Genomic DNA, 172,337 nt, shown 5'->3' with positions numbered 1-172,337 from the left:
TTTGAATGTGCATAGAAAGAATTTTAGTAATTATGTCGTTCCTCTCGTAGGAACGTGGATTGAAATAATAAACTAAGATTAGAGTAAACTGCATAAAGTAGTCGTTCCTCTCGTAGGAACGTGGATCGAAATTTGGTAATGAGCGGGAAGGCAAATCTTTTAATATTTACCCATGGTATAATTTGCCTCTTTATCTGGAAACACTCTATGTATTGGATAATTTCGGATAAAGGGGCTTTTTATGTTGAGAAGAATAAGAATTATATTATTTGTATTTTTAGCTATATTTTCATGTTTGCTGACGAGATTATGTTATATTCAGACAGTCGGAGGAGGACTATTATCTAAAGAGGCATCGGCTCAGAGAGTGAACAATGTGCGGATTGAGAGTGTCAGAGGAGATTTTCTGGACAAAAACGGTATCAAATTTACCGGCAGGACTCAAAAAATAACAGCTGTGCTTAAACCGGCACTGCTCAGGGATCAATCCCAGGTTATAAACCAGCTGTGTGCCATACTTGGCCTTGAGCCCGAAAAGACAATGGAAGAAATCCAGCGGAAAAATACACCCATATTAGTTGAGATAGATCAGGAGACAAAGGCTCTTATAACCTCCATGAACATAGACGGGGTATCATTTGTCAATTCCTTAAGCAGGTATAATACCGACACAAAGGCCAAACATTTGCTTGGTTATCTCAACAAGGTTGATAATGTGGGTATTAACGGGCTTGAAAAGCTGTTTGAAAAAACGCTCAATTATGGTAAGGAGGACAGCATAGCAGTCATTACCGATGGAAGCAATGATTTGCTCACCGGCCTTGGATATAGAATCATTAAAGAGGATGACAAAAAGAACAGCAAGCTGGATATAAAATTAACACTGGATTATCACATTCAGGATATTATTGAAAAGGCTCTCGACAGCAGAAATCTGACCGGGGCGATTGTAGTTGAGAATGTCAAAACCGGTGATATTGTGGGCATATGCAGCAAACCGGATTTTGACCCCAACGATATTGAAAAATATCTCTCAAATAATAAAAGGCCGCTGTTCAACCGTGCAGTGGCACAATACAATATCGGTTCGGTTTTCAAGCTGGTGGACCTGGCAGCTATTTTCGAGCAGCAGCCCGATTACAATATGGTATTCAGCTGCCCGGGATACATCCAGATAGCCGATACCGAATTCAAATGCTCCTCATATGAAACGGGCGGACACGGTACGGTTGATATCAACACTGCCCTGGCCAAGTCCTGTAATGCGTATTTTATCAATATGTCACTGGACCTGGGTGCCGACCCCATTTTAAACATGTGTAAAAAATTTGGACTTGGTGAAAATACAACCTTGACAAAGCAGGGGATAGGTGAAGCCAGAGGAATAATTCCCGCGAAAGCCGACCTTCAAAATCCCGGTGACATTGCAAATATGTCAATAGGACAGGGGCAGATTATGGCGACACCGGTTCAGATTGCCGATATGGTCGCAACCATAGCCAACGGCGGCATTAAAAATAATGTTAATCTCCTGGACAGCGTTGTCAACAGCAGCGGAAACAAAGTAAGGGATCTTAGAGAGACCTCCCAGGAGAGAGTGATTTCAAAAGCCAGTGCCGACAGAATAATGGCCCTGATGGAGGGGGTCATAAGTGAAGGGACCGGGAAAAAGGCCAATATGGATGGATACGGCGGAGCAGGAGGAAAAACAGGAAGTGCTGAGACAGGGCAATACATCGATGGAGAAAAAATTATTCAGGCATGGTTTGCAGGATATTTTCCGGCAGGAAGTCCCAAATATTCGGTAGCCATTTTTATCGAAGACGGAAGGAGCGGCGGCGAGGCTGCAGCGCCAATATTTGCAGAAATTGGATCGGAAATTATGAAACTGGGACTGTAATAAAAGACAAGCAGGGATTCCGATTAATAGAATCCCTGCTGCCTAGCTAATGATTTAACCAACGGTTAAGAAACTAACCGAACTGCTTTTGTTTTCCCTGCATTAATCCGTTACTGCTCTTATTAACTGCGGCCACCCTCTTGGAGCAGATGCAGTACCTCGAGCACTAATCGGACGCAAGAAATTTTCAATTACGGGTATGGCAGAAAAAAAGTTAAAAACCATCAACTTCATCATCTCCCAATGCTCGACATCAAAAACAACTTGCAAGTCCCATAATGCTAATTACATACATTGCTGCAGTATATTAACATCATAAAACCTTACTATCAATTACTGCGATTGATAGAGAAACAAAGAAGTCCAAAGGTATCATCTCCCAACTTTTTTGGTCAGCTAAACCTTTGCCCAGCGGATACATAAATATCCTATGAATACCTGAGTATCCAACGGATACATTTCTGTATCACAGTACATATTATTTCTTTAATCAGGCTTTCTATTCGTTTGTTCACTGCCAATTTCTAGAATAAAGGCTGGTTGCGGGGTTTAACATTGTTTTTGTTGTTAAAATCCGATCCTTCATTATCCTGATTTATATTTTTTTCGGATTTATTTTTAGAATTGGACTTGGATGATTTTTTGTGCTCCTTATTTCCCTTCTGACTCATAAAAAAACTCCTTTCTGTTATATTTATAAGCTGTTTATAATATATTTTGATGATTTGTCTTTTTTATTCAAATAATAATTCCTTTTATAATTTCTTCAAAATTAAATATAAATTTAATAGGAGATATTAATCATAGGGCAAAATTGTTATAATTATATGGTCGGTCAAGCAATTCATACCAATGGTATAATTGAATTTGATTCTATAACTCTATAACAATTTTAAAAATTGAGGCAAGAGGTTGAAAAAAATTATAAAATAAGTAGAGGAGGTACCCGGCCCATGCCATTTCTTTTATTGTGTTTTGTACGAAATGCCGGACACGGGTGTATTTATGGAAGCTAAAAAAGTTGCTGAAATTGCGACATCTGCCGGTGAAATTCTTTTGAGTAACGGTGCCGAGGCATACAGGGTGGAGGAGACAATAAAGAAGATATGTTCTTCCTATGGTTTTAACGGCGAATGTATTTCCACCTCTACAGGTATTTTTATTTCAATATCCGACCAGGAGGGGGAATTTGTAACTTCGGTAAAAAGAATTAATCTAAGACGCGTTGATCTTTACAGGGTTGAACTTATAAATTCCTTTTCAAGAGGTCTTGCTGAAAATCCTCTGCCTTACGAGGAGGCTAAAAACAAGCTGCGGGAGATATATAATGCGCCCAATTTTTCACTGGGTATCAGGCTTTTGGCGGCAGGACTGACGGCTTTTTCATATGCCATATTTTTTAACGGAGGCATTTTGGATGCGTTGGTCTCACTTTTAATAAGCTTTGGAATATACCTGCTTTTGGAATATATCTCTAAAATAGGCTCCTTTCAATTTCTGGAGTACTATCTTTCAGGTTTTATAATAGGAGCGGTAAGCCTTGCAATTGGTTCGTTTTTTCCCCAGATCAACAAGGATAATGTAATAACAGGCGCAATAATTGTTCTCCTGCCCGGAGTGGCACTGACCAACGGGATCAAGGATTTGCTTTATGGGGATTATGTTTCGGGATTTGCAAAGTTGGGAGAAGCTATACTGATCATAGTGGCCATGAGCGTGGGAATCGTAACGGCACTTTCCATTTTTATGAAATGGTTTTAAACAAATTCATTATCTTATTTAAAGTTATGGATGATAAATGGAGGCTAAGTATCTATGTCAACCGTTCAATTATTACAGGTTGTTATTGCGTTTTTCGGAAGTATATTTCCTGCTGTTTTATTTAATATAGACAGAAAGAAAATAGGCTGGGCAGGTTTAAGCGGGGCGCTGGGCTGGTCTGCGTACCTGCTGGTTTTTAACGTCACTCAAAATGCCATTGCTTCTACCTTTGTTGGTGCAGTGGTTGTGGGCTGCTACAGTGAGTCGCTGGCGAGAAAGCTTAAAACCCCGGCCTTTGAGTTTCTGATCCCGGGAATATTTCCGCTCGTGCCGGGGTTTACGGCGTATACCGCGCTGAGGTATATTGCTGAAAACAATATGTCCCAGGCATTGAGCAAAGGGGTTCTGGCATTGGCCGTAGGCGGAAGCATAGGTTTTGGAATAATGCTGTCCACCACTATATTTAAGTTCTTTACAAAATTGAAAAATATAAGGCTGTATGGGAAAAGTTGAAAGTGGCCATATTATGCACTATAATGGAATAATTAGAAAATAATGGAAAACTTAAAGAGGATAGAAAATTTAAAAATTTTAATGGTATGGCTGGATAGTTGGAGGATATTTAATGGAAGAGCTTGCGATATCAATCCGGGAACTATATATGAGTTACGGGTCAAAACAGGTTTTAAAAGGAATCAGCATTGATGTTCCAAAGGGGCAGATAATAGGTTATATCGGGCCGAACGGCGCAGGAAAGAGTACTACGGTAAAGATATTTCTGGGACTGCTGACCGGCTATAAAGGTGTCGTAAAGGTGATGGGAGAGGACATATCAAATGGAAGTGTAGAATATAAAAGAAAGATCGGTTATGTACCTGAGACCGCAGAAATATTCGACAATCTCACTGCCCGTGAATACATAACCTTTCTGGGCCAATTGTACGGCATGGCATATGAGGAGACCGATAAAAAGGCATATAAGCTGATGGAACTGTTCGGTATAGAACAGGTATATGACTCAAGGATCACGTCCTATTCCAAAGGTATGAAGCAGAAGGTCCTGCTCATTTCAAGCCTTATTCACAATCCGGATATTTTATTCCTGGACGAGCCCCTGAGCGGACTGGATGCCAACAGCGTTATGGTCTTTAAGGAGATCATGAGCCACCTGGCCAGGCAGGGTAAGACAATATTCTATTCCTCCCACATAATGGAGGTGGTTGAAAAGATAAGCGACAGGATAATTCTTATCAACAACGGCAGCATTGTTGCCGACGGCACCTTTGACCAGCTTAAGGAGCAGAGTAAGGAAGGCAGCCTTGAAGATATTTTCAACCAGTTGACCGGTTTTGACAAACATAAGCAGCTGGCCGATGAATTTGTAAATATAATAGGAGCATAAAATGAAAGAGTTTGTTTTGATAAGACTGCTGGACAAAACAGCCGGGGCTTTGAAAAAAAATGATATTGATTATTTGCAGCTGAGAATGATCCTGAAAATAAAGCTGACTCTGGACTCCAGAAATGTGCCTACAGTACTGTCGGGCACAAGAAATATTGAAAACAGGAATATCCCGCTGCTGTCCATGTTTATGTATGGCTTTATGGGACTGATGATATCGATTTTCGTTTGGGTCCCATTTTCTACCTTTTATAAAATGAATATTATTCTTGGCATGATTATATTTATGATTCTTGCGACGATGATATCCGATTTTTCAACTGTTCTATTGGATGTTAAAGATAAAAATATCCTGATGCCGAGACCTGTTAAAGAAAAGACCCTGAAACTGGCCAAAACCATTCATGTTTTTTATTATTTGGTCAGAATAACCCTGGCGCTTTCAGGCCCTACTATCGTAATGTGCTATTTCAAGTACGGCATGCTGTTTTCGCTGGTTTTTCTGCTGGAGATTATTCTGATTTCCGGTCTGGTAATGTTTCTGACTTCCATACTTTATTTCCTGATTCTCAGACTCTTTGACGGTGAGAAGCTGAAGGACATAATAAATTATTTTCAAATAACTCTTACAGTCTTTATAACTATTGCATATCAGTTTATAGGCAGAATGTTTGATGTTTCGGAAACCAGTGTGCATTTTGCTCCCAAATGGTGGAACTACCTTATACCGACAACCTGGTTTGCAGCGCCGCTGAATATGCTTGCCGAAAAGGATTTTGCAGGTTTTTATATGTATTCGGCAGCTTTAGCGGTGATAATACCTGTTATTTCCTTTGGAGTCTATTTAAAATACATCGTTCCTTATTTTGAAAGGAATTTGCAAAAGCTGAACAACAACAGCGGCAAAAATCAAAAAAAAGGAAAGGAACTCCGGACTGCAAAAACTTGTTTCTGCTGCGGCTTGCCCTGATATGCAGGAAAGGGCCGTCTTTAAGTTTACCCGGGACATGATTTCAAGTGAAAGGAAGCTGAAGCTTCAATTATATCCAAGCCTTGTTTTTGCCTTTATAATGCCGTTCATTTTTATATTTATGAATCTGTTTAGAGGGAATTTTTCAGAAGGACTTGTTAGAATAAAAGGCAGTAACACATATCTCTGTGTGTACATCGGCATAGCCATGGCAAGTATTTCGGTCAGCTTTATAAGTAAGAGCGAAAAATTCAGGGGGGCATGGATATATAAGGCTCTGCCGGTTGAAAAGCCGGCCATTATATTAAGAGGCGCTCTGAAAGCTTTTATATTTAAGTTCAATTTACCACTGATCACCGTTCTGAGTCTGGCATGTGTGCTGTTGTACGGACCCCGTATCATTCCGGATATCATTCTGATGTTTATAAACATGCTTTTACTGCTGATATGCTTTTTCAGAATAGCTACTAAAAGCTTACCGTTTTCACAGGAATTCCAGGGCATGAAGCAGGGCACCAATGCGGCCTTGAGCTTTGCGCTTCTGTTTTTATCGGGATTTATGGCTTTAATCCACTTTGGTGCCAAATTTATTTCCTTTGGTGTAACTGTCAACATTGCTGTCTCGGCAGTAATTACAATGATCATATGGCACTATTGTTTCAAAACCAGCTGGAAGGATTTGGAATGCACTTCCTGACTGCAATTTATTTCATTGGTTTTAAAAGCAAGTGATGCCGGGATGGAAGTCCGACTTGACACAGCAATAGAAATCTTTTAAAATTTAAATAATTAAAAAAGCACAAAATGGGGAACACCACCGAAAGGGTGTTCCTTGTTTTGTGCTTTTTTGTTTAATAGAACACATTAAATAACTCGTTGTGCCAGTTAAATTTTGTGGATGCTTCCGGTTATAAATAGCTGTTGCCTGATTGGATACAGCCATACTATTTCAGGCAAGAGCTTCGTGGGCAATCCATGCTGGATACCGGCCGAAAGCACTATTGATGGTGTGGAATTGACTTGAAGCTATTCTTTGAGGTCTGTAACAGCTATTAAGCTGAAAACATATTAATTACCGGCACAAGCGTTAATTACTGGGAGGTTGCAATGAAACTAAACGGAACATATCACAAACTTGATAAAAGCCAGACCCTTGATGAATTTTTAAAGACCAGGGGTTACAATCCTGCAATTGTGGCAGTGGAATTGAACGGACAAATAATCTCAAAGGGAGAATATGAGAATACCATCGTCGATGACCGGGCTGCAATAGAAGTGGTCAGATTTGTGGGCGGGGGCTGAATATGCGGATAACACTGAACGGCAGGAAAATAGAGCTGGATGCGGGGTGGGCCTTTGAGGTACGTGAGAGATACGGAAAACCAAACGACATTGTCATTTTAAACGGCTTTCAAATTGAAGAGGACTGCAAAATTTCGGAAAATGATATTTTGAATATTATCACCAAAGGTGTAATGCCCGGGAAAGATGAACTTGAAAGCATGATGATGGCAAGGCATACTCCCAGGGTACACAGCGAGGTGAAAAAAGGTAAAGTTGCTGTTGCCGGACTGGGCGGCCTTGGCTCAAATATAGCTGTAATGCTTGCCAGAGTCGGAGTGGGACAATTGCTGCTGGTGGATTTTGATGTGGTTGAGCCAAGCAACCTGAACAGGCAGTGCTATAGTATCAGCCACCTGGGAATGCCTAAAACAGCTGCTTTAAAGAAACAGATACAGGAAATAAATCCATTTGTAAAAATTGAGCTGAGGGATGTAAGAGTTGCCGAAAACAATGTCAGGGAACTGTTTGAAGGCTATGACATTGTGTGTGAGGCTTTTGACAAGCCGGAGGCCAAAGCCGTCCTTGTGAATACTGCGCTGGAGCAGCTTCCGGACATTAAGGTGGTGGCGGCTTCGGGTATGGCAGGCTGTGAAAGCTCAAACCTCATAAGAACTGTAAAACCTATGAAGCGCCTGTATTTATGCGGAGACCTGGAAAACGGAGCAGGAACAGGCAGCGGTTTAATGGCTCCGAGAGTCATGGTCTGCGCCGGACACCAGGCCAATATGGTTTTAAGGTTATTACTGGGGATGGAAGAAGCCTGAAAAGCCTCTCCTATTCGCCTTATGGCGGATATGGGAGCAGGCGGAATTAATTATTTTTTGTGGCCGCTGTGCGGCTCAAAGCCATAACAGGGTTAAGGAGGTTAAAAAATGACTGATAAATTAATAATTGAAGGACATGAGTTCAATTCCAGGTTCATATTGGGCTCGGGAAAGTTTTCTCTTGAGCTTGTAAAAGCGGTAATCGAACAGGGAGAGGCCGAAATGGTAACTCTTGCCCTGCGCCGGGCCAATGTGGGCGGAGAAGAAAATATTCTGGACTACATACCGGAAGGGATCACATTATTGCCCAATACTTCGGGTGCCAGAAACGCGGAAGAGGCTGTGAGGATTGCGCGCCTTGCACGAGAGGTGGGCTGCGGCAGCTTTGTGAAGGTGGAGGTTATCCGGGACACCAGGTATCTGCTGCCGGATAACCATGAAACTGTAAGGGCAACGGAAATGCTGGCAAAGGAGGGCTTCATTGTTATGCCCTACATGTATCCCGATCTGAATACCGCAAGGGACCTGGCAAATGCGGGAGCGGCGGCGGTAATGCCGCTGGCCTCACCCATAGGCAGCAACAAGGGCTTGAGCACCAGGGATTTTATAAAAATCCTCATAGATGAAATTGATCTGCCAGTTATAGTGGATGCGGGTATTGGCCGGCCGTCCCAGGCATGTGAGGCCATGGAAATGGGGGCTGCTGCCGTCATGTGCAACACCGCTGTTGCCACGTCAAGCGATGTAGCCCTCATGGCAAGGGCCTTCAAGCTGGCTATACAGGCCGGGCGTGACGCATATCTGGCCGGCCCGGGAAGGGTCCTGGAATACAGTGCCGAAGCGTCAAGCCCTTTGACAGGCTTTTTGGAGGATTAGATATGGCTGATATAGAGTATATGAAGTATATGGAACATATGAATTATCTTGACGGCATGGAGGCCGTCAGTCCGGATATTATGAACAGGGTGCTTTCGCTTGCCGGCAGCTATGATTACGGCAAATATGCCGGCAAGGATGTTGAAAGAGCCTTGGGCAAAGAGCTGTTGACACCTGACGATTATGGGGCTGTCTTATCCCCTGCCGCAATGCCGTATCTGGAAGAAATGGCACGCAAGGCATTGCTTGAGACAAGAAAGCACTTTGGAAATTCGGTTTGTTTATTTACGCCGCTGTACATTTCGAACTATTGTGAAAATGAGTGTGTATACTGCGGGTTTAACTGCAGGAACAAAATTCAGCGTGGCCGGCTGTCTATGGAGGAGATGGAAGAAGAGCTTCAGGCCATTGCCGCCACCGGACTGAGGGAGATTCTGATTTTAACGGGAGAAGCCCGTAATGCCTCGGGTGTGGAATATATAGGGGAAGCCGTCAAGCGAGCTGCCCGCCGCTTTTCTACCGTTGGAATTGAAATATACCCATTGAACTCGGAGGAATATGTCTACCTGAATAAATGCGGGGCGGATTTTGTTTCGGTCTATCAGGAAACCTATAATATTGATAAGTATGGACAGGTGCATTTAAGAGGGCCAAAAAGGATATTCCCTTACCGTTTCAACGCGCAGGAAAGGGCCTTGCTTGGCGGAATGCGGGGCGTTGGAATAGGTGCTTTGCTGGGGCTGGACGACTTTAGAAAGGATGCCTTTGCGGCAGGGATGCACGCATATTTTCTTCAGCAAAAATATCCCCATGCCGAGATCTCCTTTTCGGTGCCCCGGCTAAGGCCATATATCAACAATTCCGGCAACAACCCTGCCGAGGTTCATGAAAGGCAGCTTTTACAGGTCATGCTGGCCTACCGTTTATTAATGCCCTTTGCCGGAATAACCATTTCTACAAGAGAAAAGCCCAACTTCAGGGATCATATAATAGGTCTGGCAGCTACAAAAATTTCAGCCGGGGTAAGTGTGGGAGTAGGGGGGCATAAAAACCGTGAAAAGGGTGATGAACAGTTTGAAATCTCCGATTCCCGCGGTGTGGGTGAAATACATGAAATGATAGCAGGCAGAGGTTTACAGCCTGTATATACCGATTATGTAAGAGTATAGGAGAGCGTATGTTGATTTTGGTTACAAACAGGAAGCTATGCAGGGATGACTTTCCGGCACGGCTTGGCCGGTTGGCAGAGACAGGACCGGAGGCAATAATTTTGAGGGAAAAGGATCTGGGACAGCAGGAATATGAACAGCTGGCACGACAGGTACTGTCAATCTGCGAAGAAAATAAAGTCAAGCTGATAATTAATAAAAATATCGATATTGCAGCAAAACTGAATATTCCCCTTATACATTTGTCAATGGAGGATCTGAGATTGAATAAGAACCGGCTGGGGCAGTTTAAATGCACAGGTGCATCGGTACACTCGGCAGATGAGGCTGTGGAAGCCCGGGAGCTTGGCGCCGGTTACCTCATAGCAGGCCATATATTTCCCACTGATTGCAAAAAGGGACTTCCGCCGCGGGGAATGGACTTTTTGAGAGAAGTGTGCAGCAGGGTCGATATTCCGGTATTTGCCATCGGCGGAATAACCCGGGAACGGGTACAGGCTGTCCTTGAAACGGGTGCCAAAGGCGTGTGTGTTATGAGCGAGGCTATGACCTGCCGTGAGCCCTCATGTCTTTCATTTTTTTCGGCAAAACAACATCAGATATTCTGAAAAAGTACATAAAATGTTAAGAAATTGTTAAGAGTCTGTGACTTTGTGCGGTAGATGCCCTGTGGTATAATAGGGAAGATAAACAAATATGTTACAAAGGCAGAAAGTGAGACTCAAATGAAGAAAATAGTCAGAGTATTAATGGTTGCGGTAATATTTTTTTCGACATTCCTTGGAGTTGGTGCCGAGAAAGCAGCCCAGAACAATGGCATGATTGACGTAAAAATCAATGTGGGCTTTAATGACGTGTACAAGATAGGATACTCTACACCAATCAATGTAAATATTAAAAACAATTTCAGGGACATCAACGGAGAAGTGGAAATACGTGTTCCAAGTTCGCCCGGCAAATATATGAGCTATGTGAAGCCGGTCAGCCTTCAAAAAGGCGCTGAAAAAAATATAACAATAAATGTACCCATAGGCAATGACAGCAGGACGAAATATGCAGTGAATATTTATGACGGCGGAGAGAGGATTTTTGAGGATACCATTACCACAGTTGCCTCAAACAATGTCACCACTTTTATAGGTATACTGAGCGATGATTTTGACAGTTTGTCCTATATCAATTCAGTTCCTGCTTCTGCAGGGATTTCCCTGGTTACAAAAACCATAAAGCTTGACGAGAAGAATTTTCCCGAGGATATTTTTACTTTAAATGCATTTAATGTTTTAGTAATCAATGATTTTGACACTTCCAGATTCAGTAAGACGCAATACGAAATTATAAAACAATGGGTAAGAAACGGCGGAACATTAATCATAGGAACGGGGTCTAAATATAACAAGACGCTTTCGGTGTTTAAAGATGACTTTATCGAGGGCTCTCAGGGAAATGTACAGGAAATAGCAACTTCAAAAATATATGAGCTGGCCACAAACGGTGATAACAGGAATGAAACAAAGCTGGAGGTTCTGCCTTTAAATATCAAGGACAGCACCATAGTTTTGGAGGACCGGAATGTCAGTCTTGTACAGGCTCATGGCAAAGGCAGGGGAGTAGTTGGTATACTGGCGTTTGACCTGGGAAAGGCACCTTTTGCAAACTGGAATAACAATACGGCTTTTATGGTAAAGGTTTTGGAACTTGTCAATCCGGGTTTGACAGGTACAAATGCAAACAGCGGCAATAATAACATCAATTCCTTCAGAAACAATACATATGCATTGCAGGAGGCGGTAAACCAGTTTTCTGAAATGGCCGCACCAAAAACCTCAAGTTATTATCTGATTTTGCTTGTTTATGTTTTGGTGGTCGCACCTATAAGCTATTTTATTCTGAAGAAGCTTGACAAACGTGAATTGATGTGGCTTACCGTACCGGTTATGGCAATTATTTTCGGCGTAATAATTTATGTGACGGGAAGCGGCACAAGACTGAGCCAGATAACGACGAATATTGTTTCATTTATAAACCTGGATAAGAATGGAAATGCTTCGGCAGACACTTATGCCGGTATTTTAAATACAAATAAATCCAGGGTGAAAATCTCAGGGCAAAATGGTGAAAGGCTGCTTCCGGTCAATAATAATTATTATTCCGACCAGACTTTTGAAAAAGAGGCCCTTGAAGCAACAATTTATGCAGGTGAAAACGGAAGGATAGAATACAAAAACAGCAGTCTGCTGGATACAAAAATTCTGCAGATACAGGAAAATTCGCTTGATATAGGGAAAATCGAAACCAATCTGAAATTAAAGAATGGTAAAATTACAGGCACCATTAAAAATTCTACAGGGTTGGAGCTGGCAGACTGCCTGCTTGTGATGCCTGACGGTTATTATAAAATCGACAGCTTGAAAAGCGGGGCAGTTGTAAATCTGGATACCATCACTCCGGGAAGACATGAAGGTAATTTTCACGTAATGATAGGAGAGGTGTTCTTTAGCCGGAGCTATCCAAATACCAGCGCAGCAGGGACAGACAGGAAGAGAAATTTGGATTTAAGGCAGGAGGGAAATATTCTGCAAAGAATGTCTGACTATGGAAACGGGCAAATTAACGGCATTACTTTTATCGGTTTCTCAAAAACCCAAATACATAAGCCCTTGCTTGTAAACAGTGCTGCTGCAAAAAAAAATGAAAGAAATTTATTATTCATGCCTGTTGACGTGAAGTTCACCGATGAAGGCAAAGTGGAATACCCGCTGGGCTTTGTACCTTTTGAAGTCATCAATACGTCAAATCTGAATTATGATATGGCAAGCGGCAGATTTTACGGAAGCGGTTCAGCGGAGTTGATCTACAAGCTTGACAGGGACATGCTGGTAGAGGAATTTGGGATAAATACCTCCGGCTTGCAGACCAAGTCCTTGGGTGCGGGATACAGTATTTACAATATCAATAAGGAGACCTATGAAGCTGTTACCGATAAAGTCGTAGAAGGAGAGAGTTTAAAGGATTATTTAGCTCCCGGAAACACATTAAAAATGAAGGTTGAAGTTACCGACGGGGAAATCGGAGTACCTCAGATGTCTGCAAAAGGGAGGAGCAAATAATGCTTAGAATAGAAAATCTTTGTAAGAGTTATGGAAAGTTCCGTGCTGTAAATGACTTGAACCTTCATATACCCAAAGGTGAAATATTCGGGTTTGTGGGGCCAAACGGAGCGGGCAAAACTACCACGATGAGGATCATATGCGGACTTCTCGACGCTACCTCGGGAAAGGTATATGCCGATGGGATCGACGTAATTGACAGGCCAAAGGAGCTGAAACGCAAAATAGGCTATATGCCTGACTTTTTCGGGGTCTATGATGACCTGAAGGTAATGGAGTATCTGGAATTCTATGCGTCCATATACAATATAAAAGGTGCCGACAGCAGAAAGATATGTCAGGACCTTCTCGAGTTGGTGGACTTAACCGACAAAAAGGACTTTTATGTGGACAGCCTGTCAAGGGGCATGAAGCAGAGGCTTTGTCTGGCCAGAAGCCTGGTTCACAATCCGGAGCTGCTGATTCTGGATGAACCGGCCTCAGGTATGGATCCCAGAGCAAGAATTGAAATGAAGGAAATATTGAGAACCTTGAAGAGTATGGGCAAGACTATATTGGTGAGCTCACATATTTTGCCCGAGCTTGCAGAGCTGTGTACAGCCATCGGCATAATAGAAAAGGGCAGGATAGTTATGAGCGGCACTGTGGATGAAATCACCAGAAAAGTATATCATACCCAAACCATACGGATAAAAGTAATAGACAGGTTGGAGGAAGCCATAAGGGTGCTTCAGGAGTACCCTGACATCGACGGGATAAACCCGGTGGGCGATAATGAAGTTGAAGCCTCCTTCAACGGTGACGAGGTCTTCATGAATGCGCTCCTGGTCAGGTTAATACAGAATAATATACCGGTAACGGCCTTTAACCAATTGGACGGAAATCTTGAAGACATATTTATGAAGGTAACTGCAACAGGGGAGGTAGAACAATGAGCGCCAATACGCAAAAAAGGTATTTCAGAATAAATCCCGTACTGCTTAAAGAACTCAAGGTCAGGATGAGAAGCTGGAAAGCGGCAATCTTAATAGGTACCTACAATTTTGTACTCCTCCTGCTGACCATATTTATAATGAAGCTGACCATGAACAATGATATAGGAGCTCCCACCCAGGCAACCATATTTGGTACATATGCCTTTCTGGTGGCTGCACAATTCGGTTTGATAACACTTATAGCTCCCGCACTTACCGCCGGGGCCATATCAGGTGAAAGAGAGAAGCAGACGCTGGATATCCTGTTGTCAACCACCTTGAATCATAGGTCCATAATTACAGGCAAATTATTTTCATCCCTGAGTCAGATCATATTGCTGCTGGTATCCTCCATCCCTGTGTTTTCAATAATTTTTCTATACGGCGGCATAGGCCTGGTACAGCTTTTACAGGTTTATCTGTTTTTTATCCTTATAGCGGTAACTCTTGGCAGTATAGGTATTTTCTTTTCGACTTTCATAAAGAAAAGTACTGCGGCAAATGTTTTGACCTATGCGGTTGTGGTTTTCCTGTATCTGGGCACCATTTTAATTTCGGTGTTTTATGTGCAGCTGGTCATCATGCCAAACTATACAAACAGTCAATACGAAGGGACTTTCTGGGTATTTAATTTAAACCCGGCCGTGGCCCTGATCTCTCTGGTGATGGATCAGTTCCAGGAAGGCGGCGGAAGAGTGTTTCAGGGTTTGACTTTGACAGTCCAGCAGGGAAAGCTCCATCTGTGGCATATTAATGCAATATTCAATGCCGGTCTGTCGGTGGTGCTGCTGTTTTTAAGCGCCTTGAAACTCAATCCGGTTAAAAGGAAATGGTTGGGGAGAGGTAAAAAATGAATTTAAACAAGCCTTACGGAAAAATATCATATGTGCTTCGAAAGGCCCGTAACAGAATCATATTAAGCATAACCCTGCGGAATGTGACGGCGGGTCTGTGCACCGCCCTGGCGGCAGGGATTATTCTGGAGCTCCTCTCAAGACTCATACCCATATACAGGGTGTATGTCCTGTGGGGATATGCCGGTGCGGGCGTTTTTCTGCTGTCCTTGCTCAGTGTTTTTTTATTCCTTCCAAAGAAAAAAGCAGTAGCCAGACTGCTTGATTCTTTCGGACTGCAGGAGAGGGTCATAACTTCTCTGGAGCTGGAAAAGGAAGATTCGGAATACAAGGAACTGCTGCTGGAGGATACCGTAAGCAAACTTGACACCGTAGATTACAGGGAAAGGATAAAATTGCTGCCCAATAAAAAGCTTCTGGCGGCAGTGATATTTCTCACGCTGGCTTTCGGCGCGACCGTACTGCTGCCCCAGCCGCTGCTGGAAGAGGCCCGGCAGGACCATGAATTAAACACATATAAAAAGGAGCAGAAAAAGAAGGTAGAAAAAGCAGAAAAGGAAGTCGAGAAGAATACCGGACTTACCGATGTGCAGAAAAAAGATCTGCTGGACAAACTGGAAGCTTTGAAGCAGGAGCTCAAAAAGTCCCAGGATACCAGGGCGGCCGATAAAGCCCTGGAAAAGCTTGCAAAAAAGCTGGAGCAGAACATTGATAAAACAAAGGAAGCCGATTTGAAGAACCTTGCTGAAAAATTAGCCGGAAACAAGACAGCCCAGGCTTTGGCAGGTGCTTTGAAATCCGAGAAAACGGAAGAGATCGGGAAGGAATTTGAGAACCTTAAAAATAAACTGAAGTCTATGAGTGCCGCCGAAAAAAACGATTTTAAGGATACACTGTCAAAAGCTGCCGATTCCCTTGGGGACAGTGAACTCAAGGACAGTCTGAATGGCCTGGGCGGCGCTCTGAACAGCGGAGATGAAAACGCAGTTAACAAAAGTGTTGATAAACTCAATGGAGCAGTCAACGACAGCCTTTCTCAAAAGAATATGAACAACGCTCTGGCGCAGGCCCAGAATGACTTGCAGCCCAATGCCGTCAATGCCCAGAATCAGGGCCAGAACTCCGGTCAGGGCCAAGGTGCCGCACAGGGACAAGGCCAGGGTTCCGGTCAGGGCCAGGGCAGCGGTCAAGGTCAGGGAGCAGGCCAGGGTAAGGGAGCAGGTGGAAGCAGTGCAGGCAGCGGTACCGGAAACGGTGATGGAGGGGTTACACCCTACGGACAGGGAGGTATTGCAAACAAAGCTCCTTCTGCCGGACAGGAGAAAGAATATGAAAAGGTTTTTACTCCCTCCAGATTGGGCGGGCAGGGGGAGACCTCGGTAATAACGGGAAAAGGCAATAATAACGGAAAATCCGAAACGACAATAACAAATAATGCAGACGCCTCCTTAGGGGAGCTGATGCCGTACAATCAGGTAGTCGGCCAATACAGTGAGAGGGCTATGGAAAGCATGGATAATTCCTCCATCCCCGGGGGAATGGAGGATATAATTAAAAATTATTTTGCTTCGCTGCAGGATTGAAAAACTCATGGAGGTGAGGTTCTATGGAGGACAAGGAAATTTTAAGTATTGTAGATACAATAAAGGCTGTGGAAAATGAGGTCGGAAAAGCCATCATAGGCCAGAAGGATGTTATCAGACAGGTGCTGATTGCTGTCTTTACAGGAGGGAATGTGCTTCTGGAGGGCTCACCGGGCCTGGGCAAGACCCAGCTTGTAAAAACCCTGTCAAAGGTAATGGATCTGTCTTTTTCAAGGATACAGTTTACACCTGATCTGATGCCTGCCGATGTGGTAGGTACAAATATTATAATGAAGGATGAGAAAGGCAGCAGTAAATTTGAATTTCAAAAAGGACCTGTTTTTGCCCATATGGTGTTGGCCGATGAGATTAACAGGGCCACTCCCAAAACCCAGTCGGCTCTGCTGGAAGCCATGCAGGAGCATACCGTCACTGTGGGAAACAGTACGTACCAGTTGGAGGAACCCTTTATGGTTCTGGCAACACAGAATCCTCTGGAGAACGAAGGCACTTATCCGCTGCCCGAAGCACAGCTGGACAGATTCCTTTTCAAGCTGATGGTACCCTATCCAAATCTTGAAGAGTTAAAGGGTATTATCGGAGTTACTGTAAACAATCAGACTTCGGTGCTGCAAACAATCATTGACAGAAGCCGGATTCTTGAAATAAGAGAAATTCTGAAAAAGGTACCCATGTCAAAGCTGGTTGAGGAATATGCGTTAAGAGTTGTTCTGGCAACCCACGCAGATTATGAAAAGGCTCCCGAACTATCCAGGAAATATATCAGATACGGGGCAAGTCCCAGGGCGGCTCAGGCAATAATTTCAACTGCCAGGGTAAGAGCAGTTATGGAAGGCAGGTATAACGTGTCTTTTGATGATATCAAATATGTGGCTCCGTCAGCATTGCGTCACAGGTTCTTTATGAATTTTGACGCCGTAGCCGATGGAATTACTCCGGAAGGAATAATAGAGGAAATATTGACAGGTCAATTGGATACGGCAAAGGTTTGAGGATGACTATGAAGGAAAAGGTGTTTGACGAGAATTTTTACAGAAAGCTGGAGAGTATTTCAATAAAGGCCCGTATGACTTTGACCGACGGGGCGGCCGGCGGGAGAAAATCAAAGGCAAAAGGCAGCTCGGTGGAGTTTTCAGACTTCAGGGAATACACGCCGGGAGATGATTTCAGGAGAATTGACTGGAATGCTTACGGGCGTTTTGATAAATTGTTCCTAAGGCTTTTCATGGAGGAAAGAGAAGCCCTTCTGAATATTTTTTGCGACTGCAGCAAATCCATGGATTTCGGAGAAAAAAGTAAGGCGGCAATGGCTTTGAGAATAACAGGAATATTGACTTATCTGGCCTTGAACAATTTGGACAGGGTGTGCTTGAACAGATTGCAGGAAGGTACCGTAGTTACTTCTTCTTCCTATATGGGTAAAAGCTCCTTTCAAAAGGCCTTACAATTTCTTGAGTCGGGCAGTTTCATGGGGAATACCAATCTTGCCGAAAGCATAAAAAGAAAAGAGCTGAAAAGCAGAGGGATTTCGGTAGTCATTTCAGATTTTTTCACAACGGGCTCAATTGACGAGGTAATAAAATATCTTGCCTTTAAGAAGCAACAGATTATTTTGATACAGGTATTGTGCGAGGACGAACTTGACCCACGGCTGGGCGGACAGGTCCGGCTTGTGGACAGTGAAACAGAGGCTGAAATGAATCTTACCATAACACCAAAGCTGTTAAAGGCTTATGAGGCAAAGTTAAGAGGTTTACAGACAGGAATTAAGGCTTCGGCAAAAAAATACGGAGGGGTATTTTTTCATATATCCAGCTCTGACAGCCTGGAAAAAATAGTATTTGAAGATTTCGCCAGGGAGGGATTACTATGAGACTTATTTCTCCCAATGGGTTGTGGTTTTTAACACTCATCCCTGTTTTTGTTCTGATGTATATACTAAAGCAGCGTTATGAGGAAAGACAGGTTTCGAGCCTGTACTTATGGCATCAGGTAATAATGGAGCTGGATGCAACCAGCCCTTTTCAAAGGCTAAAGAGGAATCTGTTGTTTTTTCTGCAGCTGCTCATATTGCTGCTGTGTATTTTTGCACTTGCCAGGCCTTTCTTATGGTGGAAAAACAACAATTATGAGAATATTGTCATGGTGGTTGACAATTCCGGCAGCATGAGTGCCCTTGGAGGGAGCGGAAAGAAACTGGATGAGGCCAGGATAAAAGCTGAGGAACTGATAAACTCATTGTCGTCGGGAACCAGGATGACCTTGATTTCGGCTGCCAGAAACGTAAAAGTGGAAATCAGCGGAAGTACCGACAAAAAGGAGCTCCTGAACAGTCTTAAAGACATAGAACCCACTAATAGTGCGGGCAGTATTGAAGATGCATATTCCCTTGTAAAGGCAATATGTGATCAATATGAAAGCTGTAAAGTGGTATATTTCACTGATCACCAACTGGACATGAAGGACCTGAACGGTGAAGTTGTGGAGCTTGGTCCCGAGAGGCCCAATGTAAGCCTGGATTATATTGCCGGTACAAAGACCGGCAATGGTTTAAAGGTCATGGTAAGGATGACAAATCACGGGGCAGAAAGCACGGATGCCGAGCTCTGCCTTTATGGTGAAGAAAAACTTATCTCCATAAAGAATGAAGTTTTGAAGTCAGGTGAGACTAAAACAGTTTATTTTGACAATGTGCCTGACGACAATAAGTACATATACGGAGAGCTGTCAAAAGAGGACGGCCTTTTGGAGGACAACAGGATATATTCCGTTACAAAACAAAAGGAAGTAAAAAAAGTCCTGCTTTCAACCCAGCAGAATATATTTCTGGAAAAAGCCCTGAACACACTTAAAGATATAGAATTGTTCAAAACGCTTCCTGATGAGCAAATAAACGAAGAATTTGATCTGTATATATTCGACGGAGGCTATGAAGGAAAACTGCCTGAAAAAGGGAATATATTATTTTTAAATCCTCAGCAGAGCAATTCCTTTTTCAAGGTTGAAGAAGAGTTGACCGGAAACAGGGGCTCTGTCGCAGCTCACGCGGTTACCAAATATATGAACAACAGCGATTTTGTTATTTCAAGCTTTAATCCCATTGAAATGCCATATTGGGCCAGTCCGTTAATTAAAATAGATGACAAAAATGCGGCCTTTGCGGGAGAGATTAAGGGACAGAAGGTAGCCGTACTCGGGTTTGATCTGCACAATTCGGATTTCCCGCTGACTCTGGAGTTTCCCATTTTCATAAACAACCTGATTTCATATCTGATAGATAGAGATACCATGGCAAATAACCAGTATAACAGCGGAGAGGATATAGACATAACGCCTTTACCCGAGGCTGAGAAAATATTCGTTAAAGACCCGGAAGGCAAAAGAACCGAACTTGGTTCCCAATATCCTGTAAAGCCTTATGATAAAACCTTTTCGACGGGAATATATGAAATAATACAAAAAGTCGGTGACAAGGAAATAGAGAGAGCTATTGCGGTGAATTTTCCGGTCTCCGAGAGCGGTTCCTCAAATATTGACAGTTCGGTCAATAAGGCCGAAGACGGAAAAGAGGCCGATGGCGTAACAGAAAATACCGGCAGCAAGCCCGGCAGTATGTTGAAAAACAGCGGAGGCATAAATCTGCTGAATATACTTTTATTTGCTGCACTGCTTGCAATTATTCTGGAATGGGTGGTCTACACAAGGCAGTACCGGACTTGAGAAATAACCATTGAAGAAATTGAAAGATAATATTTGGTCATTCCAAAAGTAATATGGAAGGAAATATTGAAAGGAAATTATTTATGGGACTTAGCTTTGAAAGGCCGTATTTGCTGCTTCTGATCCCAATCCTGCTGGGATTGGTTTTGCTGCTTTCAACCAAATGGCTCAAAAGATTGAATAAGAGTAAAAAAACCTGGATAATTGCACTTCGCTGTGCAGTTTTAACCCTTCTGGTTTTAGCCTTGAGCGGCATGAGTCTGACCTGGAAACTCAATAATGTCACAACTCTTTTCTTAATAGATGCCTCGGATTCAACTCATTCAAGCAAAGGCGATATGGAGGAATTCATAAAAGAGGCCTATAAACTCAAAGGCCCCAAAGATAAGCTGGGCGTTATATCCTTTGGCGACAATGCACAGGTTGAAAGCTTTATCAGTGATGAAACGAACTTTTCCCAAATTGAAGGAAAAATTAACGGAAATTATACCAATATTGAAAATGCCCTCGCGACCGCACTGTCTCTTTTTCCGGCCAACAGCAATAAAAGGGTGGTTCTGATTTCGGACGGGGAAGAGAATTCCGGCAATGCCGGCAGGATTGCCCTGTCTCTGCAGGAACAGGGCATAGATTTCAAATATCATAAAATTGAGAAGAGCGCGGGAGAGGAAGCCCTTGTTGAAAAAATAGAGGTTCCCGAAAGACTGGCACTGGATGAGGAATTCAACCTTGTGGTTACAATAAACAGCACAGCCGTTCAAAAAGCAAAGCTGAGTCTTGTAAGTGAAAGAACCAAGCTTTCCGAGCAGACAGTCCAGCTGCAAAAGGGCTTGAACAAGTTTGTTTTCAGGGATAAGGCTGTCACAGGAGGCTTTAAAAGTTATAATGTACTCATTGAACCCGAAAAGGACAGTCAGCCCAAAAACAATGAAGCGTCCTGCTATACCAATATAGTGGCCAAACCCAGGATTCTTGTAATTGAAGATAGTGAGGGCGAGTCGGAGGAGCTTGTAAAAATGCTTAAGGCATCTTCTGCCGATTATACAGTTGTAAATGCCAGGGCTGCGCCCGGAAACATACATGATATGAATATCTACAAGACAATCATAACCTGTAATGTACAAATAGACAGCTTGAATGAAGGTTTCAGGAATTCCATCGAAAGCTATGTAAAGGACTTCGGGGGAGGTTTTATTGCCACAGGCGGGGATAATTCCTTTGCCCTGGGGGGTTATTCAAAGACACCTCTGGAAAAGGTTCTGCCTGTTTATATGGATATGAGGGGCAAGAAAGAAGCTCCCAAAATGGCAATGCTGCTCATCATCGATAAATCGGGAAGTATGTCCGAAGGTGTGGCGGGTATCAGCAAGGTGGATATGGCAAAGGAAGGTGCCATAAGGAGTCTGGATTCCTTAAGAGTGGGAAAGGATGAAATTGGTGTATTGTCTCTGGACGGTGCATACAGCTGGGTGGTAAAAAGGCAGGTAATCAATGACCCCGGGGCCATTGAAGAGGATATCGGTTCCATACGTGCCGACGGCGGGACAAGTATTATACCATCTCTTGAAGCTGCCTATAACTCACTTAAGGAAAGTGACGCAAAAATAAAGCATATTATACTGCTGACCGACGGGCTTGCCGAAAGAACCGGCTATGATACTTTGCTGAGCAATATAAACAAGGAGAACATAACGGTTTCTACGGTAGCGGTGGGGCAGGATTCGGACAAACAGCTGCTTTCCATGATTGCCAATAGATGCAGCGGCAGATTTTATATAACAGATGCCTATACAAATATACCTTCCATTTTCACAAAAGAGACTTTTATGGCAGCCCGAACCTATTTAAACAACAGGGAGTTTACTCCTGCAATAAATTATGAGCACTCGGTGCTTAAAGGAGTTGCAGAAGGTGGCCTGCCTTCGCTTCTGGGATATGTGGGCGCATCTCAGAAGGAAACGGCAAGGGTGGTCTTGAAAAGTGATGAGGACGATCCTATCCTGACCGTTTGGCAGTATGGGCTTGGCAAGGCTGTGGCCTGGAATTCCGACGTTTCCGGCAAATGGAATGCCAACTATATCCCATGGAACAAAAATCTCAAGCTCTGGCAGAATATTATTAATTTTACCGTGGAGAACTATGATAATGAGAATGCATCACTTGAAATAACTCAACAGGGCTCAAAGGCAACAGTCAGTTTAAAAAATAAAAATTTTGAAAATGAGTTGAACTCTGTGGCAACTGTAATTTCTCCCTCGGGGGAATCCTTTGAAACCCGGTTGAACCCCGTTGCTCCCGGGCAATATTCAGGCAGTTTTGATATTAAGGAAGACGGGGTATATATGGTAAGCGGGAAGCAGGAACTGAACGGTGAATTGATAAACGCCGTAAAGCAGGGCTATGCGGTTCAGTATTCTCCCGAATACAAGATTAACAGCAGTGATAACCTTGAGAAACTTGTTGCCGGGATAGGGGGAAAGATGATCACCCAACCCAAGGAGGTTTATACCGGTGACCTGCAATATAAAAGGGGTCAGAGGGATCTGACCGCATATTTGATATCGCTTTTCCTCATTTTGTTCATGCTGGACATTGCACTGAGAAGGTTGAGCCTGAATAAAAATAAATTGCAGCACGCACTGGAAACGGCTGGCGGCAAAGTAAGAGCAATAATAGTACGAAAGCCGGTGAAAAGCGGCAATGATTTCGGACAGAGGGAACATCCTGGCGATATTAAGGCCGTTTCAAATAAACCGGATTCTGCCGCCGGTTATGGGAATATTGACAGCTATGCCGATATTGAGCAGGAGTCGGAACAAAAGGATAGGCCGGTTAAGGACGGGGAAAGGACTATTGAATCCAATACCCTCGATACTTCTCAGCTGCTGAAGCGAAAAAAATTCAAATAACTTATACGGGTGGTATGATTTACATCCAATGCCCGCAATGACAGACTTAAGGTATCTATCCCCTACGGGATACTGACTTGAGTCTGTCGATGATTAACCTGCAAATTAACGGCAATACCCAGAAGATGGGGAAAGAATAAATATGATGCCAGATGATTGGTTTGTAAAAGGCGAGCAGCATAAATACCGGCTCCATTACAAAGGAAGAAAATGCTGCCAGAAGGCCGTTAACAAGGAAGAAGGATTTCCAGCTCCTGCAATATTGATATACCAGCATAAACGAAACAGGTATGACAACAAAATCATGGATTTCCGAGAATTCCAGAGGTAAAACTCTATAGGGATATTCCCAGAATACCATATAAGTCCCTGTTATATCCAGAAGTGTTGAGATCAGGGATATTAAAAATCCAAATGCTATTATTTCAAGCCCTCTTTTTCTGTCCAGCAATTTCCCGATTATTAATAAAAATATCAAAATAATGGTTATTTTAAGAAACCATCTCCAGGTCAGGAATTCATAGTCCAACCAATTCTTTAACGATGCCTGGAAAAGTTCTTTTTTTATATCAGCCATAGTATTGGTCATGAGTCACCTCATAAATAAGTATTTGTATTTATTATAATTTTATTTATGGTTTGATTGTTTTGCATAATTGACTTGAAAATTGCCATAAATAGGATAAAATTATTATAAAAGGCAAAAGCAGGAAGTATGATATTTTGACAGCATAACGCAGGTTATATCCAGATGTAACAAAAGGGACTTTACAGGCTTTTAAAAGCATGACAGGTTTACATTATGGAGAGGTGAGACAATGTATAAAGTATTTCTTGTAGATGATGAAATAGTAGTCCGCAATGGGATCAGGGATTGTATCAATTGGGAAGAAACCAATTTTGTATTCTCAGGCGAAGCACCGGACGGTGAGTTCGCACTGTCGCTTATTCAGGAAATAAAGCCTGATATTCTTATAACGGATATTAAAATGCCCTTTATGGATGGTTTGCAGTTAAGCCGGATAGTCCGGAGAACCATGCCCTGGGTCAGGATTATTATTCTCACCGGACATGAGGAGTTTAGCTTTGCCAGAGAGGCACTGCGTATGGGCGTTGCCGAATACCTGCTGAAGCCTGCGGCTCCGGGAGATATCCTGGAATCCTTGAAAAAAATGGAATTTCAACTTGAAAATGAAAAAAGGGAAAGAGAAAATGCTGAAAAAATAAAAAAGCAGCTTTCACAGAATTCATCTCTTTTCAGGGATAAATTTTTAAATCAAATGCTGCTGGGATTGCTTTCTCCTGCTGAGGTCATTGATAATTGCGCCGGTTTTAATATCAATATTATTTCTAAATTTTATATGGTTGGTATCATAGGGATAAAAATTCCCAACATGGATCTTTCAGAGGGAAAGTACCCGGAAATACTCAGGTCTGAGACGTTAATAGATGAGATATTGGATATAAACGATAAAGTTATAAAATTCAACAGGGTTTTAGGAGAAATAGTACTTATCATAAAAGGAAATAATGCAAAAAATACGGAGGAGGCGGCATATGCTCTGGTACAAACCCTTAAATGCCAGATGGAGCGGAACGCTTCCTGTATACTTGAAATCAGTATGGGCAGTGTAAGAGAACGAATTCAAGGTATTGCCCAATCATACCGGGAAGCGGATTTAATAAAAAATTACCGGTATATTTACGGTAAACATAGAATTATTGGCTATAAGGATGTTAGATCTGCAATTGGGGGTAAAAAAGAATTTACTGATATATTTAAGAATGATGTTTATGGTTTTCTGAAGTGTGGATTGAAGTCCGATGTCCGGGATTTTGTCAGGCAATATATGGACAACCTGAACAGGGCAGAAATGAAATCCCTCATATATTTATATTACTCATTCATGGATCTTGTATTAAACGTATCCAGGTTTATAAGCCAACTGGGAGGAAAGGCTGAACAGCTGATACCGTGGATGGCGGATCTGGAAAACTTCATTACCTGTGTCGACTCAATAGAGAAGTTTGGTGAGCTGTCGGAAGCTGTTTTGAATAAGGTGTTGGAGTTCAGGGATGCAAGAGCGGAGGAAAAGTATGAGGGAATAATTATAAAAGCCAAGGAGTATATGCACAATAATCTGTCCAATTCGGGCATTTCCCTCAATTCAGTGGCGTCCTTTGTAAATGTCAGCCCCAGCCATTTCAGTACCATATTCAGCCGGGAAACCGGGGAAAATTTTATTGAATACCTTACAAAAGCCAGGGTAAAAAAAGCCAAGGAGCTTTTGAAGACAACTCCTCTTAAATCTACTGAAATTGCGTATAGTGTGGGCTACAACGATCCGCACTACTTCTGTTATATTTTTAAGAAAGCTGTTGGGATCACACCGATGGAATATAGAACGGAAAGACTGATTAATAAGAAGTGATAAGATACGGCTGGTTTTCTAATAAATTCTTACAAAATTCAAAATAAAATACACAAATATGCTGGAAATGCTTATAATTGTATTTTTTTCTGTGTTGTAACAGGATAATTGTCAAAAATTTTCAACAAAAGTCCAAAAAAGATTAATATTGGGATGGTAACTATTTACATTATAATAAAAATATCCAGCATAAGGGAATGGTATTGAAATACAAATACGATATATCGTATTTGATATTTAAAAAATAGATGGAGGATATAAGTATGGAAAATAATTTAAAATACAGAATAATCAGTATTCTGTCGGTTACTCTTTTGTTTGTTTTCATAATAGGCAATAGTTTTACTCTCACTGCTGATGCCGCACTGGCCACAGGGAAGGCCAAATGGGTAGGAAACATATGGGCCGATGCCAATGTGCCAAGCAAATTTGCAGATTACTGGAACCAGATTACTCCGGAGAACTCAACAAAATGGGGATCCTGTGAATCCCAGCAGGGTGTCTACAACTTTAATGCGGCCAAAGCCATGTACAATTACTGCAAGACAAATAAAATACCGTTTAAATTCCATACCCTGATATGGGGATCTCAGTATCCCAACTGGTTAAACAATCTTTCAGGCACAGCCAGAAAAACAGCCGTTGAAAATTGGTTCAAAGCCGCCTCTCAAAATTTTCCCGACGCAGAATATATTGATGTAGTAAACGAAGCTATGCCGGGACATGCTCCATTTCCCTTCAAAAATGACATCGGAGGCGACAACGGTCTTTATGGCACAGGCTGGGACTGGATAGTGTGGTCCTTTGAAAAGGCCCGCCAGTATTTCCCAAATTCCAAACTGCTGATTAATGACTATAACGTTCTGAATGAATATTCCGTTCTCAATGACTATATAAAGGTTGTAAATATATTAAAAGACAGGGGTTTGATTGACGGCGTGGGATGCCAGTCGCATGGACTTGAAAATACAAATGCCACCAATTTGAAGACAAGATTGGACAGGCTGGCTGCCACAGGAGTACCCATATACATATCGGAACTGGATATCAATATAGCGGATGATAATACGCAGAAAAACAAGCTGCAGGAACTTTTCCCCGTAATGTATGAACATTCGGCAGTAAAAGGTATTACCTTCTGGGGCTATATACAAGGCCGTACATGGATACCAAATTCATATCTGCTGCGCAGTGACGGATCTGAAAGGCCTGCACTGACATGGTTAAAGCAGTATATGGCCAATGTTCCCGATAATCCGGATACGCCTGTGAATCCCAGAAGCGCATTTTCAAAATTGGAAGCTGAGAGTTACAACGACCAATCGGGTATCCAAAAGGTAACCTGCGATGAAGGAACCGAGGCTATCGGCTATATTGAAAACGGTGATTATGCCGTTTATAAGAGCATTGATTTCGAAAACGGTGCGGCAGGCTTTCAGGCAAGAGTGTCCAGTGCTGCCGGCGGAGGTAATATTGAAATCAGGCTTGACAATATTAACGGTACTCTTGCAGGAACCTGTCCTGTTGCCGGAACGGGCGGCTGGCAGGTCTTCAGCGATGTAAAGTGCATGATCGGCGGGGCTGACGGAAAGCATGACCTGTACCTGAAATTTACCGGCGGAAGCGGCTACCTGTTTAATGTTAACTGGTTCACCTTCAGTAAAGAGGATAGCTCTATAAAATTTGGGGATTTAAATTCCGACGGGCAAATAGACGCTATTGATTTTCAGCTGATTAAAAAGCATATTCTCGGAACCGAAATACTGCGGGATACGAAACCTGCGGATTTGAACGCGGATGGTTCGGTTGATTCCCTGGACTTTGTTCTTTTAAAGCAATATTTGCTGGGTATGATAACAAAATTTCCGGCTGAGATTTCATAAAGCTTTATAAGAGAGAGGAACAGCATTCCACACTCCGGCACAGGTACGTGGCAGAACTATATAAAAACATCACAAAACATCGCTATAAAGGGGGATTTGTCATGAGAAGAAAGTTAAAGGCTTTTGGAAGTTTGATTATGGTTTTTTGTTTGATTTTTACTGTGACACTGCCGGGAATATCAATGGGAGCTGCGGCACAATCTTACAAATGGCAAAATGTAAAAATAGAAGGCGGCGGAGGCTACATACCTGGAATTGTTTTCAGCCCTGCCGAAAAAAATCTTGTTTACGCCCGTACCGATATGGGAGGAGCCTACCGGAGTACCGACGGCGGCAGCACCTGGACGCAACTGCTGAACTGGGTGAGCTATGAAGATTTTGAACTTGCCGGTGTGGACAGTCTGGCAGTCGATCCGTCGGATGCCGGAAGGCTTTATCTGCAATGCGGCATGTATACAAACAGCTGGGGGACGCGGGGAGCGATACTGAGATCCGCCGACAGGGGAAATACCTTTCAGATAACCGAGCTGCCTTTTAAAGTGGGCGGAAACATGCCGGGCCGTAACATGGGTGAACGTTTGGCTGTGGACCCCAACAAGAACAGCATTTTATTCATGGGCACCCGGGAAGGACAGGGACTTTGGAAGAGTACCGACTACGGTGCCACCTGGCAGAAAGTAACGGGTTTTCCCAATCCGGGCACTTATGTACAGGAGCCCGATGATCCTAACGATTACCTGAATCACAACCCCGGAGTAGTATGGGTGACTTTTGACAAGAGATCGGCAGCGGCAGGGAATGCCACCAGGACTATCTATGTGGGTGTGGCCGACCTGGACAAAAGTATTTACCGCAGCACCGACGGAGGTGCCACCTGGGAAGCAGTTCCCGGTCAGCCTTCCGGAATGCTTCCCCAGCATGGGAAGCTGAGTTCAAACGGCATGCTGTATGTTCCCTACAACAACACACAGGGGCCCTATGACGGCAGCACCGGAGATGTCTGGAAGCTCAATACTGCAACAGGAGTCTGGACAAGGATAAGCCCCATACCTTCCACCGATACATCCAACTGTTATTTTGGCTACGGCGGACTTGCCATCGATCCTCAGAATCCCGATACCATCATGGTGGAATCTCTGAGCTCCTGGTGGCCGGATGGCTACATATGGCGCAGCAAGGATGCGGGTGCCACCTGGTCCCCTATCTGGAGCCTGAACGGCTATCCCAACCGGGTCAATAAATATACTTTTGACTATTCTGCGGCACCCTGGATGGACTTCGGAGAGACCAAATCACCTCCCGAAACCTCACCAAAGCTGGGTGCCATGCTGGCTTCGCTTGAGATTGATCCCTTTAATCCCAACAGATTCATGTTCGGCACAGGTGCGGGAATCTGGAAATGTGATAATGCAAATAATTGGGATGACGGTACCATGGTCATCAAGACCGGCTCCATAGGTATGGAAGAAACTTCGGTTCTGAGCCTGGTCAGCCCTCCCACCGGCCCTAACCTGGTGAGCGGTGTAGGAGACATAGGAGGCTTTATTCACACCGATTTGACCAAAGCGCATCCGTGGACCTTTGTCCAGCCAAATCTGACCAGCAACACCTGCATTGATTTTGCCGAGAATAATCCGCAGTTCTGGGTGCGCTGCGGGAATGTGGACAAGCAGTGGTACCCCAACACCAACCGCACCGGTTTCTCATATGCCGGAGGTACAAGCTGGTTCCAGGGCAACAGCGAACCAGCAGGAATGCCTGCCAGCGGGGGCGGAGGCACAATAGCTGCAAATGCCGACGGCACTGCGGTGGTATATGCTCCGGCGTCTGACAGTGTGGCCGTATGCTATTCCACAGACAACGGGAACAGCTGGTTACCTGTACAGGGGGGCGTTCCGAACGGTGCAAAAGTGCGTTCCGACCGTGTAAATCCAAACAAATTCTATGCCTTTAAGGACGGAGACTTCTACTATAGCAGCGACAAGGGGAAAACCTTCACAAAGTCGGCGGCGGCGGGTCTTCCCAGAAAAGGCAATACTGATAATTTCAAGGCCATATTCGGGAGGGAAGGCGATATCTGGCTTGCTCCGGGAGGTGACAGGGCAGAGGGGCTTTATGGGCTGTGGCATTCAACCGACGGGGGTAAATCCTTTACAAAAATTTCAAAAGTGCAGAGATCCGAGATGGTAGGCTTTGGCATGGCCGCACCCGGACAAAGCTATCCGGCCATATACATACAGGGCATAGTTGACAGCGTTCGCGGTTTTTACCGTTCCGATGACGCAGGAGCATCCTGGATAAGGATTAATGATGATCTGAACCAGTTTGGAAATGCGGATGCCGATATTACCGGGGATCGCAGAGTGTATGGCCGCGTATATGTGGGCACCAACGGGTTTGGCATAAAGATGGGGGAGCCGGCAGGTTCCAATCCGGAATACACCATAGGTGATCTCAATGGGGATTCCAGCGTTGATGCGACGGACTATGCCCTGATGAAGATGTACCTGCTTGGAATCATCACGGATTTCCCTGTACAAAATGATATCCTGGCAGGGGATCTGAATACCGACGGAGTTATTGATGCGCTTGATTTTGCAATATTCAAGATGTATCTGCTGGGTACGGTTACCCAATTGCCCTATTTAATTAAATAATATGTGAATCAATTGATGATATTACATTGGCGAATATAAAATGATTTTTACTGCCGGGGGCAGGTATTAATTCTCTAATGGAGGTTCGGATATGTTCAGAAAAGTATTTTATGTTCTTTTACTCTGTGCACTGCTGATCATGTTCTCTGCCTATCCACAGGCAGCAGCGGCAAAAACATCCCGTCAGATGGAATATCTGGACCGCGGGACAGTGGCTGTCAAGGTTGGCGGAGGAGTTTTTGTAAGCTGGCGTATATTGGGTACTGAGAAATCCAATGTGACATATAATCTTTACCGTGACTCAGCTCTGGTGGCTAATATTGCAGGTGCCGGCAACTATGTGGATAAAGCCGGCACCGCAGGTTCAAAATACTCGGTAAGTGCCGTAGCCGGCGGTACCGAACTGCCAAAGTCACCCTCTGTCAGTGTATGGGGCAGTAACTTCATGCAGATTCCCCTCCAGATCCCTTCCGGGGGGACCACACCCGACGGGGTGGCATATACCTACAGTGCAAATGATTGCAGTGTGGGAGATCTGGATGGTGACGGACAATATGAAATCATTTTGAAATGGGACCCTTCAAATGCCAAAGATAATTCTCAAAGCGGATATACCGGCAATGTTTACCTGGATGCCTATAAACTGAACGGCACACGGCTGTGGAGGATAGATCTGGGAAGAAACATACGTGCCGGAGCACATTATACCCAGTTCATGGTATATGACCTGAACGGTGACGGTAAAGCCGAACTGGCCTGTAAGACGGCTGACGGAACAAAAGACGGTACGGGTGCCACAATAGGCAATGCCGGCGCAGACTACCGCAACTCCTCGGGATATATTCTGTCGGGACCGGAATACCTGACAGTATTTGACGGAATTACGGGCAAGGCACTTTATACCGGAGACTATGAACCTGCCAGGGGAACGGTTTCCAGCTGGGGGGATTCCTATGGCAACCGTGTGGACCGTTTTCTTGCATGCATTGCCTACCTGGATGGGGTACACCCAAGTCTTGTCATGTGCCGCGGCTACTATACACGGACAGTACTTGCGGCATATGACTGGAACGGTTCAACCCTGACCAGGCGCTGGATCTTCGACAGCAACAGCAGCGGAAATTCCGGATATGCGGGGCAGGGCAACCACAACCTAAGTGTTGCCGATGTGGACAACGACGATAGGGACGAGATCATCTACGGCTCCTGCACCATAGACGACAACGGTAAAGGCTTGTATACCACAGGTCTGAGGCATGGGGATGCAATGCATGTGGGAGATCTTGACCCCAACCGTTCTGGACTTGAGGTTTGGGCCTGCCATGAGGATTCCGCCGGCAATGGAGGAGTGGGTGCATCCTTCCGGGATGCCAAAACAGGAAGCGTACTGTGGAAATTTACTGCTTCAGGTGATGTGGGGAGGGCATGCTCGGCCGACCTGACGGCGCAATATGCCGGAGAGGAGGTATGGGCGGCAGGAAGTTCCTTATACAGCAGTACAGGGCAAAATATAGGCTCGGCGCCTTCTCCCAAAAATTTCGCCATATGGTGGGATGGGGATGAACTCCGTGAACTTCTGGACAATACCAGCATCACCAAATACGGCGGCGGCACCCTGCTTTCAGCCGGCGGCTGTTCTTCCAACAATGGCACAAAAGCTACTCCCTGCCTGCAGGCCGACATTTTGGGAGACTGGCGTGAAGAAGCCGTCTGGAGAACGTCGGATAATAAATACTTGAACATTTATACAACGACAGATGTGACAAGCCGGCGGATATATACCCTGATGCATGATCCTGTTTACAGGCTGGGGATTGCCTGGCAGAATACAGCCTATAACCAGCCGCCCCATACCGGGTTTTTCCTTGGAAACGGTATGAGTACACCTCCTGAACCATCTATTTATCTGGCCGGGGATGCTTCAAACCCTGTTATTATTTATGGTGATATAAATGATGACGGAACGGTAAATGCCCTGGATTTCGCTTTATTAAAGAAGTATATATTGACGGGGGATGCCACAGGTATCAATTTAAAGGCTGCCGACGTGAACAGGGATGAGCAGGTGAACTCAATCGATCTGGCACTTATGAAAAGCTATCTTCTGGGAATTATCGGCGGTTTCTGACTTTAATTAATCATAAAAATTTAGGAGGATATTATTATGATATCTAAATTCAAGTCGTTTAAATGTTTTCTATTTGCTGCGGTTCTCCTGTCTGCAGCAGTAACTGCAGCTTCAGGCACAGCGGTATGGGCAGCATCCGGTTTGACATCGGATTTTGATCAATTGAATAATACCCAAATTGTTTCTGCCATGGGGGCGGGCTGGAATCTGGGAAACCAGCTTGAGGCTGTTGTCAATGGAACTCCGGGAGAAACAGCCTGGGGAAATCCTGTTGTTACAAAGGCTCTTATTCAGAAGGTAAAGGGGGCAGGCTTTAAAACCATCCGGATTCCTGTTTCATATTTCAGTAAGATAGGAAGTGCACCCAATTACACCATTGATGCGGCCTGGCTGTCCAGAATAAAAGAGGTGGTTGACTATGCATACAGTGAGGGCATGTATGTAATTATCAATATACACGGCGATGGTTATAATACCATCGGAGGTTCCTGGCTTTTATGCAACTCCGGTGATCAGACAACCATAAAGGCAAAATATCAAAAGGTATGGCAGCAGATCGCAAATACGTTTGTAAATTATGACGAGCATTTGATTTTTGAATCAATGAATGAGGAATTCGACGGCAGCTATGGTACGCCTAATCCCACATATTATTCGAATATAAACGCCTACAATCAGATTTTTGTCGACACGGTAAGGCAGACCGGAGGGAACAACAGTGCCAGATGGCTTCTGATTCCGGGCTGGAACACAAATATTGATTATACTGTGGGAAATTACGGCTTTGTGATGCCGTCCGACAATTACAGGTCGACCGCTGTTCCTGCCTCCGAAAAGAGGATAATGATATCGGTTCACTATTATTCACCCTGGGATTTCTGCGGTGAAGAATCCGGTACAATAACCCAGTGGGGAGCAACGGCAAAGGACCTTAACAGGAAATCCACATGGGGGCAGGAAGACTACATGGATTCACAGCTCAAATCGGTATATGACAAATTTGTTGTAAACGGGTATCCTGCCGTGATCGGCGAATTAGGTTCGGTTGATAAATCAAGTGCCGATCCCGCCAACATTATCTACCGTGAAATATTCGCAAAAACACTTTGCAGCCTTGCTAAAACCTATGGCTCAGTTCCGGTATATTGGGATAACGGCTATAACGGGGCATACGGATTTGCTCTGTTTAACAGGACCAACCTGACTGTGACCCAGCAGACCATCATAAATGCCATAATGAGCGGAATTGGCACAGGTACCGGCCCGGTTTACGGAGATGCCAACGGAGATAATGCGGTCGACGCAATTGATTATGCCATTCTTAAGCAATATCTTTTAAATATGGTCAATTTGCCGGAGAATTCCTTGAAGCTGGTTGACTTGAATAAGGATAATGCAGTGGATGCAATTGACATTGCTATATTAAAGATGTATCTCTTAGGTCAGATTACAAGTCTGCCCAGGGTATAAAAACTCAAAAACAATCCCCTTTGAATGTACAAGAGTTTTTCTGCATTCAAGGGGGATTGTTTTTGAGTATAGGAATTTATAAGTTTTAGAAGGGTAAGGAACGTAAAATTTTCTGCATGGCATTATACAGTCAATACCTATCATAAGGGTTTTCTAAAAACACATAAATATCTCCGGGCGTGCATTGACATTTCTATCCACAAAATATAATATTATAGCATAACCTGTAATACAGGTAGACAACATACAGCTATGAAATACTTTTGGAATGAAAGGTATGATATTCTTATGCCAATTAAGAAAATTACACGTCAAAGTATAGGCGAACAGGTTTTTGAACAGTTGAAGGAACAGATTTTCAATAATGAGTGGAAGAGGGGAGAAAAAATCCCTTCTGAGAATGACCTGGCGGTATCTTTTGGAGTGAGCCGTATTACCGTGCGCCAGGCGCTCCAGAAATTAACGGCGCTGGGCTTGATAGAAACCAGGCTGGGAGAGGGTTCCTTTATCAGGGATGCAGCTCCCGGAATCAATATGAATCCTCTTATACCCATCGCATATTTGAACGAGAACTCATTACAGGAGATTTTAGAGTACAGAAGGGCTCTGGAAGGAAATGTGGCTGAGCTGGCCACCGAAAAGGCCTCGGAAGATGAAGTGGCAAAGCTTGAGGAAGCATATAAATTAATGGAGCAGGTTAAGAATGAATTGGAGCTGTTTTCAAAAGCCGATTTGAATTTTCATCTTCTGCTTGCCAATATGACAAAAAATTCTCTTATCATTCAAACCTTTCACATATTCAATGATGTACTGAACCGGGCTTTTTCCCAAATCGTAAACGAAAGGGGAAACAGTGCGGGAATCTATTATCACAAACTGCTGCTTGAAGCGGTAAAAAACCGAAACTCCGGCGATGCAAAAAAGATCATGCAGGAACATATGGAGGATCTGTACAACACTTTTAAATCAAAAGCATAAAGTCTTAATCACAATAAAATATAAAGTCAGAATAGGAGTAGAGTCATGTATGAATTAAGTGTGTGGAAAACCGGTGCCGACAGGAGAAATTGCTGCTGCCGCCAGGAGGATACGACCGGTGTCGGGAAGGATTCAAGCAGCAGTGATCGGGCATTCATGATAGAGCTTGATCCGTCCGGAGAGTTCCAGGAAATTGCAGGGTTCGGAGGTGCATACAATGAGGTGGGCTGGGAGGCTGTGAGCTGTCTTTCCCGGGAAGAGCAGGCAAAGGTTTTTGATGCTCTTTTCGGCAGTGACGGCTGCCGGTTCAACTTATGCCGCACTCCCATTGGCGCCAGTGATTTTGCATTGGATGACTATTCACTGAATGATGTAAACGGCGATTTTGCCATGGAACATTTCAATATCTCAAGAGACAGAAAAAGGCTGATTCCGTACATTTCCAGATCAATGGAAATCAATCCTTCACTCAAGGTCTGGGGCTGTCCCTGGAGTCCTCCTTACTGGATGAAAACCTCGGGTGATATGTGCAATGGAGGAGAGCTTCTGGATACTCCGGAAAATCTCAGAGCTTATGCGGCCTATTTCAAAAAATACATAGAGGAATATGAAAAAGAAGGTGTGCCGCTGCTGGCGGTATGCATACAAAATGAAACCGACGTTGTCAATATTTATCCCACCTCGACCATGCCGCCGGAATTGATGAAGAAGTTCATAAGGGCTTATCTGGTGCCGGAACTTGTACGTTTTCAGGGAAAGCCGTTAAAAACCGGGATTTGGGCGGGTTCCATCCGAAATGTCATGGGATATGCCCATGAAGTGGTAAGCGATCCGGTTATAAAACAATTTGTCAAGGGAATCGGCTATCAGTATTCATCACCTGAAGTGGTAAGGGATTCCTATGAAAAATATCCCGGAATCAAGCTTTACCACACAGAATCCCCCTGTCACAACGGGGCAAATTCGTGGGAGGAGGCAAAGGAAATATATCTGGATATTGTGTCATATCTTGAAAACGGATGTGTCAACTACAGCTACTGGAATATGATTCTGGACGAATCCGCTCTGAGCTCGTGGGGCTGGAAACAAAACTCCATGCTCACAATAGACCGCACCACAAAAGAGGTGCTCTATAATTACGAATATTATGTAATGATGCATTTCAGCCATTATATTGAACCCGGTGCCAAAAGGATAAGTTCTTCCGGCAGTGTGGACGGCAGCATGATTGCTTTTAAAAATCCCGACCGGAGCATAATATTGCTGGTTTCCAATTTTTCTGACGAGAAGAGAACAGCTGATATCAGTCTGGAACAGGAGAATTTCAAGGTTGCTCTGGAGCCGTCAAGCATATATACTTTAAGGTTCTCCAGGGTTTAAAACTTTATATATAATTTTATGGATTGATATTGATTAACTTGGATTAGTGGGAGATGAAAACATGGAGAATATTATGCAAAAGAGTTCCTTTGAACGCCGGCTCTGGGCGCAGGTGGATGCACTCCAGCTGGGCTCGGGCTGGGATGAGGAAGATGTGGTCAAACCCCAGATTCTGATTGAGGATGCATATGGTGACAGCCATCCGGGAAGCACCCACCTCAATCAGCTCACCGAGCAGGCCAGGAGCGGCGTCCTTGAAGCAGGAGGCTGTCCTGCGAGATTTCATGCCACTGATATTTGCGACGGGTGTGCACAGGGACATAAGGGGATGAATTTTGTGCTGGCTTCCCGGGAGGCTATATGTGATATGGTTGAGGTGCATGGAAGTATGGTTTCCTGGGATGGGCTGATCCTGTCCTCCTCCTGTGACAAATCAATTCCTGCACATTTAAAAGCAGCAGCCAGGCTTGATATACCCGCCATATTCATACCGGGAGGCAGCATGAGGCCCGGTCCCAATATGACAACTTCACTGGTGGCCGGGGATATATCCTTACGGCAAAAAAGGAAGGGCGAAATAAGCGACAGTGAAGTCCGAGACTATAAGCTGACCGGCTGCCCGTCAGTAGGAGCATGTACATTTCTGGGCACGGCAAGTACCATGCAGTGTATGGCCGAGGCTCTGGGAATGGCATTGCCCGGAAGCGCGCTGGTTCCTGCAACCATGAGAGATATACTCTCATACTCCAGAAAAGCAGGCAGAAAAATTATGGAGCTGGTTTCAAAAGCTGTCACACCTGGCAGAATCATGACCAGGGAAGCATTTGTCAATGCCATTGTCGTACATAGTGCCATCGGAGGCTCCACCAATGCCACACTGCATTTACCTGCTATTGCCAGAGAACTTGGCATTCAATTGACACCTGATATATTTGATGAAATAAACCACAGAATACCGCATATCGGAAACATATTTCCGGGGGGAGAACACCTTACCGAAGCCTTCTGGTTTGCTGGCGGTGTACCCATGGTGCAGTTCATGCTCAGGGAGTATCTGAATCTGGAAGTGATGACTGTAACCGGAAAAACTCTGGGAGAAAATCTTGAGGATCTGCAAAGGGACAATTTTTTCAAGAGATATCTGGGCTATCTCTCCAATTACGGATTAAAGAGAGAAGATGTGATAATACCGGTAAATGAGTCCAAAGAAAAAGGTTCCATTGCGGTTTTAAAAGGAAATATAGCGCCTGAAGGATCCATAGTAAAATATGCAGCCTGTGCTGAAGGCCTGCGTAAGCACAAGGGCCCGGCCAGGGTTTACAATTCTGAAGAAGCTGCATACGGCGCCGTAGTAAATAATGAAATCAACCCCGGTGAAATAATAGTTATCCGCTATGAGGGGCCCAGGGGCAGCGGAATGCCTGAAATGTTGATGACCACTGAAGCTATTGTCTGTGACAGGAGATTGAACGGTACCGTTTCCCTTGTTACCGACGGCAGGTTTTCGGGTGCCACACGGGGGGCGGCAATAGGGCATGTTTCGCCCGAAGCAGCTGCCGGAGGACCGCTGGCCCTCATTGAAACGGGAGATATAATCGAATATGACATTGAAAACAGGAGCCTTAATGTGGTTGGTATTGACGGTCAGGAAATAGCTTTGGAGGAAGTGGAAAAAGTATTTTGCCGCCGGAAGCTGAAAAAGAAAGTCCTTCCGCCTCCTGCCAGAAAAGGTTTGCTTAAAAGATATACCGAGAATGCTCTTTCTGCCATGGAAGGCGCAGGTTATTAAATAACAAAGGAGATTGGGATTATGGAATGTAATTATATAACCCCTGCAATTACTGCATTTGATGAAAACAGACAATTGGATAAGGATGCGCTGGTAAATCTGTATGACCACCTCATCGGGGGCGGTGTGGACGGTATTTTGATATTGGGAAGCATAGGTGAGTTTTTTTCCATTCCGTTGGAAGATAAAAAAGAACTGATCCGCCTTGCCGTCAGGCATATTGACCATAGAACGAAGGTACTGGTGGGGACGGCCAGCATGGATGTAAATGAAACCATAGAGCTTTCAAAATATGCCTGTGAACAGGGCGCTGATGGTATTATAGTAGTATCGCCCTATTATTTCAGCCTGAACGATGAAAGCATTGAAGAATATTATGATCTTGTGGCAAAGGAATGCCCGGGCGACCTTTATCTTTATAATTTTCCAGACCGCACGGGATATGACCTATCACCGGATGTAGCACTGAAGCTGCTGAGAAAACATAAGAATATTGCCGGCTACAAGGATACCCTACCCGGCATGGACCACACCCGGGAGCTGATAAAGCTTATCAAGCCGGAGTTTCCCGAATTTAAAATTTACTCGGGCTTTGACGACAATTTTGCACACAATGTTTTATCGGGGGGAGACGGCTGCATAGCGGGATTGTCAAATCTTGTCCCTGAGCTTTGCAGCTCATGGGTAAGGGCTTTCAAGGCTAATGACTTTGATTTGATTGCCGGAATACAGAGGAGAATAGATCAGCTCATGGATATATATCAGGTGGGAAAGCCTTTTGTGCCATATATAAAAAAGGCAATGCTGCTCAAAGGTATTCCTGTCAAGGATTATTGCTCATTCCCGCTGCCTGTGGCAAATGAAGCTCAGATTTCAAAGCTTGAGGAAATTTTAAAAAAGACAGATGTGATTTAACTATAAAATAAGTTGTTTCAATTAATTTTGTTAGTCTGTAAATGGGTGAAGAATTTCAGTGATGTCCGCTGGAATTCTTTTTTTTCGGCAGGCAATTTATTGTGAGCAAAAAAAGAAATATTTTTGATCTTATTGCCATGTGAATCAAAAAAGTAAAAAGAAGATAACAAAGTAAAAACATGTGCATGGTGTTATGAAGATACCTTTTCTATAATATTAATTGAGGCCAAAAATAATTTTAAAAGACAGGTGTAATTTAATGCGTTGTGGCTGTCAATTTCCCGTCACAATGTACTTGGGATAAGCCTGCAAATTTCAAGCAAGCTCTTCTAAACAGGCTTCTCATTTATGGATACGTTCTTGTTCACTATTGAAACTCATTTCTTAAAAGCTGTGTTCCGGAGGGGCAGCAGATATTTGTTACTGAAAGTAGATGTATCTTAAACTAACACAACGTGTTAATTTAATTATTTGGACAAGCGATTTTATATCGGCTAAGGGAGGAAATATCAATGAATCTAATATGCGGTGAGTATAGCCTTATTTTTAGAGAAGGCGGCATTGAGGTTTTAAAAAACAACAGGCTTTTATATTTTAATAAACGTCCGATGTTTGTGACTGTAAAGACAGCATTTGCCGTTAACGAATTTTATGACGATGCTTATAGTGAGACTGCCGCTTCCGGCAATAAAATCATTGCGAAGGGCGCGCTCACAGTGCCTTCCGGTTCTGTATTCTTTTTTTCGGATGAGTATGAAGCTGCAGGTAATGGATTTAGAATAATCCGGAATGTCAAGGTTCTAAAAGCGGGAGATGACCTGGGCTTTTCGACAAAAATATCTTTTATAATGACTGAATCGGATGATACTCATGAATATAACTGCTTTGCACCCGGTGTCTGGTACAGGCAGAATGAATTCGCACCGGATTACGCTTTTGGAAAAGACCTGGATTGTGAGTATTTCTGGTGCAGGGAAACCTGCTATGCCCTTCCGCTGTTTGCAATGCAAAACATTAAATCGGGAGAGACAGCGGCCCTTTCACGCTGGGGGGCGGATGTAACAATGAGGTCACTTGACCTTGTACAGTCTGAAAACAACACCGATCCCCGGTATACAATTGGGTCCATAGGCATGAGCAGACCTGAAAGCAAAACCGTTAATTACATGTATTACGGTTTTGAAATACGAAAGGAAATATCGACAAAGTGTGATGGGTTGTCCATTGATTATGTTTATCCCGGGTGTGACGGCCAGATGCCCGGAAGAAATAATTTTGGCGGTCTGGACTACAAAAACAGGATCAAAACCTTTCAACGTATCAATCATCCGGTTGAAGCAGGTTTTGAACAAAATTACTCGGTTGCTGTAAATTTCGCACAATATGGCAGCTTTCAGAGCATGATGAGAAATGTCTGGAGGGTGACTTATGACCGTCTTAGGGATAAGTTGTTCGAGGTGGACAACGAAATCCATTTTCACAACTGCATGAAGATACTTGATAAGTACACCCGTCAATACGGTGATTCATATGGTCTGCCCTTTGCCTGCCAGCTGCCTGACATGGACATATCCTGTATATCCTTCCAATTCGGCTTTGTAGGGCAGCAGCCGGGCATAGGTTATCAGTTGTTGCGTTTCGGCCACAAGGAAGACCTACCGGAGGCTTTTGAAAAAGGTGTGAATATTATTGATTTTTGGGTGAGGACGGCAATGACAGACTCAGGGTTGCCTCAAATGTGCTACAATCCCAATATAAAGGGGTTTGAACCATATCCTCACTATATCCGCATGCTTGCCGATGGAATAGAGGCCATACTGGATTCTTATCTATATATGCGCAGGAATGGAGACGAGCGGCCGGACTGGAGGGAATTCTGCAGAAAGACGGCAGACTGGCTGCTAAGCATTCAAAATGAAGACGGCAGCTTTTACCGGTCGTACAATACCGATAATTCCGTCCGGATGTATTCAAAGTCAAATACTCCCAGTGTCATACGTTTTCTTGTGCAATTTTATCTGGTATCGGGTGAAGAGAAATATAAAACTGCTGCAATCAAGGCCGGCGAGTGGTCATTTGATAATGCTTACCTTAACCTGGAATACAGGGGCGGCACCTGTGACAACACTGATATACAGGATAAGGAAGCGGGTATTTATGCCCTGTTCGGCTTCCTGGCATTGTATGATTTGACCGGTGACGACAGGTGGCTGGAAGGTGCCGTTGGTGCTGCCGACTATACCGAGACCTGGACCTATGCCTGGAAATTCCCTGTATGTGCTCCCTGGCCCAAGCATCCTTTCAACAAGTATTCCATCAGCGGGCAGAGCATCATAACAATCGGAGGCGGTGCCGACGTATATATGGCTGCCTGTGCTTATACTTATTACAGGCTATATTTGATAACCTCTGATGAACATTACCTGAATTTTGCCGAATTCATACACAAAAATACCCGCCAATCCAGCGATACAGATGGCAGCATAGGATATATAATGCCCGGTTTGGGGCATGAAAGCGGTAATTTCACCGGACAGATTCTGCAAAGCCATTATCACTGGCTGCCCTGGTGCACTTTCGTGGAAGCCGACCCTTTGTCAAGGCTGTATGATACCTTTGGCGGCTACGAAATTTCGGATGCTCAAATGCTGTCCCTTGAGGAACTCAAAAAAAGAAACCGTATATATGACAATTTTGTATAACATATTATTATAAGGACCAGCAGGAGTACCACATACAGAATGCTGCGGAATATGGTGCCCCTCAATTAGCTTACTTGTTTAAATCTAACTTGAAGTATATACTGGTAGTTTGTAATGTCTAAATTCATATATTGCCGACGGTTAAATTTCCCAAGAACTGCGTTGTCGAAAAGCACTGCTTCGCAGTACTTCGTTGGAATAAAGCGATTATTCCGCCCTCCTCCGCCTGGTCCTGAGAAAATTTTTCTCGTCGGACAATACACGTTTTAGATGTTACAGACTACTGGTTTCAATAACAAAAAATGTGAAAGAGGGTAATTGACTTGAACATTTTACAAACAAATTTAAAAAACAGTATTTTCGGGCGCCTTGTTATAACATTTCTTATAATAATAATTCCTATATATGGACTGGCAATATATATGTATAATTGGGGATTATCTACAGTTAAAATTGAAATATCAAAATCTACTATTGCTCAGGTTTCTTTCTACCTTGAAGGCCTTGAAAAAGAAATTGAACGTATGAAGACCCTGCAATATGACTGCTTGAATGATGAAAATCTCAATAAGCTGGCCATCAGATCACAAATTATGAGCATATATGAATCAACTGAAAGCATGCGACAGCTCCAGCAGAGGTTGGTTACAATAAGAAACAGCAGTGTGTATATAAAAAATGTGAGTGCACACATTCTTCCAATAAACAGAACCATTTCCTCCAACTCTGGTTTGGATGATTTAAATGTGGAAAAATTTAAAGATATCAGAGTTCCTGCAGGGCTGGGCGGGGCGCAGATAATAAGCTATAAAGGAGGACTATATCTAAGTACCCTGCAAAAAAGGGATTTATTAGGCAGTAATCCGCTTTATTCAATTGAAATTGAGTTGGATGAAGATGTTTTCAGGCAGGCCTTAACGCAGTTTAATACTTATAATGGAAGTGGCTCGATTTTAATAAGTATTGTCGATAAAGGTATTATTTCCAATCAGAAAGATGTCGGGAACACTTATGAAATTAAAAATATTATAGATAAAATTAATACAGATACCGACAGCGGCACGGAATATGTTAATATTCAGCAAAAAGGATACTATGTGGTACATGCCAGGTCAACATATCTAAATATGATTCTATTAAAGTATATTCCTCAGGAATATGTGATGAAACCGATCAAGAACTTTAATATATGGGTTTGGGTTTTTTCGGTAGCAGTTATAATTATTATACTTATTTATTCTTTTTCTACCTACAAGTTTATGCACAAACCTCTGGTTCAGTTAGTCAAGTCTTTCCGTAAGGTAGAAAGCGGGGATTTGCAGGTAGCTATCACTCATGATTCAAATAGTGAATTCGGTTATCTATACAAGCGTTTTAATGATATGGTAAAAAATCTTAATAATCTTATAGATCAAGTTTACAATCAGAGAATATTAATGCAGCGGGCAGAGCTAAAACAATTACAATCACAGATAAACCCGCACTTTTTATACAACAGTCTTTTTATGATCAATACTATGGCCTCAATAGGTGATGAAAACCTTGTGCCATTTTCCCGGTATCTTGGTGAATACTTCCGCTTTGTAACCAGAAACTCGGCGGATTATATTCCACTAATTGATGAAATAAACCATGCAAAAGTATATACGAATATACAGTTGATGAGGTTTGCCAAAAGATTGAGGGTGGATTTTGGAGAATGTCCTGAAAAGTATCATAATATAAAAGTACCGCGTCTGATATTGCAGCCCATTATAGAAAATGCATTTGAACATGGTATTGAAAGAAAAAAGAACAGTGGAATTGTATCCGTTTATTTTGAGGAAAATGATAAACAGCTCAATATAATAGTCGAAGATAATGGAAATGATATGACAGATGAAGGACTGTCAGACTTGAAGAAGGCACTGGAGAATACTACAGAAGATTTGGAGATAACGGGAATTTTAAATATCAATCGTCGCATTAAGCTCGTATTTGGAGAAAATAGCGGACTGGCTGTATCAAGAAGTGAAATGGGAGGCCTGAAAGTAATTCTGAAAATTATTGTTTCCGGGGGTGACGAAATTGTACAGAATGTTGATCGTTGATGATGAAGAAATAATTGTTAATAGCTTGTATGAAATATTTAACAATATGAAAAACCTTGATCTTGATGTATATAGGGCATACTCAGGTGAGGAGGCAATTGAATGGTTAAACAGAACCAGGATCGATATTGTCCTGACTGATATCAGAATGCCTGAGATTGACGGCTTGCAGCTGTTGGACATAATTCACAAAAGCTGGCCTCAGTGCAAAGTCATTTTTTTAACAGGGTATGATGAATTTGAGTATGTGTATAAAGCGATTCAGCACAGCGGGGTCAGCTATATTTTAAAAACAGAGGACCATGAAAAGGTTATAGGTGTTGTTGAGAATGCAATTAAAGAGATACAAAAAAGTATAAAAATTGAGGATTTGATTCATAAGGCCAAAGAACAGATGAATATGGCAGCAGATCTCTTTCAGAAGGATTATTTTATCCAACTGCTGAGAGGAGATGCATCATTAAATATAAATAAAGCTCAATTTGAGCAGTTATCTATCTCATTGCATTCTGAACAGCCAATAGTTTTATTACTTGGGCATGTAGATAATATTCCCTCAGATGTGACCTATTGGGACAGGCTTCAGTATCTTTATTCGGTAAGAATGCTTATTAACCGGAATTTGAATCCTCATATAAGAAGTGTAGTTGTGATGGATGAAAACTACAGATTTGTTTTGTTTATTCAGCCAAAGGAACTGTTCATTCAAAATCAAATTCAAAATGAAACCTCGTATTACTATACCAAGACAGTATCATTTTTAAAAGGAACACTTGAGGTTATCCAGTCGGCCTGCAGGGAATCTCTCAATTTATCAATCAGCTTTGCCTTGGGTTCAGAAGCGTGCAACTGGTCAGAGGTATCGCAAAAGTACTTTTTTCTGAACCAGTTGTTGAACTACAGAATTGGTACGGGAATAGAAATGATTCTTATTGATAATGAAATAAAAAATAATCTGTTGGCTACCAATTCGAGTATTGACGTACCTGAACTTGACACCGGAAACGAGCCTCTGGAAATGTCATTAAGAAAAAGAAATTTTGAATCTATTGAGCAATATCTTGAATCCGGGCAAAATGAGAAATTTTTTGAGGTTCTGACTGAAATAATCGACCCGCTGAAATCAATAAGAAGTAAGAACTGTAGTTTGGCAATTGAAGCATATTTTAAGGTATCACTCAGTCTTTTGACATATATCAACCGATGGAAACTAACCGATAAAATTGCTTTCCATATTGCTCAAAACAAACTTATGAGAATTGACATGCATGACACCTGGCTGGATGCTGCTCAATATCTCTATGATATCTCAAATATTATATTTAAGCTTCAGAATGAGGAGCAAAAAAAGAGAGCTGATAATACAGTTGATTATATTCAGAACTTCGTTCAAAGTCACCTTAGTGAGGATTTATCACTGGTAAGGCTGGCAGAACAGGTATACTTGAATCCCTCATATTTATCCAGGTTGTATAAGCAGTTAACAGGAATAAACCTATCTGAGTATATTGACGGTATTAGGATAAAAAAAGCTAAAGAACTATTACAGAAAGAAAATGTAAAAATACATGAGGCTGCCCGAATGGTGGGATATGAGACAGCGGCATCCTTTACCCGCTTTTTTAGGAAAATTTGCGGCTGTTCACCTCAAGAGTACCATGATTCGGCTGTAGCCGGTAGGCAAATGTTAAACAAGTGAGGAATTTTAGATAATGTACCTGATTTTACAGGGGGATGGTGATTGTTGAAAAAACACTTATATAAATATATTTTATTGGTTTTGGCTTTTTCATTAACAGTTGTACTTTTTATGGCTTGTGCGGGAAGCAGAACGGATAATTTCGCGTCGGAGGACACACTTAAAAGCAGTTTAAATTCTTCATATGGAAAAGTTGCTACAGGTCCTTTGGGAAGATACAATCCAACTATTGATATATCATTTGTACGTGGGATAGATGAGGATTTTGCAAAAAATGTGCTGCCAAAAACGCCTGGAGAAACTATTCAGGATAATCGCTGGCTCAAATTATACAGGGATGAGCTTGGGATAAATGTAAAATATGCGTGGGCTGTAAGAGGTAATGAAACCTCCGATGTATATACTCAAAAGATAAATGTTACACTGGCATCGGGCAATCTTCCGGACGTAATCCTTGTAAACCCGGCACAGTTAAGGCAACTGGTTGATTCCGACATGATTGAGGATATGACTGAATACTTTGAAAAGTATGCATCGCCTCTGACCAAAGAGGTTTATAACCAGGAAGGTACAGCAACATTGGACTCAGCTACTATAAACGGTAAATTGATGGCTGTTTCCGAGCCTTATTCATTTGTTGAGGCAGCACAGTATATCTGGATACGAAATGATTGGCTGAAGAAACTGAATCTGCAGCCTCCGAAATCCATGAATGAGCTTTTAAAGATTGCGAGGGCATTTACAACTATGGATCCTGACGGAAACGGCAGGCAGGATACGTTTGGAATTGCAATTACCAAAGATTTATATGGTGGATGCCTGGGAACAGAGGGCTTTTTTGCAGCCTATCACGCTTACCCCAATATGTGGGTCGAGGACGCTTCGGGAAAACTTGTCTGGGGAAGTACGCTGTCTGAAACAAAGACGGCACTTCGGAAACTTGCCGCTATGTATAAGGCCGGAGAACTGGACAGGGAGTTCAGCGTAAAGGATGGAAGCAAAGTAGCCGAATCTGTAACTGCCGGAAAAGTGGGCATTGAATTTGGAGCCCAGTGGAATCCCATGTACCCGCTTATCAGTAATTTTAATAATGACAATAATGCGGATTGGACAGGATATCCCCTTGTTTCGGCTGACGACAGGAAAGTGATGGTTCCGTTAAAGTTCAGCCAGACAAGGATATTTGCAGTGAAGAAGGGATATCCATATCCCGAGGCACTCATAAAATTAATAAACATGCACCTGGAAAAGAATTGGGGGATTGCGGCCGATTTCAATAAATACTATATGCCTGTTGAGAATGGGGGTGTGGGTGTATGGAAATTCTCACCTGTAGTCCCCAGTCCTCCGTATAAAAATCTGGATGCCTTTCTGGCAATTGATGCGGCGCGGAAGAATGGCAGTCTGGATTCTCTGCACGGTGAGCCAAGAGCAATACAATCCAACCTGGATGCATATACCGGCGGAGATAAAACCAAATGGGGCTGGGAAAAAATTTACGGAACCAATGGTGTTTTTGGTATACTTGAGAAATATAGAACCGGCGGGCAGCTTCTTGCCGAGCGGTTTGTAGGACCGTCTACAAATACAATTGCTGAGAAAAAAGCGGTAATGGACATGATGGAAAAAGAAATATTCATAAAGATCATAATGGGTGAGGAGCCTATTGACCGTTTTGATAAATTTGCAAGCGACTGGTACAAGATAGGAGGCAAAGAAATAACGACAGAAGTAAATAAATGGTATGAATCTGCAAGATAACATATGCAATAAGGTAAGGATTATATCCGGTTTGGGGTATGATCCTTTTTTACGTTTTATATAAAAGGTAAAGAGATGTTAACAAAGTAAAAAAAAGATATGATACTCAATGAATATGAAAAAATCTTGGTAAACAGAAGTTAACAAAGTAAAAACATGTGCATGGTATTGATGGAATACCCCTTCTATAATATATTTGAGGCCTCAAATAATTAAATAATAACAGGAGGAAAACAAATGAAGTTTAATTATTTAAGAAAAGCTGTTTCATTAGCAATGGCTATTTCAATGACTGCGGCACTGTTTACGGCATGCGGCAGTCAAAACTCAACAGACAGTTCAGCATCATCAGCACAAAGTACAACCTCTTCATCAGCAGGAAGTTCCGTTTCTGCAAATAAGGACCCTCTGGGTAAATATGATCCTGCAATCGACATTTCATTTGTCAGGGGAATTGATGATGACCTTGCTGCAAATATCCTGCCCAAAACTCCCGGAGAAACACTGGAAGACAACCGCTGGACGAAGTTGTACAAGGATGAGCTTGGTATAAATGTAAATTATGCATGGACAGTAAAAGGAAATGAAACATCTGATGCATACCTCCAGAAAATCAATGTTACCTTGGCATCGGGAGAACTTCCCGACGTTGTGCTTGTAAATCCTTCGCAGCTTAAGCAGCTTGTTGACTCCGAAATGGTTGAGGATATGACACAGTATTACAACGATTATGCTTCGGAGCAATTAAAGCAATATATGAGTGTAGAAGGAACCGGTAATATTGACTCGGTAACCTTTGACGGAAAAATGATGGCTATTCCTGAAACTGTTGCAATGAACGAAGGTACACAGTATTTGTGGATAAGAAATGACTGGTTGAAGAAGCTCAACCTGCAGCCGCCTAAGGCAATGGACGATGTACTTAAAATTGCAGAAGCCTTTACAACCAAGGATCCTGACGGCAACGGAAAGAACGATACATTCGGACTCCCGGTTACTAAAGACTTATACAGCGGATGTATGGGAACAGAAGGCTTCTTTGCAGGCTATCATGCGTATCCTAATATGTGGGTAGAGGATGGCTCGGGAAAGCTTGTATGGGGAAGCACACTGCCTGAAACAAAGGTAGCTCTTCAGAAGCTTGCCGACATGTACAAGTCCGGCCAGATTGACAAGGAATTCGGGGTAAAGGACGGCGGAAAAGTAGCTGAAACCGTAATTGCCGGTAAATTTGGTCTTGATTACGGAGCCCAGTGGAATCCTATGTATCCTTTGATCAGTAACTATAATAATGACAAGAATGCAGACTGGACAGCTTATCCTATAGTTTCTGCCGACGACAAAAAGGTAATGGTTCCTAACAAGTTTAATCAGACAAGAATCTTTGCTGTTAAAAAAGGATATAAGAACCCTGAAGCACTTGTTAAACTCTTCAACATGCACATAGAAAAGAATTGGGGTAAGACAGCCGACTTCAACAAGTACTATATGCCTGTTGAAAATGGTGCGGTAGGAGTTTGGAAGTTCTCTCCGGTATGCCCTTCTCCTGTATTCAAGAATCTTGATGCATTCATAGCAATAGATGATGCAAGAAAAGCCAATGATTTCAGCACGCTGACCGGCGAGCCGAAGGTTATTCAAGCAAACATAGAAGCCTATGAAAAGGGAGATGATACAATGTGGGGCTGGATGAAAATCTATGGCAAGGACGGTGCTTTCCGCAGCATGGTTGATTACAAGAATAACGATCAACTGTTGAAGGAGAAGTTCACCGGAGCTCCTACAAAGACAATGGCCGAGAAGAAAACCACTCTTGATAAGATGGAAAAGGAAGTATTTATAAAAATTATTATGGGTTCAGTAGCTATTGATGAATTCGATAAGTTTGTAAGTGACTGGAACAAATTGGGCGGTGCTGATATGACCAAGGAAGTTAACGAATGGTACGATTCAGTTAAATCCAAATAAGTTTAACCAGATGGATGGAAGGAAAGGACTCGTGCAGGTATTGACAGTATCCTTTCCTTCTTGTCTACCTGTGGAAGCAGGGAAACATTTAACCAACATATATTCCGATTAGGGGGCATAAGCTTGAAAAACTTAAATATAAAAAAACAACTACCCTTGCATCTGATGATACTTCCGGGATTTATTCTTTTATTGGTATTCAGTTACCTGCCTATGGCCGGTATTGTAATAGCTTTTCAAAAATTTATTCCTGCAAAGGGTTTATTTGGACATCAAAAGTGGATAGGTCTTGACAATTTTAAATATGTCCTTGATCTGCCGAATTTTGGCAGTGTAATATGGAATACAATTTCTATTGCGGTGATGAAAATTATTCTAGGGCTTGTTATTCCGATAATATTTGCTATTTTGATTAATGAAGTTACAAGTAATGCTTTAAAGAGAGGTGTTCAGACACTGATATATCTTCCTCACTTTTTGTCCTGGGTTGTACTTGGAGGTATCCTTATTGATATTCTCTCACCTTCAGGCGGAATAGTTAATGGATTGTTAAAATCTATAGGAATTGAGCCAATATTTTTTCTTGGTGATAATAAATGGTTTCCGACAACCATGGTGTTGACCGAAACATGGAAGGAATTCGGATATGGTACGATAATTTACCTTGCAGCAATCACCGGAATAGATCCAAGCCTGTATGAAGCCGCCCGTATCGACGGAGCCAACAGATGGAAGCAAACATTGAATATCACTTTGCCGGGGATGAAAATGGTTATAGTGCTGCTTATGGTATTAAGTCTTGGAAATCTTTTGAATGCTGGCTTCGACCAGATATTCAATTTATATAGTCCTCCGGTATATCAAAGCGGAGACATTCTTGACACTTTTGTTTATAGAATAGGTTTACTTGATGCGCAATACGGGGTTGCAACTGCCGTCGGACTATTCAAATCTGTGGTTTCGTTCACGCTTATTTCTGTATCTTATTTCTGCGCATATAAATTTGCAGATTACAGGATTTTCTAAGGGGGTATACAATTGAAACTTACAAGTATAAAGAAGAAACTTAGTGTTTTTACCATAATAAACAGTTGTTTTCTTATTTTAGCAGCACTGCTCTGTATTATCCCGCTTATACACATTTTAGCGGTTTCATTCAGCTCAAGCTCGGTAGCCGCGGCAGGGAAGGTTGTTTTCTGGCCGGTTGAATTCTCGTTGAATTCATATGTATATGTTGCAAAGAGAGCTGCTTTTTGGCATTCAATGTTGGTATCAGTTGAAAGGATAGCAATTGGAGGAGCTATAAATCTGGTACTTACAATTTTATGTGCCTATCCATTATCAAAGGAAAGATCGGAATTCAGATTCCGTACATTTTATGCCTGGGCATTTTTCATAACAATGCTGTTCAGCGGCGGACTGATTCCGTGGTATACCGTAATCAGACAGGCAGGATTGCTTGATAGCATATGGGCCCTTGTACTTCCAGGTGCGGTACCCGTTTTCAGCGTAATATTGCTGTTAAACTTTTTCAGAGAGATACCGAAGGAATTGAGTGAGGCGGCTTTTATAGATGGTGCTGGTCACTGGATAACCCTTTGGAAGCTGTATGTTCCTGTGTCAACTCCAGCCCTGGCAACCATAACCCTGTTTTCCCTGGTAGGGCACTGGAACAGTTGGTTTGACGGTCTCATACTCATGAATAAGGCGGAGAATTATCCGCTGCAAAGCTATATACAGACTATTGTTGTTCAGAGATCCTACAGTATGCTTTCACGTCAGGAGATTTCGGAACTTGCAACAGTTTCCGACAGAACTTTAAGATCCTCTCAGATATTTCTGGGTTCACTGCCGATAATACTTGTTTACCCATTCCTTCAGAAGTATTTTGTCAAGGGTATAGTTCTCGGTGGTGTGAAGGGTTGATTAAAACATATCGGATGAAGGCGTTTAGCAAATGATTAATAATATATATTTACTATGTTATACAAGAGAGCCTCAAGAAAGTATGGTTTACTCGGAAAAATTGGCTTATAGCATGCATGCATCTGGCGTATAGTGAGGATGGTAAGAAATTTGAACCGTTAAATCACAATTCCGATGGTGGGGTTAATAGTTGGAGCATGTAGGTATATCCGGATAGGAGAGTTTGATGTTATATGATAAAAATTATTTTGAACGCCGATGTTAAAAAAGGAAAAATAAATAAAAATATATACGGACATTTTTCCGAGCATCTCGGAAGATGCATATATGAAGGGATATGGGTGGGGGAGGATTCCTCCATTCCAAATGTAAAGGGCTTTCGTACCGATGTGATTGAAGCCCTTAAAAAAATAAAAATCCCTATTCTGAGGTGGCCTGGAGGGTGCTTCGCCGACGAATACCACTGGATGGACGGCATAGGGGCAAAAGAAAACAGGCCCTGTATGATAAACACCCATTGGGGTGGTGTGGTGGAAAATAATCATTTTGGCACACACGAGTTTTTGGAATTCTGCGAGCTGATTGGTGCCGAGCCGTATATTTGCGGCAATGTAGGGAGCGGCACTGTTCAGGAGATGCAGCAGTGGGTGGAATACATTACCTTTGATGGTAAATCTCCAATGGCTGACCTAAGAAGAACAAACGGAAAAGAAGGGCCCTGGAGTTTGAAATATTTCGGAGTAGGAAATGAAAACTGGGGCTGCGGCGGAAACATGAGGGCCGAGTACTATGCGGATCAATATAGAAGATATGCTACCTATGTAAGAAACTTCGGAGATAACAAGATATATAAAATAGCAGGCGGTGCATCGGTAGATGACTATCACTGGACCGAAGTGCTTATGAGGGAAGCCGGAAAGCAAATGGATGGTTTGAGCCTGCATTATTATACAAGAGTCTCCAAAGACTGGTCGGTGCGGGGATCAGCAACAGAGTTTGAGGAAAATGAATGGTTTTCGGTTTTACAGAATGCTTTTTATATGGAAGAACTTGTGAACAGGCATGCTACAATCATGGACAAATATGACCCTGAGAAAAAAATCGGTTTGATAGTTGATGAATGGGGTACCTGGTTCGGTGTGGAGCCTGGGACAAATCCCGGATTCCTATACCAGCAGAATACCTTGAGGGATGCACTTGCAGCAGGAGTTCATTTCAATATATTTAATAATCATTGTGACAGGGTTCAAATGGCAAACATAGCACAGATGATAAATGTCCTTCAGGCGGTAATCCTTACTGAAGGTCAAAAAATGCTGCTGACACCTACATATCATGTATTTGATATGTATAAGGTACATCATGATGCCCAGCTGTTGTCAATGGAGTATGAAAGTCCCGATTATGCTTTTGGCGGGGATAAAATACCTCGGATAAGTGTTTCCTCCTCTCAGGATAAAGATGGAAAAATACATGTATCTATCTGTAATTTGAATCCTTCACAGGGGGCTGACGTAGATATTGATATACGCGGAGTTGCAGCACAAAGTTGCGCCGGTACTATTTTAACTGCTAACGAAATGAATGCAAAAAATACTTTTGAAGCTCCAAACAATATAACAACGAAGGTTTTTAAAAATATCTTCCTTGCAAACAACCATGTTGCAGGGAAACTACCGCCAAAGTCGGTAGTTATGCTGGAAATAATCTAATTTAAGCAAAACTTTACGGGTTTATTATAAAATACCCTCTATTAACAATGTACAATACGTTTTTGACTGGTTAATTTGCCCTGCGGCTGCGTTGAGGCCGCTTGCAAGGCACAAAGCCTTACTGCACGCCTTTGCCTTGCCGCAAGCCAAGGACGACGACAAAGAAAAGTGGCAAAATAGCCGGCGTGAGGCGTGTTATACATTGTCAATAGAGGGTAATTATCATTAATCGGAAAATCTTATAAATTTATTTCCGGCAACTTTTATGTCCAGGCAGACGGATAAATGGTCAGGGCATTTGGGTGTTGTTAATCATGGTCGGCAGAGCTGAAATAGATGGTGAAAATGTTAATAAAAAATCCAATTATATGGATAGACCCTTCTGGCAAAAAGCTGCCGGAGCCAGCCGGCAGTATCTGCATATTTCCTGTGACAAGGATACCGGAATGGCACCGGAATACGCAGAATTTGACGGAACACCAAAAAAGTTGTTCAGGGATTTCCAGTTCTATTCCGATGCCTATCGTGTCGCAATGAATATTGGTTTGGATGCAGCCTGGTTCAACAAGGATGCATCACTTGGAGAAATTGTTGATAGGCTTCAAGTCTTTTTCAGTGAAAACACAACATTTGGTCAATATAAAGCTTATACAATAAAAGGTGAACCCTTTGATGAACCGGCCATGCATTCGGTTGCCATAATCGCAACCAATGCCGCCGGGTCGCTGGCAGCGAGAGGAAAGTACAGGCTGCAATGGGTTCGGGATTTCTGGGAACTGCCCTTAAGAAAGGGAGAGAGAAGATACTATGATAACTGCTTGTATTTTTTCTGTTTGCTAATGCTGGCAGGAGAATATAATATGTATATATAGCCCGCAGGTATTTAAGGGCTATCTGAATCTGGGAGGAAAGCCATGAAAAGAATAAAAATTACCGATGAGGTAAAAGGAACTTTTAAAAACAACTGGAACTTTTGCGTCGGAACAGAGAGAATGGGTATAGCACTTCAAAAGGAATACCTGGATACTCTCGAATTTGTCCGGAAAGCAATAAACTTTAAATATATAAGGGGACATGGGCTGCTGCATGATGATACGGCCATATACCGGGAATATGAGATAGGCGGGGAAATCAAGCCTTTTTATAATTTTACATATATAGACAGGATATTTGATTCTTTTCTGGAACGAGGCCTTAAGCCGTTTGTTGAGCTGGGATTTATGCCGTCGAAACTTGCATCGGGAGATCAAACGGTATTTTATTGGAAGGGAAATGTTACTCCTCCAAAGGACTATGATAAATGGAAGGGCTTGATTCAAGCCCTGGTAAATCATTTTATCGACAGGTACGGAATTGAGGAAGTACTCCAGTGGCCTTTTGAGGTGTGGAATGAGCCAAATCTGGACATATTCTGGAAGGATGCGGATAAAGCCGAGTACTTTAAACTGTACAGGGTTACTGCTTTTGCAATCAAGGAAATCCATAAAGGACTGCAGGTTGGCGGCCCTGCCATATGCGGGGGAGCAGACCACTGGATTGAGGATTTCCTGCGGTTCTGTCATAAAGAAACCGTTCCGGTAGATTTTGTTTCGAGACATCTGTACTCTTCAAAACAGCCAAAACTTCAGACACATGAACTGGTCTATCAGGATTTGGCTGAACCCGAGGATATGCTGAAGGAATTGAAAGCAGTCAGGGAGCTGATCAATGCCTCTCCCTTCCCCGGACTGCCTTTTCACATAACAGAATACAATACCTCGTACACTCCGTTGAACCCGGTTCACGATACCTGCCTTAACGCAGCTTATCTGGCACGGATTATCAGTGAAGCCGGAGACATTGTTGATTCTTTTTCCTATTGGACTTTCAGTGATGTTTTTGAAGAGCTTGATGTCCCAAGAGCGCAATTTCATGGAGGCTTCGGCCTGGTTGCGCTTAACAATATTCCAAAGCCTACATATCATATGTTCAGCTTTTTTGAAAAGATGGGAAGGTATATATTATACAGGGACGAAAGCATGCTGGTGACCCGGAAAAGTGACCAAACGGTAACCATTACCGCATGGAATCCGGAGATGACGAAGGGAGAGGACTTTTCCAAAGATATTTCAATTGAACTTGTCCTTCAGGACGGAGAATATTTTATAAAACGGAATACGGTGAATGAGCAATATGGAAACCCCTGGCACGCCTGGATTCAGATGGGGCGCCCAAGATTTCCTGTTAAGAAAGCCGTTGAAACCTTAAGAGAAATTGCCCGGCCGAGGGTTGACTATGACAAATTGAGCTGTACTGGAAATAAGCTGTTACTTGAGCTCACCTTGAGCAAAAATGAAGTAACTTTTCTGGAAATAAGCCGTATAAAAGAAGAATCGGAAACATATTACAGGCTTGATGACAGTATGATACCGGGGTATTAAGGTATGTAAACATAGTTTGGATAAATATTTTCAACAAAAGCTAACCGAACTCTCTCAAATATTATTCATATGAAGCTTGTAATAAGCCCTCCGGTATTCCCGGGGGGTTATTTTTTCATGCTGCTTGAAAAGCCTTAAAAAATACTTATCATCAGAGAAGCCCAATTCTGATGATATCTCCTTCACATTTTTATCTGATTGGATAAGCAGTTCCCTTGCTTTTGCAATTCTGATTTTATTTATATATTCCTGCATACTCATTCCCATATGCTTTTTAAAGTACCGTGCCAGATATTCTTTAGTATAATTAAACTCATAAGCCGCTGATGTCAAAGATATATGACCGGTGTAATGGATATTTAACCATTCTATAATCGTTGAGAGTTTTTCCTTTCCGTCCATGTTACCTTTTTTCCCTGATGCCTGGGAAAGGGTTTGTTCTGTGAGCTCGATAGCCAGTGAGGTCAAAAAGTAATTCATACTGTGTCTTGTATAATAATTGGACTCTGAGACGTGCAGCAGCTGATGAAATAAAATACTCAGCCTTTCCAGATTGAATGGGTGAAAAAAGCCGGGTAACAGGATTTTGTCCTCAAACCCTGTAAAATAGGGATTATTATTTGTCAATTTTATATCTTCAACTGCTTCCTTCTCATCCAGTATTATATGATTATCGTTACATTGGAAGTGCAGCCAGAAGAAAGAAGTACCCTTTGCTGAAGCGGCATATCCACTGTGTGTATGGCCGGGAAGCAGCAACAGGAAATCGCCTTCTCCCAAAACAAATCTGTCATCGTCCTGTTGGATATATATATTTCCGCGTATACCAATAATAATTTCAAAGCTGTCAATAACACGCTCCATGTGCTGCCAGACTGTATCGGAAGTGAATACTCCCGCTGATAAAAAATTCAAGGGTTTTGTGATATCTGTTTTTAAATAATACATAGGTTAATATTATCCACCTTTTGTGTTTTTTATCTACTTACAATTGCTGTTTTATTTGTCATACTTATATTGTAAAGGCATTTTAGTATATCAGCAACATACAGTTTTATACACCTTTAAAAAAGGAGAGGGATTTCTATGGATAAAATTATTACTTCTCAGCCCGTTTCAATTAAAAATGTGACTGTTTCAGATCCATTCTGGTCGGAATATGTGGAACTTGTCAGAAATACTGTGTTACCTTATCAGTGGGAGGCTTTAAATGACCGTATTCCGGATGCCGAACCCAGTTTTGCCGTAAAAAACTTCAGAATTGCTGCTGGACTTGAGAACGGTGAATTCGGAGGACTTGTCTTCCAGGATAGTGATGTGGCAAAATGGTTGGAGGCAGTAGGTTACAGTCTTCAGACCCACCCTGATCCAAAGCTTGAAGAAATAGCTGACGGAATTATTGATATTATTGAGAAGGCACAGCAGCCTGATGGTTACCTGGATACGTATTTTATACTGAAGGATCCCGGGAAAAAGTGGACAAATCTTCATGAATGCCATGAATTATATGTTGCAGGTCATATGATGGAGGCGGCTGTTGCTTATTATAAAGCAACCGGAAAGAGGAAACTGCTGGATGTTATGTGCCGCTTTGCAGATAATATTGATTCGGTGTTTGGTCCTGAGCCCGAAAAAATCCAGGGCTATGACGGGCATCAGGAGGTTGAGCTGGCACTTGTAAAGCTGTATGAAGCAACCGGTAATGAAAGATATCTTAAACTGAGTAAATACTTTATAGATGAGAGGGGAAAAGAACCTAATTTCTTTATAAAGGAATGTGAAAAGAGAGGCTGGTATTCCCATTGGAACAGGGGACAGGTACCTTCACCGGAGCTTGAATACAATCAGGCCCATAAACCTGTACGCCAGCAGGAGGTGGCAGTGGGGCATGCAGTAAGGGCTGTTTATATGTATACTGCCATGGCCGACCTTGCACGAGAAACCGGTGACAAATCAATGCTGGATGCCTGCAGATGTCTTTGGAGCAATATGGTAAACAGACAGATGTATATAACAGGGGGCATAGGCTCAACCCACCATGGAGAGGCATTTTCATTTGATTATGACCTTCCCAATGATACAGTATATGCCGAATCCTGTGCTTCAATAGGGCTGATCTTTTTTGCCCATAGAATGCTGCAGCTGGAACAGCTTGGCGAATACGGAGATGTTATGGAGAGGGCCCTTTATAACACTGTACTGGGTGCAATGTCCCGTGACGGAAGACATTTCTTCTATGTCAATCCTCTGGAGGTATGGCCCGAGGCTTCCGAAAAAAATCCGGGAAAGCATCATGTGAAGCCTGTAAGACAAAAATGGTTCGGCTGTGCCTGCTGTCCGCCTAATATTGCAAGGCTTCTGACTTCACTAAACCAATATATTTATTCCTATAATAAAAATACCGTTTATACTCATCTGTATATCGGAGGAGAAGCTGACATAGAACTTGAGGCGGGGAAAATAAAGCTGAAACAGGAAAGCCGTTATCCATGGAATGGCAGAATAAAAATGACGGTAGTGGCATCAACTGCCGGTAACACATCTCTTGCTTTCAGGATTCCGGGCTGGTGCAAAAACTGGTCTGCCTCCATAAATGGCAAAAAAGCCGATGGTATTGCAAAAGTGGAAAACGGTTATGCGGTATTTACAGATAGCTGGAAGGCCGGAGACGAAATTGAACTTTACATGGATATGACCATTGATATAATTCAGGCAAATCCAAAAGTCCGTGCAAATGCGGGAAGAGTGGCAATTCAAAGAGGACCGCTGGTATATTGCCTGGAGGAAGCAGACAACGGCGGGATACTGTCTGCCGTATCCATAGATGTCAATTCACAATTGTCAGCCGAAACAGACGATAGTCTGACCCAGGGAGCAGTTGTCATAAAAGGAAAGGCATTCAGGACAGGCGGGGAAAATTGGAAAGATGTTTTGTACAAGACTTATTCGGACAATGAAAAGGAAGTGGATTTCAAAGCAGTTCCGTACTTTATGTGGGGAAACAGGAAACCCGGTGAAATGCTGGTGTGGATTCTTAGAAAGTAAAATATGTAAAATTGTTAAAATAACCGGCCGGATAGGCTGGTTATTTTTTGAAGCCCTCGGTATTCATAATATCTGAACTCCTTAAAATAAAAACCTCCATAATTGATATTTATTCTAACATCAACATGGAAGTTTGAAATATACTGCAAAATGTAAAAAAATCATCTGGGTTTGTTATCAAACGCAGGATTAAAGGCATAATAATTTCTGGAATCCAGATGATCCCGAACTACTCTCAAAGCCTCGCCGAATCTCTGGAAATGGACTACTTCTCTTTCGCGGAGGAACTTTATGGGATCTTTTACATCCGGGTCATCCGCAAGCCTTAAAATATTGTCATAGGTGGTCCTTGCTTTCTGCTCGGCTGCAAGGTCCTCAATAAGATCTGTTATTGGATCGCCTTTTGATTGGAAATAGGTGGCTGTAAATGGCATGCCGGATGCAGCCACGGGATACAGTGCAAGTGTGTGGTCAACAAAATAGGTATCAAAACCGCTTTCCTTAATCTCATCAACTGTTAAATCCTTGGTCAGCTGATAAACAATAGCCGAGATTATTTCCATGTGAGCTAACTCTTCAGTGCCTATATCCGTCAATACGCCCTTGGTTTCCCTATAAGGCATGGTGTACCTTTGATTGAGGTAACGAAGAGAAGCGGCCAGTTCACCGTCGGGCCCGCCGGATTTAATATTTTACTAGTTATTCCGGGCAGTTTCTATCTGTTAAATTGAGCATATTTTTTTGGAGAGATTCCGACAGCCTTAATAAAGGCTTTCAGAAAATTACTGTAGTCGTTGAAGCCGCATTTTTCACAGGTTTCTGTCACTGACCTTCCCTCGTTAAGCAAAGACTTGGCTATGGTTATTCTTCTTGCAGTAACATATTTATTTATTGTTGTGCCGGTGGCGGCCTTAAAAATACGGCATAGATAAGAACCGCTTATGTAAAAGTGGTTTGAAAGCGTTTCAATGGTCAGGTCGTTTTGAATATTCTGATTTATGTAGGTTAAAATATCGTCGACCTGGGCATTATGGGTTGACTGATTTTCTGTATGCTGATTATTGCAATTCTTGTTATAAATTTTATTTAAAAATACCATTAGTTCAATTAATGCAGCCTGTTCCGTCAGGTCGGAGCCAAAGCCGCCCGAGTCAAGGATTTTATGTATAAAATACATAAAACGTCTCTGGGCTTCAGGGTCAAGATGTAGTTTATGGGCAGCAGAGGACTCTCTGTGTTTAAAACAATTGTTCAGATCGGTTTTTTCGGAAGAAAGGTTTAAAAGGTAGTCGGGAAATATGGACAAAACGATCCTCTCATGAACCTCCTTGTCTATCTGGGCTAAATAGTGACTTTCATACTGATTTATTAAAAAAATGTCGCCGGGGATTATATCATAAAATCTATTATCAATGAGAAATTGTTTACCTCCGGAAATCGAATAATAGATCTCATAGCAATCATGTATATGCATGTCCATGGTTTTTTCTTCATTGTACAGATGAGCTATGGAAAAATATTTTTGTGAAATGCAAGAGTTGATTGACTGCTTGCATGAAGAAAATTCTCTCATTAAATTTCCTCCTATAAATAAGATTAAGAATTAACTCAATTATAATTTGTTTGTTCAATATTTGCAATATTTATGAAAATTTATCACAAGAATTAGTATAACCGTACTGCTATACTGAAACTGCAAAGACTTTGATTTCAAAATTTTTTTTGGTATTTAATTTATTGACATAAGAAAGGTTGTGGTGAGATAACATGGAAATTCGAACAGCTGCATCGCCTAAAGATGTGAAAAATTACACGACAGAAAGATTGAGAGAGGAGTTCCTGATACAGGGATTATTTCGATCCGATGAAATCAAGCTGGTTTACAGCCATATAGATCGTATCATAACCGGCACGGCTACCCCTGTATCCGGAAAATTGCAACTGACGGCCGGAGAGGAACTGCGGGCCGACTATTTCCTTCAGAGAAGAGAGTTGGGAGTCATCAATATCGGGGGAAAAGGTGAAATTACAATTGATGGCAGAACCTATGAAGTGAACTCCATGGATGGCATGTACATTGGGCTGGGGGCGAAGGATATTTCTTTTGCCAGCCGGGACGGCAGCAATCCGGCAAAGTTCTATCTAAACAGTACCCCTGCCCACAGAGCTTACCCTACGGTTTTGATAAAAAGGGAGGGGAATGCCGGGGAAGGTGTTGTAGTAATAAAGGCTGAGAACAAGGTTGAACTTGGAAGTCTGGAAGAATCAAATCACAGGGTCATTTGCAAATATATCCTTCCGGGCCAGGTGGAAAGCTGTCAGCTGGTTATGGGAATGACTTCCCTGAAACCCGGAAGTGTATGGAACACAATGCCCTGCCATACCCATGACAGGCGTATGGAAGTTTACCTGTACTTTGATATACCCGAGACTGCATTTGTTATGCATTATATGGGAGAACCTGCTGAGACAAGGCATATAGTTGTCCGGAATGAGGAGGCCGTTATTTCGCCAAGTTGGTCAATACATGCCGGAGCCGGCTCCAGAGCCTACACTTTCATATGGGGTATGGCGGGTGAAAATCAGGCCTTCAATGATATGGATGCCGTGGCCATGAAGGATTTAAAATAAAAAATTAAATGCTTATATACATAAAAAACATGTATTTTGAGAGGAGCGGGCAATGAGTTTATTAAATCAGTTTTCACTGGAGGGTAAGATAGCACTGGTAACAGGAGCGTCCTACGGAATTGGTTTTGCAATTGCAAGCGCATATGCAGAAGCGGGAGCAACCATTGTATTTAATGATATAAAGCAGGAATTCGTCCACAAGGGAATTGCGGCATATGCGGAAAAGGGTATCAGAGCACATGGCTACGTATGCGATGTAACTGATGAAGCAAGAGTAAATGACATGGTTGCACAGATTGAAAATGATGTCGGAACAGTTGACATTCTTGTGAACAATGCCGGTATTATTAAGCGCATTCCCATGTGTGAAATGAGTGCCGAAGAATTCAGACAGGTTATAGATGTGGATCTTAATGCGCCTTTCATCGTTTCAAAAGCAGTTATACCGGGAATGATAAAAAAAGGACACGGTAAAATAATAAATATCTGTTCAATGATGAGTGAACTTGGACGGGAAACGGTAGCTGCATATGCAGCCGCAAAGGGAGGACTGAAAATGCTTACTAAAAACATTGCCTCGGAATACGGGGAGTTCAATATTCAGTGCAACGGCATCGGCCCTGGTTATATTGCAACCCCGCAGACGGCACCTCTTCGCGAACTGCAGCCCGATGGATCTAGACACCCGTTTGACCAGTTTATAATAGCTAAAACACCAGCGGCACGTTGGGGAGAAACCGCTGATCTACAGGGACCGGCCATTTTTCTGGCATCCCCGGCTTCGGATTTTGTAAATGGTCACATACTTTATGTAGATGGGGGAATATTGGCTTATATAGGGAAGCAACCCGGGTAATAACAGAAAAATATATTGATAATATTAATGTATTGGTAAAATTCCAAACAAAACACCTGCGTGTGTAAACAGTTAGAATAATGTTTACACACGCAGGTGTTTTGTTGTATAAACTATTCATATTTGAAGTTAATGGAATAAAATACTATGGTCATACTGCACACTCAGGGGCACTGCCACAGCTAAATGTAGGGATTCTGGAAAATGAAATATGCATTATACATGACGCAAAAACAAAGAAAAGGAAGGAAAGCATGTTCTCGGCAATGCGGACCAGTGAGAAAAGAATAATTCTGGGATCTACTTCTAAAATGGGTACCGGAACAAACATTCAAAACAAGCTGGTAGCACTTCATCACCGGGATTGTCCCTGGCGGCCGGCAGATATTGAACAGAGAGACGGAAGGATATTAAGACAGGGTAATGAAAATGAAGAAGTGGAGATCTTCAGGTATGTCACAAAAGATACGTTCGACGCATATCTCTGGCAGATTGTTGAGCAGAAACAGCGGTTTATATCCCAGGTAATGACAAGCAAATCAATAAGCCGGAGCTGCGAGGATATTGACGAGGTAGTATTAAACTATGCTGAAATAAAAGCTTTGGCAATGGGAGATCCAAGAATAAAGGAAAAGATGGATCTGGACATTGAAATAAATAAGCTGCCGGTATTAAAGGCTGTCTGGTCAAAGCAAAGGTATTCGCTGCAGGACAGCATGGTATATTCTATTCCTAAAAATGTAAAGGCAAATGAAGAGAAGATAGAAGCACTCAAGCAGGATATCCAGCTTAGGGATAATAATAGGTTCCAGGAAGATCAATTCAGGATTATACTAAACAATCAAATATTTACTACTGGAATTATGATAAAAGAAAGGATGGATGTGATCATGACACATATAGTTGATGAAAAAATGAAGGATTTCATTGATAAAGAATTATCTGAAATATCCCAAAATAAAGATAGGGTTACAGAAGAAAAAAGACGGATACGGACTGAAATATTCAAATTGTATAAGGTTGAGTATAGTGAACGAACTCACGAGCAGAACAAAAGACTTGAGATATTGCAAGACTACGATAATATGTTGGTAAAGCAGTATGATCTACTCTGCAAGAGGGATATAGCATTATTTCAGATGGTAGCTGGTATTGGGAAAATGTCAATGGAAAGCGAATGCAGGGTGAACCAGGAATTATACAGTAATGAAGATACATTAGACCAATAGAATTATTTATTTTAATATGTGCTATTTAAAAATATTAAGCCAGTGTTCTGGGAAAAGATATTTTAAGTCTAATGCGAACGGAAAGGGAAAATTATGAGTTTTGAAAATTTTGAGAGAGTATGGGAAACAGAATACCTCAAAGCAAGGGTTGATAGAATAACGGATGCAGTGAAAAACAGGAGGTATGATAGTGCATTGGATTATCTTTCTATGATCCAGAGCAAGGCTAAAGATGCTGAGATATTAATCGAAAACATGAAAAAAGATGGACATTAAATGATTAGATAGTAGCGGAAGACATGATCTTTGAAAACTGAATAGTGCGGTCAGGAGTGAAACTTAACATAGAAATTTTCCAAGTGTAGTATTGTTGTAATGAGTTACCTTTAAAATCAGTATTGTTTGAAAATGCGATGTAAATATTGGAGGGAATATCTTGAAATATAAAAATCTATTTATTGATATTGAATTGCCATTAGATGGCATGGGGATTGTTTTTTATTCTGATGGGGCTGTAAAAGACATCAAAGAAGGATATAATTATTTTCAAAATGAATATAGTGATCCTAAACAAGTAGCAGAACACATTAAAAAAGGAGATATTGTTGGATTTTGTACAGGTTCTGGTGGAAATTATACATTAAAGTTCAGAAGTGGCTATCCTACAACAGAAATAGATGAAAAATATCCTATACAAATAAGATTAGCAATAGATGTTGACGGAGATAGAATTTACATTAAGGATTTATTTTGGCTTATGGATTGGTATTCAGATTGTCCAAAAGAACAGCAAATAGAAATAGAGAAAGGAATATACCATATTACATTATGTACCATTCAACCAGAATCAGGAATTTTGGGTTATGACCAAACAATTTATGTTTATCTAAATAGGCTGGATGAAATGCCACAATTGACTTGGCAGGGTGTTCCGCAATTATATAAAGATTAACCGAAGGTACTTAATGTTCGTAACATTTATTATATCAAGAATCATTCTATTACCGCACATTCAGAAAAAATGATGTGCGTTTTTTATGCTCATTTCTGACGCAAAACAAGAAAATAATAAATGAAAGAAGGTTTAAGTTTATGAATACTAATTGGATGAAACAATTAGTAGCAATATAGAGTTGAATGATGAGGAAAGAAAGTTAATCAATCAATTATTATCATCCCCATATCGTTACATGTTGAATAAAATCAGGAGTAGATATAGTAAAAATGGTAATAATGAACCTGGGAAAAGGGAAGATAATCTTATTTTCATTGATGATTTAGGTGTTGGTCAATTACAAAATTTATTAGTCAAAATTGATGTATATGTTAAAGAAGAATATGAACTAAGAGTAAGTTTGGAAAGTTATGATGAAAGTTGGCTGATACCTTATTGGGGTTTGAAAGATAACATACGTTCAAAATTGGGTGAATAGAAAACGGCGTAAATAAAGTAATGCTGTTCTTTGAAAACTGAATAGTGCGGTACAGAATTTATAGTTAACTAAAGGTTAACCTAAATATAGTACTGTTTATATTGCGCCGATAGTTGTTCTAGCTTTATAATTAAAAAACCTTAAGGAGACTAATAATGAGAAAGCATATAATTGCATATTTTATGATAATAGTGTTGCTAACAGGTTGCTCTGCACAGAGCATTCCAAAACAGGTTGATACGCCGTCTACCTATACCGAAAACAATACTTTACTTGAATCCATATCTTCCAGTACAAGTCATACAAACACCGAAAATCCAAGCAAACCAATCAAATCAGATCCCAATGCTATATAGTATTATTTGTAATGAATTGTTTTAGATCGGAATTGTTGAATATTGAGAACTTATCGTATTTTGTGCATAGTCATAATGTTTGAGCCTACAAAAAATAGCGATTTAACAAGGGTGATTTTTTTACAAATTGGTAAACAAATGATATTATTTTTACATAACAGTTTGGAGAGTTTACTTTAGATTATTTATATAATATACGGGGGTATCAATTATGAAAAAGAAAGTATCGGAGTTGTCAGTTGAAGAATTCAAGAAAGTGTTCCCAATAATTATAAAAGAATATAACTCAAGTTATAAAGACTGGTACGAAAATGAAAAACAAAATATTTTGAACGCTGTCAAAGCCGAAGATATTGCACGTATTAATCATATTGGGAGTAGTGCGGTGGAAGGTTTGTTAGCGAAGCCCACAATAGACATTTTATTGGAAATTGACGGTTGCTGTAATGTTATAAAGTTAGTTGAAGATCTAAAAGCGATTGGTTATGGTGATGAAATTTTCACTCGAAGCGACGAACCAATGAGATTATTATTGGGTAAAGGCTATTCTTCCGACGGATATGCAGAAAAAGTTTATCACCTCCATGTCAGATACTTGGGAAATTGGGATGAACTATATTTCAGAGATTTTCTTATAGCAAATCCTGATGTGGCAACTGAATATGGAAAATTAAAATTAAATATACTAAAAGATATTGAAAAAGGTATAATAGAACGTCTACCAAATGGAAATCCAAATGGATACTCACAAGCAAAATTAGAATTCGTTAAAAAATATACTAATTCCGCAAAACAAGAATTTCATGATAGATATAAACCAAGATAATAAGCGGAATGCAAAGGTGAATAGTTCGATATCAAAGAAAAAGTGAACTGTCCAAAATCAATAATACACGAAATGGTTGATACGTATTCTTTATTTATAAAGAATGATTCCTTACCGCACCTTCAGTTACTGAATTGCGGTATTTTTATGTCTGTAATTCAGTCGTAAAATAAGAAAAGTATGACGGTGATCCCATGCCGATAGTATAAGTCTATTGTAAATTAATAAATTAAATTGAATCGTTGTAGGTAAGCTTTTAAACGGTACCGGCCTTTCCGACGGGAAAGGACTATGACGAATGAAAATACTAGTTGCTTGTGAAGAAAGCCAAGCAGTGACAAAGGAATTGAGAGCGTTAGGACATGAAGCATATAGTTGTGACATAGAACCATGCAGCGGAGGACACCCGGAATGGCACATAAGACAAGATGTTTTGCCATTAATTAATGGATGGTGTCACTTTTATACATGCGATGGAAAATTCACTATTTTGGGATCTGCATGGGATATGATTATTGCTTTTCCTCCATGCACATATCTTAGTAATGCCGGAGCAAGGCATTTATACAAAGGTGGTAAACTCAATCAAGAACGATACCAAAAAGGGTTAAAAGGCAAAGAGTTTTTTATGATGTTCTACAATGCGAATTGCTCTAAAATAGCAATTGAAAATCCTATTAGCAGCTCAGTGTTTGAAATGCCAAAACATACCCAAGAAATTCAACCTTATCAGTTCGGGCATCCGTTTACTAAAAAAACAAGGTTATGGCTTAGAGGTTTGCCAGCATTAAGGCCAACAAATATTGTAGAACCTATTTCGTCGTATTTACCATCATTAACAAGCAGAAAAATGAAAGATAAATATGGAGTTGCTAAGCGAGGGGAAGATGCAAAAAATAGAGCTAAAACATTTCCGGGCATAGCAAGGGCAATGGCTCAGCAATGGGGATAGATCGCATAATGAATGATAGCAACTCTGAAATATATGTTCTTTGACAGCTGAATTGTGCGGTAAGGATTGAAACTTGACATAGAAATATACCAGATGTAGTATTATTTGTAATAAGTCGGTATTGTTTTTATGTGCGAAGTATTCTATCTACAACAGGGATTGTATAAACGAAGTTATAAAAGGTGGTTTATTTAGATGAAACAGAATTTTGCAAAATATATTTCTATTGTTGGACACCCTTTAATTACTATATCTGCTTTTGTTATAATAGTAATGTTTTCTTTTGAAGAAGTTAATAAAGCCATATTAATTTCATTCTTAATAGTTGGATGTATAATAATACCAAATGTAATAAGGAATTATATTAAAACAAAGAATGGAGAGTATACAAATTTTGATGTATCCATCAGAACTCAAAGACATTCAATGTATTTGTTCGCAATGCTACCTATGTTAATAGTAACTGTTGTTTTGTTCTATACAAGTCAACCAAGAGGCTTATGCTATGGTGTATTATTTGGTTTAGTACTTTTATTAATTTCGTTTATTGTCAATTTTTTTATAAAGTGTTCTGGACACGTATCCTTAACGATTTATCTTTCCTTTTTAGTAATTCCATTGAATATTATTATTGGAATAATTGTTTTGTTGTTTTCCGGACTGATTGGGTGGTCAAGAGTGGAATTGAAAAGGCATACAGTCAAAGAAGTATTTACTGGGGCTGTTATAGGATTCACAGTAGGTTTTTTTATGCTTATAGCAGAAGGAATTATATAATGGGTTTGTTTCGCCTTCTTTATATATCAAGAATCATCCTATTATCGCACATTCAATTAAATGAATTGTGTTTTTTATGCCCATTTTCAGCCGCAAAATAAGAATTTAGAGTCGTTCGGGAATTCATAGTTAAAATAAATATAAACGTAGTTAAAAGTAAACAGGTCTTAGCACCTGTTATTTTTATGCAAATATTCAATAATAAAATGAGAGGAGTAAAAAAAATGAGTAAAATTATTGCAATCGGAAATCAAAAAGGTGGAGTAGGAAAGACAACAACAGCTGTAAACATTGCAGCGGCATTGGTAAGGAGGGGTAAAAAGGTTTTGGGTATCGACCTTGATCCACAGGCAAATATGAGTGAGTATCTTGGATATGATTACAGTACCTTATATAGCATTAGTCATTTAATGATAACTGCTGCTAATAACGATCTTAGTGATGAGGTGATAGCACAGAGCATAGTTCATAATGCTGAAGGTATAGACTATATTCCATCAAATATACAACTTGCCAGCGCTGATTTGTTTCTTTCTAATGTTATGTGTAGAGAGCAGATATTAAAAAGGATTCTGAAAAGAGAAACCTTTGACCAGTATGATGTAATAATTATAGATTGCCTGCCCAGTTTGGGTATTTTGCTTACAAATGCCCTGGCTGCAGCTGACGGCCTTATAATTCCAGTCCAGGCACAGAAATTTGCCCTGGATGGATTGGTTCAATTGGAACAGGTTTACCAAATGGTCAAGCTTAATGTAAATCCTGATCTTAATATTGAGGGTGTTATCCTTACAATGTACGATAACACAAATATGTCAAAGGCTGTTGAAACTGCACTCGAAGCGAAGTATGGCAGTGCGCTCTATGTAACTAGGATTCATAGAAGGATTGAAGCAACAAACAGCACATATGAACAAAAGAGCCTGGTTTCATATAAGAATAGTTTTCTTGGGACTGAGTACATAAGTGTAACAGACGAGTTTATAGAAAGGAGCCTGGTCTAATTGGGGGTAGGAGGAGGTACTAAAATAGACTTTTCAAAGAAGTCTGCGGCTAATGCAAATGAAGCATTTGCAAAAATGTTCAATTTGAGTTCCCAGCAAAGTAATCAAGGCACTTCAGAAGTTGACATAAACCTGCTTGTTCCATTTAAAGATCATCCGTTTCGATTGTACACAGGTGAGAAACTCAAACGTATGGTTGAATCCATAAAAGAAAACGGCGTAATAGAATCCATCATTGTTAGAAAAAAGGAAGACGGCACACATGAGATTCTTGCCGGACATAACAGGGTAAATGCATCAAAACTTGCAGGGCTTTTAAAAATATCGGCAGATATTCGAGAGAATATATCTGATGCTGTAGCAAAGATTATCGTAACGGAGACAAATTTTCTCCGGCGTGATTTTGATGATATGCTGCCCAGTGAGTTAGCAAAGAGCCTGAAAATGCAGCTTGATGCTTTAAAGGAGCTAAAGAGAAATCCAGAGTTTATAAACGCAATTGAAAGTGACTCAAATGCTGATGGGAGTAAGGATGAGGATGAGGGTGCACAAGTTGTGCACCTTGGCAAAAGTAGAGATTCTGTCGCAAAAAAAAATAAAATGAATAGAGAAAATGTTCGTCGATATATCCGTCTTAATTTTCTCAACGAAGGCTTACTCAACATGGTTGATGATGGAGATATTAAACTTGTCCCTGCAGTAAGTCTTTCATATTTGATAGAGGAAGAACAGAATATTCTTCTCAGTATCCTTAAATCAAACGATTACCGGATTGATATTAAGCGGGCTGAAAAACTTAAGGAAAGGAGTGGCAAGCTGACTGAGGATGATATATTTGCCATAGCATCCGGAGAGTTTTTTGAGAAAAAGAAAAAGGCCAAGGTTACTGCTATAACACTAAAGCAAAAGGTTATCTCAAAATACTTCACTGCTTATGCAACCCAGACAGAAATAGCATCTACTATTGATATTGCACTGGAGGAATATTTTGAGAGACGAAGGCAGTTGACAGAGGATACTGAAAAAGAAAATAGCGAGGAGGTAGAAAGTCATGAAGAAAATTGATATGTACAAACCTGGGGGGAAAGGCAAGGAGCCAGTACGGAAAACAATTATGGAGATAACTGAAGAACTGCAGAAAAGACTTGAGAGTCAGGGGATTATGCCTGATTCTTCTTTTTTGTCATCAAACTTTAAAAGCTCTCAAAAAAATCAGTTTCCCTTTGGCAAAATTTCGGGAACAATCTCTTTAGGAAGTGAAGAAGTTAATGCTTTTTTGAGTATTGCAGGTGAGGATGATTCTGATCTAAAAGGAAGAATGTTTATCGTCCAATTTAAAACAGAGAATAAAAACACAGTTGAGGCTATAAAAAAAGCATCAGCAGCACTAAATGTGATGTTGGAAAGCTTTTGGGTTAACACTGATGATAATGAGAAAGTCCAGGAAACTCAAGCCGATATTACTAAACAAAAAGATACGGCAAAGAAAACTGAAAAGAATGCAGCTATAATAAAACAATCCGCTGATCCAAAGGAAGTGGCTATATCAATACATAAGGCATTGCTTAATCCGGATATTGCAGATGAATTCAACAAGCTTCAGCAGCAGGGCAAGGATGAACAGCGACTGCAGTCAGAAGAAACGGTGAAAACAATAACCATTCCGACCGGTGCAAAGGCGCTGAATGATGAAAAGATTGTAGGGTATTTTTCAAAAGAAACAACAGATAAAAATAACGGTCCTGTAAAGGAAAATGATAATACTAGTAATGATGGCAGTATAAAGAACCAGTTGGTCAGTGTTAACTTTACTCCGGAGCAGGCTGAAGTTGTTATTCAATTGTTGGAAGAAAACCAAAAGAAATATGAGCCAAAGAGTTCCATGTTTGGATTATTGGGCGATGTTGTTGGTAAGATGCTGCAGGCATTAAGCAGGAAGCTTGATCAAATAATAGATTCTGAAAAAATTGTAAATGAAAAACTCAATTCCATCTATTCAGCAATAAATAATGAGAATTATGAACTGTTTGTTGATAGATATAAAGCTCTGGAGCAGAAAATAAAGTATTGCCACGATATCATTTGTGAAGCTGCTCAAGGAAAGAATATACAGAGTGCTAACATAATCAATCATATACTGAATAAAGAAAAAGTTCCCGTTTCCATCAGAACGCTTCAGAATGCATTCGTTACTGCTATTGACAATAATATTGATTCGGCCCTGAGTATATACAGATATGCAGATGCAAATTTACATGGCGAAGCTCATTTTGATACAATCAGAGGATTTTTAAGCCATGCACTGAATACACTGCCGGATAATGAAGCCGAGAAATTTATTAATGTTTCGAGCATCAGGGCATTTGATGACACAGTAATATTTAAGGAAATGATCCGGGCTGAAAAGTATGATCTTCTAAATTCCAGTCTTCAGCACTGTAACAATGTCAATGAGCATGCACCTTCCCTATTCTATTTTGCTGCACAAAGAAAAGATGCTGATGCGCTGCATGTTCTTGCAAGAAAAGGTGCCGATGTAAATGAGAATAATGGTGAAGCGTTATATACCTGCTTTGAAACCAATAAGCTTGAAACAGCCAAGATTCTTATAAACTATGGAGCAGATGTACAGTCATTGGTAAGCCGTGTTGAACAGATCCGGAAGGCAGCCCCAAACTATTCGCTTTCAGAAAACAATATAAGTTTCTTGAATGAACTGTATAAATATTGTGGGCTGGGTGAATATAGGCTATTTCAACAGCTTAATCAAACGGTTGAACAACAGAATGAGGTACACGGTGAAGATGGAGATCTCGGTGTACATGATGGAAGTTGGTGATAGATATGAAAAGATTTACTGATGAACAGATATTACAAGCCAACAGAGTCAGTTTACTGGATCTATCAAGGAAACTCGGGTATCAACCTGTAAAAAAATATTCCAATTATCATATTCCGGATCATGGTGGGCTGTATATAAGCGATGAACGAAACGCATTTTATTGTGGTGCCCAGGAATCAGGTGGTGGTCCCATTCAGTTTCTAATGAAATTTGAAAATATGAGCTGGCTGGAGTCAATGAAGTATCTGGTAGATGATGATCAGGTGGTTTTACATACGAGAAAAGAAAACTGGGATTCACCTAAAGAAGAAAAACATATAGAATTCAAACTTCCTGAAAAATCTCAAACTTCATACAAAAGATTATTTGCATATCTATTGAAAGCCCGCGGCCTGGACAAAGACATTGTAATGGATCTCGTTAACCAGAAAAAAATATATGAAAGCCATCCGCATCACAATGTAGTTTTTGTAGGGTATGATGAAAATGGAGTGCCGCATCAGGCATTTCAAAGGGGAACTGTAACCGGACTTTCTTTTAAGGGTGAAGTTACAGGTAGTAATAAAGATTACTGTTTTAAAATGAATGGCAACGGAGATAGTGCTACTGTATATGAAGCAGCCATTGATGCTATCAGCCATGCTTCAATACTGAAGCACTTCGGTATGAGCTGGAAGAAGGAACACAGAATAGCTTTAGGCGGATTGTCGGATAGGCCATTAAATAATTTTCTAAAATTACACCCTGAGATAAAAAATATAACTTTTGCTCTTGATAATGATTACGATGCTAAATTCTCAAATGGAAGCCCTGCTCCAAACTGGGGACAGCGAGCGGCTGAGAAATTTGCAGAAAAGTATTCAAAGCTGGGATATACAACTTCAATTGAAAAACCAATGGCTAAAGATTGGAATGACGAGCTGATGAATATACATTTATCAGAAGCAGAAGTGCAAAAAATGAATAGCAAATCTCAAAATGATCCTGAGACTTTTGGCAACCATGATGAACTTGAGGATGCAATGTAGGAGAAAAAACCATATGAAATTCGGAAAAATTTCTTTTTCAGTATCATTTCTGCGGAGTTTGACCCTGAAAAATCAGGGGGTGTGGGGGAGAAATCCCCCAATTCCGTACAAAAAACGCCCCTTTTTTGGGGCGGATATGTACGGCAGGAATAGTCGGGTGACACACCCGACGGAATACAGCCTGCCAGCAAAGCTGGCAGCGGGTGACATGGAAAAATTCGGGTGACATACGGGTGACAAAACCTCGAAAGTCAGTTATAATGAGGGTTAAGAACGTTTTACTTGTTGTGAAGCGCTTAGACAGGAAATGTGGTAAAATATAGCCATATTGTGTAGTATTTGAGGAGGATATTAAAATGCGAAATTTACCGGAAATGTTATCCGGAATTGATGTTTTATTAAACGAATTAAACAGTTATAGACCTCTTACAAAGAGTGAAGTTAATCGCCTACGGGAAGAGTTCCTGATAAATTTCACATATAATTCAAATGCTATTGAGGGTAATACACTTACATTGCAGGAGACAGCATTAATATTAAATGAAGGGATCACTATTGGAGAGAAACCTCTCAAAGATCATCTTGAAGTAATTGGGCATAAGGAAGCATATTTATTTATAGAGGAACTTGTTAAAGACAAAACAGAGCTATCTGAAAGAGTAATCAAAGACATTCATACTTTAGTTTTAATGGAGCAAAGGGAAAATAGAGGAGTTTACAGGCGTTTGCCTGTAATGATAATGGGTGCGGTTCACACACCTCCGCAGCCTTATATGGTTCCTGTTAAGATGGAACAACTTCTAAATGAATATACAAAAAATGCTGAAGAACATATTGTAAAAAAGGTTGCAAAGTTTCACCTGGATTTTGAAGCTATTCATCCATTCATAGACGGAAACGGAAGAACCGGAAGGCTTATTTTAAACCTTGAATTGATGAAGCATGGCTTCCCGCCAATCAACATCAAATTCAGCGATAGAAAACGATATTATAACTGTTTCACGAGTTATCACACCAATAATAACCCGGGAGAAATGATATTACTTATTGCTGAAAATGTTGAAAGTGAAATCAATAGGTATATTGAAATCATAAAAATGGCAAATGATATAACAGAAGGGAAGTACCCAGAAGAAATACAGGAAGATGATGAAAACCAGGAAATATAAAAAGAAAAACGGAGGAGAAAATGAAAGATAAGTATTCTTTATCAAGAGCAGAAAATGTTTTTGTTGCCAAGAAATTATTTTATGAAGCAATACATTGCGGAGCCAAGCTTGGTGACACAAATATTACTCTGCCTGAAACTATGACAATCCTCAATGGTGTTAACATTCCCAATGTTACTATAGATGATATACAAACAGTACTTAACATGCGTGATGCATGGAGATATTTACTAAAAAGCATTGATGACACATTTGATTTAAAATATGTGTGCTTCCTTAATTCATATGTTTCAAGGAATGAAAGTATTGAATGGGGTGTGCTCCGCAAAGGGAATGTCGGCATAGGCGGAACAAACTATAAACCTAAAATTCCTGTTGAGAGTGAAATAACCCTAGGGATTGATAGTATCATACAACAGAATATTTCGGTAACAGAAAAGGCAATAAAGTTGTTTTTGTTTATTGCAAGAAGTCAGATGTTCTGGGATGGTAATAAACGAACAAGCCTGCTTAGTGCTAACAAATTATTGATATCTCAAGGAAAGGGTGTCCTGGTTATCCCAGAAAATGTACTAAACGATTTCCATGTACGACTTACCTCTTTCTATGAAAGCAATGATTATTCAAAAATTGACTCATTCTTATATGAGAAGTGCATACATGGAATTGATTATGAACAAGTAGAAGAACTTAATGAAGATTATGAAATAGAACAATAATAAATTTATGAAATATAGGAGAGCTGCAATAGCTGTAGCTCTTATTTTTTTACCCCAAATATACGCTTTCGGGAGGAGAAACTAATGAAATTAAAAGATGACGAAAATAAACGGTCAATAAGGTTTGAAGCTAGTACAATGGCAGAACTCAAAAAACTGTCTGCACTCAGAAATGTTTATGTATCTGATCTGGTTCGAGAATTTGTAAAAAAGGGCTTAGCGGTTAATAGCTATCAGGAAGATACTGACCTTATACGCGAAATAGTCAGAGAAGAACTAAAAGATGTCTTGGAGCCACAGATCAACAGAGTGGTAAAAATGCTAATGAAAATAGGTAAGGCTGCTGCAGGTACAATGTACTCAAATTTAAATATTATTCAGAATATCATTGATCAGGATCAGCAGGAATTTTATGAGATGGTCAACAGAAGTCTCAGACTTGGAGTTGATTATATGAAGAAAAAGGATACTGAAATTGATGGTTATTTAGGTCAGTTTGATGAAGTAGTATTAGACAGTGATAAACTAAACAAAGGAATGGGAAGTGAAATTAAATGAATTCAATTGATAAGACAATTGGTTATTACTCAAAAAAGTACAAGCTATTAAGTAACATAATAAAGGAGAACTCTAACTGGTTTAATAAATGTACTGAGGAACAAAATCTGAAAGCAAAAGAAGCAATAATAAAATTTTACTTTGAATACAAAAAATGTAAGCCTGATAAAAAATATTGTGCTAGAATGGAAATGGGACATTTTTCATATTTGATTTATTTGCTTCCGTTAAGGCAAGCTTTAATAGAAGGATTATATCAAAGAGCATGCAATGAGATATACTCTCTTTTGTATTATGACTATTTTTTACAAAAGAGAATAATCGATAACCTGCTCTTTCTCTTGGTAGAATACTTAGAACTGGAAAGTGAGTAATTTATGGAACTATTTAAGAAGACAAAGCAAATCATCACTTCAATTGAAGCCAGGAGAAGTTTTGATAATTCATTGGTTTATATTAGAAGACTTATACGCAGTCAAGATGATAGTGACAAAAAACTACTTCTTCTTGATTATGTACAGGAAGTAATAAAACGGGATCTTCATGCAGAATTTCAAGCAGCAATATTTTATGAAGGATATAAAGTTAGAAAAATCAATGCTCCTTTCCCAATGTTTTTTCGTAATGAAAATGGAGAATCCATTTGTATTGTAACACCAAAGGAATATAAAGAAGTGGATTTGTCAAATGACTGCATATTTGCATTACCATGGAGAGATATAAGCGTAATAAGTACAGTAAATATGCTTTCAGAAATAGATTTTGAATATATCGAAGGAAACCATGGGGCTTTATACTATTATCCTATAAATATTTGTTATGTACATAATGGCAATCATTCAATATCGGCAGGTATGCATTTTAAAAAGGGTAAAATCAAAGCTGATTTTTGTGATGTAACTCCATTGTTCTCTAATATATCTACAGATGGAGCATCCTGGTATAATATTCACACAAATACTGTTATTGAAGAGCTATTTGATTTTAGGATTGGATTGTTATTTGAAGTTGCTAAGATGAAATATAATATCGAAATTTAACAAAACCACACTCAAAATAGATAAATATGTAAATTGCGGTTGAGAAGTATAATGGTTGGGAGTATAATTGGAATAAGTTTGGTTAATGGCATATAGGCAGATGACAATTATTTGCTTATGTTATATAAGTGGAGGAGGATTATGGAGTTTTCACCTTTTGGTGGGTTCGGTGGCATTATGTTCAGTATCGTACCAGTAATCGTAATTATAGGATTTATATTTGTATTTGGTACAATTATTGTTCGTTCGATACAGGGCACAAAACAGTGGAAAAGAAATAATGAATCTCCTGTTCTTACGGTTGACGCAACTGTGGTAACAAAACGGGCAGATGTGCATCACTATCATCACAATACTGCATCAGGGGATATGCACCATATGTCATCATCGACTACATATTATGCTACATTTGAAGTAAGTAGTGGAGACCGGCTGGAATTCGAGGTTCGTGATACTGAGTACGGAATGCTTGTGGAAAAAGATATTGGAAGGCTGACATTTCAAGGTACTCGTTATTTGGGATTTGAGCGTAACAGAATTTAATCGGTATAAAATATAAAAAGCGGTCAGAAGTGTTGCTTGTATTATGGCTAATATGGAAAGTTTTTTGACGTTACTTTATCAAAAGGAGTTATATATGTCAAATATCTTGTTTGATTTTTTAACAGAAAGTTTTTTATTTAATGATTCATATATTGAAACATATTACTCAACTATAACAGAGAAAGAACTTCAATTAGAACTAAGAAAGTATAGAGAATATACTAGAAAAAATTTACCATTAATTGTTTCTGAAATCCAGCAGGGAAAAAATCTTATTAATATTTCAATAGAGTCTTTTGGATATTTGCCAGATGAAAACATGTTAAAACAACTTGCATTGTATTTGGATAGAGTAATTATACCAGATCCAGTTTTTGAATATACTAATGAAAAAGTACAATTACACGTTCCAATAAGCCGAGTTATGGGAATAAATACATCTTTAGACATTAATAGAAAGAACTTGGCTAATGATATAAAATATATGAAAGGTACGGCTTCATTGGTAGCAAATCAATTTGTGAAGTATTTCCCTGTCTCCTTAATCCATGAGCCACCTAAAAATTTACCAATATTCTATTCTGAAAATAATTATTCAGATGATTTACCACCAGAGGTTTTTAAATATTTTTATGAAAAAGCAAAAGTAAATAATGTAGAACGTGTAGACGGGCACATGTGTTATAGAGAAGACAAACCACTAGAATCAGGAACAACGATACATGTTAGTTTTGATGGTGCCCCTGGACATAATGGTATGATATATCAGTATATGGCTTCAAAAGTTGAAAACTTTGACGAAAAGAAAGGGAGCATCTCTTTACTCCAACATATTCCTGATACAATTAACGAAATGGAATTTCGGGCTTGGGTATCACAATCTATAAATCGAGCTGCAATAAGAACTTATTCTGAAGTTTTTAATGAACTAGTTCTTTCGAAACAAATTGAATGTATGTATTTAGCAAAATCACAGTTCACTGCTGACTTATTGAATTTTACTATTGTAAAAAAAGATATTAATACGGATTTAATAAATTTGACAATGAAGCTAGACTTGCCAGTCTTTTACAAAATGTCCTTGGATGATATTATTAGTATTCGATATAATGATGGAGAGGCATTTCATAATTTTAGAACAGAGTTAAATTCAAAACTACTTAACCTAAGGACAATAACAGACGCTAATGAATTAAAGACAGAACTGGAAAATATTTCATTTGAACTTAACGAAGTCCAAGTATTGGAAGTGAACAAAGAATATCGTAAAATTCTTCGTACCCTTGGGGTAGATATTGTTATGCTTACGGGAAGCTTAATTACTAGTTTTTGTACCGGTGGCTTAACATTGATTGGTGCTGCAGGAGTTACAGCGAAAGGAGCTAGCGATTATGCAAAATATTTATCAAAAGTAAAAGAAAACAATGGGTATTTTCTCTGGAAATTAAATAAGTCAATTCGATAAGTGTGTATTGCGTAGTTCAAAGATTTCTAATTATACTTATACTCATTTGGCCAATAACACGATATCACCTGGATTTTTTCAAAGTCAATGTATTTAAATTCTATATGTTACGAATAAAGTATGGGGAGTATTTACAATGTAGTATTTACTTTAAATATGTGTTTGCCTTGAGCCTAGCTCCTTTATTTGGTAAAATTTGATGGTGAAAAATGTAGAATAAACCAAATTATTAAATGGGCAAGTTGGATTTAAGCAGATTTGTGCTTTAGATACATACAAATTTTATGCAAAGGATGTGATGAGGTTAATATGGCAAAACTAACTTTTATAGAAAGAGATTGCTTTGAAAAGCTGTTAGGAATGGGTTCTGGCTATGTTTTGGATTTCTCAAACCGCACATTTCAGGAATTTATCTATGAGATAATGTCTATTGACATATATGTGAAATATCCTGGTCTTTCAAAGGCTAAGATACTAAGAGCAATAATAGCTGAATATGATAATGTTTCTGTAGGTAAGTTGCTTTTAGAACTTATGAGATATATGCAAGGAAAAGGCATGATTGTTGACGGGGACAGAGAGACATTTAAGCAATGTGCAGATATAGGAAATAGACTTATTGGCAAATCCTTAGCCTTCAAGCAGATGTCAGCAACACCAACCAACACAACAAAACCTATAACATCCCTTATTGACTATGACAAATATATAAAAGAATTGCAATCCTTGTCAGACTATGATGACTGTCCACAGTCACGTGGATTTGCCTTTGAAAAATATCTCAAAGAGTTTTTTGAAATCAACGGACTTCAGCCACGGGGTAGTTTTAAGCTTGTTGGTGAGCAGATAGATGGCAGTTTCATCTTACATAACGAGGTTTATTTACTTGAAGCTAAATGGACAAGCAAACCTATAGACAAGGCAAACCTTGTGGTTTTCAATGAGAAGGTATCATCGAAATCAGGTTTTACAAGGGGGTTGTACATAAGCTATTCCGGATATTCTGAGGAGGCGTTAAAGACATTTGCAGTAGGTAGGACAGTAAATATTGTTCTTATGACAGTACAAGAACTAGCAATTTTGCTTTCTCAAAATAAGGACTTCACAGGGTTCCTATGGGGTAAGGTTCGAGCTTTGGCAGAGGAAGGCGATTTTAATAAGTCTATTTTTGAAATGAAATAATTAGGTGGAGACCTTTATGGACTATGCTTTTATTAAAAAAATGAAATATTTAATCAACAGTAGTCATGAAGGTGACTATTGGGATTTTAAGCAGGCTTGGCATACTGAGAATGAACGTCTTTTACATGACATCCTTTGCTTTGCAAACACAGTGCATAATGAAAATAGAAGATGCAGATAAAACCTACTTTCATATTGATGTTGGAGATGAGCATGTGAAGAAAATAGAAAGACACAGACTTTCAATCGGGTTAGCCTTAAATAAGCTATTGAAGGAATATCGAGAGATTACTTAGTAAACTGACTCCAATGAGCTAAAGGCTGCCGAGAGGGTATAGATTTCCCACGAAAAGTAAAATATGAGCCGTATGATTTTTGAGATTGTAAATATAAGCTATATATTTAAAGTACAAGTTAAAAATCTAATTGAAAAAGGCATTAAGCATTGATATGCCAAAGTATTATAGTGCAATTTGTGTTTGAATAGTTTAAGTAAATGAGGAATAAAATGATTAAAAATATTATTAAGGCTTTTCTATTTAAAGAAAATATTGATGACAAGAAAGTAATTGATAATATTGATATTAAAGAGAACATAATTGATAAGCCATTAGATAATGTTGCAAAGTTTAATAACATAATTGATTTTGCATGCGAAGTTATATATAAAACTGAAATTTGGAAAAGGGAATATCCTACTCTATGTACATATTCAAAGGACCATCCAATCACTGATGTTATAAGGCTTTTAGGAAGGAAATTTCAATCAGAATATTTTACAAACGCGTTGGAACAACGAACAGATTCAGAATTACCGGATATTGATCTTGATACAATTTTTTTTGACTATACCGTAGAGTTAACTAATGATGGTAAAAAGTTCTTAGATATTATAGAAAAAAAGGATATAGATAAAATTGTATACCTTAATAAGGACATAATATTACCATGGCCTTGGCATAGAGGAAGACTTGCAAATAATATAGCAAGTATTGGTGAAGGGCGAGTAAATGGTAAATGGAAACAGGACAATAATCATAGAGTTTATTTATATCTACCGATTGGAGTATCTTTTGTTGGCGGGGGTAATCATTCTTTAACAACTGGGATAATTCAAGGTGATGGAATTGTCAAGCCTAATGGTATTTACGACATAACTACGGTTTACAAGTATGTTAAGTGTGATGGCATGAATTATATAAGAATCGAAGATGAACAAATAATATCACCAGTCTATAATATTGAATTTGCAGCTATTTTTGAAATTGGTAGAATGATGATAGAAAAAGGCATTAGTTTTTAAATTTTGATATTACAAAATTACGTTTAAAAATGTGTAGAAATATATACTCTGAATATTACAGTGAAGGGATAGCAAATTTCACATTATCCATATAATTAAAACCTGTAACTCAAATGATTTACAGGTTTTTTTATACCCCAAATTCAATTAAGGACGGTGATCCATATATCAGCGGTAATGTACAAACAGCGGTTTAAGCCGGTTAACTTAAAGAGTACTCCAAATAAAAATGCTGGGCATATCAGATACATAGGTACTCGTCCTGGAGTTATGAAAAATGAAGGTGAAAGGCATGGCCTTTTCGGCAATATATATGATAAGAATTCACTTGAAATAAATCATAAAATCAAGGACGTAATTGAGCTTGTCAGGCAGAAATCAAATGAGAAGAAAAATATCTTCAGATCAGTTATTTCATTTTTGCCGGACAATGCAGCGATTAAACTTGGAGATCCAATAACAAAGGAAGCCTGGCAGGAACTTGTTAAGCAAAACATTGAGATTATTGCTAAAGATAACAATATCAGTTTATCCAATATGAGGTGGGTAGCAGCAGCTCACGATACTCCTAATCATCCTCATGTACATATAGCTTTTTGGGATGAAAGCCAGGAAATTCAGAAGAATTTTGTTCATCCGAAAATACCGGCCGGAATTCGTACAAAGCTTATTAAAAACATTTTTGAAGACGAATTAAGAGAATACTATGAAAATAAAAAGCAGGCAGAGATCCGGATGAAGGATGTTACTTCTGAAATGACTAACGAGTTTGAAGCATATTTGTCCGGATTAACAAGTGATGAGTATTCCAAATTAATAAAAGAAGGTTACGAAATAAACGAGAATCCTGATGAACATATGTGTGAATATCTTGCAGAAAAGCTATTTGAAATCCGTAAGGAAATTCCAAAGGGATCGTTAAAGTTTGAATACCTAAGACCTGATATCAAGGAGAAGTTAATACATTTAGTACGTGAGCTGGTTGATATGAATGATGGTTTACAGGAAGTAATACAGGAACTTGTACAATCAAGGATTGATATAGCCAAAATGTATAACTCTGATGAAATACATTTGGATTCACTATATGATCAATATGAAAAGGAGGCGGAGAAAACCATTGCAAACAAGCTGCTACAGCTTGTCAAAAAGTTTAATGAAAAGGATTGGGAAATAAAAAGTGAAGAATTTAATAGGCAGATAAGAATGCAGCAAACAGAAAGATTAATAACAGATATTTTTGCATCCCTGGCAAGACTCACAAAACAAAGCAGGAAAGACTATATTTCAAGAAAAAAAGTTATAGGAGGTGAGCTTTCAAAACAGGCCAGGAAGGAAAAGGCCAAAGAGCTGGAGTCAACGGGATGGGATATTGAAAAATAAATATTTTGAGGAGGCGCATATTATTAATGCATAACCGGCATATAAAAATGCAGTATGCAACGGTTATAGCAGTATTTTTGCTATTATCCGCTTTTAGCATATTTGCATCAACAGCAATTCATAGGTTCCTGAGCAGAGCTGACCGGGTCCCGCAGTATTATCCGATTAAATATTGTATAAACAGTATTTTGACAGTCGAAAAACATCGACTGCTTTTTTTATGCTTTTTGGGCTTTGCCCTATTACTATCAGCTGCTTTGCTTATTAGTTATAGCAGGAATTATATAAGCAAGCTGCAGCGTATAACTCCAAAGATATACACTCCGGTTGCAGCAGGTCAGAATCAATACGGATCAGCCAGATGGATGAAGGAAAAAGATAAATCAAAAGCGTTTGCAACAACGGTTATAAATCCCAAAAATCAGGTTTTTGAAACCTTGATTGAAGCCGGCAAAGCTGAGAAAGCAATAATAAAAAAACAATGTCGTAGACGAGGAAGACTTAAAGGGTAAAAAGGTTTTTAAGTGGATATTTCAAATACTGAAATCTATATTAAAAAATATATTTAAAATCATACTTACAAAAAAAATAAGAAATAGAATCGATCAATTCAGAGATAAATTAATAAAACTATACTTTCCCGAGACATGGCAAAAGCAGGAGCAGCAAAGAATAGAAAGCGAGATTGACTTAATAGATGATTATATTACTGACGTGGAATATGAGGTGATTGAAGATACTGAAAAGAAAATCCAATCAAAGGACACCGGTTCACTTGCAGTAATGCGGCACTATAAGGAGCTTCCGGAAGTAATAGCGCTATTGCCGGCACAAAAAGGCGGAATAGTAATAGGGATGAAAAAAAAGTGGGGTGGCAAAGAGCTCATATACTATATTTCTGATGATACCCATGTGCTATGTATAGGAGCTACCCGATCAGGAAAGAGCAGAACCTTGGTAATACAGAGTATATGTAATCTTGCACTTGCCGGTGAAAGTATTGTTGCATCGGATCCCAAAGGAGAACTTTTTCAATATACCTGTGCTTTCTTGAGATGGCTTGGATATAATGTTGTGGTTCTGGACTTCAAGAATCCATTAAAGAGCGACAGATATAACCTCCTGCAGCCAGTAATTGATGCAATTGATGATGACAACATACCGGAAGCAACCGAATGTGTATGGGATCTTGTCAGTATCCTGGTAGGCGAGGCAAAAGGTGAAAAGATATGGAATAATGGTGAAGCATCTACAATAGCCTGTGCAATAATGTCTGTGGTGTATGATAACCGAGAAGGGGAAAACCGAAAGTATCAGACTTTGACCAATGTATATTATTTTATTGCAGAAATGTGCAAGCCTGTAGGCAAAAAAATGCCTATCGTTGAATATGTCAAGGAACTTCCGGATAATCATCCTGCCAAACCCCTGGTTGCAATATCAGAAATAGCTCCTGAGAGAACCAGAGGAAGTTTCTATACTGCAGCACTTACTACTTTGAAATTATTTACTTCCAGTTACATAAACGCAATGACAAAAAGTAGTGACTATAACCCGAAGGATCTGGGCCGAAAGAAGACAGCTCTGTTTTTTGTATTACCTGATGAGCGTACAACATATTACAGTATTGCATCAGTTCTGGTATTGCAGCATTACATACTGCTTGTCAATGAAAGTGATGGCAGGGGAGGGAGACTGAAAAAAAGAGTTAACTTTCTTCTTGATGAATTTGGAAACTTTGCTACAATTCCGAATTTTGATACCCTCCTAACCGTTGGTGGTGGTAGGGGAATGAGGTTTAATTTATTCCTTCAGGATTTTGCCCAACTTGAGAAAAAGTATGATGAAAAAGTTGCAAAGACCATAAAAGGAAACTGCCAGGTTTGGGATTACCTTCAGAGTGATAATCAGGATACACTTAAAGAAATATCAGAAAAGCTGGGCAAGTATACAGTATCAACTTATTCATTATCATCACAAAGCGGTAAGAATCAATCGTCACCATCATCTGCTAGTGTTAATCTGATAGGTAGAGAGTTATTGATGACGGATGAAATAAAGCGTATTACAAGGCCATACAGTCTAGTTACATCAAGAGAAGAACCAGTAATAATGTATTCTCCGGATTTATCAAAATGGCACTTTAATAAAATGCTGGGACTTGGTAGTGAAAATCACAATATAAAGGCCCGTGATTACAGGAGTAAGATCCGGCCTGAAAGGATAACAAAGAGACAAGCTGAGAAAATTGAGTTATGGAGCGAATGCTGGAAGTACTGGCAGAAAGTATGTGAGATGCTTCAGGAAACATCAGCAGGACCGGCACCGGTGAAAAGAACAATAAGAATGAACGAAGATTACTTCTGAAACAATTGGAAAAGTCACTTTTCAATGTTTGTATTAATATGGTATTTTGTGTTATATTGTAGTAAATATACTACAATATAACACAAAATCAACCATAAAATAGCTGGAAAGGAATGAATTATGAGCTTTTTTCAAGATTACTTAAAGGAAATTGGTGGAGTAACCATAATCTTATCAACTTTAATAATAATTTTTGGGTATTTATTTTCATTAGGACCTAGAGGAATATTAAATTCATTTGAAACGCATATTTTACCTCAAAACGATAAATACAATGGTATACTTGTATTAGTTTTATCTATTTCGCCAATAATACTAATTTTTATTGCAATATCATCAACGGTTAGTGATGCGGTGTTCTTTTTCGTAATCGGAGCAGTTTTTTTTATCTCATTAATAATATCTAATTATTATATAAAAAAAATAGTCTATTCTAAAGAAGAATATAATACCAAGAAAATCAAGTCGAAATTATTTATAGGACTTACTATAACTTATTTAATGGTAGTGGGTACATTTATGTTTTTTATTGTTTTAGATGGTACTCCAAGTACAATAAAGTTTTTTAAAGATCAATTTTCAGTAGAAGAACAATTTAGTAAATATGTTTCTATATCTATTATTTGTTTAAAAATACTAATATATTATTTTTACATAGCTTTAACAAGTGGGAAATTTTACTCGTTGTATTATTTGTTGGATGCAAAAAAATATATTGCTGCAGGTGAAGGAATTGTTGATATCAATAAAATTGTTTATAAAAATGATTCCAATACTTTAGAAGGTTATTTAGTTGCTGAAAATAAAAAAAGTTATTTATTTAAGCCAGATGGCTATTGCTGCATTCCAATAAATAGAGATATTGTTAAAATGATACCTATCCCAGCTGATGTAAAAAAAACACCTAATAAATAAAAACATCAATATAAATTTGGATATGAAAAAATGCTTGTTTTCATTTACAAATACTTTAAATTAAATTACTAATGTCAACTTTAGCTCTTATTCCTCCAGGAATAAGAGCTATTTTTATACCCAAAATTCAAAAAGAACGGAGAGTGAAGTATTTGGATGTAATTCTGTGTATTAACTGCAAGAAACCGATGAAAGGAGATGATAAAAAGTGGTACTGCTCATGCGGAATGACGGTTTGGAAAGTGACATCAGGAAAGTTACTTTCACCGGCACATTTAAAACAGCTCATGGAGCATGGCCAGACAGAAGAACTTATTTTTAAATCCAAAAAGAACAAGCCCTTTAAAGCCAGACTTGTCGTTAATGGAACAAGAACAGAGTTCGCCTATGATAATGGGGATGAAGATGGAGACGAATCAACAAAGTATATGGCTCTGGACAGAAAGGAGATTAGAGTCAGAGTTGAGTCTGGCCAGCCGGGCATAGTTGATTTAACTATCGAAAGTATAGACATGCCCAGGTTTTTTCAAAAAATTAATTTTGGGTTATGCTCAACCAGGGAGGCTGAGTGCATGGGGATTATAGTGGCTGCTGATTACGCTAAGTTCTATATTCCGGATTACATGGAAAAAACAATGCGTATCCAGGTCAATTCAGAGGAGTTCTCAAATTACATACTTCGTGAGACAAAGCCCAGGGATAAGGAGACTCAGTACTTTGTAAATTTTGCTTGGGAGAAGCTTGGAGTATTCAGGGCATTTGAAGCTGTTTATACACCAAAGAGGAGACGTAAAAATGAAGGCGGTAATGTATCCCGGAAGTTTCCTTTCGGTATCTTCCCATGGCTTGAGAAAATTACTGAAAACCAACATCTGGACGAGAATATCAGAGTTTTTTTACCTCATAACCCTGCCGTATACCGGCAGTTTAAGGCTTCCTTCCACACGGCGCAGCTGCTTGAAGTGGACGATGATGAGTACCTTATTTATGAAGTACCGATAGCACTTGAAAAAGCCTTAGACACCTGGTTTTCTATGGTTAAATCCACTACATTAAATATTAACATTAATGAAAATTCAATTGGAGAAGGGAGTAAACTCAATGAAAAAATTGGGGAAGAAAATTTATAGAAATACAAGAACAGTTGGAGAACAAGTTTTTAGATTATGCATGATTGCAATGATAGTGATATATACAATAGCTTTAAACAGTAATCCTGCTTTTGCAGGTGGTTTTGGTGATAGTGTATTTGCAACTGGAACGAAAAACCTTTTTAAAGACATTGGTACCTGGCTGCTGATACTGGCCCCGATTTCAGGCGGTGTTTTAGGCGTATATTTCTTCATTAGAAGGCAGGCAGCTGATGAGATGGATCAGAAAAAATGGAATGACAGAATTAAAGTTACCATTATTTCAACCCTTGGTGCAGTTTTAGTATCAACAGCAATAGTACTGATTGCATCCTACTACGGAGTAACTGTAAATACAGAAATCAAGTAAACGTTAAGCTCAAATAGAAAGGGTGTGATTTGTTGGATAAGTTACTTGAATTGCTTTGTGCACCTGTAATAAATGATAGTGCAGCATGGCTTGGAAGGATGTTTAACGATCTTGCTTTACTTTCGCTATATATAGAAAATTCAATATCAGTTATATTTGAGAGTGACACTGTCTCAGCCATGTCTCCCAATGCTGACCTGGTAAATAAAGCTGTAAACATAATGTCTACAGCCATGTCTGTACTGCAAAAAGTTTGTTTGGGAATGGCGGTTTCAATGATAATACTTAAATTCTTCAAGAAGGGTTTTGAAACTTATGTTCTCTGGACTGACGGCGATCCGGATGCTGATCCGCTGCTTTTAACTACCAATTTTTTTAAGGCTCTGGCAATGGCTATGTCATTCCCGGTTTTGTACGGATATTTGGCGGATATAACTCAAGCTTTTTCGGATAAGGTTAAAAATGCATGTACTGTAGATTCGGTATTTGATGTTGTAACAGTAATGGGATCAGGACTTTTCTATATAATTGGTTTGCTTGTAGCCCTGATTTTACTTTTGGTTCTATATCTCCAATTTGTAAAAAGGGGTGTGGAAATGTTTGTTCTCAGACTTGCTATACCAATCGGTTGCGTGGGTTTGTTGGATTCCGACCATGCCATGTACAAAGCTATGATGCAAAAACTATATCAGTGTGCGGCAACAATAGTAGTCCAGGTTGGACTGGCGCAGCTTGCATTGAGTGTAATTCTTGCAGGGCATGCGATTATAGGAATAGCGGTAGTGACCGCAGCCCTTTCTACTCCTAAATTCCTGCAGGAGTTTATGGTACCCAGCAGCAGCGGTATAAATTCAGCTACTATATACCAGGTATCAAGAATGTTCCAGATGGCAAAAGGGGTTGTTAAAAAGTAGAGGTGTACATCAATGGAAATAATTCAAGGAATATCAATATGGTTGGGGCCAGCTTGTATAACCGGCTGCACTGTCAGGGCTATATATTGCCTTATAGTGTCAAACTACAGTGAGGATGATTCGGCTATGTATAAGAAACGGGCTAAGAATGCTGTAAAGTTTGCAATAATAGCGGCGCTGGCAGAAACCATAAAGCAGCTTGCAGAGTATTACTATAACGGAGGTAGGAGTATATGACATCAGAAGAAAACAGTATTGACACCTTATACATACCGACAGGACTTAAAACACAAAAAGAGATATATTCAGGGTTTGGTAAACATGAACTTATCCAGGCAGTAATAGGAACGGCCGCTATTGCTGTTCTGGATATATTTTTTGCACTGATTATCTTCAACAATCTGCCGGTATTTATAATCGCATTGCTATTAGGTATCTTTACAAGCGTTATGTGTGTGCAGAAGGATGTAACCAATTTGTCGGTTCTTGATATGATTGTCAATCTGTACAATTACATGCGCTCACAGAAAAAATATTATTACAAGGCATTGGATGAATGGAGGTGGGATCAATGAAAATAGCAGGATTGCTGGAAAATAATGAAATCCGGAACGGTATGAATACCTTTTTAAGCAAGTTTGATATTCAGATAGCCTATGATATGGAGAATATATTAAAGAATGTAAGCAATGTGATCAACTATACGGATATTGAAGCTGTGTTGATAGATGGAGCCGCCAGGCAAAAGGATCAGCATAAAAAACTGCTGTACAACATCAGAGCGCTGCTGCCAAATGTTTTACTTATCTGGTTCTGCCGGGAAAAGGACAGAGACGAAGAGTTTGAAGCCTGGGCTTTTAGTGCGGTTAGTCTTAAAAGTGTTATATACATCAATGACAAAGGGGAAATACCCATTAACAGACTTGTTGATGTTCTCACAGAGGAGCATGAACGGCTGAGGTCCATCGAGGAAGCAAAAAAGCTGAAGGCCGAAAGTGAAAACAAATCAGTCCGGGATAAACAGCAAGTCAAGCAAAAGGTAGTTGAAAAGATAATAGAAAAGCCGGTAATAGTTGAAAAGGAAGTCATAATAGATGTACCTAAAGTTGTGAAAGGGTTGCTTAAAATAGCAACCTTTTCTGTTTCTCCTGGAGCCGGAAGTACAACCATGGCATTAAAGCTTGCCGAACATCTTTCAAAATACGGTAAGGTGGCGGTAATTGAGGTTGACGGATCTTCATCCATTCGATATGCTAAAGCACTTTCGAACTGTGAATACAGGATTTTAAAAAAATCGGAAGAACTTGGAGATGCTTTGTATGAACTATACAGATCCGGATTTAATATCATTGTTACGGATTACGGCTGCCTGTTCAAAATTAGAACTAACGGGACCATAAATGATGATGATGAGACAGCTGTTAACCGCATACTTCTAAAAGAGTTTATAAAAGCTGATGTAAAAATAGGTATGGCTTTTACAGCTCCCTGGCAGTTGGAGAAGCTTAATTTCTTTCTACCTGGTAATGCTGCCTTTGAAGGCTTATGCGGAAAAGCTCATGAGGAACTATGCTTTTTAACCGATGAGGATTCGGCAAAAGCTGAAAAGATTCTCGGAAGAATCAAATGCTTCCATAGAGAAACAGATTTAAGCGGCCTGGCTGAAATTCTATTCCCGGACATAGCAATTCCCAAGCAGAAAAAACAGCACGGCATTTTCAGTTTACTTCCAAAGATACAGGGGGCTATGAACAGATGAAACAAAAAATCAAAGGGATAGCAGGAATAGCTATAATGTTTCTGGCATTGGCTGCTACATATTTTTGGCTGACGCATGGACAGGTGCAGTTGGAATCTGTTACGCTGCTGGTTGCCCAGAAGGATATACCGAGAGGAACAGTTATAGACAATGCAAATAATTATTTTAAACCCGAAAGAATAAATATGAGTTCAGCTGTCACCGGTGCGATAAAGCCTGAAAATATAGACCAACTGAACGGCAGGATAGCGGAACAATTTATACCGGCAAATGGGCAGATAGTAACACAAACCTTCTCGGGAAACAGTGTGGTGCTGAAGGAGAATGAGTTTGTTTTTAAACTGCCGCCAACCTGGGTTTACTCCATCCCATCATCAATCCGGCGCGGTGATAAAATAAGCATCTATGAGATTGACGGGAATATAGATGGCAAACTGGACAACTCTGAGGATCAGGATATAAAGTTGGTAAAGGGAAAAACAGAGTCGATATTTAACACAACTGTTGTCTTTGTAAAGGACAGTACCAACAGAGAAGTAACAGATACAAATGGTAAGGAGCGACTTGACGGATCCTCCCAGGTATCCGCAATAGAAATTATATGTACACGGAGTGATACTCAAATACTTGAAAGCAGTGTGTTGAACGGCAAAAAGCTGATTGTTGTATATAGATAGGGAAAGGGGAAAAGGATGAATATTGTAACACTTATTACAAATGATATTGACCTTTACAATACATTTTTAAGCTATACGCTTTTTGATGAAGTCAATATTGCATCGGGCATTGATGAGAAGACGGAATACGGCAATCTGATTGTTTCTGACAGACTTTATGGAATAAATCGGCTGATAGAAATAGTTGATAACGGATTGAAGGCCGACAGGATCATATATTTATTGAGCTCCAACATGAGCAGCCAATCGGGATACAATTCCCTGGCTGCTCTTTTAAAATCACATAACATAAATGTTTTGCCCCCGAAGCTGACAGACACGCAAATACTTATGAAGTTTTGTGATCTAATCAACCTGCAGGAGAGAAAGATAAACAATGTTGCGGTTCTGTTCGGCGCCGATTCCAAGGTGGGGACAACAATAACCTCATTAGCCCTGGCTGAAAACCTGGCCGATCAAAGTGAAGGAAATGTTGCGGTATTAAATCTATCCGGACATGTGTCGTTTCCGTATGTTGACTTCTACGAGAGTAAGGGCTTGGATAGCATCAGATCAAAGGTTTTCAATAAAATCCTGTCCCAGGATGAATTAAAGGAAGCCATGGTACAAAACAGGGATTTAAAAAATCTGTATATACTTCCTCCTGGCAGAACACTGATTGACTTCAAATATTACGGAACAGATCATATTGAGTACGTTATCAATATGGCAGCGGCAATGTTTAATGTTGTAATAGTTGATGCGGGCTGGTATCCCCATAACAACCTGTATTTTGGTGCGCTCAACTCCACACCGAACAGGTACCTGGTGACAACCCAGGAAGATGCCAGTGCAAATGCCCATTTTATTATCAGACAGCAGGTTTTGGATGAGTATGGCATTACAGTTAAAAGAAATGAAGTTGATCTAAAAGTAGATCATCCCGAAAACATAATGCTTATAGTAAATAAATTCAATGGCGAGGTAAGTACAACTAATTTTGTCAAAAGTTACGACATGATATTTGCAGGTGCGCTGCCCCTTGTACCGATCTCAACTTATGAACTCCAATCCAGGAAAAAGACTCTGAGGGGCTCAAACAAATATTATGATAAGCAACTGGACAAACTGACCGGCCTGATTGCCCTGCTGATGGAATACAAGCTTACAAAAAAGAAAAAGGTAAAGGGGTTTTTCGGGATAGGAGGCCGGCATGAACAGTGAAGCTGTCGATTACAGTAAAATGAAGGAGTTTGACCTTGAAGAACTGCTGAACAGTTCCCGCAGAAAAAGAAAAAAGACTGCCGGTTACGGAGCTTTGGATAATAATTCAAAGTTCCTTTTGTTATGTTCCAGAATAAAAAACCATATTGATGAGGGCTGGCTGAAAGAGCAGAACCAGAACAATACAGAACGGCTGTTGGAAAGACACAAAAATGCTATTTTAGGAAAGGCAACAGAGGTAAATTACCTGAAGGATAAAATTCGGGAGTATCTGAAGGCCAATAAACTTGAAAACGAGCAATATCCAGCCTGGTATAAAAATCTGGTTGATGGTGTTTTTCATGAAAATTGGGGAATAGCCGGTATTGCAGAATGGATGGATATCCCTGACAGCTCTTCGGCCAAGATAATTGGTAACAGGATATTTTATTTTATCAACGGGAAACAAGTTTTAAAGGAGCAGCGAATAAGTGAAAAACGGTTTGAGCAGCTGAGACAGGCTTTGATGTTAAGGGATGAAACCAAAAGGCCCGATGAGGATTATTCTGAGTTGTATATGGAATCAGGCGAACGTGTAACTGTTTATACCGGCAAAAGGGTAGTAGAAGGTCAGTCAACCATGGTTTTCAGAAAATATATATTGAAGGTTTTGACTTTTGACGAGCAGGCCAGGCGCGGCACAATACCCTATAAATTGATACCGGCACTTGAAGCTCTTGCAAAATGCGGGGAAAGAGTTGCATTTATAGGAGCACCCCGTACGGGGAAATCTACAATATTATTAACCTGGCAGCTATATGAAGATCCGGAACTTGAAGGTGTATTAATACAGACTGATCCGGAAATACGGATTCATGAAGTTATGCCCAAAGCTCCGATTGCTTCCCTGGTTGCCTCTGGAGAAGAACTATTTAAATTGGCTTCCGAAATATTAAAGTCCGATGCTGATTACCTGGTTGTACAGGAGGTCAGAGATGGTTACACGGCATATATTGCATCCGAAGCAGGAAACAAGGGAACCAACCGGTTAAAAATAACTTCGCACCTGCAAATACCAGAAGATTTCTGTTATGACCTGGCAAATAAAATCCAGGGTGTGTTTGGTGGAAATATAGACTACCACATGGCCAGAGTTGCAAATAGCTTTAACTTTTTGTTTGAAATGGTTCAGCTGCCCAATGACAGATCACAAAAAAGGCTGAAATCAATTACAGAAATCCGGTTTGACAGTACGACTAATGAGATTAGTTATCATAGAATTTGCGAATACCAGAAGGAGACTGACAGCTGGTGCTTTAGCTGCAGTGTGGGAGACAGGGTTAAGGAAATCGGTGAATTTGAAAATGAAAAGGCTTTTGAGGTTTACAAGGATACATTGAAAGCTCTTGCTGAAAAGTATCCTATGCCCGTGGAAAAAGTAAAAACCATTAAGCTGCATTAAAAGTGTATTAAAGAGAGGTGGTGAATTAAAAAATGAAACTGAGTTTACTTGGTTCGATAATAAGGTTTATAGCACAATTCGGCTGCCTGGCACTGATGGGAACAGGAGTATGGTATGTATTCGGTAATTCCATAAAAAACATGGTAATGGAAGAACACCAGTATAGAAAGCTTGTAAAGACCATCAGTGCAAAAAAGAATCCAAAGCAAAGCATTTTCATGAAGCATATTTACAAGGTATTATCAACAGCCTTAACCCGGAACATACCAAAGTCCGGGGCACATATATTTGTCATAGGCAGCGCTGCTGTTTTTATTTTCAGTTTCCTGTCCCTGCTAAAACTTTATTCAATAATATTCAGCCTGGGGCTGGCTGCCTTCATAGCGACCTTCCCATACTGGCTGTTAAGGATAAAACTTTGGTCGGCACAAATAAACAGTTCCTATGACGGTGTTTTTCTCGTTACCAGTATCACCAACGATTATAAACAGCATTATTTTAACATGAAGAAAGCCATTGAAAAAAGTGCTGTCAGAAGTGACACGGGAAGTTATTCAATGAGAAACCTATACAGATTATCCATTGCTCTTAAATCCTATCAATCAGATGAAGAACTTGAGAATGCAATTATGCAGTTTGTGTACGCTTACAACACTGAATGGGCCGTTTTATTAGGGCTTAACATCAAAATAGCCGTACAAAGGGGATTAAATGTCAGCAGCGGCCTTGAGGATATCCATAAAAAGCTCAAGGATAGCAAGGAGCAAATCGAAGGGAGTAAAAGATACAATAGTGAAGCATTTGCAATGATAAGAGTACTGCTTATCCCACTGTACTTGGGATCTATTTATGTTGCTGTAAAAACCTTTGGTTTTTCTCTTAGAAAATTCTTTGAATACCAATTCATGAACCCTGTAGGTTTGCGAATGGGGATTATAACCTTCCTGCTTATGGCATTAAGCTTTACAGTCCTTTTTGCCATAAGGAAACCAAAATATGACTTGTAGGAGGATAGAAATGATTTTAAAGATTTTTCCTTTGGTAGTAATACTTATGATTTTTATAATTGGAGCTGTTTTGTATAAAAAATCCTTCAGGTATGAGGCCGGACTTAAATTTTCAATAGATGTAACCAGGAGGAGCTTAACAAAATATGCTGAATGGTTTAGAAAAGAGTTTACAAATACAAACGCTGATTATTTATTGAAGCAGGCAGGAATTAAAATGCCTGCTTTTTTATATCAGCTGATCAGGTATCCAATATTCTTATCGTGGCTTGCTTATATGGGCTACGAAAGATTAAGCAGGGGTATAAATGTCAATCTCCTGGTGATCCTCTGGATTCTTGCATTCATTGCAACAATGCCCTGCCAGAAATTACTGGGAGTTAAAAGTCCATTTTATATTGTGATTGAAAGAATCAGCAAAAGAAAAAAGGAAAAAAGCAATGTTGAAATATACAGATGCCTCAGTCAGTTAAAAAACATTGCCATTTCCATATCAAATAAAACGCTATCCGCAGAGTATATCATTCGTGAAATAACCAAGTTTACCAAGGCTACAAAACCTCATTTCCAAAGATTGCTGTGGTTTTGGTGTGAAGGCAGGCAAAAGGAAGGCCAGGAGTACTTTTCAAATTCCATAGGAACGGAAGCCGCTAAGTCCCTGGCCAGCCTCCTGGCTAAATTGGACTATATACCGCCGGATAAATTTATCTCACAAATCGAACTGTTTCAGAACCAGGTGGAAGAAGACAGAAAAACCGCGGTAAAAGTATCAAGGGAAGCACAAGGAAATTTTGTATTTGGGTTAGCTTTGGCTGCAGGATTTTCTATCTGTTTAAATTTCCTTGCAGTTGTTGTAGGAATAGATGGCTTCGATGTTCTCAAGCAATTGTTATTTTAACACTTCAATTACCGGGAGGAGGTGGACGCATGAAAGAAAGCAAGACTTTAATCTTAACCATAAAGTTTATAGTTGGTTTTGTAGTCGGAGCAGCCGGAGTTTCATTATATTTCTTATTAAAGTAGCAGAACAAACATAATAATATTTAAATTTGAGAGGAGATTTTTATCATGAAAGATTTTTTAGTATTACTTGCAGGACTGTTATTAGGAGTATTTTTGTTCGTAGTTGTTTGGGGAACAGGTGGTAATGACAGTTCAAGCCTGGCCGGTAAGTCGAAAACCATTTTTGACAATGTAACAACTGAAATGACCACCAAGGTTAAGCCATAAGGGGTGAGTGTGTATGAAGGACTTTCTTGTAACCATAGCGGGTATTATGCTGGGTACCATGCTGTTTGTATTAATTCTGGGCGGACCGGGTGAATCGGTTTCTTTAAAATCAGAAACGGGAAACGTAATGAAAAATACCGTTCAGCAGATGCATGAAATAAAACCATGAAATAAAACCATAATGAGATACATAGTAAGGGGTAGTAAGCAGATTTACTGCCCCTTATTAATGTTAATGGGAGAGTGAGGGGAATGAAAAATTTCTTGGCCGGTCTGGCAATCATACTATTACTGATTGTATTTCCGCTGCAATCCGTTCTCGAAATATCAAACGAACGTCGGCTGCAAAAGTTCTCGGACGTAGTATATGAAGCGGCTCAAACCGCCAGACTTGACGGATACTTCAAACAAGAGACAATAGATAGATTAAAGCAGGATTTGATAAATGAGTTTCCGGATTTATCTGAGAGCGATATATATATTAACGTAACAACTACCAGAAAATATAGAACCTATGTATTTGATGATAGAGAGACAATAAACTACGATGTCCGGATTCCAATAAGAAAAATCGTTGCAGTACCTGCCTTTTGGGGAATATCAGACAGTGATAACAAGGCAACGGCGGTACGATCCAGTTTTGTTTTAAGTGAGGTGCCGGCACCATGAAAGCATTTTTATTTGGTTTAGCAGCCTTTATATTTTCACTGTTTGTATGGCTTTTTTGCCATGATTACAACCTGAATCATATGTATTACATGCAACTCAGGACAACGACAGAAGAAGCATCTGTAGCTGCTGCAATGTTTATTGACCCCTGGGAAGAAAGTGAAGGGAGGATTGTATTTAATCAGGCTGAAGGGCATAAGGCAATAGAGGCTATAATAAAGTCAATGCTGAAGACCAACGACAGTCTTATACCGGTTGCAGAAAGCTACTGGCGGGATCAAATATCATACAACGTATACTTTTATGATGATTCCAATACTACCTATCCATATTACTTTACTGATCCAGATACCGGTTATAAATTTACAGTAAACAGGCCCTCGGTATTGGTTACAATTAATGCCGGCAAGGCAAGATATACAATTAAAGGAGTCATTGACGAAACACAAAATGTGCGAAGTGCAGCACATGAAATCGTGGGTTATTAATGCTAAAAGTAAAAGCAGGGATACTGAAAATAAATACAAATAATTCCTGTAATGCCTGAAAATGCTTGATTTCAGAGGCTTTTTATGGTAAAATATAGGTAAGAAATAAATATTATTCAATGCCAATTTTAAGGGGATTGAATGTAAAGGGTGGTAGTCATCTCTGCATCTCTTTTACAAAAGAGAAGGGAGGTGGCAGGTATGAATACTTTCGAAACAATATCTTTAATGATAATGTTCTCAATGTTTCTCATATCTTTTCTCTCCTTGATTATTACTATAATCAAGCTTATTGAGCGAAAAAAATAATCACCCTGTCTGACCCACAGAGTGATTAGATTAAAAATCTTGTCATGATGTAGAGTTGACTGCCACTTATGTGGACATTCAATCTCCTTAATAATATTATACCAAATTCATTTCAAAAGTAAACATATGTCAAATCAAATTTTACATGAGTCAAAGGAGAATTTAATATGAGAAACTTAATCAAAAAAGTAATAGTACTATTATTAGCATTATCTATCTTAATATTTCCGGAAATACAGGTAAATGCATCACAAGATATAAAGACAACCTTTAAGGATGTTAAATCAACGTCCTGGTACTTCACATATGTTACAAAGCTGGCTGATTTAAAAATTACAGGTGGGTATGAAGATGGCACATACAGACCAAATAATTCCGTAACCAGGGCAGAATTCGTCACTTTCCTGTGTAATGTCAAAGGATATAAGCAGATGCAGGGAAATCCATTTATTGATTCCCGGGAGAGCTGGGCATCCGGATATATAACAGCTGCATTGGCAAACGGAATTATTGATATACCTGCAGATCAAAAGTTTTATCCTAATTATGCAATTACAAGGTTAGAGGCTGTTGAAATGATGTGCAGAGCTTTGAATATTTCGGCTGATGAAAAGATGGAAACACCATATACTGATGTTAAAGACAATAAAGGGTATTCGACAGCAGCATATTCAAACTATCTTATGCAGGGATCACTGGATAAAGATAAGCGTTATTTCTATCCAGGAACAAAAATAACCAGGGCAGAGACTGCCACAATAATTGTAAATGCTTATGATTACAACTTGGATAAAATGGCTTACCTTAACAAGAGAATAGAAGAAGAAAAAGCAAAAAAAGAAGAAGCTGAAAAATATGCTGCCTGGCAGGAAAGTGTAAAAGGTATATCTCCATCACTTTTAAACAACAAGGATTACTTGAAAAAAGGTTCTGTATATGAGAGCAACAAATATCTGAAAGAAGAAACCACCTTCATGAAGAATTGGGGTGCGAAATATGGAATGACTGAGGATGAACTTGCTAATGAAGTTGTAAGGGTTGGTAATGATATAATGAATCTTTGGTACAATGCCGACTATAGAAAATTAGATGTATTGGAGAAGGGTTTTAAATCAATTGCAGATCAGGTATTCATTATCAATTACATGAAAAGAAATATAGAATATGTAAAGAATAATAAATTTGTGTCTGAAGGAAAGTTTCAAACAAGTACTGGACTTATAATAATTGAAGATGATGGTGATTTTGCATTAAGGGGAACAATAAAATATAGATATTTAAGTCCTACAAGTGATGATGTATTAAAATCTGAAATTGTGGGATCAACAGGGAAACAAATTGTACTTAATACATGGTATGAGCAGGATTATAGAATAACTTTTTATCCCGAGGAAACCGGATTAAAATTTACTGGGATGGATGCTATTTCTGCTGTTCGTTTATGTGAGTAAGGAGTGAAACATATGAATAATATACATACTAAAACATTTTCAACTATGGCAATAATTATATTAATATTATTTAATACATTTACACCAGTATTTGCTGGAACTAGTGGAAGCACAGTATTGAAGTTAAATAGTGATGGCGCGGGGCACAATGCTTTAACAATGACAGTTAACCCCGTGCCATCTACATCACCATTACAAGCTTTCTGTGTTGGATGGCAGTTTGAGTTTAGTAATTCTAAAGGGTCAATTTCAGTTTCATTGGAGTTAACAGAAGTAAAATTTACGAGTGGAAGTAAGGATTTTAAATTCGCTTTATCACCGGATTATATAGGCTTGACATCAGGTATTAAAGGCTTTAAAAGCATACGTGATGCTGTAAGTGATAAGGCCACCTTCGATAAAATAGTAAAACAAGGATGCACTGTTACTGCAAATGCAATAATTCGCAAATATACTATTTCAAATGGGAAAATGGTAGCTACAAATACTTACGCATACAATAAGGGAGATATAGATTCTAATTTTTCTGAATTTACTGACACCTTTAAGAGCAACACCAAAGATAACTATTTTGAGTTAACTGTACCAATACCACCAGAATCTGTTCCAGCGCCAGATCCAAATGTGGAAATTACTCTGCCGGTTAACGGTTCAACAGTCTTGCGTGGAACAGTTGTGCCATTCAAAGGATGGGGAACAGGTGTACATCATATCGGAGGGTTTGTAGATGATAAATTTCTTGAAGAGCAGGGCAATCCCTCTGATGATTATAATGATAAAATGTGGTTTGAAACAACGGTAAAGCTTGATGAATTAGGGCCACATACTTTTTATTTATTAGGCCGTAACGCTGCAACAGGAGGAGATACACATAAATCAAAAGTACATACAGTTTATGTAATAGATCCTCCACCGAATTCGGGAACCATCTACGTAAAGGGGCTTGATATAGATACAAATAAAGAGATTTCAGAAGCAACATATGAAATACCTGGCGTTGAATACGGAAAAGCTAAAACAGTTACATACACCCCTGTAACAGCATACAAGGTGCAGGGTTCATATCAGACGTTCTCAACTTCTGTCCCGGACAAGTCAAAAATGGAAACTGCAACTTCACAGACAGTGACATTATCATCAACGAATAAAAATGCCTATGTATATTTCTGGTATAAAGTTGACAACACAGTTCCGCCGGTAAAACCACCACCAAAAATAAACTATGATCCTATAGCAATTATTAATAATCCGGCCGTGGCCTATGCAGGTGATGATGTATTAATTGACGGCAGCCGGTCATATGACACTGATGGATACATAGAAAGATACGTATGGGAAGTACCAGGAACATATGGAACTGACAATGATAATCCGTGGGCAAATGATCTGAATAACGCTGAACAAGATACTGATAAAGGGACGGTGTGGTATCCCAAAGTTGGAACATACCCTATTAGCCTGGAGGTTATTGACGATGGTAATTGTTCCGGCTATGACCAAAGCATCATTGAAATAATAGAGCCTAAGCCAGAAGTAAATATTGATGTCCTGGCGGATAAAATTAAGGAAAACAGAAAAATAACACTGGATACCTCTAAAAGTAAATCAGCGACAAGGTTTCCTATTGATTGGAGCCTGACTACATGGAGCATACAGCCTGTAAATGGCACCGGAGCTACCGGTGATTACGGAGTAAGGCTGGAAAATGGTACGGTATATAAAAATGTTAATAGTATTGCTTACTTATATAAAGGCGGAGCCTGGGAGAATACAGGACTCGCCTTTATTTCTGTTTTAAAAGGCCAAAAAACCATACAATTTCAGGCCAGGGACAGCGGTCAATATAAAATAACTGTGTCTATGACTAATACTTATGTATTTAACAGTGCTGTCCATTATTCAAATACTGTTGACAGGACTATTACTGTAGTTGAGGATTTGGCACCTGTAGCAGATTTCAGCGGATCAGAAAGCAATATACGTGAATTTGAAAATCCTATTGATAAAACCCTGCAAAAATATGGTGTTATCCCTGTTATTTGCACTTCAACCTCACCCGATGGTGATCCCATAGGTAAAAGGATATGGTCTGCCAGGTATGACAGTGACAATGATCTCGCCCAGGGCTCCGGAGTGGCAGCAGCATTTGCAGATGAAACAACCATATATCCATACACAGGTACCGATCCATTTACAAGCGGTATCAGGTTGGTGGTTGACAGTGAATACGATTCTACAGCAGAAATCTGGTCATATGAGGTTGGAAAATTTACCGAAGCGTTACAGGTATACGAGGATATTCCCGATTCAGAAACCGTTAAGGAACTTCTATTGCAGAGTGATTATAAAAGCAGTTATGTGCAAGGGTGGTAAACGGAGGAGCACCTATGAAAAAATTTAATTATTTACTTATATCGATTTTAATAATAACACTAATAAGCCAAAGCTCAGCTTTGGCTTTTAATATTCAGGAGATGAAAAATACTGCTCCTGTAGCAAACTTCACGGTTGAAAAGAGTCGTGAAGTCAAATTACTTGTATTGACGGATTATGCCGGCGCAGAGAACGCCAACTTAAAAAACGCATTAACTAGTATGAGAAGCGAACTTGCCAACTATGCAAAAATCAACATTGAGTATGCAAGTCCGCCTGACAAAACAATAGGGACCCAGCAGGGCAGTATTACAATAAACTACTGGGGTATAAACGGTTATGCTACTTACAAAAAAACAGGTTATACCTGGTCTGTAAACCCCTACGGACAAACTAGCAGGCAGGATTTTAACAATACACAGGTTACAGATAATTTCGTATATTCAACTACTATCGAACTGCCAGAAGGACAAACTCCAACCCAACCTTATGGTGTTCCCAACAGATATATAAAGTCAGCTCTGAAAACAGATACTGCAAACCAAATGGGGAACAGGGATTACTATGAATGGACACTTATGAATGCGTCCGGTATATGTGCCGGTAAATTTGCGATTACTACACAGTACGCATACTACTATCCGAATGGTGCTGTCCAGGAACTCAGTATATCTTTTTCTGAACCTACTTTTACATATGACACAGCCTGGTCAATTCAAGGCTCTCAGGATACAACGGTAACAAATTCCGTAACCGGCTGGGATTTATCAAATTTAAATTATGAAGTTCCCAGCAATACAGACACATTTGTAATTTTTGCTCTTAACAACGAGGATACAAACTATTACACTTCGCACCTGGCATCAAACTACAGATTGGGCCAGCTCCGGAACGACAGTAATCTTGGAAAGTTTGTTAAGGATAGTGAAGCAAGGGTATATTCCATCTGCTCGGATACCTTGGAGAACACTAATTTAACTACAAATCCACAGTATCCGGTGACATTTAACGGTGCAGCTCAAAATATATCTTTGAGAGATTTGATTGAATCCAGCTTTGACGGCAGAAGCATAGGACAGAAAAACGTAACCGGTCTTGTAAACAAAATAAAGGAAAATGTCAAAAGGCCTTCTGACAAGGTGGACATGATAGTGGCTACTGATAAAGATATATCAAGTACAAACAGCTTTGTTAACAGCATTAAGGATAATATAAGCTCTGATGTAGATTTCAAAACAAATGTTGTTAATATGGATTTTCTTGAAGATGTAGACACCTGGAAAAAATATGTGACAAAGGGTGATTATAAGAGTTATTCTCAATATAATACCGATGCCACACTCTTACTTTGTGGTAATGGGGAGTTATGGGCGCGGGGCAGCAATCTTATAGGAGGGAACTACCAGGGAAATGAAGTATATGGTCTGTTTGGACAGAGTACAACAACTAAAACCTACAGTAGCTTTATTAAAATAGCTACAGATGTAAAAGATGCATATTTCTACAATAGTAGCAGTGGCTATTCCATTTACATAATAAAAAATGATGGGGCATTGTGGGTTTGCGGTGCCAATGGAGTGACATTCAATTCACGTCTTGGATATGACATGCCAATACAGTATCAGGAATTTACAAACACTTACTGGACCGGTGTAAGATCACTTGCTTTTGATGTTAATGAATTTTGGGTAATGTACATGGTAACGGATACAGGTGTATACAAGCGTGTGCTGAACTGGGATAACTCAATGGTTCCAGTAGCAAAAGACCCTTATGCTCCGGCCAATACCCAGTATATACTTGGTGTTGGCGGTAGTAGTCTTTATTATATATCTAACGACGGAAACATAGATTATACGTATTGGTCAAATGGTAGTCCGCAAAGACCACTTTATCATAGCGGAAAATTGCCTTATCCTATAAAGGATTTATCAACGGCCAGGGATGCGGCAAGACAAGCTGTTATACTTTGTACTGATAATAAGGTGTATAATCTGCAAGGACAGGTATCTATAAATATACCTATAAAACAGGCTATTATGGGTAAATCAACATATGGTGTTACTTATTTAGTGGCAACTGACGGTAAAATATATAGTAATACTTCCGGAGGTTGGAGCACTTATAATGTGCCTGCAGCTGATAAAATATTGTTTATACAGGATAATAGTGGTGCTACCGGAGGACTTGTAGTAAGAACTCTCAGCGGTGAAATTGGTTATATAGGCCGTCTTAACTACGAAAATATATTTAAGACTGATATTACAACCACTTATGATGCTGCAAGATATTATGCAAACAATGGAGGAGGAGTACCCACAGTCTTTGATGCTTCAGTTGGTGATACTGCTGCCGATTATTTGCAAATAGGCGACCATTTTGCATATGTGAACAAGCAGGGCAATATTTGTTATGTTAATTGCGATTATTTGGGAATGGATGCTTATGGATTATACAAATACAAATACACTACTGTCAATTGTGGTAAGGTAGATTCAGCTTTTGATATTACCACTAAGCCTGTAAAAGCATTCTCAAAGTCGAAAATATTCAACACTCAGTTAAGGGATGGGTCAGAGAGGTACTTTATATATATTTCCGATAATGTCAAAAAAGATACTTACTTTCATGCTCCGTCGGATTATTTGCTGTTGGATAATTTGGACAGCACGGTTTTAAATTATCTAAATGCTAACAGATTCAATATTTACGTTGTTTCTCCGGCCGAAGTTAGGGACTTGAAATTACAATATCCATATATCCCCGTTAACAGGCAGCAGTATTCCTTAAGAGAATTGATATATAACTCTGTTATGGACAGCGCATTCTGCAAGGATGAAAACACGGTCAGAACCCTTATTGTAAGGAAGTATGACACATTTACAAAGCAAGGCAGTACAACACTTACGCTATTGGTAAATGAAGAAAGTGTCCGCTATAACCAGATTTACAGCGATTTTGAGCACGACCCGAAATATTCAGATAAATGGCAGTATACCCATGACCCGACCTACTTTGATAACTCAAATGGGATGGACAGTAACTCAGGCAAGTGGATCACCGAACCGTTGTACACCTTCAGCAAAGTTGGAAAATATACAGTAGTTGCACAATTCAGGGATAACCCGAAAGATGACAACAGGTTTGACAACTACCGGCTTTGGTCAAATGTTTCGGCGCCAGCCACAATTATTGTACACCGCAGACCTATAGCCTTATTTACAGTGAGTTCGAGATACAATGAAACCACTAAGCTCTGCACTCTCAGAGCAAACAATACGTCCTATGATCTGGATCATCAAATAAGCAGATCTGACAAAGGTATTGCACAAAGCTCATTTGAGTACAAACTTAGTACTGACAGTACCTGGTTATCAGGATTGCCCACAAATGTTCCTGTAAACAAAACATATAATATGCGCTTAAAAGCAAGGGACATCGAAGGGGCCTGGAGTAACTATTATTATCAGGATTTCACGACGGTACCGGTAAATTCAAATGAACCTCCGGAGGTCACTATTACAAAATCTTTGTCTTATGTTTACGAAGGTGATGATCTTGTACTTTATATGAAGCCGACTGATCCTGATAATGATAACATGGATCTTGTTTTGGAGGAAAAGAAGGATTCGGGATCATGGAAAACTGTATTTACAAAAACCGCTTGTGCTTCAGGTTCCACTCAAACTTATTCCATAACTAAAATACCGGCCGGAAACTACCAATACAGAGTAACTGTTATAGATCCGGACGGGGAATCGGGCAGCGCCTCATTAAGCTTTACAGCGTACCCGCTGGGCATAAATGGTGTTGTAGATCATACACCTATTTGGAAAATGAATTGGATAAACTATAACAAGCATTTGCAGAGCATTGGAAAGCCCATATTTGGGAATGAAACATTCTTTACCGGTGAAAAGTATATACTTAGTGCAACCACCACCAAAATATCACCTGAAAGCAGCATAACGGCATCAAATGTAAGTGTTAAAATCGTTGAGAGAAACTATAGTCCTGTCTTGCTTACTAAGCAAAGCTCAAATACTTTTACCGGTGATATGTGGAATGAGGATATGAAGGGAACCAGGTGGCGGGGAAAACAAGCAACTTTCCTTTTTACTGTTACGTATAGTAACGGTACCATGAAAACAGACACAGTCGTAACAAATATTATTGATGACGATTATTTCAGAGTAAAAATGTCATTCTAAATACATAAAGGAAAAAGAGATCAGTCCAGGACCCTCCCGAGGTACAACTGATCTCTTTTTCATCAAAAAACTCCTCAGAAAAAGAATATCAAAAACAATACTATTTTGTCAATATGTGTAAGTTATAAACAGCCCTTAAAGCTGTTTTTTTCTTTTTCAGTAACGTATTTTGAATAAATGGCCAAGGTCATTTAAATAAAAGGAAAGGATGTGTGTATCAATGATTATTATGTCAGGCAGATTGGCACGGGATTGTGAAGTAAGAGAGGGGGTATCTGACAAAGGCAGGCCTTATGCAGTGCTGAATAACTGTGTTTTCGTAAACAATAAGGAGCTGGGACAGGATGTTCCAATGAATATTACTGCATGGGGAGAGAACGCAAGATTTATTCAGGAAAACTTTCAGAAAGGGGATAGTATCCAGCTGGTAGCCCAGGAAACACCACATGATAGAAAGGTTGGAGACAAAAAATTTACTGAGTGTGTTTTCACAGTAAGAAAAGTTCTTGACTGGGATATGTACATAAATACGGTCAAATTCCTGGGCAACACTTTATCACGGTTGGAAAACAGTTATACCGAACGAGCTCAGGAAACTCAAAACGAAAACCAGGACAATCAGAATAGCGATATGAACAGAGATGCAGATAATTCATATTATCCTGAACCGGAGGAAGAAGAAATTTAAAGTATTTGAATGAAGCCAGGGCGGTAGAAAAACTTATTCTACCGCCCTAAATATTTCAGGTCGAAGAGAGAGGGGGATAAAAGTATGCTGATCATTTCAGGAAGGTTGGCAATGGAACCGGTGGCAAAGAAGGTCATAATAGAAGGAAAGAAAAGAGTTGTCCTGGATAATTGCGTATTTGTAAATACGGCAGGGAGGGTTAAAAACAATGTGCCGGTTAATATATCCGCATGGGATAAAAATGCAACATATATAGCCCAGAATTTTGGTAAGAGTGAAAAAATCCACCTGGTAGGAATTGAAAAACTGGACAATATCAGAATTAAAAATAAAACCTATGGTATATGCACTTTTACTGTAGTCAAAATAATCGATTCAAAGATATATAAGGCTATTAATAGTATTTTGACAGCTTTAATTACCAGGATAATTAATTGTTCTGATATTGTGGCTGAAAATATATTAAATCCGGAGCTTTTACAAAGAGACGAAAGTCAGGAACCTGATCAGGATACTGAAAAAGAAAATCTTGAAGCTGAGGATGAATCGGATGATAAGGAAAACAATTTAAATGATCATGATGAAAATCCGGCATTGGATAAAAACACGGAAGAAGATCCGGAAACAGACATTGTTACAGATGGAGACTTGAAAGAAGAAATAGAGGCTGATTCAGTCCAGCTATCTCCGGAGGAAGATGAAGAAGATGATGATTGGTCCCCGAGAGAACCAAGTGCATATTATGTTCTCGATTTCTCCTATGTAAAAAAAGAAAATTATCATAGCTAACAAAACGAGGTGAAAAGTATATATGAATATTTTAGCAATAATATTTCCATTGGTGGCCGTAGTTGGTGGTGCAATAGCTCTGGCATTCATAAATAAGAACAATGCAAAAACTTCTGCACCGGTGCCGGAAAAGTCGAAACATACAAAACCAAATAAAAATAAAACTCTTCCAGAGATAACAGCCCAGGAGTTTGTTAATGTAAAAGACATTACAGATAAATACCTTTATACAAGGGACGGCTTGGTCTTTACTTACGTAAGAATTTATCCCATCTCTCCAGATCTGCTTTCCAGGAGAGAAAAAAGAACACTCACCAGGCAGCTTACTGCCGAGATATCGGCTGAACCATTCAAATTCGGGTTTATGGCACTGAGCAGACCGGTAGATATTTCTCCATTGATTAAGGAGTATAGTGAACTACTATCTGAATCCAATGATCCAATACAGAAAGAGATCCTGAAGAATGAAATGCAGGCCATGAGTAACTATGCTCTGTCCGGAGAAGTTGTTGAAAGACAATTCTATATCAAAATCTGGGAGAAATATTCCGAAGGCTCTGAAAATGATCTGCAAAAAAGGGCCTTTAGTATTCTGGGATATTTTACTGCAGTAAGTATCAACGGTGAAATACTTAAGGAAGATGATATAGTCCGGCTGTCAAATCTTATTACCAATCCCGCCTATGTTCACATTGAAAGTACGAACATCCGGGCAGCAATGCCAATAATTGAAAGCCTGATTGCAGCAGGAAGAGAGGAGTAATTTATGATAGATAAACCTGCCGTGAATTTAGATAAGGATAAGGGTTACTTTGTCGGTATAGCTAATCTAAATAAACCGGTTTTTATTGATCCTTGGTCAAAATGTAATGGGTATGCAGAGAACTCCAATATAGTAAAAATGGGAGTTTCAGGAGCAGGAATGTGCTTTACAGCTAAACTTAAAGAAGCTAGGAAAAGGGGATTAAAAAATGGCGAAGAAACATGAAGAAATACCTGTAAACGGCGCATTACTTAACAGTATAACTCCTATAGGAATGGAATATAAACAAAACTCAATTATAGTTGGTGAGAATATGGGGAAAGTTTACGGTATTGTAAAGTACCCTCAGTCTGCAGATTACGGCTGGCTCTCAAAACTCACCAATATACCGTCTACTGTTGCAAGTATTACATTTACACCGGTTGATGATTCAGCTTTCCTTGAGAGCTTATCTAATACAATAAGACAAAAACGCGGTGAGGAGCAAAGTGCAAAAGACGCCCTGGTGGCTTCAAGAGCAAAACGTGCAGCTGATGATGCTGAGAAAATGATGATCCAGGTTGACCAGCAAGGCGAAAAAATAGGTGCCATGAGCCTGCTTATTGCCCCTCTGACCCGTGATGAAAAAGCCTTAAAAAAGGTATGCCAAAAAGTAGAAAGTGCAATTGCTGTTGCAAAGTGTAAGGGCAGAGTTTTATCGAGTCTGCAGAAAGAAGCCTTTAAACAAATTTCACCCTTCTATTCTCCTCAAGAGAAAATTGAACAGATTACTCAAAGAATATTACCCCTTTCAAGCTTTATTGGAGGTTTCCCCTTTGCTTCAACAGGCTTGAACGATGGCAGGGGATATTATTTCGGGAAAGACACATCCGGTGGGTTGGTAGTTATAGACCCCTGGATGCGCGGCGGCGACAGGACAAATTCAAATATGGTGATTATGGGAGTTGCAGGAGTAGGAAAGAGCACAAAAATAAAAGATATAATTATTTGCGAGTACATGCGCGGGACAAAGATAATCATGATAGACCCGGAACGCGAATATAAAGAGCTTACCCGGAATCTGCATGGTGACTGGCTTAATTGCGGTGGAGGTGTAAAAGGAAGATTAAACCCTTTGCAGATCAGGCTGGTTCCTTTGGATGAAGAAGACGAAGATGGAGAAACGCTGTATCGTGATGAGGGGAATGGTATGGGGGCTTTGGCATTACATATGAAGTCCCTTGAGATATTCTTCAAACTTTATAAATCTTCACTTACTGAGATGCATATAGCACTCTTAAAGATGTGTCTTACTGAGTTATACAACAAGTTTAATATTTTTTGGGATACGGATATAAGTATCTTAAAAAACGAGGATTATCCCATATTCACGAATTTGGCAGAGGTTATTGAAGAAAGAAAAAATAAGGAAATAGATCCTGATGTTAAAAAACTATATAACGAAATACTTTTGCTGCTCCACGACCTGTTTTATGGTTCAGACCAGTTTTTGTGGAATGGACATACAACTATAAATGCTCAATCAAGGTGCGTATGCATGGATACTCATGATCTTCAGGATACTTCCGACAATATAAAAAGTACTCAATATTATGAAGTGCTTCAATGGTGCTGGGACCAGATGACAAAAAACAGAGAAGAAAGAGTTCTGTTAATATGTGATGAATCCTATTTAATGATCGATCACAGGGTACCGCAATCACTAATCTTTTTAAGAAACTGTGTCAAGAGAGATAGAAAGTATGAAGCTGCAATAGCGATAATATCACATTCAGTCGTTGACTTTCTGGATCCTTCGGTAAAAATGTATGGACAGGCTTTGCTGGATATACCTTGTATAAAAATCCTGATGGGGACTGACGGCAAAAACCTGCAGGAAACAAAAGACTTATATAAGCTGACAGAGGCTGAGGAAGAAATACTTGCAGCTAAAAGAAGAAAAATAGGGCTTGTCTTGATTGGCTCGAAACGTCTGCAGGTAGATTTTGAATTATCCGAATATAAAATGAAATACTTCGGTAAAGCCGGTGGAAAATAGCTTTATATTTTTGGCAATATTCCAAATAGGAATAAAATATTGTAAAATTATAATGAGGTGGAATATTTATGGATAGAATTTATTCAATAGAAGAGATTAAAGCAGTGGTTAAAGAAGTAGCTCATATGTACGGAGTGGAAAGGGTAACTCTGTTTGGTTCATATGCGAGAGGTGAGGCAGGGTATAATAGTGATATAGATTTAAGAATTGATAAAGGCCGATTAAAAGGGCTATTTCAACTCTCAGGCTTCCATCTTGATCTGGAGGAAAAGCTTGCTGCCAGGGTGGACGTATTGACTACTGAAAGTCTTAATGAGCAGTTTCTTAACAAAATCAGAATGGAGGAAATCATTCTTTATGAGCAGTGAAAGAAATATTGACATATTAAAACATATAGTTGATTACTGTAATGAAATTTTTCATACACAAACTTACTTTGGAGACTCTTTTGAAGTTTTCAAATCTAATTCCATATATAGAAATGCAGTTGCCATGTGTATCCTTCAAATTGGTGAATTATCAGGTAATTTAACTGATGACTTTAAAGAGTCATATGGCGGTGTTCCTTGGCGAAATATAAAGGGTATGAGAAATATCATGGCACATAAGTATGGGGATATAAATGCTACAATAGTATGGGAAGCCGTTAATGAGGATATACCGCAATTAAGGGAGTATTGCAGTGATATATTAGATAAATATCGGGTGCTTGAACAGGCAGCAGTAGAAGATGAAGGCGATGAAGAGCCGGAAATTTAATTGATATAGGTTGATTTAAAAGAGCTGATAGGATTTTTCCTATCAGCTCTAATTTTTTGGAGGTGATTTCAAAAATGGCTATAAATCCCGCACTGATTAAAGCGGCAGTCCAGGTACTGTCATCCAAGGAAGGGCGAAAAGGTTTATTAATAAGCATTCTGATACCAGTCTTTTTATTATTCTTTGTTGTTTGTATATTTGCATATGTTCTAATGGCTCCTATTGACTTTCTATCCAGCAAACTTGGATTATCCGGATATGAAAGAACAACCATAGAAAATGCCCAGGATAAATATAGGGACTATATTAAACCGGAGAATAAAGTAATAGACCGGGGTGGATTTTATTCGTACCCCAGTGATGGGACAACCGGCAGCAGGGGGTTCAGTGCGACCCCCGTCCCTCACCCTGTCCTTGGCATATCAAGACCACATTGGGGACAGGATTTTAATTCGGAATGGCATTCAAACGTTTATTCCATTGCAGACGGTCAGGTGTATGATTTAGGTTTTAATGATGAAGCGGGAATGTATGTTACCATCTATCACAATGTAGACGGAAGACAGTTCTTTACCAGATATCTTCATCTGTCTGCCATTCATGCAATACCTGACAGCAAGGTAAAGCAGGGAGATGTTATTGCATCAGAAGGCGGTGAGCCTAAAAAGGAGGAGGGTAAACCATATGATTATTATCCAGGTACCTCAACGGGACATCACCTTCATTTTGAGGTTAGGGAGGGGAGTTCGTATGGAGGTGCAACTCCTGTTGACCCAAAGCTTTATATTGATCCAATACCGGTTGAAATTTCATGTACGCACAGCGACAGCTCGGGTTCCGAACCTACAGGAAGTATTACAGTCAAGATAAAAGGAGGGAGAGAACGGGGATATGACATAAGTTTAGATGGCGGATCGAGCTGGACAAACACACAAAGCAAGACATATACCTTTGAAAACTTAGGTTCCGGAACTTACAGCGTAGTTGCAAGAGATGCATCATATATTAAAAACATCTCCAAAATATCGCATATAACAATAGATACAATACCTTCCGAGCCGGATGATGAAGATGAAAAAAAGCCTGACAAGAAAGGAGAACCGAAAAAAAATGAATCAAAGAAATAGAGTGTTGGAATTACTATTTTTTGCAGTTTTATCAATCATTTTTATAGTACTGTTTTTTGTAAACAAGCCTTATGATAAAAAGCCGGTGCAAATAATACAACCGGCTAAAACCAGAGTGGAAAGTCAGGTGAATAAGTATGATGCTGTTTCTGTGCAGCCATAATAACGTGAATCTGTTCGATTGGCTTAATGAATCAAGCCTGGTCGAGCAGCCATTTATGCTTAAAAAAATATCATCAAATCAATTGGACTTAAGTTCCTTTGCCAAAAAGGAAGCATTGAGCATAAATTACTATAAGTACTTGACCGTGGATCTCAGTGCTGTTACCAATGACAGTGACAACTTTAAAATTGCTCTGCAAAGCATACAAATGGTAAACCCTAAAATTAAGTTCTTGTATATTGATATTGGGAACAAGATGCCAGTTCTGCAGGAGGTAATAAAAAGCCTGGGCGATATACCAATCATATGCACAAGTCCTGACCAGGATACTTCACAATTTAAATCGGAAGTGACCTCCAGTATACAGTATATGCCTCCGAATAAAGATACTGAAAAAGAGAATATGAACGAAACCGAAATAGAAACTACTCCAAAGAGCGAATTACAGGACTCTATAAAAAGCAACAAGAAAGAATATGTATTCCCGGACAAAGATGTTATGGTTGCAGTACTGAATTCTTACACCAAATCCGGAGCAACAACCTTAAGTATAAATCTGGCCAGTTATTTACATTCTATTGGAGCTTCAGTAGCTTATGTCGAGTGCAACGGAGATCTGGATCATCTTGATAAGATCCGAAGCAGCACATCAGGATTTACAGCTGTAAAAGAGAACCGGTACGACAGGAATGGAGTAATATACCTTAAAAGTGAGCTGCCGGAAGGTTTGGATTTTGTAATTAATGATATGAGCGGTACTATTCAAGATGGAACAGAAATAGACGCCCTGGAGTTTATATCAAAATGCAATATAGTTATTCTTTGCGGTACAAGTAAACCTTATGAGCTCCAGGACGTTAAAAACAAAATACAGATATTAGAGAAAAATAACTGCAAGAAAATCTGCTTATGCCTGGCGTTTGCTCCTGATTATGAGAAAGCCCATTTAGTAGATATGTTCGGGACTAAAAACGTTAGAGTATATTTCAACGGCTACACTCCGGATATGTTCAAAAATAATGTAAATAGCGAAATGTTTAAAAGGATTTGTCAAGATCATATTCAAGAGAAAATAAATGATAAAATGCTTAAATTATTTTAATAACAATTAATTTAAGCTATGTGGACAACCCCATGATAACCTCATGGGGTTGTTAATTTACAAGAGAAAAAATGGAGGATTTTATATAATGTATATGAATGATGCTTTTGATAATGTTTGTTTTAAGGGTAGTGTTTTATCCCAAAGTGCGAGGTTTGTATATCTTTGTCTTTGTAAACATGCGGATAACACAAATCAGACTTGCTTTCCATCTCTAAACAGAATAGCTCAAATAGTAGGGAAATCAATATCAACAATAAAAAGGGCAGTACGTGAACTGATTAAATATGGTGCAGTGGAAAGAACTCCACGCTTCCGGAAGGACGGAGGACAGACCTCGAATTTATATAAAATTAAGGAATGCAATTTAGAAGCAATTTGTGATAAATGCAACATAGAACAGATTTCATTGATTGAAGCAAGCCTACAAGAAAATAATTCTTTCTCAGTATCAGAAGGTATTCCGGCCGCACAGGCAAGTGAGAATGAATCCAAGGAATCCGAAACGGAAATAGTTGAAAACCAGGAAAACAATAAATATTTATTTATTAAAGTTGATTTAGCTGATAAAAAGTTTTGGAAATTAAATATCTTTGAAGGTACTTACAAAAATACTATAATTGAAAAAATGTCTATAGGAAAGGCTGGCTTATTTGGTTATACAAGTAAATTCAGATCATTGGTTAAGGGATTGAGTTTAAAGTTACATAGTTTAAGACCAAAAGTTTTGCAAAGATGAACTGGGGGGAGGTCATGGACGACCTACCAGGAACTTAACCAATTAACTGGGTTACTGAAAAAAGAATATATGAATAATTATACGGTTGATCTGTATATGCTCTTAAAAAAACTCATATTTTTTAGAAAACCAGAAGGAATTGGTTAGTAATGGTGGAATATAAAGGAATATGGAATGTTTGATTATAGGCAATAATGAGAAATTAGAAACATTACACTAAATGCAAATATCGCATAGCTGAGATAAGTATATTTAAAAAATAAGAACCGTGAGGTGGAGATATGTATGTTTCTAAATTAATTATCCGAAATTTCAGAGTTTTTGATAGCAAAGGTATTACGGCCACCTTCAAAAAGGGTGTCAATGCTGTTATTGGTGAAAACAATTGCGGTAAATCTGCGCTAGTCGATGCATTGAGGCTTGCGTTTTCTACCACTTCATACCGCAAGGAAATATATTTCAATCTCTCTGATTTTCATACAGACAGCCGAGGAATACGAAGCAATGAAGCCTTTATCGATGTATATCTAGATGAAATTCCTGCTGATTTATTTGAGATATGGAATCCTGAGAATAATACAAAAGGTGAATTCCATATCAAATATTTCGCTGTTCAATTGCCGGATGGCAAAGAAAAAATACGTTATCAGATATGGGGCGGTCCTGTAGAGGGAAACAACTTATCGTCAGAAACACTTGAGTCGATTCAAACTGCTCACTTGGGTGCGCTAAGAGATTCGGAAAGTGAACTAAAGCCGACAAAGTCTGGCAAGCTGGCAAATTTATTTTCCTCTATAGTAAATACGGACGAAGCAAAAGAGCAGGTCCTGGCGGCAGTCAAGCTCGCAAATGTCAATATTGAAGGGCAGCAGTCAGTAAATCAGCTTCGAGACATTATCAATACTAACCTTTCCGTGCTTGAACAGGATTTACTTCGGCAAAAAGTTGGCGTTGGGTTAGTTGAACCCAAATTTGAAGCAATTGCCGCTTCGCTGAGAGCATGGCTAAAACCTCGTTGGATATACATAAGAAACGATAACCTGATACTTCAACTGGTTAAAGATCTCTATTCTGAAGATGAATGGAATCAAGCCACAGATTCTGGCGCAGAAGGGGTTTTTGTAGACGTTTGGACAACTGAAAGCAAGACCCTTTCAGACGAAATCAAAGAAGCTCTATCTTCTGAGTTAAGTAAAAAATTTGAGATTATGCAAAATGGGCTCGGATATAATAACCTACTCTTTATGGCAGCGGTTCTGGGTGATATCGAGGCCGCAACAACAGAAACTTTGTTCAGCTTACTGCTGGTGGAAGAACCAGAAGCTCATTTGCATCCCCAGCTTCAAGAGCTTGTCCATAGCTTTTTTGAAAAAAACTCAGATAAAGATAATGTTCAAGTTATATATACATCACACTCGCCAACGCTTATATCCAGAATCGGTATAGACAAGATCGTTCTATTATTCGAAAATAAGCACAATATTGATTGCTTGTCTCTCTCCGAAAGTAATTTGGACGACAAGGATAAGTATTACTTGGAGAGATATCTTGACGTAACAAAATCACAAATGCTATTTGCCAAAGGCATTATATTTGTGGAAGGCATTTGTGAAGCACTTATCCTCCCTTACTTGGCAAAAATTATTGATCGCCCATTTGATAAATATGCCGTAACAGTTGTTAATGTCGATGGAGTTTCCTTTGAGCCTTTTTCAAAATTACTATGCTTTGCAAACGACCCGCAAAGACAAACCATTAAAGCAGCGATAGTAACGGATGATGACAGGTGCACAGATAAATCCAATCAAACACAGTATATCTCCAAAGATATAGACTATGACTGTTCCCAGGCAGACTTAAATACAGTTATCTCAAAGCTCGAAGCTGGTAGTCCATCTGACAGATATAACAAAATTGTTGCGCTTTGCCAGACTGCTCATATAGGCGTTTTTGGTGCTCCTAAAACGCTCGAATATGCCCTGGCGTTAACTGAAGCAAATATTCCATATATGCTCAGCGCTATAATTGATGTATATCCGCAAGCCGGTAAAACACTATTCAATCAGGTTGAGCAACTGACAGATATAAATGCAAAAGCTGCCTGTATTTGGCTGTTTATGCGTGAACGTTTGCAACAAAAAGCTGAGGTTGCCCAGGCGTTGACCAAAAGGATTGCCGATAAAAAAATCTGGATTAAAAAGGATGATGGCACTTTTGAAGATAGCACTAGTAATGGGGATTTTATAGTACCGGAATACATTCAAAACGCCATCTTTTTGGTAACGAAGGAGAAAACAGATGGTAGAGCTAACTGATGAACAAAATGCCTTTCTGGACGTCGAAGGGAAAGTAGTTTTATGTGCCTGCCCAGGAAGCGGTAAAACTTTTATAGTGGGTAAAAAACTATTGAAATATCTCGAAACGTGGACATATGCTTATCGAGGTATAGCAGTTTTGTCTTTTACAAATGTGGCAAGTGAAGAAATACTTCGACAAATAAAGGAATTGTCTGAAGCTAAATTTCAGAACATCGGATTCCCTCACTTTATTGGAACGCTTGATAGTTTTATAAATACGTTTATTTTTCTACGTTTTGGATATATGATATATGAAGATGATAGAAAACGACCAAGAGTTATTTATGAGAATTTTGGGCAGTTTTTATATCCTCAAAGGGAATGCCATCTTAATGGCTGCGTAAAAAACTTAAATTGGTTTCATTGGAGTGATAATCAACTATTGAAGAACGGCCAGCCTATTTCGTGTGGCGTTTCAAAAAAACCGTGTGTGGCGTTTAAGAAGGTTATGATAAATAGAGGCTATGCGACGCAACGTGAAGTCCCGGCATTATCCTTGCGTCTCCTCAAGAAATATCCCGATATAGCAAATGAGATAGCTTACAGGTTTCCTGTTATAATGGTCGATGAAGCACAGGACACTTCTCGTGAACAAATGGAAATAATCGAGTTGCTTGCGGAAAAAGGTGCGACAACCGTAATACTTGTTGGAGATCCCGACCAGGCTATATACGAATGGAGAAATGCGACGCCGGAATATTTCAAAGTAAAATTAACTGATGCCCAGTGGAACTCTTTATATCTTACAGCGAATTTTCGCAGCTCTCAGCATATTTGCAACGCAACTGCAAAATTCTCGGCTGTCTTATCTGGGAAACGACCTGCAGAAGCAAAAGGCGAGCATTCGAATTTTGGTACAAAACCAGTATTGCTCCAAGTGACAGATAAAAAAACAAAAGGGGAAGTAATTAATTGGTTTTTACAGCTTTGCAAACGCAACGGCATTAATCCAGAGGGCGCTTCCGTCGCAATATTAACACGAGGGAGAATACATTTAAATACTGATATACCAGACCTTTGGCAGACGACTGAAATACACTTACTGGCTTTAGCAACATACCTGTGGCACTGTGCATCAAAAAAAGAAGCGTATACCCAATGCGAGAAGGCCTTATTTTACATAATGATAGGTGATGCTAACGGATTGTCGACTGATGATATGAGGCGAGTAATTGAAAATACAATGGAGTATTCAGTATGGAAGAAAAAATTGATTTCACTGCTTTCATCGCTTCCGAAAGCCAACTCAACGTTGAGGGACTGGAAAAGTTCACTTACCACAAAAATGGAGGAGTTAAAACAGCAGGGGATTATTTGTATTTCTGATTCGCGGAACATTACAGACATAATGAAGCTTAAAACTCGCGTTAAGGTCGGCCAATCATTTAGTACAGAATTTCTGGACAGAACGCTGAATGAATATTTCGAAAAACGAACGATAACAGGTATTACGCGCTCTTCTGTTCATGGGGTAAAGGGAGAGTCATTTGATGCTACTCTTTTAATGGTCGAAAGCAGCACGGGTGGCACAATTACGCCATCGCTTCTAAATACGGGTCATCTTGATAGTGAATTAATGCGAATTGCATATGTAGCTATGACAAGACCTAGGAAGCTGTTGGCAGTATCAATTCCAAAGCAAAACGCAAAAAATAGTATTAATAGATTTCCGCCTGAGTTATGGGATTATCAAGAGATTTGATATTTTCTGCGCATGGTTAAAGGACTTTAAATGAATTTCCCATTATGTTTATAATGCTACAAGTATATGAAATAATGGAACTACCCATTATTCATATAATGTATGGTTTATCGCTACGCTCCTACCAATACAGATGAATAAGTTGAGTTTATAATAATGTTTTGCAATTTAATTTTTAGCCCTGACTTGACACCAGCGTTTTTTAGACGTTTAAGGCATGTTGAGACGATTTGTTTGCTTTAACGGACTCAAAACCTATAACAGATATCTCTCAGAAAGAAAGAGGTCAAAAGGATGATTAAGTTTGATAGCTGGAAACGATATTGGTGTCCCCGAGGAGGAGAAATAAACCTGTCTCTTGATGGTTTCCTATCTGACCCTGATTCCGAGTTTGGAAAGCACATTAACTCAGAAATAAAGTTGCTGGAAGAGCTATTGACTATTCCATGTTTGGTTTTATTGGGAGAACCGGGTACAGGGAAATCTACTATTATTAATGATCAAAGAAAGGCTTTCCAAAGAAAAGAGAAAACTGATTCGGAGACGATTTGGCTTGATCTGCGCTCTATTGGCAGTGAACAGCGGTTAATTCAAAAATTGTTCGAAATGCCAATATTTCGATCTTGGTTGGCTGGCGAGCATAATTTACATATCTTTCTCGACAGTCTGGATGAATGCCTATTACGGGTAGATACAGTCGCAGCTATATTGGCAGAAGAGTTTCGTACGTATCCTATAGAACGATTGTTTTTGTGCATTGTTTGTCGTACCGCTGATTGGCCCCTTTCCCTGGAGAAGGATCTGATAGATTTGTGGGGAGAAAAAAATGTAGAAATTTATGAATTGACCCCCTTGCGACACAGCGATGTTGCTATGGCTGCAAATACTTGTGGTATCGATCCAAGAACGTTTATTCAGACGGTGGAACAAGTTGAAGCAACGCCACTTGCAATTAAACCAGTTACACTTTCATTTCTCCTTAACACTTATCAGCATAACCAAGGACTTCCTTCTTCCCAAACGTCATTATACGCCAAGGGATGTGAATTGCTCTGTACAGAAACAAATCAAAGTCGTCGGGATATGGGGATGACGGGAAATTTAAGTGCTAAGCAGAAACTACTTATTGCTGCCAGAATAGCGGCAGTTACGATTTTTTCAAATAAATATGCAGTCTGGACGGGGATTGATGCAGGAGATGTTGCCGAGGAAGATGTTCCTTTGAACAGTCTTATTGGGGGCATTGAAACATGTGATGAGATAATATGTGAGGTGAGCGAAGCCTCCCTACGGGAGACTTTGGGAACTGGACTCTTTACTTCTCGAGGTCCAAACCGCTTTGGCTGGGCCCATCAAACGTATGCAGAGTATTTAGCCTCTTGGTACTTAAGCAAATCCGGGGTTAGTGCTGATCAGCTCTTGTCACTGCTTAAACATAATGGAGATAAAGAAGAAAAGGTTGTTCCGCAGCTTTCAGAAACAGCCGCCTGGGTAGCCAGCAAAAATCCGGAAGTTTTTTTTGAGTTAATGCGAACAGATCCAGAAGTATTGCTTCGCAGTAATATTTTTTCTAATGATATTCAGTCAAAATCCAACCTAGTTGAATCACTTTTGCATTCATTTCAAGAGGAAAGGCTAATAGATCAGGATTATGAAATCAGCAAACGGTATAAAAAACTGGACTATCCCGGACTTGCCGCTCAACTACGTCCCTATATATGTGACCGGGCTAAGGGCGTTATAGTCCGACGGGTAGCTATTGATATTGCTGAAGATTGCTATCAACTCACACTGACTGAAGATCTTGTAAACATTTCACTAGATCAGACGGAAGAATACCAAATAAGAATTCAAGCCGCCTGCGCCATCGCCCGAATTGGTGACGACACAGACAAATTAAAGCTGTTGTCGTTAGTAAGAGGGGAGGGGGAAGATGACCCTGATGATGAGCTGAAAGGGTATGCTCTTCGTGCGCTATGGCCAGGTTTAATCTCAGCAAAAGAATTATTTTTTGTGCTAGATGACCCGAAACGAGAAAACTATTTGGGGTCTTATGCCCACTTTCTCTCCCTGGACTTTATCAATCTCGTACATGATAATGACATTATTTGGGCATTACAATGGGTGCAGAGACAAGGGGAGCGGCATATATTGAACTTTAGCATTTGCAGGTGTATGGATGCTATTATGTTCAGAGCTTGGGAATTAATACTCAATCCACAAATTGCTCAGGTATTTGCCCAAACGGCAATTTTACGACTGGAGAAATATGATTGCATTGCGGATAAACATAATGGTATTCATTTTTATGAACTGGTCAAAATGGAGAAAGAGAGACGCCGGATACTTATCCAATTCATGGTTGATTTGCTTCAAAAAGAAGATATTCGCTTTATCCTATACCAAGGACAATTGATTTTAAAAGAGGATACCTCTTGGATTCTGGAAAGGCAAAAAGCCTCAATTAGTGACGTCTCACAGCAGAAGTGGGCAGAGATTGTTTTCGGGGTATTTGACACTTCCGACCGAACTCAAGTGGAAACTATCTATGAAGCAATGAAGGAAAATACCATTCTGGCACAACGTTTACACTGTATATTTGCTCCTATAGACTTAAACTCTGCACAAGCTGATGAACTCCGAAAAAGTTATCTTTTACAATTAAAGTATGCTGAGACCACTAAAAAGACTCTTCTTCAACCACCGCCGGCTGAAAGAATACGCGTTCATTTAAAAAACATGGAGTTTGGTGAACTTGCAGCCTGGTGGCAGTTGAATCGGACGATGACATTAGAGCCGGACAGTACGCGCTATGGGGATGAGCTTGAATCTGATCTTACGGAACTACCTGGATGGAAAGCGGAGAATTCTGAAATTCATCAGCGTATTCTGGCTGGAGCGCAAACCTTTCTTTTAGAGGCTAACCCTGAACCACAAAAATGGCTTGGCACAAATACTATATATTATCCGGCGTTTGCAGGTTATCGTGCTCTAAGGCTAATCAAGCAATTCCAGCCGGAATTTGTAGAAAAAATATCTCCTGAAGTTTGGGCAAGGTGGGCACCGATTGTATTGGCTTACCCCACTATAAGCGGTGAAAAGGATGTGGACATTCATACCGAACTAGTAAAAAAGGCTTTTGAAAGATCTCCAAAGGTAATTATAGATACCTTAATGATATTAATTGATAAAGAGGATAGGGAAAACAATCATATCTTTATTATTCGAAAGATGGCTGAATGCTGGGGATACGGGCTGCTGGAAGAAGCGTTGTTTGCAAAACTAAAAGACCCAAATTTAAAGAGTTCATCTTTTGCTTGTTTGTTAAATGAACTATTAGAACATGGAGTTGAAGATGCGCGCTATTATGCAGAATCTCTGCTTGGGAGTGACAATCAGGAATTAGCTGTAATTGCGGCAGCATCTCTTCTTTGTAACATCAAAGAAAAGATCTGGGATGTTGTCTGGCCAGCAATTATTTTAAACGCAGAATTTGGTGAGAAAGTGATCTACCGCATGTTGGAGTTATCCCACCATGAAGGGCTTAATGTTATCCAAATCCTTGATGAGAAAAAATTGTCTGTGCTCTATATTTGGTTGGAAAAGCATTTCCCTCGATCTGAGGATCCAAATTTTGAAAATGAAAGTATGGCACACTTTGTTGGACCTCGGGAATCTGTGGCTGAATGGAGGGACAGTATTCTTCGTGTTTTAGAAAAACGGGGAACCAAAGAAGCTTGCAGCGCAATTGCCGAAATCCAGAACGAACTACCTCATTTGGATTGGGTAAAGTGGTATCTATTGGAGGCCCAAAACAATATGCGCCGCAAAGCATGGGTACCCATAAAACCGGGTGAGTTGCTTGCACTCATGAAAAGCAAACGATCACGTTTCATCCAAAGCGGTGAATGCCTTATCAATTGCATTTTAGAATTTCTAGACGGGCTTGAATTAAAATTACAGGGAGAAACTCCAGCCGCGATTGATCTTTGGAATCATGTTAACGGAAAATATACTCCTAAAGATGAGAACGCATTTTCAGATTATGTTAAGCGATATTTGGAAGAAGATTTAAATAATCGCGGCATTATTATAAATCGTGAAGTTGAAATACGCCGTGGACAAGGCGGGAGTCCTGGGGAAAGAACTGATATCATTATTGATGCGGTAGTAACTGACAAAGAAGGTGCTCCGACGGATGTTCTTTCTGTTGTGATTGAGGCGAAAGGCTGTTGGCATCCTGAACTTTTGATAGCCATGCAGAGCCAATTAGCTGGTAGGTATCTCCATGAAAATCGATGCCAATATGGTCTTTATCTGATTGGGTGGTTTAACTGTAAGCAGTGGGATGAAGGTGATTATCGATTAAAGGAGGCAAAAAAGTATAACTATGCAGATATAAGCAACTATTTAACAAAGCAAGCCCAGGAGCTTTGCGTACAAGGCAGAATTGTCAGGGCTAAGGTCATAAAGGCTTCCTTACGATAAAATCTTCTGGAATAAAAGTGATTCAAAGACCCCAGACTTTTAATAAAATTCTCTGGCATCACAAATTGGTATTGAAAAAATTTTAAGAGGTCAATAACGGAAGTTTTTAGCTTGAAAATAAAGCGTATTATCTATGAAGTATGTACTTGTGGAAGGGTGTGGGATAAAGATGGAAGTATTTAAAAAGATAAAGAGAGGTTTTTCAGTTGAAAGCAATTTTTTTAGTACAACATAGTTACGAAATCGGGGAATTTGAAGAAACCAAAATAATTGGTATTTATTCTACACGAGAAAAAGCGGAAATAGTTATTGAACAATATAAATGTAAACAAGGTTTTAAGGATTACCCCAATTGTTTTTATGTTAGTGAATACAAAATAGATAAGAACCATTGGGAAGATGGATTTGTAACGTTATAAACATAAGGGATATAATTGGGTTATAAGAATTCGGTTTTAACGGCAGTGATTTTATCCTTTAGAAATGCCTCTTATAACATCTTTAGACTTTTTCAACTTAGTCGTAAAAGTCTAAAGACTTATTTGGATACATTATCCTAAATTTATGATGAAATTGCAGAGAGTGTAAATAATTTTGTGTAAACCTTCAGGGTGATATAAATAATATGCTCTTTTACTTGGCAGGCATGTGATACAGAAAGAGACAGATTGGAAATTTGTGTGTCTCACCCTATGAATTTAGTATAAATCCTTATAAAATTGTCCAATATGAGGGCATTTTTATTGCATAATAATTATTATAAAGATACAATATAGGTAAAACATTACATATTTTGGAGATGAATGAGATGAGTAAAAAAATAATTAGTTTTTTCTTAATTCTATGCATTATAATTTCATGTAATTTTTTTGCTGTTAGTGCTGCTACGACAAAAGTAAAAGTTAGTGTAAAATTAGATTCAATTGAATGTGTCGAAAATAACCATGTTGGTAATGAATGGTTATTTGGATGTACTGTTAATAAAAAAGAACTATCTGAAGGAGACACAATCACCATATCTACAACATCTTCTGGTAAAATTAATATTGTGTCTTCTGTTGAAGAAGAAGATAGTATTCCTGATATTGGTTCAAAAACGTTATCAATTCCAATTAGTAAATTAAAAGCTAAAAAAAATACTACATATACATCGCAGGTAACAGTTACAGAAAATAGAGGTAGATATTCTGGAAATAAAGCCATATGGAAGTTTACTTATATTGTAAAAAAGTTATAAATTGTTGCTAATAATCAAGTTAATTGAAAATGAAATTTTAATGTAGATCAGGTAGTGTGTGGAGAATTTTCGTACTTTGATTATCTAGCGTGCCGGAACTTATAAATTTTCAATTTTATTGAAGTGGCATTGATATCGGTTATTCATTAAATGCGAGTGGAACATGATTTTTGTGCTTTTGCTCCTGCTATTTTATTATTCTTATAGAGGATTGCTTTCAATAAAAAAGTGGAAAAATAAAGCTTAAAGCAACATAGATTAGCATTTCCTGAAAACAGTGAGAATCCAGAGAAAATCAATTTATTGAGAAGAAGCACTTATGATTTCAAGATTTTGATAAATTTATAAGTATATATATTTATCAAAATACACTTGATTGCTATATGTATTATGAATATCTTAAAGTCAACTTGGTTCTCAAATACTATAGGGTGAGCCATACGACAAGTAAAGAGAAAATTTTGTCTTTAATTTCTGGTTTTATTCATGTAATTTAATATTCATTAAACTTTCTATAAGAACTATAAATTGCAGTTCCGTATATTGAGACAAAATTAGTATCTCTAAAGAGGAATTTAAAAAATGGACATAAAAGAAGTAATGGTTTTAGTTAAGGGAGAAGATAAAACTGAAGAAATAAATAATGTTGAGCATAATATTGAAAATGGGACAATAGTTGTGACATACAAGGGAGGTACAAGCTATCCATATAATCATAATAGTGTGGTTATTATTAAGAAACCAAAAGTAATTGAATTTGACGGATATGTGGCATATGTGGAGGGCATGCCTGTATATGAGCCACAGCTTATCCTGGATTTTGGTCCACGGATCAGAATCATTAACTATAGGGGTAAGCCACTTACTGTAGAGCCAAAATCATTTAAATTGTTAAAGGATGGAGCTACTAACCAGAATGCCAAACAGTTGATGGCATATTTAAAAGATATTTCACAGTACACAGCAAATAACCCAAAAGAGGGGACATTTTTGGAGCGTGAGATGAATCAATTAACTTTTATTCATCCGGAAAGTGTACTGAGCTGTTACATAAACCAACAGTCAATTAAGCAAAGAACTCCAGAAACGAGCAATATTATTTTTCCCTTTAGATTTAATCTGAGTCAGAAGGCTGCACTTGAAAATGCAATTAAGAATAGTATTTCTGTTATCGATGGACCACCTGGAACAGGTAAAACTCAAACTATTTTGAATATTTTAGCAAATATAGTAGCAATTCAGGGTAAAACTGTTGCTGTAGTCTCCAACAATAATGAGGCAGTAAAGAATGTTATGGAGAAAATGTCAAAGGCTGGTTACGGTTTCCTGATGGCTCTGCTTGGTAAGGAAAGCAATCAGGAAACTTTTTTTGCCAATATCCCGATAGCTCAAGTAAAGGGGTGGGATTTTGAAGAAGAGAAGGATATGCTTGTTCAAATGATAGAAAACATAAATATTAAACTGAACAAGTTATTAATGTTAGAAAGGAAGAAAGCGCAATTATACAGGGAATTAAGAGGGTGGCAGTTGGAACAGGAACATTTTGAGATATATTATGCAAAGCAGGATGTAGAGAAGATAAATAAACTTCCTTTGTTCAAAGCAACTCCCGATCGAATCATTTCATTCCTGGCAGAAACTTCTTTTGCAAAAGAGAATAATCAGTCAAGCAGAATTTTGTTTAAACTGAAATTACTTTTAAAATATGGAGTATTTGATCACAAAAAGCTGCAAAGTAATGAGTTGTCGATTTTGCTATTGCTTCAAAAAGAATTTTACATAAAACAAATTTTTATGCTTCAAAAAGAAATAGATGCTTTGGAGAATCAACTAAATACTTCTTCATTTGAAAAACTGATTTCTGAACACAAAAAGTATTCTGAAAAATTGTTTCGAAAATATTTGTATCAAAGATTTAACAACCAACATATACCTGACTTCACAAAAAGAAATTATAAAATAAAGTTTCAGGATTTTATCAAGACATTCCCAATCATTCTTAGTACGACCCATGCCTTACGTAGGTCAATTCCACAGAATTATCTGCTGGATTATGTTATTATAGATGAGGCATCTCAGGTTGATTTGATCACAGGATCATTAGTCTTTTCTTGTTGTAAAAATGTGATCATTGTTGGTGATGTGAAACAACTTCCTCAAATTACTGACAAAAAAATTGAACAAAAACTGGGAACAACTTTACCCCATCCTGATTTTAATTATTTTCAACATAATATTCTTTCTTCAATCATCAACGTTTACGGTGACAGTTTACCGCGTGAAATTCTTCGCGAACATTATAGATGTCATCCGAGGATTATTGAGTTCTGTAATCAAAAGTATTATGATGGTGAATTGATTTCATATACAAGCGATAACTTGTCTGAGTGCCCGCTGGTACTTTACAAAACTACTGAAGGAAATCATCTGAGGCGAATTACTCGTGGTGAAAAAAGCGGGAATTATAACCAACGAGAACTTGATGTTATAGTTAATGAAATCCTCACAAGTCCAAGTCTTTTGGAAAACCAAAGAAATATAGGCTTTGTTACCCCTTACCGTATGCAAGCCAACAAAGCGGATCAACTTTTGTCTGATAGCATTGAAAGTGATACTGTCCATAAATACCAGGGCAGGGAAAAGGATGTTATGATAATGTCAACTGTACTCGACAGTTCCCGGAATGGTAGAATGGGATTGAAATTTGTGGATGATCCTCAGATGATAAATGTTGCTGTGTCAAGGGCTATTAAGCAGTTTGTGCTGGTTACAGACCATGACTTCTTTTTCGAAAATGGTAATCATATTGGTGACTTAATGCGCTATATTCAGTATAGTACCCTTGATAGAAACGTAATTGAGAGCAATATTGTGTCAGTTTTTGATTTGCTATATCAAAAATATTCCAGCAAACTTATTTCACTTAAGGAAAAGATGAATCAAAACGCACGTTTTCGATCGGAAGAAGCACTTAGGGTTTTGTTGAAAGAGATTTTACAAGAACCAGAATTTAACCAGTACAACTATACACATGGGATGTTGCTAAGAAATCTACTGAACAATATTGAACTTCTTACCACTGAAGAGCAGACTTTTGTCAATAACCGAGCATCGCTAGATTTTGTTGTCTATCACAAGCAGGATAAGACCTGTACTCTTGTTATTGAGGTAGATGGTTTTGAATTTCATGAAAATAATCCGAAACAACTACGGCGTGATAGACTTAAGGATGCAATTTTGGCTAAATACGGAGTTACGATGTTGAGGCTTGCTACCAATGGCAGCAGTGAGCGTGAAAATATACAGAAGGCTTTGAGAAAACAATAAATAATTTAGTTAATAAGACATTAACTTTTAAGAAGCGGATTAAAAATATTTGGGGGAAGTATTCAATTCATTCCTATATAGACCCTTCGTACAAAAAAATAGTGTAAACGGTTAACAGTACATATATTTCAATAGTATTACGATATTTCAATGCTCAACAATTCTCGAATAGATGTTTCATATAAAACTTTGTCCAACTTATTTGGGCATAAGTATTTTGAAATTTCATTAAAAACTGATTCTATATCGGCAAGATTTTTAGAGCCTGTGAAATTATTTCTGTAAATAGGGAATTCTATGATAATTTGAGAGTGGATGGAGACTTATTTGAGTGCCCTCCACTCTTTGACTATATAATTATGTATATGGTTTGTCAATAATCATTGCACTATTTGGGGCTTTCGTTTAAAGTATAGATTACGATAAATAGGAATTTGACTGTCGGTTAAATTTTTATCATGATATTTAACAAACACTCGATTGTAGACAAAAGAAATAGTTTGCTATACTTAACTCAGGAGATCTCCACGAAAAACGATAAAGGAGCTGATGAGAGTGAAGATTGGAAAAGTGATACGAAAATATCGAAAAGAAAAAGATATGACACAGGAAGAGATGGCATCTTGTCTCGGTGTTTCGACAGCTGCTGTTAATAAATGGGAGAATGACAATTCTTATCCTGATATCACGCTACTGTCTCCGATTGCCAGACTATTAAACATTTCACTGGATGAGTTATTATCCTTCCAGGAGGATTTATCAGAAAAAGAGATTTATCAGTATGTGGAAGATCTGAATCAAATGATTAAGCAGAATTCATTTGCAGAAGCCTATGAATGGTCAAAAGAGAAAGTGAAAGAATTCCCATCCTGCTATCTGCTTATGGTTAGAATCGCTGCAGTTCTGGATGCAAATAGATTGTTCAAAGAACAGCCACTTCCGGATGGATTTGAAGAATTTATTGAATCCCTGTATCAGAGAGCTTTGAAGAGCAAAGATGAAAATGTTCGATTGATTGCTGCAGATGCCTTGATCAGCTATTATATCCGCAAAGAAAAATATGAGGAAGCGGAAGGCTATCTGGAGTATTATTCCCCACAGAATCCAGAGAAGAAACGAAAACAGGCGCAGCTGTATTTTGAAACCAAGCAGGATGAAAAAGCATATAAGAGTTACGAAGTAATGTTATATGCTGAATATCTGCAGGTTAGCCAATCGCTGCATGGAATCTATATGCTTGCTCTTCGCAATGATCAGTTCGACAAGGCACACATGATTGCAGATAAGCAGACAGAATTAGCAATGTTATTTGACATGGGACGGTATCATGAAGTCTCACCCCATCTTGAATTGGCTGTTTTGGAAAAGAATGAAAAGGCTACAATCAAGATAGTGAAAGAAATGCTAGAAAATTTTGATAGCTTGTTTTCATGGAAAGAGTCTCAGTTGTATGAACATATGACATATAAAGAAGCTGCTCCATCTTTTGTAAAAGAAATACGAGATAATCTTAAAAAGAATTTTGCAGATGAAGAAGCATTTGGATTCCTACGTGACAATCCGGAATGGAAACGTATTATTGAATAAGAAAATTACAGTTTGTAGGGATAATAAGCATCAAAATACAGGAGCTAAGAATCATGATTCTTAGCTCCATTAATTTTAACCTAAACGTCCTTGAAACATAATGGAGAGTTCGCCATATACCTTTCCCCAATTCCGTATAGGCATAGTCCATTTTTTAGTTGCCTCAAAAGTAGCCAGGTACAATGCTTTCAAGAGTGCCTGAGAACTTGGGAATACACTTCTCTGACGGTTTAATCTTCGGTAAGATGAATTTAATGATTCAATGGAATTTGTGGTATAGAAAGCCACTCTTACATCGGAAGAAAACTTAAAAATAGGGCTAATAACATCCCAATTGTCTTTCCAGCGGTTCATTGCGGTAGGATATTTTTCATCCCATTTATGTGTGACTGCATCCAACTGTTTTAAAGCAGTTTTTTCGTCAGGAGCCGTATATATGGTCTTAAGATCCTTTGCAAAAGCTTTCATATCCTTGTTAGCTACATATTTCAAAGTGTTTCGTACTTGATGAACGATGCATCTCTGATATTCAGTCTGTGGGAAAGCTGCGGCAATAGCTTCTTTTATTCCAGAAAGTCCGTCTGCACACAAGATTATTATGTCCTGAACTCCCCGGTTTTTAAGGCTGTTTAATACACTGAGCCAATATTTACTACTTTCATTTTCGCCCACTTCAATAGTTAAAACCTCTTTGCGACCATCTTCATTTATACCAAGCACAACATATGCAGCAAGTTTGCGAATAATACCATCATCTCTTACAGAAAAGTGAACTGCATCAATAAAGATAATTGGATAAACCGAAGCTAATGGACGATTCTGCCAATTTTCTATTTCTGGAAGTAGCTTATCGGTAATGTCTGATACCATTCCTTCACTTACATCAAATCCGTAAATATCCTCAATGGTCTCGGAAATTTGTCTGGTAGACATTCCCTTTGCATACATAGAAATAATTTTATCATCGATCTGAGAAATATCTTTCTGTCGTTTTGGAACAATCTGTGGTTCAAATGAGCTTCGACGATCTTGAGGAACATCAATATCTAGTTCACCATACTTACTACGAACTCGTTTTGATTTCGTACCATTCCGATAGTTATCAACATCTGATGAACGCTTATACTTATTATAACCTAAGTGGTTATCCATCTCTGACTCAAGCATTTCCTGGATTGTTCCGCCAAGCAAATCTTTCAAAGCATCTTGGATATCTGATGCATCTTGAATGTCGTACTCTTGAAGTAATCCATTGATGAGATTTTTCTTTCCTTCTGTTAGTTTTTCTACTTTGTAAACTTCTTTCTTTGCCATAATTAAAGGCCTGCTATGAATTTATTTTATCATAGAAGACCTTATCCACTACATATTTATGGAATTTACAGAGATTTTTTCACAGGCTCTAAAAATCTATATGATGATTTTTAATTGACTTTTGAATAGAATTATTTTATTATCTTTCTTGCCCATAATATAAAAATGACCAGTGCCGCAATACCATTTAAATATTTAAAATTATAACCTGAAGCTAGATATACTAGTGAAAAAACAAGATCTTATAAAAGAACACTAATAAGTAATATTAATATAAGTTTGAAAAAAATTCTTAATTTATTCTTTGATGGTTGGAACATAATAATTCCTCCAAATGTAGTAAATAATTAAGGCTTTTTTATTTGCCTTCTGATACGTTTTGCGTCAAGTGAGATGACATTTCGCCTTTACTTTTATCAATAGTATCTTTAAGTTTTAAAAGCTGAATGTATTTCTCCAATTCTTTTTTGCTTTCTGGACTAAGACTTTCTATATCATCTAATATTACATTTTTTTCATTATTACTAGTTCTTTTTTTCTTTTCTTCTTCAATACTTAACGAATCAAAATTATTAATTTCTCTTCCAAGAAGATAATCGAGAGAAACTTTAAAATAATCAGCGATCATTAACTTTATTTCATCATTGGGAATACGGTTACCAGACTCATACTGGGACAATGTAGTATTACTAATATTTAAGATTTTTGCAAACTCAATTTGAGTTAGTTCATATTTTTCTCTTAATTTCCGGATATTATTCCCTAATATATTACTTTTCATAATTTTCCTTTCACTAAATGTGAATAAAATTATTATATCATGCAGGATTTTTAAATAAATGCACTTTCACAAAATGCAAAATAGATTATTGACATTTACAAATTGTGAAAGTATAATTAAATTAAAGTTTTGCAATTTGTAAAATAGGAGGTGGCATTTATGACTATAAGTTTAGTTAATGCAAGAAATAAAAAAGGCAAAACACAAGCTGAAATGGCTGGAATTCTTGGAATAGCACTATCTACGTATAACATGTATGAAAATGGTCAAAGAAAAATACCAGAAAATATTGCTACAAAAATATGCGAAGTATTAGAAAGTAAAAAGGAGGATATTTTTTTAGCTGCCACTTTTACACTACGTGAAACATCGAAGAATTTTTGAAAAGATTCATTATTGAGAAAGAGAGGAAACATGAATATAAATCAAATTAAAAACATTTACCTGGCAAACGGTCTGGATGAATTCAAGATAAGAAGTCATTCGGATATAAATTCAGTTCACGGAGTAAAGGTATCTGAGATAAGCGGCTATAGCACGTTGTTGTTTGAGCATAAAATGTTGTTTGATGAATTTATAATCCACTTCTATAATGCTCAGGGTCTTGAAAGCAGATCAGAATTTTTACCGCTTAGTATTAATTATGTGTTGTCTGAAGAATTCCTGGGAAAGCATGAAGATACGGATGACTATTTTGTACCATTAGGCGGAAAGATTACCGCAATTCATATCAATGGGGATACAAAAGTTTTAAGCACCTGGAAGGATAAAAAGTTTAAAACCATACCATGTTCTTACACTGAAAAGCAAAATTACCTACGCTTTGAGTATAAAAATGGCAAAAGTAAGGAATGGCAGTATGTGATTTCTGCCACAAAATGGTATTGAAAGGAGGTGGAGTATGCATCTTTATACATTTTCTCACGTATTGCAAGTGTTTATTCTTGGTTTCATCGGTGGTTTCTTTATAGGTGGATTACTTATATCGAAGTTTAGATTTGCAGGGGTTATTGAAAAAGAAGTTAAAATAAGAATCCCTAAACGAAAAATACCCAGTGTCGCAACCACTGAGTATCCGATAGTTTCTTACAAAAACTATTAAGTTTAGGTGCTCTGTTCAAAGCAACCTTTGTAATTCTTATTATAGGGCGTTTTTCTATAAATTGCAACTGCAGTTTATAAAAAAAGGCGAAACATAACACGCGTAAACAACTTTCTATGGCCGCCTGCCCTTGATCCTTGACAACATAAATATGTCATCAAATATATTGTATCGGTCTCTTAGGCATCCGTCAACAGCAAAGAGGAGTAAAGGCATATATTTCCTACGTTTTAGATATTTTTTTGATTTTCGTAGGAGTATATTGTTCTGCTCAATAGTCAAATGTGAGATGGGCCTAATGCTTGGAAATGCGACAGTAATATAGATTAGTGGCATGTAGAGCCAATTATACAGCAGTTGTGTATATCTGTGTTCCATGTATAAAGAGTAATGCATTCAGCATGCACATGGATAAATAATGAGGTAATATACCTGGCACGGAAAGGCTGCTGAAATACCGGAGGGAGCCATGAGGTTAAACCCTGCGAGGAATCGTAGTTAAAGTTGGAATTGGCGAAAAGGAAGTTTGTTTTATTTCACAATAGATCATGTACTGGGATTTAAAAAAGATCATTCCAGTGCATGAATGTGTTGTGAAATTTTCGAATGAAGAAAGGATAGGTAATAATGAAACTTATATCAATTTTTTGGTCAAAAATAATATTTTCAGGGAAAGATCGTATTATTTATTTTTATCAACTTATTGGATTTGGCATTTATGCCATTCCAGGCTATGCGAATGCAATAAATAAATATGGTGTTTTAACTGTTTTTAAGGGTGCAATGCTATTTTCAATAGTTATGCTTAGTATTGAATTGATAATAAAATTCATTAAGCAATCCTATGAAATAAGAATTAGGCTAAAATTAATACTGTTAGATTTTACTTTAATTTTTATGTATTTAGGCTATTTCCTTTATTATGAGTATTGTAGCAGTATATATCTATATATGATACCAGTAGTCAGTACACTCTTTTTAATACTTTTAAAGAAGGTTATAGAGAAAAAGCGGCCTGAAGATAAGGAATAACCTTATACACAATATTGATAACTAAAAGCAGACATATAGAATTAAACAGTATGATATTCATAGTCAATTTTGCGTTTGAGTACCGAGTGTACTTTCCTTTTGACATCTTATATATAGATATAAATATATCTATGAAGTAAACGATAATAACCAATAGAAAAAACATTCTACTTATCAAAAAACAGCGTATATCAAATGGAGCAACAAAAAAAGTGTACCTGGCGCCATCGATACCAATCTTTATACTGCTAACAATAAACGTTCCAATTGTTTTGAAATCTATTGTATCTGATGAAAATAATTTAACATCAAAGTCCTTTGGGATAAATGTTTTAAATTGAGATATAAAGATATATATAGATGTTAGTATTAATGTTACAAGTTTTATATTTAAATATTTTATATAGGAAACATTCTTATTAGACCTTGAAAAAATAAATAGTGAAATGACGCATACCAGATTTATAAAGCTAAGGACTAAAAAGGATATTTCAAAGTAAGAGAAGTAAAAATATAGGCCTATCATAAAGGATATTAGTAGTAGTACTTGTTTAAACCATATCCATTCTTCAGGATCAGAATTCATAGAGTTCTTAATTTCGCCATTTGGGTTATAAATGATGGCTTGATATTTATTATTAACTGTACTTGAAATGCTTAGTGCATTGTTTTATTTAATAATACCTATTATTGAAACAACTAGTGATGCAACAGCAACTAATCCCATAAAAAAATTGTAGCTCATATAAATTCTCCTTTATCAACAAATGTGTATGCTATCAGTAGACACATTTTACATAATAATACAATATTTTTATATTTGGTTCAAATTGTTTTTTAGGCAAAATTATGAATTTATTAATGATAAAGGAATTGAGAAAGAAAAATAAACTCTCATTAAGAAAACTTGCAGAACTAAGTTATTCATATTTGAACTTACTCGAAGCTGGAAAGAGATGTAATTCAACATACCAAACATTAGAAAAGATCGCTTCAGCTTTAAAAGTAGAGACGAAAAAAATTTTTGATTAAATCTGAAGTGGAGACATGAGCTTAAACCCTGCGAGGAATCGTAGTTAAAGTTGGAATTGGCGAAAAGGAAGTTTGTTTTATTTCACAATAGATCATGTACTGGGATTTAAAAAAGATCATTCCAGTGCATGAATGTGTTGTGAAATACTGGTTATCATTATTAAATCACATTTGATTTAAAAAATCATATATTGTATTGGGGGTGAATAATATGACTAAAATTGATGTGTTGGATGATGTTATTGAAATTTTAATAAAAAAAGCAATTGATTCAGAGACTCAAACTCCTGGTACTGAAAAAAAAGCCTATAACCTGAAAATAAAGGGGGATAAAGTAAATGGATTACCTTCCGCCTCTGGTAAAAGGAAATAGACTTGAGGAATTCACTGATGTAAAAAAAACTCTGGATGAAACAGGACTAAGCATCGGAGGTTATATAAGGATTTCAACAAAAAAAGATAGTCAGAAAACATCTATTGATAATCAAAAAAAATACATAAATGAATGGGCCAGAATAAACGGATATAATATTGTTGATTTTTATACAGATGTAAAGACAGGGGCTTATAGTTATCTGAGAAATGAAATGACCCGTTTAAAAAATGACATTTCTGCTGGTAAGATAAAAGGAATAGCATCTAAGGAAATATCCAGAACTTCACGTGATATATTGGATATTATTGAACTTAAAAGAAGCCTTGTTTCCCAGGGCGCTTTTTTTATATCGATAAAGGAAGGTTATGATAGTAGAACAGATGATGATGAATTTCTTCTGGTTATCCATGCCGGTCTTGCACAAAAGGAAAGAAAAGTTACAAGCACCAGGGTTAAGATAACTCAGATGATTAAGGCAAATGAAGGCAAAACTAACGTTGCGAAGCCGGCATTTGGTTATAAGTTATCCGAGGATGGACAACACTTGGTTTTAAACCCGGATACTGCGGAAATTTACAAATTAATAGTCGATAAATTTATTGGAGGATGGGGCAGGCTTAAAATATGCAAATACCTAAATTCCCATGGTATAAAGACTAGCAGCGGTGGCAATAATTGGACAACCAACTCTATTCTGAATATATTGTCCAATCCGGTTTATTTAGGAATAAACATGTATAATGTCACGTTAACCGTCAGAGACAGTACAGGAAAAGCCAAAAGAATGGTAAGGCCCCAGGATCAATGGATAGTACGCGAGAATACTCATCCCCCCTTGATCTCAAAAGACAGATTTGATAGGATTCAGCAAATTATTCAGGACAGAAAAGAAAAAGATAATAAGGAATGGAGCTGCACTAAAAAGTATTTGTTATCCGGCCTGCTTTATTGTTCTTCTTGTGGAAACAAACTGTTCGGGGGGAAGATTCCGAAAAATAAATCCAAAGGAAAATCTAAAAATGACAGAACCGACGATGATTATTATTTTTATTATTTCGATAAGAAGATAACAGGAACTTGTAAAAATAAAAACTCAAATTACAGAATGGAGATTGTAGATGATATGGTCATGAATGCTATAAAAGAATTGTTTGCAAGTAATGATATCATTGACGAAAGAATAAGACAAAAGCAATACATTTATGATCTGAAGCTGGAAAAAGATAAGAAAGACCGTGAGATAGTCAAAGATAAGCTGGATAATACTAATTTTGCAGTTAAAAAACAGCAGTTAGCTTTTGAGGCTGACGCCATAACATTGGATGAGTACAGGATAAGGCTTAATGAACTTAGAGATCAAAAATCACAACTTGAAAAAAAGCTTCTTCTTCTGGATCAAAAATTGAAAAAGGTTGATAATCTTGAGGACAGATATTTTGAAATAAAGGAGAAAGTCAAAGGTTTAATTCATAACATAAACAACCTTAATTATGAACTTAAAGATGAAATAGTTAGAAAAATTATAAAAAAATTATTATCGGTGATGGCTATAATCTTACATTTGAATATACCTTTGAAGAATAAAATCATGGTTATATTTTTAAATTTTATGATATAATGTTTATACCTAAAACAACATATTGGAGGTCATAGATGGAAGATAAAACTTTTGAGCTTTTAACGAAAATGTATAATGAGTTTTCCGGTAAGTTTGATAAAATTGAAGTTAAGTTCGATAAACTTGAAAAAGAAATGAAAGAAACAAATACAAGATTGACCAAAATTGAAACATGTATAGAAAATGAAATAAAGCCTGATATAAAAGCTTCTTTGGAAGGTTACCAGATGGTATATGAGAAACTAACGAATCAGGAAAAAGCCATTGAGATAATCAATAATAAGCTTGAAAAGCAGGATGTAGAGATCACCGTAATAAAAGGCGGTAAAAAAGAAATACTGTAATTTTAACCCTCTCAAGAAATATTCAAACTGCCTATTGTCTTGGGCCGGACAAGCCTAATACATGATTTAGAAAAACATGAAAACGGGCCCGCCAAGTTGAGTTATAATAACCTTTGCCAGTTTGGCATTTGGTTGAGCTATTTTGACCGGGTATTGTAATTTTTTTTCATAAACCCACATATTTATCCCTCACTTCCTGTTTCCCATGGCCATGGGTTATCAATCCATCTCCATGTAGATAAGTCATTATCCATATGATCCATAGTTATAGGACCATACATTCTGGTGTAATCAGATACGGCTCTATGCTTCAGTTCGCGATATTGGCCAAAATAAGCCAGGGCAGTTTGATCATTGGGATGGGTGTCGAGGAACAACCCTACTTCTACCAGAGCAAATTCGTATGCCTGCACCTGCAATAACATACTTTCACGCTCAGATAGCTTTTGCATGGCATGTACATTTGCATTTGAATTCATCAAATTACTTACATTGCTGCTGGCAGCTACGTTGCTGTTTAAATTATTGTTCATGAGACTCTCGACATTTCCGGTCATATTATTATTCATCACTTGCTTCCCCCTCCCAACCAGGGCTTATCCAGGCTTGGGAACAATGTACCTCTGTCCAGTCCGCCAAGTGTATCATAAGGTGTTTCCCAATCTTGATCAGGAACATAAGCCATAGCAACTACCATTTTTTCACACATGGATTTTCGTTCGTCGGAATCGGTATATTGACTATATGGATTGTCAAATTCAGTCATATCTTTCTCCTTTCCTAATCGTAGAATATACTTTATATAAATAGGATATGAGATTTTAAAAGATGAGGTTACATAAAATTGAGAATTTTAAATTATAGGCTTGAATAAAAATTTTTATGGCTACATATATTTTCATATGATATAATTATTTTTGAAAGGAGGTAATAAAATGGAAGAAAAAATCTTTGAACTTTTAACTAAAATGTATTCGGATTTATCTGGCAAAATAGGTAATATCGAAAGCAGAATGGACATTATTGAAGGCAAAATCGGTACTATCGAAGGCAAAATCGGTACTATCGAAGGCAAAATCGGTACTATCGAAGGCAAAATTGGTACTATCGAAGGCAAAATCGATAACATGCAGAGCGAGATAATCGAGCTTAAAAAAGCTGTTCTCAGAATTGAGACCGATCACGGAAATAAACTCGATGCTTTATTTGACGGTTATAAACAACACTCTGACAGATTGGACAGAATTGAAGCTCAGGTTTCAAAACAGGAAGAATTTATAATAAAGCGTGTCAAATAGTTATTTTCCACTTTCCTGTCAGCCGTTACGCAATCTTTTCCCATATTAATTAATCCAGTTTATTTATTTCTTATTTCCAGGTGTAAATTCACGAATTCTATTTAAAAATTTTTACAAGGACTGGCATTTTTCCATAGTATTTATCATAGATTAGAAAGGTACACTATTTTTGAGTTATGAAAAAATTATTAATTTGGTACATAACTCGAAAACAATAGGGGGTGCCTTGCTTGATAGATATACTATTTTCAGCAATCTTTGATGGGCTAAATAACTTATTCCTCATGCTGGGCTACGTTTCAAATGTTAATTCCTTCCCTCAGCCTTTAAACTCTGAGGAGGAACAGCACTATGTTGAAGCATACAGAAATGGGAATGAGGAAGCAAGAAATATTCTAATTGAGAGAAACTTAAGGCTTGTTGCACATATCGTTAAAAAATACGGCTCGTGCGGAAGTGACAGCGATGACCTTATCTCAATAGGTACTATCGGTTTGATTAAAGCAATATCCACATTCAATATGGACAAAGGAACAAGACTGGCTACCTATGCAGCCAGGTGTATAGAAAATGCTATTACCCCGTTACGGAAACAAAAATCAGTTGCGATAGCAGGCAATTGCACTAATTCAAACCATATTGGCGCTGTAGGTGTTTATTATTAAATATAAAACTCGGTATTATCCTTTTGCTTCATTTCAAATTCGGTAAATATCCTGTCTCTTATCTTTAGAAAATCCTCGCTGGTTCTGTCTCTTTTTCTTGCAAGGGGAACTGGAACGATACTTTTTATTTTGCCGGGATTAGGAGTCATGATTACAACCCTGTCGGCCAGGAATACGGCTTCATCAATGTCGTGGGTAACAAATATAATGGTTTTTTTCTGTTCCTGCCATATGCTTGAAATCTCATCCTGCATTTTCATACGTGTCAGCGCGTCCAAAGCTCCAAAGGGCTCATCCATAAAAATTATTTCAGGATCCACCGCCAGGGCACGGGCTATAGCCACGCGCTGCTGCATACCGCCTGAAAGCTGGCCGGGATGACTTTTGCTGAATTCGGAAAGTCCCACCAGCGAAATATATCTGGCGGCAATTTCCCGACGTTCCTTTTTGGCCAGCTTCTTGCCTTCCAGACCCAGTTCCACATTTTTCTGAACCGTTCTCCAGGGCAGCAGGCCATAATTCTGAAAAATGGTAACATTCTTTGTTGAGGGAGCAGTTACTTCATTTCCAGCAATGGCTATCCTTCCTTCCGAAACCTTTTCAAACCCTGCGATGGAATTGAGCAAAGTGGTTTTACCGCAGCCGCTGGGGCCAAGCAAACATATAAATTCACCCTCTTCAATTTGAAGTGAAACATGTTCCATTGCACAAAAGGTTTTTTTGTTTTGTATATAGTTTTTAGAAACATCTTCAATATTTATAAACAAAATTAAGCCCCCCTTTCATTTGGAACAAAGCCGGATATTTTGAGAAGCTTTTTCTCCGCCAATCCAATAAGGCTGTCAAGAATCAGACCGATCAAGCCTATACTCAGTATGCTTGCCAGGAGCATATCGGCGCGAAGATTGTTTCTTGCGTCAATTATCATAAAGCCCAGGCCGGTCTGGGAACCTACCATTTCTCCGGCAACCAGGAACACCCACGCTGTCCCCAAAGCCAAATGCAGTCCGGTTGCTATGAAGGGGAAGGCAGAGGGCAGGACTATTTTAAGCAGCGTTTGGAACTGGTTAAGTCCGAAATTTTTGGCAACCTTTATATAAGTCTGATCCACTTTACCGACTGCAGAAATAGTCGTGAGCAATATGGGAAAGAAGGCTGCAATGAAAATGATAACCATGGCCGGAAGGTCTCCGATACCGAACCACAATACTACGAAAGGAAGCCAGGCGATAGGGGAAATAGGCCTGATGAGCTGTACAACAGGATTTACGAAATTCCAGAGCTTCCGGAACCAGCCCAGAAACATACCGATAATGATTGCTGAAACAGCTGCAATACTGTAGCCAACTGCAAACCGGTACAGGCTATCCTTGATTCCGGCTGCCAGAGTGCCTGATTCCATGAGCTCTTTAAATCCCTGCACCACTTTCAGCGGAGACGGAAACAGTGATTCGTTCCAGCTGCCGAAGGATACTGCCAGCTGCCATATGGAAATGAGTACAATAAAGGATACTGCTATATGAAATACTTTTTTCACTGTTACCTCCAGACCACGGTACCCGCTGAAAGCATGGCACCGTAAGCTTTGTATTAATTAAATGACGTTGTTATTTCAACAGGGAGGGATCAACAAAATCCTCATAAGTCGGAGGTGTTTTGGAGATACCAAACTCAACTACTTTTTTACTTAAATCCTCATAGGCTTCCTGAGTTATAGCCAGGTCATCATAGGATATCCATTTCATTGACAAGTCCAATACTTTATCATCCAGCTTCAAGTATTTCTTTGCGATTTCATCTGCTTTCTCCTTGTTTGATCCAATGAACTTTCCTGCTTCACTGTAGTTGGCAGCAACATTTTGGGCAATTTCTTTGTTATTGTTTATAAAATTATCTGTAAATACCAGGGAGCAGCAAATTGAATCCTCCCAGAGTTCATTTGATTCAAATAAAACTTTTCCGGAATTGATTGCAACGGATTTAGCTCCAAAGGGTTCTGCCACCGAATAGCCGTCAATCTGTCCTGAAGCCAGTGCAGCAGGCATCTCGGGAGGAGCAAGTTCAACAACCTTAACATCGCTGATACTCATTCCCTCATTTTTAAGCATCTGATTCAGCAGTATATTATGAGAAGATTGCCTGTGTGGTATAGCAAAGGTTTTACCATTGAGATCCTTTACACCGTTGATTTTGTTGGATACAACAACCACATTTCCGTCCTTATGGCCAAGGGCTACAGCTTTAATTCCAATTCCCTGTTCCCGGGCTTTCATTGCAAGCTCGATCAGAACAGATGCTCCGTCAACATGCCCTGTGTTTAAAGCATCCATTAATTCAGGCCAGGAACCGTATTTTACGAGCTCAATTTCATAATTGTTACCGGCTTTATCCTGAAGTTCATTTTCTACAAAGACCGGCAAAGCGTGTGTTATTGGCAAATATGCAATTTTAACGGCTTTTTTTGCCGATTTGCTGTCGGCATTTGTATCAGAAGCTGTACCGGAGCTGGCCGAAACAGTTCCGGTATTGGTTTGACCGGAGGTTGCAGAGGTGCCGGCTGAATTTCCGCAGGCGGCGGCTCCTCCGGTAATGCCCAGTATCAATGCAGCTGCAATTATCTTTTTAAAAATCTTCATAAAATGCCTCCTGTAATTTGTATTGGATTTTAATTGCCTAATCCCAGCCAAGGGCTTTCCTTTGTTCTTTCAGGTCGGCAACCAGATGATTTGCCAGCTCTATATGGTTTACATCAACTATCATACTTGAGCCTAATATTTCTTTTGTTCCGTTTTTCATAAATTCAGTTACGTTATCCGAGCCCTGTGTGGGGGTATGAACACAATGATAAGAGTTCACACCCAGCAGCCTGAAGCTCAGTGCCGCACAAATACCCTTTTCGTTTGACCATTCGGGACTGGCAAAGGCATAGGGCATATCCTTGATGTCTGCTTCAGCTGCTTCGGCTGCTGCTTTGAAAAGGGCCGAGGCTCTGGCGTTATCCAGACATTCTCCCATATGCCAGACCGGTGGCAGGTCCTGCAGGAAGCTGCGCAGCCCGTCGCCTGTCTGCTCCAGTGCCTTGACCGAGCAGTATCCAAGTTTCATCAAGGGAAAAGAGGCACAACCGTTAGTCAATATGAGAACATTGTTTTTCAGCAGTATTTCTGCCAGTTCAACTACGGCTTTTTCATATACTATTCGTGGATTGTTACAACCTACCAGATTGACAATACCAAGTATTTTTCCGCTTTTTAATGCTTCTGCAATGGGTTTGACACCGCCGAAATGCCTGTTGATATATTCAACTGAAAAGCCTACCTCGGCCTCAATCTCGTACTGTGGTATATGAACCGGTACCTCACGTCTGTTTGCAAAGCTCTCTATGGCACGGTTCAGGATTTTTCCCGCAAGCTCCGAGACCTGATCCAGATTGGAGTGATCATGGTCAAAACCATAGTGCTCGGCGCCGGGCAGCCTTGCCGAATCATTTGTGGTGACAACCACTGTCTTGAAGCAATTTGCTACCTCCATAATTATGGGGAACACATCCTGAACGTCTGCCACCCACAGGTCCAATGCGCCTGTTCCGAGTATGAGCTCTGCGCCGATGGCATTTGACAGCGGAATTACACCGCCGTACCTGTACATGGACGACAGCCCTGAACAGCAAATACCGTAAAATTTAATGCCAAGGGCACCGTTAGCTTTTGCAAGTTTGTCAAACTCCTCAGTTCTTCCAAGCTTGACTATTTCACTTATCAGTATGGGGGAGTGCCCATGCAGGGCAATGTTTACATAGCCCTTTTCCAGAGCACCGGTATTTACCCTGGAGGTACTCCGGTTTGGAAGTCCGAAAAGACTGTCCATTGCTATGGAGGAGCCCAGCACGCTTGACCAGGCAAAGGCAACTCCGCTGCGGAGCAGCTGCTTCATCAGATTCTTCCAGTCGCCGTCATTGCCGGTGCTGGTTCTGTGAAGGCTTTCAAATACTTCGTGATAAGGGCTTATGGGGAGAATATCCAGCTCGGCCCAGGTTTTAATCCTTTCTTTGGCAGCAAAGGCGTGGAGAGTTTTATGAGGTCCGGGTACTGTCCGGGATAAATCCTCAAGGAGGATATCGGCAACCTCACCTGCCAGCTCTTTTACCGTTTTATTCCCAGTATCAAGCCCAAATGCTCCGGCAACTGCCAGAATTTTTGCTTCACCCTCAATAGGAATATCAATTTTTCCTTCAGAAGCATATTTCAAAGCCAGCATGCTTTCCCTTCCTCTGGCGCCGTGGGCCGACACACCTGCAACAACGCTCCGGAGCAGATTTCGGGCTACAATGACATCAGCATCGGCTCCGCATACTCCTCTAGGGCTTTTTGGTGTTATTTTGCAGGGCCCCATGGTGCAGTTTCTGCAGCATACACCGGCCAGGCCGAAACTGCACTGGGGTTTTTGTGCATCAAACCTGTCAAAGGTAGTTTCTATTCCCAGCTGTTCCATATGTAAAAGCAAATCTCTCACAGCCGGATCAGGGGTTTGCTCCAGAACGTCTTTCTTGGAGGCAAAGGTTTTTTTATATTCTGAGACTGCCGAAGCATAATCATTGACAGTGGTGTTGTGGTGGTGTTCATGAGTATCATGACCGAATTTAGTGTGATGGAGCCGTATATGTTTATTTATTCCATGGATATCCAAAAGCAGCACTCACCCTTCATAATTTTATAATATAGTAATCTTATAATTTTAGTATGTTTTAGATTATAAAGTCTGCAGTTTGAAATGTCAACTAGTTTTTATTAGTTTTCATATATAATTACTATGAATTGAAATTGGCAGGTGAATTTGAGATTAATAGAATTTGTACTAGCCGGATTTTCATATATATTATGCAGATAGTAATGTGCCTTTAACCCGTATATCAGTGACATGGAGGTTGCAAATGGCAGAGAAGAAATATACCCTGCAGGTTAATTATCCCAACTCCGTCGAAGATACATATTCACTCAGGTGTTTGCTGGGAACTGAATATCTGAAACTGATAAAGGAATACCTTAACGGTTTGGATTTGAGCGTGAGTCAGAAGAGAAAAATAATTATACTGCTGATTGAACGGATAAAAGCTGAATTTTGATAAAAATTTCGCTTTAAAAGTTATACCCTCTATTAACAATGTACAATACGTTGTCAATAGAGGGTATAATTATATAAGAACTATTTTATATGAAAGAGTGGTGCAGGAATGGACAGACCTTCAGAAGAAAAAACAGTGTGGCTGACAGCAGCAGATGAGCACAAAATATGTTTATACTGCTGGGAAACAGCAGAAAAGCCTGCGGCTGTTCTGCAGATATTTCACGGTATGGCGGAACATGCCGGAAGGTATGGAAGGCTGGCAGCATTTCTCAATTCCCATGGAATTGCTGTTTTTGGAAATGATCTCAGAGGGCATGGAAAAACAGCGCAGCAAAACGGTAAACCCGGGGTGACGGGTAAAAATGGATTCTATAGGATGGTTGAAGATCAATACCTGATTACAAAAGAGCTGAAACAAAGATATCCTGAGATTCCGGTGTTTGTTCTGGCACATAGCTTCGGCTCTTTTGTGGGACAGGAATATATTACACGTTACGGAAATGAAATAGACGGTATTATTCTCTCGGGCTCTGCTGCTCAAATTGGAGCTGAGATAAGATTGGGTAAGCTTTTGTCCCGGCTGCAGACCGGGATATGGGGGGAGGAAAAACCGGCAAGGCTTATTGAGAAATTGAGCTTTGGAACCTACAATAAAAAAATAGCAGAACCAAAAAGTAGTTTTGACTGGTTAAGCCGTGATGAAACCGAGGTCCGCAAATATATGGAGGATAAGGACTGCGGTTTCACTTGTTCGGCGGGGTTTTATTACTATTTCATGAGTGCCATGCTCAACTTGTACGACGAAAAGAAGCTTGGCAATATTCCGAAAAATCTTCCGGTATATTTGCTTGCAGGGCGGGAAGACCCGGTTGGGAATTACGGCAGGAAGGTGGAAAAGCTGTACGAAATATTTGACAGCCTTGGCCAGCGCGATTTGAAAATGAAGCTTTATGAGGGTTCACGCCATGAAATCCTCAATGAATTGAACAGGGATGAAGTGAGCGGAGATATTTTAAACTGGATAAACAGCCATATAGCCATATGAAAAAATGATGATTAAAAGCAGCTGAGATAAATTATTGTAATAATAAGCACAAGACCCCAATATTACTAAAGTAAAGGTTTGGTAAAATGGGGTTTTTTTATGAAGGTTGCAGTTTATTCGCGCAAGAGCAAATTTACCGGTAAGGGAGAAAGTGTTGAGAACCAGATACATATGTGCAGGGAGTACGCTGTTAAAGTACTTAACTGCAATGAGGAGGACTTTATCACTTATGAAGACGAGGGTTTTTCGGGAGGAAATACCGACCGGCCCAGATTTCAGCAAATGCTGAAGGATGCCCGGAATAAAAAGTTTGATACCATCGTTTGCTACAGACTTGACAGGGTAAGCAGAAATGTCTCGGATTTCTCCCAATTGATTGATAAACTTGAAAAGTGGGGAATTAACTTTGTGTCTGTCAAGGAGCAGTTTGATACCACAAAGCCCATGGGAAGGGCAATGATGTATATAGCCTCGGTTTTTTCGCAGCTGGAAAGAGAGACCATTGCCGAAAGAATCAGGGATAACATGCTTCAGCTGTCCAAGACGGGCAGGTGGCTCGGAGGCACAACACCCACCGGTTACAGGTCGGAAATGGTGTGCAGCCGTGAGCCGAACGGGCGCGAAATCAGAAGCTGCAAGCTGGTGGTTGTGCCTGAAGAAGCTGAACTGGTACAGTTAATATACAATAAATATATAACATTGAAATCCATTACAAAGGTTGAAAAGTATCTGGCTCAAAACAGGATAAATACTAAGAATGGAGCGGTCTTCGGAAGGTTTTCCATCAGATTTATTCTCTCCAATCCGGTATATGCCGTTGCTGATGAAAAGCTTTATGAATATCTGTCCACAAACAATTACGAGTTGTATTCCGAAAAAGAGGAGTTTAACGGAATGAGCGGACTTATGGGCTATAATAAAACCAGACAGAATGCCGGCAGCTCCGGTGAGAGATACCGCAAAAGCGAAGAATGGATTCTGGCTGTGGGCCTGCACACCGGGATAGTACCCGGTGAGGTATGGATAGAGGCACAGGAGCTGTTGTCCAGGAACAAATCCAAGTCCTACAGGAAGGTTAAGAGCAATACTGCGCTTCTGTCGGGAATTCTCAGGTGTGCGGGCTGCGGAAGCTTCATGCGGCCCAAGGCCGGCAGGAGGCCTGGCCCGGATGGTGAGCCGGTATTCTACTATATATGCGAGCTGAAGGAAAAAAGCCGGAAAGTACAGTGTGATATGGCAAATGCCAATGGCAATGAGGTGGACGGCATGGCGGTGGGCCAGCTGGAACAGTTATTTTTGACCTGCCCGCCCGTATTCGATGAAAAGGATTTGTCTGAAATGAAGACCTGGTTTAACAGGGACACCAAAAAGGATGAACTTCACATATTGGAGGAGAAGCTTTTCAATACGGATTTTGAGATAAAAAACCTTGTCAGGGTATTGGCAAAGGAAAAAAGCTCCGATCTTGAAACGGCAATAATGGAGCAGCTCAGCAGTTTGAACAGTCAGAAACAGATATACATAAACGCAATAGAAAATCTTTTGCTCAAAAGCCCTGAGAGTATGAATTGCAGGGAGCCCGCAGAAACATATGCCGGTAAGATATTTCCGCCCCGGTGTATCGCCTGGGATCAATTGAGCATAGATATCAAACGGGGGATGCTCAGAGGTGTAATAAAGCGCTTGGAATGGGATGGAAAAGGACTTGAAATGCATCTGAATACAGGTATTAGGACAGTGTAGTACTGAGTACTACTGAGTACTATTGAATAATTGCACCATTTTGTTTCCGCTATGCGAGCATAGCAAATGAGATTCTAATGCAAATCAGAGCGTCGAAAAAGATACAAAATGAAGTTTCACTGCAGGATCCGATTGGAATCGATAAGGAAGGCAATGAGATAACATTAATAGATCTTATCAGCAATGATTCTGAGTCGGTAGTGGATGAAGTAGAACTGAAAATGCAGGTAAAACGGTTGTATAGTAAAATGAAGGGTACTCTTAAAAACAGGGAGAAGGTAGTATTGGAGCTAAGATACGGCTTACTTAACGGAACCAGTAAAACTCAGCGTGAAATAGCTAAAATGCTTGGAATTTCAAGATCCTATGTCTCAAGGATAGAGAAGAAAGCAATTAAAAAATTAAGTAAAGAATTAAAACCTGAAGGCTGCCATTAGGCAGCCTTCAGAGTGTATCAAGGCGGTTGAATTTCTCCAGGACAATATGCTTTTCAAATGCCGCAGACTGCCGGTCTCAGCTATGAATAAAGTTGAATACTTTACCTTGTAAAAATTATATTGATTCGGGAAAACATTAGTAGTACAATTGGTGTATGCTATCAGATAGGTTATAGCGTATGCAAGTTATATAAGGAGGAACTGCTATGGCTGAAGCAAGGACCATGAAGGCGCTGGTGAAAAAGTACAGAAAGCCGGGTATATGGATGGACGAGGTACCTGTTCCCGGGATCGGGATAAATGATGTTCTCATAAAAATCAATAAAACCTCCATATGCGGTACGGATATACATATTTACAATTGGGATGAATGGGCGCAAAAAACAATTCCGACTCCCATGACTATCGGACATGAGTTTGTAGGCACCGTAGCAGCCCTGGGCAGTAATGTCCATGATTTCAAATTAGGTGATATTGTTTCGGGAGAGGGGCATATTGTTTGCGGATTATGCAGGAATTGTCTTGCCGGACGGCGGCATTTATGCATGAATACAAGCGGTGTCGGTGTAAACCGTCCTGGTGCCTTTGCAGAGTATATTGCCATACCGGTCACCAATGTGTGGCATAGCGACGGCTCGGTACCCCAGGACATACAGAGCTGTTTTGACCCGTTTGGAAATGCGGTGCATACTGCGCTTGCATTCAATGTATTGGGAGAGGATGTACTGATTACCGGCGCCGGCCCCATAGGGATCATGGCAGCGGCTGTTGTAAGGCATGCCGGGGCAAGACATGTGGTAATCACAGATGTCAATCCTTACCGTCTTGAACTGGCTAAAAAGCTGGGTGTAACCATGGCAATAAATATTAATGAAGCAAGCATTGAAGCTGCGATGGAACAGCTGGGAATGAAGGAAGGTTTTGATGTGGGCTTGGAAATGTCGGGCAATGCAAGTGCTTTCAACAAAATGGTGGATTTAATGTGCCACGGCGGAAAAATTGCACTGCTTGGAATTCAAAACAGCAGTACCCAAATTGACTGGGAAAAGGTTGTATTCAACGGACTGACCATCAAGGGCATATATGGCAGGGAAATGTACGAGACATGGTACAAGATGACAGTCATGCTTCAATCGGGACTTGATATATCAAAGATAATAACCCACCGCTTTAATATTATGGACTTCCAGAAAGGTTTTGAAATCATGGCCTCAGGCAATTCGGGAAAAGTGGTACTGGAGTGGAACTGACATCAGTGATAAAATTTATATAAATATCTATATAATTATATTGGAATAGGAAAATCTTTATCAAGGAGAATCGAGAACATGTTTGGAAAAGCGAAAAAATTTTACATAAGTGAACTTGATAATATAAAAAGCAGCGGCCTATGGAAGGAAGAGCGGGTTTTGACAAGCCCTCAAGATATTAATATAAGTGTTGCAGTCGGTAAAAAAGTTTTGAATATGTGTGCCAACAATTACCTGGGGTTATCAAACCACCCGGAGGTAGTTGCTGCGGCGAAGGAAAGCCTGGATGACTGGGGATATGGTCTGTCTTCGGTGAGATTCATCTGCGGAACCCAGGATATTCATAAAAAGCTTGAGAGGAAACTTTCGGATTTTCTGGGGACGGAAGACACTATCCTGTATGCATCCTGCTTTGATGCAAACGGCGGATTGTTTGAGACACTTCTGTCAGAACAGGATGCAATAATCAGTGATGAACTCAATCACGCAAGCATCATAGACGGTGTCAGACTGTGCAAAGCCATTCGTTACAGGTATAAAAACAATGACATGCAGGATCTGGAGGAAAAGCTGAAAGCGGCGCAAAATGCCAGATTCCGTTTAATTGCTACCGATGGTGTATTTTCCATGGACGGTATCATTGCCAATCTCAGGGGGATCTGTGATCTGGCCGATAAATATGATGCCATGGTCATGGTGGATGACAGCCATGCGGTGGGCTTTATCGGCGGCAATGGGCGTGGAACGCCGGAATACTGCGGTGTTTCGGATAGAGTAGATATATTGACAGGAACTCTGGGAAAGGCGTTAGGCGGTGCAAACGGCGGTTATACAAGCGGGCGCAGCGAAATTATCAGCCTTTTGAGACAGCGTTCAAGGCCCTATTTGTTCTCCAATACCCTGGCACCGTCGGTAGCTTACGCATCTTTGAAAGTATTGGAATTACTGGACACAACTGCGGATTTCAGGAAAAGGCTTATGCAAAATACACTGTTTTTCAGGGAAAAAATCAGGGAGGCAGGCTTTAATATTGTTGAAGGAGTTCATCCCATTGTTCCCATTATGCTTGGAGATGCCAATGTTGCCCAGGAAATGGCCGCAAGATTGCTTGAAAAAGGGGTTTATGCAGTTGGTTTCTTTTATCCTGTGGTGCCTGCCGGAAAAGCCCGTATAAGGACTCAAATTTCTGCCGCCCATACAATGGAAGACCTGGCTTTTGCCATAGATGCCTTTGTGCAGGTAAGGAAGGAAATGAAGATAGAGTAAGAGTAGTGCACTCGTAACCAAAAATCACATCTTGATATTTGAATAATTATCCAATATAATATGTAACATATAACCTATATGATAGCATATAGAAACGTGGGGTAATGAATTGAAAAACATAAAACGTGTACCGTTGCAGTCAGAAATAATAGAAGCCATAAAGCAGTATATTGAACAGAATAATCTCAAAAACGGAGATAAGCTTCCGTCCCAGGGACAGCTTGTAGAAATGCTGGGTGTGAGCAGGTCCTCCTTAAGAGAGGCAGTGAAAGTGCTTGAGACAAAAAACATCGTGGAAACTGTCAATGGCAAAGGGATTTATGTTAGAAACGGTTCACCCAACATTATTCAGGCGCAGATTGAGTTCAGGAAGGAAAAGGAATCCATCCTTGAACTGCTGGAAGCAAGAAAGATCCTTGAACGGGAAATCCTGCACCTGGTGATACAGCATGCAACGCAGGAAGAACTTGATAACATTGAAAAAATACTGAATGTTGTTATAGAGAAATACAACAATGGCGACAAACAGAATAATGAGGACAGGCAATTTCATTATGCCATTTATAATTCATGCCATAACAGGATCATGCAGCAGCTGATACTCTCTATTAACAATCTGCTTTCCGAGTTGTGGGAATTTCCCCTTGGGATGGAGGAGCCTTTTACAGATACAATACCCCTGCATAAGGATCTTTTTGAATGCCTGAGAAATCGGAATCTAAAAAAAGCAATTACCATAAATGAAAAAATCATAAGCATGGTCATCAAAGAGGTAAAAGCCGCTCAATAAGATTATGTAAATAAATTAAATAATTAAATCAAGAATTATAAACAAACAAAAATTGTATAAAATAAGGAATTATGTAAAATATCCTATCGGACAGCTGATAGGATATAGGACGATTTATCGGCCTGTAAATTCCTTATAACAGAATGTATTTAGCCTATTTGACGGAGGGAGAGGTTTATTTGAACACACGAATGTCCAAGGAAGATATATGTGCATATCTGGGAGAAGATTTTTATTCATATAAAGGTGCCGTTACCCCGCCTATTTTCCAGAATACACTTTTTGCGCAGTCTCACGAACTCAAGGGTGAGGAGCCCGAGTTTGTCTACACCAGAATTAACAATCCGACGATAGAAATTGCCGAGAAAAAGATAGCAGCCCTTGAAGAAGGCCAGGAGGCCAGATGTTTTTCCTCGGGTATGGGAGCCATATCGGCGGCAATTATGCATTTTGTTAAAGCAGGCAGTCATGTCATCGCAATCGACAGTATATACGGTCCTACCAGGGATTTCCTGGAAAACTATCTTGCAAGATTCGGTGTGGAGACCACTTTTGTTCCGGGCCATAATACCGATGAAATTGAAAGCGCAATCAAAAAAAATACTGTTCTCATATATCTGGAAAGTCCCTCCTCCCTTGTTTTCTCCCTGCAGGATCTTGAAGCGGTTGCAAAGCTTGCCCGGGCAAAGGGAATTGTGACCATAATTGACAATTCCTATTCCACGCCTATATATCAGAATCCCATTAAATTTGGGATTGATTTGGTGGTTCACAGCGCTACCAAATATCTTGGAGGGCACAGTGACATAGTTGCAGGAGTTGTGATTGGAAAAAAAGACGTGATGGATGGATTAAGGAATGAAGAGCGCGCCATGCTGGGAAGCTGTATGGACCCCCATCAGGCCTGGCTATTGATACGGGGCTTGAGAACACTTCCGCTCAGAGTAAGGCAGCATCAGGAAAATGCTATGGCAGTTGCTGCGTTTCTGGAAAACCACCCCAGGGTAAAATATGTTCTTTATCCCGGACTAAAAAGCCATCCCCAGTATGATTTGGGAAAAAAACAGATGGAGGGGTATACCGGGCTTATGAGTTTTGAACTGACAGGGGGAAAGGAAAGTGTTGTAGGACTCCTCAGGAACATCAGACACTTCAGGCATGGATGCAGCTGGGGTGGCTATGAAAGTCTCATAGCACCTGTGGGACTGGGAAAGAATCAGGAGGAGCTCAAACGTTCCTGTGTCACCGAGGGAATGATAAGAATACACGTAGGACTTGAAAATGTGAACACCCTGATTGAGGACCTGGACAGGTGCCTTGTTTAGAAACTTATTTCAGATTACAAATATTTAAATAAAAATATTTAAAAAAGTAAATTTCCATTGACTGGAACCTATGGGTTGGTGGTTAAAAAGAAAGGGTGGATGATGAATGCTTCTTGAGAGATTGACACAGGCATTTGGCGTAAGTGGTTTTGAGAGTGAGGTTGCAAAAATTGTTATTGAGGAAATAACCGGGTATGTTGATGAAATTATTACTGATTCGTTGGGAAATGTCATTGCACTAAAAAGAGGAAGCGGGGAACATAAGAAAAACATTATGGTGTCGGCCCATATGGATGAGATTGGATTCTCGGCTCTTAAAATCACCGAAGACGGTTTTGTGAAGGTCAAAAAAATGGGAGGTGTCTCAGCATTTACCTCCTACATGAACAGGGTTGTATTTAAAAATGGTATCGGCGGCATTATCAGCTGTACCGAAAAGATTGAAAAAATAGATGCGGCAGATATCGGGAAACTTTATGTGGATATTGGTGCTTCCTCCAAACAGGAGGCTCAGGAGCTTGTGGAAATAGGTGAACCTGCCTGCTACGATTCGGCCTACAGGGAATTGTGCAACGGCTGTGTTACGGCAAAAGCACTGGATGACCGCATCGGCTGCTACATAATGATTGAGGTTATCAAGAAAATCTCTGAAGTATACAATGATGTTTATTTTGTCTTTTCCGTCCAGGAGGAGGTCGGTCTTGTGGGCGCTACGGTGGCTTCCGAAAGGATAACCCCTGATATCGGCATTGCTTTGGACATCACGGGTGCCTTTGACACACCGGACAACAAAGAGGGGAATACCGTGCTTGGCGGCGGTGCGGCAATAAAGGTACTGGACAACTCTGTCATATGTGATCCGGCTCTTGTGGGGGAAATGGTTCTGTGTGCAAAAGACGGCAATATTCCTTATCAGAGAGATGTATTGACAGGCGGAGGCACAGATGCGGGTGCGATCAACAAATCCAACATGGGAGTGAGAGCCTGCGGTATTTCCATTCCTACCAGATACGGCCACAGCCCCCACGGGATTGTGAGCATGAGGGATGTTGATGCCTGCATAGCTTTGCTCGGTGTCTTTATCAACAGGCCGTTTAAATTTTCGGATACCATAAGAAATTATTGATTACATCCTTAAAAGGGGTAACCCTTTGGAAATACATAATTTAAAGGAGATGTTACAATGAAAAAGAGGTTATTAGCAACAATTATTACTCTCTCAATTGTGCTTTCCGTCGTATTGGCGGGATGCGGACAGAATTCAGCATCATCAGGCAGCGGCAATACCATCAACCTTGCATTTACAGGTGATCCGGAGTCCTTTGATTCCTCAAAGGTAGCGGAAAGTGCGGCAAACACGGTCATCCAGGAAACACAGGAAGGCCTTGTAAGGCTGGGCGACAAAAAGATTGAACCGGCAGGTGCAACAAAATGGGAAGTTTCCAGTGATGGCCTTACATGGACTTTTCACCTGAGAGACTACACTTATTCCGATGGGGTCAAAGTTAAAGCACAGGATTTTGTGTATGCTGTCAGAAGAATGTTTGATCCGGCCACCGCTTGCCCCAGTGCAGGAATATTTTATTGTATCAAAGGCGGCGAGGACTTTTTGAATGGCAAGGGTTCGGTAGAGGATATCGGGGTAAAGGCAACCGACGATAACACACTCGAAATTACCTTGAAAACGCCAACTCCTTATTTTGAACAGCTTGCTAATTTTGTGAGCATTCTGCCCCTAAGACAGGATGTTATTGAAAAAGCAGGTGTAACCTATGGTACCGATCCGAAAGCTATGGTTTTCAGCGGCCCCTTTGTAGTGGACAGCTGGATAAGAGGCTCGAAAATTATTCTCAAGAAAAATGAAAAGTACTGGGATGCGGCAAATGTAAAGCTCAATGAGGCCGTTATCAGCATTGTACCCGAACAGGCAACTCAAGAGCAGCTTTTTGACAGTAAAGGTCTTGATATAATTCAGGACGTTAAAGCGGAATATGTGGACAAGCTTAAGACAAAAATCGATGCAGGTGATATTACAAGCCTGGTGGGATATTACCCAAGCTGCAGCTATGTAGCTTTTAACAACAAGGATAAAGATAAGATTTTCACAAATGCTAAAATAAGGAAGGCCTTTTCTCTTGCAATCGACAGGGAAGCCTATTCACAAAATGTTATAAAGAAGGATGTTCCTGCATATGGTTTCCTGCCGTTTGGACTGAACAACGGTGAGAAGATATACAGAGAGGCTGTTGAAGAACCGTTGAAGTCCATGTCAGGTGAGGATCCCAAAAAGCTTTTTGAGGAAGGTGTGGCAGAATTGGGACTTAACACTTCTACTCCTATTACAGTTACCTTCCTTCAAAGAACAGCTGCCTCCAACAACAAAACTATTTCAGAATATTTGCAGGATCAATGGCAGAAAAAACTGGGAGTTATTGTTAAAATAGATACCGCTGCCGATGGTGCAACCTTCAACAAGTCCATTCAAAAGGGTGAATACCAGGTGGCCGTTACCGGCTGGGGCGGAGATTATAACGATCCCATGACCTTTATGGAGCTGTTCCTTACAGGCTCCCCAAACAATTCCGCCTTCTTTGACAATGAAAGATACAATGAACTTGTCAATGCAGGAGCTGTTGACAGTAATGCCGACAAGAGACTGGACATGTTCAGGGAAGCTGAAAAAATTCTGGTTGCCGACAATGCCGGCATAGCGCCACTGACCTACAATGTTAAGACAACCTATATGCAGAGCTATGTCAAGGGAATTCTTGTCCAGGCCGGCGGACCCGCATGGGAGCTAAAGAATGCTTACATAGAAAAGAAATAATCCAAGAATATCATCATAAGCTTGCTGTGGCAGGTGAAAAATCCTGCCGCAGCGGCTTTTCTTATGAGGAGGATCTTATATGGGCCGATATATTTTAAAAAGGCTTGGGTATTTGCTTGTAACTATGTGGATAATTATTACGGCCACTTTTTTTCTTATGAATACTCTTCCGGGCGATCCTGTACAAACCGGTACAAAACTGCTCCCGGAGGCTGTGGCACAGAATCTCCGCGTTAAATGGGGATTTGATAAACCTGTTACCCACAGATACGTAATTTACTTGAATAATTTGCTGCATGGCGACTTTGGAGAGTCTATGAAAACTCCCGGGCTTACCGCAAACGCAATTATCAGGGATAAATTTCCCGCTTCGGCCAGACTCGGGCTCCAGGCCATTACATTCGGGCTGCTCGTCGGCTTGATCCTTGGTATTATTGCAGCTTTCAAAAGAAATACCTGGATTGATTATACCGTTATATTTATTGCCATTGCGGGCATTTCCATTCCGAGCTTTGTTCTTGCGGCGCTTCTGCAAAAAGTTATCGGCGGAAGTCTCCTGCCTATCATCGGCTGGCCGTCCACAAATGTATGGCTGTCAGGTTTTGAATACACGATTCTTCCCACCCTGGCGGCTTCTTTCGGGAGTATTGCCACATATTCCAGGTTTATGCGCACGTCTGTCCTGGAAGTGTTGAATAATGATTACATACTTACAGCCAAAGCCAAAGGGCTTTCAAAACGGGAAATAGTGCAAAAGCACGTTCTCAGGAACAGTCTGATACCTATCATTACAATATTCGCACCTCAGATGGCGGGTATTGTCACAGGTTCATTTGTTATTGAGAGAATATTCTGCATACCGGGATTGGGAATGTATTATGTAGAGAGCATCAATGGGAGGGACTTCCCAATGATAATGGCTACCACCATATTTTTCTCATTCTTCTTCATTATCTCCATTGTATTGATGGATATACTGTATGGAATTATTGATCCAAGAGTAAGAGTGAGCGGTGAAAAGAGATAGGGGGCTGCATAAATGATTAAAGAGTATGAGCAGGAGCTGTTTGAAGTGGTAGGGTATGACAAAGAAGTTGCGGATGCCATTGTCAGGCCCAACATTACTTACTGGAAGGACGCGTGGAGGCGGTTAAGGAAGAATAAGGTAGCTATTTTTTCCATGGTGACGCTGCTTGTAATAGGGCTGTCATGCATACTGATACCGATTCTCTCCAGGGTTGATTATACAGGACAGAATGTGGCTATGACACATTTGAAGCCGGGCAGTCAGCACTGGTTTGGAACCGATGAGCTTGGAAGGGATGTTTTTGTGAGATTGTGGATGGGAGGCAGGGTATCCATCCTTATAGGCCTCTTAGGTGCGGTGGTATCGTTGGTTTTTGGCACGCTCTATGGCGGCATAAGCGGTTATTTCGGGGGACTAATCGACGATATCATGATGCGGATTGTAGAAGTTATCGTGGGTATTCCCTATATGATAGTTGTCATACTGGTATCCATTTCTCTTGGAAAAGGCTTGCCGTCCCTAATCATAGCACTTTGCATCACAAGCTGGACCGGTCTTGCCAGATTAGTAAGGGGACAGGTACTGCAATTAAAGGAAAATGAATATGTGCTTGCCTCAAAAGCACTGGGAGCCAGTCCCATGAGAATAATATTAAAGCATCTGCTTCCGAATACAATGAGCGTTATTATTGTCAATACCACTTTTCAGATCCCGGGTTTTATGTTTGCCGAAGCCTTTCTAAGCTTCATAGGTTTGGGTGTACAGCCGCCATACACCAGCTGGGGGGCTATGGCTGCGCTGGGACAGCAGCAGATGTCTTATTATCCGCATGAACTGCTGTTTCCTGCTGTGGCAATCAGTTTGACCATGTTAACGTTTAATCTGCTGGGTGACGGCCTGCGCGATGCGCTTGATCCCAAGCTGCGACAGTAAGGGGGACGCTATGACAAAATTGATGGAAGTAAAAAATCTCAGAGTTTCATTTCATACATATGCAGGGGAAGTACAGGCAGTAAGGGACGTCTCCTTTTCCATAGACAGTGGTGAAGCAGTGGCCATCGTAGGTGAATCGGGCTGCGGAAAAACCGTCACGTCAAAAAGCATAATGGGCCTTATTCCCACACCGCCGGGTGATATTAAAGAAAACAGCAGTATTCTTTACAAGGGGAAGGATATTTTAAAATTTTCGGATAAGGAATGGCAAAAATTCAGAGGTGCAGAAGCAGGCATGATCTTTCAGGACCCCATGACTTCACTCAATCCTACAACCAAAGTCGGAAAACAAATTATGGAAAATCTGATGGTCCACAGGCATATGAGCAGATCGGAGGCTTTAAATGAGGCAGTGCGAATGCTTGAAGTTGTTAATATCCCAAATTCCAGGGAGAGAGTAAATGAATATCCCCATCAATTTTCAGGGGGCATGAGGCAGAGAATCATGATTGCCATAGCATTGGCCTGCAATCCCAGACTTTTGATTGCCGATGAGCCCACAACTGCCCTGGATGTGACAATACAGGCTCAGATACTTGAGCTTTTAAAGGATATACAGAAACAGTTTGATACCGCTGTCATGCTTATTACTCATGACCTGGGAGTTGTTGCCGGCATGGCAAGGAACATTATAGTAATGTACGCAGGCCAGATAATAGAAAAAGGAACGGTTGACGAAGTGTTTAAAAATGCACGGCATCCTTATACAAATTCACTGTTGAATGCCGTTCCGGGCCTTAACCTGAAAAGCAAGGTCCAACTGGCTTCCATATACGGGACACCTCCTGATTTGCTGGCGCCTCCGGCAGGCTGTGCTTTTGCCGGCAGATGTAAATTTTGTATGAAAATATGCCGGGAACAGATGCCTGGGGTAACTAAAATCAGCAGTACACATGAGGCCTCCTGCTGGCTTCAGCACAGTCAGGCCCCGAAAATAAATATAGCAGAAGGGATAAGAGGTGAGCAGGATGGCTGAAAACATGAATCTGCCGGCAGACAACACAGCAAAGGGGCAAGGGCAGCCAGGCAAGGACAGGCTGGTTGAAGTGAAGCATTTAAAGAAATATTTCAATGTCAGGAGCGGTGTTTTAAAAGCCGTGGATGATGTGTCCTTTGATATTTGCAGAGGTGAAACTCTGGGGCTTGTGGGAGAATCAGGATGCGGCAAAACCACCTGCGGAAGGACTTTGCTGGGAATTTATGAAGCCACGGGCGGAGATGTTTTTTTTGAGGGAAACAATACTTCGACGATGAACAAGCAGTTGAAAAAGGACTTTAAAAGGAATGCACAAATTATTTTTCAGGACCCGTATGCTTCCCTGAATCCCAGAATGACTGTGTCGGACATCATAGCCGAGGGTATGGATATACATGGTTTATATATGCATAAGGAAAGACAGGAACGGATATATGAAATGCTGAATCTTGTCAGCCTTAACAAAGAGCATGCGGGAAGATTTCCTCATGAATTTTCGGGAGGGCAGCGGCAAAGAATAGGCATTGCAAGGGCTCTGGCCATAAATCCCAAATTTATTGTCTGTGATGAGCCTATCTCAGCGCTGGATGTTTCCATACAGGCACAAATAGTCAATTTGCTGATCAAGCTGCAGGGAGAGCTTAATCTGACCTACCTGTTTATTGCCCATGATCTGTCCATGGTAAAGCATATTTCTGACAGAGTAGGCGTAATGTACCTTGGATGTCTTATAGAACTTGCAACCAGCGCCGAGTTGTATAAAAATCCGTTGCATCCGTACACTCAGGCCCTTTTATCGGCAATACCGATTCCTGATCCTGAGGCCGAGAAAAATAAACAGCGGGTGGTGCTGGAGGGAGATATACCAAGTCCCATCAATCCGGAACCGGGCTGCAGATTCAGGAGCCGGTGCCGTTATGCAAAAGCTGTATGCAGTGAAAAAAGGCCCGAATTAAAAGAGGTCGGACCCGGGCATTTTGTTTCCTGTCACCTATATTGACTGGTGTTGTGATAAAGTTATCAGAATTTACAACAGGACTTCCAAAATGAGCTGGATAAGCATACCGAAGATGCAGATGAAAAGGCTGATCCACATAACTACAAAACCCAGATTGAAACTGTAAAAATGCTTTTTCCATTGCTCTTCATGATGCAAAGGCCTGGTACCGTCCCGTTTGATAAAAAAAGCAGCACTTATTAAAAAGCCAAAACAACCGATATAATATAGACTATTTTTTATAAACACAAATATATTGGCATCGCCGTTATTATAGAAAATGAGATAAATCAAAGTAAAAAATACCGCAGCTCCGGAGGCAATATAAAAGGCAATTTTAATACATTTGATTAAGTCATGAATGAGGCTTGATTTCATATGAAACACCCTTTGGCTTTTATTGTGACTTTAATTATACTGTGCAGCACTGAAAGTTACAATAGGTAACACTTTTTATTTTCATATGTACAATGACGTAATGTTATGGAGGTATTATGTTTTTTGAGCAGGAAAGAATAGAGGGATTTTTAAAGGAATTAAAGAATTGCATTTATCATAAAATTGAGCCTGTACATAAAGTACTCATTAAAAAGGGCGATTTTAAATGTGCGTCACAAGCCGAAGCCGACGGACAGGAATGGACGGAATTCAAAAGTGGTGACAGCTGGGGGGGCAAGGATCAGCGGTACTGGTTCAAGCTTCTGTTCACCATTCCGGAAAGTCTTAATAACTGCAATGTGGTTTTTAGAATAAAGACAGGACGTGAAGGGGAATGGGATGCAGTCAACCCTCAATTTCTGGTCTATCTGGACGGGGTATTGAAGCAGGGCCTGGATGTGAATCATACTGAAATTCTCATTGACCAAAACGCAAAAGCGGGGGAAGGTCACCGTGTAGATATGCATGCCTACGCAGGAATGAGCGATGTGAAAGCAGTGCTGCAAGCGAGCATTGCAGCACTTGACAGGGCAACGGAACAGCTCTATTATGATTTGGCCGTTCCCTTTGAAGTTGCCGGTTTTCTTGAAAAGGAGGACAAGAGACGGGTCGACACATTGAGTATACTGAACCAGGCCTTGAACCTGCTGGATTTTAGAAGACCTCATTCGGAGCAATACAATGAGTCGGTTGAAAGAGCCATAGCCTTTTTAAAAACTGAATTTTACGGAAAAAGCTGCGGGCATGAAGCTGTATATGCCAGTTGTGTGGGTCATACCCACATAGATGTGGCATGGCTGTGGACCTTGCAACAAACCAGGGAGAAGGTGGTCAGAAGCTTCACCACTGCCCTGAGCCTGATGAAGGACTATCCCGACTATTCTTTTATGGCAAGCCAGCCTCAACTGCTCCAGTTTCTCAAGGAAGAACGTCCGGAAGTATACATGGAGATAAAAGAGCGGGTAAAAGAGGGTAGATGGGAGATAGATGGCGCCATGTGGCTCGAAGCCGACTGCAACCTTGTCTCGGGTGAATCTCTTATCCGTCAGATATTATATGGCAAGCGCTTTATAAGAGAGGAGTTCGGTGTGGATTCCAGGACCTTGTGGCTGCCGGATGTTTTTGGTTACAGTGCCGCATTGCCTCAGATATTGAAAAAGTCCGGCATCAGGTATTTTGTTACCTCCAAGATAAGCTGGAACGAATATAACAAGATGCCGTACGATACCTTTATGTGGGAAGGCATTGACGGTTCCGAGGTTTTAACATATTTTCTTACGGCCGCCGAGTACGACAAGGTTTTGTCAGGAAATCACAGAACCATTTATGAAGCTAAAATAAACCCATCCCAGATTATGGGAGCCTGGATAAGGTATCAGCAGAAAAACATCAATGATGATGTGCTTGTACCTTACGGATACGGTGATGGCGGCGGCGGGCCAACCAGGGATGACCTGGAGTATTCCTCCAGAATGCAAAAGGGACTTCCCGGGTGTCCGGTTGTCAAAATGGAAACAGTGGGAAATTATCTGGAAGGCCTGGAGAAAAAAGTTGCGGGCAACCCAAAACTGCCCAGGTGGGTAGGGGAACTTTATCTTGAATACCACCGGGGAACATACACCTCAATGGCCAGAAACAAATACTACAACCGGAAAAGTGAATTCCTGATGCTGGATATAGAACGTTTCAGCGTGCTTGCAAGCCAGGTGGAGCCCTCTGCGGCATATCCGTCCGAGGAGATAGAAGACTGCTGGAAGACTGTTCTGCTCAATCAGTTTCATGATATCATCCCGGGCTCCTCCATCAAGGAAGTTTATGAGGAGTCACAGGAACAATATGAAGCGCTGCTGACAGAAGGTCACCGGCTGCTGGATAAATCCATGAAGCACATAACAGCTAAGATTAATTTGGAGGATAGGGCCGTCATAGCTTTTAATCCTCTGGGTTTTGACAGGGATGATATCCTTAAATTTGATTTGCCCTATGAAAAGGACAGTATTTCTCTTGTGGACGCCGAAGGCAAGGTTTATCCGGTTCAGAGAACGGAGGAAGGGAGCCTTATTGCCTTCGTAGAGGGGGTGCCGTCAAACGGTTATAAGACTTTTTACATCAGCCGTAAGGCGGAGCAGCAGCCTTTTGAGCTATATGCAGCACAGGAGAAGGCAGGAAACAGATTTTTCGAAATAAGGTTGGATGACAGCGCAAATATCGTTTCCATATTTGATAAAATTGAACGCAGGGAAGTACTTAAACCGGGAACCAGGGGCAATGTGCTCCAGGCTTTTGAGGATAAACCCCTTAGATATGACGCCTGGGATATCAATATATATTACCAGGAAAAAATGTGGGAAATCAATGAAGTTGATGAAATCAGAGTAATAGAAGAAGGTCCCGTAAGAGCGGCAATAAGGATTAAAAAGAAATTCATGGATTCGACTCTCATACAGTATTTGTACTTATATAATGATATACCCCGGATTGATTTCGTGAATGAAATCGACTGGAAGGAGAAACAGATACTGTTAAAAGCCGGATTCCCCGTTGATGTCCGCACCGATAAGGCGACCTACGATATTCAGTTTGGAAGCGTCGAGCGTCCTACCAACTGGAACACCAGCTGGGATATAGGCAGATTTGAGGTATGTGCCCATAAATGGGCCGACTTGTCGGAGGACGGTTATGGTGTCAGCCTGCTCAATGACTGCAAGTATGGCTACGATATCAAGGACGGTGTTATGAGGCTCAGCCTTTTGAAATCACCCATCTGGCCCAATCCGGATGCCGACAGAGAGCTCCATCGCTTTGTCTATTCACTCTATCCGCATACGGGAGACTGGAAGGACGCAAATACCATGCACATGGCCTACAGGCTGAACTGTCCGATGCATGCCGTACAGGAAGGTGCTCATGAAGGAACACTTCCATCCAATATGAGCACAGTGTCGGTCAACAGGAAAAATATAATAATCGATACTGTGAAAAAATCTGAGAATGGGCAGGAACTGATCGTAAGGCTGTATGAATGTCATAACAGAAGGACTGCTGCCAGCCTGAGCTTTTTCAAGACCATTGGATATGCCTGCGAAACCGATCTTGAGGAAAAGGAAATAGGAGTAATTGAGACCGGGGATAACACGCTGTTCTTTGAAATATACCCCCATGAGATCAAAACCTTCAAGATCGGGCTGATTTAGCGGTAATCATTTTTGCCGGTAATGGGAAATTAAGAATATTAATTAAAACCTGAAGGGACTGTTGCACAATGAATAAATTTTATTCATCAGGGCAGCAGTTCTTTTTTTATCCAACTTTTGAGGATCGGACAGCATTATTAAAAAAGTTATAAATATCTTAAAATAGTTATAGACTTTATCCCGGTAAAAATCTCTTAAGTTATACAGATTAAAATTGATAACAGTTTCTTAAAGTAGTTTCTGTATCTCATCTGATTTATTAACTATACTCAACTTATAAGAGGTGATAATAGAAGTACCCATCTCCAAAGGTGACGGGTACTTCATACAATAACAACCGCGAAGGGGGAGCCGGGATGAAAAAGAAAGTTTCTTTAAATGATGTTGAACCTGCACATCTTGAAGGAAGGGATCTCAGATGGATCATAACAGACAGAACCGTTGGGGCGGATCAGATGAGTATTGCCATAATGCATTGCTTTCCTGAGGCTATAGTCAAACCGCTGCATGCTCACAGAAACATTGAGGAAGTTATCTACATTGTTGAAGGGCAGGGACAAGCCTGGATTGACGGGGAAATTGTGGATTTTGTAAAAGGGGATGCGGTTTTCTTTCCTGCCAATTCAAGGCATCAGGTAAGGAATACGGGAAAGGAAATGCTGGTGACAGCCTCGGTCTTCTCAGCTAAAACTTCTTCCGACGACTATATATTATATAACGAAAGTATGTTTTAGCAGTTATCAAATAAGGGGAGGTCAGTGTGAAAATGAAGGAATCCAAAGTGCATGTATGGGATAAGATAGAGATTGAATTACAGGCAAAAAACGATTATACAAATCCATATTGTGAGGTGGAAGTATGGGTATTGCTTGAGGGACCTGATTTCAGCAAAAAGGTTTATGGCTTCTGGGACGGGGGAAAGATCTTCAAAGTAAGGATTGCTCCCATGAAAGCAGGCAAATGGAGCTGGTGCTCCGGCTCAAATACCGATGATCAGGGGCTGAACGGAAATAAGGGCAGTATAGCGGCCGTGGAGTGGAACGAGGAAGAGAAACGGGCCAATCCGTGCAGGAGAGGAATGATCATTGCGGCTGAAAACGGACGGGGCTTCCAGTATTACGATAAAACTCCGTATTTTATGCTGGGGGATACCTGGTGGTCAGCGCCTACCTACCGCTATCCCTGGCATGAAGATGCTGTTGAACGCCCGGCAGGGCCGGACATGGGTTTCAAGGATATGGTACTTTACCGCAGGAGACAGGGCTACAACTGTATTGCCATGTTGGCGGGCCATCCCACCTGGACCAATGACGGGCTGCCTCCAAAAATCAAAATGAAGGATGCATTTGAAACAAGTATACGCGCCGCGTGGATGGACATGGATTCAGGAAGTGCAAAGGATATGCACAATGAAGGCGGCAGGCCCTTCCTGTTCCCGGGAACGGTTAAAGGCTATGAAAATGTTGTGCCGGATTTTGATAAAATCAATCCCGAATACTTTAAATATCTGGACAGGAAGATTGATTATCTGAATGAACAGGGCTTTACAGTGTTTCTGGAAGTGATCCGCAGGGATGTGAGCCAGGTCTGGAAGCGTTACTGCGGATGGCCCGACTCCTATGTAAGGTACATACAATACATATTTGCCAGATACCAGGCAAACAACTGCCTGTACAGTCCAATCCATTTTGACTATATTGGAAACACGATTCTCCCCAGGGAATATAATGAGCCTGCCAACATGGTGGTTGACAAGTATGGCCATCCGCCGTTCGGGACACTGCTGGGCACCAATTCAGCTCCCTCGACCCTTTGCAATTTCGGAGGCCCGGAGGAGAACCGCTGGCTGACCTTCCATCAGATCGGAAACTGGAGGGAGCATGACCACTATTGGTATTTGACCGAAATATTCCATTCGGAGCCGGCCAGACCTGCCATCAACGGGGAGCCGTATTATCCGGGATTTCCCGATGACAATCCCGCCACAGGAAGTGCCGAGGCTGAGTTAAACTGCCGTTCGGGAATGTACGGAAGTTTTCTGTCCGGAGGTTTTGGGGGATATATATATGGGATTGAAGGCATGTGGGGAAGTGATATTGAAAAAAATGCAAAGTATAAGATGTGGGAAGTCCTGGAATACCGTTCAGGTGCTCTTGTATACAACCTGAAGAGATTTGTTGACCGTGCGGGTGCCAGATATGTGGAGCTGATACCGGATTCCGAACTGATAACCCCTAACAAGTCGGGCAGGGCTGACGGCTACAAAGGCTGGGCATACTGCGCAGCCACTGCAAAAAGGGATATGCTGCTGCTCTATTTTGAGCAGGAATGCCTGCAGGGGACGGTCCGGGGGCTGAAACCCAATGCGCCATACTGTATTGAGTGGTTTAATCCCGTCACAGGTGAATGGAAAGCCGACAGAAGGGTAACCGGTACTATCTGTGCAGACAACATGGGCCGTATAATTCTGCCTGAGTTTCCGGGGGAAGGTGACTGGGGACTGTACCTGGAAGAATTATAAGGAGGCAAACATATGTCGCTATCATTAACGAGAATAGAGGAATTGTCAGGGTTATGCAAAAAGTTCAGAAGGCAGCTCATAGATATTTTATATTCCGTTCAGACGGGGCATCCCGGCGGTTCCCTGTCCTGTACCGAAATACTTGCACTGCTGTTCTTTGAAAAGATGAATATCGATCCGGCCCATACAAATATGGAGGGTCGGGACCGTCTGATTTTGTCCAAAGGACATGCCGCGCCCATGCTTTACATCAATATGGCTCACAGAGGATATTTCAAGCTTGAAGATTTAGACACATTAAGGCAAACAGGCAGCCATTTGCAGGGGCACCCCTGTTATCATAAGACCCCTGGAATAGAGCTTTCTACCGGCTCTCTAGGCCTTGGACTCTCCGCCGGAGTGGGCATGGCATTGAGCGACAGGCTGAATAGGCGGAACAGCCATGTTTATGTGCTGCTGGGCGACGGTGAGATCCAGGAAGGCATTATATGGGAAGCTGCCATGAGTGCCGGCAAATATAAGGTGGATAACCTGATTGCCATTCTTGACAATAACGGGGTTCAACTGGACGGAACAATACGGGACATAATGCCTCTTGGTGATGTGCAGGCCAAATGGTCCTCCTTCGGCTGGAATGTGATCACTGCTGACGGACATGATATTGCGGCTTTATCGGATGCCTTTGACCTGGCGGTGCGGCACAGGGGAAGCCCTACCATTATTATAGCCGGCACCGTAAAAGGTAAAGGAATATCATTTATGGAGGGTAAAAATCAATGGCATGGGAAGCCTGTCACTCAAAAGGAATACCGGATGGCAGTGGAGGAATTGAGCGTGCAGTAAAGAATTTTGAGCTGATTGAAAGCAGCGGAATGGAGTTTTCAGATGGCAGAAAAAATTGCTATGAGGGATGCATACGGTAATGCACTTGTAAAAATGGGAGGAATCCAGGAAAATATTGTTGTACTTGAGGCCGATGTGGGCAATTCTACCAAAAGTATATTATTTGGAGGCAAGTACCCAGATAGATATTTCAATGTAGGAATTTCGGAGATCAATATGGTGGCTATGGCATCCGGCTTTGCTGTCAGCGGCTTTAATACATTTGTAAATACCTTTTCGGTTTTTATGACCACAAGAGGCCTGGATCCCATAAACAGCCTGATTGCATATGATTCCTTAAATGTTAAACTGATTGGAAATTATGCGGGCCTGTCGGATTCATATGACGGCGCAAGCCATCAGGCAATTTTTGACATAGCCTGTATGCGTTCCCTGCCCAATATGACAATTATTTCTCCCTGTGATCAGGTCGAGACCGAAAAGGCGGTATTTGCCTGCGGTAAATACAAGGGTCCCGTTTATATGCGCCTGAGCAGGAATGCAAATCCAATTGTTTATGATGACAGCTATGAGTTTGAGCTTGGCAAGGGGGTTGTTATTAAAGAGGGGTCGGATATGACAATCATAGCTACCGGGTATATGGTGCAAAAATCCCTGGCGGCAGCCCGCATGCTTGAGGAGAAGGGCATTTGTGCAAAAGTTGTAAATATCCATACCATAAAGCCCCTTGATGAGGAATTGATTATCAACTGTGCAAAACAGACGGGTATAGTGCTGACAGTGGAGGAACACAGTGTGTATGGAGGATTGGGAAGTGCTGTTTCAGAAGTGCTCTCCCGGAATTATCCGGTACCGGTACATAGCATGGGCTTGACCGGCTATGCCGAATCAGGCGGCTACGAGCAGCTGTTGACCAAATATTCACTGGACGAAAATGCAATTTATCAAAAGGTACAAAAAATAATGAAACAGAATAAAAGCTACAAGCTTATATAATTAAAAAATCAATTACTTTTAAGGTTTCTAAGATCCGGAGGGGAGTTAATATGCCGGATCCTGGAAATCTTTTTGTAATGTAGACAGCTTTGGATTTGTGGTATAATAAACCCACAAATCACTTGAATTCATGCACCATTGAAAGGATACTCTATTATCTGGAGGTTTCAAGCGTGTTAAATCCCTATACTTTAAAAAACAAGCTCATATTATATTTCAGTATTGTGTTTATTCTGGTATCACTTTGCATTAGTTTCTATTATTCCAATTATACAAAAAACCTGCTTGAAAAAAATATTATAGACAATACCCGGAATAATCTGACATACATACTCAGCAATATAGACAGACAAATACAGCAGTGCCAGGACCTGTCCGACTGGCTGTACCTTAACAGGAATCTGGACAAGCTACTAATAAGGGATTATAGCGATTCCAACTATAATTTTGACTATGACATATCTGCAGCGTACAAGGAAATCAACGGCAGGATTACAAATTCATCCATAGGAAGATATGTGGTTTCGGTCATAATTGAAGGAAAGAACGAGGTTGATTTAAAGCTATACTCCGAAGCGGATTTCATTGATATAAACAAAATGAAGGCTGCAGACTGGTTTCAAAAGGGAAAGGACTCTGAAGTCTTTGTTTGTGCCGGAATAGAAGAAAATCTTGCAAAAGAGAGATATAATAATTTTTTTATACCCTTTGTCAGAAAAGTCATATTCTCCGACTCCAGGAAGACCATTGGCTGGCAGGTTATAGGCATTTCGCCGGATTTGATCCGGTACAGCATAAAAGATTTCGAAGTTCCTGACAATGACCTGCTCCTGATAATGGACGGGCAGAACAAATGTCTTTATTCCAGTGACAATAAACTGCTGGGGCAGGACCTGTCCGGATCCATATCAATACCTGAACAAAATGACAAAAATTTTTATTCTGAAGTTTTTGGAAAAAAGGTTCTTGTTGTTTATCATAAGTCGGCATACTCCAATTACCAGATTGTACAGCTTGTCGATTACTCCTTTATTGAAGAACAGCGCACGAATGCCACAAAAATTGCCTTCCTTATACTGGGGATAACCATAACCGTTTGCTGTTTGTTTACAATATTTCTGTCAAGCAATTTAACCAAGCCTCTGAGAAGGATAATGCACCGTATGGATTGCATCTCAAAAGGTAATTTTCATGTGGAGCCCGAGCTGGAGGGAAATGATGAAATAGGTGAGCTGGGAAAGGGGATAAACCAGCTTGCAACAAATATAAATCAACTGCTTATAAAGGTGAAAAATGATGAAAATGCCAAAAAGGAGTTGGAGTTCAAAGTACTTCAGAGCCAGATAAATCCGCATTTTGTTTACAATGCCCTCAATTCAATCAAAGTTATGGCAATGATACAAAAAGCCGATGGAATATATGAAACCGCCACTGCGCTGGGGGCATTGCTCAAGGAGACTTCCAAGGGAGCCATGAACCATATCACCCTGGAGGAGGAAATAAGTCTTCTGGATCAGTATTTAACCATTCAAAAGATAAGGAAAAAAGGCTTGATTCAGGTTAACTATTCCATTGACAGTGAGCTGTTATCCTGTAAAATACCTAAATTTACTTTGCAGCCTATAATTGAGAACTCAATTGTACATGGGTTTGAAGGGAAAAAAGGTCTGGGTATGCTGGAAATCAGTGCGGGACTTGTTGATGAAAGTGACATTCTTATCGAAATCCGTGACAATGGAGTGGGAATTCCACAGGATAGGTTGGAAACAATACTGCAAAAGGACAAAGCCCGCGGGGAGAGATATAACAGTGTGGGTTTGGTGAATATAAACGAAAGAATAAAATTGACCTACGGAGAGAAGTACGGTCTGTCATTTGAAAGCAAATACCTGGAATATAGTATCGTCAGAATATTGATTCCCAGGGAGTAAAAATCCTGCATTAGTTTTAAAACTTTACATAAATAGGGAACAGGGCAGGAAAAGCTTTAAAAGGGGGATTATCATGTTAAAAGTATTGTTGGTGGAAGATGAAACTCTTGTGAAAGTGGGGATAAACTCCTTGGTCAATTGGAGGGATATGGGTTTTAAAGTGGTTGCCGAAGGGAGCAATGGCGAACACGGCCTGTCACTTATTAAGGAATACCAGCCCGATCTGGTAATTACAGATATCGTTATGCCCAAAATGAACGGGATAGATATGATGAGAAAGGCAAAGGAATACAATCCGGATATCACTTTTATAATATTGAGCAGTTACAATGAGTTTGATCTTGTAAAGCAGGCAATGAAGTATGGAGCATGGGATTACATTTTAAAGCTGAATATAAGTGAAGAGTCCATGAAGGAAATGCTTATAAATGTAAAGGAAAAAATAATATCCAGCAATAAGAAGATAAATGACGAAACCATGCCCATTGTTTACGATACTCAGAGTACCTCCATCATGCGCCAGGAATTTTTAAAAAGTATACTTGAAAACAATTTTGACGACCGGAAATACATTGATGCCAAGCTTCCTTCCATGAAGCTGGAACTGAATGAGGCCATGATGAAGGTGGGGCTGGTCAATACAAATCTCTATCTGACCGAAAGCAAATATAACGATAAGGATTTAAAGCTTTTGGATTTTATGATTATTGAAATATTAAATGAAATCGGCAACGAATTTTTCAACTGCTATTTTTTGAAATTGTCCTTTGGTGCTTATGTTATGGTATTTTCACCCGAAGTGCCTGCCAAATCCCACGAGACTGACCGGCAAATAAAAATAATGGGGAATACAATGCTGGAGATGCTGAAAAAGTACATTAATATCGATGCGGCTATAAGCATCAGCGATACCTATGACAGTTATTTAAGCCTGCCCCAGGCTTTAGCCCAGGCAAAAGAGGCAATGGACATACTGTTTTACAAAGGCTACGGCAGTATTATTTTCTTCGACGATGTGTCAGAAAAGAATAGTGGCTATGGCAGCAAACAGATCAACCTGAAGGAAAGCCTGCCAAAAGCTATTGAAATTTGCGATTTGACGCTTATAAACAATATTTTCGATTCGATTGTTTATAATATTCAAAGCGCAAATATGTCTAAACATGAAATTTATGAATTGTGCAACCAGACCTTCTGTTTGTGTGATATACACCTGGGTGAGGAGTGGCAGATAGACAGCAAGGCACAGATTGAAGACAAACCTGCCGTTGAAACAGTATACAAACTGCAAACACTCCGGGAGATCCTGGAATTCATTGAAAACTACAGGAATAGAATGAATAATTTCCTGGGCAGAAAGCATGACGATGAAAAGCATAATCTGGTTTGGGGAGCCAAAAAATACATCATCAATAATTGTATGGGTACTCCCAAACTAAAGGAGGTAGCCGATAGCCTGAATATCAGTGCAGGTTATTTAAGCAGTATATTTACCAAATATACCGGAATGTGTTTTACAGATTATGTTAACAAAGTAAAAATAGATGAAGCTAAAAAGATGCTGAAAGACGGCCAGCGTAAGATTTATGAAATATCTTACCTGCTGGGCTACGAAAATGCCTGTTATTTCAGCAAAATATTTAAAAAAATTACCGGGTGCTCACCAACCGAATTCATTAAAAATACCGTGAGTGATAATTTGTATAATTAGCCGTTTAACGGTATCTCAGATATAAAATAAATATCCGTATAAAAATCGTTAAGAAAATCTTAAAATAATTCATGCTGATAAAGGGTGGAAGAGGTATGGCGGGAGTAAAAACTGAAACATCATAAAATAGTTAATAAATTATGAACAGAGTCCATTTTAGTGATTCTGTTTTTTTCTTATAATTTAACTATGGAAAGCAAGTCAAAAGCAGGTAAACTCAGTTGTTGCCAGCATCTGAAAATTTCTGAAAAAGAGGTGAATAAATAATGGTAAGGTTTATTGGAGAAGGCACCGGCCGTGTAATAGTATTGAATCTAAAAAGAGGAGAACTGCTGCTGGAAAGTGTAGAGCAGGAACTTGCTGCTGCCGGTGTTAAAAACGCAATAATTACCGGAGCCATAGGCTCCCTGAAAAAAGCGGTTTTCCACCGGGTCACCGGGATGGAAAGAGAACCGGTCGACGAGTTCGTAACAGTTGAGAAACCCCTGGAACTCGCATCACTGCAAGGTGTGGTTGTTGACGGCCATCCGCATTTCCACATGGTTATATCGGATCTGGAGAAAACATACACAGGGCATCTGGAGCATGGCACAGAGGTACTGTACCTGGTTGAAATAACTTTGCTGGAGGTTTCGGGACTGGACCTTCACAGAGTAAAAGACCGGGATAATATAGCAATTCTTACTCAAAAGTAAGCTGTATTTGGTCCCTTATGGGTTTGAATATTAAATTTTTCAGGAGGAGAAATATGATTAGCCAAAAAATTAAAAAAGTATTAGCTATTGCTATGGTCACTGCAATGCTGTCGGCAACTTTTTCCGGTTGTGGTACAAGCAAGGATGACAGTGCGGTTTCCAGCGGGTCAGCATCGGGGGCGGCTTCCAACTCTGCCGCCGGCAACGATGAACCGGTTGATATCAGATTGATGACATCCTGGACTGCCGGCTCGGTTGCATACGAGTCAATCGAAGCACTTTTGGAGACCTATAAAAAGGAAAAGCCCAACGTAAAAATTACCCATGATGCCTTGCCAAGTGCCGATCTCAGGACAAAACTGACGGTTGAGATGGCAGCAGGCACTCCGGCTGATGTTTCCTGGTGTATCCTGAGCTATGCCCGTGAATTTATAAAGGATGACAAAATAATCGACTGGGCTCCGGTGTACAATGATCCAAAACATCCGGAATTTAAGCAGTGGTTCAGTGAAGTATCCCTGAATTTTGCCACTACCGATGACGGCAAAATAATGATGGCGCCGCAGGAAGGCTCCATTGACGGTCTTTACTACAATACTGAAATGTTTACTAAATATGGCTGGAATCCGCCTCAGACCTTCGACGAGTTCCTTGCACTCATACCTAAAATAAAAGAAAAGGGAATTTCTCCTCTGGTCACAGGAGGTAAGGACGGCAGATTTGCCTGGCTGGCGTCGGCATTGCTGGCACGGTCTGCAGGTCTGGATAACTTCAATGCCCTTACTTTGGGGGATGCAATGACAGGCTGGAAGGATCCGAAATATGGATTTACAGATGCAATGAATAAATTCAAGCAAATGATCGATGCCGGTGCATATCCCAAGGGGGTACTTGGAATGAGCGCAACCGAAGCAGATCAGATGTTTGCAAGAGGTGAGGCCGCCATGTACTACGAAGGGGCCTGGAAACCCGGTAATTTCGCAACCGCAGGCGGAGATGAATTTGTAAATAAGATTGCCCGTGTCGACTTCCCGGTATTTACCGACTGTCCTAACGGTGATACAAAAGTCAATGTAGGCGGTAACATAATCGGTTTCTTTGTGGCAAATGATTTGCCTGATGCCAAAAGGGAGGCATGTATCAACCTTGTAAAAAATATAGTCAGTCCTGAATTCAACGTACCCATTATGGAAAAGGGAGGATTTGTTTACGCAGGAAATGCCGATTACGATAAAACAAAAGTATCCCCGGTTATGAATCAGCTTATAGAAGCATACAGAGGTGCCACATCCTACATACCTTCCATGGATGCAATTGCACCGCCTGCAGTCGACCTTGCCATCAAGCAGACAGCAATGCCCGGAATGATCACGGGAGAATTTGATGTGCAAAGAGCCATTGCGGAAGTTCAAAAAGCGGCTGAAGACTACGCAAGAGGAAAATAGAGCATATGTGGTTATACAGGCATATCCGGTGGGACGGATATGCCGTAAAACCGGAGAATCAACGTATGAGGGGGGAAAAAATGAGGATTTTTAACCGGTTATCCAAGAACAAAAGCAATGAAGAGTCGCTGGAACCTAACCCTCAATTGGAAGTGGGCAATAAAGCGACGAAAAGACTGATTTACGCATTTATGACTATTTGTGCTCTCGTCATTTTACTTCCTTTGGTGTGGTTGTTTTTCTCTTCAATGAAAACACAGGCAGATCTTACGGTAAATACATGGGGGCCGCCGAAGGAGTGGGTATTTTCAAACTACGCCAAGGCATGGAAGGGCTCTAAAATTGATACATATATGTTGAACAGTATTTATGTAACCTTTTTAACAATAATAATTACAATAGTTACGACTACACCTATTTCTTTTGTTCTCGCCAGGTATAATTTCAAAGCAAAAAAAATCATATACTATACAATTATTGCGGGAATGATGATTCCCATTCACTCAGCTATTATTCCGCTTTATATGATGGTGGGAAAGTGGGAGATGTACAATAATTTAAGTGTTTTAGGTTTAATCTACGGGGCATTTCGTATATCAATTTCCATATTTATATTAGAAAGCTTTATGAGTTCCATACCGAAGGAACTGGAGGAATGTGCATTTATAGACGGCTGTTCGGTCTGGAAGCTGTTTATGAAAATAATCGTACCTCTTTCCAAGGACGGTATTGTAACAATAGCGGTACTGTCAGTTCTGGCCTGCTGGAATGAGCTTCTTGTGTCCATGCTGATGCTGAACAAGCCGGAGCTTAAAACATTGCCCATTGGTCTGATTGGTTTTATTACGGAATTCAACTCGGAATATACTCAATTGGCTGCAGGTATTATGATGGCTATAATCCCAAGTATTCTATTCTATATATTTGCACAGGAAAATATCGAAAAGGGAATGATTGCAGGGGCTGTAAAGGGATAGATAATGCAGATTGGCAGTGGAGGTCTATATGAATATAACTAAAAAAAACATTTGGGTAATTTTGGCATTTTTAGTACCGGGTTCATTGATTTATATATATCTGGTCCTGTATCCTATCGGACAATCGGTGGTTCTCAGTACATTTAAGTGGGATACGTTGGCATCCAGCAGATTTGTGGGTCTGGATAATTACAGGTCGGTATTTGCATCACAGCTATTTTGGAAGTCAATGGGGAATTCACTGGTATTTATGGTATCAACTACATTACTGCAGGTTATTTTCGGATTCACATTGGGGTACATGGTCTACCTCCAGATGAGAGGCTATCGCTTCTACAAGGTGGTATTTTTTGTACCGACAGTTTTACCCTCAGTAGCAGTAGGGTTTATATGGAATTATATTTACAGTCCGGGAATGGGTTTGTTAAAACCCTTTATGGCGGCAATAGGACAGGCTGAAAATTATATACCGCCCCTGTCCAGTCCGGCTCTGGCGTTAATTGCGGTAATAATAGCTCAGACGTGGAATTCATGCGGTGTTCAGGTTATTTTGTTCAACTCGGGCTTTATGAACATGCCCCATGAGGTAATAGAAAGTGCCACAATTGATGGGGCAAGCGGAATAAAAATGATTTACCACATGGTGATACCCCTGTCCTGGGATATCATAAAAATGGTAATAATCCTTCAGACAGTGGGTGCATTACGTTCCTTTGATCTGGTTTATGTAATGACAGGCGGAGGTCCCAATCATTCCACCGAACTGCTGCCGCTCCACCTTTTCGTAAATTCATTCCAGAACTTTAATATCGGTTATGGAAATGTCATAGCCATTATAATTTTTGTCATGGCAATGCTGCTCACAATGGGCATGAAAAAAATAATGTACAAGGAAAGCATTTATTAAAATAAAAAATTATAAAACTAAAAATTGAGAGGGGATTTTTATTATGACAAGAACTGAACTGATCAACGAATTAAGAAAGTACAGATGTGCGGATTTATCCGATGCCATGGATGCCCTGGGAATGGTGAATGTCGGTTCAATGAACCCAAACATGAAACCTTTAAGGCCCGGGATGGAATTTAAAGGTTTTGCCTATACGGTAAAACTGCTTCCTAAACAGACTCCCAATAAGCAGTGTAAAACAGTTGCGGAGTACAAGGAAGAATTGACCAGGGAATGTGAAAACATATACTCCTTCGTAAACGATATCACACCCGAAAATGCAAAGG

At 39.9% G+C, this 172,337-nt stretch carries 152 protein-coding genes and 2 pseudogenes; 140 read left to right on the top strand and 14 right to left on the bottom strand.

Annotated features, from left to right (window positions below; translation table 11 throughout):
- Positions 1-241: 241 nt before the first annotated feature.
- The gene (locus CTER_RS10205; protein ID WP_004625380.1) at positions 242-1,900 is read left to right on the top strand and encodes a peptidoglycan D,D-transpeptidase FtsI family protein; all 1,659 of its coding nucleotides are present in this window, start codon (positions 242-244) and stop codon (positions 1,898-1,900) included.
- A gap of 524 nt (positions 1,901-2,424) precedes the next feature.
- Here CTER_RS10205 and CTER_RS28285 read toward each other — a convergent pair.
- Positions 2,425-2,571: a hypothetical protein gene (locus CTER_RS28285; protein ID WP_004625306.1), complete on the bottom strand. Its 147-nt coding sequence runs from the start codon at positions 2,569-2,571 to the stop codon at positions 2,425-2,427.
- Between the two features lie 334 nt (positions 2,572-2,905).
- Between CTER_RS28285 and CTER_RS10200 the strand changes: the two genes are divergently transcribed.
- From CTER_RS10200 to CTER_RS10120, 18 genes are all read left to right on the top strand, one after another.
- Complete coding sequence (locus CTER_RS10200; protein WP_004625310.1) at positions 2,906-3,661, top strand: threonine/serine exporter family protein; 756 nt, start codon at positions 2,906-2,908, stop codon at positions 3,659-3,661.
- A gap of 54 nt (positions 3,662-3,715) precedes the next feature.
- The gene (locus CTER_RS10195) at positions 3,716-4,174 is read left to right on the top strand and encodes a threonine/serine exporter family protein (protein ID WP_004625274.1); all 459 of its coding nucleotides are present in this window, start codon (positions 3,716-3,718) and stop codon (positions 4,172-4,174) included.
- 112 nt (positions 4,175-4,286) lie between these two features.
- Complete coding sequence (locus CTER_RS10190) at positions 4,287-5,063, top strand: ABC transporter ATP-binding protein (protein ID WP_004625288.1); 777 nt, start codon at positions 4,287-4,289, stop codon at positions 5,061-5,063.
- Between the two features lies 1 nt (position 5,064).
- Positions 5,065-6,033, top strand: coding sequence for a hypothetical protein (locus CTER_RS26930; protein ID WP_004625243.1), 969 nt, complete (start codon positions 5,065-5,067; stop codon positions 6,031-6,033).
- A 1-nt stretch (position 6,034) separates the two neighbouring features.
- The gene (locus CTER_RS26925) at positions 6,035-6,730 is read left to right on the top strand and encodes a hypothetical protein (RefSeq protein ID WP_004625333.1); all 696 of its coding nucleotides are present in this window, start codon (positions 6,035-6,037) and stop codon (positions 6,728-6,730) included.
- Between the two features lie 410 nt (positions 6,731-7,140).
- A complete protein-coding gene (gene thiS / locus CTER_RS10180) occupies positions 7,141-7,335 on the top strand; it encodes a sulfur carrier protein ThiS (RefSeq protein ID WP_004625289.1) in 195 nt (64 codons plus the stop codon).
- A 2-nt stretch (positions 7,336-7,337) separates the two neighbouring features.
- Complete coding sequence (gene thiF / locus CTER_RS10175; protein ID WP_004625358.1) at positions 7,338-8,141, top strand: sulfur carrier protein ThiS adenylyltransferase ThiF; 804 nt, start codon at positions 7,338-7,340, stop codon at positions 8,139-8,141.
- A gap of 108 nt (positions 8,142-8,249) precedes the next feature.
- Positions 8,250-9,017 carry a thiazole synthase gene (locus CTER_RS10170; RefSeq protein ID WP_004625352.1) on the top strand — a complete coding sequence of 256 codons (768 nt, stop codon included), beginning with the start codon at positions 8,250-8,252 and terminating at the stop codon, positions 9,015-9,017.
- A 2-nt stretch (positions 9,018-9,019) separates the two neighbouring features.
- Positions 9,020-10,186, top strand: a complete 1,167-nt coding sequence (gene thiH / locus CTER_RS10165; RefSeq protein ID WP_004625286.1) for a 2-iminoacetate synthase ThiH — start codon at positions 9,020-9,022, stop codon at positions 10,184-10,186.
- An 8-nt stretch (positions 10,187-10,194) separates the two neighbouring features.
- The gene (locus CTER_RS10160; protein WP_004625307.1) at positions 10,195-10,794 is read left to right on the top strand and encodes a thiamine phosphate synthase; all 600 of its coding nucleotides are present in this window, start codon (positions 10,195-10,197) and stop codon (positions 10,792-10,794) included.
- A gap of 117 nt (positions 10,795-10,911) precedes the next feature.
- Positions 10,912-13,296, top strand: coding sequence for a hypothetical protein (locus tag CTER_RS10155; RefSeq protein ID WP_131469412.1), 2,385 nt, complete (start codon positions 10,912-10,914; stop codon positions 13,294-13,296).
- Positions 13,296-14,231, top strand: a complete 936-nt coding sequence (locus CTER_RS10150; protein WP_004625228.1) for an ABC transporter ATP-binding protein — start codon at positions 13,296-13,298, stop codon at positions 14,229-14,231. Before CTER_RS10155 ends, CTER_RS10150 begins: the two co-directional genes overlap by 1 nt.
- Positions 14,228-15,124: an ABC transporter permease gene (locus CTER_RS10145; protein ID WP_004625311.1), complete on the top strand. Its 897-nt coding sequence runs from the start codon at positions 14,228-14,230 to the stop codon at positions 15,122-15,124. The genes CTER_RS10150 and CTER_RS10145 overlap by 4 nt, the downstream gene beginning before the upstream one ends.
- Complete coding sequence (locus tag CTER_RS10140) at positions 15,121-16,707, top strand: hypothetical protein (protein ID WP_004625299.1); 1,587 nt, start codon at positions 15,121-15,123, stop codon at positions 16,705-16,707. The genes CTER_RS10145 and CTER_RS10140 overlap by 4 nt, the downstream gene beginning before the upstream one ends.
- Before the next feature lie 23 nt (positions 16,708-16,730).
- Positions 16,731-17,720, top strand: coding sequence for an AAA family ATPase (locus CTER_RS10135; protein WP_004625383.1), 990 nt, complete (start codon positions 16,731-16,733; stop codon positions 17,718-17,720).
- An 8-nt stretch (positions 17,721-17,728) separates the two neighbouring features.
- Complete coding sequence (locus CTER_RS10130; RefSeq protein ID WP_004625335.1) at positions 17,729-18,601, top strand: DUF58 domain-containing protein; 873 nt, start codon at positions 17,729-17,731, stop codon at positions 18,599-18,601.
- Entirely contained in the window at positions 18,598-20,448 is a 1,851-nt protein-coding gene (locus CTER_RS10125) for a vWA domain-containing protein (RefSeq protein WP_004625354.1), read from the top strand. Before CTER_RS10130 ends, CTER_RS10125 begins: the two co-directional genes overlap by 4 nt.
- A gap of 83 nt (positions 20,449-20,531) precedes the next feature.
- Positions 20,532-23,357: a VWA domain-containing protein gene (locus tag CTER_RS10120; protein WP_004625233.1), complete on the top strand. Its 2,826-nt coding sequence runs from the start codon at positions 20,532-20,534 to the stop codon at positions 23,355-23,357.
- A 55-nt stretch (positions 23,358-23,412) separates the two neighbouring features.
- On the opposite strand, the gene CTER_RS10115 is transcribed toward CTER_RS10120, so the two are convergent.
- Complete coding sequence (locus tag CTER_RS10115; protein WP_004625336.1) at positions 23,413-23,946, bottom strand: CBO0543 family protein; 534 nt, start codon at positions 23,944-23,946, stop codon at positions 23,413-23,415.
- A gap of 229 nt (positions 23,947-24,175) precedes the next feature.
- On the opposite strand from CTER_RS10115, the gene CTER_RS10110 reads away from it, so the two are divergent.
- The 19 genes from CTER_RS10110 (at position 24,176) to CTER_RS10020 (ending at position 55,267) form a co-directional block, all read left to right on the top strand.
- Positions 24,176-25,789, top strand: a complete 1,614-nt coding sequence (locus tag CTER_RS10110) for a response regulator (RefSeq protein ID WP_004625256.1) — start codon at positions 24,176-24,178, stop codon at positions 25,787-25,789.
- Positions 25,790-26,052: 263 nt separating this feature from the next.
- Positions 26,053-27,672 (top strand): endo-1,4-beta-xylanase, encoded by a 1,620-nt coding sequence (locus tag CTER_RS10105; protein WP_004625225.1) that lies wholly within the window; start codon positions 26,053-26,055, stop codon positions 27,670-27,672.
- A gap of 101 nt (positions 27,673-27,773) precedes the next feature.
- Positions 27,774-30,329, top strand: a complete 2,556-nt coding sequence (locus CTER_RS28555) for a dockerin type I domain-containing protein (protein WP_004625312.1) — start codon at positions 27,774-27,776, stop codon at positions 30,327-30,329.
- A gap of 91 nt (positions 30,330-30,420) precedes the next feature.
- Complete coding sequence (locus CTER_RS10095) at positions 30,421-32,457, top strand: rhamnogalacturonan lyase family protein (protein ID WP_004625295.1); 2,037 nt, start codon at positions 30,421-30,423, stop codon at positions 32,455-32,457.
- Between the two features lie 36 nt (positions 32,458-32,493).
- Positions 32,494-33,927, top strand: a complete 1,434-nt coding sequence (locus CTER_RS10090) for a cellulase family glycosylhydrolase (RefSeq protein WP_004625332.1) — start codon at positions 32,494-32,496, stop codon at positions 33,925-33,927.
- A 252-nt stretch (positions 33,928-34,179) separates the two neighbouring features.
- Entirely contained in the window at positions 34,180-34,905 is a 726-nt protein-coding gene (locus tag CTER_RS10085; protein WP_242834963.1) for a FadR/GntR family transcriptional regulator, read from the top strand.
- A gap of 45 nt (positions 34,906-34,950) precedes the next feature.
- On the top strand, positions 34,951-36,285 hold the full coding sequence (locus CTER_RS10080) for a glycoside hydrolase family 30 protein (RefSeq protein WP_004625231.1): 1,335 nt from the start codon (positions 34,951-34,953) through the stop codon (positions 36,283-36,285).
- Positions 36,286-36,346: 61 nt separating this feature from the next.
- Positions 36,347-38,074, top strand: a complete 1,728-nt coding sequence (ilvD, locus tag CTER_RS10075; protein ID WP_004625315.1) for a dihydroxy-acid dehydratase — start codon at positions 36,347-36,349, stop codon at positions 38,072-38,074.
- A 21-nt stretch (positions 38,075-38,095) separates the two neighbouring features.
- Positions 38,096-38,989, top strand: coding sequence for a dihydrodipicolinate synthase family protein (locus tag CTER_RS10070; protein ID WP_004625283.1), 894 nt, complete (start codon positions 38,096-38,098; stop codon positions 38,987-38,989).
- Positions 38,990-39,501: 512 nt separating this feature from the next.
- Positions 39,502-41,691 carry a glycoside hydrolase family protein gene (locus tag CTER_RS10065; protein WP_004625349.1) on the top strand — a complete coding sequence of 730 codons (2,190 nt, stop codon included), beginning with the start codon at positions 39,502-39,504 and terminating at the stop codon, positions 41,689-41,691.
- Positions 41,692-42,014: 323 nt separating this feature from the next.
- Positions 42,015-43,781, top strand: coding sequence for a sensor histidine kinase (locus CTER_RS10060; RefSeq protein ID WP_004625248.1), 1,767 nt, complete (start codon positions 42,015-42,017; stop codon positions 43,779-43,781).
- Positions 43,768-45,480, top strand: coding sequence for a response regulator transcription factor (locus CTER_RS10055; protein WP_242834964.1), 1,713 nt, complete (start codon positions 43,768-43,770; stop codon positions 45,478-45,480). Before CTER_RS10060 ends, CTER_RS10055 begins: the two co-directional genes overlap by 14 nt.
- A gap of 42 nt (positions 45,481-45,522) precedes the next feature.
- Positions 45,523-47,241, top strand: coding sequence for an extracellular solute-binding protein (locus CTER_RS10050; protein ID WP_004625246.1), 1,719 nt, complete (start codon positions 45,523-45,525; stop codon positions 47,239-47,241).
- Positions 47,242-47,478: 237 nt separating this feature from the next.
- Positions 47,479-49,209 (top strand): extracellular solute-binding protein, encoded by a 1,731-nt coding sequence (locus CTER_RS10045; protein WP_004625328.1) that lies wholly within the window; start codon positions 47,479-47,481, stop codon positions 49,207-49,209.
- Positions 49,210-49,332: 123 nt separating this feature from the next.
- Positions 49,333-50,235, top strand: coding sequence for an ABC transporter permease (locus CTER_RS10040; RefSeq protein ID WP_004625350.1), 903 nt, complete (start codon positions 49,333-49,335; stop codon positions 50,233-50,235).
- A gap of 12 nt (positions 50,236-50,247) precedes the next feature.
- Positions 50,248-51,135 (top strand): carbohydrate ABC transporter permease, encoded by an 888-nt coding sequence (locus CTER_RS10035; RefSeq protein WP_004625271.1) that lies wholly within the window; start codon positions 50,248-50,250, stop codon positions 51,133-51,135.
- Between the two features lie 233 nt (positions 51,136-51,368).
- Positions 51,369-52,847: an alpha-N-arabinofuranosidase gene (locus CTER_RS10030; RefSeq protein ID WP_004625277.1), complete on the top strand. Its 1,479-nt coding sequence runs from the start codon at positions 51,369-51,371 to the stop codon at positions 52,845-52,847.
- A gap of 314 nt (positions 52,848-53,161) precedes the next feature.
- Positions 53,162-53,719, top strand: a complete 558-nt coding sequence (locus CTER_RS10025; RefSeq protein ID WP_242834962.1) for a hypothetical protein — start codon at positions 53,162-53,164, stop codon at positions 53,717-53,719.
- Positions 53,720-53,761: 42 nt separating this feature from the next.
- Positions 53,762-55,267, top strand: coding sequence for a GH39 family glycosyl hydrolase (locus CTER_RS10020; protein WP_004625244.1), 1,506 nt, complete (start codon positions 53,762-53,764; stop codon positions 55,265-55,267).
- Between the two features lie 54 nt (positions 55,268-55,321).
- Here the strand turns inward: CTER_RS10020 and CTER_RS10015 are convergent, their stop codons facing one another.
- Complete coding sequence (locus CTER_RS10015) at positions 55,322-56,215, bottom strand: helix-turn-helix transcriptional regulator (protein ID WP_004625224.1); 894 nt, start codon at positions 56,213-56,215, stop codon at positions 55,322-55,324.
- Positions 56,216-56,353: 138 nt separating this feature from the next.
- Here CTER_RS10015 and CTER_RS10010 point away from each other — a divergent pair, with 138 nt between their 5' ends.
- Positions 56,354-58,312 (top strand): glycoside hydrolase family 127 protein, encoded by a 1,959-nt coding sequence (locus CTER_RS10010; RefSeq protein ID WP_004625338.1) that lies wholly within the window; start codon positions 56,354-56,356, stop codon positions 58,310-58,312.
- A 161-nt stretch (positions 58,313-58,473) separates the two neighbouring features.
- Here CTER_RS10010 and CTER_RS10005 read toward each other — a convergent pair whose 3' ends face one another.
- Positions 58,474-59,001, bottom strand: a complete 528-nt coding sequence (locus CTER_RS10005) for a manganese catalase family protein (RefSeq protein ID WP_004625371.1) — start codon at positions 58,999-59,001, stop codon at positions 58,474-58,476.
- Positions 59,002-59,027: 26 nt separating this feature from the next.
- Positions 59,028-59,885, bottom strand: coding sequence for a helix-turn-helix transcriptional regulator (locus CTER_RS10000; protein WP_004625325.1), 858 nt, complete (start codon positions 59,883-59,885; stop codon positions 59,028-59,030).
- A gap of 194 nt (positions 59,886-60,079) precedes the next feature.
- On the opposite strand from CTER_RS10000, the gene kduI reads away from it, so the two are divergent.
- The 65 genes from kduI (at position 60,080) to CTER_RS27545 (ending at position 126,988) form a co-directional block, all read left to right on the top strand.
- On the top strand, positions 60,080-60,943 hold the full coding sequence (gene kduI, locus CTER_RS09995; protein ID WP_004625237.1) for a 5-dehydro-4-deoxy-D-glucuronate isomerase: 864 nt from the start codon (positions 60,080-60,082) through the stop codon (positions 60,941-60,943).
- A gap of 52 nt (positions 60,944-60,995) precedes the next feature.
- The gene (locus CTER_RS09990) at positions 60,996-61,799 is read left to right on the top strand and encodes a gluconate 5-dehydrogenase (RefSeq protein WP_004625375.1); all 804 of its coding nucleotides are present in this window, start codon (positions 60,996-60,998) and stop codon (positions 61,797-61,799) included.
- A 104-nt stretch (positions 61,800-61,903) separates the two neighbouring features.
- Positions 61,904-63,028 carry a helicase-related protein gene (locus CTER_RS28775; RefSeq protein ID WP_051066562.1) on the top strand — a complete coding sequence of 375 codons (1,125 nt, stop codon included), beginning with the start codon at positions 61,904-61,906 and terminating at the stop codon, positions 63,026-63,028.
- A gap of 93 nt (positions 63,029-63,121) precedes the next feature.
- On the top strand, positions 63,122-63,304 hold the full coding sequence (locus CTER_RS09980) for a hypothetical protein (protein ID WP_004625254.1): 183 nt from the start codon (positions 63,122-63,124) through the stop codon (positions 63,302-63,304).
- Between the two features lie 160 nt (positions 63,305-63,464).
- A complete protein-coding gene (locus tag CTER_RS09975; protein ID WP_004625241.1) occupies positions 63,465-63,980 on the top strand; it encodes a hypothetical protein in 516 nt (171 codons plus the stop codon).
- 151 nt (positions 63,981-64,131) lie between these two features.
- Positions 64,132-64,461 (top strand): hypothetical protein, encoded by a 330-nt coding sequence (locus CTER_RS09970; RefSeq protein WP_004625319.1) that lies wholly within the window; start codon positions 64,132-64,134, stop codon positions 64,459-64,461.
- Between the two features lie 155 nt (positions 64,462-64,616).
- The gene (locus CTER_RS09965) at positions 64,617-64,817 is read left to right on the top strand and encodes a hypothetical protein (protein ID WP_004625262.1); all 201 of its coding nucleotides are present in this window, start codon (positions 64,617-64,619) and stop codon (positions 64,815-64,817) included.
- A gap of 211 nt (positions 64,818-65,028) precedes the next feature.
- A complete protein-coding gene (locus tag CTER_RS09960; protein WP_004625314.1) occupies positions 65,029-65,643 on the top strand; it encodes a GrpB family protein in 615 nt (204 codons plus the stop codon).
- A 298-nt stretch (positions 65,644-65,941) separates the two neighbouring features.
- Positions 65,942-66,595 (top strand): hypothetical protein, encoded by a 654-nt coding sequence (locus tag CTER_RS09955; RefSeq protein WP_004625293.1) that lies wholly within the window; start codon positions 65,942-65,944, stop codon positions 66,593-66,595.
- Between the two features lie 195 nt (positions 66,596-66,790).
- Positions 66,791-67,372, top strand: coding sequence for a phosphatase PAP2 family protein (locus CTER_RS09950; protein ID WP_004625385.1), 582 nt, complete (start codon positions 66,791-66,793; stop codon positions 67,370-67,372).
- Positions 67,373-67,596: 224 nt separating this feature from the next.
- Positions 67,597-68,376 (top strand): ParA family protein, encoded by a 780-nt coding sequence (locus CTER_RS09945; RefSeq protein ID WP_004625301.1) that lies wholly within the window; start codon positions 67,597-67,599, stop codon positions 68,374-68,376.
- Positions 68,377-68,451: 75 nt separating this feature from the next.
- Entirely contained in the window at positions 68,452-69,441 is a 990-nt protein-coding gene (locus CTER_RS09940) for a ParB N-terminal domain-containing protein (RefSeq protein WP_083908964.1), read from the top strand.
- Positions 69,428-71,215 carry an ankyrin repeat domain-containing protein gene (locus CTER_RS09935; protein WP_004625252.1) on the top strand — a complete coding sequence of 596 codons (1,788 nt, stop codon included), beginning with the start codon at positions 69,428-69,430 and terminating at the stop codon, positions 71,213-71,215. The genes CTER_RS09940 and CTER_RS09935 overlap by 14 nt, the downstream gene beginning before the upstream one ends.
- Positions 71,216-71,220: 5 nt before the next feature.
- Positions 71,221-72,246, top strand: a complete 1,026-nt coding sequence (locus CTER_RS09930) for a DUF3991 domain-containing protein (protein ID WP_004625275.1) — start codon at positions 71,221-71,223, stop codon at positions 72,244-72,246.
- A gap of 13 nt (positions 72,247-72,259) precedes the next feature.
- A complete protein-coding gene (locus CTER_RS09925; protein WP_004625362.1) occupies positions 72,260-72,472 on the top strand; it encodes a hypothetical protein in 213 nt (70 codons plus the stop codon).
- Positions 72,473-72,602: 130 nt separating this feature from the next.
- Positions 72,603-73,415 carry a Fic family protein gene (locus tag CTER_RS09920; protein ID WP_004625330.1) on the top strand — a complete coding sequence of 271 codons (813 nt, stop codon included), beginning with the start codon at positions 72,603-72,605 and terminating at the stop codon, positions 73,413-73,415.
- Positions 73,416-73,435: 20 nt separating this feature from the next.
- Positions 73,436-74,134, top strand: a complete 699-nt coding sequence (locus tag CTER_RS09915) for a Fic family protein (protein ID WP_004625357.1) — start codon at positions 73,436-73,438, stop codon at positions 74,132-74,134.
- 84 nt (positions 74,135-74,218) lie between these two features.
- Positions 74,219-74,692, top strand: a complete 474-nt coding sequence (locus tag CTER_RS09910; RefSeq protein ID WP_004625278.1) for a hypothetical protein — start codon at positions 74,219-74,221, stop codon at positions 74,690-74,692.
- Entirely contained in the window at positions 74,689-75,066 is a 378-nt protein-coding gene (locus tag CTER_RS09905; protein ID WP_004625342.1) for a hypothetical protein, read from the top strand. The genes CTER_RS09910 and CTER_RS09905 overlap by 4 nt, the downstream gene beginning before the upstream one ends.
- 3 nt (positions 75,067-75,069) lie before the next feature.
- Positions 75,070-75,732, top strand: a complete 663-nt coding sequence (locus CTER_RS09900; protein ID WP_004625238.1) for a DUF6710 family protein — start codon at positions 75,070-75,072, stop codon at positions 75,730-75,732.
- A 141-nt stretch (positions 75,733-75,873) separates the two neighbouring features.
- On the top strand, positions 75,874-76,275 hold the full coding sequence (locus CTER_RS09895; RefSeq protein ID WP_004625308.1) for a DUF2500 domain-containing protein: 402 nt from the start codon (positions 75,874-75,876) through the stop codon (positions 76,273-76,275).
- A 94-nt stretch (positions 76,276-76,369) separates the two neighbouring features.
- Complete coding sequence (locus CTER_RS09890; protein WP_004625374.1) at positions 76,370-77,740, top strand: hypothetical protein; 1,371 nt, start codon at positions 76,370-76,372, stop codon at positions 77,738-77,740.
- 309 nt (positions 77,741-78,049) lie between these two features.
- A complete protein-coding gene (locus CTER_RS09885) occupies positions 78,050-78,922 on the top strand; it encodes a restriction endonuclease (RefSeq protein ID WP_004625270.1) in 873 nt (290 codons plus the stop codon).
- A 508-nt stretch (positions 78,923-79,430) separates the two neighbouring features.
- Entirely contained in the window at positions 79,431-80,225 is a 795-nt protein-coding gene (locus CTER_RS09880) for a DUF6710 family protein (protein ID WP_004625345.1), read from the top strand.
- 177 nt (positions 80,226-80,402) lie between these two features.
- Positions 80,403-81,608, top strand: a complete 1,206-nt coding sequence (mobP3, locus tag CTER_RS09875; RefSeq protein WP_278245913.1) for a MobP3 family relaxase — start codon at positions 80,403-80,405, stop codon at positions 81,606-81,608.
- Between the two features lie 257 nt (positions 81,609-81,865).
- Positions 81,866-82,120, top strand: a complete 255-nt coding sequence (locus CTER_RS28115) for a hypothetical protein (protein WP_131469410.1) — start codon at positions 81,866-81,868, stop codon at positions 82,118-82,120.
- 214 nt (positions 82,121-82,334) lie between these two features.
- Positions 82,335-83,975 carry a VirD4-like conjugal transfer protein, CD1115 family gene (locus CTER_RS09865; RefSeq protein ID WP_004625382.1) on the top strand — a complete coding sequence of 547 codons (1,641 nt, stop codon included), beginning with the start codon at positions 82,335-82,337 and terminating at the stop codon, positions 83,973-83,975.
- Between the two features lie 120 nt (positions 83,976-84,095).
- Positions 84,096-84,890, top strand: coding sequence for a hypothetical protein (locus tag CTER_RS09860; RefSeq protein WP_004625291.1), 795 nt, complete (start codon positions 84,096-84,098; stop codon positions 84,888-84,890).
- Positions 84,891-85,042: 152 nt separating this feature from the next.
- Positions 85,043-86,020 (top strand): topoisomerase C-terminal repeat-containing protein, encoded by a 978-nt coding sequence (locus tag CTER_RS09855; RefSeq protein ID WP_004625245.1) that lies wholly within the window; start codon positions 85,043-85,045, stop codon positions 86,018-86,020.
- Positions 85,992-86,390, top strand: coding sequence for a hypothetical protein (locus tag CTER_RS09850; RefSeq protein WP_004625302.1), 399 nt, complete (start codon positions 85,992-85,994; stop codon positions 86,388-86,390). Before CTER_RS09855 ends, CTER_RS09850 begins: the two co-directional genes overlap by 29 nt.
- A 32-nt stretch (positions 86,391-86,422) precedes the next feature.
- Positions 86,423-87,304: a conjugal transfer protein TrbL family protein gene (locus CTER_RS09845; RefSeq protein ID WP_004625258.1), complete on the top strand. Its 882-nt coding sequence runs from the start codon at positions 86,423-86,425 to the stop codon at positions 87,302-87,304.
- A 12-nt stretch (positions 87,305-87,316) separates the two neighbouring features.
- A complete protein-coding gene (locus CTER_RS09840) occupies positions 87,317-87,541 on the top strand; it encodes a hypothetical protein (protein ID WP_004625265.1) in 225 nt (74 codons plus the stop codon).
- On the top strand, positions 87,538-87,879 hold the full coding sequence (locus CTER_RS09835) for a hypothetical protein (RefSeq protein WP_004625261.1): 342 nt from the start codon (positions 87,538-87,540) through the stop codon (positions 87,877-87,879). Before CTER_RS09840 ends, CTER_RS09835 begins: the two co-directional genes overlap by 4 nt.
- On the top strand, positions 87,876-89,063 hold the full coding sequence (locus tag CTER_RS09830; protein ID WP_004625343.1) for a hypothetical protein: 1,188 nt from the start codon (positions 87,876-87,878) through the stop codon (positions 89,061-89,063). The genes CTER_RS09835 and CTER_RS09830 overlap by 4 nt, the downstream gene beginning before the upstream one ends.
- On the top strand, positions 89,060-89,740 hold the full coding sequence (locus CTER_RS09825; RefSeq protein ID WP_004625247.1) for an SAF domain-containing protein: 681 nt from the start codon (positions 89,060-89,062) through the stop codon (positions 89,738-89,740). Before CTER_RS09830 ends, CTER_RS09825 begins: the two co-directional genes overlap by 4 nt.
- A gap of 15 nt (positions 89,741-89,755) precedes the next feature.
- Positions 89,756-90,943 (top strand): CpaE/TadZ family protein, encoded by a 1,188-nt coding sequence (locus CTER_RS09820; RefSeq protein WP_004625337.1) that lies wholly within the window; start codon positions 89,756-89,758, stop codon positions 90,941-90,943.
- Entirely contained in the window at positions 90,933-92,384 is a 1,452-nt protein-coding gene (locus tag CTER_RS09815) for a hypothetical protein (protein ID WP_004625367.1), read from the top strand. The genes CTER_RS09820 and CTER_RS09815 overlap by 11 nt, the downstream gene beginning before the upstream one ends.
- A gap of 32 nt (positions 92,385-92,416) precedes the next feature.
- Positions 92,417-93,391 carry a hypothetical protein gene (locus CTER_RS09810; RefSeq protein ID WP_004625294.1) on the top strand — a complete coding sequence of 325 codons (975 nt, stop codon included), beginning with the start codon at positions 92,417-92,419 and terminating at the stop codon, positions 93,389-93,391.
- A 10-nt stretch (positions 93,392-93,401) separates the two neighbouring features.
- The gene (locus CTER_RS09805; protein ID WP_004625373.1) at positions 93,402-94,289 is read left to right on the top strand and encodes a hypothetical protein; all 888 of its coding nucleotides are present in this window, start codon (positions 93,402-93,404) and stop codon (positions 94,287-94,289) included.
- A gap of 170 nt (positions 94,290-94,459) precedes the next feature.
- A complete protein-coding gene (locus tag CTER_RS28275) occupies positions 94,460-94,621 on the top strand; it encodes a hypothetical protein (protein ID WP_004625363.1) in 162 nt (53 codons plus the stop codon).
- 13 nt (positions 94,622-94,634) lie between these two features.
- Positions 94,635-94,790 (top strand): hypothetical protein, encoded by a 156-nt coding sequence (locus tag CTER_RS28270; protein WP_004625272.1) that lies wholly within the window; start codon positions 94,635-94,637, stop codon positions 94,788-94,790.
- Between the two features lie 83 nt (positions 94,791-94,873).
- Positions 94,874-95,290, top strand: a complete 417-nt coding sequence (locus CTER_RS09800) for a hypothetical protein (RefSeq protein ID WP_004625259.1) — start codon at positions 94,874-94,876, stop codon at positions 95,288-95,290.
- A complete protein-coding gene (locus CTER_RS09795; RefSeq protein ID WP_004625377.1) occupies positions 95,287-95,778 on the top strand; it encodes a hypothetical protein in 492 nt (163 codons plus the stop codon). Before CTER_RS09800 ends, CTER_RS09795 begins: the two co-directional genes overlap by 4 nt.
- Positions 95,779-95,979: 201 nt before the next feature.
- Positions 95,980-96,087, top strand: coding sequence for a putative holin-like toxin (locus tag CTER_RS29270; protein ID WP_423219200.1), 108 nt, complete (start codon positions 95,980-95,982; stop codon positions 96,085-96,087).
- Positions 96,088-96,254: 167 nt separating this feature from the next.
- Positions 96,255-97,538, top strand: coding sequence for an S-layer homology domain-containing protein (locus CTER_RS09790; RefSeq protein WP_004625253.1), 1,284 nt, complete (start codon positions 96,255-96,257; stop codon positions 97,536-97,538).
- A gap of 12 nt (positions 97,539-97,550) precedes the next feature.
- Positions 97,551-99,911: a hypothetical protein gene (locus tag CTER_RS09785; RefSeq protein WP_004625379.1), complete on the top strand. Its 2,361-nt coding sequence runs from the start codon at positions 97,551-97,553 to the stop codon at positions 99,909-99,911.
- 14 nt (positions 99,912-99,925) lie between these two features.
- A complete protein-coding gene (locus tag CTER_RS09780) occupies positions 99,926-104,122 on the top strand; it encodes a hypothetical protein (RefSeq protein ID WP_004625229.1) in 4,197 nt (1,398 codons plus the stop codon).
- Between the two features lie 220 nt (positions 104,123-104,342).
- Positions 104,343-104,810 (top strand): single stranded DNA-binding domain-containing protein, encoded by a 468-nt coding sequence (locus CTER_RS09775; protein ID WP_004625348.1) that lies wholly within the window; start codon positions 104,343-104,345, stop codon positions 104,808-104,810.
- Positions 104,811-104,894: 84 nt separating this feature from the next.
- Positions 104,895-105,599: a hypothetical protein gene (locus CTER_RS09770; RefSeq protein WP_004625269.1), complete on the top strand. Its 705-nt coding sequence runs from the start codon at positions 104,895-104,897 to the stop codon at positions 105,597-105,599.
- Positions 105,600-105,621: 22 nt separating this feature from the next.
- Positions 105,622-106,362: a hypothetical protein gene (locus tag CTER_RS09765; RefSeq protein ID WP_004625227.1), complete on the top strand. Its 741-nt coding sequence runs from the start codon at positions 105,622-105,624 to the stop codon at positions 106,360-106,362.
- 3 nt (positions 106,363-106,365) lie between these two features.
- Complete coding sequence (locus tag CTER_RS09760) at positions 106,366-106,587, top strand: hypothetical protein (RefSeq protein WP_040760751.1); 222 nt, start codon at positions 106,366-106,368, stop codon at positions 106,585-106,587.
- Complete coding sequence (locus CTER_RS09755; protein WP_004625320.1) at positions 106,571-108,400, top strand: VirB4 family type IV secretion system protein; 1,830 nt, start codon at positions 106,571-106,573, stop codon at positions 108,398-108,400. Before CTER_RS09760 ends, CTER_RS09755 begins: the two co-directional genes overlap by 17 nt.
- 68 nt (positions 108,401-108,468) lie before the next feature.
- Positions 108,469-108,768 carry a nucleotidyltransferase family protein gene (locus CTER_RS09750; protein WP_004625255.1) on the top strand — a complete coding sequence of 100 codons (300 nt, stop codon included), beginning with the start codon at positions 108,469-108,471 and terminating at the stop codon, positions 108,766-108,768.
- Positions 108,758-109,159, top strand: a complete 402-nt coding sequence (locus tag CTER_RS09745) for a HepT-like ribonuclease domain-containing protein (RefSeq protein ID WP_004625268.1) — start codon at positions 108,758-108,760, stop codon at positions 109,157-109,159. The genes CTER_RS09750 and CTER_RS09745 overlap by 11 nt, the downstream gene beginning before the upstream one ends.
- A 74-nt stretch (positions 109,160-109,233) precedes the next feature.
- Complete coding sequence (locus tag CTER_RS09740; protein WP_004625317.1) at positions 109,234-110,286, top strand: peptidoglycan DD-metalloendopeptidase family protein; 1,053 nt, start codon at positions 109,234-109,236, stop codon at positions 110,284-110,286.
- On the top strand, positions 110,270-110,449 hold the full coding sequence (locus CTER_RS09735) for a hypothetical protein (RefSeq protein ID WP_004625303.1): 180 nt from the start codon (positions 110,270-110,272) through the stop codon (positions 110,447-110,449). The genes CTER_RS09740 and CTER_RS09735 overlap by 17 nt, the downstream gene beginning before the upstream one ends.
- On the top strand, positions 110,424-111,551 hold the full coding sequence (locus CTER_RS09730; RefSeq protein ID WP_004625378.1) for a hypothetical protein: 1,128 nt from the start codon (positions 110,424-110,426) through the stop codon (positions 111,549-111,551). Before CTER_RS09735 ends, CTER_RS09730 begins: the two co-directional genes overlap by 26 nt.
- An 88-nt stretch (positions 111,552-111,639) precedes the next feature.
- On the top strand, positions 111,640-112,290 hold the full coding sequence (locus CTER_RS27550) for a helix-turn-helix domain-containing protein (protein WP_004625282.1): 651 nt from the start codon (positions 111,640-111,642) through the stop codon (positions 112,288-112,290).
- Between the two features lie 281 nt (positions 112,291-112,571).
- Positions 112,572-114,605, top strand: a complete 2,034-nt coding sequence (locus CTER_RS09720; protein WP_004625334.1) for an ATP-dependent nuclease — start codon at positions 112,572-112,574, stop codon at positions 114,603-114,605.
- Complete coding sequence (locus tag CTER_RS09715; protein WP_004625249.1) at positions 114,589-116,349, top strand: UvrD-helicase domain-containing protein; 1,761 nt, start codon at positions 114,589-114,591, stop codon at positions 116,347-116,349. The genes CTER_RS09720 and CTER_RS09715 overlap by 17 nt, the downstream gene beginning before the upstream one ends.
- Positions 116,350-116,643: 294 nt before the next feature.
- Positions 116,644-120,837, top strand: a complete 4,194-nt coding sequence (locus CTER_RS09710) for an NACHT domain-containing protein (protein WP_004625318.1) — start codon at positions 116,644-116,646, stop codon at positions 120,835-120,837.
- Positions 120,838-121,043: 206 nt separating this feature from the next.
- Positions 121,044-121,256: a DUF7336 domain-containing protein gene (locus CTER_RS09705; RefSeq protein WP_004625230.1), complete on the top strand. Its 213-nt coding sequence runs from the start codon at positions 121,044-121,046 to the stop codon at positions 121,254-121,256.
- A gap of 389 nt (positions 121,257-121,645) precedes the next feature.
- A complete protein-coding gene (locus CTER_RS09700; protein ID WP_004625366.1) occupies positions 121,646-122,074 on the top strand; it encodes a hypothetical protein in 429 nt (142 codons plus the stop codon).
- A 582-nt stretch (positions 122,075-122,656) separates the two neighbouring features.
- Entirely contained in the window at positions 122,657-125,401 is a 2,745-nt protein-coding gene (locus CTER_RS09695; RefSeq protein ID WP_004625266.1) for an AAA domain-containing protein, read from the top strand.
- Between the two features lie 555 nt (positions 125,402-125,956).
- Positions 125,957-126,988, top strand: coding sequence for a helix-turn-helix domain-containing protein (locus CTER_RS27545; protein WP_004625355.1), 1,032 nt, complete (start codon positions 125,957-125,959; stop codon positions 126,986-126,988).
- A 75-nt stretch (positions 126,989-127,063) separates the two neighbouring features.
- Here CTER_RS27545 and CTER_RS09685 read toward each other — a convergent pair whose 3' ends face one another.
- Positions 127,064-128,302: an IS256 family transposase gene (locus tag CTER_RS09685; RefSeq protein ID WP_004625346.1), complete on the bottom strand. Its 1,239-nt coding sequence runs from the start codon at positions 128,300-128,302 to the stop codon at positions 127,064-127,066.
- A gap of 358 nt (positions 128,303-128,660) precedes the next feature.
- A complete protein-coding gene (locus CTER_RS09680; protein ID WP_004625341.1) occupies positions 128,661-129,083 on the bottom strand; it encodes a helix-turn-helix domain-containing protein in 423 nt (140 codons plus the stop codon).
- A 159-nt stretch (positions 129,084-129,242) separates the two neighbouring features.
- Here CTER_RS09680 and CTER_RS09675 point away from each other — a divergent pair, with 159 nt between their 5' ends.
- From CTER_RS09675 to CTER_RS09650, 8 genes are all read left to right on the top strand, one after another.
- On the top strand, positions 129,243-129,467 hold the full coding sequence (locus CTER_RS09675) for a helix-turn-helix transcriptional regulator (protein ID WP_004625297.1): 225 nt from the start codon (positions 129,243-129,245) through the stop codon (positions 129,465-129,467).
- 30 nt (positions 129,468-129,497) lie between these two features.
- On the top strand, positions 129,498-129,971 hold the full coding sequence (locus CTER_RS09670; protein ID WP_004625381.1) for a hypothetical protein: 474 nt from the start codon (positions 129,498-129,500) through the stop codon (positions 129,969-129,971).
- 13 nt (positions 129,972-129,984) lie between these two features.
- Positions 129,985-130,185: a hypothetical protein gene (locus CTER_RS09665; protein WP_004625305.1), complete on the top strand. Its 201-nt coding sequence runs from the start codon at positions 129,985-129,987 to the stop codon at positions 130,183-130,185.
- A gap of 627 nt (positions 130,186-130,812) precedes the next feature.
- Positions 130,813-131,217 carry a hypothetical protein gene (locus tag CTER_RS09660; RefSeq protein WP_004625313.1) on the top strand — a complete coding sequence of 135 codons (405 nt, stop codon included), beginning with the start codon at positions 130,813-130,815 and terminating at the stop codon, positions 131,215-131,217.
- Positions 131,218-132,066: 849 nt separating this feature from the next.
- Positions 132,067-132,249 carry a helix-turn-helix domain-containing protein gene (locus CTER_RS29265; RefSeq protein ID WP_004625260.1) on the top strand — a complete coding sequence of 61 codons (183 nt, stop codon included), beginning with the start codon at positions 132,067-132,069 and terminating at the stop codon, positions 132,247-132,249.
- Positions 132,250-132,460: 211 nt separating this feature from the next.
- On the top strand, positions 132,461-132,622 hold the full coding sequence (locus CTER_RS28265; protein WP_004625281.1) for a hypothetical protein: 162 nt from the start codon (positions 132,461-132,463) through the stop codon (positions 132,620-132,622).
- Positions 132,588-134,243, top strand: a complete 1,656-nt coding sequence (locus CTER_RS09655) for a recombinase family protein (protein WP_004625324.1) — start codon at positions 132,588-132,590, stop codon at positions 134,241-134,243. The genes CTER_RS28265 and CTER_RS09655 overlap by 35 nt, the downstream gene beginning before the upstream one ends.
- A gap of 35 nt (positions 134,244-134,278) precedes the next feature.
- Positions 134,279-134,587 carry a hypothetical protein gene (locus CTER_RS09650; protein ID WP_004625287.1) on the top strand — a complete coding sequence of 103 codons (309 nt, stop codon included), beginning with the start codon at positions 134,279-134,281 and terminating at the stop codon, positions 134,585-134,587.
- Positions 134,588-134,671: 84 nt separating this feature from the next.
- Here the strand turns inward: CTER_RS09650 and CTER_RS09645 are convergent.
- The 3 genes and pseudogenes from CTER_RS09645 to CTER_RS09635 form a co-directional block, all read right to left on the bottom strand.
- A pseudogene (locus CTER_RS09645) lies at positions 134,672-134,767 on the bottom strand (manganese catalase family protein); the annotation flags it as partial.
- A 2-nt stretch (positions 134,768-134,769) separates the two neighbouring features.
- Positions 134,770-135,156 carry a spore coat protein CotJB gene (locus CTER_RS09640; protein ID WP_004625298.1) on the bottom strand — a complete coding sequence of 129 codons (387 nt, stop codon included), beginning with the start codon at positions 135,154-135,156 and terminating at the stop codon, positions 134,770-134,772.
- Complete coding sequence (locus CTER_RS09635) at positions 135,156-135,353, bottom strand: spore coat associated protein CotJA (protein ID WP_004625326.1); 198 nt, start codon at positions 135,351-135,353, stop codon at positions 135,156-135,158. Before CTER_RS09635 ends, CTER_RS09640 begins: the two co-directional genes overlap by 1 nt.
- A gap of 169 nt (positions 135,354-135,522) precedes the next feature.
- On the opposite strand from CTER_RS09635, the gene CTER_RS09630 reads away from it, so the two are divergent.
- Both CTER_RS09630 and CTER_RS09625 read left to right on the top strand, forming a co-directional pair.
- Positions 135,523-135,885 (top strand): hypothetical protein, encoded by a 363-nt coding sequence (locus tag CTER_RS09630; protein WP_004625240.1) that lies wholly within the window; start codon positions 135,523-135,525, stop codon positions 135,883-135,885.
- A gap of 230 nt (positions 135,886-136,115) precedes the next feature.
- Positions 136,116-136,550, top strand: coding sequence for a sigma-70 family RNA polymerase sigma factor (locus CTER_RS09625; RefSeq protein ID WP_004625376.1), 435 nt, complete (start codon positions 136,116-136,118; stop codon positions 136,548-136,550).
- On the opposite strand, the gene CTER_RS09620 is transcribed toward CTER_RS09625, so the two are convergent.
- The 4 genes from CTER_RS09620 to cooS form a co-directional block, all read right to left on the bottom strand.
- Positions 136,547-137,317, bottom strand: coding sequence for an ABC transporter ATP-binding protein (locus CTER_RS09620; protein WP_004625236.1), 771 nt, complete (start codon positions 137,315-137,317; stop codon positions 136,547-136,549). The genes CTER_RS09625 and CTER_RS09620 overlap by 4 nt on opposite strands.
- 2 nt (positions 137,318-137,319) lie before the next feature.
- Positions 137,320-138,087 (bottom strand): ABC transporter permease, encoded by a 768-nt coding sequence (locus CTER_RS09615; RefSeq protein ID WP_004625264.1) that lies wholly within the window; start codon positions 138,085-138,087, stop codon positions 137,320-137,322.
- Positions 138,088-138,157: 70 nt separating this feature from the next.
- On the bottom strand, positions 138,158-139,186 hold the full coding sequence (locus CTER_RS09610; protein WP_004625347.1) for an ABC transporter substrate-binding protein: 1,029 nt from the start codon (positions 139,184-139,186) through the stop codon (positions 138,158-138,160).
- 37 nt (positions 139,187-139,223) lie between these two features.
- Positions 139,224-141,236: an anaerobic carbon-monoxide dehydrogenase catalytic subunit gene (gene cooS, locus CTER_RS09605; protein ID WP_004625251.1), complete on the bottom strand. Its 2,013-nt coding sequence runs from the start codon at positions 141,234-141,236 to the stop codon at positions 139,224-139,226.
- 244 nt (positions 141,237-141,480) lie between these two features.
- On the opposite strand from cooS, the gene CTER_RS09600 reads away from it, so the two are divergent.
- From CTER_RS09600 to CTER_RS09470, 26 genes and pseudogenes are all read left to right on the top strand, one after another.
- Complete coding sequence (locus CTER_RS09600; RefSeq protein ID WP_004625329.1) at positions 141,481-141,672, top strand: hypothetical protein; 192 nt, start codon at positions 141,481-141,483, stop codon at positions 141,670-141,672.
- 108 nt (positions 141,673-141,780) lie between these two features.
- Positions 141,781-142,719 (top strand): alpha/beta hydrolase, encoded by a 939-nt coding sequence (locus CTER_RS09595; RefSeq protein ID WP_004625339.1) that lies wholly within the window; start codon positions 141,781-141,783, stop codon positions 142,717-142,719.
- 99 nt (positions 142,720-142,818) lie between these two features.
- Positions 142,819-144,462 carry a recombinase family protein gene (locus tag CTER_RS09590; RefSeq protein WP_004625263.1) on the top strand — a complete coding sequence of 548 codons (1,644 nt, stop codon included), beginning with the start codon at positions 142,819-142,821 and terminating at the stop codon, positions 144,460-144,462.
- Between the two features lie 59 nt (positions 144,463-144,521).
- Positions 144,522-144,899: pseudogene (locus CTER_RS09585) on the top strand (sigma-70 family RNA polymerase sigma factor); the annotation flags it as partial.
- A gap of 206 nt (positions 144,900-145,105) precedes the next feature.
- A complete protein-coding gene (gene tdh / locus CTER_RS09580) occupies positions 145,106-146,149 on the top strand; it encodes an L-threonine 3-dehydrogenase (protein ID WP_004625290.1) in 1,044 nt (347 codons plus the stop codon).
- 78 nt (positions 146,150-146,227) lie between these two features.
- Positions 146,228-147,415, top strand: coding sequence for a glycine C-acetyltransferase (locus CTER_RS09575; protein WP_004625316.1), 1,188 nt, complete (start codon positions 146,228-146,230; stop codon positions 147,413-147,415).
- 109 nt (positions 147,416-147,524) lie between these two features.
- Complete coding sequence (locus CTER_RS09570; RefSeq protein WP_004625226.1) at positions 147,525-148,205, top strand: FadR/GntR family transcriptional regulator; 681 nt, start codon at positions 147,525-147,527, stop codon at positions 148,203-148,205.
- A gap of 179 nt (positions 148,206-148,384) precedes the next feature.
- Positions 148,385-149,530, top strand: a complete 1,146-nt coding sequence (locus tag CTER_RS09565; protein ID WP_004625280.1) for a trans-sulfuration enzyme family protein — start codon at positions 148,385-148,387, stop codon at positions 149,528-149,530.
- 106 nt (positions 149,531-149,636) lie between these two features.
- Positions 149,637-150,656 carry a M42 family metallopeptidase gene (locus tag CTER_RS09560; protein ID WP_004625364.1) on the top strand — a complete coding sequence of 340 codons (1,020 nt, stop codon included), beginning with the start codon at positions 149,637-149,639 and terminating at the stop codon, positions 150,654-150,656.
- 57 nt (positions 150,657-150,713) lie between these two features.
- Positions 150,714-152,357: a peptide ABC transporter substrate-binding protein gene (locus tag CTER_RS09555; protein WP_004625360.1), complete on the top strand. Its 1,644-nt coding sequence runs from the start codon at positions 150,714-150,716 to the stop codon at positions 152,355-152,357.
- Between the two features lie 79 nt (positions 152,358-152,436).
- Positions 152,437-153,384 (top strand): ABC transporter permease, encoded by a 948-nt coding sequence (locus tag CTER_RS09550; RefSeq protein WP_004625300.1) that lies wholly within the window; start codon positions 152,437-152,439, stop codon positions 153,382-153,384.
- A 15-nt stretch (positions 153,385-153,399) separates the two neighbouring features.
- Complete coding sequence (locus tag CTER_RS09545) at positions 153,400-154,317, top strand: ABC transporter permease (RefSeq protein ID WP_027629736.1); 918 nt, start codon at positions 153,400-153,402, stop codon at positions 154,315-154,317.
- Positions 154,318-154,327: 10 nt separating this feature from the next.
- Entirely contained in the window at positions 154,328-155,353 is a 1,026-nt protein-coding gene (locus CTER_RS09540) for an ABC transporter ATP-binding protein (RefSeq protein WP_004625276.1), read from the top strand.
- A gap of 4 nt (positions 155,354-155,357) precedes the next feature.
- Positions 155,358-156,353: an ABC transporter ATP-binding protein gene (locus CTER_RS09535; protein WP_051066563.1), complete on the top strand. Its 996-nt coding sequence runs from the start codon at positions 155,358-155,360 to the stop codon at positions 156,351-156,353.
- 491 nt (positions 156,354-156,844) lie between these two features.
- A complete protein-coding gene (locus tag CTER_RS09525) occupies positions 156,845-159,982 on the top strand; it encodes an alpha-mannosidase (protein WP_004625384.1) in 3,138 nt (1,045 codons plus the stop codon).
- Between the two features lie 356 nt (positions 159,983-160,338).
- On the top strand, positions 160,339-160,716 hold the full coding sequence (locus CTER_RS26905) for a cupin domain-containing protein (protein ID WP_004625284.1): 378 nt from the start codon (positions 160,339-160,341) through the stop codon (positions 160,714-160,716).
- A gap of 32 nt (positions 160,717-160,748) precedes the next feature.
- The gene (locus tag CTER_RS09515; RefSeq protein ID WP_004625257.1) at positions 160,749-162,503 is read left to right on the top strand and encodes a DUF5060 domain-containing protein; all 1,755 of its coding nucleotides are present in this window, start codon (positions 160,749-160,751) and stop codon (positions 162,501-162,503) included.
- A 12-nt stretch (positions 162,504-162,515) separates the two neighbouring features.
- Positions 162,516-163,346 (top strand): transketolase, encoded by an 831-nt coding sequence (locus CTER_RS09510; protein WP_004625267.1) that lies wholly within the window; start codon positions 162,516-162,518, stop codon positions 163,344-163,346.
- A 42-nt stretch (positions 163,347-163,388) separates the two neighbouring features.
- On the top strand, positions 163,389-164,342 hold the full coding sequence (locus CTER_RS09505) for a transketolase family protein (protein WP_004625340.1): 954 nt from the start codon (positions 163,389-163,391) through the stop codon (positions 164,340-164,342).
- 173 nt (positions 164,343-164,515) lie between these two features.
- Positions 164,516-166,273 carry a cache domain-containing sensor histidine kinase gene (locus CTER_RS26900; protein WP_004625370.1) on the top strand — a complete coding sequence of 586 codons (1,758 nt, stop codon included), beginning with the start codon at positions 164,516-164,518 and terminating at the stop codon, positions 166,271-166,273.
- 73 nt (positions 166,274-166,346) lie between these two features.
- Positions 166,347-167,984, top strand: a complete 1,638-nt coding sequence (locus CTER_RS09495) for a response regulator (RefSeq protein ID WP_004625304.1) — start codon at positions 166,347-166,349, stop codon at positions 167,982-167,984.
- 266 nt (positions 167,985-168,250) lie between these two features.
- Positions 168,251-168,679, top strand: a complete 429-nt coding sequence (locus tag CTER_RS09490) for a PPC domain-containing DNA-binding protein (protein ID WP_004625361.1) — start codon at positions 168,251-168,253, stop codon at positions 168,677-168,679.
- 53 nt (positions 168,680-168,732) lie between these two features.
- Positions 168,733-170,124: an ABC transporter substrate-binding protein gene (locus CTER_RS09485; RefSeq protein WP_004625296.1), complete on the top strand. Its 1,392-nt coding sequence runs from the start codon at positions 168,733-168,735 to the stop codon at positions 170,122-170,124.
- An 80-nt stretch (positions 170,125-170,204) separates the two neighbouring features.
- Positions 170,205-171,101, top strand: coding sequence for a carbohydrate ABC transporter permease (locus CTER_RS09480; protein WP_004625239.1), 897 nt, complete (start codon positions 170,205-170,207; stop codon positions 171,099-171,101).
- Between the two features lie 28 nt (positions 171,102-171,129).
- The gene (locus CTER_RS09475; protein ID WP_004625322.1) at positions 171,130-172,008 is read left to right on the top strand and encodes a carbohydrate ABC transporter permease; all 879 of its coding nucleotides are present in this window, start codon (positions 171,130-171,132) and stop codon (positions 172,006-172,008) included.
- 43 nt (positions 172,009-172,051) lie between these two features.
- Positions 172,052-172,337: RraA family protein (locus CTER_RS09470; protein WP_004625292.1), on the top strand; the 286-nt coding region annotated here is incomplete at its 3' end.

Source organism: Ruminiclostridium cellobioparum subsp. termitidis CT1112 (assembly GCF_000350485.1).
GTDB lineage: Bacteria > Bacillota > Clostridia > Acetivibrionales > DSM-1351 > Ruminiclostridium > Ruminiclostridium termitidis.
Note: the sequence above shows the minus strand (reverse complement) of the source record. Positions and strands in the feature narration are given on the sequence as shown.

Excerpts from the sequence above, each read along its gene's own strand:
- CTER_RS09920 (WP_004625330.1), top strand. The coding sequence starts at position 72,603 with ATGCGAAATTTACCGGAAATGTTATCCGGAATTGATGTTTTATTAAAC.
- CTER_RS10080 (WP_004625231.1), top strand. The coding sequence starts at position 34,951 with ATGTATGAATTAAGTGTGTGGAAAACCGGTGCCGACAGGAGAAATTGC.
- CTER_RS10065 (WP_004625349.1), top strand. The coding sequence starts at position 39,502 with ATGAATCTAATATGCGGTGAGTATAGCCTTATTTTTAGAGAAGGCGGC.
- CTER_RS09925 (WP_004625362.1), top strand. The coding sequence starts at position 72,260 with ATGAAATTCGGAAAAATTTCTTTTTCAGTATCATTTCTGCGGAGTTTG.
- CTER_RS09930 (WP_004625275.1), top strand. The coding sequence starts at position 71,221 with ATGAAAAGATTTACTGATGAACAGATATTACAAGCCAACAGAGTCAGT.
- CTER_RS10110 (WP_004625256.1), top strand. The coding sequence starts at position 24,176 with ATGTATAAAGTATTTCTTGTAGATGATGAAATAGTAGTCCGCAATGGG.
- CTER_RS10195 (WP_004625274.1), top strand. The coding sequence starts at position 3,716 with ATGTCAACCGTTCAATTATTACAGGTTGTTATTGCGTTTTTCGGAAGT.
- CTER_RS10085 (WP_242834963.1), top strand. The coding sequence starts at position 34,180 with ATGAAATACTTTTGGAATGAAAGGTATGATATTCTTATGCCAATTAAG.
- CTER_RS09795 (WP_004625377.1), top strand. The coding sequence starts at position 95,287 with ATGAAAGCATTTTTATTTGGTTTAGCAGCCTTTATATTTTCACTGTTT.
- CTER_RS09670 (WP_004625381.1), top strand. The coding sequence starts at position 129,498 with ATGAATATAAATCAAATTAAAAACATTTACCTGGCAAACGGTCTGGAT.
- CTER_RS09880 (WP_004625345.1), top strand. The coding sequence starts at position 79,431 with ATGATTAAAAATATTATTAAGGCTTTTCTATTTAAAGAAAATATTGAT.
- CTER_RS10010 (WP_004625338.1), top strand. The coding sequence starts at position 56,354 with ATGGATAAAATTATTACTTCTCAGCCCGTTTCAATTAAAAATGTGACT.
- CTER_RS09680 (WP_004625341.1), bottom strand. The coding sequence starts at position 129,083 with ATGAAAAGTAATATATTAGGGAATAATATCCGGAAATTAAGAGAAAAA.
- CTER_RS10130 (WP_004625335.1), top strand. The coding sequence starts at position 17,729 with ATGAAGGAAAAGGTGTTTGACGAGAATTTTTACAGAAAGCTGGAGAGT.
- CTER_RS10160 (WP_004625307.1), top strand. The coding sequence starts at position 10,195 with ATGTTGATTTTGGTTACAAACAGGAAGCTATGCAGGGATGACTTTCCG.
- CTER_RS09800 (WP_004625259.1), top strand. The coding sequence starts at position 94,874 with ATGAAAAATTTCTTGGCCGGTCTGGCAATCATACTATTACTGATTGTA.
- CTER_RS10055 (WP_242834964.1), top strand. The coding sequence starts at position 43,768 with ATGTTGATCGTTGATGATGAAGAAATAATTGTTAATAGCTTGTATGAA.
- CTER_RS10090 (WP_004625332.1), top strand. The coding sequence starts at position 32,494 with ATGATATCTAAATTCAAGTCGTTTAAATGTTTTCTATTTGCTGCGGTT.
- CTER_RS28555 (WP_004625312.1), top strand. The coding sequence starts at position 27,774 with ATGAGAAGAAAGTTAAAGGCTTTTGGAAGTTTGATTATGGTTTTTTGT.
- CTER_RS09910 (WP_004625278.1), top strand. The coding sequence starts at position 74,219 with ATGAAATTAAAAGATGACGAAAATAAACGGTCAATAAGGTTTGAAGCT.
- CTER_RS10145 (WP_004625311.1), top strand. The coding sequence starts at position 14,228 with ATGAGCGCCAATACGCAAAAAAGGTATTTCAGAATAAATCCCGTACTG.
- CTER_RS09755 (WP_004625320.1), top strand. The coding sequence starts at position 106,571 with ATGGCGAAGAAACATGAAGAAATACCTGTAAACGGCGCATTACTTAAC.
- CTER_RS09590 (WP_004625263.1), top strand. The coding sequence starts at position 142,819 with ATGAAGGTTGCAGTTTATTCGCGCAAGAGCAAATTTACCGGTAAGGGA.
- CTER_RS09540 (WP_004625276.1), top strand. The coding sequence starts at position 154,328 with ATGACAAAATTGATGGAAGTAAAAAATCTCAGAGTTTCATTTCATACA.
- CTER_RS09740 (WP_004625317.1), top strand. The coding sequence starts at position 109,234 with ATGGCTATAAATCCCGCACTGATTAAAGCGGCAGTCCAGGTACTGTCA.
- CTER_RS09515 (WP_004625257.1), top strand. The coding sequence starts at position 160,749 with ATGAAGGAATCCAAAGTGCATGTATGGGATAAGATAGAGATTGAATTA.
- CTER_RS10120 (WP_004625233.1), top strand. The coding sequence starts at position 20,532 with ATGGGACTTAGCTTTGAAAGGCCGTATTTGCTGCTTCTGATCCCAATC.
- CTER_RS09475 (WP_004625322.1), top strand. The coding sequence starts at position 171,130 with ATGAATATAACTAAAAAAAACATTTGGGTAATTTTGGCATTTTTAGTA.
- CTER_RS10200 (WP_004625310.1), top strand. The coding sequence starts at position 2,906 with ATGGAAGCTAAAAAAGTTGCTGAAATTGCGACATCTGCCGGTGAAATT.
- CTER_RS29265 (WP_004625260.1), top strand. The coding sequence starts at position 132,067 with ATGAATTTATTAATGATAAAGGAATTGAGAAAGAAAAATAAACTCTCA.
- CTER_RS10105 (WP_004625225.1), top strand. The coding sequence starts at position 26,053 with ATGGAAAATAATTTAAAATACAGAATAATCAGTATTCTGTCGGTTACT.
- CTER_RS09940 (WP_083908964.1), top strand. The coding sequence starts at position 68,452 with ATGTTCAATTTGAGTTCCCAGCAAAGTAATCAAGGCACTTCAGAAGTT.
- CTER_RS10170 (WP_004625352.1), top strand. The coding sequence starts at position 8,250 with ATGACTGATAAATTAATAATTGAAGGACATGAGTTCAATTCCAGGTTC.
- thiF (WP_004625358.1), top strand. The coding sequence starts at position 7,338 with ATGCGGATAACACTGAACGGCAGGAAAATAGAGCTGGATGCGGGGTGG.
- CTER_RS09770 (WP_004625269.1), top strand. The coding sequence starts at position 104,895 with ATGCTGATCATTTCAGGAAGGTTGGCAATGGAACCGGTGGCAAAGAAG.
- thiS (WP_004625289.1), top strand. The coding sequence starts at position 7,141 with ATGAAACTAAACGGAACATATCACAAACTTGATAAAAGCCAGACCCTT.
- ilvD (WP_004625315.1), top strand. The coding sequence starts at position 36,347 with ATGGAGAATATTATGCAAAAGAGTTCCTTTGAACGCCGGCTCTGGGCG.
- CTER_RS09780 (WP_004625229.1), top strand. The coding sequence starts at position 99,926 with ATGAAAAAATTTAATTATTTACTTATATCGATTTTAATAATAACACTA.
- CTER_RS09510 (WP_004625267.1), top strand. The coding sequence starts at position 162,516 with ATGTCGCTATCATTAACGAGAATAGAGGAATTGTCAGGGTTATGCAAA.
- CTER_RS09595 (WP_004625339.1), top strand. The coding sequence starts at position 141,781 with ATGGACAGACCTTCAGAAGAAAAAACAGTGTGGCTGACAGCAGCAGAT.
- CTER_RS10135 (WP_004625383.1), top strand. The coding sequence starts at position 16,731 with ATGGAGGACAAGGAAATTTTAAGTATTGTAGATACAATAAAGGCTGTG.
- CTER_RS09525 (WP_004625384.1), top strand. The coding sequence starts at position 156,845 with ATGTTTTTTGAGCAGGAAAGAATAGAGGGATTTTTAAAGGAATTAAAG.
- CTER_RS10070 (WP_004625283.1), top strand. The coding sequence starts at position 38,096 with ATGGAATGTAATTATATAACCCCTGCAATTACTGCATTTGATGAAAAC.
- CTER_RS09960 (WP_004625314.1), top strand. The coding sequence starts at position 65,029 with ATGAAAAAGAAAGTATCGGAGTTGTCAGTTGAAGAATTCAAGAAAGTG.
- CTER_RS10190 (WP_004625288.1), top strand. The coding sequence starts at position 4,287 with ATGGAAGAGCTTGCGATATCAATCCGGGAACTATATATGAGTTACGGG.
- kduI (WP_004625237.1), top strand. The coding sequence starts at position 60,080 with ATGGAAATTCGAACAGCTGCATCGCCTAAAGATGTGAAAAATTACACG.
- CTER_RS09700 (WP_004625366.1), top strand. The coding sequence starts at position 121,646 with ATGAGTAAAAAAATAATTAGTTTTTTCTTAATTCTATGCATTATAATT.
- CTER_RS09575 (WP_004625316.1), top strand. The coding sequence starts at position 146,228 with ATGTTTGGAAAAGCGAAAAAATTTTACATAAGTGAACTTGATAATATA.
- CTER_RS28265 (WP_004625281.1), top strand. The coding sequence starts at position 132,461 with ATGACTAAAATTGATGTGTTGGATGATGTTATTGAAATTTTAATAAAA.
- CTER_RS09830 (WP_004625343.1), top strand. The coding sequence starts at position 87,876 with ATGAAAATAGCAGGATTGCTGGAAAATAATGAAATCCGGAACGGTATG.
- CTER_RS09655 (WP_004625324.1), top strand. The coding sequence starts at position 132,588 with ATGGATTACCTTCCGCCTCTGGTAAAAGGAAATAGACTTGAGGAATTC.
- CTER_RS26925 (WP_004625333.1), top strand. The coding sequence starts at position 6,035 with ATGCAGGAAAGGGCCGTCTTTAAGTTTACCCGGGACATGATTTCAAGT.
- CTER_RS09710 (WP_004625318.1), top strand. The coding sequence starts at position 116,644 with ATGATTAAGTTTGATAGCTGGAAACGATATTGGTGTCCCCGAGGAGGA.
- CTER_RS09860 (WP_004625291.1), top strand. The coding sequence starts at position 84,096 with ATGAGCTTTTTTCAAGATTACTTAAAGGAAATTGGTGGAGTAACCATA.
- CTER_RS09630 (WP_004625240.1), top strand. The coding sequence starts at position 135,523 with ATGGAAGAAAAAATCTTTGAACTTTTAACTAAAATGTATTCGGATTTA.
- CTER_RS09840 (WP_004625265.1), top strand. The coding sequence starts at position 87,317 with ATGGAAATAATTCAAGGAATATCAATATGGTTGGGGCCAGCTTGTATA.
- CTER_RS09915 (WP_004625357.1), top strand. The coding sequence starts at position 73,436 with ATGAAAGATAAGTATTCTTTATCAAGAGCAGAAAATGTTTTTGTTGCC.
- CTER_RS09505 (WP_004625340.1), top strand. The coding sequence starts at position 163,389 with ATGGCAGAAAAAATTGCTATGAGGGATGCATACGGTAATGCACTTGTA.
- CTER_RS09685 (WP_004625346.1), bottom strand. The coding sequence starts at position 128,302 with ATGGCAAAGAAAGAAGTTTACAAAGTAGAAAAACTAACAGAAGGAAAG.
- CTER_RS09550 (WP_004625300.1), top strand. The coding sequence starts at position 152,437 with ATGGGCCGATATATTTTAAAAAGGCTTGGGTATTTGCTTGTAACTATG.
- CTER_RS09495 (WP_004625304.1), top strand. The coding sequence starts at position 166,347 with ATGTTAAAAGTATTGTTGGTGGAAGATGAAACTCTTGTGAAAGTGGGG.
- CTER_RS09945 (WP_004625301.1), top strand. The coding sequence starts at position 67,597 with ATGAGTAAAATTATTGCAATCGGAAATCAAAAAGGTGGAGTAGGAAAG.
- CTER_RS29270 (WP_423219200.1), top strand. The coding sequence starts at position 95,980 with ATGAATACTTTCGAAACAATATCTTTAATGATAATGTTCTCAATGTTT.
- CTER_RS09560 (WP_004625364.1), top strand. The coding sequence starts at position 149,637 with ATGCTTCTTGAGAGATTGACACAGGCATTTGGCGTAAGTGGTTTTGAG.
- CTER_RS28270 (WP_004625272.1), top strand. The coding sequence starts at position 94,635 with ATGAAGGACTTTCTTGTAACCATAGCGGGTATTATGCTGGGTACCATG.
- CTER_RS09490 (WP_004625361.1), top strand. The coding sequence starts at position 168,251 with ATGGTAAGGTTTATTGGAGAAGGCACCGGCCGTGTAATAGTATTGAAT.
- CTER_RS26905 (WP_004625284.1), top strand. The coding sequence starts at position 160,339 with ATGAAAAAGAAAGTTTCTTTAAATGATGTTGAACCTGCACATCTTGAA.
- CTER_RS09675 (WP_004625297.1), top strand. The coding sequence starts at position 129,243 with ATGACTATAAGTTTAGTTAATGCAAGAAATAAAAAAGGCAAAACACAA.
- CTER_RS09635 (WP_004625326.1), bottom strand. The coding sequence starts at position 135,353 with ATGACTGAATTTGACAATCCATATAGTCAATATACCGATTCCGACGAA.
- CTER_RS27550 (WP_004625282.1), top strand. The coding sequence starts at position 111,640 with ATGTATATGAATGATGCTTTTGATAATGTTTGTTTTAAGGGTAGTGTT.
- CTER_RS10125 (WP_004625354.1), top strand. The coding sequence starts at position 18,598 with ATGAGACTTATTTCTCCCAATGGGTTGTGGTTTTTAACACTCATCCCT.
- CTER_RS09695 (WP_004625266.1), top strand. The coding sequence starts at position 122,657 with ATGGACATAAAAGAAGTAATGGTTTTAGTTAAGGGAGAAGATAAAACT.
- CTER_RS09750 (WP_004625255.1), top strand. The coding sequence starts at position 108,469 with ATGGATAGAATTTATTCAATAGAAGAGATTAAAGCAGTGGTTAAAGAA.
- CTER_RS09895 (WP_004625308.1), top strand. The coding sequence starts at position 75,874 with ATGGAGTTTTCACCTTTTGGTGGGTTCGGTGGCATTATGTTCAGTATC.
- CTER_RS10015 (WP_004625224.1), bottom strand. The coding sequence starts at position 56,215 with ATGTATTATTTAAAAACAGATATCACAAAACCCTTGAATTTTTTATCA.
- CTER_RS28275 (WP_004625363.1), top strand. The coding sequence starts at position 94,460 with ATGAAAGATTTTTTAGTATTACTTGCAGGACTGTTATTAGGAGTATTT.
- CTER_RS09555 (WP_004625360.1), top strand. The coding sequence starts at position 150,714 with ATGAAAAAGAGGTTATTAGCAACAATTATTACTCTCTCAATTGTGCTT.
- CTER_RS09815 (WP_004625367.1), top strand. The coding sequence starts at position 90,933 with ATGAACAGTGAAGCTGTCGATTACAGTAAAATGAAGGAGTTTGACCTT.
- CTER_RS09480 (WP_004625239.1), top strand. The coding sequence starts at position 170,205 with ATGAGGATTTTTAACCGGTTATCCAAGAACAAAAGCAATGAAGAGTCG.
- mobP3 (WP_278245913.1), top strand. The coding sequence starts at position 80,403 with ATGTACAAACAGCGGTTTAAGCCGGTTAACTTAAAGAGTACTCCAAAT.
- CTER_RS10025 (WP_242834962.1), top strand. The coding sequence starts at position 53,162 with ATGGTCGGCAGAGCTGAAATAGATGGTGAAAATGTTAATAAAAAATCC.
- CTER_RS09760 (WP_040760751.1), top strand. The coding sequence starts at position 106,366 with ATGATAGATAAACCTGCCGTGAATTTAGATAAGGATAAGGGTTACTTT.
- CTER_RS09825 (WP_004625247.1), top strand. The coding sequence starts at position 89,060 with ATGAAACAAAAAATCAAAGGGATAGCAGGAATAGCTATAATGTTTCTG.
- CTER_RS10030 (WP_004625277.1), top strand. The coding sequence starts at position 51,369 with ATGATAAAAATTATTTTGAACGCCGATGTTAAAAAAGGAAAAATAAAT.
- CTER_RS09980 (WP_004625254.1), top strand. The coding sequence starts at position 63,122 with ATGAGTTTTGAAAATTTTGAGAGAGTATGGGAAACAGAATACCTCAAA.
- CTER_RS10115 (WP_004625336.1), bottom strand. The coding sequence starts at position 23,946 with ATGACCAATACTATGGCTGATATAAAAAAAGAACTTTTCCAGGCATCG.
- CTER_RS09820 (WP_004625337.1), top strand. The coding sequence starts at position 89,756 with ATGAATATTGTAACACTTATTACAAATGATATTGACCTTTACAATACA.
- CTER_RS09775 (WP_004625348.1), top strand. The coding sequence starts at position 104,343 with ATGATTATTATGTCAGGCAGATTGGCACGGGATTGTGAAGTAAGAGAG.
- CTER_RS09790 (WP_004625253.1), top strand. The coding sequence starts at position 96,255 with ATGAGAAACTTAATCAAAAAAGTAATAGTACTATTATTAGCATTATCT.
- CTER_RS10140 (WP_004625299.1), top strand. The coding sequence starts at position 15,121 with ATGAATTTAAACAAGCCTTACGGAAAAATATCATATGTGCTTCGAAAG.
- CTER_RS09485 (WP_004625296.1), top strand. The coding sequence starts at position 168,733 with ATGATTAGCCAAAAAATTAAAAAAGTATTAGCTATTGCTATGGTCACT.
- CTER_RS09965 (WP_004625262.1), top strand. The coding sequence starts at position 64,617 with ATGAGAAAGCATATAATTGCATATTTTATGATAATAGTGTTGCTAACA.
- CTER_RS09785 (WP_004625379.1), top strand. The coding sequence starts at position 97,551 with ATGAATAATATACATACTAAAACATTTTCAACTATGGCAATAATTATA.
- CTER_RS09745 (WP_004625268.1), top strand. The coding sequence starts at position 108,758 with ATGAGCAGTGAAAGAAATATTGACATATTAAAACATATAGTTGATTAC.
- CTER_RS09950 (WP_004625385.1), top strand. The coding sequence starts at position 66,791 with ATGAAACAGAATTTTGCAAAATATATTTCTATTGTTGGACACCCTTTA.
- CTER_RS28285 (WP_004625306.1), bottom strand. The coding sequence starts at position 2,571 with ATGAGTCAGAAGGGAAATAAGGAGCACAAAAAATCATCCAAGTCCAAT.
- CTER_RS26930 (WP_004625243.1), top strand. The coding sequence starts at position 5,065 with ATGAAAGAGTTTGTTTTGATAAGACTGCTGGACAAAACAGCCGGGGCT.
- CTER_RS09905 (WP_004625342.1), top strand. The coding sequence starts at position 74,689 with ATGAATTCAATTGATAAGACAATTGGTTATTACTCAAAAAAGTACAAG.
- CTER_RS09885 (WP_004625270.1), top strand. The coding sequence starts at position 78,050 with ATGGCAAAACTAACTTTTATAGAAAGAGATTGCTTTGAAAAGCTGTTA.
- CTER_RS09835 (WP_004625261.1), top strand. The coding sequence starts at position 87,538 with ATGACATCAGAAGAAAACAGTATTGACACCTTATACATACCGACAGGA.
- CTER_RS09650 (WP_004625287.1), top strand. The coding sequence starts at position 134,279 with ATGGAAGATAAAACTTTTGAGCTTTTAACGAAAATGTATAATGAGTTT.
- CTER_RS09850 (WP_004625302.1), top strand. The coding sequence starts at position 85,992 with ATGAAAAAATTGGGGAAGAAAATTTATAGAAATACAAGAACAGTTGGA.
- CTER_RS09720 (WP_004625334.1), top strand. The coding sequence starts at position 112,572 with ATGTATGTTTCTAAATTAATTATCCGAAATTTCAGAGTTTTTGATAGC.
- CTER_RS09765 (WP_004625227.1), top strand. The coding sequence starts at position 105,622 with ATGAATATTTTAGCAATAATATTTCCATTGGTGGCCGTAGTTGGTGGT.
- CTER_RS09735 (WP_004625303.1), top strand. The coding sequence starts at position 110,270 with ATGAATCAAAGAAATAGAGTGTTGGAATTACTATTTTTTGCAGTTTTA.
- CTER_RS09600 (WP_004625329.1), top strand. The coding sequence starts at position 141,481 with ATGGCAGAGAAGAAATATACCCTGCAGGTTAATTATCCCAACTCCGTC.
- CTER_RS09810 (WP_004625294.1), top strand. The coding sequence starts at position 92,417 with ATGAAACTGAGTTTACTTGGTTCGATAATAAGGTTTATAGCACAATTC.
- CTER_RS09660 (WP_004625313.1), top strand. The coding sequence starts at position 130,813 with ATGAAACTTATATCAATTTTTTGGTCAAAAATAATATTTTCAGGGAAA.
- CTER_RS10000 (WP_004625325.1), bottom strand. The coding sequence starts at position 59,885 with ATGAGAGAATTTTCTTCATGCAAGCAGTCAATCAACTCTTGCATTTCA.
- CTER_RS09640 (WP_004625298.1), bottom strand. The coding sequence starts at position 135,156 with ATGAATAATAATATGACCGGAAATGTCGAGAGTCTCATGAACAATAAT.
- CTER_RS10150 (WP_004625228.1), top strand. The coding sequence starts at position 13,296 with ATGCTTAGAATAGAAAATCTTTGTAAGAGTTATGGAAAGTTCCGTGCT.
- CTER_RS10045 (WP_004625328.1), top strand. The coding sequence starts at position 47,479 with ATGAAGTTTAATTATTTAAGAAAAGCTGTTTCATTAGCAATGGCTATT.
- CTER_RS09990 (WP_004625375.1), top strand. The coding sequence starts at position 60,996 with ATGAGTTTATTAAATCAGTTTTCACTGGAGGGTAAGATAGCACTGGTA.
- tdh (WP_004625290.1), top strand. The coding sequence starts at position 145,106 with ATGGCTGAAGCAAGGACCATGAAGGCGCTGGTGAAAAAGTACAGAAAG.
- CTER_RS09730 (WP_004625378.1), top strand. The coding sequence starts at position 110,424 with ATGATGCTGTTTCTGTGCAGCCATAATAACGTGAATCTGTTCGATTGG.
- CTER_RS09535 (WP_051066563.1), top strand. The coding sequence starts at position 155,358 with ATGAATCTGCCGGCAGACAACACAGCAAAGGGGCAAGGGCAGCCAGGC.
- CTER_RS10205 (WP_004625380.1), top strand. The coding sequence starts at position 242 with ATGTTGAGAAGAATAAGAATTATATTATTTGTATTTTTAGCTATATTT.
- CTER_RS09900 (WP_004625238.1), top strand. The coding sequence starts at position 75,070 with ATGGAACTATTTAAGAAGACAAAGCAAATCATCACTTCAATTGAAGCC.
- CTER_RS10095 (WP_004625295.1), top strand. The coding sequence starts at position 30,421 with ATGTTCAGAAAAGTATTTTATGTTCTTTTACTCTGTGCACTGCTGATC.
- CTER_RS10155 (WP_131469412.1), top strand. The coding sequence starts at position 10,912 with ATGAAGAAAATAGTCAGAGTATTAATGGTTGCGGTAATATTTTTTTCG.
- CTER_RS09955 (WP_004625293.1), top strand. The coding sequence starts at position 65,942 with ATGAAAATACTAGTTGCTTGTGAAGAAAGCCAAGCAGTGACAAAGGAA.
- thiH (WP_004625286.1), top strand. The coding sequence starts at position 9,020 with ATGGCTGATATAGAGTATATGAAGTATATGGAACATATGAATTATCTT.
- CTER_RS09890 (WP_004625374.1), top strand. The coding sequence starts at position 76,370 with ATGTCAAATATCTTGTTTGATTTTTTAACAGAAAGTTTTTTATTTAAT.
- CTER_RS09935 (WP_004625252.1), top strand. The coding sequence starts at position 69,428 with ATGAAGAAAATTGATATGTACAAACCTGGGGGGAAAGGCAAGGAGCCA.
- CTER_RS09610 (WP_004625347.1), bottom strand. The coding sequence starts at position 139,186 with ATGAAGATTTTTAAAAAGATAATTGCAGCTGCATTGATACTGGGCATT.
- CTER_RS09805 (WP_004625373.1), top strand. The coding sequence starts at position 93,402 with ATGATTTTAAAGATTTTTCCTTTGGTAGTAATACTTATGATTTTTATA.
- CTER_RS09715 (WP_004625249.1), top strand. The coding sequence starts at position 114,589 with ATGGTAGAGCTAACTGATGAACAAAATGCCTTTCTGGACGTCGAAGGG.
- CTER_RS10020 (WP_004625244.1), top strand. The coding sequence starts at position 53,762 with ATGAAAAGAATAAAAATTACCGATGAGGTAAAAGGAACTTTTAAAAAC.
- CTER_RS09665 (WP_004625305.1), top strand. The coding sequence starts at position 129,985 with ATGCATCTTTATACATTTTCTCACGTATTGCAAGTGTTTATTCTTGGT.